The organism is Pseudogulbenkiania sp. MAI-1 (genome assembly GCF_000527175.1).
Classification (GTDB): domain Bacteria; phylum Pseudomonadota; class Gammaproteobacteria; order Burkholderiales; family Chromobacteriaceae; genus Pseudogulbenkiania.
In genome coordinates this window covers 853,380-1,079,169 of the sequence record NZ_AZUR01000001.1, presented here as the reverse complement: position 1 = coordinate 1,079,169, position 225,790 = coordinate 853,380, and the positions used below count along the sequence as shown (strand labels likewise).

Annotated in this window: 209 protein-coding genes, 2 tRNA genes, 3 pseudogenes and 1 riboswitch (2 of these 215 only partly in view); of the genes and pseudogenes, 104 read left to right on the top strand and 110 right to left on the bottom strand. The window is 63.9% G+C overall.

The genetic code is table 11. The features are described 5' to 3' along the window. The 13 genes from tssH to tssJ form a co-directional block, all read right to left on the bottom strand. Positions 1-2,433, bottom strand: partial view of a type VI secretion system ATPase TssH gene (tssH, locus tag PSEMAI1_RS0104935; RefSeq protein WP_024301795.1) — the 5' portion only. 195 nt of this gene lie to the left of the window's left edge; only the first 2,433 of its 2,628 coding nucleotides appear in the window; it begins with the start codon at positions 2,431-2,433; the stop codon falls past the left edge of the window. Between the two features lie 171 nt (positions 2,434-2,604). Next, complete coding sequence (gene tssG, locus PSEMAI1_RS0104930) at positions 2,605-3,621, bottom strand: type VI secretion system baseplate subunit TssG (RefSeq protein ID WP_029770874.1); 1,017 nt, start codon at positions 3,619-3,621, stop codon at positions 2,605-2,607. Further along, a complete protein-coding gene (gene tssF, locus PSEMAI1_RS0104925; RefSeq protein WP_024301794.1) occupies positions 3,585-5,441 on the bottom strand; it encodes a type VI secretion system baseplate subunit TssF in 1,857 nt (618 codons plus the stop codon). Before tssF ends, tssG begins: the two co-directional genes overlap by 37 nt. Positions 5,442-5,451: 10 nt before the next feature. After that, positions 5,452-7,503: a DUF2235 domain-containing protein gene (locus PSEMAI1_RS0104920; protein ID WP_084612627.1), complete on the bottom strand. Its 2,052-nt coding sequence runs from the start codon at positions 7,501-7,503 to the stop codon at positions 5,452-5,454. Continuing rightward, positions 7,488-8,066: a DUF3304 domain-containing protein gene (locus PSEMAI1_RS21110; RefSeq protein ID WP_084612626.1), complete on the bottom strand. Its 579-nt coding sequence runs from the start codon at positions 8,064-8,066 to the stop codon at positions 7,488-7,490. The genes PSEMAI1_RS0104920 and PSEMAI1_RS21110 overlap by 16 nt, the downstream gene beginning before the upstream one ends. Before the next feature lie 83 nt (positions 8,067-8,149). Beyond that, a complete protein-coding gene (locus PSEMAI1_RS21105; RefSeq protein ID WP_084612625.1) occupies positions 8,150-8,755 on the bottom strand; it encodes a DUF3304 domain-containing protein in 606 nt (201 codons plus the stop codon). A gap of 53 nt (positions 8,756-8,808) precedes the next feature. Beyond that, positions 8,809-9,393 carry a hypothetical protein gene (locus PSEMAI1_RS0104910; protein ID WP_156943086.1) on the bottom strand — a complete coding sequence of 195 codons (585 nt, stop codon included), beginning with the start codon at positions 9,391-9,393 and terminating at the stop codon, positions 8,809-8,811. 69 nt (positions 9,394-9,462) lie between these two features. Further along, complete coding sequence (locus PSEMAI1_RS20845; RefSeq protein ID WP_024301791.1) at positions 9,463-10,248, bottom strand: DUF4123 domain-containing protein; 786 nt, start codon at positions 10,246-10,248, stop codon at positions 9,463-9,465. Then, on the bottom strand, positions 10,245-12,869 hold the full coding sequence (locus PSEMAI1_RS0104900) for a type VI secretion system Vgr family protein (RefSeq protein ID WP_024301790.1): 2,625 nt from the start codon (positions 12,867-12,869) through the stop codon (positions 10,245-10,247). Before PSEMAI1_RS0104900 ends, PSEMAI1_RS20845 begins: the two co-directional genes overlap by 4 nt. 17 nt (positions 12,870-12,886) lie before the next feature. Next, positions 12,887-13,372, bottom strand: coding sequence for a type VI secretion system baseplate subunit TssE (gene tssE / locus PSEMAI1_RS0104895; RefSeq protein WP_024301789.1), 486 nt, complete (start codon positions 13,370-13,372; stop codon positions 12,887-12,889). Positions 13,373-13,375: 3 nt separating this feature from the next. Further along, a complete protein-coding gene (gene icmH, locus PSEMAI1_RS0104890; protein WP_024301788.1) occupies positions 13,376-14,080 on the bottom strand; it encodes a type IVB secretion system protein IcmH/DotU in 705 nt (234 codons plus the stop codon). A 7-nt stretch (positions 14,081-14,087) separates the two neighbouring features. Further along, positions 14,088-15,434 carry a type VI secretion system baseplate subunit TssK gene (gene tssK, locus PSEMAI1_RS0104885; protein WP_024301787.1) on the bottom strand — a complete coding sequence of 449 codons (1,347 nt, stop codon included), beginning with the start codon at positions 15,432-15,434 and terminating at the stop codon, positions 14,088-14,090. Positions 15,435-15,511: 77 nt separating this feature from the next. Then, positions 15,512-16,048 (bottom strand): type VI secretion system lipoprotein TssJ, encoded by a 537-nt coding sequence (tssJ, locus tag PSEMAI1_RS0104880; protein WP_024301786.1) that lies wholly within the window; start codon positions 16,046-16,048, stop codon positions 15,512-15,514. Between the two features lie 193 nt (positions 16,049-16,241). Between tssJ and PSEMAI1_RS0104875 the strand changes: the two genes are divergently transcribed. The 14 genes from PSEMAI1_RS0104875 (at position 16,242) to PSEMAI1_RS0104805 (ending at position 35,698) form a co-directional block, all read left to right on the top strand. Next, positions 16,242-17,069: a M15 family metallopeptidase gene (locus tag PSEMAI1_RS0104875; RefSeq protein WP_232219836.1), complete on the top strand. Its 828-nt coding sequence runs from the start codon at positions 16,242-16,244 to the stop codon at positions 17,067-17,069. 53 nt (positions 17,070-17,122) lie between these two features. After that, positions 17,123-21,052: a type VI secretion system membrane subunit TssM gene (gene tssM / locus PSEMAI1_RS0104870; protein WP_232219835.1), complete on the top strand. Its 3,930-nt coding sequence runs from the start codon at positions 17,123-17,125 to the stop codon at positions 21,050-21,052. A 14-nt stretch (positions 21,053-21,066) separates the two neighbouring features. Continuing rightward, entirely contained in the window at positions 21,067-22,089 is a 1,023-nt protein-coding gene (tagF, locus tag PSEMAI1_RS0104865; protein WP_024301783.1) for a type VI secretion system-associated protein TagF, read from the top strand. A gap of 41 nt (positions 22,090-22,130) precedes the next feature. Then, the gene (gene tssB, locus PSEMAI1_RS0104860; RefSeq protein WP_024301782.1) at positions 22,131-22,643 is read left to right on the top strand and encodes a type VI secretion system contractile sheath small subunit; all 513 of its coding nucleotides are present in this window, start codon (positions 22,131-22,133) and stop codon (positions 22,641-22,643) included. A gap of 3 nt (positions 22,644-22,646) precedes the next feature. Beyond that, complete coding sequence (gene tssC, locus PSEMAI1_RS0104855) at positions 22,647-24,131, top strand: type VI secretion system contractile sheath large subunit (RefSeq protein WP_024301781.1); 1,485 nt, start codon at positions 22,647-22,649, stop codon at positions 24,129-24,131. A gap of 104 nt (positions 24,132-24,235) precedes the next feature. Continuing rightward, positions 24,236-24,733, top strand: coding sequence for a type VI secretion system tube protein Hcp (locus tag PSEMAI1_RS0104850; protein ID WP_024301780.1), 498 nt, complete (start codon positions 24,236-24,238; stop codon positions 24,731-24,733). A gap of 66 nt (positions 24,734-24,799) precedes the next feature. Then, positions 24,800-25,288 carry an OmpA family protein gene (locus PSEMAI1_RS0104845; RefSeq protein ID WP_024301779.1) on the top strand — a complete coding sequence of 163 codons (489 nt, stop codon included), beginning with the start codon at positions 24,800-24,802 and terminating at the stop codon, positions 25,286-25,288. Positions 25,289-25,303: 15 nt separating this feature from the next. Further along, positions 25,304-28,072 (top strand): type VI secretion system Vgr family protein, encoded by a 2,769-nt coding sequence (locus tag PSEMAI1_RS0104840; RefSeq protein ID WP_024301778.1) that lies wholly within the window; start codon positions 25,304-25,306, stop codon positions 28,070-28,072. Between the two features lie 2 nt (positions 28,073-28,074). After that, positions 28,075-29,082, top strand: coding sequence for a hypothetical protein (locus tag PSEMAI1_RS0104835; RefSeq protein ID WP_024301777.1), 1,008 nt, complete (start codon positions 28,075-28,077; stop codon positions 29,080-29,082). Positions 29,083-29,086: 4 nt separating this feature from the next. Further along, on the top strand, positions 29,087-29,995 hold the full coding sequence (locus PSEMAI1_RS21675) for a hypothetical protein (RefSeq protein WP_156943085.1): 909 nt from the start codon (positions 29,087-29,089) through the stop codon (positions 29,993-29,995). A gap of 354 nt (positions 29,996-30,349) precedes the next feature. After that, positions 30,350-31,117, top strand: a complete 768-nt coding sequence (locus PSEMAI1_RS0104820; protein WP_024301774.1) for an ABC transporter substrate-binding protein — start codon at positions 30,350-30,352, stop codon at positions 31,115-31,117. A 45-nt stretch (positions 31,118-31,162) separates the two neighbouring features. Then, complete coding sequence (locus PSEMAI1_RS0104815) at positions 31,163-33,046, top strand: alanine racemase (protein WP_024301773.1); 1,884 nt, start codon at positions 31,163-31,165, stop codon at positions 33,044-33,046. Positions 33,047-33,219: 173 nt separating this feature from the next. Beyond that, entirely contained in the window at positions 33,220-35,100 is a 1,881-nt protein-coding gene (gene speA / locus PSEMAI1_RS0104810) for an arginine decarboxylase (RefSeq protein WP_024301772.1), read from the top strand. 121 nt (positions 35,101-35,221) lie between these two features. Then, entirely contained in the window at positions 35,222-35,698 is a 477-nt protein-coding gene (locus tag PSEMAI1_RS0104805; protein WP_024301771.1) for a YbaK/EbsC family protein, read from the top strand. Positions 35,699-35,769: 71 nt separating this feature from the next. On the opposite strand, the gene PSEMAI1_RS0104800 is transcribed toward PSEMAI1_RS0104805, so the two are convergent. The 9 genes from PSEMAI1_RS0104800 to ilvD all read right to left on the bottom strand — a co-directional run bounded on the left by PSEMAI1_RS0104800 (position 35,770) and on the right by ilvD (position 46,776). Then, entirely contained in the window at positions 35,770-37,260 is a 1,491-nt protein-coding gene (locus PSEMAI1_RS0104800; protein ID WP_024301770.1) for a carboxypeptidase M32, read from the bottom strand. 159 nt (positions 37,261-37,419) lie between these two features. After that, entirely contained in the window at positions 37,420-38,073 is a 654-nt protein-coding gene (locus tag PSEMAI1_RS0104795; protein WP_024301769.1) for a hypothetical protein, read from the bottom strand. Next, complete coding sequence (locus PSEMAI1_RS0104790) at positions 38,070-39,146, bottom strand: malate/lactate/ureidoglycolate dehydrogenase (RefSeq protein ID WP_024301768.1); 1,077 nt, start codon at positions 39,144-39,146, stop codon at positions 38,070-38,072. Before PSEMAI1_RS0104790 ends, PSEMAI1_RS0104795 begins: the two co-directional genes overlap by 4 nt. Before the next feature lie 69 nt (positions 39,147-39,215). Further along, positions 39,216-40,310 carry a bifunctional diaminohydroxyphosphoribosylaminopyrimidine deaminase/5-amino-6-(5-phosphoribosylamino)uracil reductase RibD gene (gene ribD / locus PSEMAI1_RS0104785; RefSeq protein ID WP_024301767.1) on the bottom strand — a complete coding sequence of 365 codons (1,095 nt, stop codon included), beginning with the start codon at positions 40,308-40,310 and terminating at the stop codon, positions 39,216-39,218. A gap of 9 nt (positions 40,311-40,319) precedes the next feature. After that, positions 40,320-40,775 (bottom strand): transcriptional regulator NrdR, encoded by a 456-nt coding sequence (gene nrdR, locus PSEMAI1_RS0104780; protein ID WP_024301766.1) that lies wholly within the window; start codon positions 40,773-40,775, stop codon positions 40,320-40,322. A gap of 256 nt (positions 40,776-41,031) precedes the next feature. Continuing rightward, positions 41,032-42,282: a serine hydroxymethyltransferase gene (glyA, locus tag PSEMAI1_RS0104770; RefSeq protein ID WP_024301765.1), complete on the bottom strand. Its 1,251-nt coding sequence runs from the start codon at positions 42,280-42,282 to the stop codon at positions 41,032-41,034. Between the two features lie 117 nt (positions 42,283-42,399). Next, entirely contained in the window at positions 42,400-43,506 is a 1,107-nt protein-coding gene (locus PSEMAI1_RS0104765; RefSeq protein ID WP_024301764.1) for a hypothetical protein, read from the bottom strand. A gap of 795 nt (positions 43,507-44,301) precedes the next feature. Then, on the bottom strand, positions 44,302-44,595 hold the full coding sequence (locus PSEMAI1_RS0104760) for a DUF3175 domain-containing protein (RefSeq protein WP_024301763.1): 294 nt from the start codon (positions 44,593-44,595) through the stop codon (positions 44,302-44,304). Between the two features lie 324 nt (positions 44,596-44,919). After that, on the bottom strand, positions 44,920-46,776 hold the full coding sequence (ilvD, locus tag PSEMAI1_RS0104755) for a dihydroxy-acid dehydratase (RefSeq protein ID WP_024301762.1): 1,857 nt from the start codon (positions 46,774-46,776) through the stop codon (positions 44,920-44,922). Between the two features lie 202 nt (positions 46,777-46,978). Between ilvD and lgt the strand changes: the two genes are divergently transcribed. The 5 genes from lgt to PSEMAI1_RS0104730 all read left to right on the top strand — a co-directional run bounded on the left by lgt (position 46,979) and on the right by PSEMAI1_RS0104730 (position 52,032). Beyond that, complete coding sequence (gene lgt / locus PSEMAI1_RS0104750) at positions 46,979-47,830, top strand: prolipoprotein diacylglyceryl transferase (protein ID WP_024301761.1); 852 nt, start codon at positions 46,979-46,981, stop codon at positions 47,828-47,830. Positions 47,831-47,956: 126 nt separating this feature from the next. Then, on the top strand, positions 47,957-48,805 hold the full coding sequence (locus tag PSEMAI1_RS0104745; RefSeq protein WP_024301760.1) for a putative selenate ABC transporter substrate-binding protein: 849 nt from the start codon (positions 47,957-47,959) through the stop codon (positions 48,803-48,805). Then, positions 48,802-49,605: a phosphonate ABC transporter ATP-binding protein gene (locus tag PSEMAI1_RS0104740; RefSeq protein ID WP_024301759.1), complete on the top strand. Its 804-nt coding sequence runs from the start codon at positions 48,802-48,804 to the stop codon at positions 49,603-49,605. Before PSEMAI1_RS0104745 ends, PSEMAI1_RS0104740 begins: the two co-directional genes overlap by 4 nt. Then, positions 49,599-51,191 (top strand): ABC transporter permease, encoded by a 1,593-nt coding sequence (locus PSEMAI1_RS0104735; RefSeq protein ID WP_024301758.1) that lies wholly within the window; start codon positions 49,599-49,601, stop codon positions 51,189-51,191. The genes PSEMAI1_RS0104740 and PSEMAI1_RS0104735 overlap by 7 nt, the downstream gene beginning before the upstream one ends. A gap of 73 nt (positions 51,192-51,264) precedes the next feature. After that, complete coding sequence (locus PSEMAI1_RS0104730) at positions 51,265-52,032, top strand: 3',5'-cyclic-nucleotide phosphodiesterase (protein ID WP_024301757.1); 768 nt, start codon at positions 51,265-51,267, stop codon at positions 52,030-52,032. A gap of 20 nt (positions 52,033-52,052) precedes the next feature. On the opposite strand, the gene PSEMAI1_RS0104725 is transcribed toward PSEMAI1_RS0104730, so the two are convergent. The 10 genes from PSEMAI1_RS0104725 to PSEMAI1_RS0104680 form a co-directional block, all read right to left on the bottom strand. Next, positions 52,053-54,407, bottom strand: coding sequence for a heavy metal translocating P-type ATPase (locus PSEMAI1_RS0104725; RefSeq protein ID WP_029770500.1), 2,355 nt, complete (start codon positions 54,405-54,407; stop codon positions 52,053-52,055). Positions 54,408-54,732: 325 nt separating this feature from the next. After that, on the bottom strand, positions 54,733-55,809 hold the full coding sequence (corA, locus tag PSEMAI1_RS0104720; RefSeq protein ID WP_024301756.1) for a magnesium/cobalt transporter CorA: 1,077 nt from the start codon (positions 55,807-55,809) through the stop codon (positions 54,733-54,735). Continuing rightward, a complete protein-coding gene (gene ppx, locus PSEMAI1_RS0104715) occupies positions 55,806-57,272 on the bottom strand; it encodes an exopolyphosphatase (RefSeq protein WP_024301755.1) in 1,467 nt (488 codons plus the stop codon). Before ppx ends, corA begins: the two co-directional genes overlap by 4 nt. A gap of 114 nt (positions 57,273-57,386) precedes the next feature. Then, on the bottom strand, positions 57,387-58,091 hold the full coding sequence (phoU, locus tag PSEMAI1_RS0104710) for a phosphate signaling complex protein PhoU (RefSeq protein ID WP_024301754.1): 705 nt from the start codon (positions 58,089-58,091) through the stop codon (positions 57,387-57,389). A gap of 65 nt (positions 58,092-58,156) precedes the next feature. Beyond that, positions 58,157-58,816 (bottom strand): ribose-5-phosphate isomerase RpiA, encoded by a 660-nt coding sequence (rpiA, locus tag PSEMAI1_RS0104705; RefSeq protein WP_024301753.1) that lies wholly within the window; start codon positions 58,814-58,816, stop codon positions 58,157-58,159. An 87-nt stretch (positions 58,817-58,903) separates the two neighbouring features. Next, positions 58,904-59,380 (bottom strand): 2-C-methyl-D-erythritol 2,4-cyclodiphosphate synthase, encoded by a 477-nt coding sequence (ispF, locus tag PSEMAI1_RS0104700; protein WP_024301752.1) that lies wholly within the window; start codon positions 59,378-59,380, stop codon positions 58,904-58,906. Positions 59,381-59,402: 22 nt separating this feature from the next. Next, positions 59,403-60,086 carry a 2-C-methyl-D-erythritol 4-phosphate cytidylyltransferase gene (gene ispD, locus PSEMAI1_RS0104695; RefSeq protein ID WP_024301751.1) on the bottom strand — a complete coding sequence of 228 codons (684 nt, stop codon included), beginning with the start codon at positions 60,084-60,086 and terminating at the stop codon, positions 59,403-59,405. Then, complete coding sequence (gene dnaQ, locus PSEMAI1_RS0104690; protein WP_024301750.1) at positions 60,083-60,811, bottom strand: DNA polymerase III subunit epsilon; 729 nt, start codon at positions 60,809-60,811, stop codon at positions 60,083-60,085. Before dnaQ ends, ispD begins: the two co-directional genes overlap by 4 nt. A gap of 52 nt (positions 60,812-60,863) precedes the next feature. Next, a complete protein-coding gene (gene rnhA / locus PSEMAI1_RS0104685; protein ID WP_024301749.1) occupies positions 60,864-61,307 on the bottom strand; it encodes a ribonuclease HI in 444 nt (147 codons plus the stop codon). Then, a complete protein-coding gene (locus PSEMAI1_RS0104680) occupies positions 61,304-62,044 on the bottom strand; it encodes a class I SAM-dependent methyltransferase (protein ID WP_024301748.1) in 741 nt (246 codons plus the stop codon). Before PSEMAI1_RS0104680 ends, rnhA begins: the two co-directional genes overlap by 4 nt. Positions 62,045-62,064: 20 nt before the next feature. Between PSEMAI1_RS0104680 and gloB the strand changes: the two genes are divergently transcribed. Together gloB and PSEMAI1_RS0104670 are read left to right on the top strand one after the other, a co-directional pair. Then, on the top strand, positions 62,065-62,823 hold the full coding sequence (gene gloB, locus PSEMAI1_RS0104675; RefSeq protein ID WP_024301747.1) for a hydroxyacylglutathione hydrolase: 759 nt from the start codon (positions 62,065-62,067) through the stop codon (positions 62,821-62,823). A 194-nt stretch (positions 62,824-63,017) separates the two neighbouring features. After that, entirely contained in the window at positions 63,018-64,901 is a 1,884-nt protein-coding gene (locus PSEMAI1_RS0104670; RefSeq protein ID WP_232219834.1) for a LysM peptidoglycan-binding domain-containing protein, read from the top strand. Positions 64,902-64,967: 66 nt separating this feature from the next. Here PSEMAI1_RS0104670 and dtd read toward each other — a convergent pair whose 3' ends face one another. Then, on the bottom strand, positions 64,968-65,420 hold the full coding sequence (gene dtd / locus PSEMAI1_RS0104665) for a D-aminoacyl-tRNA deacylase (RefSeq protein WP_024301745.1): 453 nt from the start codon (positions 65,418-65,420) through the stop codon (positions 64,968-64,970). 129 nt (positions 65,421-65,549) lie between these two features. Between dtd and yaaA the strand changes: the two genes are divergently transcribed. Next, positions 65,550-66,329: a peroxide stress protein YaaA gene (gene yaaA, locus PSEMAI1_RS0104660; protein WP_024301744.1), complete on the top strand. Its 780-nt coding sequence runs from the start codon at positions 65,550-65,552 to the stop codon at positions 66,327-66,329. Positions 66,330-66,503: 174 nt separating this feature from the next. On the opposite strand, the gene PSEMAI1_RS0104655 is transcribed toward yaaA, so the two are convergent. The 4 genes from PSEMAI1_RS0104655 to metG form a co-directional block, all read right to left on the bottom strand. Beyond that, positions 66,504-66,580, bottom strand: a tRNA-Met gene (locus PSEMAI1_RS0104655). Positions 66,581-66,736: 156 nt separating this feature from the next. After that, entirely contained in the window at positions 66,737-67,021 is a 285-nt protein-coding gene (locus PSEMAI1_RS0104650; protein ID WP_024301743.1) for an acylphosphatase, read from the bottom strand. Positions 67,022-67,165: 144 nt separating this feature from the next. Next, a complete protein-coding gene (locus PSEMAI1_RS0104645) occupies positions 67,166-67,351 on the bottom strand; it encodes a hypothetical protein (protein ID WP_024301742.1) in 186 nt (61 codons plus the stop codon). A gap of 241 nt (positions 67,352-67,592) precedes the next feature. Then, positions 67,593-69,701 carry a methionine--tRNA ligase gene (gene metG, locus PSEMAI1_RS0104640; RefSeq protein WP_024301741.1) on the bottom strand — a complete coding sequence of 703 codons (2,109 nt, stop codon included), beginning with the start codon at positions 69,699-69,701 and terminating at the stop codon, positions 67,593-67,595. A 535-nt stretch (positions 69,702-70,236) separates the two neighbouring features. Here metG and apbC point away from each other — a divergent pair. Beyond that, on the top strand, positions 70,237-71,325 hold the full coding sequence (gene apbC / locus PSEMAI1_RS0104635; protein ID WP_024301740.1) for an iron-sulfur cluster carrier protein ApbC: 1,089 nt from the start codon (positions 70,237-70,239) through the stop codon (positions 71,323-71,325). Positions 71,326-71,470: 145 nt separating this feature from the next. On the opposite strand, the gene PSEMAI1_RS0104630 is transcribed toward apbC, so the two are convergent. Next, positions 71,471-72,622, bottom strand: a complete 1,152-nt coding sequence (locus PSEMAI1_RS0104630; protein WP_024301739.1) for a pyridoxal phosphate-dependent aminotransferase — start codon at positions 72,620-72,622, stop codon at positions 71,471-71,473. A 175-nt stretch (positions 72,623-72,797) separates the two neighbouring features. Here PSEMAI1_RS0104630 and PSEMAI1_RS0104625 point away from each other — a divergent pair. From PSEMAI1_RS0104625 to PSEMAI1_RS0104615, 3 genes are all read left to right on the top strand, one after another. Continuing rightward, positions 72,798-72,887: transfer RNA gene (locus PSEMAI1_RS0104625), tRNA-Ser, on the top strand. Positions 72,888-73,212: 325 nt separating this feature from the next. Continuing rightward, positions 73,213-73,506: a putative quinol monooxygenase gene (locus PSEMAI1_RS0104620; protein ID WP_024301738.1), complete on the top strand. Its 294-nt coding sequence runs from the start codon at positions 73,213-73,215 to the stop codon at positions 73,504-73,506. A 99-nt stretch (positions 73,507-73,605) separates the two neighbouring features. Next, the gene (locus tag PSEMAI1_RS0104615; RefSeq protein WP_084612622.1) at positions 73,606-74,532 is read left to right on the top strand and encodes a helix-turn-helix domain-containing protein; all 927 of its coding nucleotides are present in this window, start codon (positions 73,606-73,608) and stop codon (positions 74,530-74,532) included. A gap of 355 nt (positions 74,533-74,887) precedes the next feature. Here the strand turns inward: PSEMAI1_RS0104615 and PSEMAI1_RS0104610 are convergent, their stop codons facing one another. The 6 genes from PSEMAI1_RS0104610 to PSEMAI1_RS0104585 all read right to left on the bottom strand — a co-directional run bounded on the left by PSEMAI1_RS0104610 (position 74,888) and on the right by PSEMAI1_RS0104585 (position 83,998). After that, complete coding sequence (locus tag PSEMAI1_RS0104610) at positions 74,888-76,303, bottom strand: EAL and HDOD domain-containing protein (RefSeq protein ID WP_024301736.1); 1,416 nt, start codon at positions 76,301-76,303, stop codon at positions 74,888-74,890. Between the two features lie 58 nt (positions 76,304-76,361). Further along, entirely contained in the window at positions 76,362-77,462 is a 1,101-nt protein-coding gene (aroC, locus tag PSEMAI1_RS0104605; protein WP_024301735.1) for a chorismate synthase, read from the bottom strand. A gap of 102 nt (positions 77,463-77,564) precedes the next feature. After that, positions 77,565-78,194 carry a 2OG-Fe(II) oxygenase gene (locus PSEMAI1_RS0104600; RefSeq protein WP_024301734.1) on the bottom strand — a complete coding sequence of 210 codons (630 nt, stop codon included), beginning with the start codon at positions 78,192-78,194 and terminating at the stop codon, positions 77,565-77,567. Positions 78,195-78,299: 105 nt separating this feature from the next. Next, a complete protein-coding gene (gene rlmF / locus PSEMAI1_RS0104595) occupies positions 78,300-79,256 on the bottom strand; it encodes a 23S rRNA (adenine(1618)-N(6))-methyltransferase RlmF (protein ID WP_024301733.1) in 957 nt (318 codons plus the stop codon). A 177-nt stretch (positions 79,257-79,433) separates the two neighbouring features. Continuing rightward, positions 79,434-82,055 (bottom strand): aminopeptidase N, encoded by a 2,622-nt coding sequence (pepN, locus tag PSEMAI1_RS0104590; RefSeq protein ID WP_024301732.1) that lies wholly within the window; start codon positions 82,053-82,055, stop codon positions 79,434-79,436. Between the two features lie 158 nt (positions 82,056-82,213). After that, positions 82,214-83,998, bottom strand: coding sequence for a M61 family metallopeptidase (locus PSEMAI1_RS0104585; RefSeq protein WP_024301731.1), 1,785 nt, complete (start codon positions 83,996-83,998; stop codon positions 82,214-82,216). A 444-nt stretch (positions 83,999-84,442) separates the two neighbouring features. Here PSEMAI1_RS0104585 and ccoN point away from each other — a divergent pair, with 444 nt between their 5' ends. The 7 genes from ccoN to PSEMAI1_RS0104550 all read left to right on the top strand — a co-directional run bounded on the left by ccoN (position 84,443) and on the right by PSEMAI1_RS0104550 (position 90,144). After that, positions 84,443-85,870: a cytochrome-c oxidase, cbb3-type subunit I gene (ccoN, locus tag PSEMAI1_RS0104580; protein ID WP_024301730.1), complete on the top strand. Its 1,428-nt coding sequence runs from the start codon at positions 84,443-84,445 to the stop codon at positions 85,868-85,870. 20 nt (positions 85,871-85,890) lie between these two features. Next, complete coding sequence (gene ccoO, locus PSEMAI1_RS0104575) at positions 85,891-86,505, top strand: cytochrome-c oxidase, cbb3-type subunit II (protein WP_024301729.1); 615 nt, start codon at positions 85,891-85,893, stop codon at positions 86,503-86,505. A 3-nt stretch (positions 86,506-86,508) separates the two neighbouring features. Beyond that, complete coding sequence (locus PSEMAI1_RS0104570) at positions 86,509-86,703, top strand: CcoQ/FixQ family Cbb3-type cytochrome c oxidase assembly chaperone (protein ID WP_024301728.1); 195 nt, start codon at positions 86,509-86,511, stop codon at positions 86,701-86,703. After that, positions 86,700-87,614, top strand: coding sequence for a cytochrome-c oxidase, cbb3-type subunit III (ccoP, locus tag PSEMAI1_RS0104565; protein ID WP_024301727.1), 915 nt, complete (start codon positions 86,700-86,702; stop codon positions 87,612-87,614). Before PSEMAI1_RS0104570 ends, ccoP begins: the two co-directional genes overlap by 4 nt. 147 nt (positions 87,615-87,761) lie before the next feature. Beyond that, positions 87,762-89,213 carry a cytochrome c oxidase accessory protein CcoG gene (gene ccoG / locus PSEMAI1_RS0104560; protein WP_024301726.1) on the top strand — a complete coding sequence of 484 codons (1,452 nt, stop codon included), beginning with the start codon at positions 87,762-87,764 and terminating at the stop codon, positions 89,211-89,213. A 3-nt stretch (positions 89,214-89,216) separates the two neighbouring features. Next, complete coding sequence (locus tag PSEMAI1_RS0104555; protein ID WP_024301725.1) at positions 89,217-89,741, top strand: FixH family protein; 525 nt, start codon at positions 89,217-89,219, stop codon at positions 89,739-89,741. Between the two features lies 1 nt (position 89,742). After that, the gene (locus PSEMAI1_RS0104550) at positions 89,743-90,144 is read left to right on the top strand and encodes a YbaY family lipoprotein (protein ID WP_024301724.1); all 402 of its coding nucleotides are present in this window, start codon (positions 89,743-89,745) and stop codon (positions 90,142-90,144) included. Between the two features lie 53 nt (positions 90,145-90,197). On the opposite strand, the gene PSEMAI1_RS0104545 is transcribed toward PSEMAI1_RS0104550, so the two are convergent. Beyond that, complete coding sequence (locus PSEMAI1_RS0104545) at positions 90,198-91,586, bottom strand: tryptophanase (RefSeq protein ID WP_024301723.1); 1,389 nt, start codon at positions 91,584-91,586, stop codon at positions 90,198-90,200. A 480-nt stretch (positions 91,587-92,066) separates the two neighbouring features. On the opposite strand from PSEMAI1_RS0104545, the gene PSEMAI1_RS22150 reads away from it, so the two are divergent. The 5 genes from PSEMAI1_RS22150 to PSEMAI1_RS0104520 are packed head-to-tail and all read left to right on the top strand — an operon-like array spanning position 92,067 to position 95,822. Continuing rightward, positions 92,067-93,086, top strand: coding sequence for a glycosyltransferase family 39 protein (locus PSEMAI1_RS22150; RefSeq protein ID WP_232219833.1), 1,020 nt, complete (start codon positions 92,067-92,069; stop codon positions 93,084-93,086). Continuing rightward, positions 93,086-93,604, top strand: coding sequence for a hypothetical protein (locus PSEMAI1_RS22145; protein WP_232219832.1), 519 nt, complete (start codon positions 93,086-93,088; stop codon positions 93,602-93,604). Before PSEMAI1_RS22150 ends, PSEMAI1_RS22145 begins: the two co-directional genes overlap by 1 nt. A 16-nt stretch (positions 93,605-93,620) precedes the next feature. Then, positions 93,621-94,637, top strand: coding sequence for a glycosyltransferase family 2 protein (locus PSEMAI1_RS0104530; protein WP_024301722.1), 1,017 nt, complete (start codon positions 93,621-93,623; stop codon positions 94,635-94,637). Beyond that, positions 94,627-95,013 (top strand): GtrA family protein, encoded by a 387-nt coding sequence (locus PSEMAI1_RS0104525; protein ID WP_024301721.1) that lies wholly within the window; start codon positions 94,627-94,629, stop codon positions 95,011-95,013. Before PSEMAI1_RS0104530 ends, PSEMAI1_RS0104525 begins: the two co-directional genes overlap by 11 nt. After that, positions 95,010-95,822, top strand: a complete 813-nt coding sequence (locus tag PSEMAI1_RS0104520) for a ChbG/HpnK family deacetylase (RefSeq protein ID WP_024301720.1) — start codon at positions 95,010-95,012, stop codon at positions 95,820-95,822. The genes PSEMAI1_RS0104525 and PSEMAI1_RS0104520 overlap by 4 nt, the downstream gene beginning before the upstream one ends. Here PSEMAI1_RS0104520 and PSEMAI1_RS0104515 read toward each other — a convergent pair. Together PSEMAI1_RS0104515 and PSEMAI1_RS0104510 are read right to left on the bottom strand one after the other, a co-directional pair. Then, a complete protein-coding gene (locus PSEMAI1_RS0104515) occupies positions 95,819-96,496 on the bottom strand; it encodes a TIGR01621 family pseudouridine synthase (protein ID WP_024301719.1) in 678 nt (225 codons plus the stop codon). The genes PSEMAI1_RS0104520 and PSEMAI1_RS0104515 overlap by 4 nt on opposite strands. 82 nt (positions 96,497-96,578) lie before the next feature. After that, positions 96,579-97,067, bottom strand: coding sequence for an acyl-CoA thioesterase (locus tag PSEMAI1_RS0104510; protein ID WP_024301718.1), 489 nt, complete (start codon positions 97,065-97,067; stop codon positions 96,579-96,581). Between the two features lie 422 nt (positions 97,068-97,489). Between PSEMAI1_RS0104510 and PSEMAI1_RS0104505 the strand changes: the two genes are divergently transcribed. From PSEMAI1_RS0104505 to PSEMAI1_RS0104495, 3 genes are all read left to right on the top strand, one after another. Beyond that, positions 97,490-98,146, top strand: a complete 657-nt coding sequence (locus tag PSEMAI1_RS0104505; RefSeq protein ID WP_024301717.1) for an OmpA family protein — start codon at positions 97,490-97,492, stop codon at positions 98,144-98,146. A gap of 495 nt (positions 98,147-98,641) precedes the next feature. Next, positions 98,642-99,532, top strand: a complete 891-nt coding sequence (locus PSEMAI1_RS0104500; protein WP_024301716.1) for a LysR family transcriptional regulator — start codon at positions 98,642-98,644, stop codon at positions 99,530-99,532. A 13-nt stretch (positions 99,533-99,545) separates the two neighbouring features. Beyond that, complete coding sequence (locus PSEMAI1_RS0104495; protein WP_024301715.1) at positions 99,546-99,989, top strand: LEA type 2 family protein; 444 nt, start codon at positions 99,546-99,548, stop codon at positions 99,987-99,989. 105 nt (positions 99,990-100,094) lie between these two features. Here the strand turns inward: PSEMAI1_RS0104495 and sucD are convergent, their stop codons facing one another. The 12 genes from sucD to PSEMAI1_RS0104435 all read right to left on the bottom strand — a co-directional run bounded on the left by sucD (position 100,095) and on the right by PSEMAI1_RS0104435 (position 114,045). Then, complete coding sequence (gene sucD / locus PSEMAI1_RS0104490; RefSeq protein ID WP_024301714.1) at positions 100,095-100,979, bottom strand: succinate--CoA ligase subunit alpha; 885 nt, start codon at positions 100,977-100,979, stop codon at positions 100,095-100,097. Positions 100,980-101,006: 27 nt separating this feature from the next. After that, complete coding sequence (gene sucC / locus PSEMAI1_RS0104485; protein WP_024301713.1) at positions 101,007-102,176, bottom strand: ADP-forming succinate--CoA ligase subunit beta; 1,170 nt, start codon at positions 102,174-102,176, stop codon at positions 101,007-101,009. Between the two features lie 110 nt (positions 102,177-102,286). Further along, the gene (gene lpdA / locus PSEMAI1_RS0104480; protein WP_024301712.1) at positions 102,287-103,723 is read right to left on the bottom strand and encodes a dihydrolipoyl dehydrogenase; all 1,437 of its coding nucleotides are present in this window, start codon (positions 103,721-103,723) and stop codon (positions 102,287-102,289) included. Positions 103,724-103,852: 129 nt separating this feature from the next. Next, the gene (gene odhB, locus PSEMAI1_RS0104475; protein ID WP_024301711.1) at positions 103,853-105,112 is read right to left on the bottom strand and encodes a 2-oxoglutarate dehydrogenase complex dihydrolipoyllysine-residue succinyltransferase; all 1,260 of its coding nucleotides are present in this window, start codon (positions 105,110-105,112) and stop codon (positions 103,853-103,855) included. Between the two features lie 57 nt (positions 105,113-105,169). Beyond that, complete coding sequence (locus PSEMAI1_RS0104470) at positions 105,170-107,998, bottom strand: 2-oxoglutarate dehydrogenase E1 component (RefSeq protein WP_024301710.1); 2,829 nt, start codon at positions 107,996-107,998, stop codon at positions 105,170-105,172. 230 nt (positions 107,999-108,228) lie between these two features. Then, the gene (gene gltA / locus PSEMAI1_RS0104465) at positions 108,229-109,518 is read right to left on the bottom strand and encodes a citrate synthase (protein ID WP_024301709.1); all 1,290 of its coding nucleotides are present in this window, start codon (positions 109,516-109,518) and stop codon (positions 108,229-108,231) included. Positions 109,519-109,577: 59 nt separating this feature from the next. Next, positions 109,578-109,826 carry a succinate dehydrogenase assembly factor 2 gene (locus tag PSEMAI1_RS0104460; RefSeq protein WP_024301708.1) on the bottom strand — a complete coding sequence of 83 codons (249 nt, stop codon included), beginning with the start codon at positions 109,824-109,826 and terminating at the stop codon, positions 109,578-109,580. After that, positions 109,823-110,527, bottom strand: a complete 705-nt coding sequence (locus PSEMAI1_RS0104455; protein WP_029770497.1) for a succinate dehydrogenase iron-sulfur subunit — start codon at positions 110,525-110,527, stop codon at positions 109,823-109,825. The genes PSEMAI1_RS0104460 and PSEMAI1_RS0104455 overlap by 4 nt, the downstream gene beginning before the upstream one ends. Positions 110,528-110,545: 18 nt before the next feature. After that, entirely contained in the window at positions 110,546-112,312 is a 1,767-nt protein-coding gene (gene sdhA / locus PSEMAI1_RS0104450) for a succinate dehydrogenase flavoprotein subunit (protein WP_024301706.1), read from the bottom strand. Next, positions 112,312-112,656 carry a succinate dehydrogenase, hydrophobic membrane anchor protein gene (gene sdhD, locus PSEMAI1_RS0104445; RefSeq protein ID WP_024301705.1) on the bottom strand — a complete coding sequence of 115 codons (345 nt, stop codon included), beginning with the start codon at positions 112,654-112,656 and terminating at the stop codon, positions 112,312-112,314. Before sdhD ends, sdhA begins: the two co-directional genes overlap by 1 nt. Continuing rightward, positions 112,650-113,024: a succinate dehydrogenase, cytochrome b556 subunit gene (sdhC, locus tag PSEMAI1_RS0104440; RefSeq protein WP_024301704.1), complete on the bottom strand. Its 375-nt coding sequence runs from the start codon at positions 113,022-113,024 to the stop codon at positions 112,650-112,652. The genes sdhD and sdhC overlap by 7 nt, the downstream gene beginning before the upstream one ends. A gap of 289 nt (positions 113,025-113,313) precedes the next feature. Next, on the bottom strand, positions 113,314-114,045 hold the full coding sequence (locus PSEMAI1_RS0104435) for a GntR family transcriptional regulator (RefSeq protein WP_024301703.1): 732 nt from the start codon (positions 114,043-114,045) through the stop codon (positions 113,314-113,316). A 197-nt stretch (positions 114,046-114,242) separates the two neighbouring features. Between PSEMAI1_RS0104435 and PSEMAI1_RS0104430 the strand changes: the two genes are divergently transcribed. The 3 genes from PSEMAI1_RS0104430 to lysS all read left to right on the top strand — a co-directional run bounded on the left by PSEMAI1_RS0104430 (position 114,243) and on the right by lysS (position 118,006). Further along, on the top strand, positions 114,243-115,220 hold the full coding sequence (locus tag PSEMAI1_RS0104430; RefSeq protein WP_024301702.1) for a malate dehydrogenase: 978 nt from the start codon (positions 114,243-114,245) through the stop codon (positions 115,218-115,220). 107 nt (positions 115,221-115,327) lie between these two features. After that, positions 115,328-116,435, top strand: a protein-coding gene (gene prfB, locus PSEMAI1_RS0104425; RefSeq protein WP_156943084.1) for a peptide chain release factor 2 whose coding sequence is annotated in 2 segments (ribosomal slippage) — positions 115,328-115,411 and positions 115,413-116,435 — 1,107 coding nt in all. Because the reading frame shifts where the segments join, the coding sequence is not laid out codon by codon here. Between the two features lie 68 nt (positions 116,436-116,503). Next, positions 116,504-118,006, top strand: coding sequence for a lysine--tRNA ligase (gene lysS / locus PSEMAI1_RS0104420; RefSeq protein WP_024301701.1), 1,503 nt, complete (start codon positions 116,504-116,506; stop codon positions 118,004-118,006). Positions 118,007-118,199: 193 nt separating this feature from the next. On the opposite strand, the gene PSEMAI1_RS0104415 is transcribed toward lysS, so the two are convergent. Continuing rightward, a complete protein-coding gene (locus PSEMAI1_RS0104415; RefSeq protein ID WP_024301700.1) occupies positions 118,200-121,031 on the bottom strand; it encodes an EAL domain-containing protein in 2,832 nt (943 codons plus the stop codon). A gap of 170 nt (positions 121,032-121,201) precedes the next feature. Here PSEMAI1_RS0104415 and PSEMAI1_RS0104410 point away from each other — a divergent pair, with 170 nt between their 5' ends. Beyond that, the gene (locus PSEMAI1_RS0104410) at positions 121,202-122,521 is read left to right on the top strand and encodes a TRZ/ATZ family hydrolase (protein WP_024301699.1); all 1,320 of its coding nucleotides are present in this window, start codon (positions 121,202-121,204) and stop codon (positions 122,519-122,521) included. 5 nt (positions 122,522-122,526) lie between these two features. Beyond that, entirely contained in the window at positions 122,527-123,228 is a 702-nt protein-coding gene (gene ubiG / locus PSEMAI1_RS0104405; RefSeq protein ID WP_024301698.1) for a bifunctional 2-polyprenyl-6-hydroxyphenol methylase/3-demethylubiquinol 3-O-methyltransferase UbiG, read from the top strand. A 112-nt stretch (positions 123,229-123,340) separates the two neighbouring features. Here the strand turns inward: ubiG and rpmG are convergent, their stop codons facing one another. Both rpmG and rpmB read right to left on the bottom strand, forming a co-directional pair. After that, a complete protein-coding gene (rpmG, locus tag PSEMAI1_RS0104400) occupies positions 123,341-123,496 on the bottom strand; it encodes a 50S ribosomal protein L33 (protein WP_008953150.1) in 156 nt (51 codons plus the stop codon). A gap of 34 nt (positions 123,497-123,530) precedes the next feature. Next, on the bottom strand, positions 123,531-123,764 hold the full coding sequence (rpmB, locus tag PSEMAI1_RS0104395; RefSeq protein ID WP_008953151.1) for a 50S ribosomal protein L28: 234 nt from the start codon (positions 123,762-123,764) through the stop codon (positions 123,531-123,533). A gap of 262 nt (positions 123,765-124,026) precedes the next feature. Here rpmB and PSEMAI1_RS0104390 point away from each other — a divergent pair, with 262 nt between their 5' ends. The 5 genes from PSEMAI1_RS0104390 (at position 124,027) to PSEMAI1_RS0104370 (ending at position 130,033) form a co-directional block, all read left to right on the top strand. Continuing rightward, on the top strand, positions 124,027-125,658 hold the full coding sequence (locus PSEMAI1_RS0104390; RefSeq protein ID WP_024301697.1) for a CTP synthase: 1,632 nt from the start codon (positions 124,027-124,029) through the stop codon (positions 125,656-125,658). Positions 125,659-125,661: 3 nt separating this feature from the next. Continuing rightward, positions 125,662-126,513 (top strand): 3-deoxy-8-phosphooctulonate synthase, encoded by an 852-nt coding sequence (gene kdsA, locus PSEMAI1_RS0104385; protein ID WP_024301696.1) that lies wholly within the window; start codon positions 125,662-125,664, stop codon positions 126,511-126,513. Positions 126,514-126,595: 82 nt separating this feature from the next. Continuing rightward, on the top strand, positions 126,596-127,879 hold the full coding sequence (gene eno / locus PSEMAI1_RS0104380) for a phosphopyruvate hydratase (protein WP_024301695.1): 1,284 nt from the start codon (positions 126,596-126,598) through the stop codon (positions 127,877-127,879). A gap of 4 nt (positions 127,880-127,883) precedes the next feature. Then, entirely contained in the window at positions 127,884-128,174 is a 291-nt protein-coding gene (gene ftsB, locus PSEMAI1_RS0104375) for a cell division protein FtsB (protein WP_024301694.1), read from the top strand. A 77-nt stretch (positions 128,175-128,251) separates the two neighbouring features. After that, positions 128,252-130,033: a diguanylate cyclase gene (locus PSEMAI1_RS0104370; protein WP_024301693.1), complete on the top strand. Its 1,782-nt coding sequence runs from the start codon at positions 128,252-128,254 to the stop codon at positions 130,031-130,033. Between the two features lie 64 nt (positions 130,034-130,097). On the opposite strand, the gene PSEMAI1_RS0104365 is transcribed toward PSEMAI1_RS0104370, so the two are convergent. After that, a complete protein-coding gene (locus PSEMAI1_RS0104365; RefSeq protein WP_156943083.1) occupies positions 130,098-130,409 on the bottom strand; it encodes an RnfH family protein in 312 nt (103 codons plus the stop codon). Continuing rightward, a complete protein-coding gene (locus PSEMAI1_RS0104360; protein WP_024301691.1) occupies positions 130,402-130,839 on the bottom strand; it encodes a type II toxin-antitoxin system RatA family toxin in 438 nt (145 codons plus the stop codon). Before PSEMAI1_RS0104360 ends, PSEMAI1_RS0104365 begins: the two co-directional genes overlap by 8 nt. A gap of 167 nt (positions 130,840-131,006) precedes the next feature. On the opposite strand from PSEMAI1_RS0104360, the gene smpB reads away from it, so the two are divergent. From smpB to PSEMAI1_RS0104290, 14 genes are all read left to right on the top strand, one after another. Continuing rightward, positions 131,007-131,453, top strand: a complete 447-nt coding sequence (smpB, locus tag PSEMAI1_RS0104355; RefSeq protein ID WP_024301690.1) for an SsrA-binding protein SmpB — start codon at positions 131,007-131,009, stop codon at positions 131,451-131,453. A gap of 3 nt (positions 131,454-131,456) precedes the next feature. Continuing rightward, positions 131,457-131,819 carry a hypothetical protein gene (locus PSEMAI1_RS0104350; RefSeq protein ID WP_024301689.1) on the top strand — a complete coding sequence of 121 codons (363 nt, stop codon included), beginning with the start codon at positions 131,457-131,459 and terminating at the stop codon, positions 131,817-131,819. Positions 131,820-131,874: 55 nt separating this feature from the next. Continuing rightward, positions 131,875-133,458, top strand: a complete 1,584-nt coding sequence (gene guaA / locus PSEMAI1_RS0104345) for a glutamine-hydrolyzing GMP synthase (protein WP_156943182.1) — start codon at positions 131,875-131,877, stop codon at positions 133,456-133,458. A gap of 221 nt (positions 133,459-133,679) precedes the next feature. Then, positions 133,680-133,994, top strand: coding sequence for a YqjD family protein (locus tag PSEMAI1_RS0104340; RefSeq protein WP_024301687.1), 315 nt, complete (start codon positions 133,680-133,682; stop codon positions 133,992-133,994). A gap of 18 nt (positions 133,995-134,012) precedes the next feature. After that, positions 134,013-134,396 carry a phage holin family protein gene (locus tag PSEMAI1_RS0104335; protein ID WP_024301686.1) on the top strand — a complete coding sequence of 128 codons (384 nt, stop codon included), beginning with the start codon at positions 134,013-134,015 and terminating at the stop codon, positions 134,394-134,396. A gap of 3 nt (positions 134,397-134,399) precedes the next feature. Then, a complete protein-coding gene (locus PSEMAI1_RS0104330) occupies positions 134,400-134,675 on the top strand; it encodes a hypothetical protein (protein WP_024301685.1) in 276 nt (91 codons plus the stop codon). Positions 134,676-134,706: 31 nt separating this feature from the next. Next, complete coding sequence (tadA, locus tag PSEMAI1_RS0104325) at positions 134,707-135,471, top strand: tRNA adenosine(34) deaminase TadA (protein ID WP_051460193.1); 765 nt, start codon at positions 134,707-134,709, stop codon at positions 135,469-135,471. After that, complete coding sequence (locus tag PSEMAI1_RS0104320) at positions 135,449-135,940, top strand: L,D-transpeptidase (RefSeq protein ID WP_024301683.1); 492 nt, start codon at positions 135,449-135,451, stop codon at positions 135,938-135,940. Before tadA ends, PSEMAI1_RS0104320 begins: the two co-directional genes overlap by 23 nt. Beyond that, positions 135,927-136,589: a L,D-transpeptidase gene (locus PSEMAI1_RS0104315; RefSeq protein WP_024301682.1), complete on the top strand. Its 663-nt coding sequence runs from the start codon at positions 135,927-135,929 to the stop codon at positions 136,587-136,589. The genes PSEMAI1_RS0104320 and PSEMAI1_RS0104315 overlap by 14 nt, the downstream gene beginning before the upstream one ends. Before the next feature lie 238 nt (positions 136,590-136,827). Next, a complete protein-coding gene (locus PSEMAI1_RS0104310) occupies positions 136,828-138,258 on the top strand; it encodes a circularly permuted type 2 ATP-grasp protein (RefSeq protein ID WP_024301681.1) in 1,431 nt (476 codons plus the stop codon). A 3-nt stretch (positions 138,259-138,261) separates the two neighbouring features. Further along, a complete protein-coding gene (locus PSEMAI1_RS0104305) occupies positions 138,262-139,188 on the top strand; it encodes an alpha-E domain-containing protein (RefSeq protein WP_084612619.1) in 927 nt (308 codons plus the stop codon). Continuing rightward, positions 139,188-139,979, top strand: a complete 792-nt coding sequence (locus PSEMAI1_RS0104300) for a transglutaminase family protein (RefSeq protein ID WP_024301679.1) — start codon at positions 139,188-139,190, stop codon at positions 139,977-139,979. Before PSEMAI1_RS0104305 ends, PSEMAI1_RS0104300 begins: the two co-directional genes overlap by 1 nt. A gap of 60 nt (positions 139,980-140,039) precedes the next feature. After that, on the top strand, positions 140,040-140,774 hold the full coding sequence (locus tag PSEMAI1_RS0104295) for a peptidase (protein WP_024301678.1): 735 nt from the start codon (positions 140,040-140,042) through the stop codon (positions 140,772-140,774). Beyond that, on the top strand, positions 140,771-141,181 hold the full coding sequence (locus PSEMAI1_RS0104290; RefSeq protein ID WP_024301677.1) for a DUF2721 domain-containing protein: 411 nt from the start codon (positions 140,771-140,773) through the stop codon (positions 141,179-141,181). The genes PSEMAI1_RS0104295 and PSEMAI1_RS0104290 overlap by 4 nt, the downstream gene beginning before the upstream one ends. 153 nt (positions 141,182-141,334) lie before the next feature. Here PSEMAI1_RS0104290 and PSEMAI1_RS0104285 read toward each other — a convergent pair whose 3' ends face one another. Then, the gene (locus PSEMAI1_RS0104285; RefSeq protein WP_024301676.1) at positions 141,335-142,996 is read right to left on the bottom strand and encodes a methyl-accepting chemotaxis protein; all 1,662 of its coding nucleotides are present in this window, start codon (positions 142,994-142,996) and stop codon (positions 141,335-141,337) included. Between the two features lie 164 nt (positions 142,997-143,160). After that, positions 143,161-143,388 (bottom strand): hypothetical protein, encoded by a 228-nt coding sequence (locus tag PSEMAI1_RS21670; RefSeq protein ID WP_156943082.1) that lies wholly within the window; start codon positions 143,386-143,388, stop codon positions 143,161-143,163. Positions 143,389-143,605: 217 nt separating this feature from the next. On the opposite strand from PSEMAI1_RS21670, the gene PSEMAI1_RS0104280 reads away from it, so the two are divergent. After that, positions 143,606-145,711 (top strand): TonB-dependent siderophore receptor, encoded by a 2,106-nt coding sequence (locus PSEMAI1_RS0104280; protein ID WP_024301675.1) that lies wholly within the window; start codon positions 143,606-143,608, stop codon positions 145,709-145,711. Between the two features lie 94 nt (positions 145,712-145,805). On the opposite strand, the gene PSEMAI1_RS0104275 is transcribed toward PSEMAI1_RS0104280, so the two are convergent. The 6 genes from PSEMAI1_RS0104275 to PSEMAI1_RS0104250 all read right to left on the bottom strand — a co-directional run bounded on the left by PSEMAI1_RS0104275 (position 145,806) and on the right by PSEMAI1_RS0104250 (position 152,111). Further along, positions 145,806-146,774 carry a bile acid:sodium symporter family protein gene (locus PSEMAI1_RS0104275; RefSeq protein ID WP_232219831.1) on the bottom strand — a complete coding sequence of 323 codons (969 nt, stop codon included), beginning with the start codon at positions 146,772-146,774 and terminating at the stop codon, positions 145,806-145,808. A gap of 148 nt (positions 146,775-146,922) precedes the next feature. Next, positions 146,923-150,117, bottom strand: coding sequence for an EAL domain-containing protein (locus PSEMAI1_RS0104270; RefSeq protein ID WP_024301673.1), 3,195 nt, complete (start codon positions 150,115-150,117; stop codon positions 146,923-146,925). Positions 150,118-150,171: 54 nt separating this feature from the next. Next, positions 150,172-150,366, bottom strand: a complete 195-nt coding sequence (locus PSEMAI1_RS0104265) for a hypothetical protein (RefSeq protein WP_024301672.1) — start codon at positions 150,364-150,366, stop codon at positions 150,172-150,174. A gap of 198 nt (positions 150,367-150,564) precedes the next feature. Further along, positions 150,565-151,032, bottom strand: coding sequence for a VOC family protein (locus tag PSEMAI1_RS0104260; RefSeq protein ID WP_232219830.1), 468 nt, complete (start codon positions 151,030-151,032; stop codon positions 150,565-150,567). Between the two features lie 156 nt (positions 151,033-151,188). Next, positions 151,189-151,803 (bottom strand): glutathione S-transferase, encoded by a 615-nt coding sequence (locus PSEMAI1_RS0104255; RefSeq protein ID WP_024301670.1) that lies wholly within the window; start codon positions 151,801-151,803, stop codon positions 151,189-151,191. A 14-nt stretch (positions 151,804-151,817) separates the two neighbouring features. Beyond that, positions 151,818-152,111, bottom strand: a complete 294-nt coding sequence (locus PSEMAI1_RS0104250) for a hypothetical protein (RefSeq protein WP_024301669.1) — start codon at positions 152,109-152,111, stop codon at positions 151,818-151,820. A gap of 95 nt (positions 152,112-152,206) precedes the next feature. On the opposite strand from PSEMAI1_RS0104250, the gene PSEMAI1_RS0104245 reads away from it, so the two are divergent. Beyond that, a complete protein-coding gene (locus PSEMAI1_RS0104245) occupies positions 152,207-153,103 on the top strand; it encodes a LysR substrate-binding domain-containing protein (RefSeq protein ID WP_024301668.1) in 897 nt (298 codons plus the stop codon). Between the two features lie 42 nt (positions 153,104-153,145). On the opposite strand, the gene PSEMAI1_RS0104240 is transcribed toward PSEMAI1_RS0104245, so the two are convergent. The 10 genes from PSEMAI1_RS0104240 to PSEMAI1_RS20460 all read right to left on the bottom strand — a co-directional run bounded on the left by PSEMAI1_RS0104240 (position 153,146) and on the right by PSEMAI1_RS20460 (position 158,924). Further along, positions 153,146-153,532, bottom strand: a complete 387-nt coding sequence (locus PSEMAI1_RS0104240; RefSeq protein ID WP_024301667.1) for a DUF488 domain-containing protein — start codon at positions 153,530-153,532, stop codon at positions 153,146-153,148. 37 nt (positions 153,533-153,569) lie between these two features. Further along, positions 153,570-153,917, bottom strand: a complete 348-nt coding sequence (locus PSEMAI1_RS0104235; RefSeq protein ID WP_024301666.1) for a GFA family protein — start codon at positions 153,915-153,917, stop codon at positions 153,570-153,572. 158 nt (positions 153,918-154,075) lie between these two features. Further along, the gene (locus tag PSEMAI1_RS0104230; RefSeq protein WP_024301665.1) at positions 154,076-154,489 is read right to left on the bottom strand and encodes a VOC family protein; all 414 of its coding nucleotides are present in this window, start codon (positions 154,487-154,489) and stop codon (positions 154,076-154,078) included. A 58-nt stretch (positions 154,490-154,547) separates the two neighbouring features. After that, positions 154,548-155,021 (bottom strand): OsmC family protein, encoded by a 474-nt coding sequence (locus PSEMAI1_RS0104225; RefSeq protein WP_024301664.1) that lies wholly within the window; start codon positions 155,019-155,021, stop codon positions 154,548-154,550. Between the two features lie 129 nt (positions 155,022-155,150). After that, the gene (locus PSEMAI1_RS0104220) at positions 155,151-155,654 is read right to left on the bottom strand and encodes a VOC family protein (RefSeq protein ID WP_024301663.1); all 504 of its coding nucleotides are present in this window, start codon (positions 155,652-155,654) and stop codon (positions 155,151-155,153) included. A 139-nt stretch (positions 155,655-155,793) separates the two neighbouring features. Beyond that, positions 155,794-156,405 carry a LysE family translocator gene (locus tag PSEMAI1_RS0104215; protein ID WP_024301662.1) on the bottom strand — a complete coding sequence of 204 codons (612 nt, stop codon included), beginning with the start codon at positions 156,403-156,405 and terminating at the stop codon, positions 155,794-155,796. Between the two features lie 78 nt (positions 156,406-156,483). Next, on the bottom strand, positions 156,484-156,861 hold the full coding sequence (locus PSEMAI1_RS0104210; RefSeq protein ID WP_024301661.1) for a hypothetical protein: 378 nt from the start codon (positions 156,859-156,861) through the stop codon (positions 156,484-156,486). A 187-nt stretch (positions 156,862-157,048) separates the two neighbouring features. After that, positions 157,049-157,528 (bottom strand): cupin domain-containing protein, encoded by a 480-nt coding sequence (locus PSEMAI1_RS0104205; protein WP_024301660.1) that lies wholly within the window; start codon positions 157,526-157,528, stop codon positions 157,049-157,051. A gap of 256 nt (positions 157,529-157,784) precedes the next feature. Further along, positions 157,785-158,204: a hypothetical protein gene (locus PSEMAI1_RS21095; RefSeq protein ID WP_198019578.1), complete on the bottom strand. Its 420-nt coding sequence runs from the start codon at positions 158,202-158,204 to the stop codon at positions 157,785-157,787. Between the two features lie 114 nt (positions 158,205-158,318). Next, complete coding sequence (locus PSEMAI1_RS20460; protein WP_198019577.1) at positions 158,319-158,924, bottom strand: transposase; 606 nt, start codon at positions 158,922-158,924, stop codon at positions 158,319-158,321. Between the two features lie 709 nt (positions 158,925-159,633). Here PSEMAI1_RS20460 and PSEMAI1_RS21665 point away from each other — a divergent pair. Then, on the top strand, positions 159,634-160,215 hold the full coding sequence (locus PSEMAI1_RS21665) for a hypothetical protein (protein ID WP_156943081.1): 582 nt from the start codon (positions 159,634-159,636) through the stop codon (positions 160,213-160,215). Positions 160,216-160,276: 61 nt separating this feature from the next. Here the strand turns inward: PSEMAI1_RS21665 and PSEMAI1_RS21090 are convergent, their stop codons facing one another. Further along, positions 160,277-160,765 (bottom strand): hypothetical protein, encoded by a 489-nt coding sequence (locus PSEMAI1_RS21090; RefSeq protein WP_084612618.1) that lies wholly within the window; start codon positions 160,763-160,765, stop codon positions 160,277-160,279. A 174-nt stretch (positions 160,766-160,939) separates the two neighbouring features. On the opposite strand from PSEMAI1_RS21090, the gene PSEMAI1_RS22460 reads away from it, so the two are divergent. Continuing rightward, entirely contained in the window at positions 160,940-161,110 is a 171-nt protein-coding gene (locus tag PSEMAI1_RS22460) for a phage integrase N-terminal SAM-like domain-containing protein (RefSeq protein WP_156943180.1), read from the top strand. A 106-nt stretch (positions 161,111-161,216) separates the two neighbouring features. On the opposite strand, the gene PSEMAI1_RS0104190 is transcribed toward PSEMAI1_RS22460, so the two are convergent. Continuing rightward, positions 161,217-162,743 (bottom strand): fumarate hydratase, encoded by a 1,527-nt coding sequence (locus tag PSEMAI1_RS0104190; protein WP_024301658.1) that lies wholly within the window; start codon positions 162,741-162,743, stop codon positions 161,217-161,219. A 364-nt stretch (positions 162,744-163,107) separates the two neighbouring features. On the opposite strand from PSEMAI1_RS0104190, the gene fumC reads away from it, so the two are divergent. After that, positions 163,108-164,490 (top strand): class II fumarate hydratase, encoded by a 1,383-nt coding sequence (fumC, locus tag PSEMAI1_RS0104185; protein WP_024301657.1) that lies wholly within the window; start codon positions 163,108-163,110, stop codon positions 164,488-164,490. Positions 164,491-164,674: 184 nt separating this feature from the next. Here the strand turns inward: fumC and gcvA are convergent, their stop codons facing one another. Then, positions 164,675-165,583, bottom strand: a complete 909-nt coding sequence (gcvA, locus tag PSEMAI1_RS0104180) for a transcriptional regulator GcvA (protein ID WP_024301656.1) — start codon at positions 165,581-165,583, stop codon at positions 164,675-164,677. Between the two features lie 187 nt (positions 165,584-165,770). Here gcvA and PSEMAI1_RS0104175 point away from each other — a divergent pair, with 187 nt between their 5' ends. After that, positions 165,771-167,090, top strand: coding sequence for an NAD(P)/FAD-dependent oxidoreductase (locus tag PSEMAI1_RS0104175; protein ID WP_024301655.1), 1,320 nt, complete (start codon positions 165,771-165,773; stop codon positions 167,088-167,090). Positions 167,091-167,258: 168 nt separating this feature from the next. Here PSEMAI1_RS0104175 and PSEMAI1_RS0104170 read toward each other — a convergent pair whose 3' ends face one another. Both PSEMAI1_RS0104170 and PSEMAI1_RS0104165 read right to left on the bottom strand, forming a co-directional pair. Then, positions 167,259-167,765: a DUF1993 family protein gene (locus PSEMAI1_RS0104170; RefSeq protein ID WP_024301654.1), complete on the bottom strand. Its 507-nt coding sequence runs from the start codon at positions 167,763-167,765 to the stop codon at positions 167,259-167,261. A 58-nt stretch (positions 167,766-167,823) separates the two neighbouring features. Beyond that, positions 167,824-168,483, bottom strand: coding sequence for an isoprenylcysteine carboxylmethyltransferase family protein (locus PSEMAI1_RS0104165; RefSeq protein ID WP_024301653.1), 660 nt, complete (start codon positions 168,481-168,483; stop codon positions 167,824-167,826). A gap of 284 nt (positions 168,484-168,767) precedes the next feature. Between PSEMAI1_RS0104165 and PSEMAI1_RS0104160 the strand changes: the two genes are divergently transcribed. Continuing rightward, positions 168,768-169,196, top strand: a complete 429-nt coding sequence (locus PSEMAI1_RS0104160; RefSeq protein WP_024301652.1) for a LysR substrate-binding domain-containing protein — start codon at positions 168,768-168,770, stop codon at positions 169,194-169,196. 61 nt (positions 169,197-169,257) lie between these two features. Here the strand turns inward: PSEMAI1_RS0104160 and PSEMAI1_RS0104155 are convergent, their stop codons facing one another. The 12 genes and pseudogenes from PSEMAI1_RS0104155 to PSEMAI1_RS21655 form a co-directional block, all read right to left on the bottom strand. Beyond that, a complete protein-coding gene (locus PSEMAI1_RS0104155; RefSeq protein ID WP_024301651.1) occupies positions 169,258-170,616 on the bottom strand; it encodes an aspartate aminotransferase family protein in 1,359 nt (452 codons plus the stop codon). Between the two features lie 18 nt (positions 170,617-170,634). After that, positions 170,635-171,717, bottom strand: a complete 1,083-nt coding sequence (locus tag PSEMAI1_RS0104150; protein WP_024301650.1) for a chemotaxis response regulator protein-glutamate methylesterase — start codon at positions 171,715-171,717, stop codon at positions 170,635-170,637. Positions 171,718-171,791: 74 nt separating this feature from the next. Further along, entirely contained in the window at positions 171,792-172,610 is an 819-nt protein-coding gene (locus PSEMAI1_RS0104145; protein WP_024301649.1) for a protein-glutamate O-methyltransferase CheR, read from the bottom strand. Between the two features lie 198 nt (positions 172,611-172,808). Beyond that, complete coding sequence (locus tag PSEMAI1_RS0104140; RefSeq protein ID WP_024301648.1) at positions 172,809-173,363, bottom strand: chemotaxis protein CheW; 555 nt, start codon at positions 173,361-173,363, stop codon at positions 172,809-172,811. A 9-nt stretch (positions 173,364-173,372) separates the two neighbouring features. Beyond that, positions 173,373-175,010, bottom strand: coding sequence for a methyl-accepting chemotaxis protein (locus PSEMAI1_RS0104135; RefSeq protein WP_024301647.1), 1,638 nt, complete (start codon positions 175,008-175,010; stop codon positions 173,373-173,375). A gap of 46 nt (positions 175,011-175,056) precedes the next feature. Continuing rightward, complete coding sequence (locus PSEMAI1_RS0104130; protein ID WP_024301646.1) at positions 175,057-177,228, bottom strand: chemotaxis protein CheA; 2,172 nt, start codon at positions 177,226-177,228, stop codon at positions 175,057-175,059. Between the two features lie 12 nt (positions 177,229-177,240). Next, positions 177,241-177,567 carry a lipid asymmetry maintenance protein MlaB gene (locus tag PSEMAI1_RS0104125; protein ID WP_024301645.1) on the bottom strand — a complete coding sequence of 109 codons (327 nt, stop codon included), beginning with the start codon at positions 177,565-177,567 and terminating at the stop codon, positions 177,241-177,243. A 7-nt stretch (positions 177,568-177,574) separates the two neighbouring features. After that, positions 177,575-178,837, bottom strand: a complete 1,263-nt coding sequence (locus tag PSEMAI1_RS0104120; protein WP_024301644.1) for a methyl-accepting chemotaxis protein — start codon at positions 178,835-178,837, stop codon at positions 177,575-177,577. A 2-nt stretch (positions 178,838-178,839) separates the two neighbouring features. Beyond that, positions 178,840-179,205, bottom strand: coding sequence for a response regulator (locus PSEMAI1_RS0104115; RefSeq protein WP_024301643.1), 366 nt, complete (start codon positions 179,203-179,205; stop codon positions 178,840-178,842). A 470-nt stretch (positions 179,206-179,675) separates the two neighbouring features. Beyond that, positions 179,676-183,113, bottom strand: a complete 3,438-nt coding sequence (locus PSEMAI1_RS0104110; protein ID WP_024301642.1) for a pyruvate carboxylase — start codon at positions 183,111-183,113, stop codon at positions 179,676-179,678. Positions 183,114-183,374: 261 nt separating this feature from the next. Beyond that, positions 183,375-183,920, bottom strand: coding sequence for a putative glycolipid-binding domain-containing protein (locus tag PSEMAI1_RS20840; RefSeq protein ID WP_024301641.1), 546 nt, complete (start codon positions 183,918-183,920; stop codon positions 183,375-183,377). Positions 183,921-184,055: 135 nt separating this feature from the next. Then, a pseudogene (locus PSEMAI1_RS21655) lies at positions 184,056-184,187 on the bottom strand (2-methylcitrate synthase); the annotation flags it as partial. A 567-nt stretch (positions 184,188-184,754) separates the two neighbouring features. Here PSEMAI1_RS21655 and PSEMAI1_RS0104090 point away from each other — a divergent pair. The 4 genes and pseudogenes from PSEMAI1_RS0104090 to PSEMAI1_RS0104080 all read left to right on the top strand — a co-directional run bounded on the left by PSEMAI1_RS0104090 (position 184,755) and on the right by PSEMAI1_RS0104080 (position 188,121). Next, positions 184,755-185,321 (top strand): alpha/beta hydrolase, encoded by a 567-nt coding sequence (locus tag PSEMAI1_RS0104090; RefSeq protein ID WP_024301639.1) that lies wholly within the window; start codon positions 184,755-184,757, stop codon positions 185,319-185,321. 21 nt (positions 185,322-185,342) lie between these two features. Next, positions 185,343-185,567 (top strand): annotated as a pseudogene (locus PSEMAI1_RS22455) (DsbA family protein); the annotation flags it as partial. Further along, on the top strand, positions 185,525-186,061 hold the full coding sequence (locus tag PSEMAI1_RS22290) for a DsbA family protein (protein ID WP_084612614.1): 537 nt from the start codon (positions 185,525-185,527) through the stop codon (positions 186,059-186,061). The pseudogene PSEMAI1_RS22455 and the gene PSEMAI1_RS22290, both read left to right, overlap by 43 nt. Before the next feature lie 77 nt (positions 186,062-186,138). Further along, the gene (locus PSEMAI1_RS0104080) at positions 186,139-188,121 is read left to right on the top strand and encodes an acetoacetate--CoA ligase (protein ID WP_024301638.1); all 1,983 of its coding nucleotides are present in this window, start codon (positions 186,139-186,141) and stop codon (positions 188,119-188,121) included. A 185-nt stretch (positions 188,122-188,306) separates the two neighbouring features. On the opposite strand, the gene PSEMAI1_RS0104075 is transcribed toward PSEMAI1_RS0104080, so the two are convergent. Then, positions 188,307-189,059: a UTRA domain-containing protein gene (locus PSEMAI1_RS0104075; protein WP_024301637.1), complete on the bottom strand. Its 753-nt coding sequence runs from the start codon at positions 189,057-189,059 to the stop codon at positions 188,307-188,309. 285 nt (positions 189,060-189,344) lie between these two features. Between PSEMAI1_RS0104075 and PSEMAI1_RS0104070 the strand changes: the two genes are divergently transcribed. From PSEMAI1_RS0104070 to PSEMAI1_RS0104035, 8 genes are all read left to right on the top strand, one after another. Continuing rightward, positions 189,345-190,394: an ABC transporter substrate-binding protein gene (locus PSEMAI1_RS0104070; protein ID WP_029770490.1), complete on the top strand. Its 1,050-nt coding sequence runs from the start codon at positions 189,345-189,347 to the stop codon at positions 190,392-190,394. Positions 190,395-190,407: 13 nt separating this feature from the next. Next, positions 190,408-191,217: an alkaline phosphatase family protein gene (locus PSEMAI1_RS0104065; protein WP_024301635.1), complete on the top strand. Its 810-nt coding sequence runs from the start codon at positions 190,408-190,410 to the stop codon at positions 191,215-191,217. Then, positions 191,214-192,104, top strand: a complete 891-nt coding sequence (locus PSEMAI1_RS0104060; RefSeq protein WP_024301634.1) for an ABC transporter permease subunit — start codon at positions 191,214-191,216, stop codon at positions 192,102-192,104. The genes PSEMAI1_RS0104065 and PSEMAI1_RS0104060 overlap by 4 nt, the downstream gene beginning before the upstream one ends. Beyond that, positions 192,094-192,864: an ABC transporter permease gene (locus tag PSEMAI1_RS0104055; protein ID WP_024301633.1), complete on the top strand. Its 771-nt coding sequence runs from the start codon at positions 192,094-192,096 to the stop codon at positions 192,862-192,864. The genes PSEMAI1_RS0104060 and PSEMAI1_RS0104055 overlap by 11 nt, the downstream gene beginning before the upstream one ends. Positions 192,865-192,875: 11 nt before the next feature. Beyond that, the gene (locus tag PSEMAI1_RS0104050) at positions 192,876-193,892 is read left to right on the top strand and encodes an ABC transporter ATP-binding protein (protein ID WP_024301632.1); all 1,017 of its coding nucleotides are present in this window, start codon (positions 192,876-192,878) and stop codon (positions 193,890-193,892) included. 1 nt (position 193,893) lies between these two features. Then, on the top strand, positions 193,894-194,562 hold the full coding sequence (locus PSEMAI1_RS0104045) for an HAD family phosphatase (protein ID WP_024301631.1): 669 nt from the start codon (positions 193,894-193,896) through the stop codon (positions 194,560-194,562). A 135-nt stretch (positions 194,563-194,697) separates the two neighbouring features. Beyond that, on the top strand, positions 194,698-196,323 hold the full coding sequence (locus tag PSEMAI1_RS0104040) for a Na/Pi cotransporter family protein (protein WP_024301630.1): 1,626 nt from the start codon (positions 194,698-194,700) through the stop codon (positions 196,321-196,323). A gap of 53 nt (positions 196,324-196,376) precedes the next feature. Then, entirely contained in the window at positions 196,377-197,369 is a 993-nt protein-coding gene (locus PSEMAI1_RS0104035; RefSeq protein ID WP_024301629.1) for a sugar phosphate isomerase/epimerase, read from the top strand. Positions 197,370-197,646: 277 nt separating this feature from the next. Here the strand turns inward: PSEMAI1_RS0104035 and betA are convergent, their stop codons facing one another. The 5 genes from betA to speB all read right to left on the bottom strand — a co-directional run bounded on the left by betA (position 197,647) and on the right by speB (position 203,665). Then, positions 197,647-199,332, bottom strand: a complete 1,686-nt coding sequence (gene betA, locus PSEMAI1_RS0104030; protein WP_024301628.1) for a choline dehydrogenase — start codon at positions 199,330-199,332, stop codon at positions 197,647-197,649. A gap of 16 nt (positions 199,333-199,348) precedes the next feature. Then, the gene (locus PSEMAI1_RS0104025; protein WP_024301627.1) at positions 199,349-200,821 is read right to left on the bottom strand and encodes a cytosine permease; all 1,473 of its coding nucleotides are present in this window, start codon (positions 200,819-200,821) and stop codon (positions 199,349-199,351) included. A gap of 3 nt (positions 200,822-200,824) precedes the next feature. Beyond that, positions 200,825-200,998 carry a hypothetical protein gene (locus PSEMAI1_RS21970; protein WP_198019574.1) on the bottom strand — a complete coding sequence of 58 codons (174 nt, stop codon included), beginning with the start codon at positions 200,996-200,998 and terminating at the stop codon, positions 200,825-200,827. A 102-nt stretch (positions 200,999-201,100) separates the two neighbouring features. Then, positions 201,101-202,609, bottom strand: coding sequence for an aldehyde dehydrogenase (locus tag PSEMAI1_RS0104015; RefSeq protein ID WP_024301626.1), 1,509 nt, complete (start codon positions 202,607-202,609; stop codon positions 201,101-201,103). 75 nt (positions 202,610-202,684) lie between these two features. Further along, on the bottom strand, positions 202,685-203,665 hold the full coding sequence (gene speB / locus PSEMAI1_RS0104010) for an agmatinase (RefSeq protein WP_024301625.1): 981 nt from the start codon (positions 203,663-203,665) through the stop codon (positions 202,685-202,687). Positions 203,666-203,819: 154 nt separating this feature from the next. Between speB and PSEMAI1_RS0104005 the strand changes: the two genes are divergently transcribed. From PSEMAI1_RS0104005 to gcvP, 3 genes are all read left to right on the top strand, one after another. Further along, positions 203,820-204,740 carry a LysR family transcriptional regulator gene (locus PSEMAI1_RS0104005; RefSeq protein ID WP_024301624.1) on the top strand — a complete coding sequence of 307 codons (921 nt, stop codon included), beginning with the start codon at positions 203,820-203,822 and terminating at the stop codon, positions 204,738-204,740. A gap of 100 nt (positions 204,741-204,840) precedes the next feature. Next, positions 204,841-204,930: riboswitch (glycine riboswitch) on the top strand. Between the two features lie 238 nt (positions 204,931-205,168). Next, on the top strand, positions 205,169-205,549 hold the full coding sequence (gene gcvH / locus PSEMAI1_RS0104000; protein WP_024301623.1) for a glycine cleavage system protein GcvH: 381 nt from the start codon (positions 205,169-205,171) through the stop codon (positions 205,547-205,549). Between the two features lie 17 nt (positions 205,550-205,566). Further along, on the top strand, positions 205,567-208,443 hold the full coding sequence (gcvP, locus tag PSEMAI1_RS0103995; protein WP_369793183.1) for an aminomethyl-transferring glycine dehydrogenase: 2,877 nt from the start codon (positions 205,567-205,569) through the stop codon (positions 208,441-208,443). A 247-nt stretch (positions 208,444-208,690) separates the two neighbouring features. Here gcvP and PSEMAI1_RS0103990 read toward each other — a convergent pair whose 3' ends face one another. Genes PSEMAI1_RS0103990 through PSEMAI1_RS0103975 form a run of 4 tightly spaced genes read right to left on the bottom strand, consistent with a single transcriptional unit; the run spans position 208,691 to position 211,374 of the window. Further along, complete coding sequence (locus PSEMAI1_RS0103990; RefSeq protein WP_024301621.1) at positions 208,691-209,491, bottom strand: anti-sigma factor; 801 nt, start codon at positions 209,489-209,491, stop codon at positions 208,691-208,693. Next, positions 209,484-209,990: a sigma-70 family RNA polymerase sigma factor gene (locus PSEMAI1_RS0103985; protein ID WP_024301620.1), complete on the bottom strand. Its 507-nt coding sequence runs from the start codon at positions 209,988-209,990 to the stop codon at positions 209,484-209,486. The genes PSEMAI1_RS0103990 and PSEMAI1_RS0103985 overlap by 8 nt, the downstream gene beginning before the upstream one ends. Next, positions 209,987-210,964, bottom strand: a complete 978-nt coding sequence (locus PSEMAI1_RS0103980) for a YncE family protein (protein WP_024301619.1) — start codon at positions 210,962-210,964, stop codon at positions 209,987-209,989. The genes PSEMAI1_RS0103985 and PSEMAI1_RS0103980 overlap by 4 nt, the downstream gene beginning before the upstream one ends. A gap of 35 nt (positions 210,965-210,999) precedes the next feature. After that, positions 211,000-211,374 carry a hypothetical protein gene (locus tag PSEMAI1_RS0103975; protein ID WP_024301618.1) on the bottom strand — a complete coding sequence of 125 codons (375 nt, stop codon included), beginning with the start codon at positions 211,372-211,374 and terminating at the stop codon, positions 211,000-211,002. 446 nt (positions 211,375-211,820) lie between these two features. Here PSEMAI1_RS0103975 and istA point away from each other — a divergent pair, with 446 nt between their 5' ends. From istA to nemA, 5 genes are all read left to right on the top strand, one after another. After that, on the top strand, positions 211,821-213,038 hold the full coding sequence (gene istA, locus PSEMAI1_RS0103970; protein ID WP_029770402.1) for an IS21 family transposase: 1,218 nt from the start codon (positions 211,821-211,823) through the stop codon (positions 213,036-213,038). Continuing rightward, the gene (gene istB / locus PSEMAI1_RS0103965; RefSeq protein ID WP_024300898.1) at positions 213,038-213,823 is read left to right on the top strand and encodes an IS21-like element helper ATPase IstB; all 786 of its coding nucleotides are present in this window, start codon (positions 213,038-213,040) and stop codon (positions 213,821-213,823) included. The genes istA and istB overlap by 1 nt, the downstream gene beginning before the upstream one ends. Positions 213,824-214,195: 372 nt before the next feature. After that, positions 214,196-214,798: a TetR/AcrR family transcriptional regulator gene (locus PSEMAI1_RS0103960; RefSeq protein ID WP_024301617.1), complete on the top strand. Its 603-nt coding sequence runs from the start codon at positions 214,196-214,198 to the stop codon at positions 214,796-214,798. A gap of 90 nt (positions 214,799-214,888) precedes the next feature. Beyond that, positions 214,889-215,629, top strand: a complete 741-nt coding sequence (locus tag PSEMAI1_RS0103955) for an NADPH-dependent oxidoreductase (protein WP_024301616.1) — start codon at positions 214,889-214,891, stop codon at positions 215,627-215,629. A 28-nt stretch (positions 215,630-215,657) separates the two neighbouring features. Continuing rightward, positions 215,658-216,755: an N-ethylmaleimide reductase gene (nemA, locus tag PSEMAI1_RS0103950; protein ID WP_024301615.1), complete on the top strand. Its 1,098-nt coding sequence runs from the start codon at positions 215,658-215,660 to the stop codon at positions 216,753-216,755. A gap of 73 nt (positions 216,756-216,828) precedes the next feature. Here nemA and PSEMAI1_RS0103945 read toward each other — a convergent pair whose 3' ends face one another. Continuing rightward, positions 216,829-217,695 (bottom strand): DMT family transporter, encoded by an 867-nt coding sequence (locus PSEMAI1_RS0103945; protein WP_024301614.1) that lies wholly within the window; start codon positions 217,693-217,695, stop codon positions 216,829-216,831. A gap of 109 nt (positions 217,696-217,804) precedes the next feature. On the opposite strand from PSEMAI1_RS0103945, the gene PSEMAI1_RS0103940 reads away from it, so the two are divergent. From PSEMAI1_RS0103940 to PSEMAI1_RS0103890, 12 genes and pseudogenes are all read left to right on the top strand, one after another. After that, positions 217,805-219,214: a PLP-dependent aminotransferase family protein gene (locus PSEMAI1_RS0103940; protein ID WP_024301613.1), complete on the top strand. Its 1,410-nt coding sequence runs from the start codon at positions 217,805-217,807 to the stop codon at positions 219,212-219,214. A gap of 201 nt (positions 219,215-219,415) precedes the next feature. Beyond that, positions 219,416-220,108, top strand: a complete 693-nt coding sequence (gene queC / locus PSEMAI1_RS0103935; protein ID WP_024301612.1) for a 7-cyano-7-deazaguanine synthase QueC — start codon at positions 219,416-219,418, stop codon at positions 220,106-220,108. 332 nt (positions 220,109-220,440) lie between these two features. Next, positions 220,441-220,767, top strand: a pseudogene (locus tag PSEMAI1_RS22385) (6-pyruvoyl tetrahydropterin synthase family protein); the annotation flags it as partial. 42 nt (positions 220,768-220,809) lie between these two features. Next, a complete protein-coding gene (locus PSEMAI1_RS22380) occupies positions 220,810-221,136 on the top strand; it encodes a 6-pyruvoyl tetrahydropterin synthase family protein (RefSeq protein ID WP_369793191.1) in 327 nt (108 codons plus the stop codon). A 10-nt stretch (positions 221,137-221,146) separates the two neighbouring features. Next, positions 221,147-221,776, top strand: a complete 630-nt coding sequence (gene queE, locus PSEMAI1_RS0103925) for a 7-carboxy-7-deazaguanine synthase (protein WP_024301610.1) — start codon at positions 221,147-221,149, stop codon at positions 221,774-221,776. A 232-nt stretch (positions 221,777-222,008) separates the two neighbouring features. Continuing rightward, entirely contained in the window at positions 222,009-222,272 is a 264-nt protein-coding gene (locus tag PSEMAI1_RS0103920) for a DUF2282 domain-containing protein (RefSeq protein ID WP_024301609.1), read from the top strand. A gap of 51 nt (positions 222,273-222,323) precedes the next feature. Then, the gene (locus tag PSEMAI1_RS0103915) at positions 222,324-222,587 is read left to right on the top strand and encodes a DUF2282 domain-containing protein (RefSeq protein ID WP_024301608.1); all 264 of its coding nucleotides are present in this window, start codon (positions 222,324-222,326) and stop codon (positions 222,585-222,587) included. Positions 222,588-222,656: 69 nt separating this feature from the next. Beyond that, complete coding sequence (locus PSEMAI1_RS0103910; RefSeq protein WP_024301607.1) at positions 222,657-223,493, top strand: DUF692 domain-containing protein; 837 nt, start codon at positions 222,657-222,659, stop codon at positions 223,491-223,493. After that, a complete protein-coding gene (locus tag PSEMAI1_RS0103905) occupies positions 223,477-224,253 on the top strand; it encodes a DUF2063 domain-containing protein (RefSeq protein WP_024301606.1) in 777 nt (258 codons plus the stop codon). Before PSEMAI1_RS0103910 ends, PSEMAI1_RS0103905 begins: the two co-directional genes overlap by 17 nt. Continuing rightward, positions 224,250-224,714, top strand: coding sequence for a DoxX family protein (locus PSEMAI1_RS0103900; RefSeq protein WP_024301605.1), 465 nt, complete (start codon positions 224,250-224,252; stop codon positions 224,712-224,714). Before PSEMAI1_RS0103905 ends, PSEMAI1_RS0103900 begins: the two co-directional genes overlap by 4 nt. A 50-nt stretch (positions 224,715-224,764) precedes the next feature. Then, positions 224,765-225,616, top strand: a complete 852-nt coding sequence (gene serB / locus PSEMAI1_RS0103895; RefSeq protein WP_024301604.1) for a phosphoserine phosphatase SerB — start codon at positions 224,765-224,767, stop codon at positions 225,614-225,616. 24 nt (positions 225,617-225,640) lie between these two features. Continuing rightward, on the top strand, positions 225,641-225,790 hold the beginning of the coding sequence (locus PSEMAI1_RS0103890) for a hypothetical protein (protein ID WP_024301603.1). The gene runs 366 nt beyond the window's last position; 150 of the gene's 516 nt are visible here — the first part of the coding sequence; its start codon is at positions 225,641-225,643; its stop codon lies beyond the right edge, outside the window.

Genomic DNA, 225,790 nt, shown 5'->3' with positions numbered 1-225,790 from the left:
CGGGAACTCCACCTTGGCGCCATGGTTGTCCTCGATGCGCCGGCGGATCTTGTCCAGCTTCAGGTTCACGATGGCGTGCAGCACCTCGTCGCCAATCGGGAAATACGGCACGATGGCCAGGCGCCCCAGGAAGGCCGGCTTGAACACCTGCAGCAGGGTGGGCCGCAGGATTTCCACCAGATCGTCCGGCGTCGGCTCGCGCGTCTCGTCTTCCACCTTCACGCCGTGCTCGCAGGCGCGCATCACTAAGTCGGTGCCGGCGTTGGACGTCAGCAGGATGATGGTGTTCTTGAAATCCACCTCTCGCCCTTCGCTATCCTCCAGCACGCCCTTGTCGAACACCTGGAAGAACAGCTCCAGCACGTCCGGATGGGCCTTCTCCACCTCGTCCAGCAGCACCACCGAATACGGCTTGCGGCGCACCGCCTCGGTCAGCACCCCGCCCTCGCCGTAGCCGACATACCCCGGCGGCGAGCCCTTGAGCCCGGACACGCTGTGCGCTTCCTGGTATTCCGACATATTGATGGTGATGAGATTGCGCTCGCCGCCGTACAGCGCCTCGGCCAGCGCCAGCGCGGTTTCGGTCTTGCCGACCCCGGACGGCCCCACCAGCAGGAACACGCCCTTGGGCTTGCCAGGGTCCTCCAGACCGGCCTTGGCGATCTGCACCCGCTCGGCGATCTGCTCCAGCGCGTGGTCCTGGCCGATCACCCGCTCACCCAACAGGCTCGCCAGCTGCTGTACCTGCGCCAGCTCGTTGCTGACCATGCGTCCCAGCGGAATGCCGGTCCAGCCGGCGATCACGTCGGCGATCACGCTCTCGTCGACGCACTCGAACGCCAGCGGCTGCTGCTTGTGCAGCTCGCGCAATGCCTGGCGCTTGGCCTGCAGGGGACTGACCTTCTTGCCTTTGGCCGGCTTGGCCTCGCCCTGCCGCTGCTTCAGCCCATCGATCTCGGCCACCAGCTGCTGCTGCGCCTCCCAGGCAGCGTGCAGGCGTTCCAGATCGGCCTGCAGTTCGCCGCGCCGGGCTTCCAACTCGGCGATACGCTCGGCGTGGCCTTCCTCGCGCTGCAAGGCGGCGATCTCGCGCTCGGCATTGGCGATCAGCACCGCCACATCCTCGATCGGCCCCGGCTTGCCGGCACGTGACAGCGCCACGCGGGCGCAGGCGGTATCCAGCACGCTGATGGCCTTGTCCGGCAGCTGGCGGCCGGTGATGTAGCGGCTCGACAGATGCACGGCGGCGGCAACCGCCTCGTTGAGAATTTCCACCTGATGGTGTTCGGCCATGGCGTGCGTCAGCCCGCGCACCATCTGCACCGCCACCTCGGGCGCGGGCTCTTCCACCTTCACCACCTGGAAGCGGCGCGCCAGCGCGGCATCCTTCTCGAAATACTTCTTGTACTCGGCCCAGGTCGTCGCCGCGATGGTGCGCAGCTCACCCCGCGCCAGCGCCGGCTTGAGCAGGTTGGCTGCGTCGTTCTGGCCGGCCGCGCCACCGGCGCCGATCAGGGTGTGCGCCTCGTCGATGAACAGGATGATGGACACCGGGCTGGCCTTCACCTCGTCGATCACCTGACGCAGACGGTTCTCGAACTCCCCCTTCACGCTGGCGCCAGCCTGCAGCAGCCCCAGGTCCAGCGTGCGCAGGCAGACGCCGGCCAATACCGGCGGCACCTCGCCGTGCACGATCTTGCGCGCCAGCCCCTCCACCACCGCGGTCTTGCCCACGCCCGGCTCGCCGGTCAGGATGGGGTTGTTTTGCCGGCGGCGCATCAGGATGTCGATCATCTGGCGGATCTCGCCATCGCGCCCCAGCACCGGGTCGATCTTGCCGGCGCGCGCCTGGGCGGTCAGATCGATGGTGTATTTGTCGAGCGCCACGCTGCCGCGTGCCTTGCCGGCCGGCACTTCCGCCAGTTGATCGGGCTCGGTGGCCGCCACCGGCTGCCCACCCTCCCCGCCATGCTGGCGTAGCGCGGTGTAGGCCGACTGCAGGCGGCCCGCCTCGACGCGCAACAAGGCCGGGCAGCCGCTTTGCACCGCCGGGCGCAGCGATTCGTCACGCAGCAACGCCAGCAGCAGATCCAGCGTGGACACGCTCTCCTGTCCGAATTCAGCGCTGGCCAGCAGCCAGGCTTTCTCCAGCCACTTGGGCAGCCAGGCCGACAGCACCGGGTTGCGGGTATTGCCGGTACGGAAGCTATCCAGAGCCGCCTCCAGACCGCGCTGCAAATCGGTCAGATCGACCCCGGCCGCCTGCAAGGCGGCGCGGGCGGCATTCATGTCCTGGTCGAGCTGGGTCAGCAATACGTGCTCGATCTCGATCTCATAATGGGTGCGGGACAAGGCGCGGCTGGCGGCCTGCTCCACGCTCTGCCGCGCCAGCGGCGTCAGACGCTCGATCAGGGATTTCAGGGATACCGACATAGTGTTTCCATCAGGGTAAAGTGAATAAAGTCAGGCCAGGCGCCGCCAGGCAAGGCTTAGAGCCACTAACAAAACCCTCTTGGCGTTGTTCCGCGGCCTCGCCGTACTATTTGTACTGTCTGCGGCCGCGCTCCTAGCCAAGACCGCTCCGCTGGTTTTTGTTAACGGCTCCTAGTGCAACAGCGCATAGCGCACGTGGTCCGGATCGGCCGCCTGCGCCCCCAGCCAGCTGCTCGCCCCCAGCCGCAACGGGGAATCGGCATCCAGCCGTGCCGGCGGCACATCGCGCTTGTCGAGCACCAGCTGGACATCCACCGCCAGTTGGTGCCCCACGGCGAACTGCATCAGCGCCTGCAGGGCACGGGCTCCATCGCCCCCCGGCAGCAAGGCCTCGAATTGCGCGCGCCGCAGACTGCCCAGGCGCAGTTGCAGCTTGGTCTGGCGGTCCCACTGCCGCCCGCCGGCGAACAGCGACACACCCAGCTCGCAGGACTGGCTGCCCAGCCGGCTTTGCTCGGCCAGCGGCACCTCCAGCCACTGCCCGGCGAACTGCTGCAACTGGGCGCGGGTGCCGAACAGCCCCTCCACCAGCGTCTGCAGCGTCAGGGCGGACAGCGGCTTCTGGCTCAACAGGCCGGCGTAATAGATGAACAAGCGCTCATCCAGCAAGCCGTCCTGCGCCGCCTGCCCGCGCAGCCGGCTCAGCCCCACCCCGGCCAGATCCAGCAGATTGCGGCTGAAACCGTCCTGTTCGCCCGCCTCCTCGGCCAGCCAGAAGCGGTACTTGCGCCAGGCCGCGTAGAACAAGGCGATGGCACGGTGGCTGAACAGGTCTAAGAAGGCATGCAAGGTGGTGTCGCGGAACTGCTGGCGCCGTTCCAGCAGCAGCTCGGTATACGCCGTCGGCAAGACCCCGCTGGGTCCGGTCAGCCCCATGAAGCTGACCGTCATCTCGGCGGGTACTGCTCCCTCCTCGTCCGCCGGCTGGTACTGCACCAGCTCGCTGGCCGGGAACGACAGCGACGCCAGAGTACGGAAGCGCAACCGCGCCGGCAGCGTGCGCCGCTGGCGGCGCGAACCCTCGCACAAGCCCAGCAGGCGCACCGCCTGGAAGAAGCCGAACTGGCTGGCGTCCCTGGCCAGCGCCTGCGTCAGATCACGAGGGCTTCGCCGGCTCGGGCTGGCCATGACGCCACCTCCTCGTCACGTTGTACCGTCCTGACACGCAGGCGGGTAAAGCTGTTGGGCGCGCAGTACAGCGCGAAGAAGCGCTCCAGCAGCGAAGCGAACAGGTAGACGCTGCCGCCGACGTAGTAATCGGCATCCAGCGTCAGGGTGATTTCGGTGCCGCGCACGAAGCCGGAGAAATGCCGGCCGTTGACGCGCTGCACCGCCGGCTCGCTGCGGATACCGGCAATGCCCTGGATCTGCCGCACGTTGGCCGCCGCATCGCCCAGGTTGTACAGGGTCAGCATTTCCTGCAGCGCCTCGCGCCCGGAGTCGACGATGGACATGTAGTTGAGCGACAGGTGGGAAATCAGCCGCCACTGCACCGCCCGTCCCAGCGGGCTGCGCTGGCTGGCGCCGGGCTTGCGCAAGAGGCGCACCCGCTTCACCACCGAATGCCCCGGCAATTGGAAATCTGTGCGCTGGGTAGCCTGGCTGCCGCCGAACGGAATCTGCTCCGGCATGTCGCGGTTGCTGCACAGCAAGTCCAGGCTCAGCACTTCGCCGGCCGGGCGCACCGCGTCGAACTGCAAATCCACCAGGTGCAGCGCCATGTCGGTGCCACGGTCACCCTGCCGCACCGACGGCTCGCGGCTGGCGTGCCAGTAAAAACGTGGCACATGCCCACTACCGTGACGCGTGGCATAGAACGGCGGTACCTCCTCGCTGCTGTCGCCTTCTCCGGATTTTTCCACCCGTACTACCCGGCGAATCTGAACCACTTCGTAAGCCTGCTGCTTGCGCGCATCCGCCAGCACCGGGTAACTGGCCTTCTGATGCGTGACACGAATCGGCTCGCCAGGCTGCACGAACAGGTTGATCAGCGGCGTGCACCCCAATTTCAGGTGCGCAGACTGCAACTGGCTCTGCAGCCGATGATGACGCTCGCTGTCCGGGTAATCGCGCAGATGCAGACGCAGCAGCAAGGTATCGCCGCTCAGCCGTGCCGCCACCGGAGCCAGCCCCAACAGATCGACGAACAGGAACTTGTCCGGGTAGCAGAAATACTCCGACAACAGCCGGTAGCCCATGAACGAGCGCTCGTCGTATTCCAGCATGCCCTCGTCGCGGCCAAAACCCACCGGCTGCAGGCAATCCGCGCTCAGGACACGCATGCGCGCCGGGTCCTCGCTGCCATCGCCGGCCTGCACCCGCAGCACGTTGGACAGCAGCATCTCGTACAGCAAATGCATCAGCGCCGGCTCGCCATCCAGGAAAAAGCGCAGCGACTGCAAATCGATGGCATCCACCCCCACCCCGCCCTGGGTCTGCAGGCGCAGGGTCAGCACCGCCGCCGCATCCGGCGCCAGGCTGCGCAGATAGGGCGAGCCGCTGGTCAGCTCCAGCTTCGCCTCCTGCAATTGCAAAGGGTACAGATCGACCGGATACACCGTGCGGAACTTGCAGCTCACGCCCTGGATCGACGGCGCCTGCACCGCCTGCCCACGCTCGACGCGGTAACGCTTGCCGATCTCCGGCCGCTGCGCATCGCACTCGAACTGCACCACGGTGGCCGACGGCATCGGCTGCAGGTAATGCGGATACAGTACGTCCAGGAAGCTGGTGGCCACCTCCGGGTAGTCGTCATCCAACTTCTTGTGCACACGTGCCGCCAGAAAAGCGAACGCTTCGATCAGCCGCTCGGTATGCGGGTCCTCGCACTGGTCGCCCTCCAGCTGCAGCCGGCCGGCGATCTTGGGGTAACGGCGGGCAAACTCGCCGGAGAGCTCGCGCAAATGGCCGAGCTCGCGTTCGTAATAGGGGAGAAGGGATTCGAGCATGACTTATGTTTCAGAAACGGCTTTCCAAGCGCTGCCGGCTGGCTTCTGCCTGCTGCCGTTTGATTTCCTTCGCACGCGGCGCTTCGCAAATCGGCTTCTTGTTGCTATGGCCATCGGTATAAAACACGGTGCGATAGCGCAGATAGGTACCGTGCGGCTCGCGCTTGCCCAAGGTCGCATGCATGAACCAAGCGCGGGAATCGTGGATATGTTCGTCGTACAGCGCCATCAGCAACGCATTACCGGTCACGGCCTGATAAAGCGCCTCACCGTCTTCCTTCAGCATGTGCAGCTCCTGGCCGCAGTCGTCGCTAAAGGGACGGGACAGCCCGGAGAAGAAGGTGACAAACCCGCCGAACAGGTTGGGCGACAGCGTGGTCTTGCCGGTGTAGTCGTCGCTGAAGTCCTTCGCACCCTCGCTCAGCTGGGTGCTGTCCATGACCGGCTCGTAGTCCTTGTCGACATTCGGCGTGTAGGGCTGCGGGCCGTCTCCCTCCTGATCGGCCGGCGGCTGCAGGATTACTTCGCTAGGCGGCACCTTGTCCTTGCGACGCTGTTTGCCCGCTTTCTTCCAGGCGTCCTTCTGGGCATCGACCTGCCATGAGGGCGTATCCTTGCTGTGCTTGTAAAAATCAGCGTCGCGGTAGCCCGGCCCGCCCTTGGCCTGAATGCCGCCGGCGTAGCGGGCAATACGCCAGGCAGTGATCTGTGCCGTCTGGAATTGCAGGATGGCGTTCAGGTCGTTCGCCGCCATGGCAGTCGAGCGCCAGGCTTCGAAACGGTCAATCAACTGCTGCGAGTAGGTGAATAAGTCGCTTGTATTCTTATCCATGAACCGCCAAGCTTCGCTTTCCTCCAGTAAAGCCAGTTGCTCGGGATCCACGTCCTGTAATAAAGACTTATCTGCTTGTAGAGGGGCGCCGGCCCCGTACGCCATCTGGAACATGTGCAGCAATGGCAGCTGCGACAGCAGCATCCCCTGCCCCTCGCGTGCCTTGCCCTGGTCTCCGGGCGGATAACCGCCGCCCACGTCACTGTGCATGCCGGGGTATACCCACTCGCTAGCACCGGACGGGTAATTGCCGTTCTGCTCCGTCGCCACCGAGTCCAGCGGGAAGCACAGCCGTTGCTCATGGGCGCTTACCAAGTGCTCGCAGCGCACCACAAAACCAGGGGGCAAGTGCATGGTGTCATCGGCCCAGCCGACATGCCCCTCGCCGCCCGGCATCAGTTCGGTGGAGCCAACCGAAGCCACGGTATCGAACAGGCCGGCAAATTCCACGCAGAGGGGAATGTCGCACAGTGTCTTGGCCTCTATGTTCATCAATTCACGCAGCCGCCACAGAAAGGCGCGTGCCTCGGCCGCGCCGCGCGAGAAGCCGTACACGTATAGCCGAATACGCAATACGCGTGGCTTGTAGTCCAGCTGCCGCTTGTCCAACACCGACTGCAAGGCCTTCTTCATCACCGCCTGCCGCTCGGCTACCGTCGTGCGGCGTGCTACCCGGACATCCCTGTCCTTTGCGTTCTCTCTGATCTCGTAGGTGTACTGCATGCCGCGGATAAGTTCGAGAGCCTCGGCATCCTGCACAACCTCCAGTTGATCACTCATGGAACGGCGCAGCACATCCACGATGCGGGTCAACCCCCACAGGATGCGCTCCTCGCCACCCTTGGCAAAGGCAAGCCCCATAGCAGAAGGCTCGGCCTCCCCGATTTCCTGGAATACGGTGCCCACCCCCTGGATGTAATAGCTGTAGTAGCCGTAATTGCTACCTTGCTTCAACCCGATACGGCCGATGGAGGCCCGGTATAAACGCCGGATATTGCTGCTGCTTATCGGGCTGGACTTGTCATCTGATTCGCCATGGTTATTGGTGCCGTCAAAAAACAGGCTGACATTCAGCACCTGTACGCAGGGGGAGGGATGGCCCTGCTCCCGCGCTTCGCATCTGGCCTGATCCACGGCCTGCTGTTGCTGAGTGCGATTGGCGAGCACCTGACTTAGCGACACCGGCAGATAACCGGATGCGGGAAATGGGGGGGCTATTTTTGCCGACATACGCGCTCCTTGCCCAGTCGCCGAATGACTTCCTTTTCCACGTCCTTCACCCCACGCAAATTACCGAGCACATAGCTGCGTTGCACAGCATCTATCAAGGGATAAACCTCATCGCAAGGCAAAAAAACAAGATTCATTGATGCGGACTCCTGATACTTTGGCACCGAAACACGTACTTGGTGGCGGGTATAATTAGCCTTATGGATAGCCATCCATTTTTCCCACTCTGGTGTAATTGACCCATTGGGGTTGCGTTTTGGCTCCTTTACACCCCCAGGATTTGCATCCGGGTTGGGATCCTTCACCCATTCTACGGTTGCAACCATATCCGGCTGCCATTGCTCCGGCAGGCCGATGCAACAGCCTTCCCCGCCGCTGCTGCCTCTGTCCAGAGTCTTGCTGTACACATTCACGCGGACATTGAAAATCGACGTACCGGAAACCGTGTTGTATATGTGAACTTCCGCCGGCAGCATTCGCGGCTTGGCCATACTCTGGCAGGCAGCAAGATTAACCACTAGAAACAGGCACAACAGCCATTTACCGAGGCTTATCGTATTCATCGCATTTGACTTTCTATTACTGCCGTATCTATTTTGAAAAACTCAGCAATACAACAAAATGCTTAAAGCCGAGAAAGTTGCCTCTATTTTTGTAGGCACGCCTCTTTCCTCCCCATCCGACGAATTACTTCCCGTTTCCACTCTTTAACAGGAACGTTGTAGCCGATATGTCCAAATACCCGACTCTGCTCTGCCGAGTTGATTATTGGATACACCTCATCACATGGCAAAAACACCAATTCCAATGAAGCCACTCTGTCATATCTCGGTACCGGGATGCGTATTTGGTGACGGATATAATTAACCTCGTGGATTTCGTACCATTTTTTCCCCTCGACAGTAAGGGAGCCATACCGACCAGGTGGCGGAGATTTAACTCCACCCGGGTTTACGCCTGGACTCGGATCCGTCACCCACGCCACGGTCGCCAACATATCCGGCTGCCATTGCTCCGGCAGGCCGATGCAGCAGCCTTCGCCGCCGCGGCTGCCTCTATCCAGGGTATTGCTATACACATTCACGCTGACATTGAAAATCGACGTGCCACTGACGGTATTGGTAATGTGCACCTCCGCCGGCAGCATTCGGGGCTTACCCAGGCTCTGGCAGGCAGCCAGAGAGAACGCCAACAAAAGGCATATCCCATACCGGCACAGCCTGGAGCTCAACACGTTCAAAGCAGAAAACATGGCGTCCACTCCATTGTTCCGGGTAAACAGTATGGTTTCTTGCCTCGCACGACTCAACGCCAGCCCGTGATCCGTATCTGGGAAAGGACGACCAATGCGATCGGAGCCAATAGCACAGCACCCACGGTCAGAGCGCCATCCACCGCTAATGTCACCGGGGTCAGCAACATTTTGGCGCGTTTGAAACCCGGTGGCGTTTCTTCAACCACCACAACCTTATAATCCTTATTGAATGGCACCATCTGTTCCGGCAGGGTAAATCCACGGGCATCATAGCGATGACCAACTATATAGAATGACTTGCGCCACCCTTGATTTCCCCTGTTCAGTTTAAATCCGAATTGCTCCAGAAGCGCATTCACCTCATCTGAATCGGCGTCCGACGCAACAAGGCTCAATTGTCCAGACACTTCCTGCTTTTCATTAACAGTGAACCACGAAAATTCGGCGCTTAGACTGGGCTTCAGCGGAGAGGACAGCACAGAAAGAAGTTCGCCGACACCATCCATGACACAATGGTGTTCTTTTCCCATGACCACCAGGGTCTTCATATCACTACCGGCAAAAAAACCAGTAATTTTTTCATCGATATAGACCTGATTCACCTCATTGCTGTCTTTGACCAGCTTGTAGGTCATGCAGCCACCGAGCGGAACCAGCATAGCCAGTTTCAAAAATGATCTTCTCTTCATTACAGTTTTATAGCGTTATAAATTTTGACTGATAAAAGCAGTACGCTCCGGCTGAGACCAGAGCTGTTTTTCATCGGCAGTCATCTGCAACGTAAACAGCTTTTGCATCATTGCCTCTTTCGTCGGACACCTGCATTGACGAGGTGTGAGCAGATTATCTTGCACGTATAATTCGGCCTGATGCCAAGCTGACAATTGGGAGACCGCCGCATCATCCAATTGCAACGGCTGAACCAACACTTCATAGGGCACCGTGTACCCGTGGGTGCCATGCTGCATCCAGCATTGACCATCACGGTCTATCCAGTGCCATTCCGCTGCCGCAGACAGCAGCCTCTCCGCCTCAACTGGTGGCAACGCAGCGAGCACAGGGCCAAATAGCGCCGGGTTGTAATAGCGCAGCACCCCTTTCTGAGTTCCGTCCTGCCATTCAGCCAGCAGAAAATGCCTTAGATGCGCCACCAGATCGTCGAATGGCCAATGGCTGAACAGCACCATCACCCTTGTTGCACCGTCCAACTCGCCCAGGCAGGCAAGCAGTCTTGTCCGAGCCCGCTCGTCTCCCAGTTGATAGCGGCATAGCAACGCGGCTTCGTCCGCCGCCTCAGCATGCGCGGTGCCTTGCAGCAACATTTGTTGCAAAGTCAGCGCCTGCGGCAGCTTTTTCTGCCAGCGCGGAGGCAGATTGGCCTGGTCGATCAGCAAGTCTAGGTGCGGCCAATCCGAGTGTGCCGCCTGCGCCAGCAAGGTCGCCAGCCAGTTTTCCACCCCGCCACCGTGGCCATCCCGTGCTACTTTCATCGCCCATTCACCAGCGGGTTGCCTTCCTTGGCCGCCATCTGCATGCACTGCTTGCACACGGTGTTCGGAAAACGCAGCACTTCCTTGTTCATCCTCGCCGGCCCACTCCAATCGTGGCTGCCTCCCTTGAAACTCACCTTGCCCGGCGCGTGCAGTTCGATCTTGCCGTCCTTGATGCGGATGTAGGCCCCGCCGCAGGTCAGCAGCACTTCCTTCTTGCCGTTGAACTGCTGGCTCGCCTTCAGGCTGCTGATCCGCACGTCCTTGTCCGCCGTCAGCTCCATGGCATCGCTCTGCGACTGGACCTGCACCTTGCCCTTGGCGGCGATCAGCTTCAGGCTGACGGCGTCCTTCACCCCCGCCACAAACAGGCTGATGTGCTGCCCCACGTTGTGCAGCCAGCGCCGGCCCGAGGTCTGGTGGGTGTCGCGCTGGGCCACCTGGTCGATATTCGTCCCGGCGGCCAGGGTGAGGCTGTTGTCGGTGGTGGCGGCGAGGCCGGCTGGGGCAGAGAGGATCATCAGCGGCTGCTGGCCGGCCTGACCATTGGCGGCGGTCTTGGATTCTTTATCGGTATTCGAACCCGCTTCCCAGGCTTTGAGGGCCTGGACGTGGTGCTGCAGGTGGCCGTCGGTCTTCGTGGCGCCTTTGCTGTTGTCGGGCTGGATCGTCTCCGGACCGGTTTCGACGCTGTCGGCCAGTTGGGCGGTGGCGGTCTCGCCAAGGGATTGGCTGAGCGCCAGCGCGGCATCGAGCTGGCTTTGCGCGCCGTCGCGGGCCAGTTGCTTGCCGGAGGCTGAGGCCTGCGCTTCGGTACTCAGCAAGAGGCCATGCCCGGCACGGATCGCGCCGTGGCGGTCGGTGCGTAGTTCGAAGCCGTCACCGCGTGGCGTGGCTTTGCCATCGGTGCGCGGATGGGCGAGATAGCCCTGGTTGAGCTGAGTCTTGCCGTGTTCGGACGAGAGCTTGGTTCTCACTTCACCGGGGGTGTCGTCGAACAGCAGCTCGTTGTATTGCCCGCCCTGATGCTCTTTCGACTTGATGCCGGACAGGGTCTTGTTGGCCGGCAGGCTGCCGGCCCCGCTGAAGGCGGGCGGCGGATGACTGCCGTTGTATAGCACGCCGGTGATCACCGGCCGGTCGATGTCCCCTTCGATGAAGTCGACCAGCACTTCCTGGCCGATGCGCGGGATGAACTGGTGGCCCCAGCCGGCGCCGGCCGAGGGCATGGCCACGCGCAGCCAGCAACTGGAGGTGTCGTCGAGGTTGGCGCCGATGGTGGGATGCTCATCCGGACGGGCCCAATGAAACTGGACCTTGATACGGCCATGGGCGTCGGTGTGCACTTCTTCGCCGGCGGGGCCGACCACGGTAGCGGTCTGGGCGCCACGTGCGGTGGGCTTGGCGAGCGCCGTGCCGGCGTAGGCCGGGGTGAGCGGCAGGCCACGGCGTTGGGCCTGGAACTGCGTGTGGAATGGCGCGGTTTCCGCGGTGTTGCCACCGACGAGCTTCTGCAAGTCTGCCGGCAGATTGTTGCGGGCGGTGAAGGTCTGGCGCGTGACGACGAATTCGCGCTGTTCGGCACTATCCCATTCGTGGGCTGGGTGCTCGTCGAGGCGGAACCACTGCCCGGCAGTCAGTCCGCGCACCGAGCCACCGCCGTCGAAGCGCTTGGCCTGCACGTCGTGCGCCTGCTGGCGCAGCCGGGCGTAGTGCGCGAGCTGGTCGGCGTCGCCGGCGTAGTACTGGCCGGGGACGTCGTAGTCCTGCAGGCTGCTTTGCAGCCGGGCGCCATCGGAGCCCTGGTCGACGGCGCTGGTATCCCCGCTGTGGCCGGTGGCGACCGGGTGGTAATCGAAGGTCGCCAGCGCCACGCTGCCGCTGACGATCTGGCGCGTACTGTCCCAGCGGGTGAGGCCGTCTTCGGCTTCGGTGGCATCGGTACGGTGGAAGCGCACCCGTTCCACCCCGGCGGGCGGCAGCGAGTACGGGGCGTCGAAGGCGATGAGCTGGACTTGGGGGATGTCCCCATCCAAATGGACGAAGCGCCAGGCCAGTCCCTCTTCGTGCAGCAGACGCACGATGAAGTCGTAGTCACTCTCGCGGTATTGCAAGCAATAGCTACGCGGCGGCAGTTCGCCCGCCAATGAAAAATCCAGGCTCTGCACCGCCGCGAACACCGGGTTGGCGGCGGCGTGCTCGGCGAAGACCTGGCGCACGATGTCGGGCACCGACTGATCCTGGAACACGCGGCTGGTACGGCGCAGGCGCAGGAGCGCGAACGGCGGCTCGACGGTGAGGGCGTACTTGGCGAAGCCGCCGTCGCTGCCCGCCGCCTCGGCGGCGCTGACCACGCCGCAGCGCACCTGTTCGGTTCCGTCCGCCCCGGCGATGCCCAGCCGCACCGGCACGCCGAGCAGGCCCTTGAGTTCGAGCCCGGCATCCGGCGACAGGCATTCGACACGGTAGCGGTAGCTGTCGGACACCGCCTCGTCGCCGTGCACGGCGAGCGGCAGCAGCGTCTCGCCCCAGCGCCCGCCGTCGCCCAGTTGCAGGGTAACGAGGCGCTGGTCCTGGGTAAAGGCGGCGGCGAAGCTGGCGAGCAAGGAAGAAAGATCCATGGAGAGACGAAGGCTTTTCAGCCCTGAACCTTGTAAACGTTGGACGACAGTTGCAACGTGGCGTCAAAGCTCACGGGGGGACGGTGCGGGTGCACTTTCAGTACTGCATCGACACGGAAACGCAGGTGCCGCTCCATTTCCCTCGGTGCATCCAGATTCACCCTGACGCGAGACAAACGCGGCTCGTGGATTTCAATGGCGCGGCGCAGTTGCTCGCGCAGCAGTTCGCGATCGTCAGGATTCAGCAGGCTAATGCCGCTCAGGTCGGGAATACCGAACTGCAGCATGCTGTCTCCCGCCAGGGTATGGGCCTCGAACAGCTCCGGCTGCGCCATGACGCGGGTATTGAGCAGAGCTTCCAGATCACGCGCCAGCGCACGGCGGAACTGCGGCAGTTCAAATAGCAAATGCTCGGCCCCATGGCTGAGATCGGGCTGGTCGTCCAGCAGCCGGTCCAGCACCGAAGGCAGAATCTGGGTATGCCGCGGGGAGGGGCCATACATCGCTCAGATCCCGAACAATTTGCTCAGTTGACGGCCGAGCAGCCAGTGATACGTCCCCCAGATCGCGGCGCCAACCAGGGCCAACAGGGCGAAGTACAGCCACAGCGGCAATTCATGGCGAACAAAGGCCTGGAAACGTTGCGGCAGTTGCCAATGGGGGGCGAACTCGGCCTTGCCACCGCGTACTTGCTGGATCTCCTGCCCCAGCTTGTGGGTGAGGTAGCCGAGCTTCTCTTCGCCCTCCAGCAGGTAGCGCCCCTGAAAGCCGAGCAACAGGCAGGTGTAATACACTTCCAGTTCCTCGATGTGTCGCGCCGGCTCCAGGCGCAGTTGCTCCAGCCGGTTGAAGAAGCCCTCCCCCGCCAGATGCTCGCCAAACAGACGCAGTTGCAGCGGCATGCGCTCCCACTCGTCGCGCAGCGAAAAATCGGAGGACAGGATGATCTCGTCCAGCAGGGCGCAGAACGCGTACTTGGCCTGACCGATGGCTTCGACCGACTTGCCGAAGTTGCGGGCATTGCGTTCGTACTGCAGCAGGAACTGGTCGATACGGCGGTTGAACTCTACGCTGCTGCCTGGCGCGTTGCCGTCTTTCAGCAGAAACAGCAGGTACACACCATCTTCCAGCATCTCACGCAGACTGGGGCCGGTGCTGGCCACATTGATGGTGGACTCGTTGGCGATGGCGGTTACGGCGGCTTGACTCATGTCGACCTCAACGGAAAACAGCGATCAGTTCCAGGGTCAGCCCGGACAGGGTTTGCGGAACGTAGATGCAGATGCTGCGCGACTGCAGCATGCGGGCAAAAATGTCGCCGTGCGGCTGAAGCGCAAAGTAGTGATTGCCCACCCGCACCGGCACGACGGAAGGGGTCTGCGCCGCATGGCTCAGCGCCACCCCGCGCATGGCGGAGTTGAGAATTTTCTCGACATCGTCCGGTGCGCCGATCTTGAACTTGAGCGGCACGTTGTCGATGACCTGGCTGGCCGGCTGCTCGCTCTGCACCGAGAGGTAAAAGTCGACCTTGTCCAGCAGACGGTCGCTCTCCAGCCGGCCGATATGGAAGGATGGCTTCGGGGAATGCAGCGGGATGACGACATAGCGTGCCGAGATGACGGTTTCCAGCAGTTCGCGAATCTGCAGGTCCAACGCGGCAAACACCGCATGCAGATCGTCATGGCGGTAGGCGGGTATGTCGGCCAGCGCATAGCGGGTAGAAAATGTCTGCAGCTCGCCGCAAAACTCCGCCAGTGCCATGTACAGCTCTTCCGGATGCAGCGGGTTGCTCAGCGACAGGTGGCGCAAACGGGCGAAGTTGCGATTGACGGTATGCAGCAGCCAGAAGGCGCTGATGTCGCTGGAGCCGAATTCCATCACGCTCTTGGCTCGCTCGCGCTGCGCCCCCGCCAGAGCCTGACTTTTCACCAGCAGGATATCCAGCAGTCGCCGCACCAACTGCGGGAGTTCTCCCGCAGCGCCGATGGTCAGCAGCGGCGGCAGAAAATCGCCGGCCACACCCCACTGGCCGGTGGCATCCTTCTGCAGGCGGCACAGAGGAATGGCGTCGTAGCCATCGCGGTTCTCTTCTTCGAACATCAGGCGCACGTCGGGCTCCAGTGTCGCCACTTCTGCCGGCAACGCCTGGGTGTAGAGATCGGCCAGTTCCGCGCCACCATTCTGATAGCGGCTCGGCCTGCCGGCCGGCTCGCCGCTATGGGCATTGCCGCCATAGGCCTGCAGATCGGCCAGGCAGGCATACAGCGTCGTTGCCACCCCCAGTTGCGGCAGGGTCGAGAGATCCCTGGACAAGGGCAATGGCGAGGACTGCGGGGCCTGATAGAGCAGGCCGTCGCGGAACAGGATGCCTAGGGCATCCACCCGCACCATCCCTCCCTTTAGCGCCTGTTCATCAAGCCGCAGTTGCTGCACGCCCCACGTATGGCGGCGCATCAGTTGCTGGCGGCTGACGACATCTTGCTCGAGAAACAGCGTCTGCTGTTGAAAATGCTGCGGGCGCAGAAACATGCCTTCGCCCCACAACACACGTTTAGCTTGTTGCATCTTCAATCAATCCGGTGAACCAGGCACCCTGCACTGGCCAACACATCCAAAACCAACACGCTAGGCAAACGTCCGGCCTAGCGGCAAACGACCTGCAGCGACTTGGGCTGCCCCGGCAGCAGCTTTGCCGGGGGTTTGACGGCGCGCAGGTAGCAGTCTTCCGCCATGAATTGCAGCCCCTTGCTGCGCACGGCATCGGCATCGAACAGCAAGCGCCAGAAATGCCGGTCCGGCTGACGGAACAGGGCTATCAAACCAATGTGCGAAGCCTCGGGATTCACCACGAAATCGGACACTGTGACGCGCCCGCCCGGCAGCAGCGTCATCTCGCGCATGTCGAGCAGTTCGGACGCCAGCAGTTCCTTATCCGACTTGACCGCCACCAGCGCTTCCATGCTCAAGCGGTTGAATGTCTGATCCGACTTCAGCTGATAGACCCGCACCACAACCGACAGCGGCTTGCCGCGACTGTCGCGGTTCAACTGCGCGGAGGCTTCGCCGGACACCTGTACTTCCTTATTCGAAGCACACCCGGACAAGAGCAATACAGCAGGCACCAATAGCCCCAGGAGCCCCCTGGCATGGCACCGCACCCCGGTCTTGCAATGCTGCATCTGTCAGCCACCTCTGGAAATCATGCCAAAGAGACATGATAATTGAAAAGCATTTTTTATACAAAATTAGCAATAATGCTAAATTTTTAGTAAATTAATCATTAAACACATAGTTAACAACATAGTCATTGAACAACACTGACGTATGAACTGGCCTAACTCAGTACAAGTCTACCTCGCTCCAGCGACAGCCATGTTGCTGATATGCCTGATCTCGTGGATTGGGCTACGCTTTTTCAATAAAAAAATCCTATCAAATGAAATAGTTATAGAAGAAACAAACGTTGCATCCACAACCCAGGCGGCCGATATCCGCGCTCAGGACCCACGCCAAGAGACACCATCCGGCACGGCAACAATGCGACAAACAAAAAGCGAAGAACACACAAAAAAGTACTTCGTCATTGCCAGAATACCCCTTGTTTCGTTATCTTTGGCCGCCATGCCAGTCGTGTTGGATTTGTTTTTTAGAGAAATGCACGGATCGTCGGAATTCATCCCTAATGAATACACGCACAGCTCGCGGATCAAGCTGACCTTGCAGGAGGAACAGTTGGTTCCTCCCCCGCCTCTACCCCCGGAGGCTTTCCGAGATGCCATCAGCGAACAGCCGCGACTGAACCGGGCGGACCGGGACTGGAACAAGCTCGACGCGTCGTTCGTTCAGACGGTGCTGCACGTCATGACACGGCTGGAAGCGCGTGGCTACCCCATGACCCTGTTGGAGGGTTACCGCAGTCCCGAGCGTCAGGATGCCCTGGCGGAACAAGGCACGCTGGTCACCAAGGCCAAGGGAGGACAGAGCAAGCACCAATACGGCCTGGCCGTCGATCTGGCTCCTGTCAGGAACGGGAAAGTCGTGATTTCGGAGCGCGACCCCTGGGCCATGTCGGCCTATCTCGCCCTGGGGGAGGAAGCGACGGCGGCGGGGCTGACCTGGGGCGGCAACTGGAGCTTCAAGGACTACGGCCATATCGAACGCAGCGGCTCGCTCAAGCAGCTGCTGGCCCGGCAGCAATAAACAAATAGGAAGGTGAAGAGGTGTTGAAAAAAGGTTGGCGTCGATATGCCAAGGTGGCATCGGCAATCGGATTCCTGATCCTGATCGCCCTGATCTGGTTCCTGGGTGAATGGATGGGGCTGGAAACCCTGGAGGCCAGGCTGAGCTGCATCGTCGTGATCATGCTGCTCTGGGTGGCAAGCCTGCTGATCGGGCAGCTTCTGGCGCGCCGTGCCGGAGGGCTGCTGGAGAAAATGCTGCGCCAGCAGGCGGACGATGCCGTGATCCACGCAGGCTCCGAGAAGCGCGCCGAAGTCACCCTGCTGCGCCAGCGCCTGCTGGCCGCCATCGACACCCTGAAGAGGTCGAAACTCGGCAACAGCAGCGGCAATGCGGCACTGTACGAGCTACCCTGGTACATGATCATCGGCCATCCTGCCGCCGGCAAGAGCTCGGCCATCCTGCAATCCGGCCTCACCTTCCCCTTCAGCGACAAGAGCGCCATCCAGGGGGTAGGCGGCACGCGCAACTGCGACTGGTTCTTCTCCACCGAGGGGGTGCTGCTCGACACCGCCGGCCGCTACGCGACCCAGAGCGAGGATCGTGGCGAATGGCTGGCTTTTCTGAAGCTGCTGAAAAAGCACCGCCCCAAGGCGCCGGTGAACGGCATCCTGGTCGCCATCAGCCTGCCCGAACTGGCCCAGCACCACAGCGAAGGCTTTTCGCTGTATGTCCGTCAGGTACGAGAGCGCATCCACGAGGTCTGCAGCACGTTCGAGCTGCACGTCCCCGTCTACCTGGTGTTTACCAAACTGGACCTGCTGGGCGGGTTCGCCGAGTTCTTCCAGGACATGCCGGAAGAAGAGCGTGCCCGGGTGTGGGGCAGCACCCTGACAGCCAGCCAGGGTAACGGCTTCGACGCCACCACCGTGGCCTCCCAGCAATTCGAGTTGCTCCATCGCGGTCTGGTACAGGCCGGCGAGGAGAAGCTGCTGCAATATCGCGGCGATCAGGTTCATCCGGCACACTTCGCCTTCCCAATCGAGTTTCACGGTCTGAAAGAAGCCGTCGTGAAATTCGTGACTCTGCTGTACGAGGATGACCCCTATCACGCCCGTCCGCTGCTGCGCGGCTTCTACTTCACCAGCGCACTGCAGGAAGGCACGCCACGCATCGTGGCGGCCAGCCGGGTACAAGGGCAGTTCGACCTGACCACCAAGCAGGGTGACAAGCGCCAGGTTCCGGCTTCGTACAGCTTTTTCCTGGGCGACCTGTTCCGGAAGGTGCTGTTTCCGGACCAGCACCTGATCTCACGGCAGACTCGGTACAGCGGCAGTCGCTGGCGCATGGCTGCAATGGCAGCCGGCGTGCTGACGCTCAGCGTGCTGGCAGGCCTGTGGAGCTGGTCCTACATCGGCAACCAGCAACTGCTGGCGGAAATCAGCCAGGAAAGGGAAGCCGCTCGCAAGCTGGCGACTTCCGGCCAACTGTACGACAAGCTGCGCGCACTGCAGCAGTTGCAAACCCGCCTGGAACAGTTGCAGGCGTACCGTACCGAGGGAGCTCCTTGGCAGATTGGCGTGGGTCTCTATCAGGGCAAGCCACTGGAAGCCGCCTTGCGCAGCGAATACTTTGCAGGCATCAAGACCCTGATGCTGGAGCCGGTTCAGCGCAATCTGGAAACCTCCCTGCTTGCACTCGACCAGCGCCAGCCTGCCTCCCCGCCTCCGATACTGGAAGCCAAGCCGGTTGCGCCAGCGCCCGCCCCTTCCGTGACCATACCGGCAAAACCCAAGCCCAAATACCGTCCACGGCTGCAAGGCAAGCCGCTGCCGAACATCGAGCTAAGCGCCATTCCCGAGGAGTACCGGGGACATCCTGTGCCCCTGTCGACCGACGACTACCACATTCGGACTGCCGTCTGGCCGCACCAGGCCCCACAGCCGGTGGCGACAAACTGGCAGGCGTCCGGCTTCGGCCTGCACCGGGCCAGTTGGACACCCCCGGCTCGCGTCGCGGCAGTCCAACCGTCGACAGTCTCTGTAGCCGCTGCCACGCAAGCTGTCGCGGCAGCGACAGAAGCATCGGCAGAACGCCCGGCCCAGGCCCCGGCCAAGTCGCCGCAACTGGATGCCAGCTATAACGCACTGAAAACCTACCTGATGCTGTACCAGCCACAGCGCATGGAGCCGGCGCATCTGGCGGACCAGCTTCCGCGCTACTGGCGCCCCTATCTGGAAGCCCAGCGCGGGCAGTACAGCACCGAAGAAATCATGGCGGTCGCCGAAAAGCTGCTGGCGTTCTACATCAGCCAGCTCAAGGCACCGGACCTTCCGCTGATTTCGCCCAACCTGCGCGTGGTCAACCAGGCACGCGAGGTGCTGCGCGGCTCTTTCAAGCGCATGTCGGCCGAAGAGCGGGTATTCAATGAAATCCGCGCCCGCGCCAACACCCGCTTTGCCCCACTGACCGTGGCCCGCATCCTGAACAACCGCGATCTCGACATCATGGCCGGCAGCCAGATGGTGGAAGGTGCCTTTACCCGCGAGGCATGGGATCAATACGTAAAAGCCGCCATCGAGGAAGCGAGCAAGGGAGAAATCCGTAGCGACGACTGGGTGCTGGCAGCCACCAGTCAGGACAACCTGGGCAAGGATGGTGACGGCGAGAAGAACCGGGCGGCCCTCGAAGCACAATACCGCGCAGCCTATATCGACAGCTGGAAGCGCTTCCTGCAGGGCGTCACGGTGCGTGATTTCACCAGCCCGGCACAGTCCGCCTCGGCCATGACTCGCCTGTCGGACCGGGAAACCTCGCCCATCAAGCTGATCCTGTTGCGTGCGGCGACGGAAACGGCCTGGGACAACCCGTCCGAACTCAACCGATCGCTGGAGAATGCCAAGCAGTCGGTTCTGAAAAAAACCGCCGAACTGCTGAAAGGCGGCAGCAGCGAGAACACGCCCAAGGACAAACTCTACGGCGAAGTGGGCCGACAGTTTGCCGGGGTAGCCCAGTTGGTGAAAGGCGACAACACCCCGATCAACGGTTACCTGGAGCAACTGGCCAAACTGAAAGCCAAGCTGGGGGCCATCGCCAGCACCGACGACCCGGGCTCCCTGGCACGCGCTACCCTGCAGGCCACCTTCAACAACAGCGGCTCGGAACTGGCGGACAGCATCGCCTACGTCGACAACGCCTTGCTGGCGCAAAGCACGCCCGACACAGTCAGTCTGGTGCGTCCGATGCTGGTGCGACCACTCAGCCACTCCTACAGCACCCTACTCGGCCCGGTCAGCGCCGACATCAATCAGGCCTGGGCCACCGAGGTCTTGCCGCAATGGCGTCAACTGTCGGCCAAGTACCCGTTCAGCGATGCCGGCAGCACGGCATCCATTGCCGAGATCAACCGCTTCCTGAAAGCCAACGACGGCACGCTGGATCGTTTCATCAACAAATACCTAGCCGGCCTGGTCCAGAAAAAAGGAGACATGCTGGTACCGCGCGCCTGGGGCGAACTCGGCATCAAGTTCAACCCGGCCTTCCTCAGCAGCGTGAGCAGCCTGTCCGCACTGGCCAACGGCCAGTTGCAGGAGGGTGACAGCCTCCGCTTCGAACTACAGCCGCAACCGACGCCGGGGCTCTCTGAAATCGTCTTCGATATCGATGGCCAGGAACTGCGCTATCGCAACGGCCCGCAGATCTGGCAGCCCTTCACCTGGAACGGCAACGGCCAGACGACTGGCGCGCGCATCCAGGTGTTGTCCTACAACGGCGCGAGCAGCGTGGTGGCCAACCACCCCGGCGGCATGGGCCTGATGCGCCTGCTGGCCGGAGCCAAGGTCGTGCAGGATGGCCCGGATGGCACCCAGCTGGCCTGGTCGCTGCGCAAGGCTGACGGGGATACGCAGAGCGTGCGTGTCAATTTCCGGGTACTCAGCGGTGTCAACCCGCTGCAGTTGACCCGTCTTAACAAACTGACGTTGCCCGAGCGCGTAACGTTGTAAACGGGGCCATAGTCTTGAGCTTCACTTTCAAACGCAACCAGGAAGCCGCGGCATCATCGTACTGCATCTTCGGCAAACTGCCGCGCCGCGCCGACTTCATCCGCATCAACGCCACCCATCCGGCGGCGGCACAGCTGGACCATCTGCTGGCGGACAGCATCAGCCTGCTCTCCCCCGGCACAGAGGCCGTCGCCCGCTACCGTGCCATGCCCCCCTCCTGCTTCGTGCTGCGCAGCCGGGATCAGGATTGGCTGTCGCTCGGCGTGATCCAGCCCAGCCACGACGAAAGCGGGCGCAACTACCCGCTGGTAGCCGTCACCCAACTACCTGCCAGCCTGGCGCTGCCACCGTTGGCCGTGCTGCTGCTCACCTGCGAGCTGTTCTTTTCAGGCTTGAAGGATCAACTCGCCAGCGCCATCGACAACGCGGTGGAAATGGTGGCCTGCCGCCAGTTTCTGGAAGCGCAAGCGCTGTTCGGCGTGGCCTCGAACGACGATGTCGCCCTGGCCGAACAGTTGCTGTCCCGCCACCTGACCATCACCCCGGCACACCAACTGGAAAGGCTGCTCGCCCGCCAGCCCGGCCATACGCTGGAGACCACCTTGCTGGCCTTCATCTTCCACAGCCAGTTGCAGCACCGCTTCCGCGACAGCCTGTGCGCACAGACCTACCTGCTGCCGCTGCCGGCCACCGATGGCGAAGACATGCTGGCCGCCGCCACCTGGCTGTCGCTGTACCAGGCCGCTGCCAGCACCCATGGAGCCGACGATGCCCAATGCCTGCAGATCAACCGGCCGGACGGACGCTTCCTGGCCCTCCAGCCCCACTCGCCGGACGCCCACATCGTGGCGCAATGCTGGGGCGAGCCGCTGGACCAACGTTTCGTCGTAGACATCGGCGATGAGCAGGCGCCCTGGCACCGCCATCAGTCCTACGCCGAGGCCTCATACATCCTGGGACGGCGCCTGAACGACCCGGGGCTTAGCGTCGCGCAGTTGCGCGACCTTGTCGCCAGCCTTGCCCGCAGCATCGCCTGACGCCGCTCAACCCTGACAGACCATCTTTTCGAGAGCACACCATGAGCAAAGAAAGCACCCAGAAAAAACTGTCGCGGGTCCGCCCCCCGCGCGTGCAGATCACTTACGACGTCGAAATCGGCGACGCCATCGAGACCAAGGAACTGCCCTTCGTGCTGGGCGTGCTGGGCAACTATTCCGGTCACAGCAAGAACCCGCTGCCCAAGATGAAGGAGCGCAAGTTCGTGCAGATCGACCGCGACAACTTCGATGAAGTCCTCAAGGGCATGGCGCCGCGCCTGGCCATCAAGGTCGACAACAAGCTGCAGGACGACGGCAGCCAGTTGGCAATGGAACTGAACTTCAACGAGTTGGCCGATTTCGAGCCGCAGAACGTGGTGGCCCAGGTGGAACCGCTCAAGCATCTGCTGGAAGCCCGCACCCGTCTGGCCGACCTGCGCAACAAGCTGGCCGGCAACGACAAGCTGGAAGAGCTGCTGGACGAGGTGGTACGCGATACCGAGAAACTTCGCCAGATCAGCCAATCCACCCAAAGCGACAACACCGGGGAGTAAGCCATGAACAGCGCACAACAACTGGACACGGCAGCGGACCCGAGCACCGTCGATGCCGGCAGCCTGCTGGACAGCATCATCGAACAGAGCCGCATCGCCACCAACGAAAGTGAAAAAGGCCATACCCGTGACCTGATCGGCGAACTGGTGGCCCAGGTGCTGGAAGGCAGCGTGACCGTATCGCGCGACCTGTCCGCCAGCATCGATGCCCGTATCGCAGAGCTGGACGCCCTGCTGTCGAGCCAGCTCAACGAGGTGATGCACCACCCCGAGTTCCAGAAGCTGGAAGCCTCCTGGCGCGGCCTGAAATACCTGGTGGCAGAATCGGAAACCAGCACCATGCTGAAGATCAAGGTGCTCAATGCCTCCAAGAAAGACCTGGTCAAGGACTTCAAGGCCTCGCCGGAGTTCGATCAGAGCGCCTTGTTCAAGAAGATCTACGAGGAAGAGTACGGCACCTTCGGTGGCGCACCCTACGCCGCCCTGGTGGGCGACTACGAATTCACCCGCCACCCGGAAGACTTCTACCTGCTGGACGAGCTGTCCCATGTCGCGGCCTCGGCGCATGCACCGCTGATCTCCTCCGCCTCTCCCGGCCTGTTCGGTCTGGAAAGCTTCACCGACATCGGCAAGCCGCGCGATCTGGCCAAGATCTTCGACACAGTCGAATACGCCAAGTGGAAATCGTTCCGCGAATCCGAGGATTCGCGCTACGTTGGCCTGGTGCTGCCGCACGTGCTCGGCCGCCTGCCGTACGGCCGTGACAACGTGCCGGTGGAAGCTTTCGACTTTGAAGAAAACGTCGACGGCAGCCATCACGACAAATACCTGTGGACCAATGCCGCCTATGCCTACGCGGCCCGCCTGACCGATGCCTTCGCCCTGTACGGCTGGCTGGCGGCGATCCGCGGCGTGGAAGGCGGCGGCCTGGTCGAAGGCCTGCCTGCGCATACCTTCAAGACCGATGACGGCGAAGTGGCGCTCAAGTGCCCCACCGAGGTGGCCGTAACCGACCGTACCGAAAAGCTGCTGTCCGACCTGGGATTCATCTCGCTGGTGCATTGCAAGAACACCGACTACGCCGCCTTCTTCAGCGGCCAGTCGGTGCAGAAGGCCAAGACCTACAACACCGACGCGGCCAATGCCAACGCCCGTCTGTCCACCCAGCTGCCCTACATCTTCGCCGTATCGCGCATCGCGCATTACATGAAATCCATCATGCGCGACAAAATCGGCAGCTTCGCCTCGCGCCAGAACGTGCAGGACTTCCTGAACACCTGGCTGGCGCAATACGTGTTGCTGGACGACTCCGCCAGCCAGGAAGCCAAGGCGAAATACCCGCTGCGCGAAGCACGCGTGGATGTCGTGGAGGTCCCCGGCAAGCCGGGCGTCTACCGCGCCGCGGCCTTCCTGCGTCCGCACTTCCAGTTGGACGAACTGACCATATCCCTGCGTTTGGTTGCCGAGCTGCCCCAGCCGGCAGGCTAACGCCCGCAACGACTCACCACCCTGTCGGCATTCGGTGCCGACAGGAGGCGAGGCATTTGTTTTGGAAGTAGCACTTCCATCTTTATTTATCCAAGGAGAATGCAATGGCTTTTGACGCCTTCCTGAAAATCGACGGTATCCCGGGCGAAAGCACCGACGATCAACACAAAGACTGGATCGAGATCCAGTCCTTCTCCCATCTGATCGAGCAGCCGGCGCAGGCCACCGCCAGCTCGGCCGGTGGAGCCACCGCCGAACGCGTCAACCACGGCGTGTACGAAATCACCCACTTCCTGGACAAGGCCAGCCCGAAGATCTACGAAGCATGCTGCACCGGCAAGCACATCAAGGATGTCACCATCGAGCTGTGCCGTGCCGGCGGCGACAAGGTGAAGTACATGGAGATCAAGATGGAGCAAGTATTGATTTCCAGGGTTGAGCCGAATGGCTCGGCCAACGATACCGGCTTCCCCAGCGAGAAGGTCAGCTTCAGCTACGGCAAGATCAAGTGGACCTACACCCAGCAGAAACGTGCCGACGGCGCCGGTGGCGGTAACGTCAGCGCCGGCTGGGATCTGACGGCCAACAAAGTCATCGCTTAAGTTATTTGATGTAGGTAAAGGCCCGCATCGGTCATTGTGCGGGTCTTTATTTTGAAAGGAAAAATCATGTTTTACAGAATCGCCTCTCTCGCCCTTTGTACGTCCATGCTCTTGGGTTGCGCCGGAGCCAAGCAAGCAGCACAAAACGCAGCGATGAATGCGGCGGGGACACAAGAGCAGCAAGGCAAGGCGATTGTCGCCAAGGTCACGGCCGAACTGGACCAGGCCACCACGAAAGTCATCGAACAAACCGGCAACAAGACCGTGGCCAGCGATCCGACGCTGATCCCTTTCGAAAAGATGAACTCCAAGCTGACCCCGGTCACCGAGCAGCAAGTACGTGCCCTGGCACCGGCTCTGGTGATTGCCAAACAAATCGTCGTTACCGGTTTTTGTGATCGTCGGGAAGTCGGCAATGCTGAGGCTGCAGCCAAAGCCAGGGCCATGGTCGTGAAAAACCTGCTGGTCGAAAGTGGCATTTCGGCAATCCGCATTACCGTCCGCTCCGATACCAAGCAAAAACTGCATGCGGTTCGCATCACGTTCAATGGTTAATTCCCGATCGATGCCATGAGTGCCCTTGAGCTTCTTTCAGCTTTCGCCTCCGCCTTCACCCAGGACCAGCGCCTCCTCACCCTGCAACTGGGCGACGGCGGGCGCTGGGGCGAGACGCTGCTGCCGCTCGCCGTGCACGGCGACGAGGCGGTGTCCGACAGCTACCGCTACCGTGTCGAATGCCTGTCGCCGGATGCCGGGCTCGAACTCAAGGGCCTGCTCGGCATGCCGGTGCGGCTGGGCATCGCCGGGGCGGACGGAACCGAACAGGTGCGCTGCGGCGTGGTCAGCGCCGCCGAGGCGGCGGGCAGCGACGGCGGCTTCGCCAAGTACGCCCTCACCGTCGAGCCGCCGTTCGCGCTCCTGCGCCTGCGCCGTACCAGCCGCGTGTTCCAGGATCAGTCGGTGCCCGACATCGTGCGCCAGGTCTTCGCCGAGCACGCCGCCGCCAACCCGGTGTTCGCGGCGGTGCAGAGCCTGGATTTTTCATTGGCGGGCGAACTGCCGCCGCGTAGCTATTGCTTGCAATACCGCGAGAGTGACTACGACTTCATCGTGCGTCTGCTGCACGAAGAGGGACTGGCCTGGCGCTTCGTCCATTTGGATGGGGACATCCCCCAAGTCCAGCTCATCGCCTTCGACGCCCCGTACTCGCTGCCGCCCGCCGGGGTGGAACGGGTGCGCTTCCACCGTACCGATGCCACCGAAGCCGAAGACGGCCTCACCCGCTGGGACAGTACGCGCCAGATCGTCAGCGGCAGCGTGGCGCTGGCGACCTTCGATTACCACCCGGTCGCCACCGGCCACAGCGGGGATACCAGCGCCGTCGACCAGGGCTCCGATGGCGCCCGGCTGCAAAGCAGCCTGCAGGACTACGACGTCCCCGGCCAGTACTACGCCGGCGACGCCGACCAGCTCGCGCACTACGCCCGGCTGCGCCAGCAGGCGCACGACGTGCAGGCCAAGCGCTTCGACGGCGGTGGCTCGGTGCGCGGACTGACTGCCGGGCAGTGGTTCCGCCTCGACGAGCACCCAGCCCACGAATGGGATAGTGCCGAACAGCGCGAATTCGTCGTCACGCGCCAGACCTTCACCGCCCGCAACAATCTGCCGGCAGACTTGCAGAAGCTCGTCGGTGGCAACACCGCGGAAACCGCGCCATTCCACACGCAGTTCCAGGCCCAACGCCGTGGCCTGCCGCTCACCCCGGCCTACGCCGGCACGGCGCTCGCCAAGCCCACCGCACGTGGCGCCCAGACCGCTACCGTGGTCGGCCCCGCCGGCGAAGAAGTGCACACCGACGCCCATGGCCGTATCAAGGTCCAGTTTCATTGGGCCCGTCCGGATGAGCATCCCACCATCGGCGCCAACCTCGACGACACCTCCAGTTGCTGGCTGCGCGTGGCCATGCCCTCGGCCGGCGCCGGCTGGGGCCACCAGTTCATCCCGCGCATCGGCCAGGAAGTGCTGGTCGACTTCATCGAAGGGGACATCGACCGGCCGGTGATCACCGGCGTGCTATACAACGGCAGTCATCCGCCGCCCGCCTTCAGCGGGGCCGGCAGCCTGCCGGCCAACAAGACCCTGTCCGGCATCAAGTCGAAAGAGCATCAGGGCGGGCAATACAACGAGCTGCTGTTCGACGACACCCCCGGTGAAGTGAGAACCAAGCTCTCGTCCGAACACGGCAAGACTCAGCTCAACCAGGGCTATCTCGCCCATCCGCGCACCGATGGCAAAGCCACGCCACGCGGTGACGGCTTCGAACTACGCACCGACCGCCACGGCGCGATCCGTGCCGGGCATGGCCTCTTGCTGAGTACCGAAGCGCAGGCCTCAGCCTCCGGCAAGCAACTGGCCCGCGACGGCGCGCAAAGCCAGCTCGATGCCGCGCTGGCGCTCAGCCAATCCCTTGGCGAGACCGCCACCGCCCAACTGGCCGACAGCGTCGAAACCGGTCCGGAGACGATCCAGCCCGACAACAGCAAAGGCGCCACGAAGACCGACGGCCACCTGCAGCACCACGTCCAGGCCCTCAAAGCCTGGGAAGCGGGTTCGAATACCGATAAAGAATCCAAGACCGCCGCCAATGGTCAGGCCGGCCAGCAGCCGCTGATGATCCTCTCTGCCCCAGCCGGCCTCGCCGCCACCACCGACAACAGCCTCACCCTGGCCGCCGGGACGAATATCGACCAGGTGGCCCAGCGCGACACCCACCAGACCTCGGGCCGGCGCTGGCTGCACAACGTGGGGCAGCACATCAGCCTGTTTGTGGCGGGGGTGAAGGACGCCGTCAGCCTGAAGCTGATCGCCGCCAAGGGCAAGGTGCAGGTCCAGTCGCAGAGCGATGCCATGGAGCTGACGGCGGACAAGGACGTGACCATCACCTCCTGCAAGGGCAAGGTGGTTATCAGCGCCAAGCAGGACATTCTGCTCGCCAGCGGCGGCGGTTACATCAAGCTGTCCGGCGGCAACATCGACATCCATTGTCCCAGTGTGGTGAGCATAAAAGGAGCGGACCATGCGCTGAGTGGACCGGCCAGCATTGGCGTCAATATGCAGGGCTTCCCCAGCGCCGATCTCTACGACGAGAAATTCCAGGTTCTGGGCCCGAACGGGAAGCCACTGAAAGGCTTGCTGTTGGCAGTCAATGACGGTAAGCAGCAGCTTCTGCACCGTATCAAACCCGATGGCAGCAACCAGCGCATCCACACCACTGCACCAACCCCGCTGGAGGCAAAACTGGTGTGGAGCGAGATTCTGCCGCCCTCAGGAGAACAATAATCATGGCCACCGAAAACTTGAAGGGTAGTGGCACCACCAATACCCGCGAGGAGTCGAGTTGCAAGCTGAACGCCGGCTGCGACACCATGTGGTCGCTGGCGCAACAGTTTGCCTACGAGCGGCTGTCGTATCGGGAACAGGGCTATACCTTCAGACCTGTCCGCGCCGTCATGGCCGATTATGCCAAACGAGCCCGCGTGATAGCCGCCACCTACGCTCGCTTCTACCTGGAAACCGAGGACTATGGCAACCCCAAGAAAAAAGGGCGCTACTACTGGATGGCGCTGGGAGCTTTCGCCAGCAAGACCGTCGCCTGCACACTGGATCTTATCCAGGTAGACAGTGGCAAATACCTGCCCAGGCTGGATGAGAACTGGGACTTCGGCTATGTGCGCGATGGGCTGGGCAAGGGCAATTTCTGGCTGTTTCAGGATATCGCGCCTACTCATTGGTATCACAACTACAGCCTCGGCACCTTCGAACAATGCCTGGACACGCGTGGCGAGAACGGCTGCCACCAGGCGGTCAACGACAATCTCAAGCGCCTGCCCTGGGCCGAGACGGTACTGCCGACGCTGAACTACCTGCCAATTTCCGGCTTTATCAAGACGGCGTTTTCCTTAATCAAAGAAATTGATAAATCTATAGGCCAGAAAAGGCGTGATGCACAATTTACGCATCTGATGGAGATTGCCAAACACGAACAGGGCGTCATCCTGCAGCCGCTGATGTATGACGACCCTAAGTTCGCTACATGGGTACAACGGCAGCGCGGCTGGCTCAGTTGGTTTTCACCCGATCTGGAATTGGTATTCACCCACGAATGCCAGACCAACGATCCAAAGCTGAAGTCGGTGGCGCCGGATGATACGGTGCTGGAGAACTACAGAAGCCGGATGAAATGGATAGGTCAAGCTGCAGATAAATTTCATGGTTTGATGCAGAAGCAAGCCATCCAAATGGAAGCCGAATTGAAAACCATGGCGAGCTGGTATGTTAGCAGGGATTAAACACGTGAATTGGCGAAAATCATTACTGATCGCGGCCTTGGCGCTGCTGACGGCACTCGCAACTGGATACGAAATCTACAGAAAGCAAGACATGGTCACTGCACAAGACTTTCCTCCACTGATCGAAGTGGCTTTTGGGCAACAAGGCACAGATTGGCAAGCCCGCTACGGCAAGACAGTTAGGGCGAACACAAAGAACTTTGGCCTAAATTTCTATGATGTAGACTCAGCCAACCATGGCAAGTCCATGGCCGCATCTGTCAAAACCGGTAAATTAATAACCACCATCCCTAATACCATGAGCGTATCGGCCGCCGAAGATCGTGATCGCAAAACCGGTATCAATCACTTGTATATTACCGCTGAAGTAAATCGTGACGAATACGTTTCCCACGACATTGCACGCCAATATATACTTGGTCTAATTCAGAGCCTTCGCAAAACTGGCTGGATGAACTATCATTATCCGTCAGATCCGCGCCTGAAAGGCAAAGCTACCCTTGATTATTACAAAGCCGGCGCAATTGACCCTGACTATCCACTCTCGTTTCAGGAATGGATGAGCCTGGATGCCCCATTTACCTGGAAGTTCTATGCCGATCATACCTATCTGACACTTCAGGTAGATCGGGATGTCAACCATCTGGACCCAGCCAAACCTGGCGCCTACTTTATCAGCCTCACGTTCAGCTCCCGCGAAGAAGAGGAACGGCTCAATGTCGATGAAAAAGACCGTGACCACTGGCGTGCCACCTGGCTACGACGCGCCTTGGGTGAACGCACCAAACGCAACATAGCCGAAGCCCAGCTCAGGGCGCAGGGCGTTCCCATCGACACCGATTACAAGGACCCGCCGTTGCCTCCGCCCCCACCTGGACAACAAAACCCGATTCTGCCGGATAGCCTGAAATAAGGTGGCAAGCTTGGCCGCAAGCAAACGCCTGTGGCCAATTGTTTGCCTGACCAGATCGATATCCTTGCCGCAATAGTGGCTCCAGCCAGCCTGCCCTGTTTTGCCCCCATTTTCCATTACGGATTTGCGACATCACCCGAGACAAACACGACACCTCTTTTTTGTATACAAAATACTATTTAGCACCATAGACCACCCAGCAAGCCTCGCAGCCGGATGCCAAAAACATCAATGCCAAAGTCATTTTTTGACAGAAGAGTGGGCTATTGAGCCCCCTCTCCCCCTGTGACACTCTGAGCCCGCCACCCCACCGTCAGAAGGGGGAGCGATCAAAGTGAACCGGAGGAGAATGGCATGAGAAAGACTGCACTATCGCTGCTGCTGGCTGCATCCCTTACCCCGCTGATGGCCCAGGCGGAAACGATCCGATTCGGCATCGACGGCAACTACCCGCCCTTCGCCAAGCAGGCGGCCGACGGCCATCTGGAAGGGTTCGACGTGGACATCGCGCGGGCGCTGTGCGAAGCGATGAAGGTGACTTGCGAGATCGTACCGCAGGAGTGGGACGGCCTGATTCCGGCGCTCAACGCCGGCAAGTTCGACGCCATCCTGTCGTCGATGCAGATCACCGACGAGCGCAAGAAAGCCGTCGATTTCACCAACCGCTACTACCAAACACCGAGCCGCATGGTCACCAAGAACGGCGCGGTGAAGGTTACCAAGGATGACTTCAGCGGCAAGCGCATCGGCGTGCTGCGCGCCTCGACCGAGGAGCGCTACGCCAAGGACCACTGGGGCAGGAAAGGCGTGCAGATCGTCAACTACGGCAAGGTCACCGAGGCCTTCCTCGATCTGAAGACCGAGCGGCTGGACGGCGTGTTCGTCGACCAGGTCGTGGCCGATACCGAATTCCTGAAACGCGGCGGCGCGCCGGCCTATGCCTTCGCCGGGCCGGGGATTTCCGATACCAAGTATTTCGGCTACGGTGCCGGTATCGCCGTGAAGAAGGGCAACAACGCGCTGCGCGAGCGCCTGAACAAGGCGATCGAGACCATCCGCAGCAACGGCGTGTACCAGAAGGTACAGAAGAAATACTTCAACTTCGACATTTACGGCAGTTGATGGCGTCCCCCGCCGCATCGACGTTCAAAGCAGTGGAGCACAGGCATGGCAGGTCCTCGCATCATCATCGATCTTGACCGCATCGAGGAAAACACAAGCGTGCTGGTCGAGGCCTGCCGGACGCAGGGTATCGGCGTCGCGGGCGTCACCAAGTCGGCCTGCGGCTCGCCCCGGGTGGCACGCGCCATGGTGCGCGGCGGGGTGGTGCAGATTGCCGACTCGCGCCTCGACAACATCGTGCGGCTGCGGCGCGACGGTATCGCCGTGCCGCTGATGCTGATCCGCGCCCCGGCCCCGGACGAGGCGGAACAGGTGGTGCGCCACGCCGACATCAGCCTGAACTCCGAGTTGCAGACGCTGCAGGCGCTGTCGCGTGCGGCCTTGCAGATCGACACGGTGCACGATGTCGTGCTGATGATCGACCTGGGCGACCTGCGCGAGGGTATCCTGCCCCACGAGACCATGGACTACGTCGAGCAGATTCTGGCGCTGCCCGGCGTGCGCCTGATCGGCATCGGCGCCAACCTGGCCTGCGTCGGCGGCATCCAGCCCACCGTCGACAACCTCTCCAACCTGGCCTATCTCGCCGACGAGATCCGCCGCCACCACGCCATCGAGCTACCTATCGTGTCCGGCGGCAACACCTTCTCGCTGCCGCTGTTGGAACAGGGACAGATACCCGCCGGCATCAACCACCTGCGTCTCGGCGCCAGCATCATGCTGGCCGAATCTCCCACCCCGCCAGGGCTGTATGAAAAGCTGCACAAAGACGCCTACACCCTGACGGCGGACGTGATCGAGGCCAAGATCAAGCCGTCGCGCCCCTACGGGCTGTCCGGCGAGGACGCCTTCGGCCGCCGCCCGGTGTTCGACGGCGAGGACCGCCCTTCGCGCCGGCTGATCCTCGCCATGGGACGCGAGGACATCGCCCCCGAGGGGCTGCGCCCGACCGACGAGCGTCTGCGCGTGCTGGGCGCAAGCAGCGACCACCTGATCGTCGACGCCAGCGCAGCGGAAACAGCCTACCGCCTGGGCGACAGCGTCGCCTTCACGCTGGACTACGGCGCGCTCTTGATGGCGATGACCTCGCCCTACGTGGCAAAAGAATACCGCCTGCACCGCGCCGAAGCGACCCAGCCCACCGTGATCAAGCTGTTCAACCTGGTGGAGAAACTGACCGACGCCTGTGAGCCGCTCGCGAGCCATCTGCTGCTCAACGGCCTGCGCGAAGAGCTGGAACCGATCGGGCATGAATGCATCGAGCATGGCAAGAAGAGCGCCGACAGCTTCTTCTGGAAAGCGCCGGTCGACAGCGATGACCTGTACAGCCTGTTCTACCGCTCGTTCCGCCAGATTCCACTGATCCTGAGCGGCGGTTCCTGGCACGACACGCCGGTCCCGGTCGGCCACGTCGCCGGCCAGGACGCGGGCGCCGTCGTGTTCACCTCGCGTGGCAGCATCGCCCGGCTGCTGGCACTGAAGAAACAGAAGCGCGGCCCGAGCCTGGAAAACACCGTGCTGATCGGGGTGCGCCACACCAGCCTGGAAGACAAGGCGCTGCTCGACAACTATGGCGTGCGTCTGATCACCATCGACGAGATCGACCGCCACGGCTTGGCGAGCCTGATGCCCAAAACCATCGCCACGGTCGGCCAGGGGGTGGCCGGGCTGCATGTGCACTTCGACATCGACGTCATGGACGGCCGCGATCTCGGTCGCGACGACCCGACCCACCAGGGCGGGCTGACTTACCGCGAAGCGCACTTCGCGATGGAGCTGATCCACGAGAGCGGCCTGCTGCAGGCCATCTCGCTCGGCGGCCTGTCGGCCGAGGGCGACGCCACCGGCCGGCTGGCACGCTTCGTCAACGGCCTGTTGGCCTCGCTGCTAGGGCGCAAGGTGGTCAAGAAAATCGGCGCGCCCGTCTGATATAACGACAGCGCCCGCCCGGCCCAGCCGGGCACCCCACGCTCCCCGCTACGTTCTGCACGTGACGGGGCGGCGCTTTTTTCCGCTCTGACATCCCTGGCACACATAAAAGCATCCGCCCGAAAGCCGCGCACTAAAGAGCCTTCTTTTGTCTTTTGGATAAGGATAAAACCATGGCATGGACACCGGCCGACAGCCGCAACCTTTACGGCATTCGTCACTGGGGTGATGGTTACTACGACATCAACGAGCAGGGCCGCGTTACGGTCCTCCCCGGCCGCGACGGCAAGGCGGCGATCGACCTACACCGGCTGGCCCACCAGCTGCAGGCCGACGGGCTGGACCTGCCGATGCTGGTGCGCTTTCCAGCCATCATCCAGGACCGCGTGCGCCGGCTGTGCCAGGCGTTCGACCAGGCCATCGCCGGCATCGGTTACCGCAACCGCTACACCGCGATCTACCCGATCAAGGTCAACCAGCAGGAAGCGGTGGTGAAGAGCATCATCGCCACGCCGGAGGTATCGATCGGCCTCGAGGCTGGTTCCAAGCCGGAGCTGATGGCTGTGCTGGCGCTCACCCCCAGCGGCGGCCACATCGTCTGCAACGGCTACAAGGACCGTGAGTTCATCCGCCTGGCACTGGCCGGGCAGAAGCTCGGCCACCGGGTGTTCGTGGTGATCGAGAAGGAGATCGAGGTCGACCTGCTGATCGAGGAGTCGGCCCGGCTTGGCGTGCGCCCGATGATCGGCCTGCGCGTGCGGCTGTCGTCGCTGACCGGCAACAAGTGGGCCGACACCGGCGGCGAGAAGGGCAAATTCGGCCTGTCGGCGGCACAGCTGCTGGCAGCCATCGCAAAGCTGGAGGCCGCCGGGATGCAGGACTGCGTACGCCTGATGCACTTTCACATCGGCTCGCAGATCGCCAACATCGCAGACTACCGCAACAGCCTGCGCGAAGCGCTGCGCTACTTCGCCGAGCTACGCGCGCTGGGTCTGCCGATCGACCACCTCGACGTCGGCGGCGGGCTCGGGGTCGACTACGACGGCACCCACTCGCGCAACGACAGCTCCCTCAACTACGACATGGAAGAGTACGCCCAGGTGATCGTATCGACGCTGGCCGAGTTCTGCGACCGCCACGGCATCCCGCATCCGCGCCTGTTCTCCGAGTCCGGCCGCGCCATGACGGCGCACCACTCGGTGTTGCTGATGAACGTCACCGACGTCGAACGCCAGCCGGAAACCGTGCCGGAGCTGGGCGACAGCACCGCCCTGCCCGAGCCGGTACGTAAACTCGCCGAGCTGATGGCGCTGGCCGACACCGAGATGGTCACCGAAACCTACCACCGCGCCGGCCATTACGTGGCGGACGTGGCCGAACTGTACAGCGAAGGCCGCCTCGGGCTGAAGCACAAGGCGTTGGCCGAGACCCTCTACGCCGTGCTGTGCCGCCGCCTGTACGGGAGGCTGTCGGCCGGTCAGCGCTCGCAGCGTCAGGTATTCGACGAGCTGACCGACAAGCTCGCCGACAAATACTTCTGCAACTTCTCGGTGTTCCAGTCGCTACCGGACACCTGGGCCATCGACCAGGTGCTGCCGGTGATGCCGATCCATCGCCTCGATGAGCAGCCGACACGACGCGCCGTACTGCAGGACCTGACCTGCGACTCCGACGGCAAGGTGACGCAGTACATCGACCGCCAGAGCCTGGAAGCCAGCATGCCGATTCACGACGTGGCGCCGGGCGAGGACTACCTGGTCGGCGTGTTCCTGGTCGGCGCCTACCAGGAAATCCTCGGCGACATGCACAACCTGTTCGGCGACACCGACTCGATCAACGTGGTGCTGGACGCGCACGGCCAGCCGAACTGGCACGGCCATGAGGAGCACGATACCATCGCCGACATGCTGCGCTACGTGCACCTCTCCCCGGAGGAGATCGCCGAGCGCTACGCCGACAAGGTGAACAGTGCAGAACTGAGCCCGGAACAGCAGGCCGCCTTCATCGGCGAGTACGAGCGCATTCTCACGCAATCGTCCTATCTGGTGGTGTAATGCCGTGACGATGGCCCGTGCCGCCCTGCCTGCATCGGGGCCGGCGCGGGCTCCTCGCTCTCTTCTCCGCGTATCGTCACACCGTATAATGGACGGCCCTGCCCCGCCAGCCGAGACGCCCATGAGCCTGCAATCCGTCCGCGATTTCTTTGCCCGTGCCGGGCACGACATCCCCATCATCGAACTCGACACCAGTACCGCCACCGTGGCGCTGGCGGCCGAGGCACACGGTGTCGAACCGGGGCGCATCGCCAAGACGCTGGCGTTCCGCCTCGCCGACGAGCGCGTGGTGCTGGTGGTGGCGCGCGGCGACGCACGCATCGACAACCGCAAGTTCAAGGCTACCTTCGGCAAGGGGCGGATGCTGCCGGGCGAGGACGTCGAGCGCCTGACCGGCCATCCGGTCGGCGGCGTCTGCCCGTTCGGCCTGGCCACCCCGCTGCCGGTCTATCTGGACCAGTCGCTCAAGGACTTCGACGAGGTGATGCCGGCGGCCGGCGACGTGCACACCGCGGTGCGCATCAGCCCGCACCGATTGGCCGAGGTGGTCGGCGGCGAGTGGGTGGCGGTGTGCCAGCCGGTGACGGAAACGGCCTGACAAGGCGTGCTGGCGAACAAAGCAAACCCGACGCCATGGCGTCGGGTTTTCATTTATCAGGCCAGCACCGTTCAGCCGAGGTAGCGCAGTTCCAGATGGGCGCGGAAGTGCGCCGGGTTGAGCGCTTCGCCGGTGGCCCGCTCCACCAGTTCGTCAGTCTGCCAGCGGCTGCCCTGGCTCCAGATATTCCGATCGAGCCAGTCGAACACCGGGGCCAGGTTGCCGGCGGCGATCTGGGTATCCAAGTCAGGCTGTTGCCGGCGCAGGGTGGCGAAATACTGCGCCGCGTACATCGCCCCCAGCGTGTAGCTGGGGAAATAACCGAAGCTGCCGTCGGTCCAGTGGATGTCCTGCAGGCAGCCGTTGGTAAAGTTGCCGCGCGTGTCGACGCCGAGGTAGGCCTGCATCTTCTCATCCCACAACGCCGGAATGTCCTCGGCCTCGATCTCGCCTTCGATCAGCGCACGCTCGATCTCGAACCGCAGGATGATGTGCGCCGGGTAGGTCAGCTCGTCGGCATCGACCCGGATGAAGCCGGGCTGTACCCGGGTGTAGAGCCGCGCCAGGTTGGCCGCCGAGAACGCCTCCTGCTCGCTCAGGTGCCGGCGCACCAGCGGCGCGATCAGCTCGAGGAAGGCCGGGCTGCGGCCGAGCTGCATCTCGAACGACAGGCTCTGGCTTTCGTGGACGCCCATCGAGCGCGCCAGCCCCACCGGCTGGCTGAGCCAGTCGCGCGGCAGGCCCTGTTCGTAGCGGGCATGCCCGGTCTCGTGCACGATGCCCATCAGGCTCTGCACGAAATCGTCCTCGCGGTAGCGTGTGGTGATGCGCACGTCCTCGGCCACGCCGCCGCAGAACGGGTGCACGCTGACGTCGAGCCTGCCGCCGTCGAAATCGAAACCGAGCAACTTCATCACATCGAGCCCAAGCGCGCGCTGACTCTCGACCGGGAACGGTCCAACCGGCTGCAGCACGGTCTCGCCGGCTTGGCGCTCACGCACCTGCCGGATCAGGCCGGGCAGCCAGCTCTTGACGTCGGTGAACACGCTCTCGATGGCGGCGCTGGTCATGCCCGGCTCGTACTTGTCCATCAGCGCATCGTACGGGCTGAGGCCGCTGGCTTCAGCCAAGCGTTGCGCCTCCTCGCGCGACAGCCGCACCACCTCGCGGAAGTTGGCGAGGAAGCCCTGCCAGTCGTTGGCCGGGCGCTGCGTGCGCCAAGCGTGTTCGCAACGCGAGCCGGCCAGCGCCTTGGCCTCCACCAGCGACTCGGGCAACAAGTTGGCCTGTTCCCAGCTGCGGCGGATTTCGCGTAGATTGGCGCGCTCCATCTCGCCGAGACTCTCCTCCTCGGCGGCGGCGATCTGCCCGGCCAGACCAGGTTCGGTCAGCGTGCGGTGGATCAACACCTGCAGCTCGGCCAGCGCCGCCGCGCGGGCTTCGTTGCCCTTGGGCGGCATCATCGTGGCCTGGTCCCACGAGGCGATGGCATGCAGATGGTAATAGCGGTAAAGACGAGTAAAACGCTCGGCGAGCGCGGTATAGGCGGTGGGGGTGGTCATGGCGGCTCCCGTTGTCATGCCGGAGAGTGTAATTCCAAACGGCAACGGAAACGAGGAGGCGGAACAGGCCCGCTATGGGTCACGAGGCGGATGACACCGCATGCCTCCAGCGAAGGAGGATGGGGAGCTGCCGGGAAGTGGCGCGGTGGTACCGCCCGCTCAGAACGGAGCCATCATGGTGCTGCGCTCTGCCGCCGGCGGGAACGACAGCCAGTAGTAGAAGTACTCGCGTGCCAGTTGCAGAAAGGCCACGCGCGATTCGTCGTCGTCGAACTTGAGCTGCAGCAGCATGGCGTCCACCGCGATGCGGTAGTTTTCCGGCTTGTAGGGCTGGCCATCGAGCAGGTAGAGCATGCCCTTGAGAATCTGCTCGCGCGGAGCAATCTGGCGCTCCTTCATGCCGCCCTCGAAGAGCTTGCCAAGGTAGATCTCCAGCGAGGGTGGGAAGCGGTTGAACCCCGAAGCCGCCATGCGCTGCAGCAGTTCGTCCAGCGACGCGGCGATGTCCATGCGCGGGTTGTGGATGGTGAAGCCGGAGCGGGACGTCAGCTCGGCCAGCTTCTTCATGTCCCCCAGCCAGAAATAATAGTATTCCCGGGCGCAGGTCAGCGCGGTCACCCGGTCCTCGTGCGGGCAGCGCTCGAGGTAGACATCCACCGCCTGGCGAAACAGCTCGATGTCCTTGGGACGGCCGTCGAGGAGCGTCGTCAGCTTCTTCAGCAACTGACGACGCTCCTCGACCACCTGATCGGCGGCCCCCTTGCGGTGGATCAGGTTCAGGTACGCCTCGAGGGCGTCCTCCACTTCCTTCATGCCAGCTCCTGTACTTCGTCCAGCTGATGCGCCATCACCCCGGCCTCGAGGGCCGCCGTGCGAATGGCATTCCATTCATTGTCGGAAAACTCGATGCCGCTGGCCAGGTGTTCGGCGCGCCGGCGCGCTTCCGGCTCACCCGCCATCTGCACCGGCTCGCTGCCTTCCGGCGTGGGAGTGGACTTGATGTACTCGGTCATGGCGTCGTATTCGGCCTGCAGCCAGGGCAGCGAGCCGGTTTGCGCCGGGTCGACCACGAAGGCCGTCATCTGGTTAAGGATGCCGCCCTGGCGCGGACGCTCCGGCTGGATGGTGCCACCGCCGGACAGCAGGCCGGCGAGAAACTCGGTCGCGGCGAGCAAGCCGCCGCCCTTGTGGTGGGCGATCGGCCGCAGTGTGCCTTGCGGCTCCTCCCACATCACTCGCGGGTCATGGGTAGGGTGGCCGGCATGGTCCTGCATCACCGGCTCGTCGAAATGCTTGCCGGCGTGATAGGCCACCCGGGTCTTGCCGTAGGAAACCCGGCTGGTGGCGAAATCGAGGATGAAGGCCGGGTGCTTGTCGGTGCCCGGAAAGGCGATGCAGATCGGATTGCCACCGAAGCGACCGGCCATGCCGCCGAACGGTGCGACCATGGGATTGGGAAAATCGGTGACGTTGACGAAAAACAAGCCAACTAGGCCGGCATTGGCCAGTTGCTCGCCGTAGCAGCCGATGCGCCCCATGTGGTGGGCATTGCGCACGGTCAGCAGCGCCACGCCGGTTTCCCTGACGCGCCAGATGGCGGCGTCCACCGCCTCGCGCGCCACCCGCTGGCCGAAGCCGCGCTCGCCGGAAAACTGCAGGATTGCCCCGGCGTCGCGCACCAGCCTGGCAGCTTGGTTGGGACGCAGCGTGTCGTTTCGCACGCTGTCGACGTAGAAAGGCAATATGCCGACCCCATGGCTGTGGTGGCCGCGCAAATTGGCCTCCACCAGATGCCGGCTCACAATGATGGCTTCTTTTTCCTTGCAACCCAAGGCTTTCAACACCAATCGGGATACGTGCTCCAGCTGCTTTGCTGCCAGTTTCATCGTCGTCCTCCATATATTTTGTATTTTGGTTTTTTTTGCTGTTATTGCCCTTTCAACCCGGCCCGCTCCTCAGCGGGGCGACACCATCAACTCCAGCCGCACGTCCTGACCCACCAGGCGCAGGTCACGGACATCGACATTCCTCTTCTCGGCCAGCGACGTGAGCGCCGGCCAGCCAAACAGCCCCTGCGCCGCGTCGCCCAGCAGCGTCGGCGCCAGATACAGCACGATCTCATCGACCAGCCCGGCCTGCAGCATGGCGCCATTGAGCCCTGCGCCAGCCTCGACCATCAGTTCCCCCACGCCTTCCTGCGCCAGACGCGCCAGCAAGCGGGCCAGATCGACCTGCCCCTGCGCGTCGCCCAACGCCCACACCTCGACGCCCTGCTGGCGGTAAGGCTGATGCGGCGCGGCATCGGCGACGGCCGTCGCCAGGATGGTCCGCCCGTCCCGATAGATGCGCGCCTGCGCCGGCGTCTGCAAGCCGCTGTCGACGACCACCCGCCAGGGCTGGCGCGCGGTGTCGACCTCGCGCACCGTCAGCTGCGGATCGTCTGCCAGCACGGTCCCGCTGCCGGTCAGGATGGCGCAGGAACGTGCACGCAGATGATGCACGTCACGCCGGGCCTCGGGGCCGGTGATCCACTGACTGGCACCGTTCAGCAAGGCGGTCTTGCCGTCCAGCGAGGCCGCGGCCTTCAGCGTGACCCACGGCCGGCCGCGCTCCACCCGCGACAGGAAACCCTTGTTGAGCCGGCGCGCCTCGGCTTCCAGCAGGCCGGCGGCCACCTCGATGCCGGCCTCGCGCAACATGCCGAGGCCACGCCCGGCCACTTCGTGATACGGGTCCTGCATCGCCGCGACTACACGTCCGACCCCGGCCTCGATCAGTCCCTTGGCGCACGGCGGGGTGCGCCCGTAATGGCTGCACGGCTCCAGCGTGACGTAGGCCGTCGCACCGCGTGCCCGGTCGCCTGCCATGCGCAAGGCGTGCACCTCGGCGTGCGGGGTGCCGGCGGCCACGTGCCAGCCCTCGCCGACGATCTCGCCGTCGCGCACGACGACGCAGCCGACGCGGGGGTTCGGCGTGGTGGTGTAGAGGCCCTGCTCGGCCAGCCTCAGCGCCCGCGCCATCATAGCGTGGTCAACAGCGGAAAACGTCATGCCGTGCTCTCACGAGGACTTCTGGATTTCCTTGATCGCCTCGGAAAACTCCGACACGTCCTGGAAGCTGCGGTACACGGAAGCAAAGCGGATATAGGCCACTTTGTCCAGTTTCGCCAGCTCGTTCATCACCATCTCGCCGATCTGGCGCGAGCTGATCTCGCGCTCGCCCAGCTGCAGCAGGCGATGGCAGATGCGGTCGATGGCATCGTCGACCAGCGCGGTCGGCACCGGGCGCTTGTGCAGCGCGCGCAGGAAACTGGTACGCACCCGCTCGACGTCGAACTCGGCCCGATGCCCGCCCGACTTGACCACCTGCGGCATGCGCACGTCGGCGGTTTCGAACGTCGTGAAACGCTTCTCGCACGCCAGGCAACGGCGGCGCCGGCGAATGCTGGTGCCGTCTTCGCTGACGCGGGAATCGATCACCTGGGTGTCGGCGTTACCGCAGAACGGACATTTCATGGTGTGACAACCTGACTAGTAGTAATCATGCGATGGTATCAGCAAAGGTCGGAAGCGTTAACGTCACTGTTTCTGATGCTCGTCAAAGAGAGTGCCACATCGTGGAGCCGTACCATCAGCTCCATCATGGCCCTGGCCGCCCACATCGACCGGCAAGAGCGGCAACCTGGCCGGAACGCATCTCCGTACCTGACGCAAAAAAACAAAAAAGCGGCCCGAAGGCCGCTTTCAGTATGACATAAGCGTCTAAAACTGCTTACTTTACTGCGTACACCGGCAGACGCTGGCACAGGGCCGTCACTTCACCGGCCACGCGCGCAATCACCGCCTCGTCGTTCGGTGCTTCCAGCACATCGGCGATCAGGTTGGCCAGCTGCTTGGCTTCGGCTTCGCCGAAACCGCGGCTGGTCATGGCCGGGGTGCCGATGCGGATGCCGGAGGTGACGAACGGCTTTTCCGGATCGTTCGGGATGGCGTTCTTGTTGACGGTGATGTGGGCACGGCCCAGGGCGGCTTCGGCATCCTTGCCGGTGATGCTCTTGGCGCGCAGGTCGACCAGGAACACGTGCGACTCGGTCTTGCCCGACACGATGCGCAGGCCGCGCTCGATCAGGGTCTCGGCCATCACCTTGGCGTTCTTCTTGACCTGCTGGGCGTAGGCCTTGAACTCCGGCGACGCGGCCTCCTTGAAGGCCACCGCCTTGGCAGCGATCACGTGCATCAGCGGGCCGCCCTGCAGGCACGGGAAGATCGCCGAGTTCAGCGCCTTTTCGTGCTCGGCCTTGGACAGGATCACGCCGCCGCGCGGGCCGCGCAGGGTCTTGTGGGTGGTGGTGGTGACGAAATCGGCGTACGGCACCGGGTTCGGGTACTCACCGGCGGCCACCAGGCCGGCGTAGTGAGCCATGTCGACGAACAAGTAGGCCCCCACTTCGTCGGCGATCTTGCGGAAACGCGCCCAGTCGATTTCCAGCGCGTAGGCGGAAGCACCGGCCACGATCATCTTCGGCTTGTGCTCGCGCGCCAGACGCTCGACGGCGTCGTAGTCCAACACTTCGTTCTCGTCCAGGCCGTAGGGCACCACGTTGTACAGCTTGCCGGAGATGTTCACCGAGGCACCGTGGGTCAGGTGGCCGCCGTGCGCCAGGCTCATGCCGAGGATGGTGTCGCCCGGCTTCAGCACCGATACGTACACCGCCTGGTTGGCCTGCGAGCCGGAGTGCGGCTGCACGTTGGCGTACTCGGCGCCGAACAGAGCCTTCAGGCGGTCGATCGCCAGCTGCTCCACCACGTCGACATGTTCACAGCCGCCGTAGTAGCGCTTGCCCGGGTAGCCTTCGGCGTACTTGTTGGTCAGGACCGAGCCCTGGGCTTCCATCACGGCGGGGCTGACGTAGTTTTCGGAGGCGATCAGTTCGACGTGGTCTTCCTGACGGCGGTATTCGGCGTCCATCACCGCGGACAGTTCCGGATCGTACTTGGCGATCGTCAGATCGGCTGCAAACATCTTTGACTCTTCCAATCAAAGGGTTAATCGAGATGCGCGATTTTACCTCAAATGCGCGCCCCATTGGTATGAGCAATTCGGGACATGAGCATGAATCCGGCTCATGCCCCGCTGCCGTTACTGCAGCGTCGTCCCCGCCGGCGGCACGTCGTCGGCGGTCAGGAACAGCGGGATGCCGTTCTGCTGATCCGGCTGCACCTGCGGCACCACGCGCACGTCGCCCACCCGGCACTCGGCCATCAGCTCGCAGAACTGGGACTCGATCAGCGGCACCGAATCCAGCGACGACAGCGGCCAGACGAAGCCTTCCCAGTTCTTCTCGTCGCCTGGCGCGGAAATGGTGAAGCGCAGCTCGTTGTTCTCGTGGGCGGACAGCACCGCCACCGGCTCCTGCCCCAGATCGCGCAGCTTGCGGATCATGCTGCTGGCGAAGGCCTGCAGCGCCACCTCCTGACGCGCACTCCCCCCGGCCACCATGGCCTGCAGCAGGGTCTGCGGCGGACGGGCGATCGGGAACAAGGTCACGCCGTCGGTTTTCAGCTGCTCGCCCAGGAACTTCATCAGCGGGATGCCCCACGGACCGACCGAACCGCCCAGCTTGACCGGGGCCGGCTGCCCCTCTTCCTGGATGGCCACCCCGATCAGGTAGCGCAGGAACACGCCGTCGTTCTTGACCGTGACGGCAGAAGGCTCCAGCTCCAGCGGCAGGCCACGCGCGGCATCGGCCAGCGAGCGGGTGAAACGGTACAACTGCGCCGACGAAATGCCGGCCACCGCGTCCGGGTGCAGCAGCTTGCCCGACAGGAACACCTCCGCCCCTTCGGCGAACACGCCATGCTCGCGGAAGATCGCGTTCAGTCCGTCCACGTCCGCGATGCGATCCGGCAGCGTGGCCTGCGGCTTGGCACCGACCACCAACACCAGCGGTACGGCGAACACCACGGCGTGGCGCCCGGCCGGCTGCTCCACCGCCGCGCGCAGGGCGTCCCACAGCACGCGGTAGGCGGCCTGCGACGGCACCATGGCCAGCGCCACCGACAAGGTCAGCACGTCGTCACGCTCCAGCAGTTCGGCCACGGCCTGCTTGAGCGAGTCATGGCAGGCATCCCGGTCGCTATCGGACACCGCATTCAACACCGACAGGGTGTAATGAATCAGCATGTTGCTGGGCATGGGATCAGGGTACAGGCGGGGATCGGGCAGAGCGGGATGCGGCATGGACATGAGGGAATCCTGCGTCAGAGACAAAAAAAGAATTGTCGCACACCGCCAAGCCAGCGTGGAGAGGGGATCGCATTTTCGATTTGTGACACCACAATGTTCCAATGTGCGACATCGAAGCATCTTTTTCGTGCATTGCAACACTTTGCTGTTGACAGCCCCCGCACCAATCTGGATAATCTGTCCTTGTTGAGACGCAGCAATTGCTTCTTGATAGTTTCTCCTCTATTTCTCCTTTGTAGACTTGGCGCGGACTGATGTCCGCGCATTTTTTTTGCCTGTTCCACTCAAACCCTGCAAACAAAGCCATTGATTTTCATCAAACCGGCCCCATTTCATTTTCTGTAAGCTGAAAACCTCGCTGCATGCACCGCCACCCTGCCTCATGGTCGTGACGGAGCATGAATTGGGCGCACCGGGAAAAGCCCCACTCCAGTGCAGTACGCAGCCCTCACAAATTTGTGCAACGCACCAATTTGATTCCGCCTTTCTGCGCGACAAAAAACAAAACCGAACATTTTCATGTTCGGTTGTGAATTTTGCGCACGTCACCACCGCCCCTCACTGGCAGCACGATTGCACTAGTCAAGTTGAGAGCGACAGTGCCGGAAAAAGTTCCTTGGCATAACGATAGTCCACACAAAAAACCGATGGAGCGATAGCTCCGTCACGAAAGTGCCGTCTTGCGACAACAGATAATGGAGTTTGCCCACGGGAACAGAAGCCAGATGCCTCTCTTGTCTCACGGCGACAGACAACGGTTTACATGGCACCGCCACCGAGGAAGAGATGCCAGCTTCACAACTGCCGGCGCGGCTTCCCGTAGAGCGCACGCAGCTCGTCCTTCGCCCGCTCCAGCCGCTCGCGCTGCGGCGCGGGCAGCTTGCTCCCGGCACGGTTGATATAAAAGGAGAGCATCGACATCGCCGAGCGGAAGGGGTCTGCTTTTCTCCGCTCGCTACGCTCGGCAGATCGCATCAGCGACAGGGCAATTTCACGCGGATCGTCCAGCGAGAAGACGCCGGCTTCCAGATCCAGCGCGTTGCTATTCTCCGTCACTTGCTGTGACCACCGCTGTTGCTGCTGGGCCATCGTCAATCAATCCGATTCGTGCATGTTCCTGCCTCCACGGCGGTACATTCCACACACGAAGCGACCGCCGGGGAGGCTCATCATCTCTTTAATCCAAGAGGTAAGAACCGATACCCTTCGCCAGCCGGCATGGGGCAAGACTCCCTCTTTCCATTCTAGGTACGGAACCAAAGAGGTGGGGACAAGCGCCAGCGCTTTCGATCGAGCCGAAAACAAAACGGCAGCTCATGCGAGCTGCCGTTTTTGCGGTCAAGCGGCCCCGCCGTATGCCACAGGACGGCAGGACTGGGGGAATCGCCCCGCCTTGCGGGGCATCCGCCCGACTTACTTGCGCTCCACCTGCGACACGTCGCGCACCGCGCCGGTGTCGGCGGAAGTGGTCATCGCGGCGTAGGCGCGCAGGGCGGCGCTGACGACGCGCTGACGGTCCAGCGGCTTCCAGGCGTCCTTGCCGCGTGCTTCCATCCTGGCGCGGCGCTGCGCCAGCTCCTCATCGGATACGGCGAGGCGGATGGTGCGGTTCGGGATGTCGATTTCCAGCGTATCTCCCTCTTCCGCCAGGCCGATGGCGCCGCCTTCGGCCGCTTCCGGCGAAACATGGCCAATAGACAGACCCGAGGTGCCGCCGGAGAAGCGGCCGTCGGTCAGCAGGGCGCATTCCTTGCCCAGGCCCTTGGACTTCAGGTAGCTGGTCGGATAGAGCATTTCCTGCATGCCCGGGCCGCCTTTCGGGCCTTCGTAGCGGATCAGCACCACGTCGCCGGCGACAATCTGGTCGGCCAGGATGCCTTCCACCGCCGCGTCCTGGCTTTCGAAGATGCGCACGCGGCCGGTGAACTTGAGGATGGAGTCGTCCACCCCGGCGGTCTTGACGATGCAACCACGCTCGGCGATGTTGCCGTACAACACGGCAAGGCCGCCGTCCTGGCTATAGGCGTGTTCCTTGTCGCGGATGCAGCCTTCGACGCGGTCGTCGTCCAGCGTCGGGTAGCGCATGCTCTGGCTGAAGGCGATGGTGGTGGCCACGCCGCCCGGTGCGGCGCGGTAGAAGCGATGCGCCTCGCTGTCCGGGCCGTTGCGGCGGATATCCCAGGCTTCCAGGGCTTCGCCCAGCGTCTTGCTGTGCACGGTGGGCACGTCGCGGTGGATCAGGCCGGCGCGGTCGAGCTCGGCCAGGATGGCGACCACGCCGCCGGCGCGGTGCACGTCTTCCATGTGGTATTTCTGGGTGGCCGGGGCCACCTTGGACAGGCAGGGCACACCGCGCGAGATGCGGTCGATGTCGGCCATCTTGAAGTCGACGCCGGCTTCATTGGCGGCCGCCAGCAGGTGCAGCACGGTGTTGGTGGAGCCGCCCATGGCCACGTCGAGACTCATGGCGTTCTCGAACGCCTGCTTGGAGCCGATGGAGCGCGGCAGCACCGAGGCGTCTTCCTGCTCGTAGTAGCGGCGCGCCAGATCGACGATCAGGCGACCGGCCTTGAGGAACAGCTCCTTGCGGTCGGCGTGCGTGGCGACCAGCGAGCCGTTGCCCGGCAGGGAGAGGCCCAGCGCCTCGGTCAGGCAGTTCATGGAGTTGGCCGTGAACATGCCGGAACAGGAGCCGCAGGTCGGGCAGGCGGAGCGTTCGATCGCCGCCACTTCTTCATCCGACACGTTGGGGTTGGCCGCTTCGACCATGGCGTCAACCAGGTCGAGGCCGCGCGTCACGCCGCGCCAGTTAACCTTGCCGGCTTCCATCGGCCCGCCGGAGACGAACACCACCGGGATGTTCAGGCGCATCGCGGCCATCAGCATGCCCGGGGTGATCTTGTCGCAGTTGGAGATGCACACCAGCGCGTCGGCGCAGTGGGCGTTGACCATGTATTCGACGCTGTCGGCGATCAGGTCGCGCGAGGGCAGCGAGTACAGCATGCCGCCGTGGCCCATGGCGATGCCGTCGTCGACCGCAATGGTGTTGAACTCCTTGGCGACGCCGCCGGCCTTTTCGATTTCCCGCGCCACCAGCTGGCCCATGTTCTGCAGGTGCACGTGGCCCGGCACGAACTGGGTGAAGGAGTTGGCGATGGCGATGATCGGCTTGCCGAAATCGTCGTCTTTCATGCCGGTGGCACGCCAGAGGGCGCGGGCACCCGCCATGTTGCGGCCGGAAGTCGAGGTCTTGGAGCGGTATTGGGGCATTACGAATCCTTCAGTCTCAATCGGTAGCGGAAAGCTGCTGCGCCAAGGGCGCCGGCAGCGGGTAGCCGCGGCGCGCTCCGGGCATCGGGTGCCGGGATGCCGGAGAGCCGCGTGGGCTGCCTTGCTTGCAGCGCGACGCGGGGGAACGCTTTCCGTATAATTTCGTCATCACTCTTTTACCGCAAACGCACAGCGCTGACAAATGTTCATTCATCCCCAGTTCGACCCGGTGGCCATCCAGCTTGGCCCGCTCGCCGTCCATTGGTACGGCCTGATGTACCTCGTGGGTTTCCTGCTGTTCATCGGGCTCGGCAACCTTCGCTTGAAACAGGGCCATGCGTTCCTGACGCCCAAACTGCTGGATGACCTGCTGATGTACGGGGTATTGGGGGTGGTGCTGGGCGGCCGGTTGGGCTACATCCTGTTCTACAAGCCGGGCGAGTACCTGGCCAACCCGCTCGCCATCTTCAAGGTGTGGGAAGGCGGCATGTCGTTCCACGGCGGCTTCCTCGGGGTACTGGTCGGCATGTGGTGGTTCGCCCGCCGCCACCAGCGCAGCTTCTGGGAAGTGACCGACTTCATCGCGCCGCTGGTGCCGCTGGGGCTGGCGGCCGGGCGCATAGGCAACTTCATCAACGGCGAGCTGTGGGGACGCGTGACCAGCCCGACCGCCCCGTGGGCGACGCTGTTCCCGCAGGCACGGCAGGACGACCTGCTGCAGGCGCAGGGCAATCCGGAATGGGCCAACTGGCTGCTGCAATACGGTGCCCTGCCGCGCCACCCCTCTCAGCTCTACCAGTTTGCCCTGGAGGGACTGACGCTGTTCGTCATCCTGTGGTGGTTCTCCGGCAGGCAGCGTCCAACTGGCCAGGTGTCCGCGCTGTTCCTGTTGGGCTATGGCGCGTTCCGCTTCATCGCCGAGTTCGCGCGCGAGCCGGATGACTTCCTGGGCCTGCTAGCCATGAGCCTGAGTATGGGCCAGTGGCTCAGCCTGCCGATGATCGTGCTAGGAGCCGTGCTGTTTGTCTGGTTCGGCCGGCGCGAATCGCGTTAAAATTATCCATTAAAGAGTGGTTCGCCACTCGGCGGCCTTTCGCCCGCCACCCACGGCCAGTCGGCAAGACTGGCCTTTTTTGATGCCTGCGGCCTTTTGCCCGCATGACAAGAAGAGATTTGCCCGATGAAAGCCATCAAGCTTGCACTGGCTGGCGCCCTGCTGGCCGTTTCCGCTATTGCTTCCGCCGAGGAAGCCGTCCTCAAGGTCTCGGCCATTCCCGACGAGGCTCCGACCGAACTGCAGCGCAAGTTCGCCCCGCTCGGCGCCTACCTGGAAAAGGAACTGGGCATAAAGGTGCAGTTTGTGCCGGTCACCGACTACGCCGCCGTGGTCACCGCGCTGACCTCGGACAAGATCGACATGGCCTGGCTCGGCGGCTTCACCTTCGTGCAGGCCAGCCAGCGCGGCAAGGTGGTGCCGCTGGTACAGCGCGAGGAAGACAGCAAGTTCACCTCGAAGTACATCGCCAACGCCGAGGCCGGCATCAACTCGCTGAAGGATCTCAAGGGCAAGAGCTTCGCCTTCGGCTCGGCCTCGTCCACCTCGGGCCACCTGATGCCGCGCTATTTCCTGCAGAAACAGGGCATCAAACCTGAAGGCTTCTTCAAGAACGTGGCCTACTCTGGCGCGCATGACGCCACTGTGGCCTGGGTGGCTTCGGGTAAGGTCGAGGGCGGCGTGCTCAACGCCTCGGTATGGGACAAGCTGGTGGAAGCCGGCAAGGTCGACCCGGCCAAGGTGAAGCTGATCGGCACCACCCCGTCCTATTACGACTACAACTGGACCGTGCGCGGCAACCTCGACGCCAAGCTGCAGCAGAAGATCACTAAGGCCTTCCTCAAGCTCGATCCGAAAAACCCGGAACAGCAGGCCATCCTGGAACTGCAGCGCGCCAGCAAGTTCATCCCGACCAAGGCGGCCAACTACAAGGGCATCGAGGCGGCAGCCAAGGAAGCGGGCCTGCTGAAGTGAGCCTCACGTTCGAGCACGTCGGCCTGAGCCTGGGCGGCGTGCAGATCCTGAGCGACATCAGCCTGGCGCTGGCCGACGGCGAGCAGGCGGCGCTGATCGGCCCGTCCGGCGCTGGCAAGTCGTCGCTGTTGCTGCTGGCCAACACCGTGTACCGGCCCAGCCAGGGCACGGTAAGCGTGCTGGGCCGCGACCCCTGGCGCTGCACGCGACGCGAGCTTCAGCGTCTGCAGGCCGACATCGGTAAGGTCTACCAGGCCGCCCCGCTGCCGCCGCGCCAGCGCGTGGTGAATGCGGTGGCCGCCGGCAGGCTGGGCCGCCAGGGGACGCTGGCCTCGTTGCTGTCGCTGTTGCGGCCACACGACGCCGCCGGCGTGAGCCAGGCGCTGCAGCGGGTCGATCTGGCCGACAAGCTGTGGGCGCGCTGCGACCAGTTGTCTGGCGGGCAGCGCCAGCGCGTCGGCATCGCCCGCGCGCTGTACCAGGCGCCACGGCTGCTGCTGGCGGACGAGCCGGTGTCGGCACTCGACCCGCGCCTGGCCGAGGAGACGGTCAAACGTCTTACCGACGACGCCCGCGCGCGCCGCGCCACCTTGCTGATGAGCCTGCATTCGGTCGACCTGGCACTGGCCTATTTCCCGCGCCTGATCGGCCTGCGCGATGGCCGCATCGTGTTCGACCTGCCACGCGCCGAGGTGCATCCCGGGCTGATCGAGGCGCTGTACGCCGGTGAAACCTTGGCCGGCAACGACACCGGGCCGGTGGAAGCCGAGCCCGGCTTCCCGCGGGGCGTGCGATGCTGAGCCATCCACGCGACCCGGCGCTGCTGCCGCGCCTGCTGTGGAGCGGGCTGCTGCTGTTGCTGCTCGCCCCTACCCTGCCGCTGACGGGCTTCGATCCGCTGGCCTTATTCGACGGCGCCACGCTGAAGACCCTGGGCGGCTTCGTCGCGGGCTTTCTGCCGCCGGCCAGCAACGCGGTCTTTCTCGGCGAAGTGCTGCGCGCCAGCATCACCACGCTGGCGGTGGCCACCGCGGGGCTGGCGCTGGCGATGCTGGTCGGCCTGCCGCTGGCCTTCGCCACCACGCGCGCGCTGGATCGGCATGCGCTGACCGGCGCGGCGCCGTCACGCGGGGCCGAAGCGGGCAAATCGCTGCTGCGCGGTGTGATGGTGCTGTTGCGCGGCGTGCCGGAAATCGTCTGGGCGCTGCTGTTCGTGCGGGCCGCCGGGCTCGGGTCGCTACCGGCGGTGCTGGCGCTGGGACTGGCCTACGGCGGCATGCTGGGCAAGGTGTACGCCGAGATATTGGAATCGCAACCGCGCGGCACCGCGCGGGCACTGCGCGCCGCCGGTGCCGGACGTGCACAGGTGCTCGGCTACGCGCTGCTGCCGCAGGCGCTGCCGGAACTGGTGAGTTATAGCGTGTACCGCTGGGAATGCGCGATCCGCGCCTCGGCGGTGATGGGTTTCGTCGGAGCCGGCGGCATCGGGCAGTTGCTCGACACCTCGATCAAGATGATGAACGGCGGCGAGGTCAGCACCTTGCTGCTGGTCTTCCTGCTGATGGTGCTGGCTACCGAGGGCGTCAGCCGGCTGTCTCGCCGGCTGCTGGAGAGCCGACAGGGCGGCGCCGTGCTGGCGGCGACCGCACTACTGGCCGCCATGGCCAGCGTCGCCTGGCTGCTACCGGCGTGGCACGAAGCGGGTTTCGACGGCGGCAGCCTGCTGCGTTTCGCCGGCGAGTTCCTGCCGCCGGACACCAGCCCTACCCTGCTCGCCGACATCGGCCGCGGCGCGCTGGAGACCTTGGCGATGGCACTGCTGGGCACCGCGCTGGCGTTTGTCGGCGCCGCCCTGTTGGCGCTGCCGGCCTCCGGCCGACTTGGCCGCCCCTTGAAAACGCTGGCACGACTGCTGCTCAATCTGCTGCGCGGCATCCCCGACCTGCTGTGGGCCTCGCTGGCGGTGCTGGCGGTCGGTCTGGGACCGGCGGCCGGGGTGCTAGCACTGGCCTTGCACACCAGCGGCGTGCTGGGGCGGCTGTTCGCCGAAACGCTGGAGAACGCCCCGCCCGCCCCGGAGCAGGCCTTGCGCGCGCTCGGCGCTGGCCGCCTCGGCGCCTTCTGCTACGGCCTGCTGCCCGAGGTATGGGCACAGTGGCTGGCCTACGCGCTGTATCGCGGCGAGAACAATATCCGCGCGGCCTCGGTACTCGGCATCGTCGGCGCAGGGGGACTGGGGCAGCAGCTCTACCTGGCATTGTCGCTGTTCCAGCTGCCGACGGCGGCCAGCCTGATCCTGGCCATGCTGCTGCTGTCGTGGCTGCTGGAACAGCTGAGCCGGCTGCTGCGCCAGCGGCTGGAGGCGGCGGTGGGACAGGCGGCCTGAGCGGCGAGATGGGTTAGAGGATGGCCGGCGCGTCGACTACAATCGGGACTGCACTTCCTGTTGGAGCACGGCGATGCGAGTCACCATCCTGGGCGCCTCCAGCGGCATCGGCCGCCCGGCCCACACCACCAGCTTTCTCCTCGACGACAACACGCTGATCGATTGCGGCACCGGCGTCGGCTCGCTGGAAGTCGCCCAGTTGCTGCGCATCGAGCGCGTGCTGCTGACGCACAGCCATCTCGACCACTGCGGTTTCCTGCCGCTGCTGGCCGACGTGCATGCCGGCCACAACGGCCCCGGCATCACCGTACACAGCCAGCAGGCGACGCTCAACGCCGTCAAGCAGCACCTGTTCAACGGCGTGATCTGGCCCGATTACACCACCACCCCCAGCGCCGAAGCACCCTACGTCCGGCTGCAGCCGCTCGAGGTGGGCGACACCGTCGCGCTGTCCGGCGGCATGGCCACGGCCTTGCCGGCCGCGCACAGCATCCCTGCCATCGGCTGGCTGATCGAAGGTGAGTGGCGCGCACTGGCGTTCAGCGGCGACACCGGCCCCTGCCCGGCGTTCTGGCAATGGATCTCCCAGGTGCCGTCGCTATCCGACGTGTTGTGCGAGATCACCTACGACGACGATCACCTGGAGCAGGCGCGCCGCTACGGCCACATGGCGCCGTCGCTGCTGGCGCCGCTGCTCGACCCGCTGCCGCCGGCGGCGCATCTGTGGGTCAGCCATCTCGACCCTGGCGAGGAGCCGCGCATGATGCAGCACATCCGCGCCATCCTGCCGCCGCACCTGCTGGTCGAGCAGCTCAAGGCCGGCGTGACGATGGAGCTGTAGACACGCCTTCTCCCTCCAGCTCAGCGCCAGCGCCGCAGCAGCAGCGAATTACTCACCACCGACACCGAACTGGCCGCCATCGCCGCCCCAGCGATTACCGGGTTGAGCCAGCCCAGTGCCGCCAGCGGGATGCCGAGTACGTTGTAGATAAAGGCGAAGAACAGGTTCTGGCGAATCTTGCGCAGGGTCACGCGCGACAGCCGGATGGCGTCGGCGGCATGCCGCATGTCGCCCTGGCGCAGCGTCACGTCGGCGGTTTCGATCGCCACGTCCGAGCCCGCGCCCATGGCGAAGCCGACGTCGGCCGCCGCCAGTGCGGGGGCGTCGTTGACGCCGTCGCCGACCATGCCGACCTTGTAGCCGGCCTGCTGCAGCTCGGTCACCGCCGCCGCCTTGTCCTGCGGCTTCACCTCGGCGCGGAATTCGGTGATGCCTACGGCGGCGGCGATGCTGGCGGCGGTGGCCGCCTTGTCGCCGGTCAGCATCACCACCCTCACGCCGAGCCGGCGCAAGCTGGCGACCGCCTCGGTCGAACCGGGCCGCAGCCTGTCGGCGATGGCCAACAGCCCCATCAGCTCGCCCTCCCGACCCAGCGCGATCACGGTCTTGCCCTCGGCGTAGAAGGCGTTGGCCGCTTCTGGCAGGGTGTCGCTCAACCAGTCGGGCACGCCGACGCGCAGACGGCCGTACCCCTCGACCTCGGCCTCGACCCCGCGCCCGACCTCGGCGCGGAAGCCCTGCACCGGCAAGCGCGCCAGCCCCTGTTCCTCGGCGAAGCTCAATACCGCACGCGCCAGCGGGTGCTCCGAGCCGGCTTCGAGGCTGGCCGCCAGCTGCAGCAGGGTGTCGCGCGGCACCGTCAGCGGCAGCACGTCGGTCACCACCGGCCGGCCTTCGGTCAGGGTGCCGGTCTTGTCCACCACCAGCGCCGTCAACCGCCCCGCCGTCTCCAGCGCGGCCGCGTTGCGGAACAGAATGCCGCGCCGCGCGCCGTTGCCGATGCCCACCATTACCGCCGTCGGCGTCGCCAGCCCCAGCGCGCAGGGGCAGGCGATCACCAGCACCGCCACGGCATGGATCAGCGCGCGCACCCAATCACCCGTCAACCAGCCGGTGGCGAGCAGCGTCACGACGCTGATTACCACCACCGCCGGCACGAACACACCGGAGATCACGTCGGCCAGGCGCTGGATCGGCGCCTTCGAGCCCTGCGCCTCGGACACCAGCCGCACGATGTCGGCCAGTTGGGTCCGGCTGCCGACGCCGGTGGCGCGCACCGTGAGCGTGCCGTCCTGGTTCTGGGTGCCGGCATATACCGCATCGCCCACGCTCTTGGACACCGGCAGGCTCTCGCCGGTGAGCATGCTCTCGTCGACGGCGGCATGGCCGGCGATCACCTCGCCGTCCACCGCGATGCGCTCGCCGTGGCGCACCAGCACCACATCGCCCGGCTGCAGCTGCGCCACCGGCACTTCCATCAACTGACCCGCGTTCTCTATCCAGGCGGTTTTGGGCGCCAGCTTGATCAGTTCCTCGATGGCGCCCGAGGTCTTGCCCTTGGCGCGCGCCTCGAGCAACTTGCCCAGCAGCACCAGCGTGATGACCGCCGCGCCGGCTTCGAAATACACGTGCTGGTCGTGCCAGCCTGCCAGCGTCACCACCGCTGACAGCAGATAAGCCATGCTGGTGCCCAGCGCCACCAGCACGTCCATGTTGGCGCCGCCGCTGCGCAGCACGTGCCAGCTGCCCTTGTAGAAACGCCAGCCGGCCAGGAATTGCACCGGCGTGGCCAGCGCCAGTTGCAGCCAGCGCGGCAATACGCCATGCGCGTCCCCGCCCAGCATGGCGGTCATTTCCCACAGCAAGGGCGCGGTCAGCAGCGCGGCGAACCAGAACCAGCGCAGTTCCTTGAGATAAGCCTGGCGGTGCTTCTCGGCCAGGGTGTCGGCCCCCTCCGTGGCCCGAGGTGTCGCACTGTAGCCGGCTTTCTGCACCGCCGCGACGGCCGTCTCCAGCGCCACCGCTCCCGCCGGAAAATGCAGGATGGCGGTTTCGCTGGCGAAATTGACGCTGGCGCGCACACTGGGCAGGCGGTTCAGCACCTTTTCGATGCGCGCGGCGCAGGCGGCGCAGGTCATGCCGCCGATATCCAGCTCCAGCCGCTCCTCGGGTACGCGGTAGCCGCTCTGATGGATGCGCTCGACCAGTTGCTGCGGCGTCTGCTGCTGCGAATCGAACGCCACCCGGGCGGTTTCGCTGGCGAAGTTAACCTGCGCCTCGACGCCGTCGAGGCGGTTGAGCACCTTCTCGATGCGGCTGGCGCAGGCGGCGCAGGTCATGCCTTCAATCGGCAGGGTCAGCTCGGTGCGACTCATCACTCGCTCCTTTATTATTGGGTCACCCTCATTATATACCCCAATAGGGTATATGAAAGCAAGCGAAATCTCCGCCATGCGCGCAATTGTTGGCAAACTCTCTCGAGCGTAGCGAGGCTCCCTTGCAGGGCAAGGGCGGACTGCATGCCAATCTATCGCAGAGATTGGCTCAGCGAAGAATTGGGAATAGATGGGCAGGCTGCGGAATCAAATACTGAGGTGGAGAGGCCCGGCTTTGCCGGGTCCTGTAAAAACGCATTGAAGCACTTCGTTAGCAGCCTGAGGCCCTGTATCGACAGGGCCTCGTTGTACGATCAGGCGTTGGTCACAGCCACTTGCGGCGCCAGAACACGAAGTACAGCGCCGCCCCCAGAGCCACCATCAGAGCCAGGATGATGAAATAGCCGTAGCGCCAGTGCAGTTCCGGCATGTTCTCGAAATTCATACCGTAGATGCCGGCGATCAGAGTCAGCGGCATGAAGATCATCGACAGGGCGGTCAGCACCCGCATCTGCAGGTTGAGGCGGTTGGACTGGGTGGAGAGGTAGAGGTCGAGCATATCGCCGACCAGTTCGCGCGACATCTCCAGCGATTCGATCACGTGCACGGTATGGTCGTAGGCATCGCGCAGGTAGACCCGTGTTTCTGGCTGGAAAAACGCGTAGTCGCCCCGGCTCAACGCCCCCAGCACTTCGCGCACCGGCAGGATGGAGCGGCGCAGCCGCAGGCAGTCGTGCTTGAGGCGCTGGATGCGCCGCAGGATGCTGGCGTCGCGCCCGACCAGGAGCTGGCTGTCGGTCTGCTCGACGTACTCGGTGAACTGGCCCAGCACGCCGAAGTAGTCGTCCACCACGGCGTCGAGCAGCGAATAGGCGAGGTAATCGGCCCCGCGCGAGCGGATCAACCCGCGTGCGGAGCGGAGCCGTTCGCGCACCGGCTCGAACACGCCGAGTGGGCGCGACTGGAAGCTCAACACGAAGTGGCGCCCCACCACCAGGTAGATCTGGTCGTGCCGAAGCCGCCCGCCATTGCCCTCGCCGGGAAACTGGAACACCCGGCAGGCGATGAACAGGTAATCGCCGTAATCCTCGATCTTGGGGCGCTGGCGGGAGTTGAGGATATCTTCCAGCACCAGCGGGTGCAGGTCGAAGCGCTCGCCAATGGCGCGCATCACCGCCGGCTCGTGCAGGCCGTAGACGTTGAGCCACAGCACCGGCTCGCTGGGCTGATAGGCCAGCCCCTCCTGCAGCGAGGCGAAGGTGGTTTCGCGCAAGGACAACGGCCCGTACTCCACCAGGGTGATGCGGGGCTCGTCCAGCTTGGGTTCGCCGACCGCCAGCAGCGTGCCGGGGGCTTCCCCCAGCGTCGGCACCCTCGTCTTCAACCCTTCATGGCGTTTCATGCGCGCACGATATCAAGCGTGAAACCGATGTTGTCCCACTGCTTGACCTCCTGCTTGAAGGCGCTGGCGGTGAGCGGGTTGGCGGCGAGCCAGGCCTTGTCCAGGGTCAGGGCGAAGCCGCGCGGGGTCTGGCGCAACTCCAGCACTTCGGGCAGGACGATATCGTTGCGACTGCGGTAGAACAGCACCGCCAGCCGCAGCGCCACCATCGCCCGCCAGTGTCCCGGCTCGGACAGCAGCGACACCATCTTGCCCATGTCGCCGCGCTGCCCCAGCACGATGCTGGCCAGCGTGGCCTGCTCGCGCTTGGAGAAGCCCGGCATGTCGGCATTCTGCAGGATGTAGGCGGAATGCTTGTGATAGGCGGTATGGGCGATGGTGAGACCGATTTCGTGCAGGCGCGCGGCCCACTGCAGGCGCTTCAGGGCATCCGGATCGCAGTCGTCGCCACACAGCATGCGGCACAGCCGTTCCGCCAGCGCCGTCACGCGTTGCGACTGCGCCAGATCGACGTGATAGCGGCGCTTGAACTGGGCCACGGTGGTGTCGCGCATGTCCTTCTCCCGGTGCCGCCCCAACAGGTCGTAGAGCACGCCGTCGCGCAGCGCGCCTTCGGCGACGATCATCTTGTCGATCGCCAGTTCCTCGAAAATGGCGATCATGATCGAGAGCCCGCCGGCGATGACCGGCACCCGGTCGGCCTTGAGGCCGTTCAGGTTGACGTATTTGAGGTTGCCGAAACGGATCAGTTCATTCTTGAGCCGTTCCATACCCGGCAGGGTGATGTCGGCGGCGGAGTAGTCGTTGATTTCCAACGCGTCGCGCAAGGCGCGGGCGGTGCCGGAGGTGCCCACCGCCAGTTGCCATTCTTCCGGACGGTATTCGTGGACGATGCGCTGCACTTCGGCGCGCGCCGCCATGATGGCATCCTGGAAATTGGAACGGTTGAGCTTGCCGTCGGCGAAGAAGCGCCGGCTGTAGCTGACGCAGCCCAGCGGCAGGCTTTCGGTCACCAGCGCGCGGAACTGGCTGCCAATGATGAATTCGGTCGAGCCGCCGCCGATGTCCACCACCAGCCGGCGCTCGCGGGTGGCCGGCAAGGAGTGGGCGGCGCCGATATAGATCAGGCGCGCTTCTTCGCGCCCGGCGATGATTTCAATCGGGAAACCGAGCAGCGCCTCGGCGCGCTCGATGAAGGCGGGGGCATTCTTGGCGACGCGCAGGGTATTGGTGCCGACCACGCGCACCTGCTTGGAATTGAGGCCGCGCAAGCGCTCGCCGAAGCGCGCGAGACAAGCCAGCGCCCGCTCCTGGGTATCGTCGTCGAGGAATTTGTCGTCGGTCAGGCCGGCGCCGAGGCGCACCGTGTCTTTGAGGGTATCGAGGGTATAGAGTTGGTCTTCCACCACGCGGGAGACCTGCAGACGGAAACTGTTGGACCCCAGATCGACCGTGGCGAGCACATCATGGGGGGGCGTTGGACTGGTCAAAATCACCCCTTCTCTTGTTTGAGTTGGACATAAAAATGGCGGTAACCGGAATGTTACCGCCATTGGCGCTGCAACGTCACGAGCGCATCAACTCGCCTGGGTCTCGCGCTTGATCTCTTCCAGCGTGGTATGGCGGATATCCTTGCCCTTGACCAGGTAGACCACGTACTCGGAGATGTTCTTGGCGTGATCGCCAATGCGCTCGATCGCCTTGGCGATGAACAGCGTGTCGATCGACATGCTGATGGTGCGCGGGTCTTCCATCATGAAGGTGATCAGCTGGCGCAGCTCGGCCGAGAACTCCTCGTCCAGGATCAGGTCTTCCTCGGCCAGTTCCAGCGCGGCGGTGGCGTCGAGCCGGGCGAAGGCGTCCAGCGCGCGGCGCAGCATGGCCAGCGCCACGTCGGCCATCTTGCGCACCTCGCGGAAACGCGGCAGCTGGTAGCGCTCCGACTGGTGAATGATCTTGCCCTGGCGGGCGATCTTCTGCGCTTCGTCGCCGATACGCTCCAGATCGGTGATGGTCTTGATCACGGTGATCACCATGCGCAGGTCGCTGGCGGCCGGCTGGCGGCGCGCGATGATGTGCTGGCAATCGTCGTCGATGGCGACTTCCAGCGCGTTGACCAGTGCGTCGTCGGCCACCACCTTTTCGAGCCGTTCGATATCGGCCGCCATCAACGCATCAACGGCAGACTGGATCTGTTGTTCGACCATGCCGCCCATCTGCAGCACGCGGGTACGGATGGTTTCCAGTTCAATGTCAAACTGCTTGGAGGTATGTTCAGCCATGACTCTCTCGTACGAATAGCGGTAACGCTACAGGATAAGCTCTCGGTGTGACACGCCGATGACAATCAGCGCAGGATCTCGACCCCGCTCTGGCGGCCGAGGATCAGCACGTCGGCACGGCGCCGGGCGAACAGGCCGCAGGTGACCACGCCGGCGATCTGATTGATGGTTTCCTCCAGTTCCACCGGCTTGGAAATGTGCAGGCGGTGCACGTCGAGGATGATGTTGCCGTTGTCGGTGACGAAGTGCTCGCGCAGTTCCGGGTGGCCGCCCAGCTTGACCAGCTCGCGTGCGACGTAGCTGCGCGCCATCGGTACCACCTCGACCGGCAGCGGGAAGCCGCCCAGCACGTCGACGTACTTGGATTCGTCGGCGATGCAGATGAAGTCGGTGGCAACCGCGCCGACGATCTTCTCGCGCGTCAGCGCGCCGCCGCCGCCCTTGATCATGTGCAGGTAGTGGTTCACCTCGTCGGCGCCGTCGATGTAGACCGGCACCTCGTCCACGGTATTGAGGTCGTAGACCGGAATATGGTGGGCCTTCAGGCGCTCGGTGGAGGCCTCGGAACTGGAGACGGCCCCCTTGATGCGCCCCTTGATGGTCGCCAGTTCCTCGATGAACAGATTGACGGTGCTGCCGGTACCGACGCCGACAATACAGTTGTCCGGAACGAATTCCAGTGCTTTCTGGGCGACGGCGAGTTTCAGCTGGTTCTGGGTAAGCATCGTAGGCCTCCTCGGTTTTGTATGTAATGGTCCTGTCCTGATTATCCCATACGGGGCGTGAATTGTCGGGCAAATTGCCAACGGGTATCACAGCGGCATCAAGAGGCAGACGGCTTGCGCCTCGATCGCCTCGCCGCGGCCCAGATAACCGAGTTTTTCGTTGGTCTTGCCCTTGACGTTGACGGCCGTGACGGCCAACCCCAGATCGCTGGCGATGGAAGCACACATCGCATCGATATGCGGCGCCAGCTTGGGACGCTGGGCAATCAGCGTGGCGTCGACGTTGACCACCTGCCAACCCGCCGCGCGCACGCGCGCCATGGCCTCGCGCAGCAACACGCGGCTGTCCGCTCCCTTGAAGCGTAGATCGGTATCCGGGAAATGGCGACCGATGTCGCCCAGCGCCGCCGCGCCAAGGATGGCGTCGGTAATGGCGTGCAGCAGGGCGTCGGCGTCGGAATGGCCGAGCAGTCCCTTGTCGTGGGGGATGGTCACCCCCCCCAGAATCAGCGGGCGTCCTTCCACCAGCTGGTGCACGTCGTAACCCTGTCCGATACGGAACATCTCTTTTATTGTCCTTTCCTGATTAGCGCTGGGCGGCGAGCAGTGCCTTGGCCAGCGCCAGGTCGCGCGGCCAGGTGACCTTGAAATTCTGCGCCTCGCCTTCCACCAGCATGGGCTTCAGGCCGAGCAACTCGATGGCCGAGGCTTCGTCGGTAATGGCGTCGACCGGGCCCTTGGCCAAGGCCTCCGCCAGGCGACCGGCGCGGAACATCTGCGGCGTCTGCGCCAGCCACAGCCCCTCGCGCGGCACCGTGGCGCTGACGCGGCACTCGGCGTCGGCACGCTTGACGGTATCGGCCACCGGCACCGCCAGGAGGCCGCCGACCGGGTCGTCGGCCAAGGTGGCGATCAGCCGCTCCACCGCCGCCACCGTCAGGCAGCAGCGCGCCGCATCGTGCACCAGCACCCAGTCGTCGTCCGCCGCGGCCAGCGCGGCCAGCCCATTCTGCACGCTCTCGGCGCGGCTGGCGCCGCCGACGCGATGCACTTCGAGCTTGGCGATATCGTCCCAGCGATAGCTGTCGAACCACTCGTCCCCCGGCGAGATCACCAGCGCCACCCGCTCGATGGCCGGCACCGCCGCCAGCGTGGCCAGCGTGTGCCACATCAGCGGCTTGCCATTGAGCTGCAGGTACTGCTTGGGGCAGGGGGCGCCGAAGCGCGAGCCGGAACCGGCGGCCGGCACCAGCGCGAGATAGCGGCTCATGCCTGGGCCTCCGCGGCGGGCGGGTTCTCCAGGCTGCGCCACAGGCAGGTGCCCTTGACCGCCTTGTCGAGCTCGTCGAGGTAGGCGGCATGCGCGCTCAGCTCTTCTTCGCTGGCGCGGATGACCTTGATCGGCTTGCGCTCGAACTCCAGCGCGGCCAGTTCGGCGCCGCCGCCGGCGTCGAGATCGATGTCCATCACCAGGCTGTTCTGACCGCGGGTCATCCACAGGTAGACCTCGCCCAAGAGTTCGCAGTCGATCAGCGCGCCGTGCAGGGTCCGGTTGGAGCGGTCGATCTCGAAACGGTCGCACAGCGCGTCGAGGCTGTTGCGCTTGCCAGGAAACTGGTCGCGCGCCATCACCAGGGTATCGATGACGCTGGCGCACAGCGTGTCGATGCGTTCGATGCCGAGGCGCTCGAATTCGGCGTTGAGGAAGCCCACGTCGAACGGGGCGTTGTGGATGATCAGTTCGGCGCCGCGCAGAAAGTCGGCGATTTCCGGGCCGACGCTGGCGAAACGCGGCTTGTCGGCCAGGAAGTCGAGCGAGATGCCGTGCACCCGCTCGGCGTCGGGGTCGATCTCACGCTCGGGATGGATATAGAGATGCAGGGAACGGCCGGTCAGCTTGCGGTTCACCATCTCCAGCCCGGCGAATTCGATGATGCGGTGGCCCTGCGACGGCTCGAGGCCGGTGGTTTCGGTATCGAGAATGATCTGTCTCATGATGCTCTTGCTGCGTGGCCCACCGTGAGATGTGGCCGAAAGTGATGGAGATTCAGGCGTTCAGCGCCTCGACGCCACGGTTGGCGAGCTGATCGGCGCGCTCGTTGAACTCATGGCCGGCATGGCCCTTCACCCAGTGCCAGCTGACCTGGTGGCCGGCCTGGAGTTCATCCAGCCTCTGCCACAGGTCGGCGTTCTTGACCGGCTCCTTCGAGGCGGTTTTCCAGCCGCGCTTCTTCCAGCCGTGGATCCACTCGGAAATGCCCTTCTGCACATACTGCGAGTCGGTGTACACCGCCACCTTGCACGGCCGCTTGAGCTGGGCCAGGCCCTCGATCACGGCGGTCAGTTCCATACGATTGTTGGTGGTACCCTGCTCGCCGCCGAACAGCTCCTTCTCGCGCCCCTTGAAGCGCAGCAGCACGCCCCACCCGCCCGGCCCGGGATTGCCCTTGCAGGCGCCGTCGGGGTAAATCTCGACAATGTCTTGGCTCATACGCTTTCTTGTGTGTGATGGCCGGCGGTGTGGCGGTGATCGTTCCCACCCGCCACCACCAGCCCTTTTGCGGCCTTGGCCGGTTTCCATTGCGGCATGATCAGGCGCATGCCGCGCTGCCGCTTGATTGCCTGGATGCCGTACACGCCGGCCGCCAGGGGCCACCAGCGATCGCCGGTCTCTTCCATGAAGCGGAAGCGCTCGATCCAGTCGGTACGCGAGAACGGCGGGCAATAAGCCATGAAACCGCCCCCTTCCGGCTCCAGTTCCAGCAGGGTCAGCCAGTCCTTGATACGCACCAGCGACAGGAACTGGCCGTTCCAGGGCACCGACTGCCGGCCCTGGATCAGGCGGCGCACGCCCCACAACGATACCGGGTTGAAACCGGTCAGCACCACCCGCCCTTCCGGTACCAGCACGCGCTCGGCTTCGCGCAGAACCTGATGGGGATGGGTGCTAAAATCCAGCACATGGGGCAGCACGACCAGGTCCAGGCTGCGGCTCTCGAACGGCAACTGCTCGGGCAGACAGCGTACGTTGGCACCCTCCTGCTGGCCGGCACGGCATTTCCAGGGGATACGGTTGGCCGCCAGGAAGTCCAGTTGCGGCAAGCCGATCTGCACCGCCCGGAAACCGAAGGCATCGGCCACCGTGCGGTCGTAGAACGACTGCTCCCTGGCGAGCAGATACTGCCCCAGCTCGCTGGTGGTGAGCCAGCGACCAAATGATTCCATCATCGTAAGGACGCCCTCTACTCATGTTCACCGTCACGCCCGTGCGCGCCTTTTCCGACAATTATATCTGGCTTTTGCAGGAAGCCGGCCGTGCCGTTGCCGTCGACCCGGGCGACGCGGCACTGGTACTGGCCCATCTGGCTAGCCACGGCCTGACGCTTGAGGCGGTGCTGGTCACCCACCACCACGCCGATCACATCGGCGGTCTGGCCGAGTTGGCGCGACAGACACCCGGCCTGCGCATCATCGGCCCGGCGTCGATTCCTCTCGTCACCGAAGCGGTGATGGACGGCTCGCAATTCGAGCTGTTCGGCTGCCATTTCGTGGTGCTGGAAGTCCCCGGCCATACCCTCGACCACCTCGCCTATCTGGCCGATGGCCGGCTGTTCTGCGGCGACACGCTGTTCGGCGCCGGCTGCGGCCGCCTGTTCGAGGGCACTCCCGAGCAGATGCACGCTTCGTTGACCCGGATCGCGGCGCTGCCCGACGCCACCCGGATCTACCCCGCACACGAATACACCCTCTCCAACCTGCGCTTTGCCGCCACGGTGGAGCCGGACAATCCCGCCATCCGTCGACGCCTGGCCGAGGATGAGGCTGCGCTCGCCGCCGGCAAGCCTACGCTGCCGTCGACCCTGGCTACGGAGCGCGCCACCAATCCGTTCTTGCGGGTCGGCGTCGATGCGGTAGGCCGTAGCGCCGCCCGGCAAGCCGGGATGGTACCGGCGACACCGGCGGAGGTCTTTGCCGTGCTGCGCGAGTGGAAAAACAACTTTCGTTGAAACAGAAAAAAGCTATATTGCCCGTATAGGAAACAAGGAAATGGCATGCTTCATGAGCTTGGTCAAATATGACGAAAGCTCATGAAATTATTTGCTTTTTCGTGTTGACACTCCCTTTTTGGGCCGATAGCATCGGCCAGAATTTCTGAATTCAGGCCTGCCAAATGAAAAGAATCACACCATTGGCCCTCGCATTGTCATTTGCTTTTTCCGCCGTCCCCTTGGTCCACGCGGAGGACTCGGGCGCCTTCCGTCAGTCGATCGGCGTGGACGAGGGCCTGGCCACCGGCCTCGACATGATGCTGCTCAACTCCAGCCTGCTGCGAAACGGTGACAACGTCTGGCAACGCGTGCGTGAAGGCTTCCAACTCGACGAAGTCAACGCCGATCTGGTGCGCCGCCACGAGCGCAGCTTCGCCTCCCGCCCCGAGTATTTCAGCCGCATTCTCGACCGCAGCCGCAAGTACCTGTTCCACATCATGAACGAAGTGGAACGACGCGGCCTTCCCACGGAAATCGCCCTGCTGCCGGCGGTCGAGAGCGCCTTCGTCGCCACCGCCCAGTCGCCGGTGGGCGCCTCCGGCCTGTGGCAGTTCATGCCCTCCACCGGCCGTCACTACGGGCTGGAGCAAACCTGGTGGTACGACGGGCGCCGCGACGTGGCCGCCTCCACCAGCGCGGCGCTGGATTACCTCGAATACCTGCATGGCCTGTTCGGCGACTGGAGCCTGGCGCTGGCCGCCTACAACTGGGGAGAAGGCAACCTGACGCGGGCGATCGCCCGGGCCCAGGCCAGCGGCCAGGAAGCCACCTACGAAAACCTCAAGCTGCCGAACGAGACCCGCAACTACGTGCCCAAGCTGCTGGCGGTGCGCAACCTGCTGGCCGCACCGGACAAGTTCGGCCTCAAGCTCGACAAATTCCCCAACAAACCTTATTTCGTCGCCATCTCCACCGGACGTCATATGAACCTCGACGTGGCGGCGAAAATGGCCGGCATGTCGGTGAACGAATTCAAGGAGCTCAACCCGGCCTTCAACCTGCCGGTCTACGCCCACAAGACCGGGCGCCAGATGCTGATCCCGGCCAACCGTATCGACAAATTCGAAGCCAACCTCAGCAAGTGGGACAAGCCGCTGTTGAGCTGGCAGGTCTACACCCCGGCCGCCGACGAAGACGTGGCCAGCGTGGCGGAGCGCTACGGCATGAGCCCGGCCGAGTTGCAGGCCGTCAACCGGGTGAAGGGCACCGTCAGTGCCGGCAAGCCGCTGCTGGTGGCGCTGAAGGGCAACGCTGACCTCAACAGCGCTGCGACCGATACCGACAGCGGCAGCGACACCACCGTCGCCGGCACGGCGACCACGCTGGTGGCCAGCGCCACTCCGGCGGTACTAGTCACCAACGGCGGCGTGCCGCAAGCTGGTGCCCAGCCCGTGGCGGTCGCCACCCCGACCAGCGCCGTGGTGCCGCTGACGGCAGCCGCCACGCCGGCGCCAGCCAACGACGCCAAGCCGCAAAACCCCGTCACGGCCGTCACGACCAGCGCGGCCGTAGCGGGCACGGTAGCGGCAGCCCCGGCCCCCCTCCCCAGCGGCAAGCCTGGCGAGGCGAACACCGTAGCGACTGCGCCCAGCAACATCACGGCCATCAGCAGCAAGCCGAGCGAGACGGCTATGGCGGCGAGCGGCCCCAGCCCCGCCATCGTCACCGCCCACATCGTGGCGCCGGGCGACACGCTCTACAACATTTCACGCCGCTACAACCTGACCGTCAGCGAGCTGAAGGCCTTCAACGGCCTGGCGGACAACGACATCCGGCTGGGGCAGACCCTGCAGTTGAAGGCGCCACCCGGCATCAGCTACCTGGCCACCACCTCACGCGACGGGTTGATGCGGGTTTCCGCCACACAAGCGGCTACGGGCTCGGTCCCGGCCGAGTACGTGGTACAGCGGGGCGACACCATGTTCAGCATCGCGCGCAAGTTCGGCGTGCGTCACAGCGACCTGCGCCGCTGGAATGCCTCGACCGAAGTGGTTGCGCTGCAGCCAGGACAGCGCGTCCGCCTGCAGGGCCTGTAACCCTGTACCCCCCAAACGAAACAGCCCCGCTCGCGGGGCTGTTTGCTTTGCAGGGCCGGCGGCCGGTCACTCCTGCTGACGGCTGTCGAGCCAGATCGTGACCGGGCCGTCGTTGACCAGCCCCACCTTCATGTCGGCGCCGAACACCCCAGTCGCCACCGGCTTGCCCAAGGTTTCGGCCAAGCAGGCCACGAAGCGCTCGAACACCGGCGCCGAGATCTCGCCGCGCGCCGCCCGGCTATAGGAAGGGCGATTGCCCTTCCTGGTACTGGCGAACAAGGTGAACTGGCTCACCGCCAGCACCTCGCCCCCTACGTCGAGCACGGAGCGGTTCATCACCCCGGCCTCGTCGTTGAAAATGCGCAGTTGGGCGATCTTGCGTACCAGCCAGTCGATATCGGCCTGCCCGTCCACCTCCTCCACCCCGACCAGCAACAGCAGGCCCGGACCGATGGCCCCGCACACCTCGCCATCCACCCTGACTGCCGCCTCGCTCACCCGCTGCACCAACGCCCGCATCATCCACCCCCACTGTTTCTTGGCAGCCGGCATTGTAGCGCCGGTCGGGCGTCAGATCACGGCCGCCCGCCATCAGGGCGGCCCGCTTCCGGTACAATCGGGCCAATTGGAACCACGAGGACCCCGCCCATGTTGATGGTGATCTCCCCGGCCAAAACGCTGGACTACACCACCCCGCCCCACATCACCCGCTACACCCTGCCCGATTTTCTCGACCACAGCGCCGAGCTGATCGACGTGCTGCGCCAGCACAGCCCGGCCGAGATCGGCCGGCTGATGAACATCAGCGACCCGCTGGCCGTGCTCAACGCCGGCCGCTACGCCGAGTGGTCGCGCCCGTTCACGCCCGGCCCGGCCAAACAGGCGGTGCTCGCCTTCATGGGCGATGTCTACGAAGGACTCAACGCCTCCGACCTGAACGAAGAAGAACTGGACTACCTGCAGCGCCATCTGCGCGTGCTGTCCGGCCTCTACGGCGTGCTCAGGCCGCTCGACCTGATGCAGCCTTACCGGCTGGAGATGGGCACCCGGCTCACCAACACGCGCGGCAAGAACCTGTACGAGTTCTGGGGCGACATCGTCACCGACGCGCTAAGGCACAGGCTGACCGAAGCCACCGAACCGGTGCTGGTGAATCTGGCGTCCGAGGAATACTTCAAGGCGGTGAAGCCGAAGAAGCTCGACGCCCCGGTAATCACTCCGGTGTTCCAGGACAGGAAGAACGGCCAGTACAAGATCATCAGCTTCTACGCCAAGCGCGCGCGCGGACTGATGGCGCGCTGGGCGGCGAAGCACCGCGTCACCGAGCCGGAACGGCTCATGGCGTTCGACTATGAAGGCTATGCCTTCGACGCCGCCGCCTCCGATACCACGCACTGGGTATTCCGCCGCGATCTGGCGGCTTGCTGAACGACCGGGCGCCCTGCCCGGTTTTTTTTCGCGAGGCCCTTTCCTTCAGCCCCGGTACCTACCGGTCTGGCCCAAGATCTGCCTTTCACCATTCCGCAGGGAATCACCCCACCCAGCCATCTGCTCGTGAAAGCAAAAAGCCGTGAATTCTCTCAAGAATTCACGGCTTGATGTTGGTTGCGGGGGCAGGATTTGAACCTACGACCTTCGGGTTATGAGCCCGACGAGCTACCAGACTGCTCCACCCCGCGTCAGAAACCTTTTGCTGCTTGTCGCTTCGCTGCGAAGCGTCTCGTGCAGCGAGGAAACGAACTATAAACGTTCGTTACAGACCGGTCAAGAGTTCTCCAAAAAAATCTTCATGCTGTCAGCACCAAGGCCGACGCACACCCCTCCCGTTCTCCGGCTCAGGCCGTCGGCCAGCGGCTGAACCCCTGGAGGGAAGTATCGATGACACACTCCTGCATTTCGACCAGACTGACCTCGGCGGCGGGCGGGCCGTTACGCGCCCAGTCGACGAAGGCGAGCAACGCCTCCGGCTCGCCGCTGATCAACGCCTCCACGGTGCCGTCACGACGGTTGCGCACCCAGCCGCTTACCCCCAGGCGCATGGCTTCCTCGACAGCGCAGTCACGGTAGCACACGCCCTGCACCCTGCCATGAATGCGCAGCAGCCGCGCGATCTGTTTCATGCCGGCCTCCTCTTCTGTCCTGTTGATAGCAGCCGCGGGCATCGATGGCAATGCCCATAAAACGACACCCCGTCGGCGCGTGGCGGACGGGGTGTCGCGGGACAATCCGGGAGCGGCCAGCTCACACCGGCCGTCAGGGCACGATCAGGCGGCGGCCGGGATGAAGGCGTTGGCCGGATAGAGAGCGCTGGCGAGGCCCAGCACCGAACGGAAGGTCACTTCGAACTGCTTGCCGATCTGGCGGATGCTAATCACTTCGTAACGGATCTCGTTGCCGTCGTCTTTCTGTTCAATAATTTTGCAACCGGGTTTCAATTGACTTACACGCATTATTTTCTCCTGTTGTTCTCATCAACAACATTGTCATACCAACTCTTAACTGTTCACTAAATCTCGAAATAAATCAATAGACAGCGGCAGGAACTTCCAGTTCCGGCGCGAATGGACGTACTGTAGCAGTACGATATGACAGCTTGATGACTTCAAGAATGGAAAACGCCTTGTCAGCGCAGCGGCTGGCAAGGCGTCGATAGATCAGTATACCCGAATTTTTCTTTTATACAACAATTATTTAGCCGATGCGCATCCCGGGCTGGGCACCGTCGTCGGTATCGAGCAGGAACAGGCCGCTGCTGCTGTCGTTGCCGGAAGCGCAGACGATCATGCCGGCGGAGACCCCGAAGCGCATCTTGCGCGGCGCTAGGTTGGCGACCACGATGACGTTGCGGCCGATCAGCTTGTCCGGCTCCTGGTAGGCCTGACGGATGCCGGAGAAGATGTTGCGCGTCTCGAAACCGAGGTCGACGGTGAACTGCAACAGCTTGTCGGAACCGTCGACGAACTGGCAGGCCAGCACCTTGCCGACGCGCAGGTCGAGCTTGGCGAAGTCGTCGATGGTGATGGTATCGGCGAGCGGTTCGAAATCGGCCGAGGTGTCGGCCGGGGCAGCTTGTTGTTCCATGCTTTGCTTGTTCGCTTCAATCAGTTTTTCGATTTGCGCCGGGTCGATGCGCTGCATCAGGTGCTGGTACGGCTTGATGGTATGGCCGAGCAGCAGCGAGTCGGCGTCGGACCACTTGAGCGGGGCGATGTTGAGGAAGGCTTCCACGTCTTCGACCAGCTTCGGCAGCACCGGCTTGAGGTAGATCGCCAGCAGGCGGAAGGCGTTGATCAGCACGGTGCACACCTCGTGCAGACGCGCCTCCATGCCCTCCTGCTTGGCCAGCTCCCACGGCTTGTTGGCGTCGACGTAAGCGTTGACCTCGTCGGCCAGCGCCATCACGTCGCGCAGCGCACGGGCATACTCGCGCGCCTCGTAGGCGGCGGCCAGTGCCGTGCTGCTCTCGGCCAGCTGCTGCAACAGCGGGTGCTCGCACTGGGCGGCGTGGCACACCGGGCTCGCCAGCACCGATTCGGACACCCGCTCGGCCAGGCGGCCGCCGAAGCGCTTGGTGATGAAACCGGCGGCGCGGCTGGCGATGTTGACGAACTTGCCGATCAGGTCGGCATTCACGCGCGCCACGAAATCGTCCAGTGACAGGTCGATGTCCTCGATGCGGGCATTGAGCTTGGCGGCGACGTAGTAGCGCATCCACTCCGGGTTGAGCCCGCAGTCGAGGTAGCTCTTGGCGGTGATGAAGGTGCCGCGCGACTTGGACATCTTCTGGCCGTCCACGGTCAGGAAGCCGTGGGCGAACACGCTGGTCGGGGCACGGTAGCCGGAGTACTTCAGCATCGCCGGCCAGAACAGTGCGTGGAAGTACAGGATGTCCTTGCCGATGAAGTGGTACAGCTCGGCGTCGGAATCCGGGCGGAAGTAGTCGTCGAAATCGAGGCCGCTCTTCTCGCACAGGTTCTTGAAGCTCGCCATGTAGCCGATCGGCGCGTCGAGCCAGACGTAGAAATACTTACCCGGTGCGTCGGGAATCTCGAAGCCGAAGTACGGCGCGTCGCGGCTGATGTCCCAGTCGTGCAGGCCGCCCTCGATCCACTCGTTCATCTTGTTGAGCGATTCGGGCTGCAGGTGCGGCTGGATTTCGCCGTCGGCGCGCTCGGTGGAGCCGGCGGTCCAGGCCTTGAGGAAATCGGCGCAGTCGCCCAGGCGGAAGAAGTAGTGCTCGGACGATTTCAACACCGGCGTGGCGCCGGATACCGCCGAGTACGGATTCTTCAGGTCGGTCGGGCTGTAGGTGGCGCCGCAGCTCTCGCAGTTGTCGCCGTACTGGTCCTTGGCGCCGCACTTGGGGCACTCGCCCTTGACGAAGCGGTCCGGCAGGAACATCTGCTTTTCCGGATCGAACAGCTGCTCGATGGTGCGCGACACGATCTTGCCGTTGGCGCGCAGCGTGCGGTAGATGTGCTCGGCGAAGTGCTTGTTTTCCGGGCTGTTGGTGCTGTAGTAGTTGTCGTAGCCGATATGGAAGCCGGTGAAATCGGCGAGGTGCTCGGCCTTGACGCGCTCGATCAGCTGTTCCGGGGTGATACCCTGCTTCTCGGCGGCGAGCATGATCGGCGTGCCGTGGGTGTCGTCGGCACAGACGTAATGGCAGGCGTGGCCGCGCATTTTCTGGAAGCGCACCCAGACGTCGGTCTGGATGTGTTCGACCATGTGGCCGAGGTGAATCGCGCCGTTGGCGTACGGCAGGGCGCTGGTCACCAGAATCTTGCGTGGGGAGGTCATTCGGGGGTCCCTGGTTCGAATCTCAAGCGATCGATTATAACAGCAGGACCGGCCGCCTTGGAGCGGGCCTGAGAACCGCTAACAAAACCCTCTTGGCGTTGTTGCGCGGCTTGGCCGTACTACTTGTACTGTCTGCAGCCGCGTGCCTAGCCAAGACCGTTGCACTGGGTTTTGTTAGCGATTCCAAGCCACGCCGCCGTTTCGTCGGCGCACAACGGAAGAGGCCGGCCTGTTCTTGTGGAACAGGCCGGCCTCTTCGGGGGCGCCACGGCGATACTCCATGGCGGGATGATGCGTGTGGCGGGGATTCTAATGCATCCCGCAAGGCACGGCTAGCATTTCGATGACGACCGCCGGCCGGATACCGTCCGACGGCATGGCGCGGATCGACACGCCGGCACCGGTTCGCGTCCTGTGCAAGGCGCAGAATTCGAGTAGACTACTCGGGTATTCTCAACCCCGGTTCTCGGCCATGCTCCAGAAACTGACCCGACTCTTCGGCCGTGACGCCGCTACTTCCGACACCTCCGACACCATGGCACTGACAGATACCCAGGTACTCCAGGCTCTCTCCGGCCTGATCGACGACAGCACCGGCAAACCGTACACCGCGTCCAAGGCGGTCAAGAATCTGCGCGTCGGCGACGGCGAGATCGCGCTGGACGTGGTGCTGAGCTACCCCGCCAAGAGCCAGTTCGACGTCATCCGCAGCGCCTTCGAAAACGCGCTGGCGCCGCTGGCCGAAGGCCGCAGCATCAAGGTCGACGTCAGCAGCCAGATCGTCAGCCATGCCGCGCAGCGCGGCGTGCCGCTGCTGCCGGGGGTGAAGAACATCATCGCCGTGGCTTCCGGCAAGGGTGGCGTCGGCAAATCCACCACCGCCGTCAACCTGGCGCTGGCGCTGGCCGCCGAGGGTGCGCGCGTCGGCCTGTTGGACGCCGACATCTACGGCCCGTCGCAGCCCTTGATGATGGGCCTGCAGGGGCAGAAGCCGGAGACCGACGGCAAGTCGCTGCAGCCGGTGGTGAATTACGGCGTGCAGACCATGTCGATCGGCTACCTGGTCGACACCGACCAGGCCATGGTGTGGCGCGGCCCGATGGTCAGCCAGGCGCTGCAGCAGTTGCTCAACGACACGCGCTGGGACGACCTGGACTACCTGGTGATCGACATGCCGCCGGGCACCGGCGACATCCAGCTGACGCTGGCACAGAAAGTGCCGGTGACCGGGGCCGTCATCGTCACCACGCCGCAGGATATCGCCTTGCTCGATGCGCGCAAGGGGCTGAAGATGTTCGAGAAGGTCAGCGTGCCTATCCTCGGCCTGGTCGAGAACATGGCCATCCACATCTGCTCGAACTGCGGCCACGCCGAGCACATCTTCGGCAGCGGCGGCGCCGCCCGGATGACTGAGGAATACGGCGTGGAACTGCTGGGCTCGCTGCCGCTCGACCTCTCCATCCGCCAGGCGGTGGACGAGGGCAAACCGAGCGTGGTGGCCGACCCGACCGGCCCGATCGCCGCCGCCTACCAGGCCATTGCCCGCCGCGTGGCGGTCAAGGTCGGCGAGAAGGCGCAGGACTTCTCCAGCAAGTTTCCGAAGATCGTGATCCAGAACAACTGATTCCAATCGGCAGCCCCTTCGGCCAGACTGGATCGGACAGAAAAAAACGGAAGCCCGCCGGCTTCCGTTTTTTATTGCCGGTCGCTCAGCACCGACAGGAACAGCAGGATGCCGATCAACGCCCCGATCGGAATCAGCTCGGCGATCAGCCGGCGCGCGCCATCCTCCGCACCGCCTCGGCCAGGCGCTCGATGCCGGTGGTGTAGGCCACCCGCACATGCTGCCCGGCACGATAGGTGCCGAAATCCGCCCCCGGCGTGATCGCCACGTGCACCTCGTCCAGCAGGCGCTGGCAATAGGCGAAGCTATCGTCGGTCACCGCGCCGACGTCGGCGTAGACATAGAATGCGCCATCCGGCTGCACCGGGATGCGCCAACCCAGGCTGGGCAGCGCCTCGAGCAGGAAATCGCGGCGCCGGCCGAACTCGGCACGCCGCTCTTCCAGCAAGGCCAAGGTCTCGGGCTGGAACGCCGCCAGCGCGGCGCGCTGCGCCGGGGCCGGCGGGCACAGGAACAGGTTCTGCGCCAGGCGGATCGCCGGTTCCACCAGTTGCGGCGGCACCACCAGCCAGCCCAGGCGCCAGCCGGTCATCTGGAAGTACTTGGAGAAGCTGTTGATCACCAGCGCGTCGTCCGCCACCTGCAGCACGCTCGGAGCGTCCATGCCATAGGTCAGACCGTGGTAGATCTCGTCGACGATTAAGGCCCCGCCACGCTGGCGGCAAACAGCGGCCAGCCCGGCCAGTTCCTCGGCGCTCAGCACGGTGCCGGTCGGGTTGGCCGGGCTCGCCACCATCGCCCCGGCGGTGCATTCACTCCAAACCGCCTCCAGTTGCGCCGCCGTCAGCTGGTAGCGGCTCTCCGGCCCCACTTCCACCACGCGCGGCACACCGCCCAACAGGCTGACGAAATGGCGGTTGCATGGGTAGGTCGGATCGGCCATCACCACCTCCCCGCCCTGCTCCACCAGCAAGGCCAGCGCGATCTGCAAGGCCCCGGATGCCCCCGGCGTGACGATGATGCGCGACGGGTCGAGATCCACACCATGACGGCTGGCGTAGAAACCGGCAATCGCCGCGCGCAGTTCCGGTAGCCCCTGGGCGGCGGTGTAGAAGGTGTCCCCCTGGGCGAGCGCCTGCCGCCCGGCTTCGACGATGGCCGGCGGCGTGGCGAAATCAGGCTCGCCCACCTCCAGGTGGATCACGTCATGCCCCTGCGCCTGCAAGGCGCGGGCCTTCTCCAGGATGGCCATGACCTGGAACGGGGAAATGCTGTCGAGACGGGACGCTAGCTTCACTCTGCCCTCTGCTGATGGAGCGACTACGGTCAGTCGGAAATAAAGGCGATCGGCCGAGGGTGTCGGCCAAGCGGATAGACCCCCAGTGTACCAAGCACCACGGGGAAAGGCAGAACGACGGCAAACTGTTGACAGGGGCGAATCCCATCCATATAATTCGCCTCTCATTGACCGCGGAGAGGTGGCAGAGTGGTCGAATGTACCTGACTCGAAATCAGGCGTACGGGTTCCCGTACCGAGGGTTCGAATCCCTCCCTCTCCGCCAGTCAACCACATTAAAGCCCTGAGCAATCAGGGCTTTTTTGTTTTTCACGCACTAATCCCGCCTCTTGCATTTGCCATTTACCGCTTACCGGGAGCGCCCTATCGTGGCCATGCCGGTTGGCGCTACACCCTGCGCGGGCGGCAATGGCGAATCGCCCCTTCCGAAACCTAGCAGCCTTGGTCACCTCATGAACTCCTCGATGAATTGAATTGGCGGCAATCCGCCCATGACTCGGGCAGTTGTCGATCCATGTCGCATTTCTTCAATACCGGTCATCGGCCCGTTCGGAAAATGGCGCTTCCTGACAACCCGACGGAGATTCCGTATGTACTTGCTTCATGCCGAACTACACGCTTTCCCGCACACGGTCGAGCGCGTCCGCTCCTGCCTGGAGCGCCTGGTGGCGGCGGCCAAGACCGAACCGGGCAACATCGCTTACGCGGTCTTTTCCCCTTTCGAGGCGCCAGACAGTTTCATCGTGCATGAAGTCTATCGGGACAAGGCCGCCTGCGATGCCCATCTGGCGTCGGAGCCTGTGATGAAAGTTCTGCAGGATTTTGCCGAGTGGCTCGAGGCCCCGCCCCGAATTCTGTTTTGCGGCCTGGTAGCAAGCCGCTAATGCTTGCGGGCGCCATAAGCGCCTACCATTCATCATGAATTTTGATGATGGGCAGAGAAATCGGCAGTCGCGACGATCCAGCCCATCTCCCCGAAACTCATGATTTGGGGGTATCCTGACATCCCGAGTGGATTTTGCATCCTCATGCCGACCGTACCCAACGACAGAACGGCCCATGCCGCACCATCGATGTGGAGCGTCCGCCCGGCGCCCCCTCTCGATGCCTACATAGATCGGATCTGGGGCATGAGCTATCACGCGCAAACCCCGGTCGCTTTGCCGCGGATATTGCCCGGTACCGGCGCCGAGATGTTTGTCCATTTCGGCCAACCATTCAGTGCTGTGACCGACACGGGAGCCATCGACGTCCTGCCACGGAACCACCTTCTTTGCGTGCGCAACGTCTGCCTGGATCTGCTGCCCTCCTCCAACCTGGATTTCATCGCAGTCCGTTTCAAATCGGGGTGTATTTTGCGCTTCCTCGATCAATCGCTAGGAGAGTGCTTCGACCATCCCTTGTCGTTGGACGACGCAATGGGGCACGCGGGAACCGTCTTGATGGATCGTTTGCACGGCGTTTCCGGACGGGACCGGCGTGTCGCCCTGCTTGAGGAATGGCTGAAGAACCGGCTCCAACGGCGGGCCTGGTTCGATCCTCGAATGGCTTGGGCCACGCGGGAGCTTTACTACACATCAGGGGGCATCCAGGCCCTGGCTGATCGCATGGGGCTAGGCAGGCGGCAATTGGAAAGACGGTTCAAGGCGCAGGAGGGGCTGAGTCCGGTCGCTTTTCGCCAACTGGCACGTTTTCAGCGGACGGCCAAGACGCTGCTGCTCGACCCGATGCAGCCCCTGATCCAGACCGGCCTGGATTTCGGGTTCGCCGATCAGGCGCATATGGTCCGGGAATTCCATGCCATTGCCGGGCGCACTCCTGAACGACTGCGCGACGAGATGCGCGCCCGATTGACGTTCTACTGCCGCAGTTCATCGCATCAACGGATCGCGGCGTCCCCTACGGCTTGATTGCCCTGACGCGCCAGGGAAGCCGATATGCTTGCCCTGTCACTGGGGCAAGCGCCACGATTGGGTGCCCGGCCTACCACTCAGGCCACAGCCCGGCTTGTCGCACGCGCAGGCAGGCTCCGCCAGCGGCTGACGATCAGGGCGAGTTCTTGTTCATCGGCTCGCAATTTATGCTCCACGCTTCCTCCCCACACTCGGTCACCCTCATGCAGTTGCGCTTCACTTCGTTCGCGGTGATCAACTTACGGCAGGACTTGCACCCGCCGGAGGACACCCAAGCCGGGCATACAATGAACAAGAGGCCCGGTACTTGCCGGGCCTCTTTGGTTGGATCACCACCGTGACGCCGAACCACTCACACCGCCTCGACGTTGTTGTGCACCTCGCTCTGCTGCAGCACTTCCTGCGTCCACAGCACGGCGTCGGCGTAGTAGCGGTTGATCAGCTCGTCGTCGAACTCCAGCATCTTGGCGATGGTATGCACCCGGACGGTATCGCCCTGCTCGCACGCCATGGCCAAGAGCAGCTGCGGCGCGAACAGCCCCTTGTGGTTGACGATGGCCTCGCGCACCGGCGCAGGCAGCTCGATCGCGTTCAGCGTGTCGGGGAACGGGATGTTCAGCAAGGCGTCCAGCAGCGAGAACATGCCGGTCAGGAACAGATGCTCGGCTTCCAGCTTGTTGCCGCGGTAGGCACCGAGTTTTTCCATGAAGCGCGCGCGGATCAGCGATTTTTCCAGCAGCGCCACCGAACGGCCGTCCTCCTTGCGCGCGGTGAACAACAGCATCGACAGCCACTTGAACAGCGTATCGCGCCCCAGCAGCATCAAGGTTTCCTCGATGCTCTGCACCTTGCGGCTCAGCCCGTTGACCGGCGAGTTGATGAAGCGCAAGAGCTTGAACAGCAGCACCGAATCGAGCTTGAACTGTGCCTCGATCTCGCGCGTTTCGGCATTGGCGCGCAACAGGCGCATCAGCTGCATCACCCGGGTCTGGCTGGCGTCGCTCTTGCCAGTTTCCATGCCACGCACCATGGTGACGAAGGAGCCGTGGAACAGCGCGAAGCGGTGGCTGCCCGGCGCGTGCAGACAGACGTCCAGTTCCTCGGCCGTGCCGACATTGCGCGCCAGCCAGCGCGCCTGCGGGTAACGCTTGGGCAGTTGGTCGAGGATGGGCGCCAGCACGCGCGTGGACGGCGCGGCGAAGTCCAGCACCATGAAGTCCATGCGGCTGAACAGCTCCGGCTGCAGCCGCTCGGCCAGCGCTTGGCTATCGTAACGCGCCGGCTCCACGGCAAAGCGCAGCCCCTTCTGCTTGAGAGCGTCGAGCCGCGGCAGCAGCGCCTCGGTCAGCGGCTCGTCGCTGATCGGGTCGAGCACCAGGATCACGCTCTTGGCCGGTAGCTCGTCGAGCATCGCCTCGTCGAGCGAGGCGATGGAGATGTTGACGAAGGCGCGGCGGTACGCCAGCAGGCGGAACACGTCCATGTTCTGCAGCGTGGACAGCATCAGCCGGTCGAACTCGCACTGTTTCTTGCCGGTCATCTCCCCCTGCTGCGCCTTGCGCACGGCGAACTCGTACGCCACCACCCGCTGCTGGCGGTCCATGATCGGCTGATGGGACACGAAGCCCAGCGTCGGCGGCAGGGCGACCGGCGGCTCATGCGCCGCCAGGGTCATTTCGGTATCGGGGGGACGGGCCGCCTCGACGGGAGGGGCATCCGCCTCCTTCGCGCCGCCCCCGGTCAGGCCTCCCAGCAGATTTTTCAGCATGATCAAAACATCCTAGAAAACCGCACGGAATGCATGAGGCATGAAGCCTCCTACCACTCTAGCCGATCCGCCCGGGAATGCGCGGGGTTTCGACGTGCACGTCGCCGCATTGCGCACGATGGCGCAGCGCATGGTCGATCAGCACCAGCGCCAGCATGGCCTCGGCGATCGGCGTGGCGCGGATCGCCACGCACGGGTCGTGGCGGCCGTGGGTTTCCACCATGATCGGATTGCCCTGCTTGTCGATGGAACGGCGCGGCGTGGCGATGCTGGAGGTCGGCTTGATGGCGATGTTGACCTCGATGTCCTGGCCGGTGGAAATGCCGCCCAGGATGCCGCCGGCGTGGTTGGAGGCAAAGCCCTCGGGCGTCAGCTCGTCGCCGTGCTCGCTGCCGCGCTGCGCCACCGAGGCGAAACCGGCACCGATCTCCACGCCCTTCACCGCGTTGATGTTCATCATGGCGTAGGCGATCTCGGCGTCGAGGCGGTCGTACACCGGCTCGCCCCAGCCCACCGGCACGTTCTCGGCCACCACGCGCACCTTGCCGCCGACCGAATCGAGGCTCTTGCGCACCGAATCCATGTAGGCTTCCAGTTCCGACACGATGGCCTCGTCCGGGGCGAAGAAGGGGTTGGCCGACACATGCTCCCAGCTGGTGAACGGGATGACCATCTCGCCGACCTGGCTCATGTGGCCGCGAATCACGATACCGTGCTTCTCCTTCAGCCATTTCTTGGCGATGGCGCCGGCGGCAACGCGCACCGCCGTCTCGCGCGCAGAGGAACGGCCGCCGCCGCGCGGGTCGCGGATGCCGTACTTGTGCCAGTAGGTGTAGTCGGCGTGGCCGGGACGGAAGGTCTCGGCGATGTTGCCGTAATCCTTGGAACGCTGGTCGGTATTGCGGATCAACAGCGCGATGGGGGTGCCGGTGGTCTTGCCCTCGTACACTCCGGAGAGGATCTCCACCGTGTCCGGCTCGCGGCGCTGGGTGACGTGGCGGCTGGTGCCGGGCTTGCGGCGGTCGAGCTCGAGCTGGATGTCCGCCTCGGACAACTCCATGCCGGGCGGGCAGCCGTCGACGACACAGCCGATGGCCGGTCCGTGGCTTTCGCCAAAAGAGGTAACGGTAAACAGCAGGCCCATGCTATTGCCAGACATCGCTTCATCCCTTGCTTATTTTTCGGTGATCGCGGTCGATTCTAGCACGGGAGACGCTTCGCTTCCGCCCGCTGTTTGGCCATGGCAGGTCGGATCAGGCGTTCACCACGGCACGCTGCTGCCGCGGCGGCGGTACCAGCCGGTCACCGACAGCCGCTGCCGGCGCGCCGGCAGCACCTCGTGCCAGAAGCAGTCGGACAGGAACAGCACCAGCGTGCCGGCTTCCGGCTCGATGTCGACGAACTCCTGGCATTCATCGTCCAGATAGAGCCGGATCTGCCCGCCCGCTTCGGCGGGCCAGTTCTCATTGAGATAGAACACCGTGGTCAGGGTGCGCGCATCATCGTCGCGGAAGCGGTCCAGATGCTTCTTGTAGAACGCACCCTCGGGGTAAACGGCAAAGTGAGATTCGAGCTCGACGAGCCCCAGATAGAGCCCGCGGTTGACGCCCTGCATCACCTCGTCCATCGCCGCGTTGTACGCCGCCACCGCCGGACGGTCTTCCACCTGGTCGAGCCACAGCACCGAGTCGGAGCGGATCTCGGCGCGCCGCGCCTGCCCGTCGGCGCGGCCGGTGGCGGCCTCGTGGAACAGCCCCTCCTCCCACACGGCAAGACAGGATTCGCGCAAGGCGGCGATCAACTCTACCGGCAAGGCGTGGGGGATGACGATCCAGCCCTGCTCGGCGAGGGTGTCGATGGCGGTGTCGAGGTCAAAATTCAGCGCACTCATGCGGGTCTTTCGGCAAAAAATCGGTTTGCTGCGCTTTCTACCATAGCCTCCGCCCCCTGGCCAATGAGCCAGATCAAGGCACGCAGAATGGCGCGGTCCAGGCCTTCAACGCGCCCAGCGGGCCGCACGCCAATCAGCCAGGGCCGCCTCGTCCAGATAACTCCACGCTACCAGCCGGCTCACCTTCTGCCCCTGCGCCATGGCGATAGTTTCCACGCGTCGGGCACCGGCCTGCTTGAGCGCACGGAACAAGCCCGGTAGGTTGGCCTCCTTCGACACCAGCGAGGAGAACCAGCAACACTGGCGGGCGAAGCCGGCACTTTCACGCACCATGGTACGCAGAAAACCGGCCTCGCCACCCTCGCACCACAATTCCGCGTTCTGACCGCCGAAGTTGAGCACGGTCTTGGCCGGCCGCTTGCCGGTGAGGTTGGTGAGCTTGCGGCGCGTGCCGGCCTCCGCCTCCTCGGCCGATGCGTGGAACGGCGGATTGCACAGCGTCAGATCGAAATAGTCGCCCCGCTTGATCACATTACGGAATATGGTGGCCGAAGACGGCTGGCGTCGTAGCTTGACCGCCCCGGCCAGCGCCGGGTTGGCGTCGACGATGGCCTGGGCCGAGCGCAGTGCCACCGGATCGATGTCCGAACCGACGAAGCGCCAGCCGTACACCGCACGGCCGATGATCGGGTAGACACAGTTGGCGCCGACACCGACGTCGAGCACGGCGACACGCTCCGGCAGCGTGCCGCCGTTGCTGTCGGCCAACAGGTCGGCCAGATGGTGGATGTAGTCGGCCCGACCGGGAATCGGCGGACACAAATAGCCGGGCGGAATGTCCCAGTGCGCGATGCCGTAGTGGTGGGCCAGCAGCGCACGGTTGAGCATCTTCACCGCGGCGGGGTCGGCGAAGTCGATGCTGTCGTCGCCATGGGCGTTGCGCGCGACGAAACGCGCAAGGTCGGGGCAGGCGGCGATCAGGGCGGCGAAATCGTAGCGCTGGCGATGGGCATTGCGCGAATGAAGGCCGGGTTTGGGCGCCGGCGGGCGGGAAGCGGTCATGGGAGTCGGCTACGGTGGAATGGCGCGGATTGTACGAGGTTTGCCGCCATCCCGATACGGCCCGGACGCCCCACACCCCCCTCCTCGCTGGCCGACACCGGTCAGTGCAAAAAAAAACCGCACGGCCAGATCGCCGTGCGGTTTTTGCATTTCGCTCAGAGCCTGGACTCGCGTGAATCAAGCCTCCAGGTTCTTCGACACGATCTCGTACACGTCGCGCGACAACGGCAGCGCCAACAGCCGCTCCAGCTCGGCCTTCATCAGACCACGGCGCACCGGCTCGAGCTTCTTCCAGCGGTTGAACAGCTGGACCAGCCGGCTCGCCACCTGCGGGTTGAAGCCGTCGATGGCCTCCACCTGCTCGGCGAGGAAACGGTAGCCCGAGCCATCGGCGGCGTGGAAGTGCAACTGGTTGCGGCCGAAGCAGCCCAGCAGCGCGCGCGCCTTGTTGGGGTTCTTCAACGAGAAGGCCGGGTGTTCCATCGCCTCGCGCACGCGCTGCAGCGTGTCCGGCAACTGACAGCTCGCCACCAGCATGAAGTACTTGTCCATCACCAGCGCATCGTCGACCCAGCGCCGGGCGAACTCGGCGAAACACTGGTCGCGCTCGGCGCCGGCGCGGTCGCGCAGCGCCGACAAGGCGCCCATCTGGTCGGTCATGTTGTCGGCCTGCAGGCACTGCGCCTCGGCCGACTCGGCCGGCCAGACGTCGTCCAGACGGCACAGCATGGCGAGCGCGAGGTTCTTCAGCGCACGCTTGCCGGAATCCTGCGGACGGTAGCTGCGCGTCTGGTTCAAATCGTAGGCCTCGTGCCACTCGCCGCGCAGCGCCTGCGCCAGACCGTCGAGCATCGCCTCACGCACCTCGTGGATCAGCACCGGATCGGCATCGTCGACCAGTTCCAGCAGCTCGGCCTCGGTAGGTAGCGTCAGCATCAGCGCCTTGAACGCCGGATCGGCGGCATGATCCTTCAGCACCGCGCGGAACGCGGCCACCAGCGTTTCGGACGGCGCCCCCTGACGCCCGCCTTGGCATTCGGCGATCTGCTGGCGCAGCAGACGCTGCCCCAGCGTCTGGCCGGCTTCCCAACGGCAGAACGGGTCGCTGTCATGCGCCATCAGGAAGGCCAGCTCGTCGTCGCGCCAGGCGAAGTCGAGCCGCACCGGCGCCGAAAAGCCGCGCAGCAGCGACGGCACCGGTTCGACCGGCACGTCGACGAACACGAAGCGCTGCTCGGCCAACTTCACATCCAGCACGCGCGAAGTGCCCTGCGGCTCGCTCTCGCCCTCCAACTGCAGCGGCAGGTCGGCGCCGTCCTCCCCCAACAGGCCCAGCGCCAGCGGGATATGGAACGGCAGTTTGTCGGGCTGCCCCGGCGTGGGCGGGCAGCTTTGCTTCACCGTCAGCGTGTAGGTCCGCTCGGCCGGGCTGTACTGGCCGCTCACGCTCAACAGCGGCGTGCCGGCCTGGCTGTACCACAGAGAAAACTGCGTCAGGTCCACGCCGTTGGCGTCGGCCATGGCGGCGCGGAAGTCGTCGCAGGTGACGGCCTGCCCGTCGTGGCGCTTGAAGTACAGCTCCATGCCCTTCCTGAAGCCGTCGCGGCCCAGCAGGGTCTGGTACATGCGTACCACCTCGGCGCCCTTCTCGTACACCGTCATGGTGTAGAAGTTGTTCATCTCGATATACGACTCGGGACGGATCGGGTGCGCGGTCGGGCCGGCGTCTTCCGGGAACTGCAGCGCGCGCAGTTGCTTCACGTCGCTGATGCGGCACACCGCCCGGCTCGACATGTCGGACGAGAACTCCTGGTCGCGGAATACCGTCAGCCCTTCCTTCAGCGACAGCTGGAACCAGTCGCGGCAGGTGACGCGGTTGCCGGTCCAGTTATGGAAGTACTCGTGGCCGATCACGCCTTCCACGTTGTGGAAGTCGTCGTCGGTGGCGTTTTCCTGGCGCGCCAGCACGTACTTGGTGTTGAAGATGTTGAGGCCCTTGTTCTCCATCGCCCCCATGTTGAAGTCGCCGACCGCCACGATCATGTAAATGTCGAGATCGTACTCCAGCCCGAAGCGCTCCTCGTCCCATTTCATCGCGCGCTTCAGCGACTCCATGGCGTGCGCCACCTTGTCCTGGTCGGCAGGCTCGGTCCACACCTCCAGCGTCACCTGGCGCCCGCCCGGGGTGGTGTGACTGTCGCGCCGCACCGCCAGCCGCCCCGCCACCAGGGCGAACAAATAGGCCGGCTTGCGGTAGGGGTCGACCCAGCGCACCCAATGGCGCTTCTTGTCGACCATGCCCTCGCCCACCTTGTTGCCGTTGGACAAGAGCACCGGGTACTTCTGCTTGTCGGCGACGATGGTGGTGGTGAACTTGGACATCACGTCCGGGCGGTCGAGGTAATAGGTGATCTTGCGGAACCCTTCCGGCTCGCACTGGGTGAACAGGTTGCCGTTGGAGGCGTAGAGCCCCATCAGGCTGGTATTGGCGGCCGGATCGAGCTCGGTCTCGATCTCCAGGATGAAGCTGTCCGGCACGTCGGGAATCACCAGCTGCTCGCCATCCAGGCGGTAGCGCCCTTCGGCCAGCCTTTCGCCGTCGAGCACCACTGCCATCAGCCTGGCGCTGCCGTCGAGCCGCAGCTCATTGTCGTCATGGCCGCTATGGCGCCGCACGAGCAGGCGCGAATAGACGCGCGTCACCTCGTCGAAGATGTCGAACTTCAGATCCACGCGGTCGAGATTGAACGCGGGAGCCTGGTAATCTTTCAGGTATTTCACTTCGGGTTGCTGGGCCATGTCTTCACCTAATCAAGGGCCGTTTCAGATGACCCCGCCTTGCTGCTGCTCGCTGGCGTGGTCGGCCAGCCGCGCAGACACCGCTGCGGCGGGATAGCGCCGCAACGACAATTCGGCCCGGCGATGGCGGGCCTGGCGGAATCGATATTTCCGTGTTTTTAGTGTTTGAGCCAGCGCGCGCCGGCAGGTTGCAGCACTAATCGGCAGGTATCGGCCGGTGCCGCCTGCAGCCGCACGTTGAATGTCATCAGTTCGTCACGGCGGAAGGCGTGGAGTTTCACCGTCTCGCCCGGCTGAAAGCGCGCCAGCGCCTTGTCGAGATCGCTTGCCTTCAGGCGGTCGATGGCCACCACTACGTCGCCACCGGAGAGTCCGGCCTGCTGGGCCGCGCCGCCGTCCAGCACGTGAGTCAGGCGGATGCCCAACGGATCGGCGGCGCTGCGCACGCCCAACACCGGCCGCGCCGATTTGCCCGCCAGTGTTTCCACCACGCCGCCGCGGTCGTTCGGGCCGTCTGCCGGCTCCAGCGCCATCTGCACCCCCTGCGTGGCGAGCAATTCCACCAGCGGCAGATCGGCGGTGGAACGCAGCGCCAGATCGAAGAACACGCGCAGGTCGACACCGGTACTCCGCTCCGCGATGCGCTCCCACTCGTCCTCGGCCAAGCCCTGGCCGTCGGCCAGCCACTTCTGCCACAGCGCGCGCATCACGTCGTCGAGCGACTTGGCGTCACCGGTCTCGCGCCGGATCAGCAGGTCCAGCGCCAGCGCCGCCAGCGCGCCCTTGGTGTAGTAGCTGACCAGGCTGTTGGGGCTGTTCTCATCCTGACGATAATACTTGGTCCAGGCGTTGAAGCTGGACTCCTCCAACGTCTGCTTGAGCCGCCCCGCACCGCGCTCGACCCCGCTGATGGTCTCGGCCAACAGGCCCAGGTAGCGCTTCTCGTCGATCAGGCCGCAGCGTACCAGAGTCAGGTCGTCGTAATACGAGGTCACGCCTTCGAACGCCCACAACAGGCGGGTATGGTTCTCCCGGCTCAGGTCGTAGGGAGAGAAGGCGGCAGGCTTGAGGCGCTTGACGTTCCAGCTATGGAAGTATTCGTGGCTGATCAGCCCCAACAGGCGCAGGTAGCCGTCGCCGATGTCCTTATCGCCCGCCTGTGGCAGGTCGTCGCGGTTGGCCACCAGGGCGGTCGAGGCGCGGTGCTCCAGCCCGCCGTAGATGTCCTTACCGACGAACAGCAGGAACACGTAGCGCTCGAACGGGGCGGGCCGGCCGAACAGCTCGATCTGCCATTCGCAGATCTTCTTCACGTCGCGCGCCAGGCGCTTGAGATCGGCGCGGAAGCGGCCGGCGACGACGAACTCGTGCGGCACGCCGCAGGCCTTGAAGCTCACCCGCTCGAAGCACCCCATCTCCACCGGGTGGTCGATCAGCTCGTCGTAATCGGCGGCGCGGTACACCCCGAAGCCGGTCTTCTTCTTGACCTCGAGCGCCGGCAGGCTGGTGGCGAGCTGCCAGTTGGCGAACTCCTTGCCCTCGGGCGGCAGGATGGCCACCTCGCAAGGGCTACTTTGGTAGCCTTCCGCCATTAGGAACACGCTGGTACCGTTGAAGAAGCCGCGCTCGCCGTCGAGGTACGCCCCGCGCACCGACAGGTCGAAGCCGTAAACCTGGTAGCGCAGGGTGAGAGGCCCCTTCACCGGCGCCGCCTGCCAGCTGTGCTTGTCCAGCTGGGTCAGCACCACCGTCTTACCGGCGGACTCGGCCTGCAAGGTCACGATCTGGCGCGCGAATTCGCGGATCAGGTAGCTGCCGGGAATCCAGGCCGGCAAGCGCACGATCTGCCCTTCCCGCGCCGGACGCTCCACCGTCATGACCACCTCGAACAGATGGGCCTCGGGCGAGAGAGGGAGTATCTGGTAGCGGACGGGCACGGTCATGGCGAATTACCTGTCATGGCGAAAAGCGCCGATTCTAGCACCGCGCCGCGCGGAATGCTGCCCGGCAAGGCGAGTTGATCCAAATCAAAGGGCCCTTGCCCCATGACAATATAATCCGGAAGAGTCGCAGCAACGGGCGGGGGCAACCCGGGAGGTAAACAGCAGGGCCACAGACAGGACGAGACGGCCCGAAACCACAAGCCACGGCTGGTCCGGCTGATGCAATTGTTTTAGAATGGCGAGTTAAATAAATGGGGGAACAGCGTCTGTTGCCGCCACTGCGCGCAGCGCCGCGTCCCGGGCAACGATCATGCCCTTGATTTATCTCAAGTTCGGAATTTCAACGGCGGGAAGCCCCTTTCCACATGGGGACGGAAAGCTGGGCTTCAAGTCGATACGGTTTGTAAAAAAGTTCTGAGTTAGCAACCTTGGAGAAAATCTTAAATGGAATCGCAATCCACTTATAACTATAAGGTGGTGCGCCAGTTTGCCATCATGACCGTCGTTTGGGGCATTGTTGGCATGCTGATGGGCGTCGTCATCGCCGCCCAGCTGGTGTGGCCGGAGCTCAATTTTGGGCCCTACTTCCACTTCGGCCGCCTGCGCCCGCTGCATACCAACGCCGTGATCTTCGCCTTCGGCGGCTGCGGCCTGTTCGCCACGTCCTACTACGTGGTGCAACGCACCTGTAACGTCCGACTGATCTCGGACAAGCTGGCCGCCTTCACCTTCTGGGGCTGGCAGCTGGTGATCCTGGCCGCGGCCATCACTCTGCCCCTGGGCATCACCTCCGGCAAGGAATACGCCGAACTCGAATGGCCGATCGACATCCTGATCACCCTGGTCTGGGTCGCCTACGCCGTCGTGTTCTTCGGCACCATCGCCATCCGCAAGGTCAAGCACATCTATGTGGCCAACTGGTTCTACGGCGCCTTCATCCTGGCCGTGGCCCTGCTGCACATCGTCAACAACCTGGAAGTGCCGGTCACCCTGTGGAAGTCCTACTCGGTCTACGCCGGCGCCGTGGACGCCATGGTGCAATGGTGGTACGGCCATAACGCCGTGGGCTTCTTCCTGACCGCCGCCTTCCTTGGCATGATGTACTACTTCGTGCCGAAACAGGCCGGCCGTCCGGTTTACTCCTACCGCCTGTCCGTGGTGCACTTCTGGGCGCTGATCTTCACCTACATGTGGGCCGGCCCGCACCACCTGCACTACACCGCCCTGCCCGACTGGACCCAGTCGCTCGGCATGGTGTTCTCGCTGATCCTGTTCGCGCCGTCCTGGGGCGGCATGATCAACGGCATCATGACCCTGTCCGGCGCCTGGCACAAACTGCGCACCGATCCGATCCTGAAGTTCCTGGTGGTGTCGCTGTCGTTCTACGGCATGTCCACCTTCGAAGGCCCGATGATGGCCATCAAGACCGTGAACGCCCTGTCGCACTACACCGACTGGACCGTCGGCCACGTGCACTCCGGCGCCCTGGGCTGGGTCGGTTTCATCACCATCGGCTCGATGTACTACCTGCTGCCGCGCCTGTTCGGCCGTGAAGAGATGCACAGCGTCAAGCTGATCGAGGCCCATTTCTGGCTCTCCACTGTCGGCGTGGTGCTGTACATCGCCGCACTGTGGATTTCCGGCGTGATGCAAGGCCTGATGTGGCGTGCGCTGAACCCGGACGGCACCCTGACCTACGCCTTCGCCGAAGTCGTCAAGGCCACCTACCCGTACCACTTCGTCCGTTTCCTGGGTGGCGCCCTGTACCTGATTGGCATGCTGGTCATGGCTTACAACACCTTCCGTACCGTCACCGCCGGTCGCGCCGTCGACGCCAAGATCCCGGCCGTCACCGCCTCGGCACACGCTTAAGCGGAAAGGGTAAGAAGAACATGGAAAAGATTCAGAAACTGATCGAAGAGCGCGTCGGCTACCTGATCGTGCTGACCCTGCTGGTCATCAGCGTGGCCATGCTGGTGGAAATCGTGCCGCTGATGTACCAGAAATCCACCACCGAGCCGGTGGCCGGCGTCAAGCCCTACACCGCGCTGCAGCTGGCCGGTCGCGATATCTACGTGCGCGAAGGCTGCTACAACTGTCACTCGCAGATGATCCGCCCGTTCCGCGCCGAAACCGAACGCTATGGCCACTACTCGGTGGCCGGCGAATCGGTCTACGACCACCCGTTCCAGTGGGGCTCCAAGCGCACCGGCCCGGATCTGGCCCGTGTCGGCGGCCGCTATTCCGATGAATGGCACCGCGTGCACCTGGTGAATCCGCGCGACGTGGTACCGGAATCCAACATGCCGGCCTTCCCGTGGCTGGCCAAGAACCTGGTCGACGCCGAAGTGCTGCCGAAGAAAATGGAAGCCCTGCGCAAGGTAGGCGTTCCGTACACCGACAAGGACATCGCCGAAGCTGCCGCCCAGGCGCAAGGCAAGTCGGAAATGGACGCTGTCATCGCCTACCTGCAAGGTCTCGGTCTTGCACTCAAGAACGTACGTTAAGCCATGGACTGGACCAATCTGGGGCGCAGCCTGTTCACGGTGTTCTGCTTCGTCAGCTTCATCGTGATCCTGGTGGGCGCCTACAGCAAAAAATCCAGGAAGCGGTACGAGGAAGTGGCCGATCAGCTCTTCCTCGATGACGACAAGGTGCAGGAAGCCGGCAACGACAACCCGGCTTCCAACGGAGCAAAACAATGAGTGATTTCGTGAGTGATTTCTGGGGCGTATACATCGCCGTCGTGGTAATCGTCGGCATCGTGGGCCTCGCCTACCTGCTGTTCACCCAGTCCAAGACCACCCTGAAGAAGGGCGACAAGGTCGAGACCGTCGGCCATGTCTGGGACGATGACCTGGAGGAATACAACAACCCGCTGCCGCGCTGGTGGATGATGCTGTTCTACATCACGCTGATCTTCAGCGTGGTGTACCTGGTGCTCTACCCCGGCCTTGGCACCTTCAAGGGCATCCGTGGCTGGAGCCAGGTCGGCCAGTACAACGAAGAGCGTACCCAGGCCGAGGCCAAGTACCAGCCGCTGTACGACAAGTTCCTGAAGCAGGACATCCAGACCGTGGCGGCCGATCCGGAAGCCCAGGCCATGGGCAAGCGCCTGTTCCAGACCTACTGTGTGCAGTGTCATGGTTCCGACGCGCGCGGCGCCAAGGGCTTCCCGAACCTGACCGACAACGACTGGCTGCACGGCGGTTCGGCGCAGAAGATCGAGGAAACCATCACGGTGGGCCGCACCGGCCAGATGCCGCCGTTCGGCGCCGCGTTCGGTGAAGAGAAGGTCAAGGATGTGGCCAACTACGTGATGTCGCTGTCCGGCAAGAAGCACGATGCCGACCGTGCCTCGCGCGGCAAGGAAACCTTCGCGGCGATCTGCTCGGCCTGCCACGGCCCGGACGGCAAGGGCAACCAGGCCATGGGCGCGCCCAACCTGACCGACAACGTCTGGCTGTACGGCGGCACCGAGAAGACCATCATCGAGACCGTCACCAACGGCCGCAACAACCAGATGCCGGCCTGGAAGGACTTCCTCGGCGAAGGCAAGGTACACCTCCTGGCGTCCTACGTCTGGGGGCTGTCCAACAGTACCAAGGCGCAGTAAGCCTCGATCAGCAATACTGCCCGCTCATGCGGGCAGTATTGCTTGGCGTCAATGATTAATCGCAAAACATAATATAAAATCCTTAATAGAAACTTTCGGCAAGCCTGTACCCGCCGGTTTCCCGAAATCTTCTCGCAGGAAAGTACGATGGCCGAATCACTGAAAGATATCCCGATCAAGGTCGAGCGCAGTGCAGCGCAGAAAACCGCGGCGCAGGACGGCACGGAAGTCTCGTTGTACGAAGCCCGCCAGAAAATCTATCCGCGCAATGTCAAGGGGCCGTTCAACAACTGGCGCATCGTCTTCGTGCTGGGCACGCAACTGGTGTTCTTCGGCATTCCCTGGCTAATGTGGAACGGACGCCAGGCCGTGCATTTCGACCTGATCAACCGCCAGTTCCACTTGTTCGGCCTGACCATCTGGCCGCAGGACTTCGTCTACCTTGCCGCCCTCTTGATCTGCAGCGCCTTCGGCCTGTTTGCCTGGACCACCATCGCCGGACGGCTGTGGTGCGGCTACTCCTGTCCCCAGACGGTGTACACCGAGATCATGCTGTGGATCGAGCAATGGGTGGAAGGCGACCGCAACAAGCGCATGAAGCTCGACAAGCAGCCGATGAACTTCACCAAGTTCCGCATCAAGTTCACCAAGCACACCATCATGGTGCTGTTCTCGCTCATCACCGGCTTCACCCTGGTCGGCTACTTCACACCTATCCGCGATCTGGTGGCCGCCGCGCCGAGCTTCGATTACGGCCCGTGGGAGATGTTCTGGATGTTCTTCTACGGCGGCTTCACTTATCTGTTCGCCGGCATGATGCGCGAGCAGGTGTGCAAGTACATGTGTCCGTACGCCCGCTTCCAGGCCGTCATGTTCGACGCCGACACCCTGATCATTTCCTACGACGAGAAGCGCGGCGAACCGCGCGGCGCGCGCAAGAAAGGTATCGACCCGCGCAGCGAGGGCCTGGGTGATTGCATCAATTGCAGCATCTGCGTGCAGGTCTGCCCGGTCGGCATCGACATCCGCAACGGCCTGCAATACGAATGCATCGGCTGTGCCGCCTGTATCGACGGCTGCGACGAAGTCATGGACAAGATGGGCTACCCGCGCGGCCTGATCCGTTACACCACGGAAAACGCGCTGGAAGGCAAATACAGCGAGAAGGAGATCGTCTCGCGCCTGAAACGGCCGCGCGTGGTGATGTACGGCTTGGTGCTTTTGACCGTGCTGATCGCTGCCGGCACCTCCTTCGCCCTGCGCAAGCCGTTCAAGGTGGACATCATCCGCGACCGCGCCTCGCTGGTCAGGGAAACCGACGAAGGCTGGCTGGAGAACAGCTACAGCGTGAAGATCATCAACGTGTCGGAACAAACCCAGCGCTACCGTATCTCAGTCGAGGGTCTGCCGGGGATCAAGCTCAAAACCGACAAGCCCATCGTGGCGGTCAAGGGTGCCGAGAGCGAAACCGTGGCGGTACGCGTCGAGGCCGACCCGCAGTATGCCACCAAGGGCAGCCACGAGATTCACTTCGTGATCCAGTCGGCCGACGACCCCACCCTCAAAGTGGAAGAAAAATCGAGCTTCATCGGAGAGTAAGGCATGCAGAAAGACCCCAAGGGCTCCCGCCCGTGGTACCGCGAACCCTGGCCGTGGCTGTTGATGGCCGGCCCGGTCGTCGTCGTGATTGCCGCCTTCGTCACCTTCGGCCTGGCGGTCAAGAGTGACGACGGCTTGGTGGTGGACGACTACTACCAGCAGGGCAAGGAGATCAACAAGCAATTGCATCGCGACAAGGCTGCCCAGGCCATGGGCCTGTCGGCCCAGGTGCTGTTCAGCCCCGACATGCGCCAGGTGCGCGTCATCACCACCAGCCGCGAGCCGCTGCCGGCGGCGCTGGAACTACTGCTGCTACACCCGTCTCAGGACGATTTCGACCAGCGCATCGCCCTGCAGCGCACCGGCGACAACGTCTACCAGGGCAGCCTGAAGCCGGCGTCGGCCAACCACTGGTACCTGCAGTTGCAGGACCCGGCCAAGCGCTGGCGCCTGGAGGGAGAGTGGCGTACCGCCGAAGGCCAGCAGGTCATGCTGGGCACCCCTACCCTGACCCCGGTGGAGAACTGACATGGATCGACGCCACGCCCTGCTGGGCCTCGCCGCGCTGGCGCTGAGTGCTTGCGCCACCCGCGGCGGCTACACTCCCGCCTACCTCAACGGCACGGTGTCGCTGGCGGCGGACAGCCCGCTCTCCCGCGCCGGCAGCCTGGTGCGGGTCAGCCTGCTCGACGTGAGCAACAGCGATGCCCCGCCGCGCCTGCTGGCCGAACAGTACCTGGAACAGCCGCCGGCCTTCCCGGCCGGCTTCTCGCTGTGCTACGACCGCCATGCCATCCAGGCCGACGGCCGCTACGTCGTGGAGGCGAAGGTCTTCGTCGACGGCGAACTGCGCCTGGCCAGCCGCGAGCCGCGCCGCGTGCTGGACGGCAGCAGCAACGCAGACATCCGCGTCGAACCGGTCGCACGCTGACCGTCGTACCGAGGAAAAACGGGGAGCCTGACTCCCCGTTTCTCATTTCACCCTCATACCGGCTTCAGCCGCGCCGTGAAGTGGCGCAAGATCGGCGGCTCGTAATCGAAACGCAAACCACAGATCGAGGCCGCGCGCCGCTTGACGTCGATCAGGCAGTCGGCGATGTAATCCATGTGGTCGTTGGTGTAGACCCGGCGCGGGATGGTCAGCCGCAACAGCTCGAACGGCGACGGCTCCTGGACGCCGGTCTGCGGGTTGCGCCCCAGCAGCAGCGAACCGATCTCCACCCCGCGTATCCCGCCCTCCAGATACAGCTCGCACGCCAGCGCATGGGCCGGGAACTGCTCGGCCGGGATGTGCGGCAGCAACTTCTTGGCATCGACGAACACCGCATGGCCACCGGTCGGGTACTGGATAGGCACCCCGCCGGCACGCAGCCGCTCGCCCAGGTACTCCACCTGGCCGATGCGGTAGCCCAGATAGTCCTGATCCATCCCCTCCTTCAGCCCGATCGCCAGCGCCTCCATGTCGCGCCCGGCCAGACCGCCGTAGGTGACGAAGCCCTCCATCGGCACGCAGCGCACCTGCACCGCGCGGAACAGGTCGATATCTTCCTTGAAGCAACATAGGCCGCCGATGTTGACCAGGCCGTCCTTCTTGGCCGACATGGTGAACATGTCGCCGTAGCCGAACATCTCGCGCACGATATCGGCGATGGCATGGCCGGCGTAATCCGGGTCGCGCTGCTGGATGAACCAGGCGTTTTCGGCGAACCGTGCGGCGTCGATGATCACCGGGATGCCGTTGGCGCGTGCCAGCTTGCTGGCCTCGCGAATACTGTGCATCGACACCGGCTGGCCGCCGGCGCTGTTGCAGGTGATGGTGACGATCAGCCCGGCCACGTTGTCGGCACCGACCTCGGCAATGATCTCGGCCAGCCGCGGCAGGTCGAAATCGCCCTTCCAGTTGTAGGCGGTCTCGGTATCGAAGGCCTTCGGCGTCAGGACATTGATGGCCCGGGCGCCGGCGATCTCGACATGCGCCTTGGTGGTATCGAAGTGGTAGTTGGACAGGAATACCGGCGCCTTGCCCTTGACGCGCTTGACCAGCTCCGGGAACAGGATCTGCTCGGCACCACGACCCTGGTGGGTCGGGATGGTGTAGGGATAGCCGAACACCTCGTTGACCGTCTCGGTCAGGTGGTAGAAGTTGCGGCTGCCAGCGTAGGCCTCGTCCCCCATCATCAGCCCGGCCCACTGCCGGTCGCTCATCGCGCCGGTGCCGCTGTCGGTCAACAGGTCGATGTAGACGTCCTCGGCTTTGAGCAGGAAGGGATTCCAGCCGGCCTGCTCCAGGGCCTCACGGCGTTGTTCGGGGGTGGTCTGCTTGATCGGTTCCACCATCTTGATGCGGAACGGTTCGGGAATGCGACGTGCCATGACAATCTCCCGGCCGCCGGCCGGCCGCGGGCGCACGAACGCCACGCGCGACAAGACCGACAGCCTCTGTCTTCAGTTTAAACGCTATGCAGAAAAAAGACGGGCGCCACCGAGCGGCGGCAAGGAAGCTCAGGCGCGGGGGAAGTCGTCGGCGAGGACAACGTCGAGGGTGTACCAGTTCATGGGCAGGCTGCTGCGGTTGGCCCCTGCCCGGGTCAAGCAAGCCAACGTGTTCATTGGAGAATCACCTTGAGAATGGTGCCGGATGGCAGGGCGAGACTACTCCACTCTCCCGGCGAGGGCAAGCCGCAGCCCCAAACCGCCGGCAAGATGACGCCCGCCTGTACCGCTATTGCCACGGCCGCGTCAGGATTCCTTAAGGGAACCACGATAACGTCATCCTGGCTGCGACGGCATTCTAGCCGCTGTTCATTCTCCCAAGCCTTGACCGGAGGCCCCATCAAGATGCACGACAAAGTCGTGAACAGACTCTCGACCACTCCCACCGGGCTGGCCGCCCCGGATGGCCTGCGAACGTTGCCCGGTGGCGCGCTGAAGTGCGCGGCCCGACGCAGCTGGCAGCACCAGGCCATCCTGGTCTTGCTGGGACTGCTGGCGATACGGCTGCTCGCCATGGCCGTGATCCCGCTCAACGACACCACCGAAGCCCGCTACGCCGAGATCGCCCGCAAGATGCTGGAAACCGGCAACTGGGTGACGCTGTGGCACGACTACCAGATTCCGTTTTGGGCCAAACCGCCGCTGTCCACCTGGCTGTCTGCCGCCTTTATGGGCGTATTCGGAGTGAACGAGCTGTCCGCCCGCCTGCCGGCCCTGCTGCTGGCCATCGGCACCGTGGCACTGACCACCTCGCTGGCGGCAGTGCGCAGCGGGCGCGAGGCCGCCACGGCCTGTACCCTGGTGCTGTCCGGCGGCTTGCTGTTCTTGCTTTCCGCCGGCACGGTGATGACCGACCCGGCGCTGATGTTCTCCGTCACGCTGATCCAGGTCGCCTTCTGGCGTGCACTGCGCGAACGCAGCCGACACTGGGGCTATCTGTTCTTTGCCGGCCTAGGCCTCGGCCTCTTGGCCAAGGGGCCGGTTGCGATCGTACTCGCTGCCATGCCGATCGGGCTCTGGGTGATCGTCCAGCAGCAGTGGAAGCCCTTGTGGCAGCACCTGCCGTGGCTGAGCGGCCTGCTGCTGACGCTGCTGATCGCCGCACCCTGGTACCTGCTGGCGGAACAGCGCACACCGGGCTTTCTGAATTATTTCATCATGGGCGAGCACGTCGCCCGCTTCCTCGACCCGGGCTGGAAAGGCGACCGCTACGGTTTCGCTCACGCCACCCCGCACGGCATGATCTGGCTCTACACCCTCGGCGCGCTGCTGCCGTGGTCGCTGGCGATGTGGCCCTGGCTCGTGCGCCAGCGCCGCCGCCTGCCCGCCCTGTGCCGCGACCAGGACGGCTGGCTGCTGTACGCGGCCTTGTGGCCGTGATGACGCTGCTGTTCTTCAGCCTCTCCGGCAACATCATCTGGCCCTATTCGCTGCCGATGCTGCCCGGTTTCGCGCTGCTGTTCGCCGAACTATGGCAACGCGCCGATGTGCCGCAGCGCGGCCGCTGGCTGCCGGGGCTGGCCATGGTCAGCGGCGTGATCACGCTGGCGGTCGCCGCCGCCTTCATGTTGTGGCCGGAGTCGGTCGGGCGCAGCCAGAAAAGACTGATCGCGGCGTGGCAACAGCAGCAGCCCGGCACGGCCAGCCAGTTGCTGTACTGGGATCGCCGGCGCGAGTTTTCTGCCGAATTCTATTCCGGCGGCCGCGCCCGCAGCAGCACCGACGCCGCACGCTTCCAGGCGCTGTTGCACAACGCCACGCAGGACTACATCGCCGTCGACGCCAAGGAAGTCGGCGAGCTGCCGCCCGCGGTGCGCACCGGCTTCGAGGAGATCGGCCGCTTTCGCAACATGAAGGACGTGACGCTGCTGCTGCGCGAGCGTCTGCCAGCGCACTGAGCCCGCCGGAGCCGATATGAAGGAAAATCACGTTCCCCCTTACCTGCTCGGCCTGCATGCCGCCGAACGGCCGGCCGACCCGCTGGTGAGCTGCATCATCCCGGCCTACAACGAGGCCGACAACATCGTCCCGCAGCTGCAGACGCTGCACCGGCTGCTCGAGGAGCACGGCTACCGTCACGAGCTGATCGTCGTCGACGACGGCAGCCGCGACGCCACGGTGGAAAAGGTGCTGAATGAAACGTCTCCGCTACCGGTCACGCTGATCCAGTTGTCGCGCAACTTCGGCAAGGAAATCGCGCTGACCGCCGGGGTCAACCAGGCCCGGGGCGACGTGGCGGTGCTGATCGACGGCGACTTCCAGCACCCGCCGGAGCTGGTGCCGGAATTCCTCGCGCACTGGCGCCAGGGCTACGACATGGTGTACAGCGTGCGCTCGAGTCGAGATGGCGAGAGCCTCACCAAGCGCTGCTTCACCCGGCTGTTCTACGCCCTGCTCAACACCGGCTCGCGCCTGAAGATCCCGGAGAATACCCAGGATTTCCGCGTGCTGGACCGCAACATCCTCGATGCGCTGCGCGCCATGCCGGAGCGTGACCGCTTCATGAAGGGGCTGTACAACTGGGTCGGTTTCACCCGGCTCGGGCTGGAAACCCATACCAACGCCCGCCGGGCCGGTTGTAGCAGCTTCAACTTCAAGCGCCTGCTCGATCTCGGCCTGACCGGGCTGACCTCGTTTTCCACCATGCCATTGCGCATCTGGACAGTGATCGGCAGCGGAATCTCGCTGTTGGCCATCGGCTATGCTTTCTATGAGGCGTTCCGCACCCTGGTTTACGGCAACCCGCTGCCCGGCTGGCCGACACTGGCCGTGGCGGTGACCTTTCTCGGCGGCATTCAGCTGCTGTCGATCGGCATCTTGGGCGAATACGTCGGGCGGATCTTCGACGAGGTGAAGCAGCGGCCCAACTACCTCGTTAGCCGCATCATCTCCCCCACCGGCACGGAGAGCGCAGTCCACCATGACACGTGAGCTAGTGGTGTTCGGTTGCGTCGGCATCAGCGCCATGCTGACGCACTTCGTCATCGTCAGCCTGTGGCTGGTGCCGGCCGGCCTGCCCCCGCTGGCCGCCAATATCGTCGCCTTCCTGCTGGCGTTCCAGGTCAGTTACTGGGGGCATCGCCGGCTCACCTTCCAGGCCCAGCATGTCCCGCATCGCCAGTCGCTGCCGCGCTTTTTCGGCGTTGCCGGCCTGAGCTTCGCCTTGAACGAGGTGCTGTACTTCGTGCTGCTGCGCTTCACTCCGCTGGATTACCGCAGCGCGCTGCTGCGGGTACTGCTGCTGGTGGCCGTGGTCACCTTCGTGCTGAGCAAGCTGTGGGCCTTTGCCGGAAAGCGGTCGGCATGAGCCACCGGTTGACGCTGTGCGCCGACGATTTCGCCCAGTCGCCCGCCATCAGCGCCGGGATTCTCGCGCTGCTGGAGCGCCGGAGGCTGAGCGCCACCAGCGTGTTCAGCCTGTCGCCGCTGTGGCCGTCACTGGCCAGCGAACTATCACCGTACGCCCACCATGCCGATATCGGCCTGCACTGCAACCTGACCCACCCGTTCGACGACGGCGCCCGACCGCTCGGCCATTGGCTGCTGCACAGCCAGCTGCGTCTGCTGTCGCGTCGGCAGTTGTGCGACGTGCTGCTGCGCCAGATCGACGCCTTTGCCGATGCGCTCGGCCGGTTGCCGGCCTACCTCGACGGACACCAGCACGTGCACGCCCTGCCGGTGGTGCGTGACGCCTTGTTCGACGCCATCGCGTTGCGCTGGCGCGCGCCCGCCAAGCCCTACCTGCGTGCGCCGGACCGGCTCGGCGACGGAGGGGACAGCCAGGGCAAGGGCATCGTGCTCAAGGTGCTGTGTGCCGGCTTCGCCGGTCTGACAGCACGTCGCGGCTACCACACGCCATCCTGGTTCGGCGGACTGTATTCACTGTCGGCGGAGGCGGATTTCCCGGGCCTGATGCGTCGCTGGCTGAGGCACTGCCCGGACGGCAGCCTGATCATGTGTCATCCCGGCTTGCCGGCAAACGATTCCGGCGACCCGATCGCCTCAGTACGGCAGCAAGAATACCGCTACCTGGCGAGCCCCGCTTTCGAGGAAGACTGCCAGCGCTACGACGTCACGCTGCTGCCGTTCGTCCAAGCGGCAAAGCTGGGGAGCTAAAGAACCGGCCAGGGCAGCGCCTGGGGCTGCCATTCCGGCTTCGCCAGCGCGGCCTGCAAGGTCTCTGAAGTGAAGTGTTCGCCATGGCGTGGCGGACAGACGAAACGGAAACGCTCCCCCTCTAGCGTGAACGCCAGCGAGTAGGCGTGCAGGTAGCCCCGGTCGGCCGGGGTGCCGCCGTACAGCTCGTCGCCCAGGATAGGCGCCGACAGGCTTTTCAGCGCCACGCGCAGCTGGTGCGTCTTGCCGCTGTGCGGGCGCAGGATGAACAGGCGCAGGCCGGGCTGCAACGAGAAACTAAAGAACTGGGTGACGGCCGGGTTGGCCAACGACGGCAGCAGGCGCCAGGCGCCGCCGCGCCCCTTGACCATGTCGCCCTTGACCAGCCCCTGCTTCTTCTGCGGCTTGCGGTCCGACAGCGCCAGGTAGAACTTCTCCACCTCGCGCGTGGCGAAGGCGTCCCCCAGGCACGACGCCACCTCGGCCGAACGCGCCACCAGCAGCAAGCCCGAGGTCAATCGATCGAGGCGGTGCACCGGCCACAATGCATCGTCGGCCAGTTGCTCACGCAATGCCTCCATCAGCCCGGCCTCGTCGCCCTGGCGGTGAAAGCTCGCGCCGGGGTGCTTGGCGATGACGTAGAAACGCGGGTCGGCGGCAATCAGATCGAACACGGCGCACTCACCATGAAAAAGAGGCCGATTCTAACAGCGAAGCAGCCTCTCGTTCTCGTTCAAGAGCGTGTCCCCCCTCTGCTCAGGACAACGCCTCGTTCATGCGCGCCTCGGCTTCCATGCGCATGCGCTTGCGGATCTCGGCGTCGCGGAAGCGCTTGCGATGGATCTCGGTGTCCAGCGACAACGGCGGCACCGCTGCCGGCTTGCCCTGCTCCATCGCCACCATGGTGAAGTAGCAGCTGTTGGTATGACGCACCGTGCGTTTCTGGATGTCCTCGGCCACCACCTTGATGCCGACCTCCATCGAAGTGCGGCCGACATGGTTGACGCTGGCGTAGAAGGTCACCAGTTCGCCGACGTGGATCGGCTGCTTGAACAGCACCTGGTCCACTGACAAGGTCACCACGTAGCATCCGGCGTAGCGGCTGGCACAGGCGTAGGCCACCTGGTCCAGCAGCTTCAGCAGCACGCCACCGTGCACGTTGCCGGAGAAGTTCGCCATGTCCGGCATCATCAAGACCGACATCACCAGCTCGCGTTGCGTCGGGTGGGTGCTCGTTTCAGTCATTTTCTGTGTTCCCTGGGTCATTATCTATCTGTTATGTGCAACAGTAGAATCGCTGTCTACTGCCATCCGACGATACCATGAACGCCCTTGCGCGGCTGTTCGATTATGCCCGCCAACCCGGGATCTGTCTGCCGTCAAGTCAGGATCGCGGCCCCTTCCACGCTCCCGCACCCGCCACGCCATGCTCTACCCAGCAGAGCCGATCGCCAACACAACGCGATACGCTCTGCCAAGAGTTTTTTTAACAAATGTTAAGAATCGGCGGTTGCCCACCCCTCCGCGGCTATAATCCGACCGAGACATGGCAGCGGCATGACCGAGCCGGCGGCCTCATCCGCCGAGCAAGTCGACCGCCCAGCCTGCGGCGGTGCCGCCTTGCGGCACCTGCCCTCATTATTGACATCTGCTTCGTGGAGGCACTCATGTTCAAACAACCGAAAACCCTGCTGACCGCCGCCGTCGCCCTGAGCGTCGGTCTCGCCGCCTGCACCACCAACCCGCAGACCGGGCAAAGCCAAATGAGCAAGAGCGCCATGTACGGCCTCGGCGCCGCCGCCGCCTGCGGCATCGCCGGTGCGGCCACCCATGGCAGCAAGGGCGCCCGCAACGCGGCGCTGGGCTGCGGCATCGTCGGTGCCGGCGTGGGCGCCTACATGGACTACCAGGAAAAACAGCTGCGCGACAAGCTCGCCAACACCCAGGTCGGTGTCGACCGTGTCGGCGACCAGATCAAGCTGACCATGCCGGACAACATCACCTTCGCCGTCAACAGCGCCGACCTGCAGCCCTCCGTGCGCAGCGCGCTGACCGACGTCTCCACCGTGCTGAACCAGTACCCGGAAACCACCATCACCGTGGCCGGCCACACCGACAACACCGGCAACCCGGCCTACAACCAGACGCTGTCGCAGCGCCGCGCCCAGTCGGTCGCCGGCTTCCTGCAATCGCGCGGCGTCGCCGGCAGCCGCATCAATCCGGTCGGCTACGGCCAGAACCAGCCGATCGCCAGCAACGCCACCGTGGAAGGTCGCGCCAAGAACCGCCGCGTGGAAATCCTGATCAATCCGAAGGCCACCTGATCCCACCTGGCGACATGACGATGACGAAACCGGAAGCCTAGCTTCCGGTTTTTTTATGTGCCGAGCAGGAAAAAAAGAAGGCCGACGGGATGGTCGGCCTTAACAACGCTCATTTATGGAGGAACTACAATAAAACGCCCGCAAAGCAGCGCCTGCGGTAACTGACCACATCGCCGCATGACGGCAATGCGCAGATCCTTAGGGTGGACATTCCACCCGTCCTGTCCCGAGAGATTGGGCCAGAACAACATTCGTTCAAGTCTAACCTTGCCAGGCTGGTCCGGCTGAAGCACGCCCCAGAAGGACAACAGCACTGGCAGGTATCGACCCACAGCGTGGAGGAAGGTTCGCGACGATCAACCGTGCCAACCCCACACACCCTCCCGCTGCACAACACACACAACACACAGGGAGAGCTCGTAGTATAGTCAGCCCCCATTCATTCTAGAAATGAATTAAAATTATCACTGCCATTCATTTCTGGAATGCACCAACATGGACATCAAGGCTCTGCGTTATTTCATCGAAGTGGTGCGCCGCCAGAGCTTCACCCGCGCCGCCGACGCCCTGTTCGTCACCCAGCCCACCATCAGCAAGATGGTCAAGCAATTGGAAGAAGAACTGGGCACGCAGTTGATCATCCGCGAGGGTCGCAGCTTCCAGTTGAGTGACGCCGGCAAGGTCGCCTATGAGCGCGGGCAAGACGTCCTGGCGGCGATGGCCCGCCTGAAAACCGAGCTCTCCGACCTGTCGGCGCTTACCTGCGGCGAACTGATCGTCGGCCTGCCGCCGATGGTCGGCGGCGCCTTCTTCGCCCCGGTGGTCAGCGCGTTCCGGTCGCACTACCCCAACGTCGAACTGAAGATGGTCGAATACGGTGCACGCTCGATCGAGAGCAACATCCGCTCGGGCCAGTTGGAAATCGGTGTGGCAGTGCTGCCGGTCGACCGCCAGGTATTCAACACCTTCAGCTTCGTGCGCGACCGCCTCTGCCTGGTCGCCCCGGCCCAATCGCGCTGGCACGGCAAGCGCAGCGTCAAGCTGGCCGACATCGTCGACGAGCCGATCGTGTTCTACCCGGAGGACTTCTCGCTCTCCACCCTAGTCAGCGAGGGCTTTCGCCGCCTAGGCAAAACCATCAACATCGCGGGGCGCAGCGCCCACTGGGACTTCATCGCCGCCATGGTCGAGGCCCGGCTCGGCATCGCCCTGCTGCCGGAAAGCGTGGCGGCCCGGCTCTACGGCCGGCCGTTCGACGTGATTCCGCTCGACGAGCAACAGATCATCTGGCACCTGGCACTGATCTGGCAAAAGGATGTCTATCTGTCACACGCCGCGCGCGCCTGGATCCAGATGTCGCGCGATATGCTGGGTAGTCTGGAATAAGCGAGGAAACCCGATGCGCATCCTGAAACTGTTGCTGCTCACCCTGTTGCTGACCGCCTGCGCCAGCCTGTCCTGGCAAAAGCCGGAGGTCTCGATCGCCGACATCCAGCCGGGCAAGAGCACCCTGTTCGAGCAGACCTTCACCCTGACTCTGCGGGTGCAGAACCCCAACAACCGTCCGCTGACGGCGCAGGGGCTGGTATTCGACGTGGCCGTCGCCGGCGAAAAGCTGGCGCGTGGCGTGAGCCCCCAGGCCATCGAGGTCCCCCCGCTGAGCGACAGCCTGATCCAGGTCGAGCTGCATACCAGCACCCGCCGCTGGCTGAAGCAGATCGGTCGCCTGCTGGAGCGACCGGACAGCGCGCTCGACTACGAAATCAACGGTCAATTGCAGGGCCTCAACGGCCTAGGCACGCTGCCGTTCAGCAGCAAGGGAGAATGGCACCGGCCCCGCTGAAGCGAGCCTCGGCCCAGCACGGCAGTCCATCGCCATAGCCGTCGGCAAGAAAAAAACGCCACCGTTTCCGGTGGCGTTTTGCTTGGATCAACCCGTCTTAACGACTTAGATCATGCCCTTGCTCTTCAGCAGTTCGAACATGGTCTTGCCGATCTCGGCCGGGCTGCGGGTGTAGGCGATGCCTGCACGCTCGAAGGCCTTGAACTTCTCTTCGGCCGTGCCCTTGCCGCCGGAGATGATGGCGCCGGCGTGGCCCATGCGCTTGCCCTTCGGCGCGGTAACGCCGGCGATGTAGCCAACCACCGGCTTGGTCACGTACTGCTTGGCGAACTCGGCCGCTTCTTCTTCGGCGGTACCGCCGATTTCACCGATCATCACGATGGCGTCGGTGTCCGGATCGTCCTGGAACAGCTTCAGCGCGTCGATGTGGCTGGTGCCCGGGATCGGGTCGCCGCCGATACCGATACACGTCGACTGGCCCAGGCCCAGGGCGGTGGTTTGCGCCACGGCTTCGTAGGTCAGGGTGCCGGAACGGGACACAATGCCGATGCGGCCCGGGTTGTGGATGTGCCACGGCATGATGCCGATCTTGCACTCACCCGGGGTGATGATACCCGGGCAGTTCGGGCCGATCAGACGCACGCCGGCTTCGTCCACGGCCTTCTTCACGTACAGCATGTCGAGGGTCGGCACGCCTTCGGTGATGCACACGATCAGCTTCACGCCGGCATCAACGGCTTCCAGGATGGAATCCTTGGCAAAGGCTGCCGGCACGTAGATCACGGAAGCATCGGCCTGGGTCTGGCGAACGGCGTCCTTCATGGTGTTGAACACCGGCAGGCCGAGGTGCTCGGAACCGCCCTTGCCCGGGGTCACGCCACCGACGACCTTGGTGCCCACCTTCAGGGCCTGTTCGGCATGGAAAGTACCGTTCTTGCCGGTGAAACCTTGCACCAGCACTTTGGTGTCTTTGTTTACCAATACGCTCATTTTGAAATCCTTATGCGGTGCGGGTGATTAGAGAGCGGCAACGGCAGCGACGATCTTCTCGGCTGCGTCGTTCAGGCCCTGGGCGGAGGTCAGTTTCAGACCGGATTCGTCCAGCAGCTTGGCACCCAGCTCGGCGTTGTTGCCTTCCAGGCGCACAACCACCGGCACGGTCACGTTCACTTCCTTCACCGCGGCGATGATCGCTTCGGCGATCATGTCGCAACGTACGATACCGCCGAAGATGTTGATCAGCACGCCCTTCACCGAGGAGTCGGCCAGGATCAGCTTGAACGCTTCGATCACTCGCTCCTTGGTAGCGCCGCCGCCCACGTCCAGGAAGTTGGCCGGCTGGCCGCCCTTCAGCTTGATGATGTCCATGGTGGCCATGGCCAGGCCGGCACCGTTCACCATGCAGCCGATGTTGCCTTCCAGCGCCACGTAGTTCAGGTCGAACTCGGAAGCCTTCACTTCACGCTCGTTCTCCTGCGACTTGTCGCGCTGGGCCAGCAGTTCCGGGTGACGGTACAGGGCGTTGGAGTCGAGGTTGATCTTGGCGTCGACGCAAGCCAGGTCGCCGTTCTCGCGGATGGCCAGCGGGTTCACTTCGAACAGGGCGAAGTCGTTGGCCATGAAGGCTTCGTAGGCGCCCAGCATCAGCTTGGTGAAGGCATTCACCTGGCTGCCGGTCAGGCCCAGTGCGAAGGCGGTGTCGCGCGCCTGGAACGGCTGCATGCCGACCAGCGGGTCCACTTCGACCTTGATGATCTTTTCCGGGGTTTCTTCGGCGACTTTTTCGATTTCCACGCCACCCTCGGTGGAGGCCATGAACACCACGCGCTGGGAGCCGCGGTCGACCACGGCACCCAGGTACAGTTCACGCTGTACCGGGTACATGTCTTCGCACACCAGCACGCTGTTGACCGGCTGACCGGCGGCGTCGGTCTGATAGGTCACCAGGTTGGTGCCGATCAGCGCCTTGGCCACTTCGGCGGCTTCTTCGCGGCTCTTCACCACTTTCACGCCACCGGCCTTGCCACGGCCACCGGCGTGGACCTGGGCCTTCACAACGGCAAACTTGCCGCCCAGCTTGTCGTAAGCGGCAGCGGCTTCTTCCGGCGTGTGAGCCAGAATGCCTTGTTGCACCGGCAGGCCGTACTTGGCCAGCAGCTCTTTCGCTTGGTATTCGTGCAGGTTCATCTATGGTTTCCTTTCGGTGGATAGTCGGCGGACCTTGCGGCCCACCTTGCTATGCCTGGGATTCTGTACCGCCCGCCAGGCGGGCGGTCTGGATTACGACGTCTGACGGATCAGCCGTGCAGCGCGCGCTTGTCGGCCGCCAGGGCAGCCTCGTGTACCACTTCCGACAGCGACGGGTGGGCATGGACGATGCGGGCCAGGTCTTCGCTGGCGGCCTTGAACTCCATCGACACCACGCCTTCGGTCACCAGCTCGGACACCATCGGGCCGATCATGTGCAGGCCCAGGATGCGGTCGGTCTTGGCGCAGGCCAGCACCTTGACGGTACCTTGCGCCTGGCCCAGGCCCAGCGCGCGGCCGTTGGCGGCGAAGCCGGAAGTACCCTTCTTGTACTCGATGCCTTCAGCCTTGAGCTGCTCTTCGGTCTTGCCGACCCAGGCGATTTCCGGCGAGGTGTAGATCACCCACGGGATCACGCCGAAGTCCACGTGCGGCTTCTGGCCGGCGATGCGTTCGGCCACGGCCACGCCCTCTTCCGACGCCTTGTGCGCCAGCATCGGGCCACGCACCACGTCGCCGATGGCCCAGACGTTCGGCAGGTTGGTGTGGCAGTGATCGTCCACCACCACGAAACCGCGCTCGTCCATCTGCAGGCCGACGGCCTCGCCGCCCAGGCCGGCGGTGTTCGGCACGCGGCCGATCGACACGATCAGCTTGTCGAACTCGGCCACCTTGGCTTCGCCATTCACTTCGTAGTTGACGGTGACGGTGCTGCCCGGGCGGTTCTTGATCTCACCGATCTTCACACCGAGCTGGATGTCGAGGCCGGTATCCTTGGTCAGCGTCTTGAACGCTTCCTTGGCGATCTGCTGGTCGGCGGCGGCGAGGAAGGTCGGCAGCGCCTCGAGGATGGTCACCTCGGCGCCCAGGCGCTTCCACACGCTGCCCATTTCCAGGCCGATCACGCCGGCGCCGATCACGCCCAGGCGCTTCGGCACTTCGGTCAGCGCCAGCGCGCCGGCGTTGTCGAGCACGTTGACATTGTTCACCGGGGTGCCCGGCAGCTGACGCGGGTTGGAACCGGTGGCGATGATGACGTGGGTGGCTTCCAGGGTATCGACCACGGCGCCGTTGTCGCTCACCTCGATCACCCAGCGCTCGCCCTGGCGGCCCTTCAGGGAAGCCAGGCCGTGGATGTTCGCGACCTTGTTCTTCTTGAACAGGAAGGCGATACCACCAGCGTTCTTGGTGATGATGCCGTCCTTGCGCTTGAGCATCTCGGCCACGTCCATCTTGGCGCCTTCGACCGTGATGCCGTGCTTGGCAAAGTCGTGTTGCACCGCGTGGAAGTTTTCCGACGACTGCAGCAGCGCCTTGGACGGAATACAACCGACGTTCAGGCAGGTACCGCCGAGCGACGGCTTGCCTTCCGGATTCTTGTAAGCGTCGACGCAAGCTGTGGTGAAGCCCAGCTGCGCCGCACGGATGGCGGCCACATAGCCGCCGGGACCACCGCCGATGACGACGACGTCAAACTGCTGACTCATGAGAATTCCCCTGTTTCGCGGAGTCCGGCCCGTCGTTGACCAAGCCAGATCCGCATCACCGTCTCCTCGGGAAACGGTGACGCACATTCAGTAATGCCCCGGGAGCACCTGCTCCCGGGCAGAAAGACCTTACAGGTCGAGGAGCAGACGGGCCGGATCTTCGATCGCGTCCTTGATCGCCACCAGGCTCAGCACGGCTTCGCGGCCGTCGATGATGCGGTGGTCGTAGGACTGGGCCAGGTACATCACCGGGCGGGCAACGACTTGACCGTTCTCGATCACGGCGCGCTCCTTGGTGGCGTGCATGCCAAGGATCGCAGACTGCGGTGGGTTGATGATCGGGGTCGACAGCATCGAACCGAAGGTGCCACCGTTGGAGATGGTATAGGTACCGCCGGTCAGCTCTTCCACGGTCAGCTTGCCTTCCTGGGCGCGCTTGCCGAAGTCGGCGATCTGCTTCTCGATCTCGGCCAGGGAGAGTTGGTCGGCATTGCGAATCACCGGCACCACCAGGCCACGCGGGCTGCCCACGGCCACGCCGATGTCGAAGTAGCCGTGATAGATGATGTCGTTGCCGTCGACCGAGGCGTTGACGATCGGGTATTTCTTCAGCGCAGCAACAGCAGCCTTGACGAAGAAGCCCATGAAGCCCAGCTTGATGCCATGTTCCTTCTCGAAGCGGTCCTTGTACTTGTTGCGCAAGTCCATCAACGGCTTCATGTTGACTTCGTTGAAGGTGGTCAGGATGGCGTTGGTCTGCTGGGAGAGCACCAGACGCTCGGCCACGCGCTGACGCAGGCGCGACATCGGCACGCGCTGTTCCGGACGGCCGGAGGTCAGGGCGGAGATGTTGATGGCGGGCGGGGTGGACGACAGCGCCACGGCGGCCGCGGGAGCGGCGGCGGCAACCACCGGGCCGGACTGGGCCGGAGCGGCGGCCGGCTTGGCGGCAGCCGCGGCAACGTCTTCCTTCAGGATGCGGCCGTCCCGGCCGGAGCCGCTGACTTCGGCCAGGTTCACGCCGGTCTCGGCGGCCAGCTTGGCGGCGGACGGCATGGCCGCCCCACCCGGTGCAGCAGCAACCGCGGCCGGGGCGGCGGCAGCGGCGGGCGCGGCCTCGGCGGCGGCCGGAGCGGCGTCACCAGCCTTGGCGGCGGTGTCGATCTGGGCGATCAGCTGGCCCGAGGTCACGGTGCTGCCGTCCTGCTCGATCAGTTTCACGATGATACCGGCTTGCGGGGCCGGCAGTTCCAGCACGACCTTGTCGGTTTCCAGGTCGATCAGGTTTTCGTCACGGTTGACGAACTCGCCGACTTTCTTGTGCCACGACATCAGGGTGGCTTCGGAAACCGATTCCGGCAGCTGAGGAACTTTCACTTCGATCAACATTATTGTCTTCTCCGTTGACGGGGGGAGACCTCCCCCCGTGTGCACTGTCAGGGTGTGTTATTTATTCAGGGTCATTGCTTCGTCAAGGAAGTCCTTGAGCTGGGCAACGTGTTTGCTCATGTAGCCGACGGCCGGCGAGGCGGACGACGGACGGCCGGCGAACGACAGCGTCTGCTTGGCGCCCAACAGGCCCTCGAGACGATGACGGATCTGGTACCAGGCGCCTTGGTTGCGCGGCTCTTCCTGTACCCACATCACCTCCTTCAGCGCAGGGAACTTGGCCAGTTCGGCGGCAACCTGTTCGGTCGGGAACGGGTAGAGCTGCTCGATGCGCACGATGGCGATGTCCTGCTCCAGCTCGCGCTCCTTGCGGGCGTTGACCAGGTCGTAGTACACCTGGCCGGCGCACAGCAGCACGCGCTTCACCTTCTTCGGATCCTGGATGCCGGCATCGCCGATCACCGGGCGGAACGAACCCTGGGTCAGGGCCTCGACCGGGCTCATCGCGTCCTTGTAGCGCAGCAGGCGCTTGGACAGGAAGATCACCAGCGGCTTGCGGTACGGACGCAGCACCTGGCGACGCAGCACGTGGAACATCTGGCTGGCTTCGGACGGCATCACGATCTGGATGTTGTGCTCGGCGCACAGCTGCAGCCAGCGCTCGAGGCGGGCGGAGGAGTGCTCCGGACCCTGGCCGTCGTAGCCGTGCGGCAGGATGGTGGTCAGGCCCGACAGGCGGCCCCACTTGGTTTCGCCGGAGGTGATGAACTGGTCGATGGCCACCTGGGCGCCGTTGGCGAAGTCGCCGAACTGGGCTTCCCAGATCACCAGCTGGTCCGGAGCGGTGCAGGAATAGCCGTATTCGTAGGCCATCACCGCTTCTTCGTTCAGGATCGAGTCGATCACCAGGAAGTCGGCCTGGTTGTCGGACATATTGCGCAGCGGCACGTAGCTGCCCTGGTCCCAGCGCTCGCGGTTCTGGTCATGCACCACGGCATGGCGATGCGAGAAGGTACCGCGGCCGGAGTCTTCACCGGAGATACGCACGCCGAAGCCGTTGGTCACCAGGGACGCGTAGGCCACCGTCTCGGCCATGCCCCAGTCGACCGGCTGCTCGCCGGCGGCCATGGCCTGGCGGGCGGCCAGGACTTTTTGCACCGTCGGATGCAGCTTGAAATCGGCCGGCACGGTGGTGAACTTCTCGGTCAGGCGCTGGATGTCGGCCAGCGGCAGCGAGGTGTCGGTCGGGTGGGCCCAGTGGGTGCCCAGGAACGGCGTCCAGTCCAGCGCGTGCTCGCGGCGGTAGTTGGTCAGCACGGTCTGCTCGACGTGCTCGCCCTTGTCCAACGCGTCGCGGTAGGCGCGGATGAAGCCGTCCGCCTCGTCCGCCGACAGCACGCCCTCGGCCACCAGGCGCTCGGCGTACATGGCGCGCACGCCGGCGTGCTTGGCGATCTTCTTGTACATCATCGGCTGGGTCAGGAACGGGTCGTCGCCCTCGTTGTGGCCCAGTTTGCGGTAGCACACCAGATCGATGACCACGTCCTTGTGGAAGGTCATGCGGTAATCGAGCGCAGCCTGCATCACGTAGCACACGGCTTCCGGATCGTCGCCGTTGACGTGGAAGATCGGCGCTTCGACCATCTTCGCCACGTCGGTACAGTACAGCGTGGAGCGCATGTCGCGGGTGTCGGAAGTGGTGAAGCCGACCTGGTTGTTGATGATGATGTGGATGGTGCCGCCGGTACCGTAGCCGCGGGTCTGCGACAGGTTGAAGGTACCCTGGTTGACGCCGAGACCGGCAAAGGCCGAGTCACCGTGGATCAGCACCGGCACCACCTGGTTGCGCTCGGTATCCTTGCGGCGCTCCTGGCGCGCGCGCACCGAACCTTCCACCACCGGGTTGACGATTTCCAGGTGAGACGGGTTGAACGCCAGCGACACGTGCATCGGACCATCGGGGGTCGGGATGTCGGAAGAGAAGCCCATGTGGTACTTCACGTCACCGGAGGCGAGCTGGGTCATGGCCTTGCCTTCGAACTCGGCGAACAGGTCGCGCGGCAGCTTGCCCAGCGTGTTGACCAGCACGTTCAGACGGCCGCGGTGGGCCATGCCGATGATCAGCTCCTGCACCCCCTGGCTGGTGGCGTTCTGGATCAGGTGATCGAGCGCGGCGATGGTGCTCTCGCCGCCTTCCAGCGAGAAGCGCTTCTGACCGACGTAGCGGGTGTGCAGATAGCGCTCCAGCGTCTCGGCAGCGGTGATCTGCTTGAAGATGCGCTTTTTCTTATCGACGCCGTAACGCGGCGTCGACAGATCCCCCTCGAAGCGCTGCTGTACCCAGTGCTTCTCCGTCGAGGTGGTGATGTGCATGTACTCGAGGCCGATGTTGCCGCAGTAGGTCTGCTTCAGGCGGGCCAGGATTTCGGACAGCGCCAGCTTCTTGGGGCCGACCAGCGAACCGGCGTTGAACTGCACCGCCATGTCGGCGTCGGTCAGGCCGTGGGTGGCCGGATCGAGCTCGCGTACCGTGGCCTGATCCATGCGCTTGAGCGGATCAAGGTTGGCCTGGCGCGAACCGAGCACACGGTAGGCCGAGATCAGCTTGAGCACGGCCACCTGCTTCTGCATCGACTCCCAGTCGGTGGCGGCGCTGCTGCGCTGACCGATCGCCGGCTTCTTGGCCAGCTGGATGAAGGATTCCTGGATAGGCTGGTGCGGCACGTCGCGCTCGGCGGCGCCCGGCGCCTGCGCCAGCTTGTCGAAATAGTTACGCCACTCGCTCGATACCCCGTTCGGATCCGCGAGGTACTGCTCGTACAGCTCCTCGATGAACGGTGCATTCCCACCGAACAGGTAGGAATGACTGTACATGGATTGCATCATTGTTCGACCCTTTATTTGTCTGTGTTGCTGTGTTGCCCGGTGAGACCTGCAACGCCCGGTGCCGCTGACGTTACAAAAGCACTGGGGAAATGACAGGCGGGAATGCCGCTGTCGACTGCCATTGCCGCAAGGCTCGTGTCACTGCGATTATCCGGATTTTGGCTTTCAATTCGCTTAATGTAAGAGGTTGGCCGAAGAATGCTTCGGCCAACCCATCAACTAGCTACTGCTCAGCGCTGATCGACTGCGACGTAATCGCGACGCTCTGCCCCGGTGTACAGCTGGCGCGGACGGCCGATCTTCTGCTGCGGATCGGAGATCATCTCGTTCCAGTGGCTGATCCAGCCCACGGTACGGGCCAACGCGAAGATCGGGGTGAACATCGACACCGGGATGCCGATGGCCGACAGCACGATGCCGGAGTAGAAGTCCACGTTCGGGTACAGCTTGCGCTCGATGAAGTACGGATCGGACAGCGCGATCTTTTCCAGTTCCATGGCCAGCTTGAACTTCGGATCGTTGTGCAGGCCCAGCTCGTTCAGCACTTCGTCGCAGGTCTGCTTCATGATCTTGGCGCGCGGGTCCATGTTCTTGTACACGCGGTGGCCGAAGCCCATCAGCTTGTAACGCTTGTCCTTCACGCCCTGCATGAAGTCGGCCACGTTGTCCACGCTGCCGATTTCGTCCAGCATCTTCAGCACGGCTTCGTTGGCGCCGCCATGGGACGGGCCCCACAGGCAGGCGATACCGGCGGCGATACACGCGAACGGGTTGGCACCCGACGAACCGGCCAGACGCACGGTCGAGGTCGAGGCGTTCTGCTCGTGGTCGGCGTGCAGGGTGAAGATGCGGTCCAGCGCACGGGCGGTCACCGGGTTCACCTTGTACTCTTCGCACGGGGTCGAGAACATCATGTGCAGGAAGTTCTCGGCGTAGGACAGGCCATTCTTCGGATAGCTGAACGGCAGGCCCTTGTTGTAGCGGAAGGCCTGGGCAGCGATGTTCGGGATCTTGGCGATCAGGCGATGCGCCGACACTTCGCGGTGATGTGCGTCGTTGATGTCCAGCGAATCGTGATAGAACGCCGACAAGGCGCCGACTACACCGACCATCACGGCCATCGGGTGCGCATCGCGGCGGAAGCCCTTGAACACCGTCAGGATCTGGTCGTGCAGCATGTTATGGCGCAGCACCTTGCGATCGAATTCGGCCTTCTGCTCGGCGGTCGGCAGCTCGCCGTTCAACAGCAGATAGCAGACTTCCAGATAGTCGCTCTTCTCTGCCAGTTGTTCGATCGGGTAGCCGCGGTAGTACAGTTGGCCCAGGTCACCGTCGATGAAGGTGATCTTGGATTCGCAGCTGGCGGTCGCCAGAAAACCCGGGTCAAAAGTGAACATGCCGGTCTTGGCGAAAGAGCGGATGTCCACCACGTCCGGACCCAGCGTGCCCTTCAGCACCGGCATTTCCAGAGCGTCTTGGCCCTCGTTGTAAGTGAGCGTCACTTTACGGTTGCTTTCCACAGCAATTCTCCCAGTCTGGTTTATGGTCGTTGTAATCGTTCTGCCTTGCAGGCCCGGCGTCAGATCGCCCGCAGGATTTCCACGATATGCATGATTTCCGGATCGTCGAGGTCCATCTTGCCGTTGACGAGGTCCAGGAAATCATTATCCGGCAATTCGAGGAGATTCTTGTAGGCGGACATCTCCGCCGGGGAGAGCGAATCGAAGCGCTGGGCGAGGAAACGCTCCAGCACCAGATCCAGCTCCAACAGCCCCCGGCGGGAATGCCAGCGGATCCGTTTCAGTTCGACCGGATCAAAGTCGGTCATACCGCACGCCTAACCATCAGATCCTTGATCTTGCCGATCGCCTTGGTCGGGTTGAGACCCTTCGGACAGACGTCGACGCAGTTCATGATCGTATGGCAACGGAACAGACGGTACGGATCTTCCAGGTTGTCCAGCCGTTCGTTGGTCGCTTCGTCACGGGTGTCCGCGATGAAGCGGTAGGCGGCCAGCAGGCCGGCCGGACCGACGAACTTGTCCGGGTTCCACCAGAACGACGGACACGAGGTCGAGCAGCACGCGCACAGGATACACTCGTACAGGCCGTCCAGCTCCTTGCGATCCTCCGGCGACTGCAGACGCTCGCGCTCCGGACGCGGGCTGTCGTTGATCACGTACGGCTTGATCGAATGGTACTGCTTGAAGAACTGGGTCATGTCCACGATCAGGTCGCGGATCACCGGCAGGCCCGGCAGCGGGCGCAGCGTCACCGGCTCTTGCAGGTCGGCGATGTTGGTGATGCAGGCCAGACCGTTCTTGCCGTTGATGTTCATCGCGTCGGAGCCGCAGATGCCTTCGCGGCAGGAACGGCGGAACGACAGCGTGTCGTCCTGGATCTTCAGCTTCACCATGACGTCCAGCAGTTTCACGTCGTTGGGGCCGATCTCGACCTCGCAATCCTGCATGTACGGCTTGGCGTCCTTGTCCGGATCGTAGCGGTAAATGGAAAAACGCATTTTCTTCATGTTGATCTCCGTTCGCCCTTAGAAGGTACGCTCTTTCGGCGGGATGTAATCCACCGACAACGGCTTGGTGTGCACCGGCTTGTAGATCAGGCGGCGATCTTCACCATAGAACAGCGTGTGCTTCATCCACACGTCGTCGTCACGGTTCGGGAAGTCGGCGTGGGCGTGGGCGCCACGGGATTCCTTGCGTGCCTCGGCAGAAATCATCGTGGCAACGGCGATCTCGATCAGGTTGTCCAGTTCCAGCGCCTCGACGCGGGCGGTGTTGAAGACCTTGGACTTGTCCTTGATCTGGGTGTGCTTGACGCGCTCGGCCACTTGCTGGATTTCCTTGACGCCCAGCGCCAGGTTATCCGAATTGCGGAACACGGCGGCACGGGCCTGCACGGTACGCTGCATGGCGGTACGCACATCGGCCACGTCTTCGCCGTTCTTCTGGTTGTCCAGGCGGGCGATGCGGGCCAGCGAGCGGTCAGCGGCGTCGGCCGGCAGGTCCTTCCAGGTCGGCATCTCGTTCTTGATGTACTCGACCATGCTGTCGCCGGCCGATTTGCCGAACACCACTAGGTCGAGCAGCGAGTTGGTGCCCAGACGGTTGGCACCGTGCACCGAGGCGCAGGCGCATTCGCCGGCGGCGAAGAAGCCATTGACGCGGGATTCCGGATTGTCGCCCTGCGGGATCACCACTTCGCCACGGTAGTTGGTCGGAATACCACCCATCATGTAGTGGCAGGTCGGGATCACCGGGATCGGCTCCTTGATCGGATCGACACCGGCGAACTTGATGGCGATTTCGCGGATGCCCGGCAGGCGCTGCTTGATGATGTCCGGACCGAGGTGATCCAGCTTGAGCAGCACGTAGTCCTTGTTCGGACCGCAGCCACGGCCTTCCAGCACTTCCTGCTCCATCGAACGGGAGACGAAGTCGCGCGGGGCCAAATCCTTCAGGTTCGGCGCGTAACGCTCCATGAAGCGTTCGCCATTGGCGTTCAGCAAGATACCACCCTCACCGCGCACGCCCTCGGTGATCAGCACGCCGGCACCGGCCACGCCGGTCGGGTGGAACTGCCAGAATTCCATGTCTTCCAGCGGAATGCCGGCGCGGACGCACATGCCCAGGCCGTCGCCGGTGTTGATGAAGGCATTGGTCGAGGAAGCGTAGATACGGCCGGCACCGCCGGTAGCGAACAATACCGCCTTGGCATGCAGGATGAACACCTCGCCGGTTTCCATTTCCAGCGCGGTCACGCCGACCACGTCGCCGTCGGCGTCGCGGATCAGGTCCAGCGCCATCCACTCGACGAAGAACTGGGTGTTGGCACGCACGTTGCGCTGATACAGCGTGTGCAGCATGGCGTGGCCGGTACGGTCGGCCGCGGCACAGGCACGCTGCACCGGGGTCTGGCCGTTGTTCTGGGTGTGGCCACCGAACGGGCGCTGATAGATCTTGCCGTTTTCCAGACGGTCGAACGGCATACCGAAGTGCTCGAGCTCGATCACGGCCTCGGGCGCCTTGCGGCACATGAATTCGATGGCATCCTGGTCACCCAGCCAGTCCGACCCCTTGACGGTGTCGTACATATGCCATTCCCAACGGTCTTCCTGCACGTTGCCGAGCGAAGCGGAGATGCCGCCCTGCGCTGCGACCGTGTGCGAACGGGTCGGGAAGACTTTGGACAGCACGGCCGTTTTCAGGCCGGACTCAGACAATTGCAGGGCCGCACGCAGACCCGCGCCACCGCCGCCAACAATTACGGCATCAAACCGACGAACAGGTACGCCCATTACAGCCCCCATACCACTTTAATCGAGTAAATAACACAGGCCACCAGCCATACCAGCGTCAACACATGCAGGGTGAGTCGAACGCCGACCGGCTTGACGTAGTCCATCCACAGGTCGCGAATGCCGACCCAGGCGTGCATGAACACTGCCAGCAAAGTGGTCTGGGTCAACACCTGTACCCAGGTCTGGCCGAAGAAAGCTTTCCAACCTTCGTAGCTGGACGGCATGGCCAGCAGGAACAGCACCAAAGCGACGGTGTAGACCGCCATGATCACGGCGGTGACACGCTGCAGGATCCAGTCGCGCAGGCCGTAATGAGCGCCGACAACGATACGGTTTACCATAGTACGACCCCCAGAACGACAGTCAGGGCAAGGCTGATCACGATGACGGACTTGGCCGTTGCGCGAGCGGTTTCCAGCTCGAGGCCCTTGTGAACATCAAGAAACAGGAAACGGATGCCAGCGCAGAAGTGGTGCAGGAAGGCCCACAGCAGACCAATCAGAACCAGTTTCATCAGGGGGTGGGAGACCACGGCCCGGTAGGCAGCGAACGCTTCAGCCGAGCTGAGGGTTCCGTGGAGGAGATAGATCAAGAGCGGGAGAGAAAAGAACAGCGCCACACCGCTGATCCGGTGCAAGATCGAGACGATACCCGGGATGGGCAGCCTGATCTTGGCCAGATCCAAGTGCTTTGGTCGTTGCTTCTGCATATGGCTTCCTTGGATGCTTTTTTTAACCAAGTGGTTATACCGTGGCTTCATGACTGAAGCCGCCCAGTGACGATCGCATTTTGTTTTGTAAAGCGCACGATCGTCGATTCGACTCCCATGCCGCACCCTCTCGCATCACATTCATCCACGTGCTGCAGGTGCAACATGAACCCGGAATTTTATCAAAAACCCTTCCCGGCTTGGCCGGTTTTTGCAAAATCACGTCGCTTTTTGGCTAAGCCTGCCAGCGCTTCGCCGTTACTGTAGACAGCGTCCGACAACTGGCACCTCACGGCGCAATGACATAGGCAAATTGCTGCGTCAGACAGTAGCGTTGCCGCCACTCGACCGGCTCCCCGGTCATCGACACCGACAGACGCAACACCGATAACGACGGGACTTCGAGACCCGTGACCTGCCCCAGCAGCGAAGCTTCCTCTCGGGGCAGCACCTCGGCGCGAAACTGCTCGGACTTGACCACGACCCGGACGCCGTAGCGACGCTGCAACGTGGCATACACCCCGCCGCCGAACTGCCGCAACCACCGCGCATCCAGACCTTCGAACTTCTCGCAGGACAGATAGGCATCGTCGACCGCGATCGGCTGGCCCTGGTAGCGCCACAGCTGCCGGAGCCGCCACAGCGGCTCGCCGCGCCGCAACCCCAGTGCCTCGGCCATCTCCACCGACGCGTTGGCGCGCGAACAGCTCAACAACTCGACCTGCGGAACCGACCCGCCGGTTCCAACCGAGCTCGGATCCCCCAGCAAGGCCGCGCCCCAATCGCTGACGGACTCGGCGACGAAGGTCCCCCTGCCCTGCTGGCGGTACAGCACCTCTTCCTGCACCAGCTCGGTCAGCGCGCGGCGGATGGTTCCCTGACTGACCGACAACTCCTCGGCCAGATCCCATTCACTCGGCAGCGCCTCGTCGACCTGCCACTCCCCGTCGTTGATACGCTGCATCAGCAGCGACTTGATTTGCTCGTACAACGGCCGGCGCCGGAGCTGGTTTCGATTCATGTTGTGTACTTTTTATCATCAAACAAATCAAGCGTAAAGAGAAGTCTTATATAAGACATAAGTCCTTATGGATCATATCAGAAAAAGTGATGGGGAATCCACGGTCACAAGCGCCGGACCTCGTGGTAGACTTGGAACAGCCATTAGTGCGCAGCAACATTCATCTCATCACACGTCGAATAAAGGAGAGCCCCCCAATGAAAGCCCCTGTACGCGTTGCCGTGACCGGTGCGGCCGGCCAGATTGGCTACAGCCTGCTGTTCCGCATTGCCAGCGGTGAAATGCTGGGCAAAGACCAGCCCGTCATCCTGCAACTCCTGGACCTGCCGCAAGCCCAGAACGCCGTGAAAGGCGTGATGATGGAACTGGAAGACTGCGCCTTCCCGCTGCTGGCCGGCATGATCGCCACCGACGACCCGAACGTGGCTTTCAAGGACGCTCAGATCGCCCTGCTGGTTGGCGCCCGCCCGCGCAGCAAAGGCATGGAGCGCAAGGACCTGCTGGAAGCCAACGGCGCCATCTTCACCGTTCAGGGCAAGGCGCTGAACGACCACGCCGACCGCAACGTGAAGGTGCTGGTGGTGGGCAACCCGGCCAACACCAACGCCTACATCGCCATGAAGAGCGCTCCGGATCTCGATCCGAAAAACTTCACCGCCATGTTGCGCCTTGACCACAACCGTGCCCTGTCGCAGCTCGCCGCCAAGACCGGCACCGCCGTGGCCGACATCGAACACATGCTGGTCTGGGGCAACCACTCCCCGACCATGTATGCCGACTACCGCTTCGCCACCGTGAACGGCGAATCGCTCAAGGCCAAGATCAACGACGAAGCCTGGAACCGCGACGTGTTCCTGCCGACCGTGGGCAAGCGCGGCGCCGCCATCATCGAAGCGCGCGGCCTGTCGTCGGCTGCCTCCGCCGCCAACGCCGCCATCGACCACATCCGCGACTGGGTGCTGGGCACCAACGGCAAGTGGGTGACCATGGGCATTCCGTCCGACGGTTCCTACGGCATTCCGGAAGGCGTCATGTACGGCTTCCCGGTTGTGTGCGAAAATGGCAAATACACGATTGTTCAAGGCCTTGAGATCGACGAGTTCAGCCGCGAACGCATGAACCTGACCCTGGCCGAACTGGAAGAAGAGCGCGCGGGCGTGGCCCACCTGCTCTAAGCAGTATTCAGCCGGTTCATGCAAAAGCGCACCGCGAGGTGCGCTTTTTGTCTTTAGATCGGGCCGGCATTTTCTGTTTTTACGTATAGCAATTGGGAGTTGTTGAGATGATCGAAGTGGAAGTCCTGAACCAGATCGATGCCAAGATTGCCGATCTGGCCGCCCGCACCAGCGCCATTCGGGGGTATCTTTGACTACGACGGCAAATGTGACCGTCTGGAAGAAGTCGTCCGCCTGACCGAAGACCCGGAAATCTGGAACGACCCCAAGCGCGCCCAGGATCTGGGCCGTGAACGCAAGCAACTGGAAGACGTGGTGCTGGTCATCGACGGTATCAGCAACACCGTCAACGACAGCCGCGACCTGTTCGACATGGCGCGCGAAGAAGACGACGCCGACACCATCCTGGCGGTGCAGGACGACCTGGCCCAAGCCGAGGCCAAGCTGGCCCAGCTCGAATTCCGCCGCATGTTCCACGACCCGATGGACCCGAACAACTGCTTCCTGGACATCCAGGCCGGCGCCGGCGGCACCGAGGCACAGGACTGGGCCGGCATGCTGCTGCGCATGTATACCCGCTACGCCGAGCGCAAAGGCTTCAAGGTCGAAATCCTGGAAGAATCCGAGGGCGAAGTGGCCGGCATCACCAGCGCCACCCTGAAGATCAGCGGCGAATATGCCTTCGGCCTGCTGCGCACCGAGACCGGCGTGCACCGCCTGGTGCGCGTCTCGCCGTTCGACTCCAACGCCCGCCGCCACACCTCGTTCTCGTCGGTGTTCGTCTATCCGGAAGTGGATGATTCGTTCGAGATCGAGATCAACCCGGCCGACCTGCGTGTGGACACCTACCGCGCTTCCGGCGCCGGCGGCCAGCACATCAACAAGACCGACTCGGCGGTGCGCATCACGCACAATCCGACCGGCATCGTGGTGCAGTGCCAGAACGACCGCTCGCAGCACCGCAACCGCGACGAAGCGATGCAGATGCTGCGCGCCAAGCTCTACGAGCTGGAAATGAAAAAGCGCAACGAAGCCAAGCAGGCGCTGGAAGACACCAAGACCGACGTGGGCTGGGGCCACCAGATCCGCTCTTACGTCTTCGACCAGTCGCGCATCAAGGATCTGCGCACCAGCTACGAGGTCGGCAACATCAAGTCCGTGATGGACGGCGACCTCGACGGCTTCATCGAGGAAAGTCTCAAGCAGGGCGTCTGAGCCTGGCCCTGCACACGGGGCGGAACCGCACCCTCCGCCCCCGACAAAGAATAGTCATTGGAGTGATCATGTCAGAACACGAACAAGCCGCCCCCGCCCTCGACGAAAACCAGATCATGGCGGAACGGCGCACCAAGCTGAAAGCCATCCGTGAACAGGGTGTCGCCTTCCCCAACGATTTCCGCCGCAGCCACATGGCACGCCAGCTGCACAACGCGCATGGCGAGAAAGAGCGCGAGCCACTGGAAGCGGAACAAATCGAGGTAGCCGTAGTCGGCCGCATGATGCTCAAGCGCGTCATGGGCAAGGCCAGCTTCGCCACGCTGCAGGATGGCAGCGGCCGCATCCAGATCTATGTCTCCAACGACAAGACCGGTGTCGAGCGGCACGATCAGTTCAAGCACTGGGACATGGGCGACATCGTCGCCGCCCGCGGCACGCTGTTCAAGACCAAGACCGGCGAGCTGACCGTCCAGGCCACCGAGGTGCGCCTGCTGTCGAAGAGCATCCGCCCGTTGCCGGAGAAATTCCACGGTCTGACCGACCAGGAACAGAAATACCGTCAGCGCTACCTCGATCTGATCATGAACGAGCAGTCGCGCGACGTGTTCACCAAGCGCTCGCAGATCGTGCAGGGTATCCGTTCCTACATGGTGAACGAGGGCTACCTGGAAGTCGAAACGCCGATGATGCACCCGATTCCGGGTGGCGCCACGGCCAAGCCGTTCGTCACGCACCACAACGCGCTCGACATGCCGCTCTACCTGCGCATCGCGCCGGAGCTGTACCTGAAGCGCCTGGTCGTCGGCGGCCTGGAGCGCGTGTTCGAAATCAACCGCAACTTCCGCAACGAAGGGATGAGCACGCGGCACAACCCCGAGTTCACCATGATGGAGTTCTACGAGGCGTACTCGGACTACCAGCGCATGATGGAAATGACCGAGGGCGTGATCCAGAAGCTGGCCAAGGAACTGCTCGGCACGCTGCACATCCAGTACCAGGGCAAGACCGTCGACCTGTCGAAGTTCGAGCGCCTGACCATCGTCGGCGCCATCAAGAAGTACAACCCGCACTACACCGACGAGCAGCTCCACGACCGCGCCTGGCTGAAGGACGAGATCGCCCGCCTGGGCGGCAAGCCGGTCCTGACCGACGGCATCGGCGGCCTGCAACTGTCGCTGTTCGAGGAGTGCGCCGAGAGCCAGCTGTGGAACCCGACCTTCATCGTCGACTACCCGGTGGAAGTGTCGCCGCTGGCGCGCGGTTCGGACAAGCATGCCGGCATCACCGAACGCTTCGAGCTGTTCGTGGTCGGCCGCGAACTGGCCAACGGCTATTCCGAGTTGAACGACCCGGAAGACCAGGCTGCCCGCTTCCTGGCCCAGGTGCAGCAGAAGGACGCCGGTGACGACGAGGCGATGCACTACGACGCCGACTACATCCGCGCACTGGAATTCGGCCTGCCGCCGACCGGCGGCTGCGGCATCGGCATCGACCGCCTGGTGATGCTGCTGACCGACGCCCCGTCGATCCGCGACGTCATCCTGTTCCCGCAGATGCGTCCGGAATAATAACCGACAAGCCCGACTGCAACACACGAAACCCGCACCCATTGGCTGTGCGGGTTTTTTGTATCCAGCGGAGCGGTCCCGATGGGGACGCCCTACGGGGCAGCAATAGCGCCTCTCGGGCCGGCAAGCAAAAAAGCGTGGCCGAAGCACAATGCGTCGGCCACGCTTTTTGTCGGCGCCACGGCGGCGCCGGTCAGACGCTGGATGCCAACATCTCCGGCAGCAGCACGCCCTTCTCCAGCAGTTTCTCGAACTCCTTGGCCGGGACCGGCTTCGCCAGCAGATAGCCCTGGGCCGCGTGACAGCCCTCACGGTCGAGGAATTTCCACTGTTCGATGGTTTCCACCCCTTCCGCGATCACCGTCATGTTCAGGTTCTTGGCCATGTTGATGATGGCGCGGGCGATGGCGGAATCGTCCGCATCCATCGGAATATCACGCACGAAGGAGCGGTCGATCTTCAGCTTGTCCGCCTTGAAACGCTTGAGGTAGGACAGACTGGAATAGCCGGTGCCGAAGTCGTCGATCGACAGCTGCAGACCCATGCTCTTGATGCGGTCGATGGTGAGGATGGTCGTTTCGACATCGTCCATGATCACGCTCTCGGTCACCTCGACGTCCAGGTCGCCGCCCGACAGGCCATGCGCCGACAGCGCCTGATGCAAGTTCACCGCCAGATCCTGCTGCTTGAACTGCAGCGTCGACAGGTTCACGGCCAGCGAAATGCGCGGCAGGCCCTGGCGGCGCCATAGCGCCAGCTGACGACACGCCTCCTGGATCACCCAGTTGCCGATCTGCACGATGAAGCCGCGCTCCTCGGCCACTTCGATGAAGCGTACCGGCCCCAGCAAGCCCAGATCGGGGTGCTGCCAGCGGATCAGCGCTTCGGCGCCGATGATCTGCCCGGTTTTGAGGTTGACCTGCGGCTGGTAGTGCAGCACGAACTCGTCGCGCTCCAGCGCGTAGCGCAGCTGGCTCTCGATCTCGAGGATTTCGCGCGCCCGCGCGTTCAGATCGGCGGTATAGAACTTGTAGCTGTTGCGTCCGGCTGACTTGGCGTGGTACATGGCGGCGTCGGCGTTGCGCACCAGGGTCTCGAAGTCGCGGCCGTCGTCCGGGAACACGCTGATGCCGATCGACGGGGTGATCGAGATCGAATGGTTGAACAGCTCCACCGGCGGCTCCAGCACCTCGCGGATACGCTCGGCCGCCAATGCCGCGCTGCCCGGATCGGCGATCAGCGGCAGCAGCACGATGAACTCGTCGCCCCCCTGGCGCGCCACCACCTCGCCGGTCAACAGCGTCGAGCGGATGCGCTCGGCCAGCACCTGCAGCAAGGCGTCGCCGGCGGAGTGGCCGAGCGACTCGTTGATGGTCTTGAAGCGGTCGAGGTCGAGCAGCAAGAGCGCCAGCCGTTCGTTGTCGCGTGTGGCGTTCTGGATCGCCAGTTCGACGCGGTCCTGGATATGCGCGCGGTTCGGCAAGCCTGTCAGCACATCGAAATGCGCCAGGAACTGGATGCGTTCGTCGGCCGCCTTGCGCTCCGACAGATCGCTGAAGACAGCCACGTAATGGGTGACTTCACCCACCGCATTGCGGACGGCATTGATCGCCAGCCACTCCGGATAGACTTCGCCGTTCTTGCGGCGATTCCACAGTTCGCCCTGCCAGGAGCCGTGCTCGGTGATGGCGCTCCACATCGCCTCGTAGAACGTTTCGTCGTGACGGCCGGATGACAGCATGTCCGGCTTCTGCCCCAGCACTTCCTGCTGACTGAAGCCGGTGATCTGGCTGAACGCCTTGTTGACGCTGCGGATGCGCTTGTCGGCGTCAGTGATCATGATGCCTTCGACGGTGTTCTCGAACACCTTGGCCGCCAGTTGCATGCGCTCTTCCGCCACGCGCTTCTCGGAGATGTCGCGCACCATGCGCCACACGGCGTTGATGCGACCGAAGGAATCACGCATCGCCACGGTCTTCACGCTGACCGGGACGACGTTACCGAAACGGTTGATGTAGCTGGCCTCGAACTCGTCGCAGTAGCCGAAGCGCAGCACCTTGTTATCGAGGTTGAAGCGTTCCAGCCCTTCGCTCTCGGGCGCGATCAGCGACCAGAAATTCTGCAGCTTGAGCTGGTCGAGGCTGTAGCACATCAGGTTGAGGAAGGCCGGGTTGGCGTCGATCACCTGGCCGTCGAGCGAGCTGATCACGATGCCGTCGAGGTTGGACCAGAACAGCTCGCGGTACTTGTTCTCGGAACGGCGCAGGGCATCCTCGACCTCGCGGCGCCGGGCGATGTCCGACTCCAGCGCCAGGGTCTTGGCGCGCAACTCGTCGATCAGGCGCTTGAGTTCGGCGCGGGTCCACTCGAGATGGCGCCCCAGCCGCCCGATCTCGTCCTTGCGCTCCCAGACGAAGGGGGTATCCAGATGCAGCTCGGCCAGATGGGTCGCCTGCTCGGTCAGCGTCCGCATCGGTTTCAGGAAGCGGGAATGCAGAATGCCGACGATCAGCAGGATGGACAGCCCCAGCTGGGCGAACAGGATCATCAGCAGGTTCTTGAGCTGGTTGCCCTGGGCGATGGCCAGGTGTTCGGTATCGAATTCGATGGTGACCTGGCCGATCTCCTCGCCGCGGTAGATGACCGGCTTCTGCACGAAGGACACGCTGCCGAGGCGGCGTTCGCTGCGCAGCGCATAGAGAAAGACCGTGTTGGACTGGGTATCGGTCACTCGCACCGAAATGACCCGATCATCCTCCATCACCGACGCGATCAGCGGGCTGCCGGCCTGGCGGCTGAGGTTCCACAGCGGCTCCTGCATGCCCAACGCCACGATATCCAGCAGGCGGCGCTGGTCGGTCTCCAGCTGCGCCACCATGTTGTCGCGCTGCAGGCCGAAGCCCAGCACCGTGATGATGGAGGCCGGGATCAGCACGCCGAGAATCACGGCAGCGAGCACCACGACCCGGAGCGAAAAGCGCGAAGAGACGGTCTGGTTGACGACTGATTGGCGCGACGATGTCATGTTTTTATGGTCCATCAGGGTCAAGCGGGGTCAGATCCCGGCATTTAGTTGTTATTGATACGTTTACCTAATTCGGGCGGGAGTATACCCCTACCCGTCGATTGCCTTGCCTGTTTCACGCGCCTACAATCCGCAGAACTTATACCAAAGGATAGGCAGTTCGAGCAAAGATGACACGACCACAGTATGACATGACGGTCAGCGCGCGCTGGATGATCACCGTCGAAACGGACGGCGAGGTGCTGGAGAATCATGCCATAGCCATCAAGAATGGCAGAATCGAAGCAATTATGCCAGCCGGCCAGCTTGCGGCGGTTTCCGCCACACGGCATGTCGATCTGCCGCACCATGTGCTGATGCCCGGCCTGATCAACCTGCACGGCCACTCGGCCATGACCCTGCTGCGCGGCCTGGCCGACGACAAGGCGCTGATGGACTGGCTGAACAACCATATCTGGCCGGCCGAAGGCAAGCACGTACGCGACGATTTCGTGTTCGACGGCGCGCTGATCGCGATGGCGGAGATGATACGCGGCGGCACCACCACCATCAACGACATGTATTTCTACCATGCCGCCATGGCCCGTGCCGGCTTGGCCTCGGGTATGCGGACCTTCGTCGGCTGTTCCATCCTGGAGTTTCCGACCAACTACGGCGCCAACGCCGACGACTACATCAGCAAGAGCCTGGCCGAGCGCCGCGAATTCCTCGGCGAAGAACTGGTCACCTTCACGCTGGCGCCGCATGCGCCGTACACCGTGTCCGACGACACCTTCCGCAAGGTGGCGATGCTGGCCGAGCAGGAAGACATGCTGATCCACTGCCACATCCACGAAACGGCGGACGAGGTCAGCGGCAGCGTGCAGGAACGCCAGCAACGCCCGCTGGCCCGCCTGAAGGAGCTGGGCCTGTTGTCGCCGCGGCTGATTGCCGCGCACATGGTGCACCTCACCGACGAGGAAATCGAACTGGTGGCGCGTCATGGCGTGTCGGTCGCGCACAACCCCGCTTCCAACATGAAACTGGCCTCGGGCATCGCCCCGGTGAAGAAGATGCTGGATGCCGGCGTGACGGTTGGCATCGGCACCGACGGCGCCGCCTCCAACAACAAGCTCGACATGCTGGCCGAAACCCGCCTCACCGCGCTGCTGGCCAAGGTGGGCACGCTCGACCCGACCGCCGTCCCCGCCGCCACCGCCATCCGTATGGCCACGCTCAACGGCGCCAAGGCGCTCGGCATCGACGACAAGGTCGGCAGTATCCGGGTCGGCAAACAGGCCGACCTGATCGCCCTCGATCTGTCCGCCATCGAGACCGCGCCGGCATTCGACCCGATCTCGCACGTGGTCTATGCCGCCGGCCGTGAACAGGTGACGCACACCTGGGTCAAAGGAGAGGCGCTGCTGAGCGAGCGCACCCTCACCACGCTGGACGAAGCGGCCCTGAAGGCCAAGGCCGCCGACTGGCGCAACCGCATCCTGGCAAAGTGAAGAACATGAGCAACGTCGACGAACTGGAGCTGGACAAATTCAGCCAGCTAGCCCACAAGTGGTGGGACAAGGAAAGCGAATTCAAGCCGCTGCACGAGATCAACCCGCTGCGGCTGGGCTACATCGACAGCCGCGCCGCGCTAGCCGGCAAGACCGTGCTCGACGTCGGCTGCGGTGGCGGCATCCTGGCCGAGAGCATGGCGCAGAAAGGCGCCCACGTGACCGGCATCGACCTGGCCAAGAAATCGCTGAAGGTGGCGCAGCTGCACAGCCTCGAAACCGGCGTCAGCGTCGATTACCGCTGCGTGGCGGTGGAAACGCTGGCCGAAGAGCTGCCGGCGCACTTCGACGTGGTGACCTGCATGGAAATGCTGGAACACGTGCCGGACCCGGAGAGCGTGGTGCGCAGCTGTGCGCAGCTGGTCAAGCCGGGCGGCTGGGTGTTCTTCTCCACTCTCAATCGCAACGCCAAGTCCTACCTGCTGGCGGTGCTGGCGGCCGAGTACCTGCTCGGCATGCTGCCGCGCGGCACGCACGAGTACGGCCGCTTCATCAAGCCGTCTGAGCTCGGCCGCATCGCCCGCCACGCCGGACTCGAGCTGGAGGACGTCTCCGGTATGAGCTACAACCCGCTGACCCGGGTGTACTCGCTAAGCAGCGACACCGACGTCAACTATCTGATCGCTACGCGCCGCCCGCTCGCCTGATGGACAAGGCCGCCCTCCCCTATGGGGAGCAGCGGCCTTGATGAGAACAGGCAACAAAAAACCCTTCGCCGTGCACCAGCGAAGGGTTCTTCATATAGAAAGCAAGCGTCGATTACTTCAGCTTGGTTTCTTTGTAGGTCACGTGTTTACGTGCGACGGGATCAAATTTCTTGATCTCCATCTTTTCCGGCATCGTGCGCTTGTTCTTCGTGGTGGTGTAGAAGTGGCCAGTGCCGGCGGTGGATTCCAGTTTAATCTTATCGCGCATGGTATACCTCAGTCGCTATCTTGATGAGCCGCTATCAGATCTCGCCGCGTGCGCGCAGATCGGCCAGGACTACTTCGATACCCAGCTTGTCGATGGTACGCAGTGCGGCGTTGGATACGCGCAGACGCACCCAGCGGTTTTCGCTCTCTACCCAGAACTTGCGATATTGCAGGTTCGGCAGGAAACGACGTTTCGTCTTGTTGTTGGCGTGGGAAACATTGTTCCCGGTCATCGGACGCTTGCCGGTGACTTTGCAAACTCGCGCCATGGTTAAACTCCCAAAACCGGTAAAAGCTGGCTTTATAACATAGAAACAGGCAGATAGGCAAGGAAAACCGTTCACACGGCGACTCGCCCTCTACCCGGAATGATTGCTGTCGATTATACCCGATTCCATGCCGACAGACAGCAAAAATGCATCCCGCTCGACCGCTCCATCCTGGACGGGTTGGCGTGGCCGGCGCCATATGACGGTTCAACTCTCGCCGGTTTCGGGTTAAAATCCAAGATTCCGTTACAAGCGTGTTCCCATGACCAAGTACATCTTCGTCACCGGCGGCGTGGTGTCCTCCCTCGGCAAAGGCATTGCCGCGGCGTCTATCGCTGCCATCCTCGAGTCTCGTGGCCTGAAGGTCACCATGTTGAAGCTCGATCCCTACATCAACGTGGACCCGGGCACCATGAGCCCGTTCCAGCACGGCGAAGTGTTCGTGACCGAAGACGGCGCCGAAACTGACCTCGACCTTGGCCACTATGAACGCTTCATCCACGCCAAGATGAAGAAGAGCAACAACTTCACCACCGGCCAGGTGTACGAATCCGTCATCACCAAGGAGCGTCGCGGCGACTACCTTGGCGGCACCGTGCAGGTGATCCCGCACATCACCGACGAAATCAAGCACAAGGTCCACGAAGGCGCCGGCGATGCCGACGTCGCCATCGTCGAGATCGGCGGCACGGTGGGCGACATCGAATCGCTGCCCTTCCTCGAAGCCATCCGTCAGCTGCGCTCCAACCTCGGCCGCAAGAACACGCTGTACGTGCACCTGTCCTACGTGCCGTTCATCGCTGCGGCCGGCGAGATCAAGACCAAGCCGACCCAGCACTCGGTGCGCGAACTGCGCGAAATCGGCATCCAGCCCGACATCCTGCTGTGCCGCATGGACCGCGAGCTGCCGGAAGACGAGAAGCGCAAGATCGCCCTGTTCTGCAACGTCGAAGAAAACGCCGTGATCGGCTGCTACGACTCGGACAGCATCTACAAGGTGCCGAGCTTGCTGCACGCCCAGGGTATCGACGACATCATCTGCGAACAGCTACAGCTGGAGCTCCCCAAGGCCGATCTCTCGGTGTGGGACCGCATCATCGACGCCATCGAGCATCCCGAGCACGAAATCAACATCGCCATGGTCGGCAAGTACGTCGACCTGACCGAATCGTACAAATCGCTGTCCGAAGCGCTCAAGCACGCTGGCATCCACACCAAGAGCCAGGTCAACATCCATTACGTCGACTCGGAAGAAGTCGAGCGCGACGGCTGCGCCACGCTGAAGGACATGGATGCGATCCTGGTGCCGGGCGGCTTCGGCAAGCGCGGCGTCGAAGGCAAGATCAAGGCGGTTAAGTACGCCCGCGAGAACAAGATTCCCTATATGGGCATCTGCCTCGGCATGCAGATCGCGCTGATCGAGTACGCCCGCGACGTGGCCGGCCTCAAGGGCGCCAACTCCACCGAGTTCGACCTCGAAACCGAATACCCGGTGGTGGCGCTGATCGACGAGTGGGTCAACCACGACGGCAAGATCGAGAAGCGCGACGCCAACTCCAACCTGGGCGGCACCATGCGCCTGGGCGGCCAGGCCTGCGACCTCGAGCCGGGCTCGCTGGCGGCACGCATCTACGGCGCCACCAGCATCGTCGAGCGCCATCGTCACCGCTACGAAGTGAACAATTACTACGTTCCGCGACTCGAAGAAGCCGGACTCACCATCAGCGGCCGTTCCGCCGGTCACGAGAAGCTGGTGGAAACCATCGAGATCAAGGACCACCCCTGGTTCTTCGCCTGCCAGTTCCACCCGGAATTCACCTCCACCCCGCGTGACGGCCACCCGTTGTTCATCGCTTACGTGAAGGCGGCACTGGCTCACCAGCAAGGGAAGTAAACGATGCAATTGTGCGGATTCGAAGTCGGCCTCGACCAGCCGTTTTTCCTGATTGCCGGTACCTGCGTGATCGAGAGCGAGCAGATGGCGCTCGACACCGCGGGCCAGCTGAAGGAAATCACCAGCGCGCTGGGTATCCCGTTCATCTACAAGTCGAGCTACGACAAGGCCAACCGCTCCTCCGGCAAGTCGTTCCGCGGCCTCGGCATGGACGAGGGGCTGCGCATCCTGGCCGAGGTACGGCGCCAGATCGGCGTGCCGGTGCTCACCGACGTGCACACCGAAGCCGAGGTGCCACATGTGGCGGCCGTGGTGGACGTGCTGCAGACGCCGGCCTTCCTGGCGCGCCAGACCGACTTCATCCGTGCCGTGGCGCAAAGCGGCAAGCCGGTCAACATCAAGAAGGGCCAGTTCATGGCGCCTTCCGACATGAAGAACGTCATCGACAAGGCCCGCGACGCGGCGCGTGAGGCCGGCCTGTCCGAAGACCGCTTCATGACCTGCGAACGCGGCGCCTCGTTCGGCTACAACAACCTGGTGTCCGACATGCGCTCGCTCGCCATCATGCGCGAGACCGGCTGCCCGGTGGTGTACGACGCGACCCATTCGGTGCAGCTGCCGGGCGGCCAGGGCACCGCCTCGGGCGGGCAGCGCGAGTTCGTGCCGGTGCTGGCGCGCGCCGCCGTCGCCGCCGGCGTCGCCGGCGTCTTCATGGAAACCCACCCCAACCCGGAGAAGGCGCTGTCCGACGGCCCCAACGCCTGGCCGCTGGGCCGCATGCAGGAACTCCTGGCCACGCTCAAGGGCATCGACGCGCTGATCAAGGCGGGGCCGTTGCCCGAACAGTCACTGTAACCATTTGACTACATTTCGGCCAACCTTTACGGTTGGCCGAAGCATTTGCTTGACTAACACACCTAGAACAAAGGGAACAGACATGAGTTCGATCATCGATGTGGTCGCCCGCGAAATCCTGGACTCGCGCGGCAATCCGACGGTTGAGGCCGACGTACTGCTGGAATCGGGCGTGATGGGCCGTGCCGCCGTGCCGTCCGGCGCCTCCACCGGCGAAAAGGAAGCGCTGGAGCTGCGTGACGGCGACAAGAGCCGCTACCTGGGCAAGGGCGTGCTCAAGGCCGTGGAAAACATCAACACCGAGATCTGCGAAGCCATCATCGGTCTGGACGCGGCCGACCAGGCCTTCATCGACAAGACCATGATCGAACTCGACGGCACCGAGAACAAGGGCCGCCTGGGCGCCAACGCCATGCTGGCGGTATCGATGGCCGTGGCCCGCGCCGCCGCCGAAGACGCCGGTCTGCCGCTGTACCGCTACCTCGGCGGCGCCGGCCCGATGGCCCTGCCGGTACCGATGATGAACGTCATCAACGGCGGTGCGCACGCCAACAACACCCTGGACATCCAGGAATTCATGATCATGCCGGTGGGTGCCGCGACCTTCCGCGAAGCGCTGCGCTGTGGCGCCGAGATCTTCCACTCGCTGAAGAAGCTGTGCGACCAGAAGGGCTACTCGACCACCGTCGGTGACGAAGGCGGTTTCGCCCCGAACCTGGCCACCCACGAAGACGCCATCAAGCTGATCCTCGACGCCATCGACGCCGCCGGCTACGTACCCGGTCAGGACGTGATGCTGGCACTCGACTGCGCTTCGTCCGAGTTCTACAAGGACGGCCAGTACCACCTGTCCGCCGAAGGCCTGTCGCTCAGCTCCGAGCAGTTCGCCGACTACTTGGAAACGCTGGTCAACAACTACCCGATCATCTCGATCGAAGACGGCATGAGCGAGCACGACTGGGCCGGCTGGAAGATCCTGACCGAACGCCTGGGCAAGCGCGTGCAGCTGGTGGGCGACGACCTGTTCGTGACCAACCCGGCCATCCTGGGCGAAGGCATCCAGCAGGGCCTGGCCAACTCGCTGCTGGTCAAGGTCAACCAGATCGGCACGCTGAGCGAAACCCTGAAGGCCGTCGACCTCGCCAAGCGCTCGGGCTACACCAGCGTGCTGAGCCACCGCTCCGGCGAAACCGAGGACAGCACCATCGCCGATCTGGCCGTGGCCACCAACTGCATGCAGATCAAGACCGGCTCGCTGTCGCGCTCCGACCGCATGGCCAAGTACAACCAGCTGCTGCGCATCGAAGAAGAGCTGGGCGACGCCGCCTACTACCCGGGCCGCTCCGCCTTCTACCACCTGAAGTGATCCCATGCGCTGGCTGACCCTGGTCCTGGTCGTCCTGATCACTGCCCTGCAATGGCCGTTATGGTTCGGCAAGGGCAGTTGGCTCAGGGTCTGGCAGCTGGACAAGCAACTTCAGGAACAGCGTGCGGTCAACCAGACCTTGATCGCACGCAATGCCGCCCTCGATGCCGAAGTCGGCGACCTCAAGCGGGGCACCGATGCCATCGAGGAGCGCGCACGCAATGAGCTTGGCATGATCCGCCAAGGTGAGGTATTTTTCCAATTGCTGGACCCGTTGGGCAAATCGCGGCCATGAACAGATGATTGCCTCGGGTTTTTGCATTCTGATCAAAACTAATGATGGCTGGCTATAAAAGCTCCAGGATCTGGGCAATGACAACAAACAACCCCATCGAAGTCGCCCGTGAAACACTAAAGCAGCTCAGCACGCGCAAGCTGCTGCCCACCCCGGAAAACTACGAGCGAGTCTACCAGGAGCTCACCCAAACCCCGGTCGAGCGGGAAAACAAGCTAGCCACGCAACTGCTGCGAGCCCTGGAAACCCTGTCCAACGACGACACGGCAGCCAGGGCCATGCTGCAGCGCCTGCAACTCCTCATCAAGGCCTCCCACTGGGAACAGGTGCCCCAACTGGTGATCGATTTCGCCAGGCAGAGCTACGCTTCCCAGCAGCTCGCCCAGGAATGGGGCGTCCTGATCGAGAGTCTGATCAAGAGCTGGGATCTGCGCCAGCCCGATTTTCCGCAACACTTCAAGCAAGCGGGGCTGGAACGCTTGCTGATCACCTATGGCAAGCAACCGAACGAGCTCAACAAGAAGCTCAGCTCACTGATCCAGACCTGGAACACCCCGCTGCGTGAGCGCGACCTTGCGCAGGAAGAGGCGCTGCCGTCCGAAGCACCGGCGGCCGTCATGGAACAGCCCGCCACCTGGAGCACGTGGCAGCGCATCCTGTGCTTTGCGCTGAAACACGGCCTGGAGCCGCGCCTGCTGCCCTATCCGGACTTGGTGCTGAACCTCGAGGCCATGATCGGCGAAGTGGAGAGCCTGGCCGACGAGGCCGCGCTCAACAGCCTGCTGCCGCGGCTGCGTGCCTTCATGATAAAGGTGGAGCTCTACACCCAGCAGGAAGGGCGGCTGGTCACCGGGCTATCCAACCTGCTCAAGCTGCTGCTCGACAACATCGCCGAGGTCAACCGTTCCGACAGCTACATGGTCGGGCAGATCGTCACGCTGCAGGAAGTGCTGTCGCAAGAGCCCTTGTCGATGCAGCAGATCTACCAGTTGGAAACCAGTCTGAAGGAGGTCATCCGCAAGCAGGGGGCGCTCAAGAACTCGCTGGACGAGGCCGCCAGCTCGCTGCGCAACCTGCTGGATCGTTTCGTCTCGCGGCTGGCCAGCATGACCGACAGCACCGACGAGTTCCACAGCAAGATCAGCACGCACAGCACCCGGCTCAGGGAAATCCAGAACGTCGAGGACCTGGCCCCTATCATCAGCTCGCTGATGGAAGACACCACGACGATGCAGCTCAACCTGGTCAAGTCGCGCGACGAACTCTTGTCGTCACGCGAGCAGGTCGAATCCGCCGAGTACCGCATCAAGGAACTGGAGATTGCGCTGGAAGCGGCCAGCGCCAAGGTGAAGGAAGACCAGCTGACCGGCGCCTACAACCGGCGCGGCCTGGCCGAACACTTCCAGCGCGAAATCAGCCGCGCCGAGCGCACCAACAGCCCGCTGTCGGTAGCGCTGATCGACGTCGACAACTTCAAGCAGCTGAACGACCACTATGGCCACCTGACCGGTGACGATGCACTGAAGCATCTGGTCAGCGTTGCCCGCCACACCATGCGCCCTTCCGACATCGTGGCGCGTTTCGGCGGCGAAGAATTCGTCATCCTGCTGCCGGACACCCCACCGCCGGAGGCCATCCAGGCCATCCAGCGCCTGCAGCGCGAACTGACCAAGACCTTCTTCCTGGCCAACAACGACCGTCTGCTGATCACCTTCAGCGCCGGGGTCGCCAAATGGCACTTGGGCGAGCGCGACACCGACGTGATCGAACGGGCCGATCAGGCCATGTACCAGGCCAAGATCACCGGCAAGAACCGGGTCTGCTCGGCCGAGGCGGACGAGAACCACGCGCCCCTCTGATACCGTTCCCCTTCAAGTCAAACGGCCCATGCGGGCCGTTTTGATTTTTTGGAAAGGCGCCAGCTCACCCCTGGCCTCCCCCCTTCTTCATGGCCTTGCCCGCCTCGGCACGGCGCCGGCGCACCTCCTTGGGGTCGGCGATCAAGGGCCGGTAGATTTCCACCCGGTCATGCTCGCGCAACACGGCGTCCGGCTTCACCGCCTTGCCGAACACCCCCAGCTGGAGATTGGCCAGATCGATTTCCGGAAACTGCTCGGCAATACGCGACAGCTCCACAGCCTGCCGGGCCGTGGTTCCCGGCTCCACGGTCAGCTTGGCGATCAACTGGCGTTCCGGCCGGGCGTAGGCCACTTCAATCTCGATCGGATTAGTCATCGCCATAGATCCTGTCGGCTTCCCTGATGAAGGCGTCCACCAGCGAACCGGAAATGTGGCCGAACACCGGCCCGATCAGTTTTTCCAGCAGGTGGCTGGAAAAACGGTAGGTCAGACGGAATTCGATCTTGCAGCCGATGTTGCCCAGCGGATGGAAGTGCCAGCGCCCCTGCAGATGCTCGAACGGACCTTCAACCAGTTCCATACTGATCGTTTCGCCGTCGACATTGACGTTGCGTGTGGTGAAATGCTGGCGAATCTTCAGGTAATCGATATGCAAGCTGGCAATCAGCTGATTGCCGACACGTTCGTGGACCTCGGCTTTCCCGCACCAGGGCAGGAAGCGGGGATAGTGCGCCACATCGTCCACCAAGGCGAACATTTGTTCGGCCGTGTGGGGCACCAGGACATTCTTTTCAACAACCAGCATGGCAACAGGGAATGCAAAAACCATTAACTTACACCAAGCGGGGCGGGCCTGCCATGGCCGACGCAGGCACCGCTCTCGGAACCCGCCCCAAACCACTGAAATGACTCGACTTTAGCGATGGCGCCGGTATCTGCTAGAATAACGAATTCTCTTACCCACACATGCCCATGAGCATCATCGACAACCGCAAGGCCTACCACGATTATTTCATCGAGGAAAAGCTCGAAGCCGGGCTCGTGCTCGAAGGCTGGGAAGTCAAGTCGATCCGGGCCGGCCGCGTGCAGCTCAAGGAGAGCTACGTCATCTGGAAGAACGGCGCCTTCTGGCTGTTCGGCTGCCACATCTCGCCGCTGCAATCCGCCTCGACCCACGTCAAGCCCGACCCGACGCGCACCCGCAAGCTGCTGCTGAACCAGTCTCAGATCAACAAGTTCATCGGCAAGGTGGAGCGGGCCGGCTACACCATGGTCGCGCTCGACCTGCACTACACCAAGGGCCGGATCAAGGCCGAGATCGGGCTCGCCAAGGGCAAGAAGCTGCATGACAAGCGCGAAAGCGCCAAGGAACGCGAGCTCGACCGCGAGAAGCAACGCTTCCTCCGAGACCGGGGATAAGCCATGAAGACCAGTGTCTCGCTGCCGATTCTACTGATCACGCTGGGCTCGCTGTGGTTCCTGAAGAGCACCTACCTGTTGCCGGAAACCTCGACCCTGCTGGCCCTGCTGCTGGTGGTGGCAGGGGTCATCCTGTTCGTCATCGACGGTTTCAACAAATCCTCGCTGGTGACGGGCCCGATGCTGATGTACGGCGGCACCGCCGTCTACCTGTACGACTCCGCCGGCCTGCGCATGAGCCACGTGCTGTCGCTGGGCATGGTGCTGATGGGCATCCTGCTGCTGTTGGCGCGCAGCGACCGCATTCCGGAACGCAGCCTACGCCGCAGAGCATCCGGCGAGCGCTTGCCCGACGACGGGCGTTGAACAAGACAACTCATTGCATGACCAGGGCCGCAAGGCCCGTTCTCCATTATCAAGGATAGGCATGGACAAGATCCTCATTCTCGACTTCGGCTCTCAGGTTACCCAGCTGATCGCCCGTCGTATACGCGAAGCCCACGTTTACTGCGAACTGCACCCGTTCGACATGCCGATCGACGAGATCCGCGCCTTCGCCCCGAAAGCGGTCATCCTGTCCGGCGGCCCGAACTCGGTGTACGAGTCGGACTACCAGGCCGACCCGGCCGTGTTCGAACTGGGTGTGCCGGTACTGGGCATCTGCTACGGCATGCAGTTCATGGCCCAGACCCTGGGCGGCAAGGTGGAAGCCGGCGAGAAGCGCGAATTCGGCTACGCCGAGATCAAGGCCCGCCACCACTCCAAGGTCTTCGAAGGCCTGCAGGACCGCATCGACGACGCCGGCAACGGCTACCTCGACGTGTGGATGAGCCACGGCGACAAGGTTGTCGAATTGCCGGCCGGCTTCCATGTCATCGCCGAGACCCCTTCCTGCCCGATTGCCGCCATGGCCGACGAGGACCGCGGCTTCTATGCCGTGCAGTTCCACCCGGAAGTGACCCACACCAAGCGCGGCACCGAGATGCTGCACCGCTTCGTGCTGCACGTGGCGGGCGCCAAGCCGTCTTGGACCATGCCGAACTACATCGAGGAAGCGATCCAGAAGATCCGCGAGCAGGTGGGCGATGAGGAAGTCATCCTCGGCCTGTCCGGCGGCGTGGACTCCTCGGTGGCCGCCGCGCTGATCCACCGCGCCATCGGCGAGCAGCTCACCTGCGTCTTCGTCGACCACGGCCTGTTGCGCCTGAACGAAGGCAAGATGGTGATGGAGATGTTCGCGCAGAACCTGGGCGTGAAAGTGATCCACGTCGACGCCAGCGACCAGTTCATGGGCAAGCTGGCCGGCGAGACCGATCCGGAGAAGAAGCGCAAGATCATCGGCGCCGAGTTCGTCGAGGTGTTCCAGCGCGAATCGGGCAAGCTGACCAACGCCAAGTGGCTGGCCCAGGGCACCATCTACCCGGACGTGATCGAATCGGCCGGCGCCAAGACCAAGAAGGCGCACGCCATCAAGAGCCACCACAACGTGGGCGGCCTGCCGGAAGACATGAACCTGAAGCTGTTGGAGCCGCTGCGCGACCTGTTCAAGGACGAAGTGCGCCAGCTGGGCGTGGCGCTCGGCCTGCCGCACGACATGGTGTACCGTCACCCGTTCCCGGGTCCGGGCTTGGGTGTGCGCATCCTCGGCGAAGTGAAAATGGAGTATGCCGACCTGCTGCGCCGCGCCGACGCCATCTTCATCGAAGAGCTGCGCAACACCATCGACGAGAAGACCGGCAAGAGCTGGTACGACCTCACCAGCCAGGCCTTCGCCGTGTTCCTGCCGGTGAAGTCGGTGGGCGTGATGGGCGACGGCCGCACCTACGACTACGTCGTCGCACTGCGCGCCGTGATCACCAGCGACTTCATGACCGCGCACTGGGCCGAACTGCCGTACAGCCTGCTGGGCCGCGTCTCCAACCGCATCATCAATGAAGTCCGCGGCATCAACCGCGTGGTCTACGATGTGAGCGGCAAGCCGCCGGCAACGATCGAGTGGGAATAAGCCCTCTCCCATTCCAGCATCAAAATCACGGCCCTGCCTTTGCGCAGGGCCTTTCTTGCCTGTTGGTCGACAACATCGGGGATTTTGCCCTCACCGAACCGCTTGGACTCGACGCCTGATGTCATAGACTGTTAGGGTAACAGCATGTTTCCATGCTGAAGGATGCGGCAGACCGCCGCTTCCCTCCTCTTTCCGTTTCACCACGCACCAGGAGGATCGCCATGAACGAGCAAACTTTTGCCGCCGAGAAGGAACAACTGCTGCAGGACGTCCGCCATGTCTTGTCCAGCACCGAGGAGCTGCTCACCACGGCCGGCGAGGAAGGCGGCGAGAAGGCCCAGCAGCTGCGCCAGCGCCTGGCCGACAAGCTGAAGGAAGCCAAAGCCAAGCTAACCGAGGCCGAGCAGGTGGTGGTCGGCAAGGCCAAGGTGGCAGCCAAGGCGACCGACCAGTACGTGCATGACAACCCGTGGAAATCGATCGGCATCGCCGCCGTGCTCGGCTTCCTGCTGGGCCTGCTGGTTTCCCGTCGTTAAAGCCAGGTCCGCCCGCCAATGCCGGAACACACCACACCACCCCGCCCCGGCACGCTGCGCTCGCTGTTGGGCGGCTTCGTGGCCCTGGCGCTGACCCGGGCCGAGCTGTTCGGCCTGGAGGCCGAGGAGCAGAAGGAACAGCTGCTGCGCAACACCCTGATCGGGGTGGCGGCGCTGGTCTGCCTGCTCATCGGCCTCATGGCAGCGTTGCTGTTCGTGGTGCTGCTCACCCCACCTCAGTGGCGCGTGACGCTGCTCGGCCTGCTCATGCTGCTGTTCGCCGCGCTCGGCCTCGGCGCCTTGCTGCAGTTGCAGCGCCGTTTGAGCCGGCAACCCGCGCCGTTCGCCACGACGCTGGCCGAGGTGCGCAAGGACTGGGAAACCCTGAGCGGACGCGAGTAAGCCATGACGCCACAACAACGCGCCATCAAGAAAGAGCTGCTGCTGATGAAGGGCGAGGCGCTGCGCCTGAAGCTGCGTATGGAGCTGAAGGCCATGCAGCAGCCGATAAGCCTGGCCGGCGAGGGCTGGCGCACGTGGGGCACGATCAGGCGCCTGGGACCGCTGTTCGGCGTACTGGGCAGCCTCATTCCCGGCAAGCGCCTGCGCCGGCTGTTGTTGGGCGGCGCCCGCGCCTTGCTGCTGTGGCAGGTGGCACGCAAGCTCTGGTCGCGCCTGTGAGCTCACCCGCGCTGGCGGTATAATCGGCGCCATGACGGCACTGAGCTCGCCCCCTCTTCCTCCCAACACCCTCCACCATCTGGCCACGCTGGGCATCGCCAGCCGCGAAGCGTTGCGTACCCAGGGAGTGGTACATACCTTTCTGCTGCTGAAGGCGGCCGGCCATACCGTGACGCAGCGCCTGCTGTTCGCGCTGGAAGCGGCGGCGCGCGGCGTGCACTGGCAGGAACTCGACGACGCCGACCGTGCCCAATTGAAACGGATGCTGCATGATCACGCGCCGGTACGCCTGCCGCCGCCAGCCGACGAAGCACAACGCTTCATGGCCGAGGCGATCCGCCAGGCCGAGGCGGCGGCGGCGCAGGGCGAGGTGCCGGTCGGTGCGGTGGTGGTGCATGAAGGCCGCATCATCGGCCGCGGTTTCAACCGCCCGGTCAGCAGCCACGATCCGTCGGCCCATGCCGAGATGGTGGCCTTGCGCGAGGCGGCCGCGGCGCTCGGCAATTATCGCCTGAGCGGCTGCGACCTGTACGTGACGCTGGAGCCGTGCCCGATGTGCGGCGGCGCGATCCTGCACAGCCGGCTCGACCGGGTGGTCTACGGCGCCACCGACCCCAAGATCGGTGCCGCCGGCAGCGTGCTGAACCTGTTCAACGAACGCGCCCTGAATCACCAGACGGCGCTGTTCGGGGGGGTGGAAGCGGCGGCGTGCGGGCAGTTGTTGAGCGATTTTTTCCGCCGGCGCCGAACGGCCTATCAACATGACGAGAACGATGAAACTCCGCGTATCGATTGAGCGCCAGACGCTGATGCTGTTTAACGACGCCGGCCGCCTGCTGCGCCGCTACCCCGTGTCCACCGCCGCCTTGGGCGCCGGCGAGGTGCGCGGCAGCTACCAGACGCCACGCGGGCGCCACATCGTGCGCGCCAAGATCGGCGCGGGTGTGCCGGCCGGCGCGGTATTCAAGGCGCGCCGCTGGACCGGGGAAATCTGCACCGCCGAGGCCTACGCAGCCCAGCCCGAGCGCGACTGGATCCTGAGCCGCATCCTGTGGCTGTCGGGCTGCGAGGTCGGACGCAACCGTCTCGGGCAGGTCGATACCATGCGCCGCTACATCTACCTGCACGGCACGCCGGATCAGATCGAGCTGGGCCGTCCCAGTTCGCACGGCTGCGTGCGCATGCGCAACAGCGATATCATCGAGCTGTTCGATCTGGTGCCGTGCGGCACCGAAGTGGAGATCGTCGAGCATGAGCCGGTTTAGTTTCGCAGTAGCCGCCGGCCTCGCACTGGCGTCGGCGGCGCTGCACGCGGCGGAGCCCCCTCCGGTCGAGGTGCCGCCACCCGCCGAGGCCGGCTTCCTCCTTGCGCAGCAGACGGCCGGCCCGCTGCTCGCCACCCGCCCCAACCCGCAGCAGTACGGCAAGCCGTGGATTCTGGTCGGGGTGAAATCGCAGTCGCTGACCTTCTACGACGGCTGGGGGCTGGTGCAGCACCGCTACAGCGTGTCCACCGCCAGAAACGGCGTCGGCGAGCTGGTCAACAGCTACATGACGCCGCGCGGCTGGCATCGGGTGTGCGAGAAGATCGGCGACGGCGCCGAGGAGAACACCATCATCTTCCGGCGCCAGGTCACGCCGTGGAAGTACACGCCGGCACTGCACGCGCAGTACCCCGACAAGGACTGGATCCTGACGCGCATCCTGTGGCTGTGCGGCATGGAACCGGGCAAGAACCAGGGCGGCGACGTCGACAGCTACGACCGCGCCATCTACATCCACGGTGCCGGCGAGCACGTCGCCTTCGGCACCCCGACTTCGCTGGGCTGCGTGCGCATGCGCAATCCCGATGTCGTCGAATTGTTCCAGCAAGCCGAACTCGGCACCGACGTGCTGATCGACGAGAACGGCTGACCCCTGGGCCAACCCGGCCGGGTTGGCCCCCCTCCATCCCGCACCGCACCATGATGGGCCGCCGCGCCCGCCCAATCCCTTCCCCGGTGCCTTATGACGTCGTTCTTGGTGCATAAGTCTCGCCACCTTCCGCCGATTCGGCTTTCCCCCATGGCACATGCCTTGCTAAGTCAAGACCAAGGCCACGCCACTTCTCCAGCTGGCCCACCCGAACAACATCAAGACAAGGGAGATTCCCATGCATGCGCTAACGCTGCCCCATTCGTCCCACTACGACGAGATGCTGCTCTCCAGCGGCGCGGTCCGTCCCCACTACCAGGGCTTTGCCGAGTGGCTGCAGGCCCAGACTCCGGAAGCGCTGGCGCGCAAACGAGAAGAAGCCAACCAGCGCTTCCATCGCGTCGGCATCACCTTCTCGGTCTACGGCGACGAGTCCGGTGCCGAGCGCCTGATCCCGTTCGACACCATTCCGCGCATCCTGCCCGCCAGTGAATGGCGCGCACTGGAGGCCGGCATGCGCCAGCGGGTCAAGGCGCTCAACGCCTTCCTGCACGACATCTACCACGACCACGCCATCGTCAAGGCCGGCATCATCCCGGCCGAGCAGGTGTTCACCAACGCCCAGTACCAGCCGGCGATGCAGGGCATCGACCTGCCCGACCAGATCTACGCCCACATCACCGGGGTCGACATCATCCGCCACGCCGACGGCCAGTACTACGTGCTGGAAGACAACCTGCGTGTACCGTCCGGGGTGTCCTACATGCTGGAAAACCGCAAGATGATGATGCGGCTGTTCCCCGAACTGTTCGCACGCCACGCCGTGGGCATGGTCGACCAGTATCCGGCGCTGCTGTTGTCCACGCTGCGCCAGGCCAGCCGGGTGGACAACCCGACCGTGGTGGTGCTGACGCCGGGCCACTACAACAGCGCCTACTTCGAACACGCCTTCCTCGCCCAGCAGATGGGAGTGGAACTGGTGGAGGGGCGCGACCTGTTCGTGCGCGACGACCACGTCTACATGCGCACCACCGCCGGCCACAAGCAGGTGGACGTGATCTACCGCCGCATCGACGACGCCTTCCTCGACCCGCTGGCGTTCCGCCCCGACTCGATGCTCGGCGTGCCCGGCCTACTGTCGGCCTACCGCCAGGGCAACGTGATCCTGGCCAACGCCATCGGCACCGGCGTGGCCGACGACAAGTCGATCTACCCCTACGTACCGGAGATGATCCGCTTCTATCTGGGCGAGGAGCCGCTGCTCAACAACGTGCCGACCTGGCAGTGCCGCAAGCCGGAAGACCTGCAGTACGTGCTGGCCCATCTGGACGAGCTGGTGGTGAAGGAGGTTCACGGTGCCGGCGGCTACGGCATGCTGATCGGCCCGGTGGCGAGCGAGGAGGAGAAGCAGCTGTTCCGCGACAAGCTCGCGGACGACCCGGCCGGCTACATCGCCCAGCCGACCTTGTGCCTGTCGTCGTGCCCGACCTTCGTCGAGGCCGGCATCGCGCCGCGCCATCTCGATCTGCGGCCGTTCGTGCTGTCGAGCGGCAAGGACATCTCCATGGTGCCCGGCGGGCTGACGCGGGTGGCTCTGAAGGCCGGCTCGCTGGTGGTGAATTCATCGCAAGGCGGCGGCACCAAGGATACCTGGGTATTGGAGGACTGAATCATGATGCTATCGCGTACTGCCGACCACCTGTTCTGGATGGGCCGTTACATGGAACGGGCGGAAAACCTCGCCCGCCTGCTCGAAGTGAGCCACGCCATCTCGCTGATGCCGCGCTCGCACAACGGCGGCGCCGAGATCAGCGCGCCGCTGGCGCTGACCGGCCAGCTGGCGGATTTCCAGAGCCGGCATGAGGACATCACGCCGGCCAAGGTGCTGCACTACATGGCCTACGACCTGACCAACCCGGCCTCGATCCTGTCGGCGCTGCGCAGCGCGCGCGAGAACGCCCACGCGGTGCGCGGCAAGATCAGCTCGGACATGTGGATGTCGCTCAACGCCAGCTGGCTGGAAGGACGCAAGCTGGCCGAACAGGGCGAGGACTTCCAGCTGTTCTTCGACTGGGTGAAGGAGCGCGCCCACCTCTGCCGCGGCGCCACCTACAGCACCATGCGCCGCAGCGACGCCTTTTATTTCATCCGGCTGGGCACCTTCCTGGAACGGGCCGACAACACTGCGCGCCTGCTCGACGTGAAAAGCCACCTGATGCCCGACCAGCAAAGCGCCGACAGCACCGACTACTACACCTGGAGCACGCTGCTGCGTGGCCTGGGAGCGTTCGAGGCTTATCACGAGACCTACCGCGACACGCTCAACGGCACGCGCGTGATCGACCTCTTGCTGCTGCGCGAGGACATGCCGAGGAGCCTGAGAGCCTGCTTCGACGAGATCCGCCAGGCGTTGGCGCAGATCCAGGGCGACAACGGCCGGCCGGCGCGGCGGCTCGCCACCGAACTCAACGCCGCGCTGGAGTTCACCGCGCTCGAAGAGGTGTTCGACGAAGGGCTGCACCCCTTCCTGTGCCGCATGCAGAGCGAGATCAACCGGCTGGGCGAATCGATCCAGCGCGCCTATCTGGAGGCGGCGTGATGAAGCTCTCGATCCGCCACAGCACACAGTACCGGTACGCCGAGCCCGCCTCGCGCAGCACCCAGTACCTGCGCCTCACCCCGCGCTCCAACCGCCACCAGCAAATCCTGTCCTGGCGGCTGATACTGCCGGCACCGGCCAGCCAGAGCATCGATGCCTTCGGCAACATCACCCACCTGATGACGCTGGAGGCGCCGCACGACAGCATCGAGCTGGTTGCCGAAGGCGTGGTCGAGACCCGGACCGACGGCTGGGAGGACGACGCAGGCGGACTCAATCCCTTGGTGTTCCTGCGCTCGACCCCGCTCACCAACGCCGGCGAGGCCATCGAGGAACTGGCGCGCAAGGCCGCCCGGCCGGGGGACAAGGCCGCCAAGCGTTTGGCGGCGCTGTCACAAGCGGTGCTGGCCGCCATGCCCTACACCGCCGGCGTGACCGACGCATCCACCACGGCCAGTGCCGCCCTGGCACTGGGCGCCGGCGTGTGCCAGGACCACACCCAGGTGTTCATCGCCGCCTGCCGCCACCTAGGCTACCCGGCGCGCTACGTCAGCGGCTACCTGCTGAGTGGCGCGGTCGATCACGCGGCCAGCCACGCCTGGGCCGAGGTGTACGCCGATGGTGGCTGGCTGGCGTTCGACATCAGCAACCAGTGTACGGCGGACGATCATCACCTTAAACTGGCGGTCGGTCTCGACTACCTCGACGCCTGCCCGGTGCGCGGCATGCGCCGCGGCGGCGCCGGCGAAACGATGCACGCCCACGCGGCGGTAGAACAACACGACAATTAACGCTTGCAACCGGGGAGACTGGCCGAGGGTCGCTTCCCGGCCTTCACGGATTTCCCGACCATGACGTACTGTGTGGCCATTCGCCTGGAGAGCGGACTGATCTTCGCCTCCGACTCCCGCACCAACGCGGGCGTGGACAACATCGCCACGTTCCAGAAAATGCATACCTTCGACATTCCCGGCCGCCTGCGGCTGGTGATGATGACCTCCGGCAACCTGGCCACCTCGCAGAGCGTGGCCAGCTTGCTCGACCTGAAGAGCCGGCAGGATGGGCCGGGCTCACTGTGCCGCATCGGTTCGCTGTATGACGCGGCGGTGCTGGTGGGCCAGACGCTGCGCGAGGTGATCGCCCGCGACGGCGGCGGCGACGGCCCGGTGGACCTGGGCTCCTGCTTCCTGCTCGGCGGCCAGCTGGCCGGCGAGCGGCCGCGCCTGTTCAACATCTACCCTCAGGGCAACTTCATCGAGGCGACCGCGGACACGCCGTATTTCCAGATCGGCGAGACCAAGTACGGCAAACCGATCCTCGACCGCGTGCTGAACTACCGTTCCTCGCTGGAAGAGGCCATCCGCTGCGCCCTGATCTCACTCGACTCGACCATGCGCTCGAACCTGTCGGTGGCCTTGCCGATCCACCTGATGTGGCACCGCAACGACGATTTCACGCCGCGCGCGCCGCGGTGCATCGGCGAGGACGACGGCTATTTCCGCGAGCTGCGCGCCGCCTGGGGGCGCGGCATCAAGGACACCTTCGCCGCCCTGCCCGCCACCCCGTGGCATGGGGAGCTGGCATGAACACCCCCTTGTCGCTGACCACCCCGGCGCTGCTGTTCCCGGCCATCTCGCTGCTGCTCCTGGCGTACACCAACCGCTTCCTCGGCCTGGCCAGCATCATCCGCCACCTGTTCGAGGACTACCAGAACAATCCCGAGGACAAGATCATCCAGCAGATCGGCAACCTGCGCAGTCGGATCCATCTCATCAAGTGGATGCAGTTCCTCGGCGTGGGTAGCCTGTTCCTGTGCGTGGTGACGATGCTGCAGATCTATGTGGAGATGGCGGTAAGCGCCCAGTACACCTTCGGCGTCAGCCTGTTGCTGATGATGGCTTCACTGGCGCTGTCGCTGGTGGAATTGCGCATGTCGTCCGACGCGCTGAACATCCTGCTGTCTGACCTGGAGGAGAAGCATGGCCAGGGCTGAGTCGGCTACAGAGTTCGCACCGAGCGCCCTCGCCCGGCGCTGAACAGCCGGCATGCATCGCGCAGAACCTGCCTGCCGCCAAAAGGTAGGCCGCAAAAAGCCGGAGTGGAACGCTCCGGCTTTTTGCTTCACCCGATCCCCGGGACTGACGCGCTAGACCTTGTAACGCTGCAGTGTCTCGCCGACGCGCGCCGCCAGCTGGTCGAGCCGGCGCGCGTTGTCGGCGGTCTCGTTCGAGGTGGCATGGTTCTGTTCCGCCATGTCCGAGATGGTGTGCACGTGGTGGACGATGGCCTCGCTGGCCTCGCCCTGTGCCTTGAGGATGCGGGTGATGTCGGCCACGGCGTCGGCCACGCGCTGTGCCTGGCCCTCGATCTCGGCGATGTGCTGGCCGGCGCCGCTGGCGAGCTCGCGCCCTTCGCCCACCTGCACCACCACCTGGCGCATCTCTTCGACCGCGCCGTTGGCGGCGTTCTGGATCGCCGTCACCATCACCCCGATGTCGGCGGTCGACTTGGCGGTGCGCTCGGCCAGCTTGCGCACCTCGTCGGCCACGACGGCGAAGCCGCGTCCGCTCTCGCCGGCGCGGGCGGCCTCGATGGCGGCGTTGAGCGCCAGCAGGTTGGTCTGCTCGGCAATGTCGCGGATCACTTGCACCACGCTGCTGATCTGGCGCGACTCCTGCCCCAGCTGCTCGATCACCTTCGACGCCGCGGTCACGCTGTCGGCGATGCTGGCCATGCCGTCGGTGGTCTGGGCGATCACCCGGCAGCCCTGGCGCGACACTTCGCCGGCTTCCAGCGACAGCTGCATCGCCGCGTCGGCGTGGCCGGCCACACCATGGATATTGCCGGTCATTTCCTGCACCGAACCGGCAATCGCCCCGGTAGCGCTGTTCTGCTGTGCCGAACTGGCCGCCAATTGCTCGGACGCCGCCGACAAGCCGCTCACCGCGAGGCGGATATCGGACTGGCTGTGCTGGATTTCACGGAACGACTCTTGCACCCGGCTGATCAGGGTGTTGAGCGCGCTGACCATCTGGCCGACCTCGTCCTTGTTCTTGACGTCGATGCGCTGGGTGAAGTCGTTGTTCTCGGTGATGGAGAGCACGGTGCGGCGCGCCCGGTTGAGCGGGCGCATGATCGCCGCCAGTACCGAGATGCCGTTCGCCAACAGCAACAGCACGGCGAACACGTTGACCGCGATCATCCAGTACAGGCTCTGGCGCGAACCGCTGTTAGCCTGTTCCACGCTGGCCTGGGCCAGGCGGTCGTTGACCTCGACCATCTTGCGCAGCAGATCGTCCATACCCTCGACCACCGGCAGCTGCACCTGAGAGTTGGCATAGAACTCGCGGAAGATGGCATTCTGCTCTTCCGGCGTGACGCCCTTGGCCAACTTCTCCAGCAGCTCGTCCTGCGACTTGTCGGTACGCTGCCAGTCCTGCAGCAGCGGGCCGAACTGGTGCCATAGCTTGGTTTCTTCCTCGCTGCGCGGGAACGCGGCGTAGCGCTTGAGCGCTTCATCGAACAGCTGGCGCGCCTGCTGCTTGCCTTTATAGGTGTCGGCAAACAGCTTGCGCGACTCCAGCGAATTGTCGGTGGCGCGCACCGAGACCTGCAGATTGCGCAGCAGGGTGCGGTTGAAGTTGGAGCGGGCATCCAGCAGCGCGATCACCGCCGGCATGCGCTGCTCGCCGACTTCGACCATCGATGCCCCGGAAGAGAGCATGCCGCGGTAGCCGAATACCGCCACCAGGGCCAACCCCAACAAGGCCGTCATCAGCAGCACGATCAGGCGTGTTTTTATCGTCATCGAGTTCCTCCCCCCCACGGATAGGCAGCGCATTCGCTTACCTTGCCTCCCCTGCCGGCACGACACCATCAGGGAAATCGACAATCGATAATCGAACGCTCCTCAGTGCAGGCGAGCATGACACTCGCCTTGCCGAAAGACAAGAGCAAGAAGCATGCAACGGCTCATGCCATGCCGGAGCGTTGCGTCAGATGCCCACCGATCGGCAACGAGCGCCACGGACATGGAAACCTCCTCGCCCGATAACCCGGCATGGCGGCTGCCATGCCGGAAAAAAAATCGACGATGGCCATCCGAACGAAAAGTTCCTGTTGCTTTTGTAAAAGAATGTAATGATAATGATTTGTATTAAAATTTTTGAATAACGGACCCACCGCGTCGAGCTGCCACAACCGTCTCAACCCCTTAAAACCTCGTTCCCTGCACTGCTTCAACCGAGGCATCCCCCCCCAAGCAACGCACCGTTTCCACCCGCCTCGGCAGGGGGGAGGGCCTGCTGTTGCCTGACGCGGTACGAAGAGGAGGCTATGACGTGCTGCGGATAGTCGTGTTCGATCGTTCGGCCGGCCCCGCCAGAACTGTTTACGGACCTAAACCTAAAACCAAATCATGAAGCAAAAGACGTTATCCACTCTCATCTCCCTGATCGGCACCTTCGGCGCCCTGCCGGCGCTGGCCGAGACCGAATTGCCCACCGTACACGTGGAGGCCAGCCAGGACGCCGACCCGGCCACCAGCTACACCCGCGCCAGCTCGACCAGCGCCACCAAGATCGCGGCGCCGCTCAAGGATGTGCCGCAAACCGTCAACGTGGTGCCGGCGGCGGTGCTGAAGGACCAGAACGCCAGCTCGTTGCAGGACGCGCTGGCCAACGTGCCGGGCGTCAGCTTCAGCGTCGGCGACGCGCAGCGCGACCAGGTGAGCATCCGCGGCTTCTCGGCGATCAACGACCAGTACGTCGACGGCGTGCGCGACGACGCGCTGTACTACCGAGACCTGTCCAACGTCGAGCGCGTGGAAGTGCTCAAGGGCCCCTCCTCGGTGCTGTACGGACGCGGCAGCTCGGGCGGCCTGATCAACCGCATCACCAAGAAGCCGCTGGCCGAGCCGGTGCACGAGTTGGCGGTCAGCCTGGACGACCAGGGCAAGCAGCGCCTGTCGTTCGACGTCGGCGCCAACAGCGACGACGATTTCGCGCGCTTCCGCCTGACCGGCGCGGTGGAGGATTCGGAAGGCTTCCGCAACCAGTCCTTCCTGAAGCGCGAGGCGGTGGCGCCGTCGCTGCAGTTCAACTTCTCGCCCAATACCACGCTGCTGCTGCAGGCCGACTATCTGCAGGACAAGCGCCTGGCCGACCAGGGTGTGCCGGGTTACAAGGGCAAACCGGTGGACGTGCCGATCGAGACCTACTACGGCTCGGCCAACGGCCGTGACCAGACTGCCAACGAGAGCGATGTCACCAGCTTCACCGGCACCTTCGACCACAAGTTCGATAGCGGCTTGAAGCTGCACAACGTGTTCCGCACCTACGATTTCTCGCTGGACCGCAACTACACCACCATCGCCAGCGTCAACGAGACCACCAACAAGGTCACCATCGACCGCACCAAGCGACTGCGCGACGAGCATGGCTTCTACAACCAGTTCGAGCTGAGCCACGATCTCGACCTCGGCCAAACCAAACACACGCTGCTGTATGGCCTGGAAGTAGGCAAGCAGCACAAGACCGAGAAACTGTGGACGCGCAAGAACGCCGCCACCTACGACCTGTTCAATCCGCAGCTGATCGTGCTGCCGGCGGTCGATACCAGCGCCGCGCCCAAGAACGACAACGCCACCGACATCGACATCGCCGCGCTCTACCTGCAGGACCTGGTGAGCCTGAGCCAGCACTGGAAGGCGCTGGCCGGCGTGCGCTACGACCACCTGAAGCAGACACGCGATGACAAGACCAGCACCAACCAGGACCTGGCGCGCACCGACAACACGATCAGCCCGCGCCTGGGCGTGGTGTACCAGCCGACCGAGCGCGTATCGCTGTACGCCTCGGCCAGCCAGTCGTTCCAGCCCATCGCCGACTCGTTCACCTTCAAGCAGAACAGCGACCAGCTGAAGCCGGAAGAGACCATCAACTATGAGGTCGGCAGCAAGATCGAACTGTTCGACAACCTCTCGCTGAGCACTTCGCTGTTCGAGATGACGCGCAGCAACATCCAGGCCGCCGATCCGAGCGACAGCAACAAGGCGCTGTCGGTGGGCGAGCAGCGCGTGCGCGGCGTGGAACTGTCGGTGGCCGGCGCCATCACCCCGCTGTGGGATGTGATCGCGGGCTATGCCTACCTCGACGGCGAGATCACCCAGTCCACCGAGAAGACCAAGCTCGGCACGCCGTACCAGGGCAACAAGCCGGCGCTGACCCCGCGCCATTCCGCCAACCTGTTCGTCAAGCGCAAGCTGCCGGGCGGCTTCAACGTCAACGCCGGCCTGCGCTACGAGGGTGAGCGCTACGCGTCGCCGGACAACCTGGTCAAGCTGCCGGGCTACACCCGCTTCGACCTCGGCACCGGCTATAGCGGCAAGTCGCTGGAGGTGAACTTTTCGCTGAAGAACGTGTTCGACAAGAAGTACTACATCTCCGCCCACAGCGGTGCCAACGACTACAACATGCCGGGCGCACCGCGCACGGCCGAGGTCACCGCGCGCTGGAAGTTCTGATCCCCGCCTGGATGAAAGAAGCACCGCTCGCCGACGAGGCGAGACGGTGCTTTTTTATTGTTGGGGCGCCCGGTGACGGGCATGGGCCACCGGCTCAACTCACCCTAGCCCCCAGCCGGCGCGCCACCACGCTGACGATCACCAGTTGCAGGAAGTGGTAGAGCATGATCGGGGCGATGATCAGGCCGATAGCGGGGTTGGCACCGAACATCACCTTGGCCATCGGCACACCGGCCGCCAGCGACTTCTTCGAACCGCAGAACACCCCGGCGATGTTGTCTTCGCGGTTGAAGCCGAGCGCACGGCAGCCCGCCCACATCAGCAGCGACACCAGCACGAACAACACTAGCGACGCCGCCGCCATGCCGGCGAGCGCGGCCGTGCTGTGGCTGCTCCACACCCCCTCGGCCACCGAGTCCGAGAACGAATTGAGCACGATGGCGAGGATGGTGGTGCGGTCCATCAGCTTGGTCAGCACAGCGTGGCGGTTCAGCCACGACACCAGCCACGGCCGCAACAGCTGGCCCACCACGATCGGCGCCAGCACCAGCAGCACGATTTTCAGCACCACCGGCCCGAGCGGGAAGCCGACCCCCTGGCTGTTGAGGTAGGTGTTGACCCACAGCGGCGTGACGAACACGCCGAGCAGGCTCGACAGGCTGGCGTTGAAGATCGCCCCCGGCACGTTGCCCTTGGCGATCGAGGTCATCGCCACCGACGAGGACACGGTGGACGGCAAGGCCGCCAGGTAGAAGAAACCGAGCGCCATTTCCGCCGGCACCCGCGCCCCCAAGGCCCATAGACAGCCCAACACCAGCAGCGGAAACAGCAGGAAGGTGGCCAGCTGCACCACCACGTGCAGCCGCCAGTTGAACACCCCCTCGCGGATCTTCTGCGGCGACAGCGTCAGGCCGTACAGCAGGAACACGATGGCCACGCCGTAGTTGGCGAAATGCTGCAACTGGATCAGGCCGCCACTGCGCCCCAGCTCCGGCCAGACGATGGCCAGCAGCACGGCGCCGATCAGCGACAGCAGAAAGCCGTCGAGCCCGATTCGTTTCAAGATAGTGAACACAGTCTTCTATAACGCAAACATGAATGAAGATCGATGACGACAGCTTCGCCGACACCGCGGATTCTGACGCGGTCCGGGCGGACGATTGGCCTCAGCGACGTGATGAGCCAGGCTGGCGGCAAGGCGCAGAACCTCGTCACCAGCTCCGCCCGGAGGCGATCAGCTGCTCGGCGGCGGCGGCATCGAGTGGCTGGGAAAAATAGTAGCCCTGGCCGTATTCGACCCCCAGCCCGCGCAGCTGCGCCCGCTGCCGTTCGCTCTCCACCCCCTCGGCGATAAGGTCCATGCCCAGGGTATGCGCCAGCGTGACGATGGTCTGGATGATGTCCGCATTCTTGCGATCCACGTCCATGCGGCGCACGAACGATGCGTCGATCTTCAGCGTGTTGATGGGGAAGCGGTGCAGGTAGGACAGCGAGGAATAACCGGTGCCGAAATCGTCCATCAGCAACGTGACCCCCATGGTGCGCAGCCGCTCCAGCACCGCCAACGCCGCCTCGGCGTGCTCCATGAGCACGGTTTCGGTGACTTCCAGCTTGAGGCTATGGGTGTCGAGGCCGGTTTCCTGCAGCACCGCTTCGATCTGCTGCATCAGATCGGGCTGGATGAACTGCCGCCCGGCCAGGTTCACGCTCATCTGCAGCGCCGAGTGCTGCGGGTACTTCAGCTGCCAGTCGTGCATCTGGCGGCAGGCCTCGCCCAGCACCCAGCGGCCGATATGCACGATGAGGCCGGTTTCCTCGGTCAGCGGGATGAAGTCACCCGGCTGCACCAGGCTGCCGTCGGGACGGCGCATGCGTACCAGCGCCTCGAAGCCGGTGAGCGTCCCCGTGCGCAGGTCGACGATAGGCTGGTAGAAAACCTGGAACTCCTGCCCCTTCAGCACCGCCTGCCGCAGTTCGGTTTCCATGCCGAGCAGTGCGACGACGCGTTGGCGCATGTCGGCTGCGAACACCTCGCAATACGCCCCGCCCCGCTCCAGCGCATGATGGCTGGCCGTTTCGGCGTCACGCAGGATATCGCCCGGATCGACGTAGCTCGCCCGCCCGAGGGCGATGCCGATGCTGGCGGTGGTGAACAGCTCGTGTCCCTCGACGTTGAAGCCGGCCGCCAGCGAGGCCTGCAGCTTGTCGGCGAAGCGCCGCGCTTCGCCTTCGTCCCGCACCTCGTCGAGGAGGATGGCGAAATTCTCGCCGCCCACACGGGCGACGGTATCGCCGGGGCGCAGGCCGGCGCCGAGGCGTTGCGCCACGGCGATCAGCAGTTGGTCACCGGTAGCAGCGCCGAGACTGTCGGTGATGACCCGGAAGCGATCCAGGCTGAGGAATAAAAGGGCAAAGCCACGTCCGGATTCGAGCCTGATCCGATCCAGCGCATCGCTCAGCCGGCTCAGCAGCAGCACCCGGTTGGGCAGGCCGGTCAGGCTGTCGCGCAGCAGCTCTTCCTCGACCACCGTGGCGAGCACGACCCGCGCCGACGCGGCGCCGATGACACCGGCCAGCTGCGCCTCGCAATAGCGCGCCAACTCGGCGTCGATCTCCTGCGGCCAGTCCATGCCGCGCGACCGGGCATAAGCGGAAAACGCCACTTTGGCGTTGCCCGCGCCGAGAAAGCGTGCCAGCAGCGCATAGAGATCGGGCAGCGAACCACTGGCCCGCCAGGCGCGCTCGGCGCCACGATCATGCTTGAAGACATCGACGAACAGCGCCGCCTGCGTCTGCTCAACCGCGCTCTGATCGGAGAGGATCGACACGGCCAGATAGGCGCCGACGTTGGCCAGCATGCTCCACAGCATGGCGTGCGTGATCTCGTCCAGCCCCTCCAGGCCGAACAGGCTCAGCGGCCGCAACAGCGCGATGCCGAACGGCCCCTGTTCGAGCAAGCCCATCGGCAGCCAGCCGGAACGGGCGAAGGCCGGCAGCATCAGGGTATAGGCCCATACCAGGAAACCGACGCCGAGTCCGGCCAAGGCCCCGGCACGCGTGCCGCCTTTCCAGTAGATGCCACCGAGCAGCGCCGGCGCGAACTGGGCCACGGCGGCGAAGGAAATGAGGCCGATGGAAACCAGTGCGTAGGCCTCGCCCGCCAGCCGGTAGTAGGCGTAGCCGAGCAGCAGGCCGACGACGATGGTACCGCGGCGGATCGCCAGCAACAGGCTGGAAAGATCCTCACGGTCAGAAAGGTGCAAGGCCTTGATACGCAGCAGCATGGGCATCACCAGATCGTTGCAGACCATGGTCGAGAGCGCGATGGACTCGACGATCACCATCCCGGTGGCGGCGGAGAATCCGCCGATGAAGACCAGTAGGGCCAGTGCTTCCTGCTGCCCAGACATGGGCAGGGTGAGAACGAAGGTATCGGGGTTGACTCCGCCGTCGCCAAAATGCAGCAGGCCGCCGAAGGCGATAGGTAGGACGAACAGGTTGAACAGGAACATGTACAGCGGAAACAGCCAGATGGCCTTGTTCAGGTGCGCCTCGTCGACGTTCTCGACCACCGCCACCTGGAACTGGCGCGGCAGGAACATGATCGCCAGCATCGAAAGAAAGGCCAGAGAAAACAGCGAGGCCCAGCTGTGGTAGATGTCGCTCGAGCCGCCCCCGATGATGAACACCTCGGCGATGCGCGGCTGCTCTGCCGCCTTGGCGAAGAGGTCGGCCAGGCCGTCGTACATGCCCCAGGTGACAAAGATCCCGACCGCCAGGAAAGCCACCAGCTTGACCAGCGACTCGAAGGCGATCGCCGCCACCATGCCCTCGTGGCGCTCGGCGGCGTCGAGCTTGCGCGTGCCGAAAACGACGGTGAAGGCCGCCAGCGCCAGCGCCACGTAGAAGCCGGTATCGTGCCAGACGCTTTCGGGCTCGGGCGCGACCGGCAGGATCTCGGGGTAGCCGCGCAGCACCGTGAAGCTGGTCGAGATGGCCTTGAGCTGCAGCGAAACGTAGGGGGTGACGCCGACCGCCGCAATCACCGTCACCAGCCCGGCCAACACCGCGCTTTTGCCGTAGCGCGAGGAGATGAAGTCGGCCAGCGAGGTGATGCGGTTGTCCTTGGCGATGCGGATGATCTTGCGCAACACCACCCACCACAGCGCGGCCATCACCGTCGGGCCGAGGTAAATGGGCAGGAAGCCGATGCCGCTGCCGGCAGCGCGCCCGACGCTGCCGTAGAAGGTCCAGGCGGAGGCATAGACCGCCAGCGAAAGCGAATAGACATAGGGATTGGCGATCAGGCTGTGCCCGGCCGCGGCGGCCTTGTCGCCGCGATAGGCGATGGCGAAGAGCAGGCCGAGATAGGCGACGCCGACAGCCGCAATGATCCAGGCAGGCAAGAATCAGTCCTCGGGCTTGGCCGGCCGCAACGAACGGCCGCCCCCGCATGGCAGCTACTTTTTCTCGATGACCAGCGCCAGCAGCATGATCAACAGCAGCCAGGCGGCAAACACATAGGCATACAACACCGGCACCCCCCACACCAGGGCGGAGCGGTTGAACAGGGCCAGCAGCGGATAGTTGAACAACACCGCACCCAGCAGGAAGAGTGCCGCCAGGCGCTGGGCCTTGCTGTTGGGCTTGTTCATGACCACTCCGTAGACGCTGCGGGGGGAGCTCGCCGGCGAATCTCACGGCAATTCCGTCGGCGGCGCAGACCTCCCTCCCCGTAACTGAGTTATAGCTACTATTGTGGTCCCATCGCCGGGAACAGCCCGGCAAGGCCGAGGCGTAAACCGGAAGTCGGGCGGCCACACCTGGCGGCCTCAATCCGTTCATCCCGGTATTCAACCACCGAACATCGCGGCGGCGCGGCGCTGGACCTCGTCCGGTGACACGTCCTCGACGTGTGACGACAGCCACCAGACGTGGCCGAACGGGTCGCGCAGCTTGCCGGCGCGGTCGCCGTAGAACATGTTCTCCACCTCGCGCAACAGCGTCGCCCCGGCCGTCACGGCGCGCGCCACCACGGCATCGACGTCTGCCACGTAGAGATGAAGGCACACCGGCGGCTGTGCCTCCGACTGCGGTCCGAGCGCCCCCATCTCGGGAAACTCGTCCGACAGCATCAGCGGCGCCTCGCCGACCTTCAGCTCGGCATGGCCGATCTTGCCGCCCATCGCCACCCGCATGATCTCGCTGGCGCCGAACGCCTGACAGTAGAAATCGATGGCGGCGGCGGCATCGCGCACCGTCAGATAGGGAGTCACGCCGGGATAGCCGGCGGGAATGGGATTGACCTGGCTTGCCATCATCGCCCTCCTGTTCGCTTCGTGGGGAAGTTTTAAGAGTAGGCGATGGCGGGCGGCAAGGCTGGCCGGTGTTCATCTGCGGCCTGAAAGCCTGCGGAAACCGGCCGCCCGCCGCCGGCGTTCGACTGGCCGGAAGGCTAGCCCGCCGTATCGGGAGGCTCAGGCGGGAGGGAGGGCGACGAAGGCCGGCAATTGCTCGGCCTGCGCGCTGAACGCCTGCAGCAGCGGAAAATCCGCCGCCTTGACGACATCCGCCAGCATCAGCTGGGTAAAACCCCACGCCACCGCCGTGGTGACGCCGGCCTGGTCGATGCCCTCCTCGCTGACGGCGAGCGGAGTACGCGCCAGCTCGCGCTCCAGCTCGCCGTAGGCCGCCAGCAACTGGCCCTCGACCCGTTCCAGCCAAGGCTGGTGCCGCTTCTCGGCCGGTCGCAACTGGCGCTCGTAGACGATCTGCACGCTCTTCTCGCAAGCCGCCAGCGCCAGACCGATCAGGCGCAAGGCATGCTGGCGTTCGGCCCGCCCACCGGGCATCAGGCTCCTGCCCGACGCGACGCAGGTTTCGACGTAGTCGAGAATCAACGTCGAATCCATCAGCACCGCGCCGTCGTCGCAAACCAGGGTCGGGGCCTTCACCACCGGGTTGATCTGACGGAACTGCTCGAAGGTGCGGAACACCGACACGGCGTGGTGCTCGAACGGAACGCCCAACAGCCGCAGCGAGATGGCCACCCGGCGCACGTAGGGCGAATCCAGCATGCCGATCAATTGCATCGTCTTCCTCCTGTTTAGAAGCACACTTTACCCAACAGCATAGCGCCTTGCCCGGAACGGCCCAACAAGCGGCGGCCAAGGCCCTGGCTCGGCTGTGCCGCAGGCTTGGAAAACTCCAGCAGACCATGCCCTTCGGCCAGAACCTTGCCGGCCGGGATGGTTTCCCGCTCACCCGGTGCCAGGCAGACGTCCAGCCCATCCACCGTCAGCCAATGCGTGCCGGACACCGCGCGGACCTGCGCGGCAGACGGCAGCTCGATCACCAAGACTTCATGGCTGGCCAATTCGACGCGTAACTGGTGTTGCATGATGACTCTCCTGTTGACTATCTGGGTTTACTATAAGCATTTGAAGAGCCAGAAAAAATCGATATTTATTTGTCGTTTGTGTTAATTTTACTTACATGAGCACACTTCCCCCCCTTCCCGCCCTGCGCAGTTTCGAAGCCGTGGCCCGCCTGGGCAGCATCACGCTGGCGGCAGCCGAACTGCACGTCACCCACTCGGCCATCAGCCAGCAGATAAAACAGCTGGAAGATCTGCTCGGCACCCCACTGTTCACCCGCGAGGGGCGCGGCCTGCGCCTGAGCGAGGACGGCCGGCTGTACGCGCTGCAGATCCGTATCGGGCTGGGGGAAATCACCGAGGCCACACGGCTGGTGCGTGCCCGGCCGCGCGTGGACGAAGTGGTGGTCGCGGTGCTGCCCTCGTTCGGGAAGCACTGGCTGCTACCGCGCCTGCCCCGCTTCTACGCCCGCCACCCGCATTACCGCGTCAGCCTACGCGCCAGTCTCGACATCCAGGACCTGCGCCAGGGACTGGTCGACATCGGCGTGCGCATGGGCCAGGGCGGCTGGGAAGGGCTGGCGCAAAAAAGGCTGTTCGACGATGAACTGGTGGTGGTGGCCTCACCGTCCTTCAACGGTGGCCGCCTGCCGCAGACCCCGCAGGAAATTGTCGCCGGCCCCATCGTGCGCACGGTGGAATCGTGGCTACCTTGGTGCAACGTCGCCGGGGTGGAGGAACCGGGCAACGCCGGACTGTGGATCAACGACTCCAACCTGGTGCTGGAAGCGGTACGCCTCGGCATGGGCGTGGCGCTGGAGCGGCGTAGCCTGGCGCACGACGCGCTACAGCGCGGGGAACTGGTGCAATTGACCGATATCCGCGTGCCCTACCCCTACCCGCACTGGCTGGTCTGGCCACAGCGTGAGAATTCGCAGACCAAGCAGCGCGATTTCACCGCCTGGATCGAGGAGGAAGTCGCCGACTATCTGGCCAGCCTGGCCCCGGCGGCCTGAGGCCTCACCGAGCCACGGATGGTCTTCACCCAATACTGAGCCTCAACGCACGTCCGCGCCGCGTTCGGCGAGCAGGACGCGCAGCACCGAGCGGTGGCAATGCGCCTCCTCGGCACAGTAACAGCCCACGGAAAAGCTGCTCTGGTGCGACAGCGCCGCCAGCAAGTCGAGCGTGCGGCTGTTGTCCGGTGTCGCCATCTCGGCGCGGTACTGCTTGATGAAAGCCGCCCAGTCCCGCTCCGTCTTGGCCTGCTGCGCCATCTTCACCGTCTCCGCGCTGGGCGCCAGGTTCGGATACCACACGTCGTACCAGTTCTGGGTCGAGAATTCACTCTTCGGCACCCCGCGTGGAGGACGCCGCACCGTGCCAATACGCAACCCCTCGCCGTCCAGCCGCTCGCTGCCCAACCTGACGATATACACCGGCATCCTCGCTCCCCCCTTCATCCTTTCCTGGATCAGACGCTCATAACGCGCGCCCGTCGAAGTGCTTGACCGGCAACGCATCCAGATCGACGTCATCGAGACAGCGCACGTTGACCGCTGCCATGGCGTTCCCCGCCGGGTCGCGCCCCTCACCGAAGGGATGGATGCCGCAGACCGGGCAGAAATGATGCTGGATGACATGCTTGTTGAAGGTGTAGGTACTCATATCCGCTTCCGGCGTCAGCAGGCGCAGCTGCTGGCGCGGCACGAACCACATCAGCGAGCCCTTGCGACGGCAGATCGAACAGTTGCAGTCCATGGCCTGGGTGAGATCGCCTTCCACTTCGAACGCGATCCGCCCGCAATGACAGCTTCCACGGTACATCATGATGGGACTCCTTAACTGTTCAATACTGTAGGCTCATGGCCGCGGCACGCGGCATCACAAGACATGGAGCAAGGCCGCGATCTCGGCGATCAGGTGCCGGTGATCGGCCAGCGGTTCAATGCGCATCGTCCCCTCCGCGTGATGCGCTCGGATCCCGCTTACTCATCCTGCGGGCCGATCGCCATGAACGGGTTCCACGCCACTTCCCAGAGATGACCCTCCGGATCGGCAAAGTAACCACTATAGCCGCCCCAAAAGGCATCTTGCGCCGGTTTCACCACGCGCGCCCCGGCATTCACCGCCTGCGCCATCACCAGATCCACCTCCTCCCGCGACGACACATTGTGGGCCAGGGCTGTGCCGCGAAACCCGCTGCCTTCGGCCGGCACGGTGGCGTCTTCGGCCAGCGCCGACCACGGATACAGGGCCAGCCAGGTGCCTTCAAGCGCAAAGAAAGCGACGCCGGCCGCCTCCATCGGATAGCGCGGCAGGCCCAGCCCCTGTTCGTAGAACCGGGTGGCGCGGTCGAGATCGCCGACACCCAGCGTAATCATGCTGATACGTGGTTTCATGGTTTCCCTCCTGCTCTTGAGGATTGCTGGTGGCTGCGCACTCTGCGACCACGCCAGCTCAGAGTTCCCCGTACACCGGCTCGCAACGCACCTCGGTCTTGACCGAGTTGGCGATGAAACACTCCTCATGCGCTTCGTGATGCATCGCGTCGAGTTCCTGACGCGTGGGGATACGCTCCCCTGAGAACGTCACCTCCGGCCGTAGCGTGACGACGGTCATCGCCATCTTGCCGGCTGCGTTCTTCTCCATCACGCCGACGGCGGCATCGAAATAGCGCTCGACACAGAACTTGCGCTTGGCCGCGATCGACAGGAACCACAGCATGTGGCAGCTCGACAACGACGCCACGAAGGCCTCCTCCGGGTCGACGGCCGAGGCATCGGACATCGGCACGGGAACGACGTGCGGGGATGACGAACCTGGCACCTCTACGCCGCCATCGAAACGCAGCAGATGCCGGCGGCTGTAGCGATTACTTAGGAAATCCTGCTCGCCGCGCAGCCAAAGCACTTCGGCGCTGTACTGGGCCATTCTCTGCTCCTGAATGAAAATGCACGATCGGCGGTCGACTCCGTTCAGCCTCCGTCAACCGCTGGGCAGGCTAGTGTAGCCGCTATTCCATCGTCCTGCCCGTACCGGCAGCAGGCTGCCGCCAGCGGATCAAGCCGCCCCGTCGTAGGCCCGCTGCAAGGCGGCGATGTCGAGCTTCTTCATCTGCAGCAGGGCAGTCATGACACGCTCGGATTTTGCATAATCGGCATCGGCGAGCATCTTGGGCAGCGCAGTCGGCACCACCTGCCAGGACACGCCGTATTTGTCCTTGAGCCAGCCGCACTGCTGCGCCGCCTCATCTCCGCCGACGGACAGCTTCTCCCAGTAGTAGTCCACCTCTTCCTGTGTCTCGCAATTGACCTGGAACGACACGGCCTCGTTGAAGGTGAACACCGGCCCGCCGTTGAGGGCGGTAAAGGCCTGCCCATCCAGCTCGAACTCCACGGTCAAGACCGACCCCGCCGGCCTGCCGTGGATCTCATACCCCGCCTCGCCGTAGCGGGTCAGACCGACGATCCGGGAGTTCTTGAAGATGGCGGTATAGAACCCCGCCGCTTGTTCGGCCTGATCGTCGAACCACAGGCAGGGGGTGATCCGTTGGATGCTTGCCATGGAACGTCTCCTTTTTTGCTCCCATCATGGTCGAGTCGCCATGACTACCAGCTTAGACCGCTGCGGCAAGGAGAGCGCCGTCGAAACATCTCACTGCCACCTCACCTCTCTTAAGCCGAGACAGCAAGGGAGCGGTGTATCAACGCTTCGCCGTCGCCAGCGCGGCGCCGAAACACACGAACGTCACTCCCGCCGCCTTGTTGACCATACGGCCTCCGCGATCGGACACCAGCCAGCCTTTGGCACGCTTGGCAAACAACGCGTAACTGCAGTGAATGACGACAACCAGAACACTGTAGGTCAGCACCAGCGTGGCGAACTGAATCGGGTAACTCCTAGCCGGATCGATGAACTGGGGAAACACCGAGAGGAAGAAGAAAATCGCCTTGGGATTGGTGAGTTGCAGGGACAGTCCTTCGAGAAAGCGTTTGCCGAAACTCGCCTCGTGCACCGACTGCTCCGCGAACCGGAAAGGGGGTGCCCGCCACAGCCGAATACCGAGATAGATGAGATAAGCGGCACCGATGAGCTTGAGGACGGTAAAAGCCAGCGCCGAAGCGGCAAGCAGTACCCCGAGACTGGTGGCCGAAATCGCCGCGACCGCCAGCGCACCACAAGCAATCCCCAGGATGCCGCCAAAGGTGCCGCGCATGCCATAGCGCAGGGCATTGCTGAGCGTCATGACGACACCAGGGCCGGGACTGAACACCGTGGCAGTGGCCATCAGCAGAAAGAGCGAATAAAGCTTCATGGAGATTCCTTGGACATATTGAGAGGCTCCGGCGGCCAGATCAGGCCATCCGCCGGAGCGGCATGTCGAATGTAGTCTCTACTCGGCCAGCTTGACGCCCATCCCCTTGGCATCCATGTAGCCCCACGTCGTGAAGCCGATGCCGCTCTTATACGTTACGTTGACGACCGCATCGGCACCGATTACCCGGGCTTTCTCGGATAATGCCTCGTTAGCTTGTTCTCTGGTCGGATTCTTATGGAATGCCGTCAACTTCTTGATGCTGACTTCGATCGGGCCGACTGCCGTGTATTTCTTATTCGGCAGCGAGTCTTCGGAGATGATGACCTTGGTGTCGGCGGCAAGGCTCGCCGGCGTTTTCGTCTCAATGTTCGAGCTGGTGCGGTAAGAAGCACAGCCCGAAGTCAATGCGACCATGAGCATGGCGCCAAGCAGAGTCGCTTTCTGTTTCCCCATGAGTTTCCCCTCGGTGTGGCAAGTCAATGAATGTTTCGACGCAGTATCGAAACGCCATCTTGCCACCACCCTACCATCCCATCAACATAAAACTCAAACGTCATTTTACAAAAACCGGGAAAACCGGGGGCACCCATTAGCCGGCCCGAGTCACGCGAGCAAACGAATCCATGCCGTGGTTGACGCATCAGTAAGGCGTCCCGTCCTTGTGGCTGAAGTGCCATTCGCCATCCTTCAGCTCGGCTTGAATATCATCGTCGGGGTACGCTGCCTGATCTCCTGGCGTTCTATCGCCGATCTCAAGATATACGACCACTTCGGAGGTGTCGTTAACCAAGTGGTGGGCGTTGCCTGTGCCGGCCTTGAAGCCAGCGCACATGCCGGGAGCAAGCCGGATATCGCCCTCGTCTGTGCGAAGTGTCGGATGGCCGCTGAGGATGTAGATGAATTCGTCTTGTCTGGTGTGGCTGTGGCGAAGAGCGGAGATGGAGTTCGGGGCGAGACGGGTCAGGTTGACGCCAAAGTTGGTTAAGCCAAAGACATCGCCAAGCTGCCGTTTTTCTCTCCCATTCATCAGGGAGGCAAATGGTTCGGGGTAATTCGAGGGCTTGGTGCGAGGGGCGACCTCGTCGGCCTGGATTGCAGTCAAGGGTTTGGAAGTGCTCATGGTTTGTACTTTTTGCGGCCTAATCGTTGAACATCGCCACAGGAACAGGAAGAGTGGTCTGGGCTCGTCAGGACGAAAACCGGGAGCGAAAACCGGGGACGAAAACCGGAGACAGACCCGGTTTTACCACTGAATGGTTTCTTCCTTGGCTTTCGCCATTTCCTCACCTGACTCCCAGCCGCAGGCGCTTACCCTAAATGCATCATGTTGCACAGGCGGTTCCGGCTCAATGAAAAAAGATTTTGAGCCATTTTATTTAATCTGGCCTGCCCAAGTAAGCTCGAATGGATTTAATTTTTCTGGATGCGTCAAATGAAATCACATCAACAACATAAAGAATCTCACTTCCGTTAACGGTGATTTTCAACTCGCCTGCAACGGAGTGGTCTGATTCATAAGTATGTAATGTTTCGATTTTTATTGACTCTGCAGAAGAAAAGTTCTTCACTGTTTCATTGATGGCGGCCGCTTTGCCGGAAACGGATATTTTCCAGTCTCGAAGGGTTATGCCTTCGGCTAACATGTCCGAGATTTTATTAATGTCTTTTTGAGAGTAGGCTTGCAGGTACTCAAGGAACTGTTCTTTTAACAAAACAAATACCTCTCTATTGATTATGCATCTGCTCGGGGAAAACAAGAGGGAAAACAGGGGACAGACCACGGTTTTCCGCTTCACGGTCCACCAAACAGCTTACCAGACTTAGGCTCCGCCACCTTGCGCGGTCGCCCCGACTTGCCCGGTAACGTCCGCTGGCCAATAACCGCCGCCACCTCCGCCGCGAAGCGTTCGTTACCCAGCACAAAATTGCCATTGGTTGCCCGTCGAATCTGATCGACCAGCCCGGGCTCCAATTCGTACCTGAACAGTTCCCGGTAAGCAGCCTGCCGACTCGTCGCATCCAGCCCCAACGCCTCGTACAGCCCGTGCGGTCGGATCAGTGCATTCTCTACACCCTCCCCGTTGGCGAGGTAGCTCGACCAAGAGTATTCTCCAGAGATGCTCCACCATGCCAGCCCGCACCGGATTGAGTTCGATGTAACGCTGGCAAGCTAGCAAATAGGCTTCTTCCTGGATCGGGCAGGAGCGGAAGCGACCTTCCCACAAGGTGCCGCTGCGCCGATAGATGCGATTCACATACTGCACATAACGCTGTCCCAGCGCCTTCATCAAGGCACCCGGCGCCTCCGCGCTATCTGCCGAGATCAGCAGATGCACGTGGTTGGTCATCAACACATAGGTATGGAGGCGGCAGCCGATCTTGCCGGCATATTCGGCTAACCACTCCAAATAGAAGCGGTAGTCCTCCTCGGCAAAGAAACAGGCTTGGCGGTTATTGCCGCGCTGGATCAAATGCAGCGGAACGCCCGGCAGGGCCAGGCGGGGGCGGCGTGGCATGTGAGGCTCATCGAAAGGATCAACAGGACCAGACTAGCAGAAAACCGGAAAGCCGTGGTCTGTCCCCTATTATTTGATGCTTCGCAACGCGGCAAAGTCCAGCTGGACTATCGTGGAACTAGGTTGGCAAATTTTCCCACCAGGCAACCTTGGGAACTGGGATGGTCTTACGCGTTGGCTCATCCACCACATAGAAAATCAAGATATCAAGAACTATAAGGGCTACGTCATCCAATGGTACAAAGCCGCTCGCAAAATCTTGGTTTAACTTAGCGTTTCTGTTGACTAAGGTGGTCTGTGGGAAAACTGAAGTAAACTAAGGGACAGACCACAGTTTTCCTGGCACGGCCAGGCTGAGGCGGCGTGGCATGTGAGGCTCCTCGGAAGGATCAATAGGACCAGACTAGCAGAAAACTGTGGTCTGTCCCCTATTACCGCACCCTATTACCGCACCCTATTACCGCAACGAGCAAGGCGAGGCAGTTACGGAACAGGAAATAAATCCGCCCCCTTCCCCCCCTATCACTGAACATAAAGAACCAAGGACTTTAAGAAGATGCACCCACATTAAAGGTAGCTCTCTAGTAGATAAGCTTTGGCAGTAATAAAATCAGTCTTATGACTGGTTTTATGCCTTCAGTTGACCAAAATGACACATGGCAGTATTATGCTTCTTACATTCGATAGATAAGTAAGAAAAGGGATAACCATGAATAGTGCAATCAAAAGATTTGTTGCTAGGTTGCTTATAGTTAGCTGGATTCTGGCTGGCATAGTTACAGCGGTTATGGCATATGAAAAATTTAATCCTATTATTGATTTCTACTCATATAGAAAAGAAGTTTTCAGCAGTAAAACTTTCAATGACTTGCCTGGGACTGAAGAGTACTCAAAGTATTATGGACTTTCTTCAAAATATAGTTGGCATGCCTTTTTTAATGAAAACAAAGGCACAAATATAAGCCAAGATAGTTCCATGCCAAGCAATGAACCAATTGTCATTAAAAATAATGATAGAGTACCAGGAAGAAACCTGTTAGAGGTCATTGATACTAATGAATTGCTAGAGATTATGAAAGCCAATGAGAAGAAGCTCAATAGCTCCATAAGCAACGAACAAAAAGAGCAAATTGTAGAATTATCAAAAAGATATTTTGAAAGATACAGCAGTTTCAATGCTAGTGATTTGTTCCCACTCCTTGGGTTAGGATTTTTCCTTTCAATGCTTCAGTTTTTGTTTTTAGGAAGTTGGAATCCAACTAATCTAGTAATGCTATCAAGAGTGAAATAATAGCTCTCAATTAAATACATGCCAAGAACTACCGAGGCTCAGCTTGTTTGTAGGCTAGGGCTTATTTTCTTGTTAGCTTCTTGTGGTGAACCTCGCTACTGATATATCCGGCAAATAAAACACATGTCATCATTGTGAATTGTTCAAGCAGACCCTTGGGATCATGTGGAATATCCATTCTTCCTTCAGTAGCTTTGTCGAGGTACTGCCTCAAAGGCAGCAAGTCGTTTGCTTCAATTTTGAATTCAATATTGTGACTTAATTTGTTTCGCAAAGAATTCATGTGCTTAATAGCTGGAATGCAATCATATTGATCCGATATTTTAAAATTGGATAGCAACGATATTTTTTGTCCGAAAGTTTGACGTGAGGCTTCCCAGTCTAGGGCAGGATGGCAAATCTTTAAGAACTCATCTAGATAGTGCTCGATGATCAGATGGCATGACAAAAAATAGCCAAGGACTTCGTAATTTATGCTATCGAGCCTTTTCCATGTAACAGAGCCGTTATTAATTTCAGCAAGTAATGGAGGAAGTGGTGTTTTATCCATGCGATTCAGTCCAATATGACCTTTTAAATTTTTCTGCCCATGAACCTCGATACTGAGTACCGTCTAGAAGTAGGCGTCCTAAAAGACGTATTTTTTACGTCACCATCCAGAATGCATGGCAACAATCATGCTGGACAGCATGCCACAGGACGGTCTATGACGGAAGCGTACTAAATAACAACCGGGAAATACGTCAGGTCTACTCCTCCACCCAAGCTGCGCGATCAGGTCAGCGACCTCATCCGCCTCAAGCACTACAGCCTGCGTACCGAAGAGGCCTACACCTACTGGATTCACATCTCCATACGCTTTCATCGGTTAAGCCATCCCTGTGAGATGGGCTAGCCGAAAAACAAAACACCCCCGCCTGCATTGCAGACGGGGGTGTCGGGTTGCCTTCCGGCCAGCGTAGGCCGAAGGAATTCAGCTAGCGTTCAAGAACGCTCCGCCATCAGGCGGTAGCGACCGGAATCTTGCCGATCTTGACGCGCCATTCGGCCGGGCCGGTGTTGTGCACCGAGGTGCCACAGGAGTCGACCGCCACGGTCACCGGCATGTCTTTCACTTCGAACTCGTAGATGGCTTCCATGCCGAGGTCTTCGAAGCCGACCACCTTGGAGGCCTTGATCGCCTTGGAGACGAGGTAGGCGGAGCCGCCGACGGCCATCAGGTACACGGCCTTGTTGTCCTTGATCGCTTCGATCGCTGCCGGGCCACGCTCGGCCTTGCCGATCATGCCCAAGAGGCCGGTCTGTTCCAGCATCTGGCGGGTGAACTTGTCCATGCGGGTGGCGGTGGTCGGGCCAGCCGGGCCGACCACTTCGTCACGCACCGGGTCGACCGGGCCGACGTAGTAGATGAAGCGGTTGGTGAAGTCGACCGGCAGTTTCTCGCCCTTGTTCAGCATGTCGACCATGCGCTTGTGCGCGGCGTCGCGGCCGGTGAGGATCTTGCCGTTGATCAGCAGCACGTCGCCCGGCTGCCAGCTGGCCACTTCTTCCTTGGTGATGTTGTCCAGGTCGACGCGCTTGCCGTTGGAGCTGTCGTAGGTGATGTCCGGCCAGTCTTCCAGGCTCGGGGTTTCCAGGTGGGCCGGGCCGCTGCCGTCCAGATGGAAGTGGATGTGGCGGGTGGCGGCGCAGTTCGGGATCATGGCGACCGGCAGGCTGGCGGCGTGGGTCGGGTAGTCCAGAATCTTGACGTCGAGCACCGTGGTGAGACCGCCCAGGCCTTGCGCGCCGATGCCCAGCGCGTTGACCTTCTCGAAGATTTCCAGGCGCAGCGCTTCGACCTTGGTCAGTTCCGCGCCGCTGTCGGCCTTGGCCTTGAGTTCGTGGATGTCGACGTGGTCCATCAGCGATTCTTTGGCCAGCAGCATGGCCTTTTCCGGGGTGCCGCCGATGCCGATACCGAGGATGCCCGGCGGACACCAGCCGGCGCCCATGGTCGGCACGGTCTTGATGACCCAGTCGACGATGGAGTCGGACGGGTTGAGCGCGTAGAACTTGGATTTGTTCTCGGAGCCACCGCCCTTGGCGGCACAGATCACTTCAACGCCGTCGCCTTCGACGATCTCGAAGTGCACCACGGCCGGGGTGTTGTCCTTGGAGTTCTTGCGCAGGCCGGCCGGGTCGAGCAGTACCGAGGCGCGCAGCTTGTTATCCGGGTTGTTGTAGGCACGGCGTACGCCTTCGTTGACCATCTCCTGCACGCTCAGGGTGCTGTCCCACTGCACCTTCATGCCCACTTTCAGGAACACTACGGCGATACCGGTATCCTGGCAGATCGGACGGCGGCCTTCGGCGCACATGCGGCTGTTGATCAGGATCTGCGCCATGGCGTCCTTGGCGGCCGGGCTTTCTTCGTGCTGGTACGCTTTGTACAGCGCGTCGATGTAGTCTTTCGGGTGGTAGCAGCTGATGTACTGGAAGGCATCCGCGATGCTCTGGATGAAGTCTTCCTGACGGATGATGGTCATGAGGCTGTCTCGCAAAAACGTGGGGTGATGACGAGTGGCCAGCGGGCTGGCCGCGGGAGCCGCTAAGAGCAGCCGTCCGGATGGAGTGCGGCGTGGCTGTCCTTAGCGGCCCAGCCGGTGATTGTAACACCGTTCCGGCGCCGGCTTCCGCCTTGTCGCCCCTATAGCCGGCTGCTAGGCTTCATGCAGCACCTGTTCACGATCTTGCCGGGCGCCCTTGGGCGTGGTCCCGCCGGTCGGAGCTCATCGCCGATGGGTTGCGCTCTGCTCCACCCATCCTAACGAGCTACTTCGATCCACGATCCGCTCACGGCACATCGCGAAGCAGGTTCGGAACATGCTTCTCGTGCAGGGGAGATCGTCAATGTCCATCCGCATGGAACGCGATACCTTCGGCGAAATCGCCGTCCCGGCCAAGCGGCTGTGGGGAGCCCAGACCCAGCGTTCGCTGGAGAATTTCCGCATCTCGAGCGAAAAGATGCCACCGGAGCTGATCGTGGCGCTGGCGCAGGTGAAGCGCGCCGCCGCCAGCGTCAACGTCGAGCTGGGCTTGCTGCCCGACGATCTGGGAGCGGCCATCGCCGCCGCCGCCGGCGAGGTGATCGCCGGACGCCATCCGGAGGAGTTTCCGCTGGCGGTGTGGCAGACCGGTTCGGGCACGCAGTCGAACATGAACATGAACGAGGTACTGGCCAACCGCGCCAGCGAGTTGATGGGCGGCGAGCGTGGCGAGGCGCGCCTGGTGCACCCGAACGACCACGTCAACCGCGGCCAGTCGTCCAACGATGTGTTCCCCACCGCGATGCATGTGGCGGCGGTGGCGGCACTCGAGGAACGGCTGCTGCCGGCGCTGGATACGCTGGCCACCACGTTGGCGAACAAGGCACTGGCGTTCACTGACATCGTCAAGATCGGCCGTACCCACCTGCAAGACGCCACGCCGCTGACGCTGGGGCAGGAGTTCTCCGGCTACGTGGCGCAGCTGGCGCACAGCCGGCGCCATCTGGAGGACGCGCTGCCGCACTTGTGCGAGCTGGCACTGGGCGGCACGGCGGTCGGCACCGGGCTCAACGCCCATCCGGAATTCGCAGTGCGTGTGGCACAGCGCTTGGCCGAAGACACCGGCCTGCCCTTCGTCACCGCGCCCAACAAGTTCGAGGCGCTGGCGGCGCACGATGCGCTGGTGCACGCCCACGGCGCGCTGAAGACGCTGGCCGGCGCCTTGATGAAGATCGCCAACGACGTGCGCTGGCTGGCCAGCGGGCCGCGCTGCGGCATCGGCGAGATCACCATTCCGGAGAACGAGCCGGGCAGCTCGATCATGCCGGGTAAGGTAAACCCGACGCAGAGCGAGGCGCTGACCATGGCCTGTGCCCAGGTGTTCGGCAATGACGTGGCGGTCAACATCGGCGGCGCCAGCGGCAACTTCGAGCTCAACGTGTTCAAGCCGCTGATCATCCACAACTTCCTGCAGAGCGTGCGCCTGCTGGCCGACGGCATGACGAGTTTCAACGAGCACTGCGCGGTGGGCATCGAACCCAACCGGGCGCGCATCGACGAGTTGCTGGAAAAATCGCTTATGCTAGTGACGGCGCTCAATCCGCACATCGGCTACGACAAGGCGGCGGCCATCGCCAAGAAGGCGCACAAGGAGGGGCTGACGCTGCGCGAGGCGGCGCTGGCGAGCGGCTTTGTGACGGCGGAGCAGTTCGATGCCTGGGTGAAGCCGCAGGACATGGTGGGTTAAGAAACTGTTCTGAGCTTGTTTGCACGGGCTCTCCATCGGCGATGGGTTGCGCTGCGCTCCACCCATCCTACGGGCCTCCGGACCTGCGCAGTTCCTGGTGGGGCTTGTGTTACGCGGGACGTGAGTGCCCCGGCGATGGGTTGCGCTGCGCTCCACCCATCCTACGATCTGTGTACCGTCACTCCTACGGCTGCAGCGTCTGGCGATACTGTTCCGCCTGGCCGAGCAGCCAGCCGACGAAGGCCTGGAGCGTGGTGGATGCCTGCTTGTTTTCCGGATAGACCAGGAAGTAGCCCATCTCACTTTGCAGCGGGATGTCGAACGGCGTCACCAGCGAGCCGGAACGGATTTCTTCCTGCACCAGAAAGCGCGGCACGAGGGCGACGCCCATGTGCGCCCGCGCCGCCTCCACCAGCATCGAAAACAGCTCGTAGCGCGGGCCGACCATGGCGTTGAGGTCGCTGGCCCCGGCGGCGGCAAACCACTTGTGCCAGGCATCGTGGCGGGCCGACAGGTGCAGCAGCTTGAGCCGGATCAGATCCTCCGGCCGCGGGCATGGCTGCCTCTCCAGCAGCGCCGGACTGCACACCGGGATCATTTCCTCGCCGAACAGGTGGTCGGCGTGGGCCCCCGGCCAGACCCCGCTCCCGAAGTGGATGGAGGCATCGAACACCGTGTCGGTGAAGATGAAGGGATCGGAGCGGGTGGTGATATTGATGGTGATATTGGGATGGGCGGCATAAAACTGCGGTAGACGCGGGATCAGCCAGCGCGTGGCGAAGGTGGGAACGGACGCCAGCTCGATGACTCCGCCCGAGCCTTGATGGGCCATGATGGACAGGGTGCTGCGCTCCATCCGGTCGAGGTTCTCCCGGACTTCCCGGGCATAGACCTGCCCCGCTTCGGTCAGGCTGACGCGCCGCTTGATGCGGTGAAACAGGGGAATCCCCAGCATCTCTTCCAGCGCGGCGATCTGCTTGCAGACGGCACTTTGCGTCAGGGCCAGTTCTTCGGCGGCCCGGGTAAAGCTCTGGTAGCGCGCCGCCGTTTCGAAGGCCTGCAGTGCCTCGATGCTGGGTATCTTTCGCCTCACCGATAGTTCCTATCGCTCACAATGTGCTGAATTTATATCGCTTGTCGCCGTGGACTGAGACCGGGCAAATTAGCCGCACACAGCTTCGTTTTCCGCCATTCTAGCTCCCCTTCCCTTCACATCAAATAAGGGGGATTGTGCGCCAAAGGAAGCACCACCCATTGTTAACGCCTTCCCGGAGACAGCCATGCCCTCATCCCGCACGCCGAACATCGTCATTGTCGGAGGAGGAGCCGGCGGGCTGGCCCTGGCGACGCGGCTGGGCGATACCCTGGGGCGCAAGCAGCAGGCCCGGATCACCCTGGTCGACTGCGCTCGCGCCCATATCTGGAAGCCCCTGCTGCACGAGATTGCCGCCGGCAGCATGACGCCGGCCAAGGAAGAGCTGGACTACCTCGCCCAGGCTCGCTGGCACGGCTTCCGCTTTTGCCTGGGCCGCATGGACGGGCTCGACCGTCGCGAGAAGGTCGTCCACGTCGCCCCCACCCTGGATGCCGATGGCCAGGAACTGATTCCCCGCCGCCGCATCCCCTACGATGTGCTGGTGATGGCCGTCGGCAGCGGCACCAACGATTTCGGTACGCCGGGCGTGGCACGCCATGCGATCAGCCTGAATACGCCGGAGCAGGCTTCGCATTTTCATCAGCGCATGGTCAACGCCTGCATCCGGGCCAGCCTGCAAGCCGAGCCATTGCGCCCGGAACAGCTGCACATCACCATCATCGGCGGTGGGGCGACGGGCGTCGAACTGGCGGCGGAGTTGCGCAACACGACGCGGGAACTGGTGGCCTACGGGCGGGAAAGCATCGACCCAGACCGGGATATCCAGCTCACCCTGATCGAAGCCGGCGAGCGCATCCTCCCGGCCCTGCCGCCCGAGCTGTCGGGCAATGCGCGGCGCCTGCTGGAGAAGCTGAACGTGTCGGTGTTCACCGGGGAAAGGGTCACCGAGGTTACCGAAACGGCGGTCGTCACCGCCAGCGGTAAGCGCATTCCGTCGGAACTGGTGGTCTGGGCGGCGGGGGTCAAGGCTCCCGACTTCCTCAGTCAGCTGGATGGGCTGGAAACCAACCGGCTCAACCAGTTGGTGGTCACCCCCACCTTGCAGACCACGCTGGACCCGGACATTTTCGCGCTGGGGGATTGCGCCGCCTGCCCGTGGGAAGAGAAACAGGGATGGGTGCCTCCGCGTGCCCAGGCCGCCCATCAGCAGGCCACCGTGCTGCTGGCCAACATCCAGCGGCACCTGCAAGGCAAGCCGCTGCAGACGTTCCACTACAGGGATCTGGGCTCGCTGATCTCACTGGGCAAATACAGCACGGTGGGCAGCCTGATGAGTTCGCTGTCGCGCAAGAGCCTGTTCATCCAGGGGCAATTCGCCCGCCTGATGTATTTGTCGCTCTACAGCAAGCACAAGATGGCCCTGTACGGCCTGGGGCGGACGTGCCTGGCCACCATCGGCCGTGTCCTCAGCAAGCGGACCGAGCCCCAGGTCAAGCTGCACTGAGAGCCGCTAACAAAACCCTCTTGGCGTTGTTGCGCTCGCGTGCGAATCTTTGATTCGCCCAGCAAGCACTTGCCGTACTACTTGTACTGTCTGCGGCCGCGCGCCTAGCCAAGACCGTTGCACTGGGTTTTGTTGCGGCTCTAAGCACAGTTGATCGGCACAAGAGCATCACACCCCACCTAGGTAATCCATCTTGCCGAGCTCCACGCCGTTGTGGCGCAGGATGTCGTAGGCGGTGGTCAGGTGGAAGTAAAAGTTGGGCAGGACGAAGCCCAGCAGGTAGCTCTGCCCGGTGAAATGGATTTCCCGGCTGCGCACCTTGAGCGTGATCGGGCGCTCCTCGCTGCCGTCGATCTGCTCCGGCGTGATGCCCTTCAGGAAGGCCACGGTCTTGGCGAGGCGCTCCTGCAGCTCGGGGAAGCTGGTTTCGGTGTCGGGGTAGCTCGGCACCTCGAGGCCGGCCAGCCGCGCGGCGCAGCCCTTGGCGCTATCCGATACGCTTTGCACCTGGCGCACCAGCGGGAACATGTCGGGGGCGAGCCGGGCCTGGAGGAACACCTCCGGTGCGATGTTCTTCGCTTCGGCATGAGCGGCGGCCTTGTCGAGGATGGCCGCGAGATTGTTCAAGCCGCGGATCAGCCCCGGGACGGAGGCTTGGTACATGGAGAGGGACATGCGCTGACTCCTGAATGGACAAGGATCAGGCCCATGCCTGATCCGGGGTGGTAGAACATCAATATAGCCAAGGAATCAGCCGCCAGGTGCGGGCGCAGTAGGCCTCGTACTCCGTCCCGAACTGCTCGTGCAGCAGCGCTTCCTCGGAACGGATGCGTGCGATGAGCGGCGGGATGATCAGTGCTGTCAGCAGCACGCCGACTCCCGAGCGGAACACCAGAGCCCATCCCAGCGAGTTGACGAGCAGGCCCAGGTAGCTGGGGTTACGGATGACGCGGTACACCCCGCTCGTGACCAGCGTATGGCCGGGCTGGATGGCGACCAGTCCGCTGAAGCGGTAGCCCAGCACGAACACCGGCCAGATCCGCAGCACACCGCCGGCGGCGAATAGCACGACGCCCAGCCAGCGCACACCCTCCTCCCCGAGTACCCACACCCCCAGCCGTTCGGTATAGGCCGGCAGATAGGCGGAGAGCAGGCCGAGCAACCCGAAGACGGGAAGCACCCAGCGGTTGGCCCGGTCCTCGCGCACACCGGGGCTCAGGTTGCCACTGCTGAAGGCCGTCACGCCGGACATCACCACGACGGCCACTACCAGGGCAATGCGGGCAGGATGGGAGAAGAAGGTTGCCAGTCCACCCGCACCGAGCACGGCCAGGCCGAGCGAGACCAGCGTTCCCGCTGCGGTAGCGCCAACCAATCCGGGAGAGGGTTTCATGGTTTCCTCACTGCCAAAGATTCTCTCTACCAGCGTAGAACCATTACCCGCCATCCGTCTGCAACGCGCCGGGGCAATCGCTTGTCTTAGTAACAGAGCGCCTGGTATCCGTCGGGCGCTCCGTGCCGCCCCGGCCGTGCTCGCACTGCGCTCGGTCACGGCGCTGTATCAGCGATAGGGATCAGCGCCGGGGACGCCAGCCGGCCGCGCCTTGGTGGCACTTAGACATCGGCCGTGGCAAGAAGGGGCTGCAGCAACCTCCCCTCATAGACAATGCACTTGCCGTGACGGATCACCGTGCGCTGCGGCGGACGCATCACGATGGCCTCGCCTACGGTTTCCGCCGGCAGCAGCAGGAAGTTCGCCGGCCTGCCCTGTTCCAGCCCGTAATCGGCCTGGTGGTGTTTCCAGTTGGCGGGCTATACCGCGACGAAATGATTCACGCGCTGGAAAGCAGTGGCCGCCGCTGGCGTATCAGCTACAGCAGCGCCAGCCTGGCCAGTATCCGCTCGGCGGTGGCCAGCGGACTGGGCGTCAGCCTGTTGCCGGCGCGGCTGGCACTGCCCGTCCACCGCGTGCTGACAGACCGCGAAGGCTTTGCCTCGCTGCCATCTCTGGAACTGGTCTTGCATTGCCGCCCCGAAGCGCCCCAACGGGTGCACGATCTTTCCAGCCGGCTGCGAGCGCTGTGCAAAATGGTGATGGCTAACTAACCGGATCGCACAAGCCCTGCCCTCTTCGGCAAGGCATCAAGCCACAAGCACCACGGCCCTCCTAGCGTACTGCGGCCACGAATGCCGCGAATGCCGCCACCAGCCGGTCGACGTCCGCTGTGGTGGTGTCCGGGCACACCAGCATCATGTTGTGGAACGGCGTGATCAACAGCCCGCGGTTGAGCAGGAACAGGTGCACGATATGCTCCAGTTCGCTGTCGAGAACCTTGTCGGCCTCGCTGCCGTTCTGCGGCGGCGTCGGGGTGAACTGGAACTCGGTGCGCGCGCCGACCCGGGTCACGCACCACGGCAGCCCTTGCTCGTCGATCACGCGACGCAGACCGGCGGCCAGCCGTTCGGCCAGGGCGAACATGTACAGGTAGGCTTCGTCCGTCATCACCTCGGCGAGGTTGGCGCGCATCGCCGCCATGGCCAGCAGGTTGGCGGTGAGCGTGGTGCCGATGCCGCTGTGGCCGGGCGGCGCGTTGCGCTTGGCCTCCTCGGCACGGCGCGCCACCTCGGCGCTGAAACCGTACACCGCGCACGGCACACCGCCGGCCACCGGCTTGCCCAGCACGAACAAGTCCGGCTGCAGGCCATGAGCGCGGGTGTAGCCGCCGGGTCCGCTGCTGATGGTGTGGGTCTCGTCGATCAACAGCAGTGTGCCGTAGCGCCGGCACAACGCCTGGGCCGCCGGCCAGAAGCCCGGCTGCGGCAGCACCATGCCGATATTGGTCATCGCCGGCTCGGCCAGCAGGCAGGCCACCTGGCCATCCTGCAGCGCGCCCTCCAATGCGGCCAGATCGTTGAATTCCACGCTGCGGGTATGCTGGGTGAGGTCGTACACCTGACCCAGCAGGCTGTCGCGCGTTTGCGGCCGGCCGTCCACCAGGTCGACGAACACGTCGTCCACCGTGCCGTGGTAGCAGCCGTTGAAGACCAGCACCTTGCTGCGCCCGGTCACGGCGCGCGCCCAGCGGATGGCGAAGCGGTTGGCATCCGACGCCGACAGGGCAAACTGCCAGTACGGCAACCCGAAACGGCGCGCGAGTTCCTGTGCCACCCAGACCCCGTCTTCGCTGGGCAGCATGGCGGTCAATCCCCGCTGCGCCTGACGGGCGATGGCCTCGGCCACCGGCTTGGGGCTGTGGCCGAACATGGCGCCGGTGTCGCCCAGGCAGAAATCCACGTAATCATGGCCGTCCACGTCCTGGAAGCGTGCCCCCTGCGCGGCTGCCACATACAGCGAGCACGGCGTGGACCAGTCGTTCATCCAGTGCAGCGGCACGCCGAACAGTAGATGCCCGCCAGCGGCGGCCGATAGTTCGCGCGAGCGAGGCATGCGGGCGACGAAGGCCTCGCGCTCGGCAACGTAGAGCGCCTGCGCCTTGTCCCAGTCGATACCATGACGTGTGGCCATGGAGGTCTCCTTCACATTTCAGTGACCATAATGTTCGATAACGGTTGCGATCCGATCCAATGGAATGACTTCATCGACGCCGCCGAGGGCGATGGCCTCCTTGGGCATACCGAACACCACGCAGGTGGATTCGTCTTCGGCAATGGTCCGGGCGCCGGCTTCTTTCATTTCTTTGAGACCGCGCGCGCCGTCATCCCCCATCCCGGTCATGATGACGCCAAGGGCGTTGCGGCCAGCGAATTTGGCGCACGAACGGAAGAGCACGTCGACGGAAGGACGGTGCCGGTTGACCAGTGGGCCCTCTCTTATTTCGACGGTGTACTGGGCACCGCTCCGTGCCAACAGCATGTGCTTGCCGCCCGGCGCGATCAAGGCGCGCCCTGGGATCACCCGGTCGCCTTGACGCGCCTCGCGTACCTCAACCTGGCATAGCTTGTTGAGCCTTTCCGCGAACATGGCGGTGAAGCGCTCCGGCATGTGCTGGACGATCACGATGCCGGGACAGACCGCCGGCAGGCGAGTCAACACGGCCTCCAGCGCCTGGGTGCCGCCGGTCGACGTGCCGATCGCCACGATGCGTTCCGTGGTGCGGACCATTCCCGCGCCGCGCCCCAAGCCGCCGCTGATCACCGCGTCGGCGGACAACTTGGGGGGCGGCACCACTACTGGCGCCACCCGCGCCATCAACCGGCTGACATTGGCGCGGGCGGCCGCCCGCACTGCCTGCACGATGTCGTTGGCGCTGTCTTCGAGGAACTGCTTCACCCCCATCTTGGGCTTGGTAATAATGGCGGCCGCTCCGGCGGCCAGGGCGTTCATCGCCGCGGTGGTACCGCTTTCCGCCAGGGATGAGCAGATCACCACCGGTGTCGGCCGCTCGGCCATGATCTTTTTCAGGAAAGTCAGGCCATCCATCCGCGGCATCTCGATATCCAGCACGATCACCTCCGGCCAGTCACGCTGCATGTGCGTCAGGGCAAAGAGCGGATCCGAGGCGGCGCCGATCACCCGTATTCCAGGATCGTGCTCCAGTGCTTGCCGCACGACCTGCCGCACGACGGCAGAATCATCCACGATCATCACTTTTATTTGCTTGTTCATTGTCCTGATCCCTATGGCGGGAGGTCATCTCCCATCTTGTCCGGGGCGCGAAGCGTGAAAATGCCTGCGACGTTTCATTGCCGGAATTCGGGCCGGCAATACAGGGTCGGCCGTATTGAAACCAGCTCGCTGGTGACGCCGTTCAGGGTTTCCGAATGGCCGACGATAAAGACTCCATCGCGTTTGAGATGGGGAAGAAGGTTTGCCACCACCTTCCGCTTCGTGTCGCTATCGAAATAAATCATCACATTGCGCAAAAAAATGAGATCAAACTGACCGAGGTCCGCGGCTTCCAGCGTGGTCAGATTCAATTGGCGAAACGCCACACGCTCGCGCAATGATTGCTCGATGAGGAACGTGCCCTCTTGGCTACGCACCCCTTTAAGGCAATATGCTTTTAGCAAATTTTTTTCAATATCATGGGCGCGCTCCATGGGATATAGCCCCCGTTCGGCCCGCTCAAGCACGGTCTTGCTGATGTCGGACGCCAGAATCTCCCAATGACCTGACAAGCTCAGCGTTTCTGCCAACGTCATGGCAATTGAATAAGGCTCTTCTCCCGAAGAGCAGGCCGCGCTCCAGACCCGCAATGGGCGGCTCCGCCGCTTGCTGGCAAATTCGCGCAGGAAATGAAAGTGGGCCGGTTCGCGGAAAAAACAGGTCTCGTTCGTGGTCAGCAGATCGACCATGAGCTGCGCCTCGGCAGGGTGCTCGCCGCTGGTGACCACGCGATAATATTCGCCAAAATGCTGCAGCCCAAAGTGGCGAAGCCGTTTGGTGAGGCGTCCGACCAGGAGCACCTTCTTGCTTGGAACAAGATTGATCCCCGCCAGGCGATAAATCAGCCGCTGGAACAAAACGAATTCATGGTCGGAAATGGTCGGGTTTTCCATAGGCACCAACGTGGAGAGAAATGGACCAGAGTGCGCCATGCCACATCCGCGCGTAGCCGGCGTGCTCGCCGACTAACCGGATGGCGCCAGCCACTGAAGAGACGGCATCGCCTGCCCAATCGAGATCAGGCCCAACGACCGCCCTGCATCGTTGGGCTTGCCATCCAATGCCCCCATCACGACCGTGACGAGGATTGGCTAGCCTCCGCTTCCGCTCTCCTGCCCCACCAAGGCGATCTGGCTCATCTCGTCGATCGAGAGCACACGGTCCAGATCGAGAATGATGACGAAGCTGCCCGCCACCTTGCCCATGCCACGAATGAAGTCGGCGCGGATATGGGCACCGAAGGCGGGGGGCGGTTCGATCTCGCCCGCCGGAATTTCCAGCACCTCGTTCACGCTGTCGACCAGGATTCCGATGTCCTGCCGAGCGGCGCTGCCATCGACGAGGTGATGCATTTCGACGATGACGATGCAGGTGCGGCGTGCCACGGCGGTCGGCGGTGCGCCGAAGCGCGCCGAGAGGTCGATGACCGGCACGACGGCTCCGCGCAGGTTGATCACACCACGGATGAAGGCCGGCATCAGCGGGATCTCGGTCAACTGGCCATACTCGATGATCTCCTTGATATTGAGAATGCCGACAGCGAACACCTCGGCGTTCAGCGTGAAGGTCAGGTATTGCTGGATGCCGGGGTCGGCCACGGGCGCGGCCGGTGCGTCGTAGCGGGCAAGCGCGGTACTTTGTCCCATGGCGGCTCCTCAGAATCGCTCGAATTCCGGTTCGGCGGCGACCGGGAGCGACGGCGTGGCCGGGCGTGTCGGGGTCGGACTGGCACGATGCGCGGCGGCTGTGTTGCGGTGCGGCGCCGGGTTATGCAACCGGCCGGTGTCGCCGGTGCGGAAGAAGGCCATCAGCCCCTGCAGCTGTTCGGCTTGCGCCCCCATTTCTTCCGAGGTCGCCGCCAACTCTTCGGAGGAGGACGCGCTCTGCTGGGTCACCTGGTTGAGTTGGGCGACCGCCTGGTTGATTTGGGCCACCCCCGCGCTCTGCTCCTGGCTGGCGGAGGCGATTTCCTGTACCAGATCGGAGGTCTTGCGAATCGACGGCACCATCTCGTCGAGCAGCTTGCCGGCATGCTCGGCCATCTTCACGCTGGAGCCGGCAAGTTCGCCGATTTCTTGCGCCGCCACCTGGCTGCGTTCGGCCAGCTTGCGCACCTCGGCCGCCACCACGGCAAAGCCCTTGCCGTGCTCGCCGGCACGCGCCGCCTCGATGGCGGCATTCAACGCCAACAGGTTGGTCTGGTAGGCGATGTCGTCAATGATGCCGATCTTTTGCGCAATGGCCTGCATCGCCGTCACCGTCTCCTTGACGGCCGTGCCGCCTTGGACCGCTTCGGTGGCCGCCTTGGCCGCCATATCGTCCGTCACCTTGGCGTTCTCGGTGTTCTGGGTCACCGTGGCGGTGGTCTGCTCCAGCGTGGAGGAAATTTCCTCGACCGAGGCGGCCTGTTCGGACGCACCTTGCGACAGCGACTGGGCGGTGGCCGATACCTGTTCCGAGGCGGAGGCCAGGTTGTCCGCCGCCGAGCGTACCTGGCCGATGGTGAGCGACAGGCGCTCGACCATGTTGCGCATCGCCGCCAGCAGACTGGTCGTGTCGTTGGCGCGCAGCTCGATTTGCTGCGTCAGGTCGCCCTCGGCCACCTTGCGCGCAATGGCGGCGGCGTAGTCGGGCTCGCCCCCGAGCTGGCGCAGCAGGTTGCGGGTGATCCAGAAGCCGACGGCGGTGGCGATGACGATGGACGCCGCCAGCAGCGCCAGCATCAGATTGCGCGCCTCGAGGTAAGCGGCCTGAGCCTCCTTGGCCGCGGCGTCCATCTGCTCGCCCTGGAACTTGATGAATTTGTTCACATGCTCCTGATAGGCGCGCAGCACCGGACGCAGCTCGTTCTGCAGGTACAGCCGCGCCTCATCCATGCGCTCCTCTTCGACCAGGCGGATCAGGGTTTCCTGACCGGCGATGTATCTGTCGCGCAGTTCCTTGAGCTGGGCCAGCATTTCCTTGCCGCGCGGCAAGGTGATCCGGGGCTCCAGCTTCTCGATGATGGTGCCGATCGTCTTGCGCGATTCCAGCACTCGCTCCTTGCTTTTCTGGCGGTCTTCCTTGGTCGTCGTCAGCATCATGTTGCGCAGGCTGATGGCGATTTCGTTGGCGTTGTCGATGATGTCGTTGAGCATCACCGTCTTCGGCCAGCGGTCGTTGGTCATGGTGTCGACCGAGTCGTTGAGATGCCCGAGGCGCACGATGCCGATGGCGGAGATGATGATCATCACCAGGATGACGATGCCGAACCCAAACCCGAGTTTGGCGCCCACTTTCATGTTGGCGAACATAAACAAACTCCCTTCTTGCTTTATTAGCGAGGCTAACGTAGTCGGCTCAGGCGGCCGGAATGGATCCCACCTCGCGCGATTCGCGTCGGATCGCGCCGGCGACGAGTGCTGAAACATCGAGAATCAGTGCCACCTCGCCGCTGCCGAGAATGGTCGAACCGCCGATGCCACGCAAACTGCGGAAGAGCTGGCCAAGTGGTTTGATCACGGTCTGGAATTCGCCGAGCAATTGGTCGACCACGATGCCGGCCTTCTGCCCGCCGGTTCTCACCACCACCACGTTTTCACGCACCGGCCGTGCGCCCGGCAGGTCGAACAGCTCCCGCAGGCGGATAAAGGGCAGCACCTCGCCACGCAGGTTCAGGTAATGGCAGTCGTTGGCTTGGCGGGGCAATTCCAGGCACTCGACCACCATGTCGAGCGGCACCACGTAGTTGGCGTGGGCGGCGCCGACCAGGAAGCCATCGATGATGGCCAGGGTCAGCGGTAAGCGGATGGAGAAGCGGGTGCCGGCCCCCGGCACCGAACTGACGTCGACGCGGCCCCGCAGGCCCTGGATATTGCGCTTGACCACGTCCATTCCGACGCCGCGGCCGGACAGGTTGGATACCTGATCGGCGGTGGAGAACCCCGGTTCGAAGATCAGGTTGTCGATTTCCGCTTCGCTCAGCGTCTGCCCCGGCTGAATCAGCTCGCGTTCGAGCGCCTTGGCCACGATCTTGTCGCGGTTGAGCCCTCCCCCGTCATCATGGACTTCGATGACAATCGCGCCCGAGTCATGAAAGGCGTTCAGTTCCAGCCGGCCTCGTGCCGGTTTGCCGCTGGCTTGACGTTGAGCAGGAGATTCGATGCCATGATCGATGGCATTGCGCACCAGGTGGATCAGCGGATCGCTGATCTTCTCCACCACGCTTTTGTCCAGTTCGGTCTCACCGCCGGTGATGACCAGTTCGATCTCCTTGCCAAGCTCTTTGGAGACGTCACGCACGATACGGTTGAAACGACTGAAGGTCTCGCCAATTTGCACCATGCGCAGTTGCAGCGCCGAGTCGCGGGTGCTTTCTACCAGGCGCATCAACAGCGAGGCCGCTTCCATCAGCTCGCCACGGCCGGCCTGACTGGCGAGCAGGCTGACACTGGAGCTGGCGATGACCAGCTCGCCGACCAGGTCGATCAGCCGGTCGAGCTTGTCGGCCTGGATGCGGATCGAGCGCGCCTCGGCGATTTTTTTGCCGCCGAGCTGGCCTTGCCGCGCCACGGCCGCCTCGACCAGTTCCGGCGGCACCGAGCGCTGTTCCACCAGGATCTCACCCAGCGGCATGACGGCTCCCGGTGCTGCGTCGTGACTGGCAAGCTCACGCTGCGTCTGCAGCCCGGCATCGAGTTCGCTCTCCGTGAGTACCCCGATCCGCACCAGGATTTCACCCAGGCGCAGCGGGCCCTCCGGCAAGGCCTGGATCAGCTCGAGGTAGTCAGCGAGCCGGCTGTCTGGCGGCAGGATGTTCAGCGTGCAATCGTCGCGGACGAAATCGAATACGCGCTCGATGGCGGTCTTGTCCGCCGGCGAGGCAAAGCGGATCTCGAAGCCGAGATAGCATGCCTCGGCGTCCATCTCGTCGGCCGGCGGCATCGCATCGGCCAGGGTCTCCAGATGCACGATGCGGCCGAGGGTGGTGAGATAGCGCAGAAAGGACAACGGGTCCATGCCGTTACGCAGCACATGGGGCGCGAAGCGCAGCGAGATGTGCCAGCAGTCGTCCTCGGCGTGAGCATTCCCGAGGTTTTCCAGGGGGGCACCCGCCGACAGGGCGAGCGCTTCCACCTGACCCGGCTCCGCCGGTGTGTGCTGCAGCCGGGCCAACAGCGCGTCGCCATCGAGTTGTAGTCCGGCGGCCGGCGCGGGATGCCCCTGTTCGAGCTCGCTCAGCAGCAGGCCGATGTGGTCGCTGCACGCCAACAGGATGGCGACCAGGTCCGCGTCGGCCGGAATGTCGCCATTACGCAGTTGATCGAGCACGTTTTCGACCACATGGGTGAACGCCACGATGTAGTCGCATTCGATGACACCGGCCCCGCCTTTGATGGTGTGGGCGGCGCGGAAAATCGCATTCAGCGTATCGGCATCGTTGGGGGCCGTTTCGAGCTGGAGCAGCGCGCTTTCGAGTGCGGCCAATTGTTCGCGACTCTCGCTCACAAACACGGTCAGCAGTTCGTCCATGGACTTTACCCGTCAAGGATTGGTGGTTTCGCGTGCGGGGATCAGCATCGGATCGCCAAAGTCGGCCGCTACATTGAAAAAATCCACCACCTCGCGTACGGCAGTGCTGTGGGCGACGATGAGGAGCGGCTTGCCCTGCTGCCGTGCTTCGCGCTTGGCGAGCAGCAACAGCTGGAAGCCGGCGGTGTCGATCTCGGCGACGCCCGAAAGATCGAGCTCGAGCCCGTCTCCGCCGGCCAGCGCGTCGAGTAGCTGCTGCTTTTGCGCGGCGGCGTGGTAGATCGTCATGTTGTCATCGAGGGTGAGGCGCTGGCGTTCCGGGGCAGGAGGGGGAGTCATGGCGTTCTCAGAACAGTTCGATCTTGGGACTGGCGGCGGCGGCAGGCTGTTGTGTTGCGGCATGGTGCGCCTGACGCTGCTGGTCCATCACATAGCCGCTGTAAATCGCCTCCAGGTGAGCCGTGAGCGGCTGGTAGCGCCCGCTGCCGTCGCCGGGTTGCCGCAGTCGCGCAGCCAGCAGGCCAAGATGCTCATCCAGGCGGTGCAAGGCATCGGCGGTATGTTCAAGCTGCTGCCGGGCCACATCCTGGAACTGCACACTAGCGAGGGCATGCATGAACATCTGCGCGAGTTCGGCACTGCTGTCGCTCACGCTGTCGATGACATGGGTCTGGTGCCGCAGCAGCTCCTCATAGCTGCGGCCCAGGCCGGTGAGCTGATCGGCAAACCGGCCGAGCGCCGCCTGCTCGCGATTGAGATTGCCCGCGGACAGCTTCTGCTGCAGCTGCGCTTCGATCGTCGTCGTGACCCCCTTGATGCCCTGATCGATGGCCAGCACGGCTTTCTCGGTTTCCTGCGACAGTTTGCGGACCTCGTCGGCCACCACGGCGAAACCGCGCCCGCTTTCGCCGGCACGCGCGGCCTCGATCGCCGCATTGAGCGCCAACAGGTTGGTCTGGGCTGCGATGTCCTTGATCAGCTGGGTCAGCGACTGCAGCGAGCGGCTCTCGCTGACCACCTGTCCGATCTGCTCCTGGTCCTGGCGGGCTTCATGGAGGCGGTGATCGATGTAGTCGCGCATTTCGCGGATCAGGTGCTGGTTGTCAAGGATATGCTGCTCGGAGTTCTGGACCAGTTGATCGGCATGAGACGAGCTGGTCGATACGAACTCGTTCAGCCGCCCCACCACCTTGTCGATGGCCTGGAGCCGCTCGGTAATGTCATAGGCGGCCTGCTCGGTCTGCTGCACCACGCTTCCGAGGTGATTGCGCAACACGTCGCTGTAAGTGGGCACCGTCAGCAGCTCGCGGGCCACCTCTTCGCAGCTCGCGTTCAGCTGATTGGCGGTCTGCGTCAGTTGCTCCAGCCGGGGAGACAGCCCCGATTGCTGTTGACGGAGCAGTACCAACGACAGCAATCCGCTGCCGCTGTAGCTGGCGGCGACCAACAGCACGGCGCCGATCGCATTGCCCAACGGTTGCGATAAACCCAGGCCCGGCAGCAGTTGTCCATTGAACCAGTCATTGAAGAAATACACGCTCAGGCCCGCCATGGCGGCGACGACCCCGAACAGGCCCAGGGAGCGCCGCAGTAAAAGGAGTCGTTGCATAGTCAGCGCATCACCAGTTTGATTGTGTTGAGCAGATCGTCTGCCGAGGCAGGCTTGACGATCCAGCCGGAGGCGCCTGCCGCCTTGGCTTCGGCTTTTTTCGCCTGTTGCGATTCGGTCGTCAGGAACAGGATCGGCATGAAACGGTAGTGAGGCAGCTTGCGCACCTCCTGGATCAACTCGATGCCGTTCATCCCCGGCATGTTGAGGTCGGTGATCAGGAGGTCGGCCTTGATGCCGGCCTGGAACTGCTTCAAGGCTTCGTTGGCATTGCCCGCCTTCTCGACGGTGTAGCCGGCCTTGGCGAGGATGTTGGAGACGGAGAGCAGGATGGTGGCCGAGTCATCCACGAGAAAGATGGTTTTCATAGTTCTTGCCTGCTCCATTCAATTTAAAAATCAAATTGGAATACGACATTAACATGTTATGTTTCCTTTAATACGCAAAGTCAAGGCTTACCTTTGGTAAACCAATCCTGACACATGGTCATGACATCATGATGTAGCAGGCACAACTGACTGATTACGCCGGCACCAACGCCATTACCCCTGCCACTTCCTCGAACTGTCTTCGGCCACCGTTGGGCGTGTCAGCCGCAGCGTTGGTCGAAAGACACGCGCAGCTGGGAACTGGAAAACGTGGTCTGGCGGAACCCGGAGCGTGAACTGCCGGTTGCAGTGGAGGCTGCCGCGTGAGGTGACGTGGCAACTACAGGAACAAACGCCGATAGGGATGGCTTTGAAGCGTGAAATGACCAGCCTCCATCACCGCTCAAAAAAAATCCCCGTTCCTCTTGCGAGAAACGGGGCAAGACACACACTCCTGACAGTGCTACTCCTTAAGCAAAGACAGCCAGCAAATCCTTGTTGTTGATGCGGCTGCCCGAGCTCACCAGCACCTGCTTGATCACGCCGTCGCGCTCGGCCTTCACCGCCACCTCCATCTTCATCGCCTCCAGCGTGAGCAGGGTGTCGCCCTTGGCCACCGCCTGGCCGGGCTGGACGGCGACGGTGCTGACCATGCCCGGCATCGGCGCGCCGACGTGGTGCGGGTTGTCCGGGTCGGCCTGCGGCTGCTGGGACGCGGCCTGCACGCCGTCCTTGGCCACCTTGACCAGGCGCGGCTGGCCGTTCAGTTCGAAGAACAGCTTGACGTGGCCGTCGCTCGTGTCGGCTCTCCCCAAGAGCTGCACCACCAGCGTCTTGCCGCGCTCCAGCTCGACGGCGATTTCCTCGCCCTCGGTGAGGCCGTAGAAGAAGGCCGTGGTGGGCACGGTGGAGACGTCGCCGTAGCGCGCCTGGTGCTCGGCGAAGTCCTGGAACACCTTGGGGTACATCAGCGACGAGGCCAGGTCCTGTTCGCTGACCGCGCGGCCCAGGGTCTGGGCGAGTTGGGCCTTCTTGCCGTCCAGATCGACCGGCGCCATCACGGCCCCCGGACGTCCGGTCAGCGGCGGCTCGCCCTTCAGCACCTTGCGCTGTAGCCCCTCGGGGAAGCCGTGCGCCGGCGTACCCAGTTCGCCCTTGAACAGGGACACCACCGACTCGGGGAAGTCGATCGGCTTGGCCGGGTCACGCACGTCTTCCGGCGTCAGGCCGTTCGAGACCATGAACAGCGCCATGTCACCGACGACCTTGGAGGTCGGGGTCACCTTGACGATGTCGCCGAACAGCAGATTGACCTGGGCATAGGCCTCGGCCACCTCGGGCCAGCGCGCTTCGATGCCGAGCGAGCGCGCCTGCTCGCGCAGGTTGGTCACCTGCCCGCCCGGCATCTCGTGGCGGTACACCTCCGACGTGCCGGCGCGCATGTCGGCCTCGTACGGCGCGTAGCACTGGCGCACGCCCTCCCAGTAGGTCGAGAGCTGCTGCAGGTGCTTCCGGTCCAGCCCCGGATCACGCTCCGAGCCTTCGAGCGCGGCGACGATGGAGCCGAGGTTGGGCTGCGAGGTGAGGCCGCTCATGGCGTCCAGTGCCGCGTCCACCGCGTCGACGCCGGCCTCGATGGCCGCCAGCACACTCGCCGCCGCGATACCGGAGGTGTCGTGGGTGTGGAAGTGGATCGGCAGGCCGACCTCCTGCTTCAGCGCTTTGACCAGCGCGGTGATCGCGCGCGGTCGGGCGATGCCGGCCATGTCCTTGATCGCCAGGATGTGGGCGCCGGCTTGCTCCAGTTCCTTCGCCATCGAGACGTAGTAGTGCAGGTCGTAGCGCCGGCGGCTATCGAACAGGTCCCCGGTGTAGCAGATTGCCGCTTCGCACAGCTTGCCGGTGTCGCGCACCGCGTCCATCGCCACGCGCATGTTGTCGACGGCGTTCAAGGAGTCGAACACGCGGAACAGATCGATGCCGCCTTCGGCCGCCTGCTGGATGAAGTGGCGCACCACGTTGTCGGGGTAGTTGGTGTAGCCGACCGCGTTGGAGGCCCTCAGCAGCATCTGCAGCAGGATGTTCGGCACCGCCTCGCGCAAGCCCGCCAGGCGCTGCCACGGGTCTTCCTTGAGGAAGCGCATCGCCACGTCGAAGGTCGCGCCGCCCCAGCACTCCAGCGAGAACAACTGTGGCGCCAGACGGGCGTAGTGCGGTGCGATCGCCAGCATGTCGGCCGAGCGCAGGCGCGTCGCGAACAGCGACTGGTGCGCGTCGCGCATCGTGGTGTCGGTGATCAGCACGGGCTTCTGCTCGCGCATCCATTGCGTGAAGCCTTCGGCCCCGAGTGCCTGGAGGCGGTCGCGTGTGCCGGTCGGCAGTGGGCCGGCCAGTTTGAGGTCGGGCCGGCGCGCCGGACCCGGCATCGGGCTGGGCACGGCGCGGCCCTTCATTTCGGGGTTGCCGTTGACGGTGACGTTGCCGAGGAACTCCAGCAGCTTGGTGGCGCGGTCGCGGCGCGGCGCGAACTGGAACAGCTCGGGCGTGCTGTCGATGAAGCGCGTGGTGCACTGGCCCGAGACGAAGGAGGGGTGAGCGATGACGTTCTCGAGGAAAGCCAGGTTGCTCGATACCCCCCGGATGCGGAACTCGCGCAGCGCGCGGTCCATGCGCGCGTTGGCCTCGGCCGCGCTGTGGCCCCAGGCGGTGACCTTGACCAGCAGCGAGTCGTAGTACGGCGTGATCACCGCGCCGCTGTAGGCGGTGCCGCCGTCCAGGCGCACGCCGAAGCCGGCCGCGCTGCGGTAGGCGGTGAGGCGGCCGTAGTCCGGGGTGAAGCCGTTCTCGGGGTCTTCCGTCGTCACGCGGCATTGCAGCGCGTGGCCGGACAGGCGGATGTCGGGCTGCGCCGGCACGAAGCTGTCCTCCTCGCCGATCTTCGCGCCCTCGGTGATGCGGATCTGCGCCTTGACGATGTCGACCCCGGTGACCGCCTCGGTCACGGTGTGTTCCACCTGGATACGCGGGTTGACCTCGATGAAGTAGAACGCGCCGGTGTCGGCGTCCATCAGGAACTCGACCGTGCCGGCATGGGTGTAATCGACCGCACGCGCGAGCTTCAGCGCCGCCGCGCACAGTGCGGCGCGTTGCTCTTCCGACAGATACGGCGCCGGGGCGCGCTCGACGACCTTCTGGTTGCGGCGCTGCACCGAGCAGTCGCGCTCGAACAGGTGCACCAGGTTGCCGTGTGTGTCGCCGAGGATCTGCACCTCGACGTGGTGGGCGCGCCGCACCAGCTTCTCCAGGTAGACCTCGTCGTTGCCGAACGCCGCCTTGGCCTCGCGCCGCGCCACCTCCATCGCCCCGGCCAGCTCGCCTTCGTTCTCCACCACGCGCATGCCGCGCCCGCCGCCGCCCCAGCTCGCCTTGAGCATCAGCGGGTAGCCGACTTCGGCCGCCATCCGTTGCGCCTCGGCCAGGTCGTACGGCAGCGCCCCGGTGGCCGGCACCACCGGCACGCCGGCCTGCTCGGCCAGTTCACGTGCGGAGACCTTGTTGCCGAGCTGGCGCATCACCTCGGGGCGAGGGCCGATGAAGGCGATCCCGGCCGCCGCGCAGGCCTCGGCGAACTCGGGGTTCTCGGACAAAAAGCCGTAGCCGGGGTGGATGGCGTCGACGTTGGCTTCCCTGGCGATGCGCAGGATGTCGTCGATATCGAGGTAGGCGGCGATGGGCTTCTTGCCGGCACCGACCTGATAGGCCTCGTCGGCCTTGAAGCGGTGCAGGGCGAGCTTGTCTTCGTCGGCGTAGATGGCGACGGTACGGATGTTCATCTCGGCGGCGGCGCGCATCACGCGGATGGCGATCTCGCTGCGGTTGGCTACCAGAATTTTCTTGAGAGTGGTCATGTTCGACTTAGTCCTAAGGAGGCAATGAAAGCAGTTCGCAGTCCCTCGCAACACCTTGCCATTTGATGGCTTTTTCACTTTCCGGATAGGTTCAGGACATTATTCCCGCAGTTATTACCTTGGTCGCACCATGCAAATGGTGAATCTTTTATCAAAGAAGACCCAATAAAATGCCTTACACCACGGGCTTGTACAAACGCGGCGGCGTGGGGTGTCCTGGCAAGAACGGACAAAAGAGGCCTCCAATCACCTGCAAGGGTTTCAGGCATGCCGGACTCGGTGCAGCAAACCGCCTACGTGTTCAGCCAAACCAAGTGCATCGACCGTGATTTCTGAGCTATACACGGGTGAACGGTACAAGTAGCGCGCCTTCCCGTTCTGATCAGGAAGACGGGTATAGCTCTGCTGACAAATCTCCAAAACCAACTGCGGCAGCCTGATGAACAGCGATGCCCTCTCTTGGTGCTCCCCTACCTCCAGCTTTAGGCGGCGGATCGGGAAAGAAATGGTCAGGCCACTGCATTGCAGATCGAACTCGGTGCAACCATCGAATTCGGGGCGTTCCAAGTCGTTGATCAGCCAACGCCCATCAGTACGACGTTGCAGCTTGAGCTTGGCATTCAGTGGCATGGCGGCATCGATGACGACCTGGTTCACCCATCCCTTACGATTAGTACACATACGGTAGCTAAGGAGCGTGCCGGTGTCTTCATGACACAAGGTGCCACAGGCAACCAGGGTCAGCCCGACGCCGAGAGAGACGTTCACCTGCTCTCTCCCGGAAGCCGCCAGGTGTTGCCAGGTCATGTCCATGCCTGCCACGGCTTAGCGCAAGGCCTGTGGTATGAAGGCCTGGTCTTCCGGCCCGATGTAATTGGCCGACGGACGGATGATCTTGCCGTCGATGCGCTGTTCGATCACGCGCGCGCTCCAGCCGCTGGTCAGGATATCGTAGCCGCGGTAGTGCAGGTCGTTGCCGCTGCGGCCGACGGTGCACAGCGCGGCGTTGCCAGCGGCCACGCCGGACAGGGCGACCGATTTCTTCGGTTTGGCGGTAAGAACGACTTCGCTCATTTCCTCCTCCTCTCTGTAAAGGCGATGTGGGGCGGCCTGCGGTTTGTTCGATGAGTCTTCGGCCAACCCGATATGGTCTGTGATTACTTGCCCTGGCCAACAACGCATCCAGCTTCTGCTCGTAGGCGTGGTAGCCGAGGTGGTCGTACAGCGCCAGGGAAAGCCGTCGTCTAATTTGATACGTCTAGTGTGCCGAACTTTTGTTAAAAATTCAAGCAAGCGCTAGGTTGACAGCCTGGCAATGCAACACGTTGACCTCAGAGCTGTTACCACACGACAAGGTGCTCGAAGGAAGGAGAAGTGGAGATAGGGGAAGTGTCGGACAGAGCGACAGGGCCGGATACACACACCGGGGTCAGCGCGGGAACCTGCTGGGCCTGGCTCCCGGACCCTTCGTCACCGGTGTGCTGGCCGACCATATCGGCCTGATGAACGCACTGCATCTGGTTCCGCTGGTTTCCTTCGCCGCCGCCGCCTTCGCCATCGGCAAACGCCACTACACCCGCGACCTGGAGCGCCTCACGGCGCGACAGGGCTAATTTTCAACCCTGATCCTTATACCTTGCCATGTCAAACACACCGACCATCCTGATCGTTCCCGGCCTGCGCGACCATGTGCCGGCACACTGGCAAACCCTGCTGGAAGAAAAGTGGCGGAAAGAAGGCCGCCCGATCGCTTCGGTGCCGCCGCTGGAACACGACAAGCTCAGCTGCTCCGCCCGCGTGGCGGCTCTTGAAGAGGCGCTGTCATGCATCGACGGACCGGTCATCCTGGTGGCCCACAGCGCCGGCTGCATGATCGTGGTCCAGTGGGCGCAGCGTCATCAGCGCGCCATCCACGGCGCGGTGTTGGCGGCTCCGGCCGACCTGGAGTCGCCGATGCCCGAGGGCTATCCGTCGCCGGACACCATTGCGGCCAACGGCTGGCTGCCGATTCCGCGCCAGCCGCTGCCGTTCCCGAGCATCGTGGCGGCCAGTACCAACGATCCCTTGGGCAAACTGGAGCGCATCAGCGCATTGGCCGACGCTTGGGGGAGCCGCCTGGTGAACGTCGGCGCCGTCGGCCACCTCAACCCGGCGGCCGGCTATGGCGAATGGCCGCAAGTGGAAGTATTGATCCAGGAACTACTGTAATCGCCCTCCCGTCGTCCGGTGATGCCGCCGCCTCGGCGGCCGGCATCCCTCCACCCGATTCGCAAGATATCCATGAGCCCCATCCTGTCCATCGAAGTGCTGTTCGACCTCATCTGCCCCTGGTGCCTGATCGGCAAGCGTCACCTGGACAACGCCCTGCGCCAGTTCACTGCGGCCAACCCTGAAGCAGAGATCCAGCTGCACTGGACGCCATTCATTCTGCTGCCGGATACACCCGCTCAAGGTTTGCCCTACCAGCCATTCTACTTGCGGCGCCTGGCAGTCCGGAGGCGGTCACGCGTCGCCGCGCAGAGGTGCAGGAAGCCGCTGACGGCGTGGGCCTGCGTTTCAACTTCGATGCCATCGACGTGCTGCCCAACACGCTGGCCGCGCACCGCCTGGTGCAATACCTGGGCCGCCGATGCGGCGGGCAACAACAACTGGCCCTGATCGAAGCGCTTTACGACGGCTACTTCATGCAAGGGGAGAACATCGGCGACACCACCTACCTGGCCCGCCTCGCCGCCCGCTTCGGCCTGCCCCATGCCGAAACGGCGGATTGCCTGCTCCCGCCGGCAGCCCCGGACAGCGCGGTCTTCCTGCGCCAAGGCCAGCAGGCGGCGCAGGCTTATGGCATCGGCGGCGTGCCCGGTTTTGCCTTCAACCGGCGTTATGCGCTATCGGGTGCCGTCCCCGCCGCCCGCCTGCTGCGCGCCATGCAACAGGCCATGGCCGCCTGAGCGACACGTCCGGCAACGAATCCGCGCAGCCGTGCCCTGCCCGCCGGCAAGGCTGCCCACCCTACTGGAGAATACGCATGGAAACCCCCATCATCGCTTGGCAACCTTCCGAGCAGACCCGCCGCAATGCCCAGGTAACCGCCTTCAGCAACTGGCTGCAGCAAACCCACGGGCTGGCCTTCGACGACTACGAAGCCCTGTGGCAATGGTCGGTGGCCGATCTGGACACGTTCTGGGGCGCGGTGTGGGACTACTTTGCCGTACCCTCGCGCACCCCGCGCGGCAAGGCGCTCGCCTCGGCGCAGATGCCGGGGGCCGAGTGGTTTCCGGGCGTCGAACTCAACTACGTCGAGCAGGTGTTCCGCCATGCCACCGACACCCACCCCGCCATCATCAGCCGCAACGAAAGCGGCGAGGATCGCGCGCTGTCCTGGGCCGAGCTGCAACGCCAGGTGGCCGCGCTGGCCGCCACGCTGCGCGGCATGGGCATCGCCAAGGGTGACCGCGTGGTGGCCTACCTGCCCAATCTTCCGGAAACCGTGGTCGCCCTGCTGGCGGTAGCCAGCATCGGCGCCGTCTGGTCCGCCTGCGCCCCCGACATGGGCCAGCTCGCCGTGCTGGACCGCTTCCGCCAGATCGAACCCAAGGCCATCATCGCGGTGGACGGCTACCGCTATGGCGGCAAGACACACGACCGCAGCGAGCTGCTGCAGGCCATCGTGGCCGAGCTGCCCAGCATCCGGCATGTTGTGCTGCTGCCCAACCTGGGACATGAGGCCAACCTTGCCGCCTTCCCCGACGCCATCAGCTGGCAACAGGCTACCGCCGGCGAGGTGCCGCTGCAGCTGGAGCACGTGCCGTTCGATCATCCGCTGTGGGTGGTGTACTCCTCCGGCACCACCGGCATGCCCAAGCCTATCGTGCACTCCCAGGGCGGCGTGCTGATCGAACATCTCAAGTTCGGCGCCTTTCATCTCGATCTCGCCCCAGGCGACCGCTTCCACTGGTACTCCAGCACCGGGTGGATCATGTGGAACATCCAGGTGGGCGGCCTGCTGCTGGGCAACACCCTCTGCCTGTTCGACGGCAACCCCGGCACCCCGGACCTGGGCGCGCTGTGGCGCTTCGCCAGCGATGCCCGCGTCACGTTCTTCGGCGCCGGAGCCGCTTTCTACCTCTCCTGCCTCAAGGCCGGGGTGGTCCCCAAGGAACTGGCCGATCTCGGCCAGCTGCGCGGCATCGGCTCCACCGGCTCGCCGCTGCCGCCGGAAGGTTACCAGTGGCTGTTGGACAACGTCGGCCCGGTCTGGATCAACAGCCTGTCCGGCGGCACCGATTTCGCCAGCTGCTTTGTCGCCGGCACCCCGACCCTGCCGGTGTACCTGGGCGAAATCCAGTGCCGCTGTCTCGGCGCCAGCGTGGCGGCCTTCGACGACGCCGGCCAGCCGCTCCTGGACGAGGTGGGAGAACTGGTCTGTACCGCGCCGATGCCGTCGATGCCGTTCTGTTTCTGGAACGACAAGGACAACGCCCGTTACCGCGACAGCTATTTCGACGTCTACCCCGGCATCTGGCGGCATGGCGACTGGGTGCGCATCACCCCGCGCGGCGGCGCGGTGATTTACGGCCGCTCCGATGCCACCATCAACCGCCATGGCATCCGCATGGGCACCAGCGAGCTGTATCGTGCCGTGGAAGACCTGCCGGAAGTGCTGGACAGCATGGTGGTGGACCTGGAATACCTGGGCCGCGAATCCTACATGCCGCTGTTCGTGGTGCTGCGCCCCGGCATCGACCTGACGCCCGAATTGACCGGCCTGATCCGTGACCGCATCAAGGTCGCCCTGTCGGCGCGGCACGTGCCCAACGACATCTTCCAGGTCGACGCGATTCCACGCACCTTGTCGGGCAAGAAGATGGAGCTGCCGATCAAGAAACTGCTGCTCGGCCACCCGCTCGAAAAAGTGGCCAACCCCGACACCATGGCCAACCCGGAGAGCTTGCCGTGGTTCGAGGCTTTTGCCCGTCGGCATGCGGCACGGGGCGCGACGGCAGCGTAACCGCCGCCCGGCCACTTCACCTCACCACGGGAAACAGCCGCCGGGCCTTGCCAGGCAAGAGTCGGCGGCTGTTTCCAACTTGGCTCCACTGTTTTCGACCCTGTTTGTGCGGAACACCCTGGAGGCCTGAAACGCAGTCGCTCCGTGCGACGCCCATCGGCGGCAAGGTCTGGACTGGCCATGCCTCACAGCAAGGTATTTGCCTTCATCCGCTCCAACTCCTGGCTATCCACCAGAATGCGTACCGCGTCGTGGCGCCAGTATTCATGGTCGCAATCGATGATCTCGCCATGCTGATCGTAGTTGACGCAGGAAATCAGCAAGATCGGGCTGCCCTGGGTCAGCATCAGTGCCTGCGCCACCTCGCCCCAGGCGGCCGTGGGGTTGATCTCGAAACGGGAACGGCCATAGCGCACCCCGTACTGCTGCTCGTAAAGCGTGGTCAGCGACTGGCTCAGGTCATGTTCCAGAATGCCGGGAAAGCGCTCCGGTTTCAGATAGTGCCGTGCCAGCAGTACCACGCGACCATCCAGCTTGCGCAGCCGCGTGACCTCGTTCACCCGCGACAGGGTGGGCAGCTCCAGCTCCTGGCACAGTGTCGGCGTGGCCACGATGGTGCGCGATGACAGCACCAGGGTTTCCAGTTGCCGCTTCTGTTCGGTAACGATCTGGTGAAAGGGGGAACGGTACAGCGGGTTGTATATCAGCCTGGGCGGGGCGACAAACCAGCCGCGGCGGTCTTCGCAATAGATGCGCCCTTCGGCCTCCATCGCCAGCAGCGCCTCCTTTACCGTCGTCCGTGTGGTGTCGAACAACTCGGAAAGCTCGCGCTCCGACGGCAGCTTGACGCCCGGCAGCAGCAATTTGCTATCGATTTGCATCTCCAGCGACTGCCTGATCTGGGCGGCCAGAGTGGTGTTGCGCTCAATTGCAGCCAATTGGACTACTCCAGTATTTCACATTAATGGCAAATCTATCACGAAATCATGATTTCTCAAAGACATGTCAAGGTAATGACAGTGCTGTCCATCCGGTAAACCTGCAAAGAAAACCACACGACACATCTTTGCATACATTATTACAAATCAACGAGTTAGCAAATAACAAACCCCGTGCGCTCGCGTTTTTGCTGCCCAGCAACACGCAGCGCGATTGACAGCCAGAAAGCCACTGGACTAAGGTTGGCCTGCAGTTCAAATCTGGTCTAGTCCAAAGGAGAAGTCATGAAAAACTTGCTGGTTAGCGTCGTATCCGGGGGGCTTTGCCTCAGCGTGGCACAGGCCAATGCGGAGAACCTCACAGCCCTGACCCAGGCCGCCAAGAAAGAAGGCGCCGTTTATAGCGTGGGCATGCCCGACGACTGGGCCAACTGGAAAGACACCTGGGCGCAGGTTACCCAGAAATATGGTCTGAGTCACCGTGATACCGATCTGAGCTCGGCAGAAGAACTGGCCAAGTTCGAGGCCGAAAAAACCAATGCGACGGCGGATATCGGCGACGTTGGCCACACGTTTGGCCCGGTGGCGCTGCAAAAAGGACTGACCCAGCCGTACAAGCCCAGCACCTGGAACGATATTCCGGCCTGGGCCAAGGACAAGGACGGCCATTGGGTGCTGGCCTATACCGGCACCATTTCCTTCATCACCAACAACCAGTTGGTGAAAGAGCCGCCCAAATCCTGGGCCGACCTGCTGAAAGGCAAGTACAAGGTCACGCTGGGTGCCGTGGGGGTTTCCGCCCGTGCCAACAGCGCCGTGCTCGCCGCCGCGCTGGCCCGTGGCGGCGACGAGAAAAACCTGAAACCGGCACTGGAGTTCTTCGGCCAGCTGGCCAAGCAGGGGCGCCTGTCGCTGATCGACCCGAGCCTGGCCAACCTGGAAAAGGGGGAGATTGAAGTCGGCATCCTGTGGGATTTCACCTCGCTGAGCTACCGCGACCGCATCGACAGCAAGCGCTTCACCGTGAGCATTCCCACCGATGGCTCGGTCACCACCGGTTACACCACCATCATCAACAAGTACGCCAAGCACCCGAACGCCGCCAAGCTGGTACGCGAATACGTGCTGAGCGATGCGGGCCAGGTCAACCTGGCGCGCGGCTATGCCCGACCGATCCGCAGCAATGTGCAGATCCCGGCCGACGTGCAGGCCAAGCTGCTGCCCGCCAGCCAGTACAAGGCAGCCAAGCCGATCCGCGACTTCGCCGCCTGGGAGGACTCGACCAAGAAGCTGCCGCGCCAGTGGCAGGAAACGGTCATGGTGAACATGCAGTAAGGGGGCGCCTGCCATGTCCAGCAAGGTCATCCTGGTATTGATCGACGGTCTGGCCTGGCAGGCGGCCCATGATGGCATGGGCTACCTGCAAGGACTGTGCGAGGCTGATCAGGCCTGCCTTTACCAACTGCAGTGTGCGCTGCCTTCGCTGTCGCGCCCGTTGTACGAATGCATTCTCAGCGGGATGGCGCCGGTGCATAGCGGCATCGTGCACAACGACGCCGTCCCGGCCTCCAGCCAGCAAAGCCTCTTCCACCTGGCGCGCGATGCCGGTCTGGCCACCGCGGCGGCGGCGTATTGCTGGATAGCCGAGCTGTACAACCGGGCGCCTTACGTGGCCGTGCGCGACCGCTTCACCGATGACAGCCGCCTGCCGATTCAGCATGGCGTGTTCTACCACGGCGACGACTACCCGGATGACCACGTGCTGCTGGATGCCGAGGCTCTAAGGCTCAAGCACCAGCCGGATTTTCTGCTGGTGCACCCGATGGAAACCGACGTGGCGGGGCATCGCCACGGCTACGACAGCGCACAGTACCGCAATTCGGCACGCCGCATTGACAAGCGGCTGGCCGAATACCTGCCCGGATGGTTAGCCGCGGGCTACCAGGTACTGATCACCAGTGATCACGGCATGAACCGGGATGGTAGTCACGGCGGCCTGCTGCCGGAAGAGCGACTGGTGCCCCTGTTCGTGTTCGGTCAACGTTTCAGCAAGCGGCCGGATATCCGTGTGCAACAGACCGAGCTATGCGGCCTCGCCGCCGACCTGCTGGGCCTGCGCCACACCAAACCGCGTAACCCGGAGTTACTCTTGTCATGAAAACCACATCGCTCCCCCTTGCCGGCAAGCCTGCCGTGCAGGTGCGGCCGCGCTCACGGTGGCGGCACTGGCCGGCGGCGCTGTTGCTGCTGCCCTTTTTCGCCATGCTGATCCTGTTCAGTCTGGCGCCGATGGCGTGGGTGCTGATCAACAGCGTGCACACCGAGCAGGGCCTGTCGCTGGCCAACTACAGCGACATCCTGTCCTCGCCGTTCTATCGCCAGGCCTTCGACAACAGCCTGCGCATTTCCGTGTGGTCCAGCGTGATCGGGTTGGTGATTTCGCTGCTGGGAGCGGCCTCTTTGCGCCGGGTTTCCGGCAGGCTGCGCCGGCTGGTGGTGTCGATCACCAATATGACCAGCAACCTCACCGGCGTACCGCTCGCCTTCGCCTTCATCATTCTGGTGGGCACCAACGGCGCGCTGACCCTGCTGCTGCGCCAGTGGGGGGTGATCGAGGACTTCCGCCTGTACTCCAGCAACGGCGTGATCCTGATCTACACCTACTTCCAGATTCCGCTGGGCGTGCTGCTGCTGTATCCGGCATTCGATTCGCTGGACGATGACTGGCAGGCCGCGGCCTCGCTCTTGGGCGCCCGGCTGTGGCAATACTGGCGCTACGTGGGCCTGCCGGTGCTGGCCCCCGCCATTCTGGGGACGTTCATCCTGTTGTTTGCCAACGCCATCGGCGCCTACGCCAGTGCCTATGCGCTGACGCAGGGCAACTTCAACCTGATCACGGTACGCATTGCCAGCCTGGTTTCCGGCGACATCTTTCTGGAGCCGAACGTAGCCGCCGCCCTGTCGGTATTGCTGATGCTGATGTTGCTGCTGGTCACCGCCGTCAACCAGTGGCTGCTGAAGAAAGGAGCCCGTCATGCGCGCTGAGCTCTATCACCGCAGCGTGGTCGCCGTACTGATTCTGCTGCTGACCGTACCGGTGCTGGCCACCCTGCTGTATTCGCTGTCCGAACACTGGGGCGCCACCATCCTGCCGGACGACCTGTCGCTGAGCTGGTATCTGCAACTGTGGCAGGACAGCGCCTTCCTGGCTGCCTTCGGGCGCTCGCTGGCGGTGTGCCTGGGCACCCTGCTGCTGAGCACGCTGATCATCGTGCCGGCGGTGTTCGTGGTGTTCTACCGCTTTCCCGGCCTGGACAAGCTGATGAACGCGCTGATCCTGATTCCGTTCGCGGTGCCGCCGGTCGTGACCTCGGTCGGCTTGCTGAACATCTACGCCGATGGCCCGCTCAACATCACCGGCACGCCGTGGATTCTGGTGGGCTGTTATTTCACCATCGCTCTGCCGTTCATGTACCGCTCGCTGGCCAACAGTCTCACCAGCATCAATGTGCGCGACCTGATGGATGCCGCTCATTTGCTGGGTGCCAGCACCCCCGCGGCCTTTTTGCTGGTGATCCTGCCCAACCTGCGCAAAGGGCTGATGGCCTCGCTGTTCCTGGCGTTTTCCTTCCTGCTGGGGGACTTCGTGTTTGCCAACCTGCTGGCCGGCTCCCACTACGAAACCCTGCAGGTCTACCTCTACAACATGCGTCAGACGAGCGGCCACTTCACCAGTGCCATCGTCATGAGCTACTTCCTGTTCACACTGTTCCTGACGTGGCTGACCGCCCGTTTCGGCAAATAGGATGACATGCCATGAGTTACGTTGAAGCTAGCGGCCTGGCCAAGAAATACGGCACCGCCACCATCTTCCAGGACATCAATTTCTCACTCCGGAAAGGCGAATTCGTCACCCTGCTGGGTCCCAGCGGCTGCGGCAAATCCACGCTGCTGCGCAGCCTGGCCGGGCTGACCGACATCGACGCCGGCGCTATTCGCGTCGGCGGCGAGGACATCACCCGCGCCGCGCCGCAAAAACGCGGCATTGGCATGGTGTTCCAGAGCTATGCGCTATTCCCCAACATGAGCGTGGAACAGAACATTGCCTTCGGCCTGAAGCTGCAAAAGCTCCCGGCCAGCGAGATTGCCCGCAAGGTAGCCGACGTGGTCCGCCTGGTGGCACTGGGCGGCAAGGAACAGCACTACCCGCACGAACTGTCCGGCGGCCAACGTCAGCGCGTGGCGCTGGCGCGCGCACTGGTGGTGGAGCCGCGCATCCTGCTGCTGGATGAACCCCTGTCGGCGCTGGATGCCCGCATCCGCAAATCGCTGCGTGAGCAAATCCGCGACATCCAGCAACGCCTGGGCCTGACCACGGTGTTTGTTACCCATGATCAGGAAGAAGCCCTGACCATGTCCGACCGCATCTTTGTGATGGATCAGGGGCGTATCGTGCAGGAAGGCTCGGCCGAAATGATCTACACCCGCCCGGCCACCGAGTTCGTGGCGCGCTTCATGGGCAGCTACAACCTGCTGACACCCACCGAAGCCAGCCGCCTGCTGCAGCTGGAAACCCGCGGCCATCTGGCCATCCGCCCGGAGGCCATCCAGATTTTCACGCCGGGGCAGGCCTACCCGGCGCACCAGGGCACGCCACTGCCGGCCACCATCCGCCAGCACCAGCTGCTGGGCAACGTCATCCGCTATCAGGTGCAGGCCCACGGCATCACCCTGCAGGTAGACCAGCTGAACCGCCGCTCGGAAGACCTGCTGGCCGCCGGCACCGAGGTAAACCTGATGATCGATCAACAACAAATGCGGGAGGTGCACTGAGATGGCACTGGGAATCTTCGATATGGACGACACGCTGGTAGACGGCGACAGTGCCAACCTGTGGCTGCACCACCTGGTCGAGCGCGGGCTGGCGCCGGCCGAGATGCTGCCGCGCGAAGCCGAGCTGCTGCAGGCCTACCGCGATGGCCGGGTGGACATGCACGAGTACATGCGTTTCGCCCTTATCCCGCTACGCGGCGTGAGCATGGCGACGGTACAGGGCTGGCTCACCGAGTTTGTCGACGACGTCATCCTGCCACGCATCTTTCCGCAGGCGCTGCGGCGTCTGGAGTGGCACCGCGAGCGGCAGGACCGGCTGCTCATCATCTCGGCTACTGGTGAACACCTGGTGAGCGCCATCGCCGAGCGCCTGGGCGTCGCCGATTCGATCGGCATCATGCTGGAGACCGCCGACGGCATCTACACCGGGCAGACCCATGGTGTGCTCAGTTACCGTGACGGCAAGGTGACCCGGCTGCGGCAATGGCTGGAGGACGAGGGTGAAAGCCTGCACGGCAGCTTCGGCTACAGCGATTCGCTCAACGACGTTCCCCTGCTAGAGGCCGTCGAGCACAAGCACGCCATCAACCCGGACGCGACGCTGCGCCAGGTGGCCCAGGAGCGGGGCTGGTCGGTGCTGGCGTGGCAGCACGCTGTCGAGCAGGCCTGAGCGCCAGCCCGGCCCCGGTCTGCGCATCGCACCGGGGCAGGGCGACTCTCCCTACACCCAGAATGAACGCGCGCCGCGACGGTGCGCGCGCTGCGGCGCCCACTCCACCCGTCACCGTATGTTCAGGAGGGAAGGATGTTTCTCGTTTTGTTGCACCTGGCCGGTGGCGTCGCCCTGCTGACCTGGGGTCTGCACATGGTGGAATCCGGCATCATGCGGGCCTGTGGCGCCGGCCTGCGCCAGGTGATGGCCGGCAGTCTCAGTAACCGCTTCAAGGCGTTCTTGGCGGGCCTGGGCGTCACCGCCGTCCTGCAGAGCAGCACCGCCACCGGGCTGATTGCCTCGGCCTTTGCCGCGCGCAAGCTGATGACGCCGGTGACCGGCCTGGCGATCATGCTGGGGGCCAATGTCGGCTCGACGCTGATCGTGCAGGCGTTCTCGCTCGACCTGAGCTGGCTGTCGCCGGCCTGTCTGGTGGCGGGTATGGCGCTGTTCGAGCGAGGCAAGGGGTCGCAGCACGGCAATATCGGCCGGGCACTGATCGGCCTCGGCCTGATGCTGCTGGCCTTGGCGCTGCTGGTGGGCACCATGCGCCAGGCGGAAACGGCGCCGGCGGTGCGCAGCATTCTCGGTGTGCTAACAGGGCAGCCGCTGCTGACGGCGGGCCTTGCCGCGTTGTTGACCTGGTGCGCGCATTCCAGTACCCCGGTGGTGCTGTTCGTGATGTCGCTGGCCGGTGCCCATGCCATGCCGCTGGATAGCGCACTGGCGATGGTGCTGGGGGCCAATATCGGCAGCGCGCTCAACCCTTACGTCGAGGGGGCCAAGGGCAACGACAACGTGCGCAAACGCCTGCCCACCGGCAACCTGCTGCTACGTGGCGGGGTCTGCTTGGCCTTGCTGCCGTTGGTATCGTTATTGGCCGACCTGCTTTCGGGCTGGTCGAGCGATGCCAGCCATCTGATCGCCCATGTCCATACCCTGCTCAACCTGGCCATCGCGGTGGTCTTCATCGGCCTGCTGGGACCGCTGGCCGAGCTGCTGGAACGGCTGTTTCCCGACAACCGCCAGGCCGAAAGCCCGGATGCGCCACGCTACCTCGACCCCTCCGCCATCGGCTCGCCCTCGGTGGCGCTCGCCTGCGCTACGCGCGAGGCGCTGCACATGGGGGACGTGGTCGAGGACATGCTGCGGCGGAGCATTCCCGCCCTGTTGGGTGATGACCGCCGCATGGTGTCCGAAGTGGTGCGCCGCGACGACGCCGTGGACCGGCTGCACGAAGCCATCAAGCTCTACGTGACGGCGGTGACGCGCGAGGGGTTGGAGCCCGCCGACGGCCGCCGCGCCATGGCGATCATGTCCTTCGTCATCAACATGGAGCACATCGGCGACATCGTCGACAAGAACCTGATGGAACTGGCCGCGAAGAAGATCAAGGGCAAGCTGCGCTTTTCGGAAGAAGGCGCGGCGGAACTGCTCGCCCTCCACGAGCAGGTGCTGGACAGTTTTCACCGCGCCCAAGCCGCCTTTGTGTCGAGCTGCGTGAAAACCGCCGAGCGTATTCTCGACGATAAGGTGACGGTGCGTGACCTGGAACGGGAGGGTGCCGACAAGCACCTGCTGCGGCTGCGCGACGGACGCCCCGAAAGCATCCTGTCCAGCTCGCTGCATCTCGATGTACTGCGCGACCTGAAGCGCATCCATTCGCATATTTGCGCCACGGCCTACCCCATCCTGGAGCAGCAAGTGGCGGCGGAATGAAGGTACGGGCCAGTGGCTACCCTCAACGACAGCACAAAACCGGAGACCGATTTATGTTAAGCACGGACGAAGCGGCCAAGATCATCGAGAGGATCGACGCCATTCCGCTGTATCTGCACGCCTATGCGTTTCACCTGAACATGCGCTGCGGCAAGATACGACCGCAACAGCTGCTGGAGATTGCCCACCATCATGCCCTGCGCGGGGTCAAGATTCACGTGGTGGACGGTGAGGAGCAGTCGCTGCGCTACGCCTCGCTGGATTGCCTGCACGACTTTGGCGGCCAGGCCAAGGCGTTTGGCCTGGAGGTCCATATCGAGACCAGCTCGTCCGAAGCGCACGACATCGACGAGGCGGTACGCATCGCCCGGCACACCGGGGCCACGTCGGTACGCTTCTACCCGCGCTACGAGGGCCATCTGAGCGAGGTGATGCGCCGGGTCGCGGCGGATATCCAGTACATGAAGGCGCGCTATGGCGAGAGCGGCCTGCGCTTCACCATCGAGCAGCACGAGGATCTGAAAAGCCACGAGCTGGTGGCCCTGGTCGAGAGCAGCGGCTGGGATAGGCTGTCGATCCTGTTCGACTTCGCCAACATGATCAATGCCAACGAAGACCCGCTAATGGCGCTGGAAACCATGTCACCGTATGTGACCGAGGTCCATATCAAGGACGCCAAGATTGTCAGGGAGGCCACCGGGCAGGGGCATCTGGCCTGCAAATCCGGTCAGGGCGACCTGCCGTTCGAGGCCTTGCTGACCCGGCTGCTGTGCCTGGGGGACGGAGCGCCGCAGGTGCTGGCCTATGGGTTGGAAGAAGAGGTGGATTATTACGCCCCCCCCTTCCGCCACGACGGCGAAGGCCCGGACCCGTTGATTCCCTGGCGCGAGATGAGCGAAACGCCGCTGCCGAGCCATGACTTGGCGGCGCGGCTATCCCGGGAAATCGACGATGCCATCGATCAGATGGCCTTTGTCCACCAGACCCTGGCCAGAATCAAGCAAAAAGCGCTGGCGCGGTTGCACGGCGGGGCCGGCCACTCCTGAGCCCCGCGTCGACAGACCCGACACCATGGCCCCGCCACGGCGGGGCCATGGTGTTTTCGGCCGTCTACCCACCGCTGTCGCGACAGCAAGGCAGCGGGGACACCATATAGCGGGAGCGCGAGGAACGGGCGGTCGTTGGCGAATGGCCGGGCCGCCGGGATAGGGAGATCGGAAACGATGCAAGGCTCCCGCCGTGCCGCTCCCCGTTGGGCACGTTCCCCAATAGGCCAACGGCCCGACACGGAAAACCGTGCCGGGCCGTTGGCGGGAGGTCAGGTCAAACGGCGACCTTGCGCAGGGGGGCCTTGGTGCGCTGGCGGGATTGCCATCCCTCGGCGAGGCCCACCGGCACCTCGGCCGGCGGCAGTGGCTGGCGGCCGCGCACCAGGTCGGCGGCGCGTTCGGCCAGCATGATGGTCGGCGCGTTGAGGTTGCCGTTGGGCTCGGTCGGGAACACCGAGGAGTCGATCACGCGCAGGCCTTCGATGCCGCGTACGCGCAGCTCGGAATCGACCACCGCCATGTCGTCCTCGCCCATGCGGCAGGAGCCGCACGGGTGCATGGTGCTTTCCATGTTGGCGCGCACGAAGGCGTCGATCTCGTCGTCGGTCTGCACCTCCGGCCCCGGCGCCAGTTCAACCCCGCGGTATCGGTCCATGGCCGGCTGGCCGATGATCTCGCGCGTCAGGCGCACGCAGCGGCGGAAGCCTTCCCGATCCTCTTCGCTCTCCAGGTAGTTGAAGCGGATTTCCGGATGAACGTAGGGGTCGGGCGACACCACGTGCACGTGGCCGCGGCTCTTGGGCTTGTTCGGCCCGGTCAGCACCATGAAACCGTGCCCCTTGAACGGCTTGTCCCCGTCGTAGCGCATCGCCGCCGGCAGGAAGTGGAACTGGATGTCGGGCCAGCGCAGGCCGGCTTCGGAGCGGATGAAGCCGCCCGCCTCGAAGTGGTTGCTGGCGCCCAGGCCGTCCTTGAACAGCAGCCAGCGCAGGCCGATCAGCGCCTTGCCCCACAGGCTCATCTTGCCGTTGAGCGTCACCGGCTCCTTGCAGGCGAACTGGATGTAGATTTCCGAGTGATCCTGCAGGTTCTCCCCAACCCCCGGCAGGTCGTGCTTGACCTCGATGCCGGCCTTCTTCAGCACCTTGGCCGGACCGATGCCGGAACGCTGCAGCAGATGCGGCGAGCCGATCGGCCCGGACGACACCAGTACCTCGCGGCGGCAGCACACGGTATGGGTGACGCCGTTCTGGTCGTAGGTGACGCCGACCGCGCGCTTGCCTTCCAGGAGGATCTGCCGCGTCATGGCGTGGGTGATGACGGTCAGGTTCGGGCGCTGCATCGCCGGGCGCAGGTAGGCGTTGGCGGTGGACCAGCGCACGCCGTTCTTCACCGTCATGTGCATCGCGCCGAAGCCTTCCTGCATGTAACCGTTGCAGTCCGCGGTCTTGATGTAGCCGGCCTGGGCGCCGGCCTCCACCCAGGCGCCGTACAGCGGGTTCTGCATGTTGTTGCCGTTGTTGGTGGCCAAGGGGCCGTTGCCACCGCGGTAGTCGTCGCCGCCGAACTTGAAGCTCTCGGCGCGCTTGAAGTACGGCAGGCAATGGCGGTAGCCCCAGCCCTTGGCCCCCAGCGACTCCCATTCGTCGAAGTCGTAGGCATGGCCGCGGATGTACACCAGGCCGTTGATCGACGAGGAGCCGCCCAGCACCTTGCCGCGCGGGCAATGCAGCCGACGGCCGTCGAGGTGGGGTTCGGCGGCGGTTTCGTAGTGCCAGTTGTACTTCTTGGTGTTCATCGGCAGGGAGAACGCGCTCGGCATCTGGATGATGACGCTCTTGTCGCTGCCGCCGTACTCCAGCACCAGCACGCTGACGTTCGGGTCTTCGGTCAGGCGACTGGCCAGCACGCAGCCAGCGGAACCTGCCCCCACGATGATGTAATCGAAAGTATGTTCCATGATCTTTCTCTCCCGGCTAGCGATTGACGGCGCCGCTGCGGCCAACCTTGAGGCTCGCGGCCACTGCCGGCTGGTAATCGCCGTGACCCTGCGGGATCACGAACAGACGGGTCAACAGGTAGTGCACGATCCCGGCCACCACGCAGGACGGCAGCGATGCCGACAGCACGCTGAAGGCAGGAGAACTGGCCAGGGTTTGCGGGTTGAAGATGACGACGTAGACCAGGAAACCCGCCAGCAGCGCCAGCAGCGCCACCGGGTTGAAGCCGCGCCAGAAGCGGAACGGCGTGTCCTCTTCGGCGGCGAACACGCTGCGCAGGCTGACGCGCTGACGGCGCAGCAGGAAGTAGTCGGCGATGCCGATGCCGGACAGCGCGCTGTTCAGGGCCGAGGTCCATACCAGGAAGATGAAGAAGCCGTCATAGATGCCCGGTGTAAATATCACGATGGCCGCCGGGATCACGCAGAACAGCACCACCAATAGCTCCCATTTCATCGCACGCAGGCTGTCCCAGGCGATCTGGCGCAGGCCGACGATGGAGGTGTACAGGATGTTGACCATGCTGGTGACGTTGGCGAAGGCAATGAAGCCCAGCGCGATCACCCCGACCACCATGCCGCCTATCGTGGTCATCCAGATGGTAGGATCGCTGTTACCCATCGAGGCGGCGCCCAGCAGGCCGACGATCTCGCCCAGCGAGGCGGCACCGAAGATACCCACCACGTTCGGCCAGAACGACGTGCGCTCGTTCTTGCTCAGCCGGGCCAGGTTGCCGAGGTAGGGCCACCAGGAGAAACCGGCCGCCATGTTCACTTCCACTGCGATCATGAAGTTCAGGTGCTTGCTGTCGGTCGGCGGCTCCAGCGCCGGCATGGCCATCAGTTCAGCAAAGCCGTGTTTCTGGAAGATCATCCACAGCATGCCCAGCATCAGGATGACCAGTGCCGGGGCCACGATCATGTTGAAGAACTTGATCGAGGTCGGCCCCTTGGCCACCACCCAGCCGGTCAGCACGATGGAAAAGAAGGCCAGCGCCAGCGCCAGCGGCCCGTTGGGCGCGGCCGGATGGGACTCAACAAGGGCAATCAGGCCGTCCACCGAGCGGCCGAACATCATGCCCAGCACCGCCAGCCAGCCCATGGTCAGGAATACCACCGCCAGCACATACACCAGCCGGCTGCCGTTGCCGCCGAATACGCTGCGCAGGAAGGTGAATTGCTCCAGTCCGTAGCGGCCGCTGGGCAGACAGGTGGGCAGCGCCACCAACATCACGCCCAGGATGTTGCCGATGATGATGGCGGCAATCCCTTCCTTCGGGCCGACGAACAGCGCCGTGGCGCCGCCGATCAGGAAAGCCCAGGTGGCGATCGCCAGCGCCGAGTTGGCATAGGTGAATTCCCAGAAACCCCAGATGCGCTCCTTGGGCAGCAGCGGGGTATCGCCACGTTCCGCCGCCAGGCGGAATTCGTTTTCACGCTTGTTCGACATGGCTCACACTCCCCACAGGTAGCAAGTCACCACCAGACCCACCGTCAGCAGCAAGGCTGCCAGGTAATCTGCCGCACTCATGGCCCCGGGCCACTGCACTTCCGCTTCCAGTTCCTCGTAGCAGCGGATGCGCCGCTCCAGGTCTTCTGCGCGTTCCTTGTCTTGCATGGTGTTCATCAGTGTTCTCCTCTGTATTTTTTCTGGCGGCGCCAGTCACACTGAAACCAGATGATTTGACCGTTGCGGAGGGGGGGGCGTGACACGGCCCGCCCCGGTCGCTTACGGCAGCGTGATCCAGACGGCTTTGGTCTCCATCAGGTAATCCAGCTGTTCCGGGCCGAGGTCCTTGCCGAAACCGGACTCCTTGAAGCCGCCGAACGGCATCGCCGGGTCGATGGTGCTGTGCGCGTTGACGTACACCGAACCGGCGGCCAGGCGCGGGATCAGGCTGTGCACGCGCCCCAGATCGTTGGAGTAGATCGCGGCCGCCAGCCCGAACGGCGAGTCGTTCGCCTGCGCCAGGGCATCCTCGATGTCGTCGAACGGCGTGGTGACCAGTACCGGACCGAAGATCTCCTCGCGCACGATACTCATATCACTGCGACAGTGCGCGAAGATGGTCGGCTCGACGAAATAACCCGGCCCTTCCAGTGCCTTGCCGCCGTGCACCAGCTGGGCGCCTTCGCGCCGTCCTGCCTCGATGTAGGACATCACCGTATCCTTCTGCTGCGCCGATACCAGCGGGCTGATGAAACAGTCCGGATCGAGGCCGGGGGCGATTTTCAGGGTGCGGGTGTAGGCGACCAGTTCCTCCAGGAAACGCTCGTAGACGCTGCGGTGCACGTAGGCGCGGGTGCCGGCGTCGCACACCTGTCCCGAGTTGAAGAATACGCCGTTGGCCACGGCGCGCGCCGCTGCCGTGAGGTCGGCGTCCTCCAGCACCAGTACCGGCGACTTGCCGCCCAGTTCGAGCGTGACGCGCTTGAGCTGATCGACGGCGCTTCGGCCAACATTGCGCCCCACCGGGGTGGAGCCGGTGAAGGTCAGCTTGTTGATGCCGGGATGCGTCGCCATCGCCGCGCCGACTACGCTGCCGCGTCCGGTCACGATGTTGACCACGCCGCCGGGGATGCCGGCTTCCTGCACCAGCTCGGCGAAACGCAGCGTGGAGAGCGACGTCAGCTCGGCCGGCTTGACCACCGTGGTGCAACCGACGGCGAGCGCGGCGGCGAGCTTCCACGCCATGGTCTGCAGCGGGAAGTTCCACGGCACGATGGCGCCGACCACCCCGATCGGCTCCTTGCGGGTATAGGCCAGGTAGTTGCCGGGCAAGGACGGTTCGACGGTGCGGCCATGCAGCTTGGAGGCCCAGCCGGCGAAGTAGCGGAAGGTGTCGATGGTGCCCTGGATGTCGACGTCGCGCGCCTGCGACACCGACTTGCCCATGTCGATCGCCTCCAGCTCGGCGAGTTCGGTGGCGTTGGCCTCGATCAGGTCGGCCAGCCGATGCAGCAGGCGTTCGCGTTCGAGCGGCTTGAGGCGGCGCCATTCGCCGCCGTCGAACTGGCGGCGCGCCGCCGCGACCGCGCGGTCGAGGTCGGCGCTGGTGCCAGACGGCACGCGCGTGATCAGACCTTCGGTCGACGGCTCGATCACGGCGAAGGTCTGGCCGTCGCTGCTGTCCAGCCACTGACCGTCGATGAACATCTTCTGCGGTTTGGCGAGGAAGCGTCGCGTCGCCTCCGACACGCCGTATCGTTCCAGGTACTGCGCAACACTGCTATCCATGAGGTTTCTCCTGAGTTTCTCCGCCCGCATCGTGGTGTCGGGCTTGGTCTGAATGGGGCTCTGGCGCTGGTGGGATCAACGTCGCGCCTTGGCCTGGGTGCGTTCGTGGAAGATGAAGCCGATGCTGTTCAACAGCAGCTGCGCCGCCAGGATCGAGGTCAGTCCGGCCGGATCGTAGGCCGGCGCCACCTCGACCAGGTCCATGCCGACGATGCGGCCCTGGCTGCGCTTGGCGAGCGCCTGGATGATTTCCAGCACCTCGTAGTACTGGAAGCCGCCGTGGCTGGGCGTGCCGGTGCCCGGCGCGATGGACGGATCGAAGCCGTCGATATCGATGGTGATGTAGTAGGCTGCGCTCTCCGGAATCTGCGCCAGCACGCCCTCGGTGCCGAGGCGGCGCACGTCGCGTACCGACAGGATGTGGGAGCCGGCCGCGCGTGCCGCGTCGTAGTCGGCACGATTCGACGACGACACGTTGCGGATGCCCAGCTGGGTCATGCCGGCGATGTGATCCATCTCGGAGGCGCGGCGCAGCGGGTTGCCGTGGCCATAGCGCACGCCGTGGCGCTCGTCGACGAAGTCGAGGTGGGCGTCGAAATGAATGATGTGGATCGGCCCGCGGCCTTCGTAGGCCTTGATCACCGGGGCGTGGATCGAGTGGTCGCCGCCCAGCACCACCGGCATCGCGCCCGATTCGAGAATCTTGCGCACCGCGAACTCGATGTTGGCGTTGCTGCTGGCCATGTCGGTATGGACGATGTCAGCATCGCCCACGTCCACCATGCGCACGTCCTCCTGGGTGAGGTACATCACGTCGTCTTCGTGGTCGTAGGCGCCGGCGTGGCCGAACGAAAACAGCGTCGATGCTTCGCGGATGCCGCGCGGACCGAAGCGGGCGCCCGAGCGCCACTGCGTGCCCATGTCGTTGGGAGCACCGAGGATCGCCACGTCGGCGTCGATGCGGTCCCAGTCGAGACAAACCGCCGATTTGGCGAAGGTGCAATGGCCCACGAACGGCAAATTCAGACGGCCCGTTTCATACCCGTTATTCTGCATTTCAACGTCTCCACATGGTCTGTGACAGTGAAGGCCGGGCTTGAGTACGCCCTGCCTTTTGAGTGACTATGGGGAAAGAAGCGGGCCGAAAAAATAAGAAAGATCAGATCTTCAAATCGGAATTTCCGATGTGATTCTCGGGGGGAAAAAAGCGGTGAACCAGCTCCAGGACGTCGACCTGAAACTGCTCAGGGTCTTCATGACCATCGTCAAATGCGGCGGCTTTTCCGCCGCGCAGGCGGCCTTGAACAGCAGCCAGTCGACCATCAGCGAACAGATGAACAATCTCGAAACCCGCCTTGGGGTGACGCTGTGCGAGCGGGGCCGCGGCGGCTTTCGCCTGACGGAGCACGGTGTCGCCACCTACGAGGCCGCACAGCGGCTGCTGTTGGCGGTGGAGTCGTTCTGCATGGACACCAATGCGCTGAAGCAGCGCATCTCCGGACGGCTCTACCTGGGCATCATCGACAACACCATCACCGACGCAGAGTCGCCCCTGCCCAAGACCTTGCGGCAGTTCGTGTCGCGCGGTCACGACGTGCAGCTCGACGTCTACATCGGCACCCCGGCCGAGCTGGAGGCGCGCGTGCTCGACGGGCGCCTGCACATCGCCATCGGGCATTTTCCGCTACGGGTTCCCGGCCTCGCCTACATGCCGCTCTACGATGAACCCGATGGCCTGTATTGCGGCCGTTACAGCCCGCTGTACGAGCAGCCGCCCAGCGAGGACGAGCTGTTCCGGCGCATCGGGGAGAGCCACATCGTGGCCCGAGGCTATCTGCAGCAGCGCGACCTGCAGTTGCTCCGGGTCAGCAAGGCCACCGCCACCGTCGACAACGTCGAAGCCCAGGCCATCCTCATCCTGTCCGGGGCCTACGTCGGGTTTTTGCCGGTCCACTACGCCGCCCGCTGGGTCAAGAGCGGCGAGATGCGCCAGATCGATCCCGCCCGCTTCAGCTCCCGGTGGCCTTTTACCGCCATCACGCGGCGCGGCGCCTCGCAACCGGCGGTGCTGCGGGTGTTCATCGACGAACTGCTGGCTAGCTGTCCACCCGCCGTCATCGAGCAGGGATAGGAAAATTCCGGCAGAGCGCCCGTCCCTGCCGGGGCCCAGGGGGGAGATTTTTTTCGGCTTGACAGCCGACGAGCAGGCCCAGTAGTTTGAAAAAAGCCTTAGCAAGCTAGCAGGAGAGACCGCCTGGTCATGGCGGCGCCGAAGGGGTATCGCCCCAGAAACTCTCAGGCAAAAGGACTGCTGCTTGGACGGGCTCTCTGGAGAGAAGGCATCGCACCGTGAGCGGGCGACGGCCTCGCCGAAGGAAGGTGGCTTGCCTGTGTGAGCCACCATAATCTCTCAGGCAAAGGGACAGAGGGGGCGCAGCTGACGTTTCAGGTTCAGGCCAGCGCCCTAGCTCGGAAGCCTTTGCATTCCTCCTGCTTGCTGTGTTTGTCCTGACCGTTATGTCGGCCTTATCCGCATACGAACCGAGTCAGGAGAGATACATGAGCCAAGTCAGATTCACCGAATCCCACGAATGGTTGCGCCTCGAGCGCGACGGCAGCGTCACTGTCGGCATCACCGACTTCGCCCAACAACAGCTGGGTGACATCGTCTTCGTGCAGCTGCCAAACGTGGGCGACGAGTTCGCCGCCGACAGCGAAGCGGCCACCATCGAATCGGTCAAGGCCGCCGGTGAGATCACAATGCCGCTCGCCGGCAGCGTGCTTGAAGTCAACCCAGCACTGCAAACCGAGCCGTCGCTCATCAACCACGCGCCGCAGACCGATGGTTGGATCTTCCGCATCAAGCTTGACGATGCTTCGGCACTGGATGGTCTGCTCGACGAGACCGGCTACCGGCAACTGCTGGGCGACTTGAGCTGACTGCCAGGAGGACTGCCATGAGCACCCCAATGATTCCGTTTTCCACGCTGGAGCAGCGTGAACTGTTCCAGCGCCGCCATATCGGCCCCGACACCAGCGAACAACAGGCCATGCTGGCCACGCTGGGCGTGTCGTCCGTCGCCGCGCTGATGGACGAGGTGGTTCCCGCGAGCATCCGTCTGACGACCGCGCTCAAGCTCGGCGAAGGGCATAGCGAAGCCGAGACGCTGGCGCGGCTCGCCAACATCGCCAAGCGCAACAAGGTGATGAAGTCGTATATCGGCATGGGCTACTACGGCACCCACACCCCTACGGTGATTTTGCGCAACGTGCTGGAAAACCCGGCCTGGTACACCGCCTATACCCCGTACCAGCCGGAAATCTCGCAAGGCCGGCTGGAAGCGCTGCTCAATTTCCAGACCATGGTGTCGGACCTGACCGGGCTCGACATCGCCAACGCCTCGATGCTCGACGAAGCCACCGCCGCCGCCGAGGCGATGACGTTCTGCCAGCGCCTGGCGAAGTCGAAGAGCCCCGCGTTCTTCGTGGCGCGCGATTGTCATCCGCAGACCATCGAAGTGGTGCGTACCCGTGCCGAACCGCTGGGCATCGAGGTGGTGACCGGTGATCCACGTCGCGACCTTGCCGGCTTCGATGGTTTCGGCGTGCTGCTGCAATACCCGGGCAGCCACGGCGATCTGATCGACTATCGCAGCGTGACCGAGACCGCCCACGCCAACGGCGCCTTGGTGGTGGTGGCCGCCGATCTGCTGGCACTGACGCTGTTGCTCCCTCCGGGGGCGTTCGGTGCCGATGTGGCGGTGGGCAGCACCCAGCGCTTCGGTGTGCCGATGGGCTTTGGCGGGCCGCATGCGGCCTACTTCGCCACCCGCGACGACTTCAAACGCAGCATGCCCGGCCGTCTGGTCGGCGTGTCGCTGGACAGCCACGGCCGCCCGGCCCTGCGCCTGGCGATGCAGACGCGCGAACAGCATATCCGCCGCGAGAAAGCCACCAGCAACATCTGCACCGCCCAGGCGCTATTGGCCATCATGGCCGGGCTGTACGCCTGCTATCACGGGGCCGAGGGCCTGAAGACGATCGCACGGCGGGTGCACCGGCTGACCGCCGTGTTGGCCGAAGGCCTGCGCCGCCTGGGCTACAAGGTGCCGACCGAAAACTTCTTCGACACCCTGCGCATCGACAGCGGCAACCGCACCGAGGTGTTGCATACGCTGGCGCGTACCCAGTCGATCAACCTGCGTCATATCAGCGCTACCGAGATCGGCATCACGTTGGATGAAACGACGACCGCTGCCGATGTGCAGAGTCTGTGGTCGATCTTCGCGCTGGGCAACGCCATCCCGGACTTTGCCGAGATCGAGGCCGGCGTGACCGAGGCCATTCCCCCTGCCCTGCTGCGCCGCGGCGACATCCTCAGCCATCCGGTATTCCACCACTATCAGTCGGAGACCGGGATGCTGCGCTACCTGCGCCGCCTCGCCGACAAGGACCTGGCGCTCGATCGCACCATGATCCCGCTGGGCAGCTGCACGATGAAGCTCAACGCCACCACCGAGATGATCCCGGTGACCTGGCCCGAGTTCGGCAACCTGCACCCGTTCGCGCCGCAGGACCAGGCCGCGGGCTACCACGAATTGACGCGCGAACTGGAAGCCATGCTGTGCGCCATCACCGGCTATGACGCGGTATCGCTGCAGCCGAACGCCGGCTCGCAGGGCGAGTACGCCGGCCTGTTGGCGATCCGCGCCTATCATGCCAGCCGCGGCGAGGGGCAACGCGACGTCTGCCTGATTCCCTCGTCGGCGCACGGCACCAACCCGGCGTCGGCGCAGATGGTGAACATGAGGGTGGTCGTGGTTGCCTGCGATACCGCTGGCAACATCGATGTCGACGACCTCCAGGCCAAGGCCGAGCAACACAGCGACAAGCTCGCCGCGATCATGATCACCTACCCGTCCACCCATGGGGTATTCGAGGAGCGGGTGCGCGAAATTTGCGACATCGTCCACACCCACGGTGGCCAGGTCTACATCGACGGCGCCAACATGAACGCGCTGGTCGGCCTCGCCCAGCCGGGTTCTTTCGGCGGAGACGTGTCGCACCTCAACCTGCACAAGACCTTCTGCATCCCGCATGGCGGCGGCGGTCCGGGTGTCGGTCCGATCGGCGTGAAGTCCCACCTCGCCCCCTTCCTGCCTGGCCACAAGACGGGCGAACTGGCGGGAGGCGGTGCGGTGTCGGCGGCCCCCTACGGCAGTGCCAGCATCCTGCCGATCACCTGGAGCTACATCACACTGATGGGCGCGGCAGGTCTCAAGCACGCAACCGAGGCGGCGATTCTCAACGCCAACTACATCGCGACCCGGCTCGCGCCGCACTACCCGATCCTCTATACCGGCCCCAACGACCGTGTGGCGCACGAGTGCATCGTCGATCTGCGGCCGCTCAAGGACGCGACCGGGATTTCGGGCGAGGATGTCGCCAAGCGTCTGATGGATTTTGGTTTCCACGCGCCGACCATGTCGTTCCCGGTGGCCGGCACGCTGATGATCGAGCCGACCGAGTCGGAGTCGAAGGCAGAGCTCGACCGCTTCATCGAGGCGATGGTGACGATCCGCGAGGAAATCCGCGCCGTGGAAGAAGGCCGCCTCGACCGGGAGGACAACCCCCTGAAGCACGCGCCACATACCGCGGCGGCGCTCGTCGGCGAGTGGACACACAGCTACAGCCGCGAGCAGGCGGTGTTCCCTCGCGGCATCGAGCGTGACCACGGCAGCAAGTACTGGCCGCCGGTGGGGCGTGTCGACAATGTGTTCGGCGATCGCAACCTGGTGTGCAGCTGCCCTCCGCTGACGGCCTATCAGGACTAAGCGGCCCGGGCTGACGAACCGGTCAGGCGGTGCGCAATGTGCCGCCTGGTTCCCCTTCCGACTTCAACCTGACGCCCTCGGGCGGAAGGCCGGTGGCGATCGAAGTTGCCAAAACGCCGTTCGTGCCGCAACGCTACTACCGGGGCTGAGCGATGAACGAGCCCCCCGTTAGTCGCATGACGCCCCCAATCGGCAGCAAGCTGTCGGCGGCGGAGAAGATGGCGCGTATTCCGGTCACGGGCAGCCTCTAGCAGCGCCCGCCGCACCCCTCTTTCAGTTGAAGATGCACCCGTTCCGCCAACGCCAAAAGCTTGTCGCGCGGCATGCCGGCGGACAGAGCGTAGCCGAAACCGTTGCCCCACCAGTAATAGACATTCACTGGACCCTGGCTGGTGAAGCGGAAGCCCTCGTCCGCACGGGGCCGCGTCTCCGTCGCCACGTACAGCGTCATCCGCTGGCCGGCCACGTCGTGGTACATGAACTGCGCAACCGGCCCCTGACTACCCGGCAGCAGCCGGCCACCAATCAGTTCATAACCCGCCGCCGCCAGCTTGGGCGGCTCGATCCGGCTATGCATGCGCCGGGATAGCCAGGCCACCAGCTGCCCCTCCTGCTCTGCCCCTATCTCCACCGGCCGCCGGATGTCGGGGCTGTAGACCACGTGAGCCATAGCGGCTTGCCTCGGCAGGTTGTCGGCGACATAAGCACCGTCCGGCACCTGCACCGCTTGTCGCAGGTAGGACTGCCCGTACCAGCCACCGCCCACTCCCAGCGCAAACACCAGACTGGCGGCCATGGCCTGGCGCAGCCAAGCGTGCCGGTCTCGTCGACCGGGTGGCTTCGCCGCATCCAACAGCCCCAGTGGCATCGGCTCGGATTCCGGCAAGCGCAACAGCTGCCGCAGTGCTTCATCCTGCCGCCGTAACCTCGCCAACCGCCCCGCGACCGCCGGATGTGCCGCGACCCATGCCTCTACCCACGCGATCTGGTGTACCGGTAGCTCACCGTCCAGATAGGCTTGCAGCATCTGTTCACTCGGTTCAGTCATATCCTTCCATGTCTCCTCGCCCATCCATCAACTGGCGCAACCGCTCGCGCCCCCGGTTCAGACGGGACATCACCGTTCCCACGGGAATGCCCAGCGCCTGAGCCGCGTCTTGATAGCGCATCTCCTCCACCACCACCAGAAGCAGCACCTCACGCTGCTCGGCCGGCAATTGGGCAAGGGCATTGGCCAAATCCCGCATAAGGAGTACTCGCTCATGGGCCGGCGGCACCGCCAGCTCGGCCAAGGCATCGTCGGGCAGTGCCACGCCGCGGGCTGCACGTCGCTGCCCATCGACATGGCGGTTGTGCATGATGCTAAACAGCCAGGGTCGGACATCCGTCCCTGGCTGCCATTGCCGCCAACTGCGCCACGCCAACTCCAGCGTGTCCTGAACCAGGTCGTCGGCACAACTGGCATCAAACACCAGCACGCGCGCGTAGCGACGTAGTCGGGACAGGTTGTCTAGCAGCAGCCGGTGGAATTGGCCCTCCTGACTCAACTGGCCGATGGCTTGAGCTCCCGCACAATCTTGCGTGACACCAGCTCTACTTCAGCCAAGCTCAGATCCTCGTTGAGCACCCAAGCCCGTCTGCTGTCACGACTGAAACTGATTGCCTGCCGTGGACCACGAAAGCCTCCGATCTCGGCCACAGACTTGAAATCCGGCAGCGTCACCTCAGTCAAGGAATTGCTCTTCAAATTGCCGGCATACAGGGCCTTACCGTCGGGGCGCAAGGCCGCCCCATAAGGATCCCGCCCAACCCTGACCGTCGCCACTATCCGCCGGGAGACGGTATCCACCTCAGCCAAGGTGTCGCTGCCGCTGTTGGCGGCGAACAGACGCTTGCCGTCCGCACTGACAGAAATGGCGCGAATCTTGTCGAAGCCGCCGATCTCGCCCCGTAACGACAGGGTGGCGGTGTCGACCAGGCTCAGGAGGTCATTACGGAAGTTAGTGACATACAGCGTGTCGTCATCCGGCGACAGCTTAACCCCCTGCCGGGGGCCGGCAAAACCGGTGATGATTTTCTCCGCCCGCCAGCCGGGTACATCGACCACGGTGACGGTGCTACTGGCCTGATTGTTGACGTACAGCCGGCGGCCCTGGCGGTCGATCGCGCTGCCGAATGCGCCAGGCCCGAGCGCCAGGCTATCCTCGCGCCGCAGAGCCTGGGCACTCCAGCGCTCCAGCACGCCCTTGCTACTATCGGTCACATAAAAATGCACACCATTGGGCGAGAACACGATGTTACGCGGGGTGACGAAGCCTAGCAGCGAGGCCTTGAGCACACCGCTCTGCAGGTCGTAGACGAGCAGATGGTCGGTCTGGCTGTTACCAACCACCGCCATACGCTCGTCCGGACTAACAGCCAGAGTGTTGTTGCGGATATCTCCGTCGAAAGGCAGTGGTGCCGCCGCCGCATTCCAGGTGCAGCACACCAGGGCCGTAGCCCATAGGTTCTGGCATTTCATCGTTTGACTCCTTGGCTTGTCGAAACGAGGCCGCCCTAGGGCTTAACCACGGACCACAGTTGCTTGACCCCCTCGCCCTTCTGTTCGCCCGGCGCCTGGTCCTGAGCGAAGCGGTAGAGTGGCTTGCCGCGCCAAGCCCATTGTTTGGAACCGTCATCGCGGGTGATGATGCTGAAGTCGTCGTACGCCTTATCCTGCTCAGCAGCAGCCAACGGCGGCCATAGCGCGGCGCACTGGCCATTGCAGACGCTCCGGCCGTCGGCGGAAACGTCTTTGTTAAACACATACAGGGTCATGCCGGTTGAATCGGCCAGCACGCCGTTGTGAAAGGCAGCAGGCGGCTGCCCGGCCAAAGTCTGAGTGGCAAGTAACAGGGCACACAACCCAGGCAGGGCGTAGAGGCGGCTCATATGGGGCTCCTTATAAATTTGTGGTTGGACACGGTGGACGGTTTCCAGCCCTGTCATCCGGTATACGCAACCCCGCTGCCGATTATTCCGTCCGGCTGGAAATTTATTAAGCGCCCGGTCCCTCCTCCTACTTACACGGCCCGGCCGTTATTCAGAAATTGGAGCGGTAACTGTTTGTCGATGAGGCGACTCGGCCAAGCAGGAAGCAGAGCGTTGGTCTCTTTGAGCCAGACGGCCAGATTCCGATCATTGAGTTTTGTGGCGGCCAGCGAGCTTCGAATTGCCGCCGTCCGACAGCCCTTCCGTTCGTTGTTGTCAGGCGACATCGTAAATTGACCCCCTAGCGACACGAAGAACTGACCCCCTTGTTTGCAAGGAGGCAGTCGTTGGAAACGCAGTATTCAGCGAGTCATCCTGTACCCCGTGAGGTTTGTGGAGTACGGGAGATGTTGGAGCCGGAAGCAGTAACGGCAATCGTTCGACTGGGGCAATCCGGCTGGGGGGCGAAGCGGATTGCCAAGACGCTGGGAATCGCCCGAAATACCGTGCGGCACTATTTGCGTGCCGGCGGCCCGGTGCCATACCAGCAGCCGCAACGCAGCGGCGTGCTCACCGGGCACGAGGCCTGGCTACGTGAGCAGTTTCTAACGCACAAGGGCAACTGCGACGTGGTGCGTCAGCTACTGGCTAAGGAACACGGTATTGCCACCAGCCTGCGCACCGTTGAACGCGCCTGCCGGCCATATCGGCAGGAGCTTGAAGCCAGCCGGCGAGCGACGATCCGGTTCGAGACTGCTCCTGGCGAGCAGATGCAGATCGACTTCGGCCAAGTGCGCATCCAGATCGGTGGCGAACTGGTGCGTGTGTACCTGTTCGTGGCGACGCTTGGCTACTCGCGCCGTGGCTTTGTTTGCCCATTCCGTCACGAACGGCAGAGTGCTTGGTTTGGCGGTATCGAAGCGGCGTTCGAGCACTTCGGTGGACGGGTGCAGACTCTGCTGATCGATAACGCCAAGGCCCTCGTGGTCGAGCACGACATGCAGACCCGGCAGGTCCGCTTCAACAGCCGCTTCGAGGCGTTCTGCCGGCATTGGGATGTGCGCGTGAAGGCCTGCGCGCCGTTCCGTGCGCGCACCAAGGGCAAGACCGAGAACGGCGTTGGCTATGTGAAGAAGAATGCTATCGCCGGTTACACATTCGAGAGCTGGGCCGCATTGGAGGCTCACTTGACCCGCTGGCAGCGGGAGGTGGCCGATACCCGCATCCACGGGACGACCGGCATGGCGCCCAAGGAGCGGTTCGACGGCGAACGTCCGCATCTGCGTCCTGTTGCCGGCATAGTGCCGTTCCTGCAAGTGCGGGAGCTGATCCGTCGCGTCAATGCCGAAGGCTGTGTCGAGCTCGATACTAATGCCTACAGCGTGCCCTGGCGGCTGATCGGCGAGATGGTCACGGTCGCTGTACGAGCAGGCACGGTGACGGTCCATTACGCCGGCCAGGAAGTAGCGCATCACGCCGAGTTGGCCGGCAGTCGCGGACGGCAAATTGACCGCGCCCATCTGCTTGGGGTCGTGCCGCCGCTATCCGAGCCGGTCCCGCCACACGGCGGCGCTTTGCTGCGCCCGCTGGCAGAGTATGAGGAATTGGTCGGAGGGGGCTGGTGATGATCGAACCCGACCGACTGGAAGAACTGTTGACCCGGCTGCACTTGACGGCGATCCGGGATCAGCTGGATAGCCTGCTGGACGAAGCGAGCCGTGCCCAAATGACACTGCGCGAAGCGCTGCTGTTCCTGGCCGAGCGAGAGGTGGCCCGGCGCGATACGCGACGCATCCAGATGGGGATGAAGCTGGCTCGATTCCCCTGTGTACGCACGCTGGAGGGCTTCGACTTCGATGCGCAGCCGTCGATTGATCCCGGCCAGGTCCGGGATTTGGCCACCGGGCGCTGGATTGGCCACGGTCAAGCGTTGTTGCTGCTGGGACCGCCCGGAGTCGGCAAGACGCATTTGGCGGTAGCACTCGGGCGTGAGGCGGTAGAGCGGGGTTACACGGTGCTGTTCAGTTCTGCTGCGTCTCTGATGGCTGGACTGACGAAGGCGCATGCCGATGGGCGCTTGGAGGAGAAGCTGTTGCAGCTATCGAAACCCAAGCTGCTGATCGTCGATGAATTGGGCTACCTGCCGCTGGAACCGGCGGCAGCGCACCTGTTCTTCCAGCTGGTCTCGCGGCGCTATGAGCGGGCAAGCCTACTGATCACCAGCAACCGCCCGGTGGGGGAATGGGGCCAAGTGTTTGGTGACGCAGTGGCGGCAACGGCCATCCTGGATCGGCTGCTGCATCACAGCCAGGTGGTCACGATCCGGGGAGATAGTTACCGGCTACGCGACAAACGACGGAGCGGCCTGCTGCAGAAGGCGACGGCCGAACCGATTACATCAACTAGTTGATTAACCCTGGGGGTCAATTCCAGATGTCGCCAGGGGGTCAAATCCTCGTGTCGCTTGACAGTTGTCGGTGAACAGCCAGTTCTTCCTACTCACGGCGAGCAGACAGATCGCGCGCTCAGAGGAAAAACACGGACGGCACGGCCATGGGGCAAATCCACCTCATTCCAGGCCTTAGCGGGGCGGCGTTACGAGGTAGCCAGATGAACTCTTCCTTGCTCAGGTCTCGCAAGCACTTCGGCTTGCCATTCTCCCACTGCCAACCAGCCGGATACGCTGTTTCGACTTTACTAGACAGGAACAACAAGCCCAAAAAAACCACACCCTCGCGTGCCCGGCTTGAAACTAGACGACTGGTCTATTATTATCCACCCCATGGCACGACCCAGTTCATACCCCGACACCCGCGAGCACATCCTCAGCACCGGCGAAGACCTGATCTACGGTCTGGGCTTCACCGCGCTCGGCCTGACCGAGCTGTTGAAGACCGCCGGCGTGCCGAAGGGCTCGTTCTATCACTACTTCGAATCGAAGGAAGACTTCGGGGTGGAATTGCTGGCGCGTTACTTCGACAACTACGACGCGACGATGCGGGCGCTGTTGACCGATCCGGCCAACGGCACCGGCCGGACGCGGCTGCTGGCCTATTTCCAGCGCTGGATGGACTGCGCCAACACCGGTCCGCACCTGTCGCGCTGCCTGGTGGTGAAGATGGCCGGCGAGGTGTGCGACCTGTCCGAGCCGATGCGCGAGCAGCTCATCGCCGGCATGAACCGCGTCACCGCCCGCCTGGCCGAGGGCATCCGCGCCGCCGTCGCCGACGGCTCGCTGGCGCCGGTGGACGATGCCGAGGGGCTCGCCGAGGCGCTCTACTCGGCCTGGCTCGGCGCTGCCCTGCGCGTCAAGGTGCTGCGCGACCCCTCGTGCCTGGAGCGGCTGCTGATCGATACCAAGCGCCGTCTGGTGGTCCCGCACTGAGCCATGGTTTTACCCCGCCTGCCTTGCGGCAGGTTTTTTTGGACAGATTTGTAGACGACCGGTCTACTTAACTCGTTTGGAGAATCCGGCATGAACCCGACCCTGGAACTGATGCACCAGCACCGCAGCGTGCGCAGCTATCTCGATACGCCGATCGCCCCGGAGCTGCTGGACGCCATCCTCGACGCCGCCTGGAAAGGCCCGAGCTCGATCAACGGCCAGCAGGTGTCGCTGGTGGTGGTAGAGGACGCCGAGCGCCGCCAGAAGATCGCCGACCTGGCCGGCGGCCAGCCGTGGATCGCCCAGGCGCCGGTGTTCGTCACCCTGGTGGCCGATTTCTACAAGACCCGCCTCGGGGTGGAAAACGCCGGCCACGAGCAGGTGATCCACCACAGCGTGGAAGGCTTCGCGGTGGCGGCGGTGGACGCCGGCATCGCGCTGGGCAACCTGATGACCGCGGCGCGCTCGGCCGGCCTCGGCGTGGTACCGATCGGCGGCATCCGCCGCAATCCGCAGGCGATGGTCGAGCTGCTCGGGCTGCCCGAGCTAACCTTCCCGCTGGTCGGCGTGGCCATGGGCCACATCCGCGACGACGGCGCGATCAAGCCGCGCCTGCCGCGCGAGAGCTTCGTCCACCGCGAACGCTACGACGCCGCCGCGCTGCCGGCCAGCATCGCCGCCTACGACCAGACCCTGGCCCGCCACTGGCAGCAACAGGGTCGTGAAGACGGCCTCGATTGGTCGGCCAACACCGCGCAGTACTACCAGCGCGTGTATTTCTCGGACACCGCCCCGGTCGCCCGCCGCCAGGGCTTCGGATTCGACCTCTAAACCTCGCCCCTTCCGAAAGGACACGATCATGCAAGCCGACAAACTGCTCACCCCGCTGCGCCTGGGCGCCGTGACGCTGAACAACCGCGTGCTGATGGCGCCGCTGACCCGCCTGCGCAACCTCGAGCCGGGCGACGTCCCCGGCCCGCACGCCGCCGAATACTACCGCCAGCGCGCCGGCGCCGGCCTGATCATCAACGAGGGCACCCATATCTCGCCCACCGCCAAGGGCTACGCCGGCGCGCCGGGCATCTACAGCGAGGAGCAGGTCCGGGCCTGGCGGCAGGTGACCGACACCGTGCACGCGGAGGGCGGCAAGATCGCCATCCAGCTGTGGCACACCGGCCGCATCTCGCACCACGTGCTGCAACCGAACGGCGAGGCGCCGGTGGCGCCGTCGGCGATCAAGGCCGACAGCAATACCAATGTGCGCGACGACAACGGCCAGCTGATCCGCGTGCCGACCACCGAGCCGCGCGCGCTGGAAACGGCGGAGGTGGAGGATCTGCTCGAAGACTTCCGCCGCGCCACCGACAACGCCCGCCGCGCCGGCTTCGACCTGGTGGAAATCCACGCCGCGCACGGCTACCTGCTGGACCAGTTCCTGTCGCCGGCCGCCAACGTGCGCACCGACCAGTACGGCGGCAGCGTGGAAAACCGCGCGCGCCTGGTGCTGGAGGTGCTGGACGCGGTGATCGGGGAATGGGACGCCGAGCACGTCGGCATCCGCCTCTCGCCGCTGGGCGTGTTCAACGGCCTGTCGGAAACCGATCAGCAGGAGATGGCGCTGTATCTGATCGGAGCAATCGCCCAGCGCAAGATCGCCTACCTGCACCTGTCGGAGCCGGACTGGGCCGGCGGGCCGAAGTGGCCGGACGAATTCCGCCGCGCCGTACGCCAGGCCTACCCGCACCCCATCGTCGCCGCCGGCGGCTACACCGTGGGCAAGGCCGAAGAGCTGCTGCACGCCGGGCTGATCGACGCCGTGGCCTTCGGCCGCCCCTTCATCGCCAACCCGGACCTGCCGGCGCGCTTCGCCAAGGGAGCCGCGCTCAACGAGCCGCAACCGGCCACCTTCTACGGCGGTGGCGCCGAGGGGTATACGGACTATCCGGTGCTGAATTAAGCACCGGCATCAGCTAGACTGCCTCGACCTGCATGGCCGAAGCCCCGTCAAATGGGCTTCGGCCACGCTTTTGTCACACCGCCTTGCGTCCCAGCGCGACGCACACCACGACACCCGCCGTCACCAGCAACATGCCGGGATTGAGCTGCTCCCCCAACACCAACATGCCGGTCAGCATCATGCCGAAGGGCTGCAACAGCTGCACCTGGCTGACCCGCGCCACCCCGCCCAGCGCCAGGCCGCGATACCAGATGAAGAAGCCGATGAACATGCTGATCAGGCTGACGTAGGCGAAACCGGCCCAGGTCTGCCAGTGGGTGATGGCCGCCGGCCGATACCACCACACCGGCAACAGCAGGAACGGTGCGGCCAGCAGCAGCGCCCAGCAGATGGTCTGCCAGCTGCCCAGTTCGCGCGCCAGCCGCCCGCCCTCGGCGTAGCCGATGCCGCACAGCAGGATGGCCAGCAGCATCCAGCCATCCGCCCCCTGCCAGCCGCCCTCTGCCTGCCACCAGGCGTACCCCACCACCAGCGCGCTGCCGGTCAGCGCGAACAGCCAGAACAAGGGGCGTGGCCGCTCGCCGCCGCGCCAGGTGGCGAAGGCCGCCGTGGCCAAGGGCAGCAGCCCGCCGAACACCGCCGCGTGCGAGGCCGGCACCTGCGCCACGGCGAGGGTGGAGAACACCGGGAAACCGATCACCACGCCGCCCGCCACCAGCGCCAGCCGGCGCCACTGGCCCGGCGTCGGTCTGGGAGAGCCCGTCAGCCACAGCAACAGCCCGCCCAGCAGCGCGGGCAGCAAGGCGCGCCCCAGGCCGATGAAGATCGGGTCGAGCTCGAACGAAGCCAGACGCGAGGCGGTCAGCGTGCCGCTGAAACAGGCCACGCCGGCCAGCCCCCACAACAGGCCGGCCAGGGGCCGCGAGGCGGTGTTGCTCATGATACGCACTCCGAGAAGGATGGATTAGCCACGAGCGTAACGCAGCACTGTCTGCCATAATCCAGACAGTTATCCCGATCACCACCCTCACTGTACAGGTCGCACCGCCATGACAGTTTCCGCCGAACACTGGCCGATCGCCGCCACCCATCCGGTACCGCTCACCACCCAGATCGTCGATTACTGCAGCGACAACATCCGCCGCCAGCTGTGGCCGGCCGGGGCGCGCCTGCCGTCGATCCGCGCCCTGGCCGAGCGCTACCCCGTGAGCCGCTTCACCGTGGCCGAGGCCTACGAGCGGCTGGTGGCGCGCGGGCTGATCCAGGCCCGCCACGGCGCCGGCTATTTCGTCGCCGGCCAGCGCCACGAACGGCACGGGCGGGAGGCGCACCCGGCCGACAGCGCGCTCTCGCGCGAGGTGGAGCTGATGCGGCGCAATCTGGCCGGCAACCTGCGCTGGCAGGCCGGCGTCGGCAGCCTGCCGTCGGCGTGGCTGGCCGAAGGGCCGCTCGCCGCCGAGTGGCGCGCACTCGGCCAGGCCGCGCCGCGCCTGGTCGGCTACGGCAGCCCACAGGGCTATCTGCCGCTGCGCGAGGCGCTGGTGCAGAAACTGGAAGGCCTGGGGCTGACGCTGTCGCCGGCACAGCTCGTCACCACCACCAGCGCCACCCACGCGCTCGACCTGATCCTGCGCCTGACCACCACGCCGGGCGACACCGTGCTGGTGGACGACCCCGGCTTCTACAACTTCCACGCCGCGCTGCGGCTGGCGCGCGTCAACGTGGTCGGTATCCCGCGCACGCCGCACGGCCCGGATACCGATGCCCTGGCCGACGCGCTGCGCCAGCACCGCCCACGGCTGTTCCTCACCGTCAGTGCGCTGCACAACCCGACCGGCAGCACGCTGACGCTGCCGGTGGCGCACAAGGTGCTGCGGCTCCTGGAGCAGTGGAACTGCCTGGCGGTGGAGGACGACATCTACGCCGACTTCGAGGCGCGCCCCGGCGTGCGGCTGGCGGCGCTGGACGGCCTGGCGCGGGTGATCTACCTCGCCAGCTTCACCAAGACGCTGTCGGCCAACCTGCGCTGCGGTTACATCGCCGCCGACGCCGGGCGCATCGCCGCGCTCACCGACATCAAGCTGATCACCGGCATGACCACGCCGGAAGCGGTGGAAACGCTGGTCTACCGCCTGCTCACCGGCGGGCGCTACCGGCGCCACGTCGACGGCCTGCGCAAGCGGCTGGCCCCGTTGCGCAGCGACGCCCTCGCCCGGCTCAAGGGCCTGGGCTTCACGCCCTGGCACGAGCCGACCGAAGGCTTCCTGCTGTGGGCCGAGGCGCCGGCCGGCGTCGACGTCGAGGCCTGGACCGAACGCGCCCGCAGCGCCGGCCTGCTGCTGGCGCCGGGGCGCTACTTCAGCCCGGCGGGCGCGCCCAGCCGCCACCTGCGCTTCAACGTGGCGCAGTGCGGCGACGCGGAGCTGTGGCAAACGCTGGAAAGCACGCTGCACGGCTGAGCCTGCCCCATGGCGGCAGGCTCAGCCGCCATGGGCCATAACAAAATCGAGGGACCGGTCATACGCCCGTCATCTGGCTGGAATGGCGCATTTCTGCTACATTAGCGGGTTCGACGGCGCCCTTGCGGGCGCGCCGCCGGTGCCGGGTGAGACCGATCCCGCGTGCCGCGTGACCTCGACTGTTTTTCGATGGAAACCTCAATGAATTCAAACGACAAAGCCCTCGTCGTCCTGTCCGGCGGCCAGGACTCCACCACCTGCCTCTACTGGGCACTGCAGCGCTTCGGCGCCGGCAACGTGGAAGCCGTCACCTTCGACTACGGCCAGCGCCACCGCGTCGAGCTCGACTGCGCCAAGACCATCGCCGCGCTGGCCGGCGTGCCGCACACCGTGCTGCCGATCGACACCTTCGCCGCCATCGGCGGCAACGCACTGACCGACGCCAGCATCACGCCGGAACAAGGTGCCCGCGCCGACGACGACACCGAGCTGCCCAACACCTTCGTGCCCGGCCGCAACCTGATCTTCCTCAGCTTCGCCGCCGCCTTCGGCTACACTCGCGGCGCGCGCCACCTGGTAACCGGCGTGGCGCAGACCGACTACTCCGGCTACCCGGATTGCCGCGAGAACACGCTGAAGGCGCTGGAGCTGGCGCTACGCCTGGGCCTCGACTCCCGGGTGGAACTGCACACCCCGCTGATGTACCTGTCCAAGGCCGAAACGGTGCATCTGGCCGAACGGGTCGGCGCGCTGGAAGCACTGGCCTTCAGCCACACCTGCTACAACGGCGAGCAGCCGCCGTGCGGCCACTGCGCCGCCTGCGAGCTGCGCGCCAGGGGCTTTGCCGAGGCCGGCGTAGCCGACCCGCTGGTCGAACGTTTCCGCCAGGGCTGACCATGCACGCATCCTATCTTCTGGCCGGCGCCCGCTTCGAGGCGGCACGCCAATTGCCCGCCGACTGGTTCGAGCCGCAGTTCGCCGGCCTGCACGGCCACAGCTTCCGCGTGCAGCTGCGCGTGGAGAACATCCACACCAATCAGGCGGGGCTGGCCGAGACGCTGCAGCGCGTGGTGCGGCCGCTCAACTACGCCTCGCTCAACCAGCACATGGCGGCCGTCGACGACCTCGCCATCGCGCACCACCTGTGCGAGCAGCTGAGCTTCCCGCACAGCCTGGCCTTGCAGAGCGCGCCCGAGCGCGGCGTGATCCTCGACAACGGCACCGCGCTGGTCTGGCTCAACGCCGGCTTCGAGGCCGCCCACCAGCTGCCGCACGTGCCAGCCGGGCACAAGTGCGGCCGGCTGCACGGCCACGGCTTCGGCGTGCGGCTGGTGGCCGACGCCACGTCGGTCAGCCATGTCGACCTGGCCGCAGCCTGGGGCCGGCTGTTCCTGCGCCTCAACCACCGCTACCTGAACGACATCCCCGGCCTCGCCAACCCCACCAGCGAGGTGTTGGCGCAGTGGATCTATGAAGAGCTGTCGGGCCAACTGGCCGGGCTGGCCTGGGTCGAGGTGCGCGAGACCCACACCGCCGGCAGCCAGTTCGACGGCCGCGCCTTCCGCATCTGGAAGGAACAGCACTTCGAGAGCGCGGTGCCGTTCGACGCCGAGGGCAACTACACCGGCCACAGCTACCTGGTCCGGCTGATGCTGGCGGGCGAGCTCGACAGCGCCATGGGCTGGCTGCTCGACTTCGGCGACGTCAAGGACCGCTTCAAGCCGGTCTACCGCCAGCTCGACCACAACCCGCTCGACCAGCTCGCCGGCATCCGCAACGGCCACCCCGCCTCGGTGGCGGAATGGGTGCACGCCGAGCTGTCGCCGCTGGTACCGGAGCTGGCGCGCATCGACCTGATGGAGCATGACGAGCGCGGCGTGTCCTTGCTGTTCAAGGACGACATGCGCTGGCCGCTGCTGTAAGGGAGACGCCATGTACACCGTCAAGGAAATCTTCTACACGCTGCAGGGCGAAGGCCGCCAGGCCGGCCGTGCCGCGGTGTTCTGCCGCTTTGCCGGCTGTAACCTGTGGAGCGGCAAGGAGCGCCACCGCGCCCAGGCGATCTGCCAGTTCTGCGATACCGACTTCGTCGGCACCGGCCCGGACGGTGGCAAGTTCAAGAAAGCCGAGCAGCTCGCCGAGCGTATCGCTTCTGAATGGCCGAGCGACGCCGGCGGCACGCCGTTCGTGGTCTGTACCGGCGGCGAGCCGCTGCTGCAGCTCGACACCGCCCTGATCGACGCGCTGCACGCGCGCGGCTTCGAGGTGGCGGTGGAAACCAACGGCACCGTGGCCGCGCCGCCCGGCATCGACTGGCTGTGCGTCAGCCCCAAGGCCGGCGCGCCGCTGCTGCAAACCTCCGGCCACGAGCTGAAGCTGGTCTACCCCCAGCCGACGCTGCCGCCGGAGAGCGTGGCCGGCCTCGCCTTCGAGCACTTTTACCTGCAGCCGATGGACGGCCCCGACGTCGCCGCCAACACCCGCGCCGCCATCGCCTACTGCATGGCGCAGCCGCAATGGCGGCTGTCGGTGCAGACCCACAAGGTGCTGCAGATCCGCTGAAGCCCGTTCCGCTCGTCAAAAAGCCGGATTTTCCGGCTTTTTCCTTGTCCAACCTCCTCGCTTGATCTTTTTTTTCGTGTATCCCTGTAATGAATGCCGGGCTAAGCTGACCAATCAGCAGCCGGGTCGAAACCCGCCGGATAGCCACCTGTAAGAAAACCGCCGGCCGACCGACCAAAGCTCAAGTCCGGCACATGGCCGGATTATCCAACCTCTACAAGGAGCCCCTCCCATGACTGCATCCCGTGCCCTGATCGCCTCCGCCCTCGGCGCCGTCGTCGCGCTCGGCACCCTCGCCGCCGCCCCGGCCATGGCGGCAGAAAAAGAAAAGTGCTTCGGCGTCGCCAAAGCCGGCAAGAACGACTGCGCCTCGGCCGCCGGCACCCACTCCTGCGCCGGCCAGTCCAAGGTCGACAACGACCCGAACGACTGGAAATTCGTCGCCAAGGGCAGTTGCGAAAAGATGGGCGGCACGCTGCAGCCGGCCAAGAAGTAAGGCTTCCCGGCGCGCCGCGCCACCTCTCCCTCAACAGACAGGAGCAACGCCATGAACACTACCCGTACCTTGATCGCCTCCGCCCTCGGCGCCGTCGTCGCGCTGGGCACCCTTGCCGCCGCCCCGGCCAGCGCCGCCGAGAAGGAAAAATGCTACGGCATCGCCAAGGCAGGCCAGAACGACTGCGCCTCGGCTGCCGGCACCCACTCCTGCGCCGGCCAAGCCAAGGTAGACAAGGACCCGAACGACTGGAAATACGTCGCCAAAGGTAGCTGCGAGAAGATGGGCGGCATGATGCAGCCCGCCAAGAAGTAAGCCTTCCGCCTTCGGCCCGGCGCCTACTGTGACGCCGGGCCGAAGATACCCTCCATCCGAAAGCCGACCATGCCCCCGACACGACTCCCGATCCGCACCGGCATCGGCCTGCGCGCCCCGCACTACCAGGAGGTTTTACGGCAGCAGCCCGAACTGGGCTGGGTGGAAGTGCACAGCGAAAACTTCTTCGACGGCGGCCAGCCGCTCGCCATGCTGCGCCGCGTGGCCGAGTGCTACCCGCTGTCGCTGCACGGCGTCGGCCTCGGGCTGGGTTCGCCGGAGCGCCCGGAGGCGAGCCATCTCGCCTCGCTGAAACGGCTGGTGGACGCCATCGAGCCAGCGGCGGTGTCGGAGCACCTGTGCCTCAACCACTCGGCGCAGCGCTTCGTCAACGACCTCTTGCCGCTGCCCTATACCCGCGCGGCACTCGACGCCGTCAGCGCCCACGTCGCCGAGACCCAGGACGTGCTGGGCCGGCCCATCCTGCTGGAAAACCTGTCGAGCTACGTCGAATACCCCGGCAATGAAATGCACGAAGGCGAGTTCCTGGCCGAACTGGTCAAGCGCACCGGCTGCGGCATCCTGCTCGACCTCAACAACCTGTACGTCAACCAGGTCAACCTCGGCACCGACGTGGGGGCGGTGATCGCCGCGCTGCCGGCCGACGCCATCGGCGAGATCCACCTCGCCGGCTACTCCGAGCGCGACGGCATGCTGGTCGACACCCACAGCCGGCCGGTCTACCCGGCAGTGTGGCAGCTCTATCGCGACACCATCGCCCGGCTCGGCCCGCGTCCGACGCTGATCGAATGGGACATCGACATTCCCCCGCTCGAGGTGTTGCGTGGCGAGGCCGACAAGGCGCAGACCATCCTGCAGGAGGTGCCGCATGACGTCCTGGTCTGACTGGTCGGCCGCGCTGCTGGAAGCCATCGCCGACCCCGAGCGGCGCGAACCGCCGGCGGCACTCGGCCTGGATCCAGCCGGGCTGGCGGTGTACCGCAACAACTACCGCGTCGGCCTGATCGACACGCTGGCCTACGCCTACCCGGTGCTGGGCCAGTTGGTCGGCGAGGAGTTCTTCCGCGCGCTGGCGCGCGAATACGTCAAGCGTCACGCCTCGCATTCCGGCAACCTGCACCGCTACGGCGCGGCGTTCGGCGACTTCCTCGACGGCTTCGAGCACGTCCGCCACCTGCCCTACCTGGCCGACGTGGCGCGCCTGGAATGGCAGGCGCACCGCCTCTACTACGCCGCCGACGGCGCGCCGCCGGAGCTGGCCGCGCTGGCCGCCACGCCGCCCGAGCGCTGGGGCGAACTGCGCTTCGCGCTGGCCGACGACATGGCGCTGATCGCCTCGCCCTGGCCCGTCGCCACTATCTGGCTCGCGCACCAGCCCAGCAGCGGCATCGCCTTACCGAACCAGCTCGACGGCTGTGCCGAGACGGCGCTGGTGACACGCTCGGCCGGCGCCGTCCGGGTCGAGGCCCTGCCTCCGGCGCCGGCCGCCTTCCTGCTCGCGCTGCAGCAGAACGCCACGCTGGAAGCCGCCACCGACGCGGCACTGCGGCAGGACGAGGCGTTCGACCTGCAAGCAACCCTGGGCCTGCTGTTCGAACGCGCCCTGTTGTCTTCCATCACGCTGCCACCGGGAGACTCGCCATGAAAACACTGATCCTGCGCATCGAGGAACTGGCCGCGCCGCTGGTCCGCCTCGCCGATGGCCTGCAGCCGCTGCTGCTGCTGTTCCTGCGGCTGTGGGTGGCCAACGTGTTCTTCAAATCCGGCCTGACCAAGATCGACGACTGGGACACCACCCTGCTGCTGTTCACCGAGGAGTACCACGTGCCGCTGCTGCCGCCGCCCATGGCCGCCGCGCTGGGCACCTTCGGCGAGCTGTTCTTCCCGCCGCTCCTGGCCATCGGCCTCACCGGGCGCTTTGCCGCCGCCGGCCTGTTCGTGGTCAACGCCATGGCGGTGATCAGCTACCCGGGGCTGACCGAGACCGCGCGCGAGTTCCATTACTACTGGGGCATGCTGCTCGCCGCCATCGCCTGCTTCGGCCCGGGCTTGTTGTCGCTCGACCGCCTGTTGCTGTTCTGGAGCCGGCCGCCGCAGGACGAGTGAGCGCAGGCATGGCATAATGCGGGATTCGTTCCCAACCGAATCATCGAGTTATGTCGTCCACGTCCTACACCCTCGTCGTCCAGGCCCCGCTCCTTTCCGCCAGCCCGCTCGCCGCCGTCGCCGAACTGAGCGGCGCCGCCGAGATCGAACGCGTTTCGGACAGCGTGGCCCGGCTGTACGGCGCCGATCCCGCCCGCCGCGCCGACATCCTCGCCTACTGCGAACAGCACGGGCTCGACGCCGCCTTCGTCCCGAGCGGACAGCGCTTCGCCGATTTCGGCCTGGTGGTGTCGGACATGGATTCCACGCTGATCACCATCGAATGCATCGACGAGATCGCCGACATGGTCGGCGTCAAGCACCTGGTGGCAGAAGTCACCGAACGCTCGATGCGCGGCGAACTCGACTTCACCGCCTCGCTGAAGGAGCGCGTGGCCCTGCTGGCCGGCCTGGAAGAAAGCGCGCTGGAAACGGTGTATCGTGAAAGAGTCAGGCTGAGCCCCGGCGTCGAGACGCTGCTGGCGGCCTGCAAGGCCAACGACGTGCGCTTCATGCTGGTCTCCGGCGGCTTCACCTTCTTCACCGAGCGTCTGAAGGAGGAACTGGGCCTGGATTACGCCTTCGCCAACGTGCTGGAAGTGGCCAACGGCAAGCTCACCGGCCGCGTCAAGGGCGACATCGTCGATGCCGCGGCCAAGGCGCGCCTGCTGATCGAAGTACGCCAGCAGCTGGGGCTCGCGCCGGAGCAGGTCATCGCCATGGGCGACGGCGCCAATGACCTGAAAATGCTGGCCGAAGCCGGCATTGGCGTAGCCTACAAGGCCAAGCCGGTGGTACGCGCCCAGGCCGACGTGGCCATCTGTCATGTCGGTCTCGACGGTGTCGTCAACCTGTTCGAATAAGCCATAAAAAGGGAGGAAGACAGCATGAGCGGATTACCCACCCTGGCCACCGCCAGTTTCGATGCCGACCTCCCTCTCTCCTGCCTGCCGCTGGCCGAGACCGCCTACCAGGGGCGGCTAGACCGCGAGACCCGGCTGGCGCTGCAACTGCTCGCCTCGCCGGTCGAGCTGCCC

Excerpts from the sequence above, each read along its gene's own strand:
- metG (WP_024301741.1), bottom strand. The coding sequence starts at position 69,701 with ATGACCTCCCCACGCAAGATTCTGGTGACCAGCGCCCTGCCGTACGCC.
- PSEMAI1_RS0104610 (WP_024301736.1), bottom strand. The coding sequence starts at position 76,303 with ATGCTGAAAAATCTGCTGGGAGGCCTGACCGGGGGCGGCGCGAAGGAG.
- PSEMAI1_RS0104225 (WP_024301664.1), bottom strand. The coding sequence starts at position 155,021 with ATGGCCCAGTACAGCGCCGAAGTGCTTTGGCTGCGCGGCGAGCAGGAT.
- PSEMAI1_RS0104835 (WP_024301777.1), top strand. The coding sequence starts at position 28,075 with ATGGCCACCGAAAACTTGAAGGGTAGTGGCACCACCAATACCCGCGAG.
- PSEMAI1_RS0104130 (WP_024301646.1), bottom strand. The coding sequence starts at position 177,228 with ATGGACGAACTGCTGACCGTGTTTGTGAGCGAGAGTCGCGAACAATTG.
- PSEMAI1_RS0103915 (WP_024301608.1), top strand. The coding sequence starts at position 222,324 with ATGAACACTACCCGTACCTTGATCGCCTCCGCCCTCGGCGCCGTCGTC.
- PSEMAI1_RS0104040 (WP_024301630.1), top strand. The coding sequence starts at position 194,698 with ATGTTTCTCGTTTTGTTGCACCTGGCCGGTGGCGTCGCCCTGCTGACC.
- PSEMAI1_RS0104280 (WP_024301675.1), top strand. The coding sequence starts at position 143,606 with ATGAAGCAAAAGACGTTATCCACTCTCATCTCCCTGATCGGCACCTTC.
- kdsA (WP_024301696.1), top strand. The coding sequence starts at position 125,662 with ATGCAATTGTGCGGATTCGAAGTCGGCCTCGACCAGCCGTTTTTCCTG.
- sucD (WP_024301714.1), bottom strand. The coding sequence starts at position 100,979 with ATGAGCGTATTGGTAAACAAAGACACCAAAGTGCTGGTGCAAGGTTTC.
- PSEMAI1_RS0104115 (WP_024301643.1), bottom strand. The coding sequence starts at position 179,205 with ATGAAAACCATCTTTCTCGTGGATGACTCGGCCACCATCCTGCTCTCC.
- PSEMAI1_RS0104260 (WP_232219830.1), bottom strand. The coding sequence starts at position 151,032 with ATGATGGCAAGCCAGGTCAATCCCATTCCCGCCGGCTATCCCGGCGTG.
- PSEMAI1_RS0104805 (WP_024301771.1), top strand. The coding sequence starts at position 35,222 with ATGAGCCTGCAATCCGTCCGCGATTTCTTTGCCCGTGCCGGGCACGAC.
- PSEMAI1_RS0104435 (WP_024301703.1), bottom strand. The coding sequence starts at position 114,045 with ATGAATCGAAACCAGCTCCGGCGCCGGCCGTTGTACGAGCAAATCAAG.
- PSEMAI1_RS0104055 (WP_024301633.1), top strand. The coding sequence starts at position 192,094 with ATGCGCGCTGAGCTCTATCACCGCAGCGTGGTCGCCGTACTGATTCTG.
- PSEMAI1_RS0103955 (WP_024301616.1), top strand. The coding sequence starts at position 214,889 with ATGAACCCGACCCTGGAACTGATGCACCAGCACCGCAGCGTGCGCAGC.
- PSEMAI1_RS0104220 (WP_024301663.1), bottom strand. The coding sequence starts at position 155,654 with ATGGCAAGCATCCAACGGATCACCCCCTGCCTGTGGTTCGACGATCAG.
- eno (WP_024301695.1), top strand. The coding sequence starts at position 126,596 with ATGAGTTCGATCATCGATGTGGTCGCCCGCGAAATCCTGGACTCGCGC.
- PSEMAI1_RS0104850 (WP_024301780.1), top strand. The coding sequence starts at position 24,236 with ATGGCTTTTGACGCCTTCCTGAAAATCGACGGTATCCCGGGCGAAAGC.
- sdhA (WP_024301706.1), bottom strand. The coding sequence starts at position 112,312 with ATGGGCGTACCTGTTCGTCGGTTTGATGCCGTAATTGTTGGCGGCGGT.
- apbC (WP_024301740.1), top strand. The coding sequence starts at position 70,237 with ATGGCACTGACAGATACCCAGGTACTCCAGGCTCTCTCCGGCCTGATC.
- PSEMAI1_RS0103945 (WP_024301614.1), bottom strand. The coding sequence starts at position 217,695 with ATGAGCAACACCGCCTCGCGGCCCCTGGCCGGCCTGTTGTGGGGGCTG.
- PSEMAI1_RS0104120 (WP_024301644.1), bottom strand. The coding sequence starts at position 178,837 with ATGCAACGACTCCTTTTACTGCGGCGCTCCCTGGGCCTGTTCGGGGTC.
- PSEMAI1_RS0104205 (WP_024301660.1), bottom strand. The coding sequence starts at position 157,528 with ATGAGCACTTCCAAACCCTTGACTGCAATCCAGGCCGACGAGGTCGCC.
- ccoG (WP_024301726.1), top strand. The coding sequence starts at position 87,762 with ATGGCCGAATCACTGAAAGATATCCCGATCAAGGTCGAGCGCAGTGCA.
- PSEMAI1_RS0104335 (WP_024301686.1), top strand. The coding sequence starts at position 134,013 with ATGCCGGAACACACCACACCACCCCGCCCCGGCACGCTGCGCTCGCTG.
- sdhC (WP_024301704.1), bottom strand. The coding sequence starts at position 113,024 with ATGCAGAAGCAACGACCAAAGCACTTGGATCTGGCCAAGATCAGGCTG.
- sdhD (WP_024301705.1), bottom strand. The coding sequence starts at position 112,656 with ATGGTAAACCGTATCGTTGTCGGCGCTCATTACGGCCTGCGCGACTGG.
- queC (WP_024301612.1), top strand. The coding sequence starts at position 219,416 with ATGAATTCAAACGACAAAGCCCTCGTCGTCCTGTCCGGCGGCCAGGAC.
- gloB (WP_024301747.1), top strand. The coding sequence starts at position 62,065 with ATGTTCACCGTCACGCCCGTGCGCGCCTTTTCCGACAATTATATCTGG.
- PSEMAI1_RS0104110 (WP_024301642.1), bottom strand. The coding sequence starts at position 183,113 with ATGACCACTCTCAAGAAAATTCTGGTAGCCAACCGCAGCGAGATCGCC.
- tssJ (WP_024301786.1), bottom strand. The coding sequence starts at position 16,048 with ATGCAGCATTGCAAGACCGGGGTGCGGTGCCATGCCAGGGGGCTCCTG.
- odhB (WP_024301711.1), bottom strand. The coding sequence starts at position 105,112 with ATGTTGATCGAAGTGAAAGTTCCTCAGCTGCCGGAATCGGTTTCCGAA.
- tssE (WP_024301789.1), bottom strand. The coding sequence starts at position 13,372 with ATGTATGGCCCCTCCCCGCGGCATACCCAGATTCTGCCTTCGGTGCTG.
- PSEMAI1_RS0103940 (WP_024301613.1), top strand. The coding sequence starts at position 217,805 with ATGACAGTTTCCGCCGAACACTGGCCGATCGCCGCCACCCATCCGGTA.
- PSEMAI1_RS0104650 (WP_024301743.1), bottom strand. The coding sequence starts at position 67,021 with ATGAAACAGATCGCGCGGCTGCTGCGCATTCATGGCAGGGTGCAGGGC.
- PSEMAI1_RS0104090 (WP_024301639.1), top strand. The coding sequence starts at position 184,755 with ATGTCAAACACACCGACCATCCTGATCGTTCCCGGCCTGCGCGACCAT.
- PSEMAI1_RS0104920 (WP_084612627.1), bottom strand. The coding sequence starts at position 7,503 with ATGTCGGCAAAAATAGCCCCCCCATTTCCCGCATCCGGTTATCTGCCG.
- PSEMAI1_RS0104520 (WP_024301720.1), top strand. The coding sequence starts at position 95,010 with ATGAGCCACCGGTTGACGCTGTGCGCCGACGATTTCGCCCAGTCGCCC.
- gcvP (WP_369793183.1), top strand. The coding sequence starts at position 205,567 with ATGAGCACCCCAATGATTCCGTTTTCCACGCTGGAGCAGCGTGAACTG.
- PSEMAI1_RS0104165 (WP_024301653.1), bottom strand. The coding sequence starts at position 168,483 with ATGAAACCCTCTCCCGGATTGGTTGGCGCTACCGCAGCGGGAACGCTG.
- PSEMAI1_RS0104365 (WP_156943083.1), bottom strand. The coding sequence starts at position 130,409 with ATGACTAATCCGATCGAGATTGAAGTGGCCTACGCCCGGCCGGAACGC.
- ispD (WP_024301751.1), bottom strand. The coding sequence starts at position 60,086 with ATGAGCCGCTATCTCGCGCTGGTGCCGGCCGCCGGTTCCGGCTCGCGC.
- dtd (WP_024301745.1), bottom strand. The coding sequence starts at position 65,420 with ATGCGGGCGTTGGTGCAGCGGGTGAGCGAGGCGGCAGTCAGGGTGGAT.
- PSEMAI1_RS0104255 (WP_024301670.1), bottom strand. The coding sequence starts at position 151,803 with ATGCAATTGATCGGCATGCTGGATTCGCCCTACGTGCGCCGGGTGGCC.
- gcvH (WP_024301623.1), top strand. The coding sequence starts at position 205,169 with ATGAGCCAAGTCAGATTCACCGAATCCCACGAATGGTTGCGCCTCGAG.
- PSEMAI1_RS0104795 (WP_024301769.1), bottom strand. The coding sequence starts at position 38,073 with ATGAAGGAAGTGGAGGACGCCCTCGAGGCGTACCTGAACCTGATCCAC.
- PSEMAI1_RS0104170 (WP_024301654.1), bottom strand. The coding sequence starts at position 167,765 with ATGTCCCTCTCCATGTACCAAGCCTCCGTCCCGGGGCTGATCCGCGGC.
- PSEMAI1_RS0104910 (WP_156943086.1), bottom strand. The coding sequence starts at position 9,393 with ATGACCTACAAGCTGGTCAAAGACAGCAATGAGGTGAATCAGGTCTAT.
- PSEMAI1_RS0104600 (WP_024301734.1), bottom strand. The coding sequence starts at position 78,194 with ATGAGTGCGCTGAATTTTGACCTCGACACCGCCATCGACACCCTCGCC.
- PSEMAI1_RS0104430 (WP_024301702.1), top strand. The coding sequence starts at position 114,243 with ATGAAAGCCCCTGTACGCGTTGCCGTGACCGGTGCGGCCGGCCAGATT.
- PSEMAI1_RS0104620 (WP_024301738.1), top strand. The coding sequence starts at position 73,213 with ATGTACTTGCTTCATGCCGAACTACACGCTTTCCCGCACACGGTCGAG.
- PSEMAI1_RS0104875 (WP_232219836.1), top strand. The coding sequence starts at position 16,242 with ATGTTGCTGATATGCCTGATCTCGTGGATTGGGCTACGCTTTTTCAAT.
- tssK (WP_024301787.1), bottom strand. The coding sequence starts at position 15,434 with ATGCAACAAGCTAAACGTGTGTTGTGGGGCGAAGGCATGTTTCTGCGC.
- PSEMAI1_RS0104245 (WP_024301668.1), top strand. The coding sequence starts at position 152,207 with ATGAGCACACTTCCCCCCCTTCCCGCCCTGCGCAGTTTCGAAGCCGTG.
- betA (WP_024301628.1), bottom strand. The coding sequence starts at position 199,332 with ATGGAACATACTTTCGATTACATCATCGTGGGGGCAGGTTCCGCTGGC.
- ribD (WP_024301767.1), bottom strand. The coding sequence starts at position 40,310 with ATGACGTTTTCCGCTGTTGACCACGCTATGATGGCGCGGGCGCTGAGG.
- PSEMAI1_RS21970 (WP_198019574.1), bottom strand. The coding sequence starts at position 200,998 with ATGAACACCATGCAAGACAAGGAACGCGCAGAAGACCTGGAGCGGCGC.
- PSEMAI1_RS0104840 (WP_024301778.1), top strand. The coding sequence starts at position 25,304 with ATGAGTGCCCTTGAGCTTCTTTCAGCTTTCGCCTCCGCCTTCACCCAG.
- istA (WP_029770402.1), top strand. The coding sequence starts at position 211,821 with ATGTTGGAGCCGGAAGCAGTAACGGCAATCGTTCGACTGGGGCAATCC.
- PSEMAI1_RS0104800 (WP_024301770.1), bottom strand. The coding sequence starts at position 37,260 with ATGACCACCCCCACCGCCTATACCGCGCTCGCCGAGCGTTTTACTCGT.
- ilvD (WP_024301762.1), bottom strand. The coding sequence starts at position 46,776 with ATGCCCCAATACCGCTCCAAGACCTCGACTTCCGGCCGCAACATGGCG.
- speB (WP_024301625.1), bottom strand. The coding sequence starts at position 203,665 with ATGCAGAATAACGGGTATGAAACGGGCCGTCTGAATTTGCCGTTCGTG.
- PSEMAI1_RS0104175 (WP_024301655.1), top strand. The coding sequence starts at position 165,771 with ATGCCCTCATCCCGCACGCCGAACATCGTCATTGTCGGAGGAGGAGCC.
- corA (WP_024301756.1), bottom strand. The coding sequence starts at position 55,809 with ATGAAACGCCATGAAGGGTTGAAGACGAGGGTGCCGACGCTGGGGGAA.
- PSEMAI1_RS0104285 (WP_024301676.1), bottom strand. The coding sequence starts at position 142,996 with ATGACGATAAAAACACGCCTGATCGTGCTGCTGATGACGGCCTTGTTG.
- PSEMAI1_RS0104820 (WP_024301774.1), top strand. The coding sequence starts at position 30,350 with ATGAGAAAGACTGCACTATCGCTGCTGCTGGCTGCATCCCTTACCCCG.
- phoU (WP_024301754.1), bottom strand. The coding sequence starts at position 58,091 with ATGGCTGAACATACCTCCAAGCAGTTTGACATTGAACTGGAAACCATC.
- yaaA (WP_024301744.1), top strand. The coding sequence starts at position 65,550 with ATGTTGATGGTGATCTCCCCGGCCAAAACGCTGGACTACACCACCCCG.
- nemA (WP_024301615.1), top strand. The coding sequence starts at position 215,658 with ATGCAAGCCGACAAACTGCTCACCCCGCTGCGCCTGGGCGCCGTGACG.
- PSEMAI1_RS21110 (WP_084612626.1), bottom strand. The coding sequence starts at position 8,066 with ATGAATACGATAAGCCTCGGTAAATGGCTGTTGTGCCTGTTTCTAGTG.
- PSEMAI1_RS0104125 (WP_024301645.1), bottom strand. The coding sequence starts at position 177,567 with ATGACTCCCCCTCCTGCCCCGGAACGCCAGCGCCTCACCCTCGATGAC.
- PSEMAI1_RS0104845 (WP_024301779.1), top strand. The coding sequence starts at position 24,800 with ATGTTTTACAGAATCGCCTCTCTCGCCCTTTGTACGTCCATGCTCTTG.
- PSEMAI1_RS0103920 (WP_024301609.1), top strand. The coding sequence starts at position 222,009 with ATGACTGCATCCCGTGCCCTGATCGCCTCCGCCCTCGGCGCCGTCGTC.
- PSEMAI1_RS0104390 (WP_024301697.1), top strand. The coding sequence starts at position 124,027 with ATGACCAAGTACATCTTCGTCACCGGCGGCGTGGTGTCCTCCCTCGGC.
- istB (WP_024300898.1), top strand. The coding sequence starts at position 213,038 with ATGATCGAACCCGACCGACTGGAAGAACTGTTGACCCGGCTGCACTTG.
- PSEMAI1_RS0104455 (WP_029770497.1), bottom strand. The coding sequence starts at position 110,527 with ATGAAGAAAATGCGTTTTTCCATTTACCGCTACGATCCGGACAAGGAC.
- PSEMAI1_RS0104140 (WP_024301648.1), bottom strand. The coding sequence starts at position 173,363 with ATGGGACAAAGTACCGCGCTTGCCCGCTACGACGCACCGGCCGCGCCC.
- PSEMAI1_RS0104310 (WP_024301681.1), top strand. The coding sequence starts at position 136,828 with ATGCATGCGCTAACGCTGCCCCATTCGTCCCACTACGACGAGATGCTG.
- PSEMAI1_RS0104410 (WP_024301699.1), top strand. The coding sequence starts at position 121,202 with ATGACACGACCACAGTATGACATGACGGTCAGCGCGCGCTGGATGATC.
- queE (WP_024301610.1), top strand. The coding sequence starts at position 221,147 with ATGTACACCGTCAAGGAAATCTTCTACACGCTGCAGGGCGAAGGCCGC.
- smpB (WP_024301690.1), top strand. The coding sequence starts at position 131,007 with ATGAGCATCATCGACAACCGCAAGGCCTACCACGATTATTTCATCGAG.
- fumC (WP_024301657.1), top strand. The coding sequence starts at position 163,108 with ATGTCCATCCGCATGGAACGCGATACCTTCGGCGAAATCGCCGTCCCG.
- lysS (WP_024301701.1), top strand. The coding sequence starts at position 116,504 with ATGTCAGAACACGAACAAGCCGCCCCCGCCCTCGACGAAAACCAGATC.
- aroC (WP_024301735.1), bottom strand. The coding sequence starts at position 77,462 with ATGTCTGGCAATAGCATGGGCCTGCTGTTTACCGTTACCTCTTTTGGC.
- PSEMAI1_RS0104680 (WP_024301748.1), bottom strand. The coding sequence starts at position 62,044 with ATGATGGAATCATTTGGTCGCTGGCTCACCACCAGCGAGCTGGGGCAG.
- PSEMAI1_RS0104555 (WP_024301725.1), top strand. The coding sequence starts at position 89,217 with ATGCAGAAAGACCCCAAGGGCTCCCGCCCGTGGTACCGCGAACCCTGG.
- PSEMAI1_RS0104340 (WP_024301687.1), top strand. The coding sequence starts at position 133,680 with ATGAACGAGCAAACTTTTGCCGCCGAGAAGGAACAACTGCTGCAGGAC.
- PSEMAI1_RS0104300 (WP_024301679.1), top strand. The coding sequence starts at position 139,188 with ATGAAGCTCTCGATCCGCCACAGCACACAGTACCGGTACGCCGAGCCC.
- PSEMAI1_RS21665 (WP_156943081.1), top strand. The coding sequence starts at position 159,634 with ATGAATAGTGCAATCAAAAGATTTGTTGCTAGGTTGCTTATAGTTAGC.
- PSEMAI1_RS0104735 (WP_024301758.1), top strand. The coding sequence starts at position 49,599 with ATGCTGAGCCATCCACGCGACCCGGCGCTGCTGCCGCGCCTGCTGTGG.
- PSEMAI1_RS0104210 (WP_024301661.1), bottom strand. The coding sequence starts at position 156,861 with ATGGGGAAACAGAAAGCGACTCTGCTTGGCGCCATGCTCATGGTCGCA.
- PSEMAI1_RS0104510 (WP_024301718.1), bottom strand. The coding sequence starts at position 97,067 with ATGACTGAAACGAGCACCCACCCGACGCAACGCGAGCTGGTGATGTCG.
- ispF (WP_024301752.1), bottom strand. The coding sequence starts at position 59,380 with ATGTTCCGTATCGGACAGGGTTACGACGTGCACCAGCTGGTGGAAGGA.
- PSEMAI1_RS0104290 (WP_024301677.1), top strand. The coding sequence starts at position 140,771 with ATGAACACCCCCTTGTCGCTGACCACCCCGGCGCTGCTGTTCCCGGCC.
- PSEMAI1_RS0104765 (WP_024301764.1), bottom strand. The coding sequence starts at position 43,506 with ATGTCCATGCCGCATCCCGCTCTGCCCGATCCCCGCCTGTACCCTGAT.
- PSEMAI1_RS0104790 (WP_024301768.1), bottom strand. The coding sequence starts at position 39,146 with ATGAAACTGGCAGCAAAGCAGCTGGAGCACGTATCCCGATTGGTGTTG.
- rlmF (WP_024301733.1), bottom strand. The coding sequence starts at position 79,256 with ATGACCGCTTCCCGCCCGCCGGCGCCCAAACCCGGCCTTCATTCGCGC.
- PSEMAI1_RS0104350 (WP_024301689.1), top strand. The coding sequence starts at position 131,457 with ATGAAGACCAGTGTCTCGCTGCCGATTCTACTGATCACGCTGGGCTCG.
- dnaQ (WP_024301750.1), bottom strand. The coding sequence starts at position 60,811 with ATGAGACAGATCATTCTCGATACCGAAACCACCGGCCTCGAGCCGTCG.
- tssB (WP_024301782.1), top strand. The coding sequence starts at position 22,131 with ATGAGCAAAGAAAGCACCCAGAAAAAACTGTCGCGGGTCCGCCCCCCG.
- ftsB (WP_024301694.1), top strand. The coding sequence starts at position 127,884 with ATGCGCTGGCTGACCCTGGTCCTGGTCGTCCTGATCACTGCCCTGCAA.
- PSEMAI1_RS0104530 (WP_024301722.1), top strand. The coding sequence starts at position 93,621 with ATGAAGGAAAATCACGTTCCCCCTTACCTGCTCGGCCTGCATGCCGCC.
- PSEMAI1_RS0104305 (WP_084612619.1), top strand. The coding sequence starts at position 138,262 with ATGATGCTATCGCGTACTGCCGACCACCTGTTCTGGATGGGCCGTTAC.
- PSEMAI1_RS0103990 (WP_024301621.1), bottom strand. The coding sequence starts at position 209,491 with ATGACTGAACCGAGTGAACAGATGCTGCAAGCCTATCTGGACGGTGAG.
- serB (WP_024301604.1), top strand. The coding sequence starts at position 224,765 with ATGTCGTCCACGTCCTACACCCTCGTCGTCCAGGCCCCGCTCCTTTCC.
- ccoP (WP_024301727.1), top strand. The coding sequence starts at position 86,700 with ATGAGTGATTTCGTGAGTGATTTCTGGGGCGTATACATCGCCGTCGTG.
- PSEMAI1_RS0104550 (WP_024301724.1), top strand. The coding sequence starts at position 89,743 with ATGGATCGACGCCACGCCCTGCTGGGCCTCGCCGCGCTGGCGCTGAGT.
- PSEMAI1_RS0104370 (WP_024301693.1), top strand. The coding sequence starts at position 128,252 with ATGACAACAAACAACCCCATCGAAGTCGCCCGTGAAACACTAAAGCAG.
- PSEMAI1_RS0104545 (WP_024301723.1), bottom strand. The coding sequence starts at position 91,586 with ATGGCACGTCGCATTCCCGAACCGTTCCGCATCAAGATGGTGGAACCG.
- PSEMAI1_RS0104190 (WP_024301658.1), bottom strand. The coding sequence starts at position 162,743 with ATGACCATCATCCGTCAGGAAGACTTCATCCAGAGCATCGCGGATGCC.
- PSEMAI1_RS20840 (WP_024301641.1), bottom strand. The coding sequence starts at position 183,920 with ATGACCTGGCAACACCTGGCGGCTTCCGGGAGAGAGCAGGTGAACGTC.
- PSEMAI1_RS0104215 (WP_024301662.1), bottom strand. The coding sequence starts at position 156,405 with ATGAAGCTTTATTCGCTCTTTCTGCTGATGGCCACTGCCACGGTGTTC.
- glyA (WP_024301765.1), bottom strand. The coding sequence starts at position 42,282 with ATGTTTGCAGCCGATCTGACGATCGCCAAGTACGATCCGGAACTGTCC.
- PSEMAI1_RS0104230 (WP_024301665.1), bottom strand. The coding sequence starts at position 154,489 with ATGAAACCACGTATCAGCATGATTACGCTGGGTGTCGGCGATCTCGAC.
- PSEMAI1_RS0103960 (WP_024301617.1), top strand. The coding sequence starts at position 214,196 with ATGGCACGACCCAGTTCATACCCCGACACCCGCGAGCACATCCTCAGC.
- rpmB (WP_008953151.1), bottom strand. The coding sequence starts at position 123,764 with ATGGCGCGAGTTTGCAAAGTCACCGGCAAGCGTCCGATGACCGGGAAC.
- PSEMAI1_RS0104570 (WP_024301728.1), top strand. The coding sequence starts at position 86,509 with ATGGACTGGACCAATCTGGGGCGCAGCCTGTTCACGGTGTTCTGCTTC.
- PSEMAI1_RS0104145 (WP_024301649.1), bottom strand. The coding sequence starts at position 172,610 with ATGGAAAACCCGACCATTTCCGACCATGAATTCGTTTTGTTCCAGCGG.
- PSEMAI1_RS21105 (WP_084612625.1), bottom strand. The coding sequence starts at position 8,755 with ATGTTTTCTGCTTTGAACGTGTTGAGCTCCAGGCTGTGCCGGTATGGG.
- PSEMAI1_RS20845 (WP_024301791.1), bottom strand. The coding sequence starts at position 10,248 with ATGAAAGTAGCACGGGATGGCCACGGTGGCGGGGTGGAAAACTGGCTG.
- PSEMAI1_RS0104240 (WP_024301667.1), bottom strand. The coding sequence starts at position 153,532 with ATGCCGGTGTATATCGTCAGGTTGGGCAGCGAGCGGCTGGACGGCGAG.
- PSEMAI1_RS0104745 (WP_024301760.1), top strand. The coding sequence starts at position 47,957 with ATGAAAGCCATCAAGCTTGCACTGGCTGGCGCCCTGCTGGCCGTTTCC.
- PSEMAI1_RS0104080 (WP_024301638.1), top strand. The coding sequence starts at position 186,139 with ATGGAAACCCCCATCATCGCTTGGCAACCTTCCGAGCAGACCCGCCGC.
- tadA (WP_051460193.1), top strand. The coding sequence starts at position 134,707 with ATGACGGCACTGAGCTCGCCCCCTCTTCCTCCCAACACCCTCCACCAT.
- tssF (WP_024301794.1), bottom strand. The coding sequence starts at position 5,441 with ATGCTCGAATCCCTTCTCCCCTATTACGAACGCGAGCTCGGCCATTTG.
- tssG (WP_029770874.1), bottom strand. The coding sequence starts at position 3,621 with ATGGCCAGCCCGAGCCGGCGAAGCCCTCGTGATCTGACGCAGGCGCTG.
- PSEMAI1_RS0103905 (WP_024301606.1), top strand. The coding sequence starts at position 223,477 with ATGACGTCCTGGTCTGACTGGTCGGCCGCGCTGCTGGAAGCCATCGCC.
- PSEMAI1_RS0104150 (WP_024301650.1), bottom strand. The coding sequence starts at position 171,717 with ATGAACAAGCAAATAAAAGTGATGATCGTGGATGATTCTGCCGTCGTG.
- PSEMAI1_RS0104320 (WP_024301683.1), top strand. The coding sequence starts at position 135,449 with ATGAAACTCCGCGTATCGATTGAGCGCCAGACGCTGATGCTGTTTAAC.
- sucC (WP_024301713.1), bottom strand. The coding sequence starts at position 102,176 with ATGAACCTGCACGAATACCAAGCGAAAGAGCTGCTGGCCAAGTACGGC.
- lpdA (WP_024301712.1), bottom strand. The coding sequence starts at position 103,723 with ATGAGTCAGCAGTTTGACGTCGTCGTCATCGGCGGTGGTCCCGGCGGC.
- PSEMAI1_RS0104330 (WP_024301685.1), top strand. The coding sequence starts at position 134,400 with ATGACGCCACAACAACGCGCCATCAAGAAAGAGCTGCTGCTGATGAAG.
- PSEMAI1_RS0104460 (WP_024301708.1), bottom strand. The coding sequence starts at position 109,826 with ATGACCGACTTTGATCCGGTCGAACTGAAACGGATCCGCTGGCATTCC.
- PSEMAI1_RS0104045 (WP_024301631.1), top strand. The coding sequence starts at position 193,894 with ATGGCACTGGGAATCTTCGATATGGACGACACGCTGGTAGACGGCGAC.
- PSEMAI1_RS0104500 (WP_024301716.1), top strand. The coding sequence starts at position 98,642 with ATGGACATCAAGGCTCTGCGTTATTTCATCGAAGTGGTGCGCCGCCAG.
- PSEMAI1_RS0104015 (WP_024301626.1), bottom strand. The coding sequence starts at position 202,609 with ATGGATAGCAGTGTTGCGCAGTACCTGGAACGATACGGCGTGTCGGAG.
- PSEMAI1_RS0103980 (WP_024301619.1), bottom strand. The coding sequence starts at position 210,964 with ATGAAATGCCAGAACCTATGGGCTACGGCCCTGGTGTGCTGCACCTGG.
- PSEMAI1_RS0104415 (WP_024301700.1), bottom strand. The coding sequence starts at position 121,031 with ATGACATCGTCGCGCCAATCAGTCGTCAACCAGACCGTCTCTTCGCGC.
- PSEMAI1_RS0104070 (WP_029770490.1), top strand. The coding sequence starts at position 189,345 with ATGAAAAACTTGCTGGTTAGCGTCGTATCCGGGGGGCTTTGCCTCAGC.
- PSEMAI1_RS21090 (WP_084612618.1), bottom strand. The coding sequence starts at position 160,765 with ATGGATAAAACACCACTTCCTCCATTACTTGCTGAAATTAATAACGGC.
- speA (WP_024301772.1), top strand. The coding sequence starts at position 33,220 with ATGGCATGGACACCGGCCGACAGCCGCAACCTTTACGGCATTCGTCAC.
- pepN (WP_024301732.1), bottom strand. The coding sequence starts at position 82,055 with ATGGCCCAGCAACCCGAAGTGAAATACCTGAAAGATTACCAGGCTCCC.
- PSEMAI1_RS0103900 (WP_024301605.1), top strand. The coding sequence starts at position 224,250 with ATGAAAACACTGATCCTGCGCATCGAGGAACTGGCCGCGCCGCTGGTC.
- PSEMAI1_RS20460 (WP_198019577.1), bottom strand. The coding sequence starts at position 158,924 with ATGCCACGCCGCCCCCGCCTGGCCCTGCCGGGCGTTCCGCTGCATTTG.
- PSEMAI1_RS0104815 (WP_024301773.1), top strand. The coding sequence starts at position 31,163 with ATGGCAGGTCCTCGCATCATCATCGATCTTGACCGCATCGAGGAAAAC.
- PSEMAI1_RS0104615 (WP_084612622.1), top strand. The coding sequence starts at position 73,606 with ATGATTTGGGGGTATCCTGACATCCCGAGTGGATTTTGCATCCTCATG.
- PSEMAI1_RS0104315 (WP_024301682.1), top strand. The coding sequence starts at position 135,927 with ATGAGCCGGTTTAGTTTCGCAGTAGCCGCCGGCCTCGCACTGGCGTCG.
- PSEMAI1_RS0104060 (WP_024301634.1), top strand. The coding sequence starts at position 191,214 with ATGAAAACCACATCGCTCCCCCTTGCCGGCAAGCCTGCCGTGCAGGTG.
- PSEMAI1_RS0104025 (WP_024301627.1), bottom strand. The coding sequence starts at position 200,821 with ATGTCGAACAAGCGTGAAAACGAATTCCGCCTGGCGGCGGAACGTGGC.
- PSEMAI1_RS22145 (WP_232219832.1), top strand. The coding sequence starts at position 93,086 with ATGACGCTGCTGTTCTTCAGCCTCTCCGGCAACATCATCTGGCCCTAT.
- lgt (WP_024301761.1), top strand. The coding sequence starts at position 46,979 with ATGTTCATTCATCCCCAGTTCGACCCGGTGGCCATCCAGCTTGGCCCG.
- nrdR (WP_024301766.1), bottom strand. The coding sequence starts at position 40,775 with ATGAAATGTCCGTTCTGCGGTAACGCCGACACCCAGGTGATCGATTCC.
- PSEMAI1_RS0104725 (WP_029770500.1), bottom strand. The coding sequence starts at position 54,407 with ATGAGTCGCACCGAGCTGACCCTGCCGATTGAAGGCATGACCTGCGCC.
- icmH (WP_024301788.1), bottom strand. The coding sequence starts at position 14,080 with ATGAGTCAAGCCGCCGTAACCGCCATCGCCAACGAGTCCACCATCAAT.
- PSEMAI1_RS0104730 (WP_024301757.1), top strand. The coding sequence starts at position 51,265 with ATGCGAGTCACCATCCTGGGCGCCTCCAGCGGCATCGGCCGCCCGGCC.
- PSEMAI1_RS0104295 (WP_024301678.1), top strand. The coding sequence starts at position 140,040 with ATGACGTACTGTGTGGCCATTCGCCTGGAGAGCGGACTGATCTTCGCC.
- PSEMAI1_RS0104135 (WP_024301647.1), bottom strand. The coding sequence starts at position 175,010 with ATGTTCGCCAACATGAAAGTGGGCGCCAAACTCGGGTTTGGGTTCGGC.
- PSEMAI1_RS0104065 (WP_024301635.1), top strand. The coding sequence starts at position 190,408 with ATGTCCAGCAAGGTCATCCTGGTATTGATCGACGGTCTGGCCTGGCAG.
- PSEMAI1_RS0103975 (WP_024301618.1), bottom strand. The coding sequence starts at position 211,374 with ATGAGCCGCCTCTACGCCCTGCCTGGGTTGTGTGCCCTGTTACTTGCC.
- PSEMAI1_RS0104250 (WP_024301669.1), bottom strand. The coding sequence starts at position 152,111 with ATGCAACACCAGTTACGCGTCGAATTGGCCAGCCATGAAGTCTTGGTG.
- PSEMAI1_RS0104585 (WP_024301731.1), bottom strand. The coding sequence starts at position 83,998 with ATGACCGTGCCCGTCCGCTACCAGATACTCCCTCTCTCGCCCGAGGCC.
- PSEMAI1_RS0103910 (WP_024301607.1), top strand. The coding sequence starts at position 222,657 with ATGCCCCCGACACGACTCCCGATCCGCACCGGCATCGGCCTGCGCGCC.
- PSEMAI1_RS0104265 (WP_024301672.1), bottom strand. The coding sequence starts at position 150,366 with ATGAACAAGCCCAACAGCAAGGCCCAGCGCCTGGCGGCACTCTTCCTG.
- rpiA (WP_024301753.1), bottom strand. The coding sequence starts at position 58,816 with ATGCTTACCCAGAACCAGCTGAAACTCGCCGTCGCCCAGAAAGCACTG.
- PSEMAI1_RS0104505 (WP_024301717.1), top strand. The coding sequence starts at position 97,490 with ATGTTCAAACAACCGAAAACCCTGCTGACCGCCGCCGTCGCCCTGAGC.
- PSEMAI1_RS0104525 (WP_024301721.1), top strand. The coding sequence starts at position 94,627 with ATGACACGTGAGCTAGTGGTGTTCGGTTGCGTCGGCATCAGCGCCATG.
- ccoN (WP_024301730.1), top strand. The coding sequence starts at position 84,443 with ATGGAATCGCAATCCACTTATAACTATAAGGTGGTGCGCCAGTTTGCC.
- PSEMAI1_RS0104495 (WP_024301715.1), top strand. The coding sequence starts at position 99,546 with ATGCGCATCCTGAAACTGTTGCTGCTCACCCTGTTGCTGACCGCCTGC.
- PSEMAI1_RS0104050 (WP_024301632.1), top strand. The coding sequence starts at position 192,876 with ATGAGTTACGTTGAAGCTAGCGGCCTGGCCAAGAAATACGGCACCGCC.
- rpmG (WP_008953150.1), bottom strand. The coding sequence starts at position 123,496 with ATGCGCGATAAGATTAAACTGGAATCCACCGCCGGCACTGGCCACTTC.
- PSEMAI1_RS0104900 (WP_024301790.1), bottom strand. The coding sequence starts at position 12,869 with ATGGATCTTTCTTCCTTGCTCGCCAGCTTCGCCGCCGCCTTTACCCAG.
- tssC (WP_024301781.1), top strand. The coding sequence starts at position 22,647 with ATGAACAGCGCACAACAACTGGACACGGCAGCGGACCCGAGCACCGTC.
- PSEMAI1_RS0104760 (WP_024301763.1), bottom strand. The coding sequence starts at position 44,595 with ATGGCCCAGCAGCAACAGCGGTGGTCACAGCAAGTGACGGAGAATAGC.
- PSEMAI1_RS0104235 (WP_024301666.1), bottom strand. The coding sequence starts at position 153,917 with ATGATGTACCGTGGAAGCTGTCATTGCGGGCGGATCGCGTTCGAAGTG.
- ccoO (WP_024301729.1), top strand. The coding sequence starts at position 85,891 with ATGGAAAAGATTCAGAAACTGATCGAAGAGCGCGTCGGCTACCTGATC.
- rnhA (WP_024301749.1), bottom strand. The coding sequence starts at position 61,307 with ATGAGCCAAGACATTGTCGAGATTTACCCCGACGGCGCCTGCAAGGGC.
- ubiG (WP_024301698.1), top strand. The coding sequence starts at position 122,527 with ATGAGCAACGTCGACGAACTGGAGCTGGACAAATTCAGCCAGCTAGCC.
- PSEMAI1_RS0104470 (WP_024301710.1), bottom strand. The coding sequence starts at position 107,998 with ATGATGCAATCCATGTACAGTCATTCCTACCTGTTCGGTGGGAATGCA.
- PSEMAI1_RS0104155 (WP_024301651.1), bottom strand. The coding sequence starts at position 170,616 with ATGGCCACACGTCATGGTATCGACTGGGACAAGGCGCAGGCGCTCTAC.
- PSEMAI1_RS0104645 (WP_024301742.1), bottom strand. The coding sequence starts at position 67,351 with ATGCGTGTAAGTCAATTGAAACCCGGTTGCAAAATTATTGAACAGAAA.
- PSEMAI1_RS0104360 (WP_024301691.1), bottom strand. The coding sequence starts at position 130,839 with ATGCTGGTTGTTGAAAAGAATGTCCTGGTGCCCCACACGGCCGAACAA.
- PSEMAI1_RS0104035 (WP_024301629.1), top strand. The coding sequence starts at position 196,377 with ATGTTAAGCACGGACGAAGCGGCCAAGATCATCGAGAGGATCGACGCC.